The 230,686-nt window shown below is 28.7% G+C and carries 219 protein-coding genes, 4 tRNA genes, 2 other RNA genes, 8 pseudogenes, 1 riboswitch and 1 other annotated feature (2 of these 235 only partly in view); of the genes and pseudogenes, 42 read left to right on the plus strand and 191 right to left on the minus strand.

Going from position 1 to position 230,686, the window contains the following annotated elements:
• Window positions 1-279 carry the 5' end (the start) of a nitroreductase family protein gene (locus L6653_RS03485; RefSeq protein WP_236785540.1) on the minus strand. It extends 519 nt beyond the left edge of the window, so 279 of the gene's 798 nt are visible here — the first part of the coding sequence; the start codon lies at window positions 277-279; the stop codon falls past the left edge of the window.
• 104 nt (window positions 280-383) lie between these two features.
• Between L6653_RS03485 and L6653_RS03490 the strand changes: the two genes are divergently transcribed.
• A complete protein-coding gene (locus L6653_RS03490; RefSeq protein WP_236785541.1) occupies window positions 384-2,201 on the plus strand; it encodes an ATP-dependent helicase in 1,818 nt (605 codons plus the stop codon).
• 19 nt (window positions 2,202-2,220) lie between these two features.
• On the opposite strand, the gene hydF is transcribed toward L6653_RS03490, so the two are convergent.
• The 5 genes from hydF to dnaX all read right to left on the minus strand — a co-directional run bounded on the left by hydF (window position 2,221) and on the right by dnaX (window position 7,649).
• Window positions 2,221-3,363, minus strand: a complete 1,143-nt coding sequence (gene hydF / locus L6653_RS03495) for a [FeFe] hydrogenase H-cluster maturation GTPase HydF (protein WP_236785542.1) — start codon at window positions 3,361-3,363, stop codon at window positions 2,221-2,223.
• On the minus strand, window positions 3,360-4,784 hold the full coding sequence (gene hydG / locus L6653_RS03500; protein ID WP_236785543.1) for a [FeFe] hydrogenase H-cluster radical SAM maturase HydG: 1,425 nt from the start codon (window positions 4,782-4,784) through the stop codon (window positions 3,360-3,362). The genes hydF and hydG overlap by 4 nt, the downstream gene beginning before the upstream one ends.
• Window positions 4,785-4,963: 179 nt before the next feature.
• The gene (recR, locus tag L6653_RS03505; protein WP_236785544.1) at window positions 4,964-5,563 is read right to left on the minus strand and encodes a recombination mediator RecR; all 600 of its coding nucleotides are present in this window, start codon (window positions 5,561-5,563) and stop codon (window positions 4,964-4,966) included.
• Complete coding sequence (locus L6653_RS03510) at window positions 5,563-5,895, minus strand: YbaB/EbfC family nucleoid-associated protein (protein ID WP_049690893.1); 333 nt, start codon at window positions 5,893-5,895, stop codon at window positions 5,563-5,565. Before L6653_RS03510 ends, recR begins: the two co-directional genes overlap by 1 nt.
• An 11-nt stretch (window positions 5,896-5,906) precedes the next feature.
• Entirely contained in the window at window positions 5,907-7,649 is a 1,743-nt protein-coding gene (gene dnaX, locus L6653_RS03515) for a DNA polymerase III subunit gamma/tau (RefSeq protein WP_236785545.1), read from the minus strand.
• A 106-nt stretch (window positions 7,650-7,755) separates the two neighbouring features.
• Between dnaX and L6653_RS03520 the strand changes: the two genes are divergently transcribed.
• From L6653_RS03520 to cbpB, 3 genes are all read left to right on the plus strand, one after another.
• Window positions 7,756-7,846, plus strand: a tRNA-Ser gene (locus tag L6653_RS03520).
• Window positions 7,846-8,112, plus strand: an RNA gene (gene ffs / locus L6653_RS03525) — signal recognition particle sRNA large type. Before L6653_RS03520 ends, ffs begins: the two co-directional genes overlap by 1 nt.
• 64 nt (window positions 8,113-8,176) lie before the next feature.
• A complete protein-coding gene (gene cbpB, locus L6653_RS03530) occupies window positions 8,177-8,644 on the plus strand; it encodes a cyclic-di-AMP-binding protein CbpB (RefSeq protein WP_236785546.1) in 468 nt (155 codons plus the stop codon).
• A 40-nt stretch (window positions 8,645-8,684) separates the two neighbouring features.
• Here the strand turns inward: cbpB and L6653_RS03535 are convergent, their stop codons facing one another.
• Window positions 8,685-10,274: a GlgB N-terminal domain-containing protein gene (locus L6653_RS03535; protein WP_236785547.1), complete on the minus strand. Its 1,590-nt coding sequence runs from the start codon at window positions 10,272-10,274 to the stop codon at window positions 8,685-8,687.
• Window positions 10,275-10,422: 148 nt separating this feature from the next.
• On the opposite strand from L6653_RS03535, the gene L6653_RS03540 reads away from it, so the two are divergent.
• Window positions 10,423-11,268 (plus strand): AraC family transcriptional regulator, encoded by an 846-nt coding sequence (locus L6653_RS03540; RefSeq protein WP_236785548.1) that lies wholly within the window; start codon window positions 10,423-10,425, stop codon window positions 11,266-11,268.
• 47 nt (window positions 11,269-11,315) lie between these two features.
• Here the strand turns inward: L6653_RS03540 and L6653_RS03545 are convergent, their stop codons facing one another.
• From L6653_RS03545 to tuf, 3 genes are all read right to left on the minus strand, one after another.
• The gene (locus L6653_RS03545; RefSeq protein ID WP_236785549.1) at window positions 11,316-11,945 is read right to left on the minus strand and encodes an HlyC/CorC family transporter associated domain-containing protein; all 630 of its coding nucleotides are present in this window, start codon (window positions 11,943-11,945) and stop codon (window positions 11,316-11,318) included.
• A gap of 15 nt (window positions 11,946-11,960) precedes the next feature.
• Window positions 11,961-13,232 (minus strand): putative glycoside hydrolase, encoded by a 1,272-nt coding sequence (locus L6653_RS03550; RefSeq protein ID WP_236785550.1) that lies wholly within the window; start codon window positions 13,230-13,232, stop codon window positions 11,961-11,963.
• A gap of 63 nt (window positions 13,233-13,295) precedes the next feature.
• Complete coding sequence (tuf, locus tag L6653_RS03555) at window positions 13,296-14,492, minus strand: elongation factor Tu (protein ID WP_236785551.1); 1,197 nt, start codon at window positions 14,490-14,492, stop codon at window positions 13,296-13,298.
• A 137-nt stretch (window positions 14,493-14,629) separates the two neighbouring features.
• On the opposite strand from tuf, the gene L6653_RS03560 reads away from it, so the two are divergent.
• Window positions 14,630-14,705 (plus strand) — tRNA-Thr (locus L6653_RS03560).
• Between the two features lie 764 nt (window positions 14,706-15,469).
• Here the strand turns inward: L6653_RS03560 and L6653_RS03565 are convergent.
• From L6653_RS03565 to L6653_RS03625, 13 genes and pseudogenes are all read right to left on the minus strand, one after another.
• The gene (locus L6653_RS03565; protein ID WP_236785552.1) at window positions 15,470-15,976 is read right to left on the minus strand and encodes a DUF4355 domain-containing protein; all 507 of its coding nucleotides are present in this window, start codon (window positions 15,974-15,976) and stop codon (window positions 15,470-15,472) included.
• Window positions 15,977-16,180: 204 nt separating this feature from the next.
• Window positions 16,181-16,441: a hypothetical protein gene (locus L6653_RS03570; protein ID WP_236785553.1), complete on the minus strand. Its 261-nt coding sequence runs from the start codon at window positions 16,439-16,441 to the stop codon at window positions 16,181-16,183.
• 238 nt (window positions 16,442-16,679) lie between these two features.
• Window positions 16,680-17,012: pseudogene (locus L6653_RS08845) on the minus strand (YjcQ family protein).
• Between the two features lies 1 nt (window position 17,013).
• On the minus strand, window positions 17,014-17,238 hold the full coding sequence (locus L6653_RS03580; protein WP_236785554.1) for a hypothetical protein: 225 nt from the start codon (window positions 17,236-17,238) through the stop codon (window positions 17,014-17,016).
• Complete coding sequence (locus L6653_RS03585) at window positions 17,201-18,097, minus strand: minor capsid protein (RefSeq protein ID WP_369806166.1); 897 nt, start codon at window positions 18,095-18,097, stop codon at window positions 17,201-17,203. Before L6653_RS03585 ends, L6653_RS03580 begins: the two co-directional genes overlap by 38 nt.
• 59 nt (window positions 18,098-18,156) lie before the next feature.
• Window positions 18,157-18,426 carry a hypothetical protein gene (locus tag L6653_RS03590; protein WP_236785555.1) on the minus strand — a complete coding sequence of 90 codons (270 nt, stop codon included), beginning with the start codon at window positions 18,424-18,426 and terminating at the stop codon, window positions 18,157-18,159.
• A 190-nt stretch (window positions 18,427-18,616) separates the two neighbouring features.
• Window positions 18,617-19,882, minus strand: a complete 1,266-nt coding sequence (gene uraA, locus L6653_RS03595; RefSeq protein ID WP_236785556.1) for a uracil permease — start codon at window positions 19,880-19,882, stop codon at window positions 18,617-18,619.
• Window positions 19,883-20,054: 172 nt separating this feature from the next.
• Window positions 20,055-20,231 carry a 4Fe-4S ferredoxin gene (gene fdxA / locus L6653_RS03600; protein WP_236785557.1) on the minus strand — a complete coding sequence of 59 codons (177 nt, stop codon included), beginning with the start codon at window positions 20,229-20,231 and terminating at the stop codon, window positions 20,055-20,057.
• Window positions 20,232-20,315: 84 nt separating this feature from the next.
• Window positions 20,316-21,134 (minus strand): PSP1 domain-containing protein, encoded by an 819-nt coding sequence (locus L6653_RS03605; RefSeq protein WP_236785558.1) that lies wholly within the window; start codon window positions 21,132-21,134, stop codon window positions 20,316-20,318.
• Window positions 21,109-21,939: a DNA polymerase III subunit delta' gene (locus L6653_RS03610; protein ID WP_236785559.1), complete on the minus strand. Its 831-nt coding sequence runs from the start codon at window positions 21,937-21,939 to the stop codon at window positions 21,109-21,111. The genes L6653_RS03605 and L6653_RS03610 overlap by 26 nt, the downstream gene beginning before the upstream one ends.
• A 1-nt stretch (window position 21,940) precedes the next feature.
• Window positions 21,941-22,270: a cyclic-di-AMP receptor gene (locus L6653_RS03615; protein ID WP_236785560.1), complete on the minus strand. Its 330-nt coding sequence runs from the start codon at window positions 22,268-22,270 to the stop codon at window positions 21,941-21,943.
• A complete protein-coding gene (gene tmk, locus L6653_RS03620; protein WP_236785561.1) occupies window positions 22,267-22,896 on the minus strand; it encodes a dTMP kinase in 630 nt (209 codons plus the stop codon). The genes L6653_RS03615 and tmk overlap by 4 nt, the downstream gene beginning before the upstream one ends.
• Before the next feature lie 97 nt (window positions 22,897-22,993).
• On the minus strand, window positions 22,994-23,641 hold the full coding sequence (locus L6653_RS03625) for a 50S ribosomal protein L25 (RefSeq protein WP_236785562.1): 648 nt from the start codon (window positions 23,639-23,641) through the stop codon (window positions 22,994-22,996).
• Between the two features lie 154 nt (window positions 23,642-23,795).
• Here L6653_RS03625 and tpx point away from each other — a divergent pair, with 154 nt between their 5' ends.
• Window positions 23,796-24,308, plus strand: coding sequence for a thiol peroxidase (gene tpx / locus L6653_RS03630; RefSeq protein WP_236785563.1), 513 nt, complete (start codon window positions 23,796-23,798; stop codon window positions 24,306-24,308).
• A gap of 135 nt (window positions 24,309-24,443) precedes the next feature.
• Here the strand turns inward: tpx and L6653_RS03635 are convergent, their stop codons facing one another.
• From L6653_RS03635 to pfkB, 10 genes and pseudogenes are all read right to left on the minus strand, one after another.
• Complete coding sequence (locus L6653_RS03635; RefSeq protein WP_236785564.1) at window positions 24,444-25,436, minus strand: lipid II:glycine glycyltransferase FemX; 993 nt, start codon at window positions 25,434-25,436, stop codon at window positions 24,444-24,446.
• A gap of 77 nt (window positions 25,437-25,513) precedes the next feature.
• Window positions 25,514-26,305, minus strand: a complete 792-nt coding sequence (locus L6653_RS03640) for a bifunctional 5,10-methylenetetrahydrofolate dehydrogenase/5,10-methenyltetrahydrofolate cyclohydrolase (RefSeq protein WP_236785565.1) — start codon at window positions 26,303-26,305, stop codon at window positions 25,514-25,516.
• Between the two features lie 49 nt (window positions 26,306-26,354).
• Window positions 26,355-28,040: a C40 family peptidase gene (locus L6653_RS03645; protein WP_236785566.1), complete on the minus strand. Its 1,686-nt coding sequence runs from the start codon at window positions 28,038-28,040 to the stop codon at window positions 26,355-26,357.
• A gap of 268 nt (window positions 28,041-28,308) precedes the next feature.
• Window positions 28,309-28,643, minus strand: an RNA gene (rnpB, locus tag L6653_RS03650) — RNase P RNA component class A.
• Window positions 28,644-28,681: 38 nt separating this feature from the next.
• The gene (locus L6653_RS03655) at window positions 28,682-29,449 is read right to left on the minus strand and encodes a Nif3-like dinuclear metal center hexameric protein (protein ID WP_236785567.1); all 768 of its coding nucleotides are present in this window, start codon (window positions 29,447-29,449) and stop codon (window positions 28,682-28,684) included.
• Complete coding sequence (locus L6653_RS03660) at window positions 29,427-30,122, minus strand: tRNA (adenine(22)-N(1))-methyltransferase (protein ID WP_236785568.1); 696 nt, start codon at window positions 30,120-30,122, stop codon at window positions 29,427-29,429. The genes L6653_RS03655 and L6653_RS03660 overlap by 23 nt, the downstream gene beginning before the upstream one ends.
• A 1-nt stretch (window position 30,123) precedes the next feature.
• A complete protein-coding gene (gene rpoD / locus L6653_RS03665; RefSeq protein ID WP_236785569.1) occupies window positions 30,124-31,974 on the minus strand; it encodes an RNA polymerase sigma factor RpoD in 1,851 nt (616 codons plus the stop codon).
• Window positions 31,975-32,000: 26 nt separating this feature from the next.
• A pseudogene (gene dnaG / locus L6653_RS03670) lies at window positions 32,001-33,670 on the minus strand (DNA primase).
• 103 nt (window positions 33,671-33,773) lie between these two features.
• A complete protein-coding gene (locus tag L6653_RS03675) occupies window positions 33,774-35,147 on the minus strand; it encodes an aldehyde dehydrogenase family protein (RefSeq protein ID WP_236785570.1) in 1,374 nt (457 codons plus the stop codon).
• 84 nt (window positions 35,148-35,231) lie between these two features.
• Window positions 35,232-36,146, minus strand: coding sequence for a 1-phosphofructokinase (gene pfkB, locus L6653_RS03680; RefSeq protein WP_236785571.1), 915 nt, complete (start codon window positions 36,144-36,146; stop codon window positions 35,232-35,234).
• A 111-nt stretch (window positions 36,147-36,257) separates the two neighbouring features.
• Between pfkB and L6653_RS03685 the strand changes: the two genes are divergently transcribed.
• A complete protein-coding gene (locus L6653_RS03685; protein WP_236785572.1) occupies window positions 36,258-36,599 on the plus strand; it encodes a phage holin family protein in 342 nt (113 codons plus the stop codon).
• 106 nt (window positions 36,600-36,705) lie between these two features.
• On the opposite strand, the gene L6653_RS03690 is transcribed toward L6653_RS03685, so the two are convergent.
• Window positions 36,706-36,972 (minus strand): acylphosphatase, encoded by a 267-nt coding sequence (locus L6653_RS03690; protein WP_060802934.1) that lies wholly within the window; start codon window positions 36,970-36,972, stop codon window positions 36,706-36,708.
• A 112-nt stretch (window positions 36,973-37,084) separates the two neighbouring features.
• Between L6653_RS03690 and L6653_RS03695 the strand changes: the two genes are divergently transcribed.
• The 3 genes from L6653_RS03695 (at window position 37,085) to L6653_RS03705 (ending at window position 40,399) form a co-directional block, all read left to right on the plus strand.
• On the plus strand, window positions 37,085-39,628 hold the full coding sequence (locus L6653_RS03695) for a heavy metal translocating P-type ATPase (RefSeq protein ID WP_236785573.1): 2,544 nt from the start codon (window positions 37,085-37,087) through the stop codon (window positions 39,626-39,628).
• Window positions 39,628-39,897 (plus strand): metal-sensing transcriptional repressor, encoded by a 270-nt coding sequence (locus L6653_RS03700; RefSeq protein ID WP_049690867.1) that lies wholly within the window; start codon window positions 39,628-39,630, stop codon window positions 39,895-39,897. The genes L6653_RS03695 and L6653_RS03700 overlap by 1 nt, the downstream gene beginning before the upstream one ends.
• 76 nt (window positions 39,898-39,973) lie before the next feature.
• Window positions 39,974-40,399 (plus strand): Asp23/Gls24 family envelope stress response protein, encoded by a 426-nt coding sequence (locus tag L6653_RS03705; RefSeq protein WP_236785574.1) that lies wholly within the window; start codon window positions 39,974-39,976, stop codon window positions 40,397-40,399.
• A 41-nt stretch (window positions 40,400-40,440) separates the two neighbouring features.
• Here L6653_RS03705 and L6653_RS03710 read toward each other — a convergent pair whose 3' ends face one another.
• Entirely contained in the window at window positions 40,441-40,941 is a 501-nt protein-coding gene (locus L6653_RS03710) for a QueT transporter family protein (RefSeq protein ID WP_236785575.1), read from the minus strand.
• Between the two features lie 153 nt (window positions 40,942-41,094).
• Between L6653_RS03710 and L6653_RS03715 the strand changes: the two genes are divergently transcribed.
• The 3 genes from L6653_RS03715 (at window position 41,095) to L6653_RS03725 (ending at window position 43,035) form a co-directional block, all read left to right on the plus strand.
• Window positions 41,095-41,991, plus strand: coding sequence for a C39 family peptidase (locus tag L6653_RS03715; protein ID WP_236785576.1), 897 nt, complete (start codon window positions 41,095-41,097; stop codon window positions 41,989-41,991).
• 59 nt (window positions 41,992-42,050) lie between these two features.
• A tRNA-Lys gene (locus L6653_RS03720) sits at window positions 42,051-42,126 on the plus strand.
• A 165-nt stretch (window positions 42,127-42,291) separates the two neighbouring features.
• Window positions 42,292-43,035 carry an ECF transporter S component gene (locus L6653_RS03725; protein ID WP_236785577.1) on the plus strand — a complete coding sequence of 248 codons (744 nt, stop codon included), beginning with the start codon at window positions 42,292-42,294 and terminating at the stop codon, window positions 43,033-43,035.
• A gap of 49 nt (window positions 43,036-43,084) precedes the next feature.
• Here L6653_RS03725 and L6653_RS03730 read toward each other — a convergent pair whose 3' ends face one another.
• The 12 genes from L6653_RS03730 to L6653_RS03785 all read right to left on the minus strand — a co-directional run bounded on the left by L6653_RS03730 (window position 43,085) and on the right by L6653_RS03785 (window position 53,236).
• Window positions 43,085-43,390 (minus strand): DUF4298 domain-containing protein, encoded by a 306-nt coding sequence (locus L6653_RS03730; RefSeq protein ID WP_058990249.1) that lies wholly within the window; start codon window positions 43,388-43,390, stop codon window positions 43,085-43,087.
• 66 nt (window positions 43,391-43,456) lie between these two features.
• The gene (locus L6653_RS03735; RefSeq protein WP_236785578.1) at window positions 43,457-44,395 is read right to left on the minus strand and encodes an L-lactate dehydrogenase; all 939 of its coding nucleotides are present in this window, start codon (window positions 44,393-44,395) and stop codon (window positions 43,457-43,459) included.
• Between the two features lie 84 nt (window positions 44,396-44,479).
• Complete coding sequence (locus L6653_RS03740) at window positions 44,480-45,007, minus strand: NUDIX hydrolase (protein ID WP_236785579.1); 528 nt, start codon at window positions 45,005-45,007, stop codon at window positions 44,480-44,482.
• 74 nt (window positions 45,008-45,081) lie between these two features.
• Window positions 45,082-45,360: a DUF1294 domain-containing protein gene (locus tag L6653_RS03745; protein ID WP_236785580.1), complete on the minus strand. Its 279-nt coding sequence runs from the start codon at window positions 45,358-45,360 to the stop codon at window positions 45,082-45,084.
• The gene (locus L6653_RS03750; RefSeq protein ID WP_236785581.1) at window positions 45,350-46,246 is read right to left on the minus strand and encodes an alpha/beta fold hydrolase; all 897 of its coding nucleotides are present in this window, start codon (window positions 46,244-46,246) and stop codon (window positions 45,350-45,352) included. Before L6653_RS03750 ends, L6653_RS03745 begins: the two co-directional genes overlap by 11 nt.
• Window positions 46,247-46,297: 51 nt before the next feature.
• Complete coding sequence (locus L6653_RS03755) at window positions 46,298-47,488, minus strand: cation:proton antiporter (protein WP_236785582.1); 1,191 nt, start codon at window positions 47,486-47,488, stop codon at window positions 46,298-46,300.
• A 45-nt stretch (window positions 47,489-47,533) separates the two neighbouring features.
• A riboswitch (Fluoride riboswitch) is annotated at window positions 47,534-47,608 on the minus strand.
• A 22-nt stretch (window positions 47,609-47,630) separates the two neighbouring features.
• Window positions 47,631-48,317, minus strand: coding sequence for a hydroxyacylglutathione hydrolase (gene gloB, locus L6653_RS03760; RefSeq protein WP_236785583.1), 687 nt, complete (start codon window positions 48,315-48,317; stop codon window positions 47,631-47,633).
• Between the two features lie 244 nt (window positions 48,318-48,561).
• Window positions 48,562-49,461 (minus strand): L-serine ammonia-lyase, iron-sulfur-dependent, subunit alpha, encoded by a 900-nt coding sequence (gene sdaAA, locus L6653_RS03765; RefSeq protein WP_236785584.1) that lies wholly within the window; start codon window positions 49,459-49,461, stop codon window positions 48,562-48,564.
• Window positions 49,461-50,126 carry an L-serine ammonia-lyase, iron-sulfur-dependent subunit beta gene (gene sdaAB, locus L6653_RS03770; protein WP_236785585.1) on the minus strand — a complete coding sequence of 222 codons (666 nt, stop codon included), beginning with the start codon at window positions 50,124-50,126 and terminating at the stop codon, window positions 49,461-49,463. The genes sdaAA and sdaAB overlap by 1 nt, the downstream gene beginning before the upstream one ends.
• A gap of 129 nt (window positions 50,127-50,255) precedes the next feature.
• A complete protein-coding gene (locus tag L6653_RS03775; protein WP_236785586.1) occupies window positions 50,256-50,993 on the minus strand; it encodes a YwaF family protein in 738 nt (245 codons plus the stop codon).
• A gap of 137 nt (window positions 50,994-51,130) precedes the next feature.
• Complete coding sequence (locus tag L6653_RS03780; RefSeq protein ID WP_236785587.1) at window positions 51,131-52,129, minus strand: serine hydrolase; 999 nt, start codon at window positions 52,127-52,129, stop codon at window positions 51,131-51,133.
• Between the two features lie 69 nt (window positions 52,130-52,198).
• Window positions 52,199-53,236 (minus strand): serine hydrolase, encoded by a 1,038-nt coding sequence (locus L6653_RS03785; protein WP_236785588.1) that lies wholly within the window; start codon window positions 53,234-53,236, stop codon window positions 52,199-52,201.
• Window positions 53,237-53,411: 175 nt separating this feature from the next.
• Here L6653_RS03785 and L6653_RS03790 point away from each other — a divergent pair, with 175 nt between their 5' ends.
• Window positions 53,412-54,419: a potassium channel family protein gene (locus tag L6653_RS03790; RefSeq protein WP_236785589.1), complete on the plus strand. Its 1,008-nt coding sequence runs from the start codon at window positions 53,412-53,414 to the stop codon at window positions 54,417-54,419.
• 322 nt (window positions 54,420-54,741) lie between these two features.
• Here L6653_RS03790 and L6653_RS08850 read toward each other — a convergent pair whose 3' ends face one another.
• The 18 genes and pseudogenes from L6653_RS08850 to L6653_RS03865 all read right to left on the minus strand — a co-directional run bounded on the left by L6653_RS08850 (window position 54,742) and on the right by L6653_RS03865 (window position 70,278).
• Entirely contained in the window at window positions 54,742-54,993 is a 252-nt protein-coding gene (locus L6653_RS08850; protein ID WP_501981535.1) for a DUF6037 family protein, read from the minus strand.
• A gap of 243 nt (window positions 54,994-55,236) precedes the next feature.
• Window positions 55,237-55,377: a DUF6037 family protein gene (locus tag L6653_RS08855; protein WP_501981534.1), complete on the minus strand. Its 141-nt coding sequence runs from the start codon at window positions 55,375-55,377 to the stop codon at window positions 55,237-55,239.
• A gap of 116 nt (window positions 55,378-55,493) precedes the next feature.
• The gene (locus tag L6653_RS03795; protein ID WP_236785590.1) at window positions 55,494-56,351 is read right to left on the minus strand and encodes an Abi family protein; all 858 of its coding nucleotides are present in this window, start codon (window positions 56,349-56,351) and stop codon (window positions 55,494-55,496) included.
• Window positions 56,352-56,576: 225 nt separating this feature from the next.
• Window positions 56,577-56,777, minus strand: a complete 201-nt coding sequence (locus L6653_RS03800; RefSeq protein WP_236785835.1) for a hypothetical protein — start codon at window positions 56,775-56,777, stop codon at window positions 56,577-56,579.
• A gap of 120 nt (window positions 56,778-56,897) precedes the next feature.
• Window positions 56,898-56,984, minus strand: a pseudogene (locus tag L6653_RS08755) (HNH endonuclease); the annotation flags it as partial.
• A 300-nt stretch (window positions 56,985-57,284) separates the two neighbouring features.
• Window positions 57,285-57,842, minus strand: coding sequence for a hypothetical protein (locus L6653_RS03810; RefSeq protein ID WP_236785591.1), 558 nt, complete (start codon window positions 57,840-57,842; stop codon window positions 57,285-57,287).
• On the minus strand, window positions 57,805-58,632 hold the full coding sequence (locus L6653_RS03815; protein ID WP_236785592.1) for a hypothetical protein: 828 nt from the start codon (window positions 58,630-58,632) through the stop codon (window positions 57,805-57,807). Before L6653_RS03815 ends, L6653_RS03810 begins: the two co-directional genes overlap by 38 nt.
• A 337-nt stretch (window positions 58,633-58,969) precedes the next feature.
• The gene (locus tag L6653_RS03820) at window positions 58,970-61,036 is read right to left on the minus strand and encodes a DUF262 and DUF1524 domain-containing protein (protein WP_236785593.1); all 2,067 of its coding nucleotides are present in this window, start codon (window positions 61,034-61,036) and stop codon (window positions 58,970-58,972) included.
• Between the two features lie 315 nt (window positions 61,037-61,351).
• Window positions 61,352-61,999: a hypothetical protein gene (locus tag L6653_RS03825; RefSeq protein WP_236785594.1), complete on the minus strand. Its 648-nt coding sequence runs from the start codon at window positions 61,997-61,999 to the stop codon at window positions 61,352-61,354.
• A gap of 30 nt (window positions 62,000-62,029) precedes the next feature.
• A complete protein-coding gene (locus L6653_RS03830) occupies window positions 62,030-62,536 on the minus strand; it encodes a hypothetical protein (protein ID WP_236785595.1) in 507 nt (168 codons plus the stop codon).
• A gap of 10 nt (window positions 62,537-62,546) precedes the next feature.
• Complete coding sequence (locus L6653_RS03835; protein ID WP_236785596.1) at window positions 62,547-63,293, minus strand: alpha/beta fold hydrolase; 747 nt, start codon at window positions 63,291-63,293, stop codon at window positions 62,547-62,549.
• A 39-nt stretch (window positions 63,294-63,332) separates the two neighbouring features.
• Entirely contained in the window at window positions 63,333-64,271 is a 939-nt protein-coding gene (locus L6653_RS03840; protein WP_236785597.1) for an alpha/beta hydrolase, read from the minus strand.
• A 75-nt stretch (window positions 64,272-64,346) separates the two neighbouring features.
• The gene (locus L6653_RS03845; protein WP_236785598.1) at window positions 64,347-64,973 is read right to left on the minus strand and encodes an L-2-amino-thiazoline-4-carboxylic acid hydrolase; all 627 of its coding nucleotides are present in this window, start codon (window positions 64,971-64,973) and stop codon (window positions 64,347-64,349) included.
• A gap of 53 nt (window positions 64,974-65,026) precedes the next feature.
• Window positions 65,027-65,785 (minus strand): annotated as a pseudogene (locus L6653_RS03850) (class I SAM-dependent methyltransferase).
• Window positions 65,786-65,935: 150 nt separating this feature from the next.
• The gene (locus L6653_RS03855; protein ID WP_236785599.1) at window positions 65,936-66,574 is read right to left on the minus strand and encodes a DUF6796 family protein; all 639 of its coding nucleotides are present in this window, start codon (window positions 66,572-66,574) and stop codon (window positions 65,936-65,938) included.
• A gap of 131 nt (window positions 66,575-66,705) precedes the next feature.
• Window positions 66,706-66,825, minus strand: a pseudogene (locus L6653_RS08790) (ABC transporter ATP-binding protein); the annotation flags it as partial.
• On the minus strand, window positions 66,819-68,540 hold the full coding sequence (locus L6653_RS03860) for an ABC transporter ATP-binding protein (RefSeq protein ID WP_236785600.1): 1,722 nt from the start codon (window positions 68,538-68,540) through the stop codon (window positions 66,819-66,821). The gene L6653_RS03860 and the pseudogene L6653_RS08790, both read right to left, overlap by 7 nt.
• Window positions 68,524-70,278: an ABC transporter ATP-binding protein gene (locus tag L6653_RS03865; RefSeq protein ID WP_236785601.1), complete on the minus strand. Its 1,755-nt coding sequence runs from the start codon at window positions 70,276-70,278 to the stop codon at window positions 68,524-68,526. The genes L6653_RS03860 and L6653_RS03865 overlap by 17 nt, the downstream gene beginning before the upstream one ends.
• A 160-nt stretch (window positions 70,279-70,438) precedes the next feature.
• On the opposite strand from L6653_RS03865, the gene L6653_RS03870 reads away from it, so the two are divergent.
• The gene (locus L6653_RS03870) at window positions 70,439-71,431 is read left to right on the plus strand and encodes a helix-turn-helix domain-containing protein (RefSeq protein WP_236785602.1); all 993 of its coding nucleotides are present in this window, start codon (window positions 70,439-70,441) and stop codon (window positions 71,429-71,431) included.
• A 283-nt stretch (window positions 71,432-71,714) separates the two neighbouring features.
• On the opposite strand, the gene L6653_RS03875 is transcribed toward L6653_RS03870, so the two are convergent.
• Together L6653_RS03875 and L6653_RS03880 are read right to left on the minus strand one after the other, a co-directional pair.
• Window positions 71,715-73,394 carry a recombinase family protein gene (locus L6653_RS03875; RefSeq protein ID WP_256444841.1) on the minus strand — a complete coding sequence of 560 codons (1,680 nt, stop codon included), beginning with the start codon at window positions 73,392-73,394 and terminating at the stop codon, window positions 71,715-71,717.
• Between the two features lie 87 nt (window positions 73,395-73,481).
• On the minus strand, window positions 73,482-73,655 hold the full coding sequence (locus L6653_RS03880; protein ID WP_000282420.1) for a hypothetical protein: 174 nt from the start codon (window positions 73,653-73,655) through the stop codon (window positions 73,482-73,484).
• A 140-nt stretch (window positions 73,656-73,795) separates the two neighbouring features.
• Between L6653_RS03880 and L6653_RS03885 the strand changes: the two genes are divergently transcribed.
• Window positions 73,796-74,392, plus strand: a complete 597-nt coding sequence (locus L6653_RS03885; protein WP_000711069.1) for a hypothetical protein — start codon at window positions 73,796-73,798, stop codon at window positions 74,390-74,392.
• 68 nt (window positions 74,393-74,460) lie between these two features.
• Here L6653_RS03885 and L6653_RS03890 read toward each other — a convergent pair whose 3' ends face one another.
• Window positions 74,461-74,817 carry a hypothetical protein gene (locus L6653_RS03890; RefSeq protein WP_000599722.1) on the minus strand — a complete coding sequence of 119 codons (357 nt, stop codon included), beginning with the start codon at window positions 74,815-74,817 and terminating at the stop codon, window positions 74,461-74,463.
• A 222-nt stretch (window positions 74,818-75,039) separates the two neighbouring features.
• The gene (locus L6653_RS03895; protein ID WP_000687657.1) at window positions 75,040-76,194 is read right to left on the minus strand and encodes a hypothetical protein; all 1,155 of its coding nucleotides are present in this window, start codon (window positions 76,192-76,194) and stop codon (window positions 75,040-75,042) included.
• Between the two features lie 595 nt (window positions 76,195-76,789).
• On the opposite strand from L6653_RS03895, the gene L6653_RS03900 reads away from it, so the two are divergent.
• Both L6653_RS03900 and L6653_RS03905 read left to right on the plus strand, forming a co-directional pair.
• Window positions 76,790-77,770, plus strand: coding sequence for a site-specific integrase (locus tag L6653_RS03900; RefSeq protein ID WP_000009490.1), 981 nt, complete (start codon window positions 76,790-76,792; stop codon window positions 77,768-77,770).
• A 162-nt stretch (window positions 77,771-77,932) separates the two neighbouring features.
• Window positions 77,933-78,169 (plus strand): annotated as a pseudogene (locus L6653_RS03905) (hypothetical protein); the annotation flags it as partial.
• Window positions 78,170-78,242: 73 nt separating this feature from the next.
• Here the strand turns inward: L6653_RS03905 and L6653_RS03910 are convergent.
• The 19 genes and pseudogenes from L6653_RS03910 to L6653_RS03995 all read right to left on the minus strand — a co-directional run bounded on the left by L6653_RS03910 (window position 78,243) and on the right by L6653_RS03995 (window position 96,451).
• A complete protein-coding gene (locus tag L6653_RS03910; protein WP_000359188.1) occupies window positions 78,243-78,572 on the minus strand; it encodes a hypothetical protein in 330 nt (109 codons plus the stop codon).
• A gap of 649 nt (window positions 78,573-79,221) precedes the next feature.
• The gene (locus L6653_RS03915; RefSeq protein ID WP_001027813.1) at window positions 79,222-79,605 is read right to left on the minus strand and encodes a hypothetical protein; all 384 of its coding nucleotides are present in this window, start codon (window positions 79,603-79,605) and stop codon (window positions 79,222-79,224) included.
• Window positions 79,606-79,620: 15 nt separating this feature from the next.
• Window positions 79,621-80,310, minus strand: coding sequence for a hypothetical protein (locus L6653_RS03920; RefSeq protein WP_000039974.1), 690 nt, complete (start codon window positions 80,308-80,310; stop codon window positions 79,621-79,623).
• A 424-nt stretch (window positions 80,311-80,734) separates the two neighbouring features.
• On the minus strand, window positions 80,735-81,466 hold the full coding sequence (gene erm(A), locus L6653_RS03925; protein WP_000810833.1) for a 23S rRNA (adenine(2058)-N(6))-methyltransferase Erm(A): 732 nt from the start codon (window positions 81,464-81,466) through the stop codon (window positions 80,735-80,737).
• A 57-nt stretch (window positions 81,467-81,523) separates the two neighbouring features.
• The gene (locus L6653_RS08795) at window positions 81,524-81,649 is read right to left on the minus strand and encodes an erythromycin resistance leader peptide (protein ID WP_017650677.1); all 126 of its coding nucleotides are present in this window, start codon (window positions 81,647-81,649) and stop codon (window positions 81,524-81,526) included.
• A gap of 404 nt (window positions 81,650-82,053) precedes the next feature.
• Window positions 82,054-82,533 carry a Csac_0668 family 2Fe-2S cluster-binding (seleno)protein gene (locus L6653_RS03930; RefSeq protein ID WP_000700631.1) on the minus strand — a complete coding sequence of 160 codons (480 nt, stop codon included), beginning with the start codon at window positions 82,531-82,533 and terminating at the stop codon, window positions 82,054-82,056.
• Between the two features lie 398 nt (window positions 82,534-82,931).
• Window positions 82,932-83,881: pseudogene (locus tag L6653_RS03935) on the minus strand (IS3 family transposase); the annotation flags it as partial.
• Between the two features lie 357 nt (window positions 83,882-84,238).
• Window positions 84,239-84,529 carry an RNA methyltransferase gene (locus tag L6653_RS03940; RefSeq protein ID WP_236785604.1) on the minus strand — a complete coding sequence of 97 codons (291 nt, stop codon included), beginning with the start codon at window positions 84,527-84,529 and terminating at the stop codon, window positions 84,239-84,241.
• The gene (locus tag L6653_RS03945) at window positions 84,477-86,297 is read right to left on the minus strand and encodes a recombinase family protein (RefSeq protein WP_236785605.1); all 1,821 of its coding nucleotides are present in this window, start codon (window positions 86,295-86,297) and stop codon (window positions 84,477-84,479) included. The genes L6653_RS03940 and L6653_RS03945 overlap by 53 nt, the downstream gene beginning before the upstream one ends.
• Before the next feature lie 55 nt (window positions 86,298-86,352).
• On the minus strand, window positions 86,353-86,490 hold the full coding sequence (locus tag L6653_RS03950) for a hypothetical protein (protein WP_236785281.1): 138 nt from the start codon (window positions 86,488-86,490) through the stop codon (window positions 86,353-86,355).
• 306 nt (window positions 86,491-86,796) lie between these two features.
• On the minus strand, window positions 86,797-88,533 hold the full coding sequence (locus L6653_RS03955) for an ABC transporter ATP-binding protein (protein WP_236785280.1): 1,737 nt from the start codon (window positions 88,531-88,533) through the stop codon (window positions 86,797-86,799).
• Window positions 88,526-90,247 (minus strand): ABC transporter ATP-binding protein, encoded by a 1,722-nt coding sequence (locus tag L6653_RS03960; protein ID WP_236785606.1) that lies wholly within the window; start codon window positions 90,245-90,247, stop codon window positions 88,526-88,528. Before L6653_RS03960 ends, L6653_RS03955 begins: the two co-directional genes overlap by 8 nt.
• A 12-nt stretch (window positions 90,248-90,259) precedes the next feature.
• Window positions 90,260-90,928, minus strand: a complete 669-nt coding sequence (locus L6653_RS03965) for an alpha/beta hydrolase (RefSeq protein ID WP_236785607.1) — start codon at window positions 90,926-90,928, stop codon at window positions 90,260-90,262.
• A 75-nt stretch (window positions 90,929-91,003) separates the two neighbouring features.
• Window positions 91,004-92,647 (minus strand): ABC transporter substrate-binding protein, encoded by a 1,644-nt coding sequence (locus L6653_RS03970; protein WP_236785608.1) that lies wholly within the window; start codon window positions 92,645-92,647, stop codon window positions 91,004-91,006.
• Between the two features lie 2 nt (window positions 92,648-92,649).
• On the minus strand, window positions 92,650-93,360 hold the full coding sequence (locus L6653_RS03975) for an ATP-binding cassette domain-containing protein (protein WP_236785609.1): 711 nt from the start codon (window positions 93,358-93,360) through the stop codon (window positions 92,650-92,652).
• The gene (locus L6653_RS03980; RefSeq protein ID WP_236785610.1) at window positions 93,342-94,124 is read right to left on the minus strand and encodes an ATP-binding cassette domain-containing protein; all 783 of its coding nucleotides are present in this window, start codon (window positions 94,122-94,124) and stop codon (window positions 93,342-93,344) included. Before L6653_RS03980 ends, L6653_RS03975 begins: the two co-directional genes overlap by 19 nt.
• A 4-nt stretch (window positions 94,125-94,128) precedes the next feature.
• Window positions 94,129-94,905 (minus strand): ABC transporter permease, encoded by a 777-nt coding sequence (locus L6653_RS03985; RefSeq protein ID WP_004816322.1) that lies wholly within the window; start codon window positions 94,903-94,905, stop codon window positions 94,129-94,131.
• Window positions 94,905-95,837, minus strand: a complete 933-nt coding sequence (locus L6653_RS03990) for an ABC transporter permease (protein WP_236785611.1) — start codon at window positions 95,835-95,837, stop codon at window positions 94,905-94,907. Before L6653_RS03990 ends, L6653_RS03985 begins: the two co-directional genes overlap by 1 nt.
• 20 nt (window positions 95,838-95,857) lie before the next feature.
• A complete protein-coding gene (locus tag L6653_RS03995; RefSeq protein ID WP_236785612.1) occupies window positions 95,858-96,451 on the minus strand; it encodes a TetR/AcrR family transcriptional regulator in 594 nt (197 codons plus the stop codon).
• Between the two features lie 347 nt (window positions 96,452-96,798).
• Between L6653_RS03995 and L6653_RS04000 the strand changes: the two genes are divergently transcribed.
• Both L6653_RS04000 and L6653_RS04005 read left to right on the plus strand, forming a co-directional pair.
• Window positions 96,799-97,155, plus strand: a complete 357-nt coding sequence (locus L6653_RS04000; protein WP_236785613.1) for a plasmid mobilization protein — start codon at window positions 96,799-96,801, stop codon at window positions 97,153-97,155.
• A gap of 1 nt (window position 97,156) precedes the next feature.
• Window positions 97,157-97,297, plus strand: a pseudogene (locus L6653_RS04005) (relaxase); the annotation flags it as partial.
• Window positions 97,298-97,532: 235 nt separating this feature from the next.
• Here the strand turns inward: L6653_RS04005 and L6653_RS04010 are convergent.
• The 19 genes from L6653_RS04010 to L6653_RS04095 form a co-directional block, all read right to left on the minus strand.
• Window positions 97,533-97,730, minus strand: a complete 198-nt coding sequence (locus tag L6653_RS04010; protein ID WP_083857213.1) for a type II toxin-antitoxin system YafQ family toxin — start codon at window positions 97,728-97,730, stop codon at window positions 97,533-97,535.
• Entirely contained in the window at window positions 97,723-97,902 is a 180-nt protein-coding gene (locus tag L6653_RS08800; RefSeq protein ID WP_019117953.1) for a hypothetical protein, read from the minus strand. Before L6653_RS08800 ends, L6653_RS04010 begins: the two co-directional genes overlap by 8 nt.
• A 358-nt stretch (window positions 97,903-98,260) precedes the next feature.
• Entirely contained in the window at window positions 98,261-98,968 is a 708-nt protein-coding gene (locus tag L6653_RS04015) for a hypothetical protein (protein ID WP_051008245.1), read from the minus strand.
• Between the two features lie 357 nt (window positions 98,969-99,325).
• Window positions 99,326-100,258, minus strand: a complete 933-nt coding sequence (locus L6653_RS04020; protein WP_019117955.1) for a hypothetical protein — start codon at window positions 100,256-100,258, stop codon at window positions 99,326-99,328.
• Window positions 100,259-100,384: 126 nt separating this feature from the next.
• Window positions 100,385-101,227, minus strand: coding sequence for a nucleotidyl transferase AbiEii/AbiGii toxin family protein (locus tag L6653_RS04025; RefSeq protein WP_023054947.1), 843 nt, complete (start codon window positions 101,225-101,227; stop codon window positions 100,385-100,387).
• Window positions 101,224-101,811, minus strand: coding sequence for a type IV toxin-antitoxin system AbiEi family antitoxin domain-containing protein (locus tag L6653_RS04030; protein ID WP_023054946.1), 588 nt, complete (start codon window positions 101,809-101,811; stop codon window positions 101,224-101,226). The genes L6653_RS04025 and L6653_RS04030 overlap by 4 nt, the downstream gene beginning before the upstream one ends.
• Before the next feature lie 313 nt (window positions 101,812-102,124).
• Window positions 102,125-103,492, minus strand: a complete 1,368-nt coding sequence (gene rlmD, locus L6653_RS04035) for a 23S rRNA (uracil(1939)-C(5))-methyltransferase RlmD (RefSeq protein WP_236785614.1) — start codon at window positions 103,490-103,492, stop codon at window positions 102,125-102,127.
• A complete protein-coding gene (locus L6653_RS04040; protein WP_236785615.1) occupies window positions 103,493-105,823 on the minus strand; it encodes an ATP-dependent DNA helicase in 2,331 nt (776 codons plus the stop codon). It lies immediately after the preceding gene.
• 491 nt (window positions 105,824-106,314) lie between these two features.
• Window positions 106,315-107,826 (minus strand): albumin-binding GA domain-containing protein, encoded by a 1,512-nt coding sequence (locus L6653_RS04045; protein WP_236785616.1) that lies wholly within the window; start codon window positions 107,824-107,826, stop codon window positions 106,315-106,317.
• Window positions 107,827-108,098: 272 nt separating this feature from the next.
• Window positions 108,099-108,905, minus strand: coding sequence for a TPM domain-containing protein (locus tag L6653_RS04050; RefSeq protein ID WP_236785617.1), 807 nt, complete (start codon window positions 108,903-108,905; stop codon window positions 108,099-108,101).
• Between the two features lie 7 nt (window positions 108,906-108,912).
• Window positions 108,913-109,500, minus strand: coding sequence for a LemA family protein (locus L6653_RS04055; RefSeq protein WP_236785618.1), 588 nt, complete (start codon window positions 109,498-109,500; stop codon window positions 108,913-108,915).
• 26 nt (window positions 109,501-109,526) lie between these two features.
• On the minus strand, window positions 109,527-110,027 hold the full coding sequence (gene nrdG, locus L6653_RS04060; protein ID WP_236785619.1) for an anaerobic ribonucleoside-triphosphate reductase activating protein: 501 nt from the start codon (window positions 110,025-110,027) through the stop codon (window positions 109,527-109,529).
• A 230-nt stretch (window positions 110,028-110,257) separates the two neighbouring features.
• Window positions 110,258-112,378 carry an anaerobic ribonucleoside-triphosphate reductase gene (nrdD, locus tag L6653_RS04065; protein ID WP_236785620.1) on the minus strand — a complete coding sequence of 707 codons (2,121 nt, stop codon included), beginning with the start codon at window positions 112,376-112,378 and terminating at the stop codon, window positions 110,258-110,260.
• A gap of 245 nt (window positions 112,379-112,623) precedes the next feature.
• A complete protein-coding gene (gene clpB, locus L6653_RS04070; RefSeq protein ID WP_236785621.1) occupies window positions 112,624-115,203 on the minus strand; it encodes an ATP-dependent chaperone ClpB in 2,580 nt (859 codons plus the stop codon).
• 9 nt (window positions 115,204-115,212) lie between these two features.
• A complete protein-coding gene (locus L6653_RS04075) occupies window positions 115,213-116,154 on the minus strand; it encodes a DnaJ C-terminal domain-containing protein (RefSeq protein WP_236785622.1) in 942 nt (313 codons plus the stop codon).
• Between the two features lie 168 nt (window positions 116,155-116,322).
• Window positions 116,323-116,841, minus strand: coding sequence for an adenine phosphoribosyltransferase (locus tag L6653_RS04080; RefSeq protein ID WP_236785623.1), 519 nt, complete (start codon window positions 116,839-116,841; stop codon window positions 116,323-116,325).
• 10 nt (window positions 116,842-116,851) lie between these two features.
• Entirely contained in the window at window positions 116,852-117,757 is a 906-nt protein-coding gene (locus tag L6653_RS04085) for an LCP family protein (protein ID WP_236785624.1), read from the minus strand.
• A 9-nt stretch (window positions 117,758-117,766) separates the two neighbouring features.
• On the minus strand, window positions 117,767-118,240 hold the full coding sequence (locus tag L6653_RS04090; RefSeq protein WP_236785625.1) for a COG2426 family protein: 474 nt from the start codon (window positions 118,238-118,240) through the stop codon (window positions 117,767-117,769).
• A 92-nt stretch (window positions 118,241-118,332) separates the two neighbouring features.
• Complete coding sequence (locus L6653_RS04095; RefSeq protein ID WP_236785626.1) at window positions 118,333-120,894, minus strand: sulfatase-like hydrolase/transferase; 2,562 nt, start codon at window positions 120,892-120,894, stop codon at window positions 118,333-118,335.
• 174 nt (window positions 120,895-121,068) lie between these two features.
• On the opposite strand from L6653_RS04095, the gene L6653_RS04100 reads away from it, so the two are divergent.
• The 3 genes from L6653_RS04100 (at window position 121,069) to scfB (ending at window position 124,061) form a co-directional block, all read left to right on the plus strand.
• Entirely contained in the window at window positions 121,069-122,409 is a 1,341-nt protein-coding gene (locus tag L6653_RS04100; protein WP_236785627.1) for an aminotransferase class V-fold PLP-dependent enzyme, read from the plus strand.
• A gap of 52 nt (window positions 122,410-122,461) precedes the next feature.
• A complete protein-coding gene (scfA, locus tag L6653_RS04105) occupies window positions 122,462-122,611 on the plus strand; it encodes a six-cysteine ranthipeptide SCIFF (protein ID WP_004817312.1) in 150 nt (49 codons plus the stop codon).
• A gap of 64 nt (window positions 122,612-122,675) precedes the next feature.
• Entirely contained in the window at window positions 122,676-124,061 is a 1,386-nt protein-coding gene (scfB, locus tag L6653_RS04110; RefSeq protein WP_236785628.1) for a thioether cross-link-forming SCIFF peptide maturase, read from the plus strand.
• Window positions 124,062-124,298: 237 nt separating this feature from the next.
• Here scfB and L6653_RS04115 read toward each other — a convergent pair whose 3' ends face one another.
• The 16 genes from L6653_RS04115 to L6653_RS04190 all read right to left on the minus strand — a co-directional run bounded on the left by L6653_RS04115 (window position 124,299) and on the right by L6653_RS04190 (window position 140,792).
• On the minus strand, window positions 124,299-124,931 hold the full coding sequence (locus L6653_RS04115) for a ComF family protein (RefSeq protein WP_236785629.1): 633 nt from the start codon (window positions 124,929-124,931) through the stop codon (window positions 124,299-124,301).
• The gene (gene recD2 / locus L6653_RS04120; protein WP_236785630.1) at window positions 124,928-127,081 is read right to left on the minus strand and encodes an SF1B family DNA helicase RecD2; all 2,154 of its coding nucleotides are present in this window, start codon (window positions 127,079-127,081) and stop codon (window positions 124,928-124,930) included. The genes L6653_RS04115 and recD2 overlap by 4 nt, the downstream gene beginning before the upstream one ends.
• A gap of 2 nt (window positions 127,082-127,083) precedes the next feature.
• Window positions 127,084-128,361, minus strand: coding sequence for a UDP-N-acetylglucosamine 1-carboxyvinyltransferase (gene murA, locus L6653_RS04125; protein ID WP_236785631.1), 1,278 nt, complete (start codon window positions 128,359-128,361; stop codon window positions 127,084-127,086).
• 9 nt (window positions 128,362-128,370) lie between these two features.
• Entirely contained in the window at window positions 128,371-129,000 is a 630-nt protein-coding gene (gene upp, locus L6653_RS04130; protein ID WP_236785632.1) for a uracil phosphoribosyltransferase, read from the minus strand.
• Window positions 129,001-129,010: 10 nt separating this feature from the next.
• A complete protein-coding gene (locus tag L6653_RS04135; protein ID WP_236785633.1) occupies window positions 129,011-130,048 on the minus strand; it encodes an L-threonylcarbamoyladenylate synthase in 1,038 nt (345 codons plus the stop codon).
• Window positions 130,020-131,024, minus strand: a complete 1,005-nt coding sequence (locus L6653_RS04140) for a cation diffusion facilitator family transporter (RefSeq protein WP_236785634.1) — start codon at window positions 131,022-131,024, stop codon at window positions 130,020-130,022. The genes L6653_RS04135 and L6653_RS04140 overlap by 29 nt, the downstream gene beginning before the upstream one ends.
• Entirely contained in the window at window positions 131,025-132,098 is a 1,074-nt protein-coding gene (gene prfA / locus L6653_RS04145; protein WP_236785635.1) for a peptide chain release factor 1, read from the minus strand.
• Between the two features lie 9 nt (window positions 132,099-132,107).
• Window positions 132,108-132,899 carry a peptide chain release factor N(5)-glutamine methyltransferase gene (prmC, locus tag L6653_RS04150; RefSeq protein ID WP_236785636.1) on the minus strand — a complete coding sequence of 264 codons (792 nt, stop codon included), beginning with the start codon at window positions 132,897-132,899 and terminating at the stop codon, window positions 132,108-132,110.
• A 35-nt stretch (window positions 132,900-132,934) separates the two neighbouring features.
• Window positions 132,935-133,141, minus strand: a complete 207-nt coding sequence (gene rpmE / locus L6653_RS04155; RefSeq protein ID WP_049690726.1) for a 50S ribosomal protein L31 — start codon at window positions 133,139-133,141, stop codon at window positions 132,935-132,937.
• Window positions 133,142-133,205: 64 nt separating this feature from the next.
• Complete coding sequence (locus L6653_RS04160) at window positions 133,206-133,796, minus strand: TVP38/TMEM64 family protein (RefSeq protein WP_236785637.1); 591 nt, start codon at window positions 133,794-133,796, stop codon at window positions 133,206-133,208.
• Between the two features lie 57 nt (window positions 133,797-133,853).
• Window positions 133,854-135,203 carry a transcription termination factor Rho gene (rho, locus tag L6653_RS04165; RefSeq protein ID WP_236785638.1) on the minus strand — a complete coding sequence of 450 codons (1,350 nt, stop codon included), beginning with the start codon at window positions 135,201-135,203 and terminating at the stop codon, window positions 133,854-133,856.
• Between the two features lie 53 nt (window positions 135,204-135,256).
• Window positions 135,257-136,126, minus strand: a complete 870-nt coding sequence (gene fba, locus L6653_RS04170; RefSeq protein WP_236785639.1) for a class II fructose-1,6-bisphosphate aldolase — start codon at window positions 136,124-136,126, stop codon at window positions 135,257-135,259.
• A 20-nt stretch (window positions 136,127-136,146) separates the two neighbouring features.
• Entirely contained in the window at window positions 136,147-136,434 is a 288-nt protein-coding gene (locus L6653_RS04175) for a thioredoxin domain-containing protein (protein WP_236785640.1), read from the minus strand.
• Complete coding sequence (locus L6653_RS04180; RefSeq protein ID WP_236785641.1) at window positions 136,425-138,143, minus strand: proline--tRNA ligase; 1,719 nt, start codon at window positions 138,141-138,143, stop codon at window positions 136,425-136,427. The genes L6653_RS04175 and L6653_RS04180 overlap by 10 nt, the downstream gene beginning before the upstream one ends.
• Before the next feature lie 66 nt (window positions 138,144-138,209).
• A complete protein-coding gene (locus tag L6653_RS04185) occupies window positions 138,210-138,701 on the minus strand; it encodes a PTS sugar transporter subunit IIA (RefSeq protein WP_236785642.1) in 492 nt (163 codons plus the stop codon).
• A 3-nt stretch (window positions 138,702-138,704) separates the two neighbouring features.
• Entirely contained in the window at window positions 138,705-140,792 is a 2,088-nt protein-coding gene (locus tag L6653_RS04190) for a Tex-like N-terminal domain-containing protein (protein ID WP_236785643.1), read from the minus strand.
• Window positions 140,793-141,066: 274 nt separating this feature from the next.
• On the opposite strand from L6653_RS04190, the gene L6653_RS04195 reads away from it, so the two are divergent.
• A complete protein-coding gene (locus L6653_RS04195; protein ID WP_236785644.1) occupies window positions 141,067-141,558 on the plus strand; it encodes a DUF5301 domain-containing protein in 492 nt (163 codons plus the stop codon).
• Window positions 141,559-141,690: 132 nt separating this feature from the next.
• Here L6653_RS04195 and L6653_RS04200 read toward each other — a convergent pair whose 3' ends face one another.
• Window positions 141,691-142,857: a hypothetical protein gene (locus L6653_RS04200; protein WP_236785645.1), complete on the minus strand. Its 1,167-nt coding sequence runs from the start codon at window positions 142,855-142,857 to the stop codon at window positions 141,691-141,693.
• 95 nt (window positions 142,858-142,952) lie between these two features.
• Here L6653_RS04200 and L6653_RS04205 point away from each other — a divergent pair.
• Window positions 142,953-143,028: transfer RNA gene (locus tag L6653_RS04205), tRNA-Thr, on the plus strand.
• A gap of 75 nt (window positions 143,029-143,103) precedes the next feature.
• Here L6653_RS04205 and mtaB read toward each other — a convergent pair.
• The 8 genes from mtaB to lepB all read right to left on the minus strand — a co-directional run bounded on the left by mtaB (window position 143,104) and on the right by lepB (window position 152,893).
• Entirely contained in the window at window positions 143,104-144,402 is a 1,299-nt protein-coding gene (gene mtaB / locus L6653_RS04210; RefSeq protein WP_236785646.1) for a tRNA (N(6)-L-threonylcarbamoyladenosine(37)-C(2))-methylthiotransferase MtaB, read from the minus strand.
• Window positions 144,402-145,514 carry a molecular chaperone DnaJ gene (dnaJ, locus tag L6653_RS04215; protein ID WP_236785647.1) on the minus strand — a complete coding sequence of 371 codons (1,113 nt, stop codon included), beginning with the start codon at window positions 145,512-145,514 and terminating at the stop codon, window positions 144,402-144,404. Before dnaJ ends, mtaB begins: the two co-directional genes overlap by 1 nt.
• 188 nt (window positions 145,515-145,702) lie before the next feature.
• The gene (gene dnaK / locus L6653_RS04220) at window positions 145,703-147,523 is read right to left on the minus strand and encodes a molecular chaperone DnaK (RefSeq protein WP_236785648.1); all 1,821 of its coding nucleotides are present in this window, start codon (window positions 147,521-147,523) and stop codon (window positions 145,703-145,705) included.
• A gap of 12 nt (window positions 147,524-147,535) precedes the next feature.
• Window positions 147,536-148,084 (minus strand): nucleotide exchange factor GrpE, encoded by a 549-nt coding sequence (gene grpE, locus L6653_RS04225; protein ID WP_236785649.1) that lies wholly within the window; start codon window positions 148,082-148,084, stop codon window positions 147,536-147,538.
• Window positions 148,085-148,101: 17 nt separating this feature from the next.
• Complete coding sequence (hrcA, locus tag L6653_RS04230; RefSeq protein WP_236785650.1) at window positions 148,102-149,100, minus strand: heat-inducible transcriptional repressor HrcA; 999 nt, start codon at window positions 149,098-149,100, stop codon at window positions 148,102-148,104.
• Between the two features lie 74 nt (window positions 149,101-149,174).
• On the minus strand, window positions 149,175-150,299 hold the full coding sequence (gene hemW / locus L6653_RS04235) for a radical SAM family heme chaperone HemW (RefSeq protein WP_236785651.1): 1,125 nt from the start codon (window positions 150,297-150,299) through the stop codon (window positions 149,175-149,177).
• Between the two features lie 240 nt (window positions 150,300-150,539).
• On the minus strand, window positions 150,540-152,345 hold the full coding sequence (lepA, locus tag L6653_RS04240; protein WP_236785652.1) for a translation elongation factor 4: 1,806 nt from the start codon (window positions 152,343-152,345) through the stop codon (window positions 150,540-150,542).
• Window positions 152,345-152,893, minus strand: coding sequence for a signal peptidase I (gene lepB, locus L6653_RS04245; RefSeq protein ID WP_236785653.1), 549 nt, complete (start codon window positions 152,891-152,893; stop codon window positions 152,345-152,347). Before lepB ends, lepA begins: the two co-directional genes overlap by 1 nt.
• A gap of 141 nt (window positions 152,894-153,034) precedes the next feature.
• Between lepB and rpsT the strand changes: the two genes are divergently transcribed.
• The gene (rpsT, locus tag L6653_RS04250; RefSeq protein WP_236785654.1) at window positions 153,035-153,301 is read left to right on the plus strand and encodes a 30S ribosomal protein S20; all 267 of its coding nucleotides are present in this window, start codon (window positions 153,035-153,037) and stop codon (window positions 153,299-153,301) included.
• A 67-nt stretch (window positions 153,302-153,368) separates the two neighbouring features.
• Here rpsT and holA read toward each other — a convergent pair whose 3' ends face one another.
• A complete protein-coding gene (gene holA / locus L6653_RS04255) occupies window positions 153,369-154,382 on the minus strand; it encodes a DNA polymerase III subunit delta (RefSeq protein WP_236785655.1) in 1,014 nt (337 codons plus the stop codon).
• Window positions 154,379-156,559, minus strand: a complete 2,181-nt coding sequence (locus L6653_RS04260) for a DNA internalization-related competence protein ComEC/Rec2 (protein ID WP_236785656.1) — start codon at window positions 156,557-156,559, stop codon at window positions 154,379-154,381. The genes holA and L6653_RS04260 overlap by 4 nt, the downstream gene beginning before the upstream one ends.
• 54 nt (window positions 156,560-156,613) lie before the next feature.
• On the opposite strand from L6653_RS04260, the gene L6653_RS04265 reads away from it, so the two are divergent.
• A complete protein-coding gene (locus tag L6653_RS04265; RefSeq protein ID WP_236785657.1) occupies window positions 156,614-157,360 on the plus strand; it encodes an alanyl-tRNA editing protein in 747 nt (248 codons plus the stop codon).
• A gap of 34 nt (window positions 157,361-157,394) precedes the next feature.
• Here the strand turns inward: L6653_RS04265 and leuS are convergent, their stop codons facing one another.
• The 16 genes from leuS to hflX all read right to left on the minus strand — a co-directional run bounded on the left by leuS (window position 157,395) and on the right by hflX (window position 173,865).
• Complete coding sequence (gene leuS, locus L6653_RS04270) at window positions 157,395-159,803, minus strand: leucine--tRNA ligase (protein WP_236785658.1); 2,409 nt, start codon at window positions 159,801-159,803, stop codon at window positions 157,395-157,397.
• Window positions 159,804-159,812: 9 nt separating this feature from the next.
• Window positions 159,813-161,201, minus strand: coding sequence for an asparagine--tRNA ligase (gene asnS, locus L6653_RS04275; protein ID WP_236785659.1), 1,389 nt, complete (start codon window positions 161,199-161,201; stop codon window positions 159,813-159,815).
• Window positions 161,182-162,513, minus strand: coding sequence for a replication-associated recombination protein A (locus L6653_RS04280; RefSeq protein ID WP_236785660.1), 1,332 nt, complete (start codon window positions 162,511-162,513; stop codon window positions 161,182-161,184). The genes asnS and L6653_RS04280 overlap by 20 nt, the downstream gene beginning before the upstream one ends.
• A gap of 141 nt (window positions 162,514-162,654) precedes the next feature.
• Complete coding sequence (gene nrdR / locus L6653_RS04285; protein ID WP_236785661.1) at window positions 162,655-163,110, minus strand: transcriptional regulator NrdR; 456 nt, start codon at window positions 163,108-163,110, stop codon at window positions 162,655-162,657.
• A gap of 1 nt (window position 163,111) precedes the next feature.
• Window positions 163,112-164,194: a cell division protein FtsZ gene (ftsZ, locus tag L6653_RS04290; RefSeq protein ID WP_236785662.1), complete on the minus strand. Its 1,083-nt coding sequence runs from the start codon at window positions 164,192-164,194 to the stop codon at window positions 163,112-163,114.
• Window positions 164,195-164,227: 33 nt separating this feature from the next.
• Window positions 164,228-165,007 carry a cell division protein FtsQ/DivIB gene (locus L6653_RS04295; RefSeq protein WP_236785663.1) on the minus strand — a complete coding sequence of 260 codons (780 nt, stop codon included), beginning with the start codon at window positions 165,005-165,007 and terminating at the stop codon, window positions 164,228-164,230.
• Window positions 164,997-166,094, minus strand: coding sequence for an undecaprenyldiphospho-muramoylpentapeptide beta-N-acetylglucosaminyltransferase (gene murG, locus L6653_RS04300; protein WP_236785664.1), 1,098 nt, complete (start codon window positions 166,092-166,094; stop codon window positions 164,997-164,999). The genes L6653_RS04295 and murG overlap by 11 nt, the downstream gene beginning before the upstream one ends.
• Window positions 166,091-167,404 (minus strand): UDP-N-acetylmuramoyl-L-alanine--D-glutamate ligase, encoded by a 1,314-nt coding sequence (gene murD, locus L6653_RS04305; RefSeq protein WP_236785665.1) that lies wholly within the window; start codon window positions 167,402-167,404, stop codon window positions 166,091-166,093. Before murD ends, murG begins: the two co-directional genes overlap by 4 nt.
• Window positions 167,401-168,351 (minus strand): phospho-N-acetylmuramoyl-pentapeptide-transferase, encoded by a 951-nt coding sequence (mraY, locus tag L6653_RS04310; RefSeq protein WP_236785666.1) that lies wholly within the window; start codon window positions 168,349-168,351, stop codon window positions 167,401-167,403. The genes murD and mraY overlap by 4 nt, the downstream gene beginning before the upstream one ends.
• 5 nt (window positions 168,352-168,356) lie before the next feature.
• Window positions 168,357-168,755 carry a septum formation initiator gene (locus tag L6653_RS04315; protein WP_236785667.1) on the minus strand — a complete coding sequence of 133 codons (399 nt, stop codon included), beginning with the start codon at window positions 168,753-168,755 and terminating at the stop codon, window positions 168,357-168,359.
• Between the two features lies 1 nt (window position 168,756).
• The gene (gene rsmH, locus L6653_RS04320) at window positions 168,757-169,677 is read right to left on the minus strand and encodes a 16S rRNA (cytosine(1402)-N(4))-methyltransferase RsmH (RefSeq protein WP_236785668.1); all 921 of its coding nucleotides are present in this window, start codon (window positions 169,675-169,677) and stop codon (window positions 168,757-168,759) included.
• A gap of 1 nt (window position 169,678) precedes the next feature.
• Window positions 169,679-170,092 carry a division/cell wall cluster transcriptional repressor MraZ gene (mraZ, locus tag L6653_RS04325; RefSeq protein ID WP_236785669.1) on the minus strand — a complete coding sequence of 138 codons (414 nt, stop codon included), beginning with the start codon at window positions 170,090-170,092 and terminating at the stop codon, window positions 169,679-169,681.
• A gap of 400 nt (window positions 170,093-170,492) precedes the next feature.
• A complete protein-coding gene (gene lgt, locus L6653_RS04330; RefSeq protein ID WP_236785670.1) occupies window positions 170,493-171,254 on the minus strand; it encodes a prolipoprotein diacylglyceryl transferase in 762 nt (253 codons plus the stop codon).
• 1 nt (window position 171,255) lies between these two features.
• A complete protein-coding gene (locus L6653_RS04335) occupies window positions 171,256-171,993 on the minus strand; it encodes a YebC/PmpR family DNA-binding transcriptional regulator (protein WP_236785671.1) in 738 nt (245 codons plus the stop codon).
• 14 nt (window positions 171,994-172,007) lie between these two features.
• Window positions 172,008-172,655: a YigZ family protein gene (locus tag L6653_RS04340; RefSeq protein ID WP_236785672.1), complete on the minus strand. Its 648-nt coding sequence runs from the start codon at window positions 172,653-172,655 to the stop codon at window positions 172,008-172,010.
• A complete protein-coding gene (hflX, locus tag L6653_RS04345) occupies window positions 172,630-173,865 on the minus strand; it encodes a GTPase HflX (RefSeq protein ID WP_236785673.1) in 1,236 nt (411 codons plus the stop codon). The genes L6653_RS04340 and hflX overlap by 26 nt, the downstream gene beginning before the upstream one ends.
• A 182-nt stretch (window positions 173,866-174,047) precedes the next feature.
• On the opposite strand from hflX, the gene L6653_RS04350 reads away from it, so the two are divergent.
• On the plus strand, window positions 174,048-176,924 hold the full coding sequence (locus L6653_RS04350) for a transglycosylase domain-containing protein (protein WP_236785674.1): 2,877 nt from the start codon (window positions 174,048-174,050) through the stop codon (window positions 176,922-176,924).
• Between the two features lie 43 nt (window positions 176,925-176,967).
• Here L6653_RS04350 and L6653_RS04355 read toward each other — a convergent pair whose 3' ends face one another.
• The 3 genes from L6653_RS04355 to L6653_RS04365 all read right to left on the minus strand — a co-directional run bounded on the left by L6653_RS04355 (window position 176,968) and on the right by L6653_RS04365 (window position 178,702).
• Window positions 176,968-177,474: an AAA family ATPase gene (locus L6653_RS04355; RefSeq protein WP_236785675.1), complete on the minus strand. Its 507-nt coding sequence runs from the start codon at window positions 177,472-177,474 to the stop codon at window positions 176,968-176,970.
• Between the two features lie 50 nt (window positions 177,475-177,524).
• Window positions 177,525-178,391: a thymidylate synthase gene (gene thyA / locus L6653_RS04360; RefSeq protein WP_236785676.1), complete on the minus strand. Its 867-nt coding sequence runs from the start codon at window positions 178,389-178,391 to the stop codon at window positions 177,525-177,527.
• A gap of 65 nt (window positions 178,392-178,456) precedes the next feature.
• Window positions 178,457-178,702 (minus strand): GlsB/YeaQ/YmgE family stress response membrane protein, encoded by a 246-nt coding sequence (locus tag L6653_RS04365; protein WP_236785677.1) that lies wholly within the window; start codon window positions 178,700-178,702, stop codon window positions 178,457-178,459.
• 163 nt (window positions 178,703-178,865) lie between these two features.
• Here L6653_RS04365 and L6653_RS04370 point away from each other — a divergent pair, with 163 nt between their 5' ends.
• The 3 genes from L6653_RS04370 to L6653_RS04380 all read left to right on the plus strand — a co-directional run bounded on the left by L6653_RS04370 (window position 178,866) and on the right by L6653_RS04380 (window position 182,340).
• A complete protein-coding gene (locus tag L6653_RS04370) occupies window positions 178,866-179,579 on the plus strand; it encodes a response regulator transcription factor (protein ID WP_236785678.1) in 714 nt (237 codons plus the stop codon).
• Window positions 179,560-180,876 (plus strand): sensor histidine kinase, encoded by a 1,317-nt coding sequence (locus L6653_RS04375; protein WP_236785679.1) that lies wholly within the window; start codon window positions 179,560-179,562, stop codon window positions 180,874-180,876. The genes L6653_RS04370 and L6653_RS04375 overlap by 20 nt, the downstream gene beginning before the upstream one ends.
• Window positions 180,877-180,945: 69 nt before the next feature.
• Window positions 180,946-182,340, plus strand: coding sequence for a S41 family peptidase (locus L6653_RS04380; RefSeq protein ID WP_236785680.1), 1,395 nt, complete (start codon window positions 180,946-180,948; stop codon window positions 182,338-182,340).
• Between the two features lie 53 nt (window positions 182,341-182,393).
• On the opposite strand, the gene L6653_RS04385 is transcribed toward L6653_RS04380, so the two are convergent.
• Together L6653_RS04385 and L6653_RS04390 are read right to left on the minus strand one after the other, a co-directional pair.
• The gene (locus tag L6653_RS04385; protein ID WP_236785681.1) at window positions 182,394-183,464 is read right to left on the minus strand and encodes a hypothetical protein; all 1,071 of its coding nucleotides are present in this window, start codon (window positions 183,462-183,464) and stop codon (window positions 182,394-182,396) included.
• Between the two features lie 187 nt (window positions 183,465-183,651).
• Window positions 183,652-184,578 carry a HEPN family nuclease gene (locus L6653_RS04390; protein ID WP_236785682.1) on the minus strand — a complete coding sequence of 309 codons (927 nt, stop codon included), beginning with the start codon at window positions 184,576-184,578 and terminating at the stop codon, window positions 183,652-183,654.
• Window positions 184,579-184,734: 156 nt separating this feature from the next.
• On the opposite strand from L6653_RS04390, the gene wrbA reads away from it, so the two are divergent.
• Entirely contained in the window at window positions 184,735-185,325 is a 591-nt protein-coding gene (gene wrbA / locus L6653_RS04395) for an NAD(P)H:quinone oxidoreductase (protein ID WP_236785683.1), read from the plus strand.
• Window positions 185,326-185,360: 35 nt separating this feature from the next.
• Here the strand turns inward: wrbA and L6653_RS08760 are convergent, their stop codons facing one another.
• Both L6653_RS08760 and L6653_RS04400 read right to left on the minus strand, forming a co-directional pair.
• On the minus strand, window positions 185,361-185,489 hold the full coding sequence (locus tag L6653_RS08760; RefSeq protein WP_256444842.1) for an LDCC motif putative metal-binding protein: 129 nt from the start codon (window positions 185,487-185,489) through the stop codon (window positions 185,361-185,363).
• Between the two features lie 81 nt (window positions 185,490-185,570).
• Entirely contained in the window at window positions 185,571-186,062 is a 492-nt protein-coding gene (locus L6653_RS04400) for a macro domain-containing protein (RefSeq protein ID WP_236785684.1), read from the minus strand.
• 177 nt (window positions 186,063-186,239) lie between these two features.
• On the opposite strand from L6653_RS04400, the gene L6653_RS04405 reads away from it, so the two are divergent.
• Window positions 186,240-186,512: a YkvA family protein gene (locus L6653_RS04405; RefSeq protein ID WP_236785685.1), complete on the plus strand. Its 273-nt coding sequence runs from the start codon at window positions 186,240-186,242 to the stop codon at window positions 186,510-186,512.
• 21 nt (window positions 186,513-186,533) lie between these two features.
• Here the strand turns inward: L6653_RS04405 and L6653_RS04410 are convergent, their stop codons facing one another.
• The 8 genes from L6653_RS04410 to L6653_RS04445 form a co-directional block, all read right to left on the minus strand.
• Entirely contained in the window at window positions 186,534-188,165 is a 1,632-nt protein-coding gene (locus L6653_RS04410; protein WP_236785686.1) for a hypothetical protein, read from the minus strand.
• Entirely contained in the window at window positions 188,158-188,913 is a 756-nt protein-coding gene (locus L6653_RS04415; RefSeq protein ID WP_236785687.1) for an ABC transporter ATP-binding protein, read from the minus strand. The genes L6653_RS04410 and L6653_RS04415 overlap by 8 nt, the downstream gene beginning before the upstream one ends.
• A gap of 331 nt (window positions 188,914-189,244) precedes the next feature.
• Window positions 189,245-189,886 (minus strand): pyroglutamyl-peptidase I, encoded by a 642-nt coding sequence (gene pcp, locus L6653_RS04420; RefSeq protein ID WP_236785688.1) that lies wholly within the window; start codon window positions 189,884-189,886, stop codon window positions 189,245-189,247.
• Complete coding sequence (locus tag L6653_RS04425) at window positions 189,861-191,168, minus strand: amidohydrolase (RefSeq protein WP_236785689.1); 1,308 nt, start codon at window positions 191,166-191,168, stop codon at window positions 189,861-189,863. Before L6653_RS04425 ends, pcp begins: the two co-directional genes overlap by 26 nt.
• A gap of 38 nt (window positions 191,169-191,206) precedes the next feature.
• On the minus strand, window positions 191,207-192,214 hold the full coding sequence (locus L6653_RS04430) for an alpha/beta fold hydrolase (RefSeq protein WP_236785690.1): 1,008 nt from the start codon (window positions 192,212-192,214) through the stop codon (window positions 191,207-191,209).
• Window position 192,215: 1 nt separating this feature from the next.
• Window positions 192,216-192,416, minus strand: a complete 201-nt coding sequence (locus L6653_RS04435; RefSeq protein ID WP_236785691.1) for a cold-shock protein — start codon at window positions 192,414-192,416, stop codon at window positions 192,216-192,218.
• A gap of 2 nt (window positions 192,417-192,418) precedes the next feature.
• Window positions 192,419-193,147, minus strand: coding sequence for a class I SAM-dependent DNA methyltransferase (locus tag L6653_RS04440; protein WP_236785692.1), 729 nt, complete (start codon window positions 193,145-193,147; stop codon window positions 192,419-192,421).
• On the minus strand, window positions 193,147-195,774 hold the full coding sequence (locus L6653_RS04445) for a valine--tRNA ligase (RefSeq protein WP_236785693.1): 2,628 nt from the start codon (window positions 195,772-195,774) through the stop codon (window positions 193,147-193,149). Before L6653_RS04445 ends, L6653_RS04440 begins: the two co-directional genes overlap by 1 nt.
• 441 nt (window positions 195,775-196,215) lie before the next feature.
• Between L6653_RS04445 and L6653_RS04450 the strand changes: the two genes are divergently transcribed.
• The gene (locus tag L6653_RS04450; RefSeq protein ID WP_236785694.1) at window positions 196,216-197,037 is read left to right on the plus strand and encodes a pyruvate, water dikinase regulatory protein; all 822 of its coding nucleotides are present in this window, start codon (window positions 196,216-196,218) and stop codon (window positions 197,035-197,037) included.
• A complete protein-coding gene (gene ppdK / locus L6653_RS04455) occupies window positions 197,030-199,660 on the plus strand; it encodes a pyruvate, phosphate dikinase (RefSeq protein WP_236785695.1) in 2,631 nt (876 codons plus the stop codon). Before L6653_RS04450 ends, ppdK begins: the two co-directional genes overlap by 8 nt.
• 81 nt (window positions 199,661-199,741) lie before the next feature.
• On the opposite strand, the gene L6653_RS04460 is transcribed toward ppdK, so the two are convergent.
• The 3 genes from L6653_RS04460 to L6653_RS08765 are packed head-to-tail and all read right to left on the minus strand — an operon-like array spanning window position 199,742 to window position 201,711.
• A complete protein-coding gene (locus L6653_RS04460) occupies window positions 199,742-200,689 on the minus strand; it encodes a TlpA family protein disulfide reductase (protein WP_236785696.1) in 948 nt (315 codons plus the stop codon).
• A 10-nt stretch (window positions 200,690-200,699) separates the two neighbouring features.
• Window positions 200,700-201,602, minus strand: a complete 903-nt coding sequence (locus L6653_RS04465) for a 4Fe-4S binding protein (protein ID WP_236785697.1) — start codon at window positions 201,600-201,602, stop codon at window positions 200,700-200,702.
• Window positions 201,589-201,711, minus strand: coding sequence for a CD1871A family CXXC motif-containing protein (locus L6653_RS08765; protein WP_256444847.1), 123 nt, complete (start codon window positions 201,709-201,711; stop codon window positions 201,589-201,591). The genes L6653_RS04465 and L6653_RS08765 overlap by 14 nt, the downstream gene beginning before the upstream one ends.
• A 137-nt stretch (window positions 201,712-201,848) precedes the next feature.
• On the opposite strand from L6653_RS08765, the gene L6653_RS04470 reads away from it, so the two are divergent.
• Window positions 201,849-202,523 (plus strand): response regulator transcription factor, encoded by a 675-nt coding sequence (locus L6653_RS04470; RefSeq protein WP_236785698.1) that lies wholly within the window; start codon window positions 201,849-201,851, stop codon window positions 202,521-202,523.
• Window positions 202,520-203,644 (plus strand): sensor histidine kinase, encoded by a 1,125-nt coding sequence (locus L6653_RS04475; RefSeq protein WP_236785699.1) that lies wholly within the window; start codon window positions 202,520-202,522, stop codon window positions 203,642-203,644. Before L6653_RS04470 ends, L6653_RS04475 begins: the two co-directional genes overlap by 4 nt.
• A 50-nt stretch (window positions 203,645-203,694) precedes the next feature.
• On the opposite strand, the gene L6653_RS04480 is transcribed toward L6653_RS04475, so the two are convergent.
• From L6653_RS04480 to hpf, 10 genes are all read right to left on the minus strand, one after another.
• The gene (locus L6653_RS04480) at window positions 203,695-204,945 is read right to left on the minus strand and encodes a dicarboxylate/amino acid:cation symporter (protein WP_236785700.1); all 1,251 of its coding nucleotides are present in this window, start codon (window positions 204,943-204,945) and stop codon (window positions 203,695-203,697) included.
• A 133-nt stretch (window positions 204,946-205,078) separates the two neighbouring features.
• Window positions 205,079-206,176 (minus strand): tryptophan--tRNA ligase, encoded by a 1,098-nt coding sequence (gene trpS / locus L6653_RS04485; protein WP_236785701.1) that lies wholly within the window; start codon window positions 206,174-206,176, stop codon window positions 205,079-205,081.
• A gap of 36 nt (window positions 206,177-206,212) precedes the next feature.
• Window positions 206,213-207,322 (minus strand): peptide chain release factor 2, encoded by a 1,110-nt coding sequence (prfB, locus tag L6653_RS04490; RefSeq protein ID WP_236785702.1) that lies wholly within the window; start codon window positions 207,320-207,322, stop codon window positions 206,213-206,215.
• Window positions 207,323-210,037 (minus strand): preprotein translocase subunit SecA, encoded by a 2,715-nt coding sequence (gene secA, locus L6653_RS04495; RefSeq protein ID WP_236785703.1) that lies wholly within the window; start codon window positions 210,035-210,037, stop codon window positions 207,323-207,325. It lies immediately after the preceding gene.
• A gap of 129 nt (window positions 210,038-210,166) precedes the next feature.
• Window positions 210,167-210,595 carry a type II 3-dehydroquinate dehydratase gene (aroQ, locus tag L6653_RS04500; protein ID WP_236785704.1) on the minus strand — a complete coding sequence of 143 codons (429 nt, stop codon included), beginning with the start codon at window positions 210,593-210,595 and terminating at the stop codon, window positions 210,167-210,169.
• Complete coding sequence (locus L6653_RS04505) at window positions 210,576-211,217, minus strand: shikimate kinase (protein WP_236785705.1); 642 nt, start codon at window positions 211,215-211,217, stop codon at window positions 210,576-210,578. The genes aroQ and L6653_RS04505 overlap by 20 nt, the downstream gene beginning before the upstream one ends.
• Before the next feature lie 32 nt (window positions 211,218-211,249).
• On the minus strand, window positions 211,250-212,062 hold the full coding sequence (locus L6653_RS04510; protein WP_236785706.1) for a chorismate mutase: 813 nt from the start codon (window positions 212,060-212,062) through the stop codon (window positions 211,250-211,252).
• Window positions 212,063-213,292 carry a 3-phosphoshikimate 1-carboxyvinyltransferase gene (gene aroA / locus L6653_RS04515; protein WP_236785707.1) on the minus strand — a complete coding sequence of 410 codons (1,230 nt, stop codon included), beginning with the start codon at window positions 213,290-213,292 and terminating at the stop codon, window positions 212,063-212,065.
• Window positions 213,279-214,310, minus strand: coding sequence for a 3-dehydroquinate synthase (aroB, locus tag L6653_RS04520; RefSeq protein ID WP_236785708.1), 1,032 nt, complete (start codon window positions 214,308-214,310; stop codon window positions 213,279-213,281). Before aroB ends, aroA begins: the two co-directional genes overlap by 14 nt.
• A 109-nt stretch (window positions 214,311-214,419) precedes the next feature.
• Entirely contained in the window at window positions 214,420-214,953 is a 534-nt protein-coding gene (gene hpf, locus L6653_RS04525) for a ribosome hibernation-promoting factor, HPF/YfiA family (protein WP_236785709.1), read from the minus strand.
• A 111-nt stretch (window positions 214,954-215,064) separates the two neighbouring features.
• Between hpf and L6653_RS04530 the strand changes: the two genes are divergently transcribed.
• The 4 genes from L6653_RS04530 to L6653_RS04545 are packed head-to-tail and all read left to right on the plus strand — an operon-like array spanning window position 215,065 to window position 219,075.
• Complete coding sequence (locus L6653_RS04530; protein ID WP_236785710.1) at window positions 215,065-216,975, plus strand: alpha/beta hydrolase family protein; 1,911 nt, start codon at window positions 215,065-215,067, stop codon at window positions 216,973-216,975.
• A gap of 2 nt (window positions 216,976-216,977) precedes the next feature.
• Window positions 216,978-217,847 carry a YihY/virulence factor BrkB family protein gene (locus L6653_RS04535; protein WP_236785711.1) on the plus strand — a complete coding sequence of 290 codons (870 nt, stop codon included), beginning with the start codon at window positions 216,978-216,980 and terminating at the stop codon, window positions 217,845-217,847.
• A complete protein-coding gene (locus tag L6653_RS04540) occupies window positions 217,847-218,539 on the plus strand; it encodes a radical SAM protein (protein WP_236785712.1) in 693 nt (230 codons plus the stop codon). Before L6653_RS04535 ends, L6653_RS04540 begins: the two co-directional genes overlap by 1 nt.
• Window positions 218,539-219,075, plus strand: a complete 537-nt coding sequence (locus tag L6653_RS04545; RefSeq protein WP_236785713.1) for a 5-formyltetrahydrofolate cyclo-ligase — start codon at window positions 218,539-218,541, stop codon at window positions 219,073-219,075. Before L6653_RS04540 ends, L6653_RS04545 begins: the two co-directional genes overlap by 1 nt.
• A gap of 50 nt (window positions 219,076-219,125) precedes the next feature.
• Here the strand turns inward: L6653_RS04545 and L6653_RS04550 are convergent, their stop codons facing one another.
• From L6653_RS04550 to L6653_RS04610, 13 genes are all read right to left on the minus strand, one after another.
• The gene (locus tag L6653_RS04550) at window positions 219,126-219,380 is read right to left on the minus strand and encodes a hypothetical protein (protein ID WP_236785714.1); all 255 of its coding nucleotides are present in this window, start codon (window positions 219,378-219,380) and stop codon (window positions 219,126-219,128) included.
• Between the two features lie 235 nt (window positions 219,381-219,615).
• Window positions 219,616-220,905: a serine--tRNA ligase gene (gene serS, locus L6653_RS04555; protein ID WP_236785715.1), complete on the minus strand. Its 1,290-nt coding sequence runs from the start codon at window positions 220,903-220,905 to the stop codon at window positions 219,616-219,618.
• Between the two features lie 38 nt (window positions 220,906-220,943).
• Window positions 220,944-221,110 (minus strand) — a binding site (T-box leader).
• Window positions 221,111-221,145: 35 nt separating this feature from the next.
• Window positions 221,146-221,808, minus strand: a complete 663-nt coding sequence (locus L6653_RS04560; RefSeq protein ID WP_236785716.1) for an NAD(P)H-hydrate epimerase — start codon at window positions 221,806-221,808, stop codon at window positions 221,146-221,148.
• Window positions 221,809-221,817: 9 nt separating this feature from the next.
• Window positions 221,818-222,777, minus strand: a complete 960-nt coding sequence (locus L6653_RS04565) for an ATP-binding protein (protein ID WP_236785717.1) — start codon at window positions 222,775-222,777, stop codon at window positions 221,818-221,820.
• Complete coding sequence (locus L6653_RS04570; RefSeq protein ID WP_236785718.1) at window positions 222,774-223,535, minus strand: DnaD domain-containing protein; 762 nt, start codon at window positions 223,533-223,535, stop codon at window positions 222,774-222,776. The genes L6653_RS04565 and L6653_RS04570 overlap by 4 nt, the downstream gene beginning before the upstream one ends.
• The gene (locus L6653_RS04575) at window positions 223,525-224,088 is read right to left on the minus strand and encodes a GNAT family N-acetyltransferase (RefSeq protein ID WP_236785719.1); all 564 of its coding nucleotides are present in this window, start codon (window positions 224,086-224,088) and stop codon (window positions 223,525-223,527) included. Before L6653_RS04575 ends, L6653_RS04570 begins: the two co-directional genes overlap by 11 nt.
• Window position 224,089: 1 nt before the next feature.
• Window positions 224,090-225,412 carry a replicative DNA helicase gene (gene dnaB, locus L6653_RS04580; RefSeq protein WP_060802262.1) on the minus strand — a complete coding sequence of 441 codons (1,323 nt, stop codon included), beginning with the start codon at window positions 225,410-225,412 and terminating at the stop codon, window positions 224,090-224,092.
• Window positions 225,412-225,852 carry a 50S ribosomal protein L9 gene (gene rplI, locus L6653_RS04585; protein WP_236785720.1) on the minus strand — a complete coding sequence of 147 codons (441 nt, stop codon included), beginning with the start codon at window positions 225,850-225,852 and terminating at the stop codon, window positions 225,412-225,414. The genes dnaB and rplI overlap by 1 nt, the downstream gene beginning before the upstream one ends.
• Complete coding sequence (locus L6653_RS04590) at window positions 225,833-227,836, minus strand: DHH family phosphoesterase (RefSeq protein ID WP_236785721.1); 2,004 nt, start codon at window positions 227,834-227,836, stop codon at window positions 225,833-225,835. Before L6653_RS04590 ends, rplI begins: the two co-directional genes overlap by 20 nt.
• Window positions 227,833-228,720 carry a DUF2232 domain-containing protein gene (locus L6653_RS04595; RefSeq protein ID WP_236785722.1) on the minus strand — a complete coding sequence of 296 codons (888 nt, stop codon included), beginning with the start codon at window positions 228,718-228,720 and terminating at the stop codon, window positions 227,833-227,835. Before L6653_RS04595 ends, L6653_RS04590 begins: the two co-directional genes overlap by 4 nt.
• A gap of 116 nt (window positions 228,721-228,836) precedes the next feature.
• Window positions 228,837-229,583 (minus strand): ABC transporter ATP-binding protein, encoded by a 747-nt coding sequence (locus L6653_RS04600; RefSeq protein ID WP_236785723.1) that lies wholly within the window; start codon window positions 229,581-229,583, stop codon window positions 228,837-228,839.
• 1 nt (window position 229,584) lies between these two features.
• Complete coding sequence (locus L6653_RS04605; protein WP_236785724.1) at window positions 229,585-230,550, minus strand: ABC transporter permease; 966 nt, start codon at window positions 230,548-230,550, stop codon at window positions 229,585-229,587.
• Window positions 230,551-230,576: 26 nt separating this feature from the next.
• On the minus strand, window positions 230,577-230,686 hold the 3' end of the coding sequence (locus L6653_RS04610) for an ABC transporter substrate-binding protein (protein ID WP_236785725.1). 1,006 nt of this gene lie beyond the right edge of the window; the window shows 110 of its 1,116 coding nt (coding positions 1,007-1,116); its start codon lies off the right edge, out of view; the stop codon is at window positions 230,577-230,579.

A 230,686-nucleotide genomic window follows, 5' to 3' on the forward strand; every position in this document is an offset into this window, starting at 1 on the left:
AGCTCCTTTTACTAGGGCATTTTTGTTGTCGTTTTTAATTTCAAGTCCAACGTATAGTGGAGCCTTAATCATAACTCCCTTGTAACCTGCATTTCCTTTTAATTTGAAATAAACTTCTTCGCCTTTTTTATTTACTTGGTAGTTAAGATCGCTTTCACCAAATCTATTTTGAATTTCAGTAATAATTTGGTAGATCTTTTTTACTTTTGTATCATCTACATTTTGATCTTTAAAATCTCTTGTAGAAGTTCTAGTTTTTAAAAAATTTGTAGTTAACATAATTCCTCCCGTTTTTAAATATTATACCTTAAATAGGTAATTATTAAATAAATTTATTAGCTAAGCTTAATCAAATTCTCATACTTATATGATAAAATATAAATATGAAATTTACAAGCAAACAATTACAAGCAGCAAATCATTTGGATGGTCCCTTGTTAGTTTTAGCAATTCCTGGATCTGGAAAAACTACTATGCTTTTAGAAAGAATTAAGATTTTATCCAAAAATATTGATCCTTCAAAAATTTTAAGTTTAACTTTTTCTAAGATTCAAGCTAGGGATATGGAAAAAAGATTTGATGGCAAAAAATCAAATTTTATGACCATCCATGCTTTTTGCTATCTTATAATTAGAAATTATTTAAAAAAATATAATAGAGAAATAAATCTTATTGAAGATGAAAAAATTTATAACAAGTACAATCTTGTTGGTGAAATTTATAAGAAGATTAATAATAAAAAAATTTCCAAAGAAGATTTGAATTTATTTTTTCAAAAAATATCTTTTATGAAAAACTCCCTCCTTGATCCTTCTTATCTTGACCAAGTGGAAATATCAAATATCAAAAAAATTTATTTTGAATATGAAAAAGTAAAAAAAGAAAAACACCTTTTAGATTTTGATGATATGCAAGTTTATGCCCTAAAATTATTGGAAGATAAGGCTTTACTCAAATCTATTAAAAATAAATACAAATACTTTCAACTTGATGAGGGGCAAGATACTTCTCTTTTACAATTTAAAATTCTAGAAAAAATTGTTTGGCCTGAAAATAATCTTTTGGTAGTTGCTGATGATGACCAATCTATTTATTCTTTTAGGGCAGCTGATCCAACTTATCTTTTAAATTTTAAAAATGTTTATAAGGATGCAAAAATTTTAAGCCTTGATACAAATCATAGGTCCGGTGAAAATATAATAAATTTAGGGGAAAATTTTATTGGACAAAATAAAAATAGGTACAAAAAAACTTTTAAAGTTTCTAGAAAAATCCCTGGACAAATAAGAACCAAAACTTTTTCTGATTTTTCTAAGGAATATGACTTTATATTAGAAAATCTTAATAAAAAAGAAAACACTGGAATTTTATTTAGAAATAATATCTCTGCAATTTCATTAATCTCATATTTTTTGGAAAATAATATAGATTTTACAATTGGTTCTAACATAATGGATTTTTTTGAATCAAAAATTTTTGTTGATATGGTAAATATAATTAAATTTTCAAAAGATTTTTCAGATGTCGAAATTTTTTCCGATATTTACTATAAAATCTCAACTTATTTATCAAAAGAAGACATTGAAAGATTAAAGTACAAGGCTATTAATGAAAATATTTTTGATTTTTATGAAAATTCTCAAATTGAAGATTTCAAAAAAGATAGTCTTTTTAATATTGAAAAGAAATTGAAACATATAAGAAAACTTCCAATGGACAAAAAAATTTCTTTTATTTACAAGAGTCTATCCTATAATTCTTATATAAATATGATTAGTAGAAAACACAATGAGGAAACTATAAACAAGGACATTTATATAGAAAGTTTAATGTATTTTTCTAAATCTTGCAAAAATCTTGAAGAAATTTATGAAAAAATTGACCTTATAGAAAAAAAATCAAAGTCTTTAATAGAATCTAATATAAAGCTTTCAACTATCCATTCTTCCAAAGGGCTTGAGTATGATAAAGTTTTTATAATTGACTTGGTTAAAAATGAATTTCCTATTATTTTAGATGAAGAAAATTATGAGCTAAGGCTTGAGGAAGAAAGAAGAATTTTTTATGTAGGTCTTACCAGAGCGAAAGATAGCCTTTACTTACTGAGCCTCAAAAAACGAAACAAAAAAAGTGTAAATCCATCTATTTTTTACAAAAATAGCCAAGAAATAATAAAAAATAGCCTTGGACCAAAGAAATAAATTCTCTGACCCAAGGCATTTATTTATAAATTTTATCCAAAATTCCATTTAAATATGCCAAAACTATCCCATAATTTGTCATGGGAATATTTTTTTCTTTCGCCATTTTTATTCTTTCCATGACATATTTTTTATTAAACATACAAGCTCCACATTGGATTATAAGATCATATTTTTCAATATTTTCAAAATCCTCTCCCCTTGTAAAGTCAATTTCTACATCCTTATATTTTTTTTTCAAAAGTTTTGGAATTTTTACTGTCCCTATATCTTCAGTCATTGGTGGATGAGAACAAGCTTCTGCTATTAGAATTTTTTTTGCTCCTTGATCAAGTTTTTTAACTGATTCTACATAATATTTTATATCCCCCTTAAAGGCAGAAAATAAAACTGAAAATGAAGTCAGTTTTATATCCTTATCCAAAATATTATAAACTTCCTTAAAATATTGGGAATCAGTTATAACAAGATCAGGTTTTCTCTTAAATGAATTTAAAGTATTTTCTAAATTTTCAAGATTTGTTGAAACTGCTGTGGCATTTTTATCTATAATTTCTCTTATAGTCATAACTTGTGGCTTTATTAGCCTAAATTTTGGAGCTTCAGCGTCTTGAGGAATGACCAACAAAACCAAATCACTTGCCTTTACAAGATTTTTTGTTATGGTCTTATCTTCAATTTCAAATTTTGACCTAACCTTATCAAAAAATTTCTCCCTATCATCCTTTTTTTTCAAATTTATAAGCAAGGGATCAAGGCTTTCAAATTTCTCGAAAATATTTTTCCCAACTTCCAAATCCTGCTTACTTGCTATAAATAAAATATTTTTATGCTTATTTTTTAAATCCAATAAATTTTCAATTTCATCTTCTAATGATAAAAAATACAAAATCACATCGGCTTTTTCGATTGTCTTTTTTGTTTTTGAAATTCTTTTTTCATATAAACTTGTATCATCATCAAAGCCAGCCGTATCATAAAACAAAACCGGACCAAAATCATGAATTTCCATGGATTTTTTTATTGGATCTGTTGTTGTACCCTTCTTATTTGATACAATCGAAACATCTTGGTCACATATAAAATTTAAAAAGGAAGATTTTCCTGAATTAGTCTTTCCTAACAAAACAAAACTAAGTCTTTCCGAATTATAAGCTATCATACATGAATATCTCTTTTTCCATCCCTTATTTGGTCTAGCCATTTTTTTGTATTTATACGGAGTTTTTCGTTTTCATTTTTTTCAATTTCTCTATCAATTAAAGCTCTTCCATCTTTTTTTGTTTTATCACTTGCATAATCTGTCAAATACTCATCTAAAGTCAAAATTGCATTTGGTTGGCACATATTTCCTATTCCATAATTTTTAACAATTTTCATAAAATCTTTTCCGACTCTTCCTTCTCTATAGCAAGCAGTACAAAATGATGGTAAATAATCCATATTCAATAACCAATCAACTACCTCGTCTAAAGTTCTATTATCTGAAAGTTCAAATTGATTTGATCCTTCTACATCTCCAATTTCATCTGAATATCCACCTACAGTAGTTTTTGAACCTCCAGAAATTTGGCTTATACCTAGATCTAAAACTTTTTCTCTAACTTTTTGGGATTCTCTTGTTGAAATTATCATTCCAGTATAAGGAACTGCAAGTCTTAGGCAAGCTACAATTTTTTCAAACATTTCATCACTCAATGAATTGTCAAATTCATTTGGATCTATATCATCAGCCGGTTGAACTCTTGGAACTGAAATTGTATGAGGACCACAATTAAATCTTGCCTCTAAATGTTCAGCATGCATTAGAAGTCCAATAAATTCATATTCATAAGATTCTAGTCCAAATAAAACTCCACATCCAACATCATTAATTCCTGCACTCATTGCCCTATCCATAGATTCTGTGTGATAATCATAATCATGTTTTGGACCAGTTGGGTGGAGCAATTCATAATTTTTCTTATTATAAGTTTCTTGGAATAAAATATATGTACCAATTTCTGCATCCAATAATTTTTTATAATTTTCTTCTGTAGTTGCAGCTATATTTACATTAACTCTTCTTATTGATCCATTTTTGTGTTTTATAGAATAAATTGTTTTAATTGATTCTAGAACATAGTCAATAGGATTATTTACAGGATCTTCTCCAGTTTCAAGAGCAAGCCTTTTGTGGCCTAAATCTTGAAGAGCTATAACTTCTTTTCTAATTTCTTCTTGGCTTAATTTTCTTCTAGGTATTGTTTTATTTTTCGCATGATAAGGACAATACAAACAACCATTTACGCAATAATTTGATAAATAAAGTGGGGCAAACAAAACTATTCTATTTCCATAAAATTTTAGTTTTAATTTTTTTGCTAGCGAAAATATTTCCTTATTTAGGTCCTCTTGATCACAAGATAGCAAGACGAAAGCATCCCTGTGATTAAGCCCCTCGGCTTTTTTTGCTTTTTCTAAAATTTCTTTTATTAATTTCCTATCATTTTTATGTTTTCTACCATATTCCAAAGATTCTAAAATCTCTTCATGGTTAATAAATTCTTCTGCATTCTTTGATTTTACATCATAAATAGCCATCTTATCTCCTTTAAGACTAAAAACCATCCTATTAGGATGGTTTGTTAAGTTTTTTATTCAGCTTTAAAAAAATTCACTAAATTAATTATTTTAAAAATTTATTAGATAAATTTAAAGACCAAACATATTACTAGTTCTGTTTTATTATATCACAAAACAAGATAATTTTAATAATATAATTAAATTTCTCTTCTATCTTCCAAGGCTCTTTCAAGAGTAAGTTGGTCAAAATATTCCAAATTTGATCCGACAGGAATTCCTGAAGCAATTTTAGAAACTTTGACATTTTTTCCTTCTAATAAATGAGCTAAAAACAAAGAAGTTGTTTCCCCCTCAATTGTGGAAGAAATCGCCAAAATAATTTCTTTAATATTTTCCTTATCAATCCTGTCTAATAATTTATCAATTGATAAATCTTCAGCTTTTACATTATCAGAAGGTGAAATGAGTCCTCCCAAAATATGGTATTTTCCGTGAAAAACTTGTGATTTTTCAATCGCATATAAATTTTTTACATCTTCAATTACACAAATTATATTCTCTTCTCTTGAAACATCCTTACAAATTCCACAAATTTCATCTTCTGTCAAATTTCCACAAATTTTACAAGGATGAATTTTCGATTTTACTTCAAGAAGAGAATTTGAAAATTCTTCTACACTATCCAAATCTTTTCCAACTATGCTCATTGCAAGTCTTTCGGCACTTTTTTTGCCAATAGTTGGAAGTTTTTGGAATTGTTCAATTAATTTAGTTAAACTTTCAGGATACAAACTCATTACATTAGTCCAGGAATATTAATATTTCCTGTTAATTTTCCCATTTCTCTTTGTGTATATTCGTCAGCTTTTTTCAAAGCATCATTTACTGCTGCAACAACCAAATCTTCGAGCATTTCAGTATCTTCAGGATCAACTACATCCTCGTCAATATTTATTTTAACTAATTCTTTTTTTCCATTTACAACTGCTTCAATAACACCACCACCAGCTGTTGAAGAAAATTCTTTTTCTTCAATTTCTTGTTGGGCTCTTGCCATTTCTTTTTGCATTTTTTGTACTTTTTTCATCATATTATTCATATTTCCACCTGGAAATCCGCCTCTTGCCATAATATTCTCCTTTATTCTTCAATTATTAAATCATTTTCAAAAACTTTTTTTAGTTTTTTTATTACATCGTCTTGTGGATTTTTTTTAAATCCTTCTATACTATTATTCTTGTTAGAAATTTTTTTGTCAATAGATGACACTTTTAGCTCAAATTCTTTTCCTGTAACTGCCTTTAAAATTTCTTTCATTCTTGGCTTTGATTCTTCTAAAAATTGGCTGTATAAAATATTAGAATAATAAATTATGAAATTATCTTTTTCAATGTAATAATTAAAACCTTCATCTTTAAACATAGCCCTTAAAATTGGAGAACAATTTGATGAAAGTTCTCTTACAAAAAGTTCTTCTTGGTCTTTATCTAGAACAAAACTTTCCTCACTCTTTTCTTCTAAATTTTCTACATTTTCATCCTTTTCAATAACATTTTCAAGATCATTTTTTTCTTCTTCTATTATTTTTTTATCATCTGAAATCTTATTATTTTCAAAAGATTTTTCTAGATTTTCCTCATCCTCTATTTTTTCTTTTTTAATAGGAATAGAGTTTTCTTTTACTATAAATTTATCTGGATTTAAATTTTCAAATTTTTGATCAACCAATTTATTTATTATGTCGATTATATTTTCTTTTTTTTCTTCTTCTAATTTTTTAAGTCTTGATAAGATATCTTCTTCATCTTTTAAATTTATAAGTCTTAAAATTGTCATTTCCATAAGGAGAGAAGAATTATCAGATAATTTCATCCTATTTGAATAATCATTTAAAATTTCAAGATATCCTACTAGCCTTTCTGATGAAATTTTTTCTATTTTTTCTTTTATTAATTCAATATATTCTAAATTTTCTATATATTTTTCATTTTGACTTGTCTTATAAACCATAATATCCCTAAAATACCCAACAAGCCCATCCAATATATCCTCATCATCCTTGTCATTTTCTCTTAAATAAAAAAGCAAATCCAAGGATTCTTTTTGATTGTAGGAAATTATATTATCAACTAATTTATCCAAAGAATCAAAATCAACCAGGCCCAAAATATTTTCAACATCTTTTAGGGAAAAATCCTCTTTTTCAATTGATAAAACTTGGTCCAAAATAGAAAGGGCATCTCTCATTGCTCCCTTGGCTTTTTTTACGATAAGATCTTTTGCTTCAACTTGCATTGAAATATTTCTGTCAGATAAAATTATATCAATTTGTTTAATTATATCTTCTCTACCAATTTTATTAAATTCAAATTTTTGTACTCTTGATAAAATGGTTTTTGGAATTTTTTCAATTTCTGTTGTAGCAAGAATAAAAACCAAATGACTTGGTGGCTCTTCCATAATTTTTAATAAAGCGTTAAAAGCTTCTCTTGTAATCATGTGAGCCTCATCAATAATATAAACCTTGTATTTCAAATTATTTGGTGGATAAACTACAGTTTCTTTCAAATTTCTAATATCATCAATTCTTCTGTTACTAGCAGCGTCCATTTCTACAACATCCATTGTCGTTTCTTCTTCAATTGATTTACAATTTTCGCACTCACCGCAAGGTGAAGAGTCTTTAGGATTTAGACAATTAATAGCCTTGGCAAAAATTTTTGCACAAGTCGTCTTTCCACATCCCCTTTCGCCCGCAAATAAATATGCGTGAGATATTTGACCAGATTTAATCTGATTTTTTAAAACATTCACAACCCTGTCCTGACCCAAAACGTCAGAAAATTTTTGAGGTCTGTATTCTCTATATAAAGCTTTTGCCATAATCTTTCCTTTCCCTAAAGATTATACCATAGTGAAAATATTTTTTTAATTTAAAAATTCATTTGAATTTTTTTGAAAATAAAGTATAGTTTTTATCTGTAAGCATGGAGAGCTGTCCGAGCGGCTTAAGGAGCACGATTGGAAATCGTGTATACATTGATAGTGTATCAAGGGTTCAAATCCCTTGCTCTCCGCCATGCACTAGATGGGGAGTTAGCGGTGCCCTGTAACCTGCAATCCGCTATAGCAGGATTGAATTCCCAAGTTAGGATTTTAAAATATATAGTCTGCCTCAAATAAGCGGTGTTGATTGATGGGTCTTACGCAATAAGAAACTATGAACCATGTCAGGACGGGAACGTAGCAGCATTAAGTAGATCTTCTTATGTGCCGTAAGGTCACCTGTCATGAGCTGGCTGTTTGAGTAACGTATAAATTTTATTATACAAGCTTGGGTGTGCTTACATAATATACTCTATAATGCCTTTTGTTTTTACAAAAGGCTATTTTTTTAAGAAGGAGTAAAAATGATTGGTGAAAAATTAAAAAAATTATTTAATCAACCTACTGCAAATCTTATAACTCCAGCAAGTGAAGTTGCAGTTGTAAGAGAAAATGACACACTTTTGCACGCAATAATTGTTCTTTCAAATAGGTCCTATCAAACTATTCCAGTTCTTGATGATAAAGACAGGGTCAGAGGTTTAATTTCAATTTCAAAAATTGTAATTTCTTCAGAAGATGTTACATTTTTTAACGAAGAAATTCTAACCCAAACCAAGGTAAGTGAAGTGATGGACCAAATTGTTCCAATATTGTTTGACGATTCAGACCTTGAAGATATATTAAGACTTATTATTAATAATAATTTTATATGTATAACTCATAGAAATGGATATTTTGTTGGAATAATTACAAGAAAAACAATTTTGGAAAGATTTACAAATATTGCCCATAATTTAGAAAATGAATATAAATTAATTGAAAAACCATAAAAAAATGCTCTTGCAAATTTTTTATTTGCAAGAGCTATTTTTATTTTATTCTAAAAATCCCAGACCCATATGCAGGGATAATACTTTTATTTTTTAAATTTTCATCAAAACTTGTCAAAACTGTTTTTGTCTTATTTAAATAGCCTATTTTATATTCCAAGTCGGTCAGATTAATTATAATTAAATACTCAGAATTTTTTCCTTTTCTTTTAAAGGCAAAAAGCGAATAACCTTCAATGTCTAAAACTTTTGTCTTAAAATCTCCTTCATATAAATCCTCATTGTCTTTGAAAAATTTAGAAATTTTCTTATAAAATTTGTTAAAATCTTTTTCATTTTTATTTTTTACTTCAAAGTCTATTTTTTTATCAAAACTATAAGTTTCCAAAGATCCTCTTTCATCTTCCATAAATAGAATTTTTTTAGAATTTAATGTATATGTAAGCAAAAATAAGGTCCTTAATTGGTCATATTTTTTGTCATTTGAGTGCATTTTCATAGCAAGACTCGCTCCCTCACCCAAACTATCAAAATAATTAAAACCAAGAAGAAATTTTCTATAATCATTTTCAATCAAATTTTTTACAACATAAGAATAATCGTGCCTTTGATAAGGATATTTTTGCATAATTTTTATTATTTTTTCCATAGTTTTATCATAAATATAAGAAAATCCTAAATCAAGACCTATGTCATCTTTCCAAATCGAATTATAGAAACCGAGACTTAATTTATTTAAACTTTTTATATGAGAATTTATTATTTTAATTAGTTCTATCCAACTTTGATTAACACCTCTTGACTTATCTCCTTGCCAAAATATCAAATTTTCTAAATTAATAAAAGATAAGCCATCAAGATTAAATTCAACAATTAAATAATTGATAAAAGATAAAATAAAAGATTTTACAATTTTTTTATTTGGATCTATATTTATTTTCCCATCATAATTATACAAAATATCATCATAATCATAAGTATACATATTTGATCCATCAAATCTAAGCAAAGATTTTTCATTAGGATAAAAAGAAGATATTTCTACATCCATGATTATTCCTATATTATTTTTATGGCACCTATCAATAAAGACTTTTAAATCTTCTAAATCAAATAACTTTTTATTATAAGAAAAACTGTCAGTAAAAATTTCCATAATTTTTAAATGGGTAAAATTATTTTCTTTTATATAATCAATAAATTTATCGTTTGTAAAAATTTTCTTATCTATATTTCTAAAATTTATCTCATAAATATTTAAATTTCTATTTTCTTTAATTTTATAAGAATAATCAAAAGACTTATCGAAAATTATGGAATTTTCACATTTTTCATCTGATAATTTAGAAAATGGATCTAATTTATAAGATTTTCTCCCATTTTTATCTTCAATCACATATAAATACTTATCAAATTCTTTAACATTTTTTATAGTTTTTGAAAAAACACCGGTTGAATATTTTCTAAGTTTTTCCTCTTTCCAACCATTAAAATCACCAACTATGTAAATATTTTTAGCACTTGGCCCAAGTGTCCTAAATATATAAGAATTTTCACTTTTTTTATGGTTTCCAAAAAACTTATAGCCATCAAAAGATTCCCCATTCAAATATTTTCTAGTTTCCATCATTATTCCTTCCTATATTTAATATAAAATAATCATCTATTAATTCATTATTTATTATATCATATATGCTTCTTAGTCCAAGAAATCATCTTGTAGTAAAGTGATTTTTTATGTATAATGTATGTATGAAAAAAGAAAAGGAAAACATTTTATGGAAATTTTAGATAAACACGGAAACGATAAGTCAGACATGCAAAATATCTATCTTAAAGTTCTTTATGCAAAAAAATTTTCTACTTCCAATAATATAAATTCTAGGATTCATTTTCATCCATTTACAGAATTTTATTTTATTTTAGATGGAAAGGGAAAATTTTCAATTGAAGATAGGGTTATAGATACAAGTAAAGATGATTTCTTTATCATCAATTCAAATGTTGGCCACAGTATATATTCATCTAAAGACGAAAATTTAGTTTATATATCTTTTGGAGTAGATAGTATTTTTGTAAAAAATCTTTTAAATGACAATGATATTGAAGAAGATAAGTACATATATAAAAATATAGAAGAAAATCAAGAATATTTTATAAAATCCTTTGATATTATTAATGAAGAATTCAATTCTACTGATATATTTGCCCAATCAATGGCAAATGCAAAGGCAAGCGAATTTGTTATATCTTTACTTAGAAAATTTAAAGACGAGATAGTTATCACTAATGACATCAAAATCAACAAGCAAATTGATTACATAAAAAATTTCATTGATAATAATTACTCAGAAGATATTAAGCTCGAAAGCCTATCAAAAATGGCCTATATGAATAAATTTCATTTGATTGCTGAATTTAAACAATCATATAGAGTTACCCCTATTGATTATTTGATTTTAAAAAGAATTGAAGTTACCAAGAACCTACTTATAAGTACCAACCATTCAATGGAAGAAATTTCATCAATAGTTGGATTTAATTCCCAATCATATTTCAACCAAGTTTTTAGAAAAAAAGTAGGCTTAACTCCTTCTCAATTCAGAAAAAATCATAGAATTTAAGTCAGATAATAAAAAAATCATTAGCAAAAAAACTAATGATTTTTTTATTATTTTAATTCTTCAATTCTAATTCTTTTTATAACTCCATCTTTCATGCTAATAATCTTAAATTTATAAGATCCATATATTAACCTAGTATTTTCTTTTAATTCATTTATACCTTCGACCTTAGCAATTTCATAAACCAAACCGCCCAATGTATTTGACATATCTTGAGGTATATCTAGTTTATATTCTTCTTTTATTTTTTTCACAGTCATAGCTGCCGAATAAGTATTGTCAATTTTTGCCATTAAGCTATCATCTTTAACAACAAATTTTATTATAACAAATATTAATCCTATCGATAAGGATCCAACCAAAATATCAAGTAAATCTACTGAGTATAAAAGCATTTTCCTAGCTATTACAAATAAAATTAAGGTTAGGATAGCCTCGTGCGATCTAGTTAGAATCATCTCAATTAGCTCAATCCCTACAACCAATAAAAGTGCAAATTTCAAAAATTCATTTAATAAATCATAATTTTGTTTAAAATCTGAAGCCTTAATTACAGAAATTGCATATTTAACAAGAATTGGTATTGACAAAATTAAAGAAAATAAAATACTTACACATATAATAATTTCAACGGCTTTAATAGCCATTTCAATTTTTTCCTTTATTTTTTTTTCCATAAAATCTACTTTCTTTTAATAATCAACGCCCTTTGTATATTTTGAGCTTGCATTCCAAAGTAAAAATTCATTTTGACCAGAATCATAAATAGCATTTATTTGAGCTTCCACAGCATCCTTATCATATTCCATATAATTTCCACTTCCAATCCAAGAAGCTGTAAAATCTTGAATCCAAGGTCTTGATTGAGGCTTATGTTCAATTTCAGAAAATTCTTTTTGCTCCTCTTTTAAATATCTTTTTACAAGCTCATAAGGTTCTAAATCCGGCTTTTCAATATCAAAAGAATAAAATCCCCAATGTGAAGGATAAATCATAGAGCTCATTACATCTGTTTGATTAGAAATTTCTTTAAAATCTTGACCAATACCATCAGCTCTTCCAACCTGCATAGAATATCCAAAAACATCAATTCCACATGGAGTATCGTAATCTTGAAGCATTTCTCTTGCCTCTTTTACAAAACTAGTAATGGCATCAACCCTTTTGTCACCATCTTTCATTTTTAGATTTTCCCATTTTCCTTTAGAATAATCTAAATCATCGCTAATATTCTCAAATCCTTCAGCAAATCTCACATAATCAAATTGAATTTCATCAAAACCTGCCTCTGCTGCAAGTTCAGCAATTTTCAAATTATAATTTCTAACATCATCCATATAAGGATTTATGAAAGATTCCCCAAGTCCATTTACTAATAGAGAACCATTATTTAATTTGAATCCCCAGTTTGGATGTTTTTCAGAAATTACAGAATCTTTAAAAGTTGTGATTCTTGCAATAACATAAATTCCTTTATTGTGCATTTTTCTAATAAAATCATTGGCATCAATTACTTTATCAGTTGCATATTTTATATCCTTATCCTTAGATTTAAAATCACAAGTAATATTTCCCCAGTCATCTTTAATATCAATGACAACAGTATTAAGCTTTGTACTATCAATTAAATCAATAATTTTATTATACTTTTTGGGATCAGCTACAGAATATGGATTTAAATATATACCCTTAACCCCATCTTTTGGATAATATTTAGATTTTTTTTCATTCAATGATTTTAATCTAGACGTATCATAATCCATATTATAATCATCAGGTGCAACTCCAACAAGATAAGGTTCTCCTTTAGGTTTTTTCTCTTTTTTATTATTTATAGTTAAATTAGAATTTATATCGGAAAATGAATTACTTTCATCTTGTTTTTTGTCATTTCTTAAAGAGCAAGATGATAAAGTAATAGAAATTAAAAACAAAAATAATAAATATATTTTTTTATTTTTCATATAAACTCCTAGCCAAAATAAATTAAAAAAAGAGCAAGTCTAAAAGACTCGCTCTAAATAATATTATTGAATTACTTTAGAAACAACTCCTGAAGCAACTGTTCTTCCACCTTCTCTTACTGCGAATCTTAATCCTTCTTCAAGAGCGATTGGTTTTTGTAATTTGATTTTGAATGTTGCGTTGTCTCCTGGCATTACCATTTCTGTTCCTTCTTCTAGTTGGATATCTCCTGTTACGTCTGTTGTTCTGAAGAAGAATTGTGGTCTATAGCCTGAGAAGAATGGGGTGTGTCTTCCTCCTTCTTCTTTTGTTAGTACGTATACTTGTCCTTCGAATTCTGTGTGTGGGTGTACTGAGCCTGGTGCTGCTATTACTTGTCCTCTTTGGATTTCGTTTCTTTGTACTCCTCTTAGTAGTAATGCACAGTTATCTCCTGATTCTGTTACGTCTAGTGATTTGTGGAACATTTCGATTCCTGTTACTACTACTTCTCTTGTTTTGTCTGTTAATCCTACGATTTCTACTGTTGATCCTAGTTTTAGGGTTCCTCTTTCTACTCTTCCTGTTGCTACTGTTCCTCTTCCTGAGATTGTCATTACGTCTTCTACTGGCATTAGGAATGGTTGGTCGTTATCTCTTTCTGGGATGTCGAAGTATTCGTCTACTGCATCCATTAGAGCTAATATTTTGTCTGACCATTCGCCTTCTCCGCCTTCTTGTAATGATTTTAATGCAGATCCTACTATTACTGGTGCATCGTCTCCGTCGAAGTCGTATTCTGATAGTAGATCTCTTACTTCCATTTCTACTAATTCGATTAATTCTGGATCATCTACTTGGTCTTCTTTGTTTAGGAATACTGCGATTTTTGGTACTCCTACTTGTCTTGCTAATAGGATGTGTTCTCTTGTTTGTGGCATTGGACCGTCTGCAGCTGATACTACTAGGATTGCTCCGTCCATTTGTGCTGCTCCTGTGATCATGTTTTTAACGTAGTCAGCGTGGCCTGGTGCATCGATGTGTGCGTAGTGTCTTTTTTCTGTTTCGTATTCTACTACTGATGTGTTGATTGTGATTCCACGTTCTCTTTCTTCTGGTGCTTTGTCGATGTGTTCGTAATCTACGTATTCACCTGTTCCGTATTTTTTGTTTAATGCTTGGGTAATTGCTGCTGTTGTTGTTGTTTTACCGTGGTCTACGTGTCCGATTGTACCGATATTAATATGTGGTTTACTTCTTTCAAATGTTTCTTTACTCATTATTTCCTCCTAAATATTATAAAAATACTATACCATAAATTTTATATTTTTACTACAATTACATACATTATACCGTTTATTTTGCATATTTAAAAATTATTTGCAAAAATATTTTTCTATGGTATATTATTTTCAGTGCCACTTTAGCTCAGTTGGTAGAGCGCATCCATGGTAAGGATGAGGTCCTCAGTTCGATCCTGGGAAGTGGCTCCATTTTTTTTTGCCTATTTATAGGATTTTCAACATTTAATATTAATTAAATTCTACAAAAATCTATAAATTTTGATACGGTTGATAACACGTTGCTAACTCAAATATAACTTAAGACAAAGATATAATATAAATTTTTAAAGGGAGTTTTATCTCCAAATATTTTTTAAATTATTTAAATATACTTATTTTTTTAAAAAAATTCCATATAGAATGACCACCATCAATAATCCCATGGTATTTTTAGATACTTTATTTACAACTATATATATGTCTAGCTTTCAAAAGCATTATAAACTTCTTACATTTCTGAAATAAAACCATTTTTTTCTCTTAAATCTTTACAAATGTTTGATTGGTTGAATTTATCGCTAATTATACAATTACCAAAGCATTTTCGATTGCTTTTTTGTTTTTTGTATTTTTGTTGGTATATTCTCTTACTTACTATATTAATATTTTAATTAATCCAAATAAGACTACTACTGTTAAACATTTTACATTTAATTATTAAAAGTATTTCACATATTTTCTCATAAAAGCTAATCTAAGGTGTAGTGTCCTATTTGAGTTCCTACAAGCACATATCTTCATTTGATACTTGCACAAATGTAAAAAATCAAACTATAGCATATACACTATCATAATGAATATTTTGTATCACTATGTAGTTGCAACAGTTTCTGCACTTGAATTTTATGCTGACCTAACATTACAAATAGATTAAGTAACTACTATCAAGTTCTGATATTTAATAAATTTTTCACTTATCTTATTTGTTTTTGTACTCGTCTTTTAACCTCTGGACTTTTGCCCTTTAATCTTTCGTTCACTTTTTTTTCCACCAAGTCTTTTAACATATCAGCAAAATCTTTCACATTCTCTTTTGTAGATTCTGCCTCATCAGTTATAAGATTATTCACAAGATCATCAGAAATATTGAAGCCTTGTTCAATCAACATATTTTTCGCAACCTTTGCCATGGCTGATTGATTCTCTCTTTGCTTGTACTCTTCAAGTTCCTTTTTGTACTTGTCGAGTTCGTACTTCAACTTTTCATCTTCATTCATCTTTTCAAGCTTTCTGGCTTCCTCAAGCTCCTTGATTTTTTCATCTTGTTGCTTTTGCCATTTAGCTTTCTTTTCCTTGATGATTTCGTCTACTTGTTCATCAGAATATTTCTTTTCAGACTCTTTATTCTCATCCTTTTTTTCTTTTGTTTCTTCGATTTCTTCTGTAGTTTCTTCAACTTGATTTTTAGTTTCGTCTGCCATATTTACCTCCATAATTTAAAGTTGTAATGCTTAACTATCCTTAAAGTTTTACGTCATTAAAGCTTGGACATGGTGGGAAGAGTGGGATTCGAACCCACGAAGGCTAAGCCAACGGTTTTACAGACCGTCCCGTTTTCCACTTCGGTATCTTCGCAAATAAAAAATCGCACGATTAATTCACGATTTCTCACGATTAACGCACGATTATTTTTTCATTCCTTTGTTTACATTGTAGTATCTTTGTTTCTTATTAAGCTTCTTAAACTCTTCCTCAGTAAGTATCCTTTGCATTGCTAATTTATATTTCTTGTTATATGGATACTTGTTACTATCTATTAATCTTCTAACATTTAAAGCATCTTTCTTGCATAAAAAATGGGCGTGTTGCTCATAAGCACCGCCCTCTCTAATTAGTATCCGTTTTCTTTTCGGTAGTTTTGGATAATATTTTATTGTTAGTTTCATTATTATTTTTAAAATTTTCTTTATACCATTTTTCGTTTCTTATACCTATCACAACAGCAGATATAACCCATGTTATAATTAACAATCCTAATATTATATAAGGAGCAAACACTGCCCACCAAGACCAAGATATATAACCTAAAGCCTTTAATATTATTAAAGTTATTTGTAATAAAGTTACTATTTATTTCTCCTTAGTTTAAATTTAAAAAACACATTCTAACTCGAATGTGTTCGTTTATACAAACAAAGCTACAACATCAACCAATCCTTTTAATGATTCCTTAGCTTTTGCCATTAAATTATTATCAAATAAGTACTCTATACCTTTAGGTGTTATTTGTATTTCATTATAGTATATGATTTTACCATCTTTAGTTTTTTTGATATAAACCCCTTCGACAAATCATTGTTTAGATAGGTTTTCAATGATGTAATACCAATAGTCTTTATTTAGTCTTAAGCTCATATTTTCAAACTGTTCTTTATCGGGAGTTTTACCATCTTTCAAACACTCATATAGGTATTTTAAAACTTGGTATACAATTACAAAATAATCATCTTTTGACATATCAATCAGCTCTCTTTACCAATTCAATATCATCTTCTAAACACTGATGTATTTTATATTCCCAATCGCCTGACTCATAAAAAGTTTTTTCTTTATCCTCTATAAGATAAATATCTCTACCATTAATATTGGTTATATCTACAGCTGTGCCAATTACATTTTTATTAATAATTTTTACAGTATCAAATTCATTTATTCTTTTTTTCATATCTGTAAGCCGTAACAAATCTAGGCTTATCCCCCTTCCTATCAATGCTCCACGCTGTTCTAAAATTTCTTTTTTTATTAATTCCTAGTTGCATATCAATTCTAAAATTTTTGAAAGTGTAGTCATTTTTTCTATCATGAACTTTTTTTCCGTTTTTATAACCTTCGTACAACTGATCTAATAATTTATAAGAATTTTCTTCTTTAAACCCAACGCTTTTAAATTCTTGATAGTAATCTGTTCCTTTTTTTAGAAGATACTTATAAATTTTATTATAGTGAATTGTAAAATCTTCAGTATAAAAAACTTCATTAATCTCATTATAATTATACCCTATATCCTCTAAATTATAACTTTTATCAGAGTTTTTATCATCAAAATAAGTAACAGTAGTACACCTACACCTTGGATGCCATAAGGGGATATTATCACCCTCAACTGCTTCTGATATTTTAACAATATCCACATTATGAGGACTACAATGCCTGCAAGCTGTAGGCTCGGTCATTATTTCTAAATATTCATAACCACCATCTTTATATGCTTCAATTTGAGTTTGTATCCATACCCTGCCGCTTTCTGTATAAGCTAACCTTTCAGTAGCATTAGTTATATTTTTAATATCCTTACTAACTAAATCTCTGAGTTTTCTTGCAAACTCCCTGGGATTTTTGCCCTGTATTACAACAGATTCAATGTTTCTTTCAATTCGTCTCGATAATTCTCTTGCATCTCGCCAAATCCTATCAGAAAAATGGGCGTTGTGATAATCTTGGCTAACAATAAATCTTGCCCTTCTTTCAATTCCTGTTTGATTTATATTAAGTCCAAGAATACTCGCTTGACGTTTGTACTCATCAATTTTGCCTTTTATCAGACAACTACATTTTTTTCATTTTTTTATAAGAATTTCTAAAAAATTATAGGTGTTTACTTTTAATACCACATTATTTTGCAATCTTTAATTTCTTTGTTTCCTTCAACCATATCTCTCAATGCATTTAAAGCTTCAATAGCATATGGATAACCGCTGTATTCTTTCTCATCTGTAGGGCTTAATTCTATTTTATAATCAGCTAAATCCGCACAATTTACTGATACCTTACCAAACTCATTCCAATCTTCTGGATAATAATCAGCACATATCCAATTATTTATTTTTTTAATATTTTTTAACATTAACATTCTTATTAATTTTTCTCCCAAATGTCCTTCAGAACCTCTTAATATGTTTTAAAATTCTTAAAATATATTTATAATATGTTTTTAATTAATATTAGCGTTTTATTTATAAATAAACTCAATTTATTATTTTTTTCTTCTTAGTTTATTTTATAAATTATTTAAATCTAAATATATAAAAAATCAAGCCTTATGAAAGCTTGATTTTTATTTTTTATTGATTTATCAAATTTAATTTTCTTAGCAATGTTAAAAACGCAGATAGTAAAACTGCAACTACTGATGCTAGTACCATACCTTGTAATTGGATTGAACCAAATTTTATTGATAGGCCTGATAATCCTGCTATAAATATTGTTGATGTTAGGATTAAATTTATTGATTTTGAATAGTCTACTTTTTGATCTACTAATAATCTTATACCGCTTGTTCCTATCATTCCATATAACAAGAAGGTTACTCCTCCTATTACATCTCCTGGTATTGTTTGAATTAAGGCTGCAAGTGGTCCTACAAAGGCCATTAATATTGATATAACTGCTGCAGCTCCTATAACTTGAACTGAATATACTCCAGTTATTGCCATAACTCCTATATTTTCTCCATAGGTTGTTGTTGGAACTCCCCCGACTAATCCTGATAGAGCTGATGAGAAGTTATCTGCAAATATTGACCTATGAAGACCTGGATCTTCTAATAAATTTCTTCCGATAATATTGCTTGTTACAACTTGGTGTGAAATGTGTTCGCTTGTTATGACTAGTATTACTGGTAGCATTGATAAAATTGCTTCTATTGAAAATTTTGGTGCTGAAAAGTTTGGTAGGGTAAATAGTTTTGCTTCTAATACTGGTGTAAAATCAACCATTCCAAAAAATACTGAACAAATATATCCCACAACTATTGCTATTAAGATTGGAATAGTTGAAAAAAATCCTTTAAAGGAAACTGATCCAATTATTGCTGTAAAAAGTGTAATTCCAAATATTATAAAATCTTTATAATTTGCAGTATCTGTCATTAAATTTGCTCCGATTGAACCGCCTGTTACTGTATTTCCTGCAAGTTCAAATCCTATTAGGGCAACAACAGATCCCATAGCAGCTGGTGGCAATACTACGTCTATCCATCCTATCCCAAATTTATAAATTATATATGCCAAAAAACATCCTAGAATTCCGACCACAATAAAAGCACCTTGAGCATATTGAAATCCTTGACTTGCAATAATAGCTGTTCCTGGTGCTAAAAATGCAAATGATGATCCCAAATAAGCTGGTGCTTTCTTTTTGGTAAATAATATAAATAATAATGTTCCTATACCATTCATAAAAAGTACAATTCCGGGATTTATTTTAAATAAAATAGGAACTAGAACACTTGCTCCAAACATTGCGAATGTATGTTGGATTGAAAGTGGCAATAACAATTTAAATGGCAACTTATCTTCTACATGGTAAATTTTTTTAGAATTTTTCATAATACCTCCTTGTATATATCAAAAGATATGTTAGCAAAAATTGTATTAAATGTCAATATTTTTTGTAATTATTAATTTAAAAAACATTCATTTATTTTACCTATTCAAATTTTAAATTTTATAAAAATAAAAGACCCAGCCAAAGCTGAGTCCATTTTTTTATGTATATATCTTATTCTGCTGGTGAGATTGCTTCTACTGGGCAAACTGCTGAACATGCTCCACAGTCGATACAAGCATCTTCGTCTATAACGTAAGCTGCATCTCCTTGTTCAATTGCTTGAACTGGGCATTCACCTTCGCATGATCCACATGATATACATGTATTTTCATCTATTCTATAAGCCATAATATTACCTCCTAATTTGTTATATCATTATTATAGTAGCTAATCTTATTAATGTCAAATGATAGTAAATCTCAATTTTTATTTCTATTTATCCATTACTCTCCTTATATCTTTTGGACAGTAAGATTTTTCGATTTCTGTATCATCTTCTTCGATTCTAACCCTCACCTTACATTTTTCTTTGACATAATTATTTTCAACAACTACCCCTACTCCATCTTCTGTTTGTATTTTTTCACCAACTTTTGGCATAGCTTTTTTTGCTATTTTGTAATTTTCATTTTCGTAGGATAAACAACACATTAATCTTCCACAAAGTCCTGAAATTTTATTTGGATCTAGAGTTATATCTTGTTCTTTCGCCATTTTTATTGATAGAGGTTGAAAATCACTTAAAAATCTTGCACAGCAACATTTTTGTCCACAAATTCCAACACTTGAAACCAATTTTGCATGATCTCTTACTCCAATTTGTCTAAGTTCAATCCTATTTCTATAAATAGATGCAAGTTCTTTTACTAATCTCCTAAAATCTACCCTATTATTTGATGAAAAATATATTAGCAATTTTTTTCTATCTAAAGTAAATTCAGCTTCAATAGCATGAAGGTTTAAACCGAGTTTGTCCGCCTTATTTTGGCATATCTCTACAGCCTCTTTGGCGTCTTTCTTGTTTCTTTCGTAAGTTAAAAGGTCATCTTTATTAGCTTTTCTTATTATTTCATTTAAATCATGGTCAAACTCATCTTCTTTGATTTCTTTTATTGAAGTTTTTACCATTCCCATTTCTACACAAGAATTAGAGTTTACTATAACCCTATCCCCAATTTCCAAATCAAAATCCAAAGGATTGTAATAATATATTTTTCCAGTTTTTTTAAAGCTTATCCCTACTACCTTCAATACTTTTCCCCTCTCTATAAATAAAAATAAGGAAATTTTCAACTGACATGTCAAAATTTGCATTATTTTTAAATCCTTTTGTTATTTGCTCAATTTTTTTTATTATCCTATCAATAGAATCAAAAGGTAATTTTTCTATTTTCCTAAGGTAAAACAATATTTTCTGATTTTCTTTTAAATTATCTGTATAGTATTTTAATTTTATCAAATTATTAAAAAAATTTAAAATTTCACCAAATAATTCCTCTTTATAGTCTTTTGCCTTGGCAAAAAAATCCTTATTTTTATAATAAAAAGAAAAATTTCCAGAAATTATTTCACTCAATATATATGATAGTTTTTCTCTATCTACATATTCATTTTCAACCTGACTTTTAAAATTAATTATTTGACATCTTGACCTTATAGTTTTTAAAAGACTGTGAGCATTATTTGTTGTAAAAATAAGAATAACATAGGATTTTGCCTCTTCAATACTTTTTAAAAGAGCATTTGAGCTTTCTATACTCAAATTTTCGCTATCCTTGATTACATAAATTTTAATTTTCCCATTTGTAGGCCTTAGATACATATCTTTAATTAAAAACCTTATGGTCTTTATGCTTATATTTTTTTCTTTTTCATCTTTTTCAATTATTTCAAAATCAGGATTTTCTTCAAGTTTTGTATCAATACCATATTTTTTAAAGACACTCGTAGAAAATTCCAATGCCTTTTCTAGATTATAAGAAGAATTTCTAGATTCAAAAATATAGGCATTGGAAAGTTTGTCATTTTTTATTTGATTTTTTAAAATCTCTGTCATATTAGATTCTTATATATTGGTCGACATCTAAAATAAATAACGTAGCTCCTCCTACATTGACATCCACTGGCGCACTTGTTGCCAAAAGTGGAGAATCTGCTGTTGGATTTATAACTGATGATTGGGTTGTTCTTTTTTTACAATTATCTTCAATGATTTTTTTTACCTCATCAAGATTTTCTTCTTCAATACCAATAAGAAGAGTAGTATTTCCTTCTCTTAAAAATCCACCTGTTGTTGCAAGTTTTGTAACCCTATATCTTTTTTCCGTCAAAGAATCCATCAAAAAGTTTGCATCTGCATCTTGAACTATAGCTATTAAAAGTTTCATTTTTTCTCCTTTAAATAAGTCTTAATTACACCTAAACAATTATTAACAACTGTTTCTACATCTTTACTAGCATCTATTTGGATAATTTCATCCTTAAATTTTTTAGATAAATCTATATAGCCATCATAAGTTTTTTTGTGAAAAGAATCATCTTCATTTTCCAATCGATCAGAAACAAAATTCCTCCTTTTCCTATCAATTGCAGTTTTATAGTCTATATTTAAAAACAAAGTTAAATCAGCCTTTATTTCTCCAATGGCAAAGTCATTTATATTTTTAACCTCATCAACACCAAGACCTCTTCCAATTCCTTGGTATAAGATAGAACTCATTACAAACCTATCACAAAGAATAATTGATTCCTTTTCTAACAAAGGTCTTAATTTTTCTTCTACTAGTTGAGCTCTACTTGCAGCATACAATAAAGCCTCACACCTTGCTGACATTTTTATATTGTCATTATCTAAAATAATTTCTCTAATTTTTTCTGAAATTTCCGTTCCGCCAGGTTCCCTAAACTTATATATATCATACCCATCTTGCATTAGTTTCTTATAAACTTTCTCCAAAACAGTAGTTTTACCAGAACCATCCGGACCTTCAAATACAATTAATAAACCTTTCATATATTTATTATACAATAAATTGAAAAAAGATTAAAATTTGAAAAATAAAATAAATTTTTGCAAAAAAAAAGACCATAAAGGCCTTTGTTTCTTAGACTTATTCTTCGTCTTCTTTTTCTTCAGTTTCATCAACAGTTGGTACGTCAGCTGCAGATTCATTATCTTCTTCTTCATCAACAATAATTTCTTCTTGAGGTTCTTGAAGTGAACAAACAACTTCATCGTCTTCAAGTAAAATATTGATGTTTTCATCTTTAGCAATATCAAGATCAGCAACTGTGAAAGCATCACCAATTTGCATTTCAGTTACAACAACTTCAGCATATTGTGGAATATACATTGGTAAACATTCAACTTCAACAGTATCAATATTTTGAACTAGAACTGAAGGTTCAACCCTAATATCATCTCTACCGCTTAAATAAACTGGAACTGTAACTCTGATTTCTTCTTTTGCGTTGATTGCTTGGAAATCTACATGGAAAAATTGAGATTTAAATGGGTGCATTTGATAATCTTTAATAAGTACTGGTACTTTCTCTCCATCAAGATCTAAGTCAATAATTGTAGATGTACCTGCTTGAGATAATACTTTTTCAAAATCTCTTGAAGTAAATTGTACATTTATATTTTCTTTATCTTTACCATATACAACACCTGGTACAATAGCTTGTTGTCTAAGTTTATTAACTTTATTTTTTCCGACAGCTTCTCTATTTTCTGCTTTTAAAACTATATCTGCCATTGTTTCCTCCTTATTTTATCTAACTTTCATACTGATTAATTATACCTTATTTAAAAGGATTTGACAATAATAATATTATTATTTAAATTTTTTTAAAAAAATCAAAAAATTGGGTATATAAATATAGAAACAATTATACATTTAGGAGGTATAAATGACAGAAAGAAAGAAAAAATTCGGTGAAGAAGAAATCACAGTAATCGGAGAAGAATTAAAGGTTGGAGATATTGCACCTGATTTTAAAGCAATAAATAACGACTTATCAGAATACAATTTTTACAAAGAAGAAGAAGGAAAAATAAAAATAATTTCAGTAGTACCATCACTTGATACATCAGTTTGCGAAATTCAAACAACAAAATTCAACAAAGCTGCTGCAGAAATTAGTCCTGACGTTTCAATTGTAACAATATCAAACGACCTACCATTTGCACAATCAAGATTTTGCTCAGCAAAAGGAATAGATCAAGTAAAAACAGTATCAGACTATAATTACCTAGATTTTGCTGAAAAATATGCAACCTTAATCAAAGAATTAAAATTGCAAAATAGAGCAGTATTCGTTGTAGACAAAGATAACAAATTAGTTCACGTAGAATATCTAGAACAAAACACAGAACTACCAGACTACAAAGCTGCAATAGAAGCTGCAAAGAAATTAGTATAAAAAAATAAATCTTTAAAATCACAAAAATCCACAAAAATAGCTAGAGTTTTCTAGCTATTTTTTTGAATAAAAAAAGCAAACTCAATTGAGTCTGCTCTTAATTTTTATATAAAATTTAATATAAACTTAGGTAAATTATTTAGTAATCAAAAATTCATTGTAAGCATCTCTATCATATACAACATCAAGCTCACCGATGTAGGCTGTGTATTTATTTGGATGACAGAAATGTTCCTTATATCTATATAGACCATCCTTCTTATCTAAAGAAAATACTCCACCAAGATCTAAAGATTTATATCCATTTTTCACACCATATTTTACTTCTTCCCAAAGCATATTATAATTTGGCATTTTATTTCTCTTTTCATTAGAGCTTGCAGCATATAGATAAGTTAAGCTATTCTTATAAGGGACTACAATTGATGAGCACAATACTTCTCCCTCATAATATGAAGAGAATATTTTACATCCAAAATTTTCAACTAACCTTTTATGATATTCTTTAGGTCGATATGTAATTCCTTGTCTTTTAGCCATTATTTCTGTAAGTTCATAAAACTCATCCAAAGTTTTTTCGTTAGTTTCAATTTTTGTTTCAATACCAGCTCTTATAGATTTTCTTATGTTATATCTTCCCTTACTTGAAAAATTTTCAAATATTTTTTCTTCATCACCAAGAGATAAATCTATTACCATATTATATCTTGGCTGGGTAAAACTATGTATAGGTTCACAAACAGACCTAAAATTATAACCCATTTTTCTATATTCATGAATTGGTCTTTCTTCAAATTCAAATTGAGGATCAATTCGTAAAAGAAAAGCATCATATTTTTCTTTTAAACACTCAGCCTCTTTTATTAGTCTATCAACCAAATCATAATCTGTAAAATCGCAAACAGGACCTCTTGGAGCATACAAAAAGTGTTTTCCATTTTTATTTTTTATCCCAAGCACTGAAAGTCCAGCAATTATTTTCTTATTTTCTTCTATATATACAAAATCATGAGTCCAATTATTTTTTACATTTGACCATAATGGATCTTGATAAAAAGTTCCATATGGTGAATTTCTTACAAATTCCTCATATCTTTTTAAATCTTCTTTCGTGTTTACTATCGGCATTTTTTCTCCTTAAATTCATAATAATATTAATAGTATTAATATGTACTATTATACTATTTTAAATTTTATTTAAAACTTTAATCCATAACTAATTTTTCAATTAAAGATAAAGTTGTAATAGACCCTATTCCATTCCTACAGGTTACAACTTTAACATCCAAGTTTTCAATACTTTTATAATCTATATCACCATACATTTTACCATCAATAAAACTTGTACCAACATCTATAATAGTTTGACCATCTCTAAAATAATCTGAATTATAAAAATTAGCTTTTCCAATTGCCGAAATAAATATATCTGCATTTTTGATTTTTTCTTTTTGTTTTATAGTTTTAGAATTAAATAAAGTGACAGTGGATTTTTTATAATTCAAATACATAGCTAAAGGCTTACCTATTACATTTGTTGAATTTGCAATTACAATATTCTTACCTTCTAAACTTATATTCATATAATCTATGAATTTAATAATAGATCTTACAGTTTGTGGCAAATTTTCGAAATTTTTATCCATAATTTTGCCCAAAGAATCATACCTAAAACCATCTAAATCATTAAAAGGCATATTCTCTCTTAAATAATCTAACTTAGTATCACTTGATAGGGGTTGAAGAATTATAAAACCATCAATATCATCTAATTTATTACAGTAGTTTAGAATATCAATATGATTTTCATTAGATAAGAATTTCTTATCTAAATATCTAATATTAAATTCATCACATCTTTTTATTATTGACTTTTTATATTGGTCTACACCATTATTATTTCCCTGAGATATTATTAGTAAAGTTTTATTTTTTTTATTCGATCTTATTTTTTTTATTAATTCATCTTTTAATGATTTTGAATTTATAATTTTCATAATTTCACCTAAAAAAAAGCACCCCATCGGGGTGTTTTTTACATTTTAATTAAAATATTCTTCTTGCTCCTACGCATACAGCCTTGTACCATGGATCATACACATTACCTGTACATACTCCTGTACTTGGTGTTGATGCGTGAACAAAATTACCACTTGAATCTGTAACTATACCAACGTGGTCTACTCCACCATTGTATGAAAATAATAGAATATCTCCAGCTTGTAGACTTCCTAGTCCTACTGAATATCCATTTCCAGCTTGACCAGAAGTTGTTCTAGCTATATTAACTCCAACTTGTCTATAAGCATATTGTACTAATCCTGAACAGTCAAATCCACCAGGAGCTGTTCCTCCCCAAACATATGGATTTCCTATCATTGATGCTGCGATATTTGCAGCAGCTTGTCCACTTGCTGATACTTGTGGTCTTTGTTGAGCAGTTGTTTGTTGAGCGATAGCATTATTATTTTGTTTATTATTTTGAACAACTTGTTGTGGTTTTGATACTTCTGTATTTGATAATAAGTTTGCACTTATATATCCTGTTTGTCCATTGTAATTAACTTTTAACCAACCGTTAGCTAATTGTCCACTAACTTTATCTCCCATAGTATAATTTCCAATTATATTATTTGAAGTTGATGCTCCTGCTCTTACGTTTAATGCAGCTGTGTTAACCCAACCAGTATAAGCTTGAGATTGAACTTTATTTTCTTGTTTTGCAGGTGCTGGAGTTTGTTGATTATTTTGTGATTTTGTTTCTTGTTTATTTTCAACTACAGGTTTTTTAACTTCTGTGTTTGAAAGGTAATCAGCAGAAAGGTAAGCTACTTGTCCATTATGATTAATTTTTAACCAACCATTTTCAAGTGTTCCTGATACCTTATCTCCCTTTGTAACAGATCCTATTATATTAGAATTTGTATTTGCATTGCTTCTTAAATTAAGAGCATAAGTATTTACCCATCCAGTAAATGCAATTGGTTGAGCTACTTGGTTTTCTTGTTTTTTAGCTTCTTCTTGAGCTTTTGCTTCTTCGGCTTTTCTTGCCTCTTCTTGAGCTTTTGCTTCTTCAGCTTTTCTTGCCTCTTCTTGAGCAAGAACGTCTTCAGTGCTAGCTTGTTCTACTTCGATATTTTCTACAGCTTGATCAGATAAAAAATCTAATTTTATGTATCCATTATCAGTTTTTAACCAACCATCTTCAACTCTACCAACGACTTTAGTATTTTTACTTAATACATCTATTACATTATTTTCTTGATCTGATTTTGATGATCTAAGATTTAATGAATCTACAGCTACAAATTTTTCGATTATTGGGCTTTCTTCTAAAACTTGACTAACTGTATTTTCTTCTTTATTATCTTCAACTTTGTTTTCTTCTATTTTCTTATCTACAGCTTCAACAATAGCATCCTCACTAGATGATTCAAAAATAGAAGAATCTGTTAAATTTCTAACTTTTGATAATTTAGCATCTTTATTATTTTCATTTTTATTTTCATTTTTTTCTGCAAATTTTGTATTTTTAACTTCATTAGAATAATCTTTTTTTACAGATTTAACTTTGGACGCATATTCTTTTTCAATGAAAGATACATTATTATCTAAAACTTTCTTTGATTGATCTTCTTTATCTAAATTGTTAATCGTTGAAGCGTAAGCTGTTGCGCCAATTGTTACTGCAGCTAACACTCCTATAGTCGATCCAATATTTTTTTTACTCATTTGTTTCCTCCGTCAAAATATAATTTTTTACTCTGTTATGAAATCTAAACTAATGATATATCTTTTTGACAAAATAGTCAATAATAAGTTACAAAAAAATTACACTTTTCCCTATATTTTTTATGTTAATTTGTGAAAACACTTGTATAAACCCAATTTATATAAATATTTTTAAAAATAGATTTATTTTCGTAACTTATTTTAATTATTTTTATGAATTGTAACAATAAAAAAACTACCCATATAAAAATGGATAGTCAAATTAAAAATTAAGAGTAAATCTGTAAGCCGTGTTCTGTTAAAAATAATCATCTATCTAGGCTAATTGTCACCAATTAGCTCAAGCGAACTACCATACTGGACCGTTTCGAGTAGAAATCCTAATGTCCCTTTTGTTCTTGCACCGGATGGGGTTTACACAGCATAATTATCACTAATTACCTGGTGAGCTCTTACCTCACCATTCCACCCTTACCAAAAATTTTGGCGGTATACTTTCTTTTGCACTTGCCTGAAGGTCACCCTTACTAGACGTTATCTAGCATCCTTACTCTGTGGTGCACGGACTTTCCTCGTACTTGACGCGATTATTCAATTTACTCCTTTAGATATTTTATCACTTTTTTTTATTTTGTAAAGATTTAGAAAAATTCTCTAAAAGAATCTTCTTGAGAATATGTATAAATTCCAGTAGCAAAATGATTTTCTAATAAATCTTTAAGCATGTAAATAACATGATTTTCGCTAGCAAAATGTCCTGGATCTATGATGTTTATATCTTTACAATTATCTAATGCTTCGTGATATTTTATATCGCTTGTGAGAATTAGATCACAATTTTTATCAATTGCATCTTTAATAAATTCACTTCCAGCTCCTCCACAAAGTGCAACTTTTTTTATTTTCTTTTTCTTATCTCCATAAAGTATTAAACCCTTACAATTTAATTTTTCTTTTACAAATTCTGCAAAATCAGCTGAAGATATTTCATCAACAAATCCAAATCTTGCCATTGGAATTTCATTTTCTGTATCGAGATTTGAAATTTTTTCAAGCTCTAATATTTTAGCTAGATTATCATTAACCCCGCCTTGCCCCTTGTCCAAATTTGTGTGCATAGCATATACACTTATATCATTTTTAATTAATTTTTCTATTTTTTTATTGTAATCTTTTGTAAAATCAAGGGATTTTATTGGTGAAAAAATAAAAGGATGATGATTTATTATTAAATTACAAGATTTTTCCTTAGCTTTTTCAATTGTTTGATAATCAAGATCTAGAGAAATCATTATATTTGTTAATTCATTTTCTACATTTCCAATTTGAATACCTGTATTATCCCAATCTTCTTGTAATTTTAAAGGAAACTTTTCTTCCATAAAATTAACTATATCTTTTATCTTCATAATTTTTCACCTCTTCTATTGCTTTTAGTCTTTCTTCAATCAAGTCTAAACCTTCTTTATTTTCTGAAAATTTCTCTATATTTTCTTTAAATTTTAAATTTTTCTTATAAATTTGATCAATTCTTTTCATTAATAATGGATTGAAATCCTGATATATAAATTTTCCAAAATAAATTTCACCCAAGGATAATTTCCTATCTTTACCATTTTTAAATCTAATTATATCGTAGTGTTTCCTACCATCTTTAATAAGAAAATCTTTATCAATATAAAAGTTATTTTCATTTAAAAATTTTCTTAATTTTTCATTTCCAATGTTTCCTTCACAAATTACATAGTCAAGTCTTCTTACTTTTTCAATATTTTTATTTAAAATTTCAATTATACTGACAGCACCCATACCTGCAATGATTGCAACTTGATTTTCTTTTACTTCTACCTTATCCAGTCCATCACAAACTTGGGTTTTAATTATTTTTTTTAAATTTTCATCTAATTTATCTTCTAGTTTTTGAAGGCTTTTTTTTGAAATATCTGTTGCAAGTATATCTTTAGAAATTTCATTTTTTGCTAAATATAAAGGGACTAATCCATGATCAGTCCCTATATCAATTACGCTTTTACCTTCATCGACTAGATTTGCAATATATTCTAATCTTTTAGTAATTTTCATTTTATAAAAAGTCTTTCAATAATTCACTCTTATTAGGCGATTTTAATTTTCTTAACGCCTTTGCTTCTATTTGTCTAATTCTTTCACGTGTTACATCAAATTCTTTGCCAACTTCTTCAAGAGTTCTAGGAGTTCCATCAATTAGTCCAAATCTTAATTGTAAAACTCTTTTCTCTCTTGCACCAAGACATGATAAAACATCATTTAATTGGTCTCTTAACATTGAATAATTTGCTGCATCATCTGGATTTATAGCTGTATCATCTTCTATAAAATCTCCCAAGTGGCTATCTTCTTCTTCACCAATTGGTGTTTCCAAGCTTACAGGTTCTTGGGCAATTTTTCTAATTTCTTGAACCTTTTCTACTTCAATTCCCATTTGCTCAGCTATTTCTTCATTTGAAGGATCACGTCCCAAATCTTGAACTAATTGTCTTTGAATTCTCACTAATTTATTTATGGTTTCAACCATATGAACAGGAATTCTTATTGTTCTTGCTTGATCAGCAATTGCCCTTGTAATAGCCTGTCTTATCCACCAAGTTGCATAGGTTGAAAATTTAAATCCTCTGTTGTAGTCGTATTTATCGACAGCCTTCATTAGACCCATGTTTCCTTCTTGAATTAAATCCAAAAAGCTCATTCCACGACCCACATATTTTTTTGCAATTGATACAACAAGTCTTAAGTTTGTTTCAGCCAATTTTTGTTTTGCCCTGTTTGCATCAAAAATCGCCCTATTTAATCTTTTTATATCCTCTGCATCAAAACCATGGTCTTCAAAAATTTTATTACATAAATTTTTGGTTTTAGCAAATCTTTCCAAATCCCTTACACTAGATTCTGATAAAGGTTTATACTCATAAACTTGTTTTGCTTTGTTTGAAAAATTAATTAAATCATTAATTAATAATTTGTCATTAGTCTTTAGAATTTCATTTTCTGCACCCTTTTTGTAAAGGTCTGAAAAAGCCAAATAAATTAATGAAACAATATCATCGGATTCCTTAGTTGCAACCAGATTTCCAAAATTATCAAACAAATCGCACAAAATATTTGCTTCTTTTTCACTTAATTCTTTGTCTGCTATAGATTTTTGGGCTATATCACAAATTAAAATTTTGGACCTTATAGCTTCCAATTGGTCTTCTGTCAACTCTTGGTTTAACATATTTTCAAATTGATGACCAATTTCTATTAAAGAAAGAAGATTTGTCTTTGTTTCCTCATCAAATTCTTTATTTTCCAAAATCAATTGATTTGCTCCAAGTATGGTTAGGGAAACATCGCCATAAAAAATATCCAAAGCCAATTTTATTTTATTTTGTTTGGTAAGTTTTTTTCCGTTTTTACTCCTAAAAGCTATATCTCCAAGCTCCATTTTTTTAGCCAAAAATATTTCTTCATGAGCATCCAAAAGCTTTACCTTACCAATCTCTTTCAAATACATTTTTACTGGGTCATCCAATTTAAGACCTGTAATGGTATCGTCTTGGATAAGTTTTTTTTCTAACCTTTGCTTGTTAGTCACTTTTTTCATGTGATCTTCAAGTTTTTCGTCAGAAAAATCTTCGTCCTCATCTTCTAAATCATCTATTATTTCTTCATCTTCTTCAATTTCTTCGTCTTCGTCCAAGACAGTTCTTTGCTCTTCAACAATCTCTATTCCATTGGATATAATTTGGCCTATAACATATTTTTTGCTTTCATCTTCCATTTCTTTAAAACTCTCAAAGGTGTAAACTTGTTTGTATGTTACAACACCTTCTTGAGATTCACTTATAGACTTAAATTCATCTATAATTTCTCGTAGAAGATCATCCTCTAGCATTTTCTCGTTATCACTTGTCATAAGTCTCCCCTCCAGCTTTGAAGTGATTAGTCTCTATTTTTCAACTTTTCTAAAAGTTTTCTTCTATTTTCTAAATTAATTTTTTCTTTCAATTCATAAGCTAATATTTTATTCGACTTGTTTTTAATATAATCTATTATAAATTGATAATCATTTGAAAAATTTTCACTAATTCTATCAAAACCATTTTTATCAATATATGCTTTTACTTTTTTTAATCTATCATCAACCAATACTTGATCGAAAAAATCTTCAAATTCCTTATAATCATCTTTTTGATTAAGATATAATCTTAGAGTTTCAAGCTCATTAATTGGAATTTCATAATTTTTCTTTCAACAATTATTTTTTGTTTTTGGTGGAAATTTTTGAAATTATTATCATTTGAAAAATTCTCTTTATTATTTATATAAGTCTTTTTGTAGTTATCATTATACTTTAAGACAGATTCTTTTAAAGTAGCCTTATCTATATTAAAGAGTTTGCTAACATTATTTATAAAAATTTCTCTAGTAAGATCTGACTTAATAGATGCTAAAAATTCGATAAATAAATTTAATTTTTCAAATTTTTCATTATCCTTGCTTTTTGCATACAAGTCAAGAATTTTATTATACTTGTAATTATAAACATCACTAGCCTCATCCATCTTTTTAATAAAGGCATCTCTGCCATATTTTTTTACAAAATCATCAGGATCAAGGCCTTTTTCAAGGGAAATTATATTTGGTTTTATGCCTTCATCTAAAAGAATTTCAATAGCCCTATCTGTAGCTTTTATTCCTGCATTATCCTCGTCATAGCAAATATAAACATTTTTGGCATATCTTTTCAAAAGTTTTGCCTGATCATTTGTAAGACTTGTTCCAAGACTTGCAACGGCCTGATCAATTCCTTGATTATTTAAACCAATTACATCCATATAACCTTCAACCAAAATAATGTCCTTACTTGACTGTTTTTTAAAAATATTTAATCCGTAAAGATTATATCTTTTTTTAAAAACCTGACTCTCAGGTGAATTTAAATATTTAGGCATGGTGGAATCAATACTTCTTCCACCAAATCCAATTACTTTTCCATAGTGATTTATAATTGGAAAAATCAACCTATTTCTGTACTTGTCATAATATTTACCATTTTGAGATTTTTTTATTAAACCCAAACTTTCAATATCATCTAGTAAATAGTCTTTCTTTTTTACATAATTTAGTAAATCATCCCAAGAATTTTTGGCAAAACCTAGCATAAAGGTATTTACAATATTTGACCTAAACCCTCTGTTTTTCAAATAAATTTGTCCGGCCTTATCAGTTAACAAATTTTTATAAAAATACATCATTATATCTTTATTAATATCATAAAATCTATTTAAAATTTTATTTTCCTTTGAAGATTTTGAGTCATCAAGTTTTATACCAGCCTTACTGGCTAAAAATTTCATAGAATCAATATAAGAAAGCCCTTCTTTGTGCATAATAAAAGAAACAACATCACCGCCTTCGCCACAACCGAAGCAATGAAATAATTGTTTCTTATCATCAACAGTAAAGGAAGGAGTCTTTTCATTGTGAAAAGGACACAAACCCTTGTAGGAATTACCAGATTTTTTTAAATCTACATAATCTCCAATAATTGCCACAATATCTGAATTTTCTATAATTTGATTTTTTTTCTCATCAGATATAAACACCATTAAACCACCTCTTGATATAAACCCTATTATACTTTTGTAATTTTTTTCTTCAATAAATTAAAATAAAAAGCAAAAAAATAAAAATCCTAAAAAATTAGGATTCTTACTTAAAAATTTTTTTTATTATTTTTTCTTGTCCCCTTGAATATGGAGGATATTTTAATTTGATATCAATATTGTTTGATCTTATCATTATAGATTTTCTGTTTGAAAAATTCATAAAACCAAATTTACCGTGATATCCTCCCATTCCACTTTCTCCGACTCCACCAAATTCTAAATTAGGATTTGATAAATGCATAACTGTATCATTAATACAAACTCCACCTGAAGATAAATCATAAGTAAGTCTATCAATATGGTCCTGATCTTCACTAAAAATATACATAGAAAGTGGTTTATCCATATTTTTTAATTTATTAATTATTTCAAAAATATCTTCGTACTCAATAACTGGAAGAATTGGTCCAAAAATTTCTTCCTCCATAATTTTATTTGAAAAATCTACATTATTAATTATGGTTGGTTCGATTTTTAAAGTTTTAGAATTGTAAAGTCCTCCCGTATAAATATCTTGTCCTTCCATCAAATAAACAAGCCTATCCAAAGCTTTTTCATCAATTATTCTTGGATAATCAGGATTTTCCAAAGCCCTATCTCCAAAAAATTCAAATATAGCTTGTTTCATAAGTCTTAAAAGCTCATTTTTCACATCCTTGTGAACCAATAAATAATCTGGAGCAACACAAGTTTGTCCGCTATTTAAAAGTTTTCCCCAAATAATTCTTTTTGCAGCAAATTTCAAATTTGCACTTTCATCAACTATACAAGGAGATTTTCCACCTAGCTCAAGTGTTACTTTCGTTAAATTTTCACTTGCTTTTTTCATTATAGTTCTTCCAACTTTTGAAGAACCCGTGAAAAATATATGGTCATACTTGTAAGATAAAAGCTCGTCATGGCTTATTTTCTCATTGTCAACGCAGTAGATAAAGGACCTATCAAAATCTTTATCCAAAATTTTTTTTATAATTTTTGATGTGTAGACTGCCTTTCTTGAAGTTTTTAAAATTACTGTATTTCCACTTGCTATTGCATTAATTATTGGATTAATTGCAAGTAAAAACGGATAATTCCAAGGAGAAATAACTAGAGTTACACCAAGTGGTTCATATCTTGTAAAAGATTTCCCAGGCATAGCCTCAATATTTGTAATCTCTCTTTTATCTTTCATCCAATCAGATAAATTTTTTAAAGCAAAATCTATTTCTGAATGAGCACTTGCAATTTCAGAAAAATAAGCTTCAGTTTCAGATTTATTTAAATCCATTTTTAAGGCATGTAAAATTTCATTCTTATTTTTATTTATAGAAGTTTTTAGTTTTTTTAAGGCTTGTTTTCTAAAATCTTCAGTATTAGTTAAGCCCGTATTAAAAAATATTTTTTGCTCTTCAATAACTTTTTCTAATGTTTTCATATTTACCTCTCTTTTTTATCATATACCCAATTTTTGCCAAATAAAAAACACAGATTCATAAATTTAAAATCTAGTGTTTATAGCTTATTTTAAAATTTCAATTTCTACTTCGTTTAATAATTTTAAAATATATTCCTTTGACCCAACGTCTTTGCTAAAAGCTGTAGCACTCGCAGCAGCAACAGCAAATTTAAATGAGTCAAGTTTTGAAAAACCTTCCATATATCCGTAGATATATCCGCCCACCATGCTATCTCCGCATCCAATAGTGCTCACTACTTTTCCAGAAATAGCTTTTGATTTATAAATATTATTTTCATCTATAAAAATAGATCCTTCTTCACCAAGTGATACGATTATATTTTCAGCCCCTTCCTTAATTAATTTTTCTGCACATTCTATAATTTTTTCATCATTTTCTAGTTTACAGTCAAAAATTTCTTCAAGTTCTTTTTTATTTGGTTTTATCAAAAAAGGTTTATAAGCTGATAATTTGTATAATTTCTTTCCAGCAGTATCAATAGCAAATCTAACATTGTTCATTTCTAGTAAATTTACAATAACCCTATAAAAATCTTCTCCCAATGATTTTGGTATAGAACCAGAAATAATTACAAAATCATCTTCTTCTAATTCATCTAAATAATTTAAAAACTCTTCTATTTCAGATTCTTTAATATTAGGACCTATTGCGTTTATTTCACTTTCCTTATCATTTTTCAACTTTATATTTATTCTAGAATCATCTTCAATCTTTGTAAAATCATTTTCAATTTCAAGTTCATCTAATTTATCTTTTATAAATTCTCCAGTAAATCCACCCAAAAAACCAAGATTTATAGACTCAACTCCTAAATTTTTCAAAACTATTGAAACCATAATTCCCTTTCCACCAGGAATTTTTTCTTCACTTTTGCTTCTGTTAGTTTCCCCATCCAAAAACTCATCAATTTCCAATATATAATCAATTGATGGATTTAAAGTAATTGTATAAATCATATCTCCTCCAATATATATCATTATTATATCATTTTAAATTTATTTGTTTTAAATATCTTGAAAATTCGACTAATTAATGTAAAATTTATACAAACAAAAGGAGGTGATTAAATGGCAATTTTAGTTGAATGGATAGTAAATGCTATTAGTTTGTATGTAATTGATTTTTTATTTTCAGGAATTTCTTTTACTGAAACAAAAGCTCTATTGATTACTGCCTTATTATTGGTTTTTGTAAATGCAATAATTAAGCCAATTTTAAAATTATTATCTCTTCCATTGACAATCATTACTCTGGGTTTATTTTCTTTTATTGTGAATGCAATAGTATTAGAGATTGCATTTAATCTTACAAGTGGAGCAAGTATCAATTCATTTTGGACTGCTTTATTTGCATCAATAATTCTTGCAATAATAAATCCAGCAATTAGCAACTTTTTTGATAAAAAATAATGGACTTTTGCAAAATTTTATTACTTTAAATTTTTTTCAAGCTCTCTATTTATATTTATGGGGAGCTTTTAATTTTTCAAGTAATAATTTTGCATAAGTCCATTTTTTATGATAACTTAAATTCTTCTTCGTCTTTTTCTATTTCTTTTTCTTTTATTTTTATATCATCAATTCTAATAAACCTATCGTGAGCCAACCTATCCAAAAAAATATCTATTTTTTCTTGATTTCCTTGAACATTTACTTCAACATCTCCATCATATAAATTATAAACATCTCCTGTAAGTCCAAGTTCGTTTGCAATCATGTAAGATTTATACCTAAAACCTACCCCTTGAACTCTTCCTTTAAAAATCATATTATATCTTTTCATTTTTTTCTCCTTGATTATTTTCTACCCATAAATAATTTTTATCCTTTACAAAAATTAATTAAGCAATATAATAAAAATAGATACCCCCACAGGGTGTTAGTAAGGAGGTAAAATGAAAGAACGCTTTGATGTTACTGGAATGACTTGTGCATCTTGCCAAGCAAACGTAGAAAAAGCAGTAAGAAAATTAGGTGTAGATGATGTAAATGTAAATCTAGTTTCAGAATCTATGAATGTTTCCTATGACAAGGACAAAATTTCTGAAGACGATATTATTAAAGCTGTAGAAAAAATTGGCTATGGAGCTAGCCCAAAAAATAAAAAAAAGGAAAAAAATTTAAAAGAAAAAAATAATTTTAATGAAGAAATTGAAGTTAAAAACAGATTAGTTATTTCTTTTTTATTTATGATTCCTTTGATGTATGTTTCTATGGGCCACATGGTTTCTCTTCCTCTTCCAAAATTTTTGATGGGAATTGAAGGTAGTGTGAATTTCGCCTTTGTTCAATTTTTATTGGCCCTACCTATTATTTTTGTAAATAGGATTTTTTATATTTCTGGTTTCAAAGGATTAATTAATAAGGCTCCCAACATGGATACTTTGGTTGGACTTGGTTCTTTTGCAGGTCTTGTTTATGGGATTTTTGCCATAATGAGAATGGCCTATGGTCTTGGTTTTGGAGATCTTGAAATTGTTGAAAATTATAGGCATAACTTATATTTTGAATCTGCAGCTATGATTTTGACTTTGATTACTCTTGGAAAATATTTTGAAAAAAGATCTAAAGGTCAAACAAAAAAATCTTTGGAATCTTTGATGGATCTTGCTCCAAAAAAAGCAAGAGTTTTGAAAAATAATCAAGAAGTTGAAGTTTTGGTAGAAGATTTAAAAAAAGGAGATTTGATTTTAGTTCGTCCTGGTGAATCAATAGCAGTTGATGGGATTATAAAAGAAGGATCATCCCTTGTAGACGAAGCTGCAATAACAGGCGAATCAATGCCAGTAAATAAAAATGTTGGAGATGAAGTAATTTCAGCTACTATAAACAAACAAGGATCATTTGTTTTTGAAGCTACAAAAGTTGGAGAAGATACAACTCTTTCTAAAATAATTGAGCTTGTAAATGATGCCAACGAAACAAAGGCCCCAATAGCAAAACTTGCTGATAAAATTTCTGCAGTTTTCGTTCCAGCTGTAATAATAATTTCAATACTAACATTTATAACTTGGATGTTTTTGGGATATGGATTTGAATTTTCTTTAAATCTTGCAATTTCAGTTTTAGTAATTTCTTGTCCTTGTGCTTTGGGCCTTGCAACTCCAATGGCAATTATGGTTTCAACTGGAAAAAGTGCTCAATTTGGACTTTTATTTAAAAACGCTGAAAGCCTAGAAAATCTTCATAAGGTTGATACAATTTTACTTGATAAAACTGGAACTATTACAGAAGGAAAACCTCAAGTTACAGATATTAAAACTGAAATAGATGAAAATGAATTTATAAAAATAATAAGCTCAATTGAAAATAATAGCGAACATCCCCTATCAAATGCAATAAATGAATTTGCTAAAGAAAAAAATATAGGGGCAGAAAAAATTGAAGAATTTGAATCAATTTCCGGCAAGGGAATTAAAGCAAAATATAAAAATAAAATTTATTTTGGTGGAAATATTTCTTTAATGAAAGATAAAAATATTAATTTAAATTCTTATGAAAAAATTGCTGATAAATTTTCAAATGAGGGAAAAACTTCCATGTATTTTTCTGACGAAAAAAATGTAATAGGAATTGTAGCTGTCCAAGATAGACCAAAAACTTTATCAAAAATTGCAATAGATGAGATGAAAAAAATGGGCTATGAAGTTAGGATGATAACAGGAGATAATGAAAAAACCGCTGAAGCTATAAGAAAATCATTAAATATTGATGAAAAATATGCAGAAGTTTTGCCTCAAGATAAGGAAAAAGAAGTTAAAAAACTTCAAGATCAGGGTAAAAAAGTATTGATGGTTGGAGATGGAATTAATGATGCGCCAGCTCTTGCAAGAAGTGATGTTTCCATGGCGATTGGAAATGGAACTGATGTTGCAATTGAATCAGCTGATGTGATTTTAATAAAAAATAATATCCTGGATATTGTTTCAGCCATAAAACTTTCAAAAGCAACCATAAAAACAATAAAAGAAAATCTATTTTGGGCCTTTTTCTATAATGTTATTGGAATTCCCCTTGCTGCTGGTTTATTGTATCCAACTTTTGGATTGAAACTTTCACCAATGTTTGGTGCCTTTGCCATGAGTTTATCATCAGTATTTGTTTGTTTGAATTCTTTAAGACTTAGAGGATTTAAGGCTGATTTTGAAAATGAAGAAAAAATAAAAGAAATTTTAGAAGAAGAAAAAAATAAAAATAATAAGGAGAAAAAAATGAGTGAACTAAACAAAATGATAGTAAGAGTAAATAATATGAGTTGTAACCATTGCAAAAATCGCGTAGAAGAAGTTCTAAAAAATATTGCAGGAATTGAAAATGCAGAAGTAAATTTAGATGAAAAACTTGCTAATGTAGAATTTTTTGGATCAGTTGATGAAGAAGAAATAAAAGAAAAAATAAATGATGCAGGATATGAATTTGTAGGTATAGAGTACAAATAATGCAGGCTGATAAAGATAAAACTTTAAGAAAATTAAAAACTGTCAGAGGACAAATTGATGGGCTGATTAAAATGGTTGAAGATGATAGGTATTGTATAGATATATCAAATCAACTTATGGCATCAATTTCAATTTTAAAAAATATAAATTCAGATGTCCTCTCCTCCCATCTTGAACATTGTGTCTACCATGCCCTTGATGAAAAAAATGAAGATGGAATTGAAAAAATTGAAGAGATTGAAAAAATCATAAAAAAATTATCTAAATAATATGTTAGTTTATAGATTTTTTGGGTAATATATTAGAGAAGAAAGAGATTATTCTAAAAATTAAAAGGAGAAAATTATGGATAAAATTGAAAACAAAGATGTTCAAGCTGAATATGCTAATGAAGTAAGTGAATATACAATTAATGATAATGTAATTGCAAAAATTGCAAAAAAAGTTTTGGTAAAAACTGATGGTGTTTTGGAATTAAAGAAAAATGTATTTTCATCAATTGCTGATAATTTTACAGACGGAGAAAACACTTCAGGAATCTCAATTGATGTTGATGACGCTAAAAATGCAGTAGTAAATACAAAAATTATTCTTGAATATGGTAAAAAAGCTCAAGAAGTATTTGCTTCATTAGATAGAAATATCAAAAAAGAAGTTTATACACTTACAGGTATAAACGTACAAGCTGTTAAAGCTGAAATAGTTGATGTTTTAACAAAAGAAGAATTTGAAGAAAAAAATTCAAAAGATAAAGATAAAGATGAAGAATAAAAAACAAATTTAAAAGAGTGCAAAACGCACTCTTTTTTATTTTAGAAATTTTTAATCATTTCCATTAAACCAGTATTTTTTTCTAGAATTTTAAAGATTAAAACACCAATTATAGATACAACAATAAATTCACTCATCATAAATTGTAAAAGCATTATAATAAATGCAGTTGATGAATCTAATAAAAAATAAGTTCCTATAGCTGGTATAAACATAAATAAAACTGGAAATAATGATGCTATAAATAAATTTTTTTGTCTAATAATTAGAGAAAATGCCAAAAATGAAGCAAAAGTTCCAAAAATCACATCAAATACTGCTATATCTGAAGCAAAATTAGCCAAAAAACATCCCAACAAAAGTCCTGGTATAAATCTTCTGTTATAAAATACCAATAAAACTAATATTTCACTAAACCTCAATTGAATTGGCCCGTATGCTAGTGATGGGAACATTAAAGTAATTACAGCATAAAGGGCTGCGATTGCAGCTGACTTAACTAAAAAATTTGTATCCTTAAAATTATATCTTTGATTAGACATATATACCTCCTTGATATTTTTTTGGATGGGTCCCAAGTAAACATCCTTTAATCATTATAACAAAATTTTTTAAAAAATAAAGTTTCAATATTCTAAATACTTATAATTTTTTATTATTTTCTGATATAATTATTGATAAGAAAAGGTGAAAATATGAAAAAAATTATACTAATCTTATTAATAATTTTTCCACTAACATCTTGCTCAAAAAAAGAAAACAGTGGAATAAAAAATGAAAATTTTTCAAATACATTAAGAGATGTTGAATACATTACAAAAAAATATGTTAATTATGATAAAGATGCCAAGGCAAATATGCTTTCTATTATAGATAATGATGAATATTTCCAAGCAAGGATAAAAACTAACAAGGAAAAAGAATTAAAGTCATATATAAAAGAAAAATCTTCTGGCAACAAAAAATTAAAATGGATTTATGATAATTTTGATAAATTAAATTATGGAGAAAAAGTTTTAGTTGGAAATGACGATGATGCTTGTGATTATGTTTATAATTGTCACAATAATAAAAAAGATTTTAATTTTTTTGATGGGCAAAGTCTTAATCTACATAGAAAAACCCCCTACTATCTCCAGTGGGATAATAGGTGGGCTTATGATAATTTAATAGGTGACGATAATATAGGAATTGCAGGTTGTGGTCCTACTTCAATGGCTATGGTTTTATCTAGACTTTTTGATGATGAAAAAATAAATCCAAAATTAATAGCCCAAGATGCAAAAAATCATATGACTGAAGATGGTGTATATTGGTCTTTTTTTGAATTTGAAGCTAAGAAATATAAAGTCAAAATTGAAGATATTGACAATACTGAAAAAGATTTAAAAAATGCTTTAAAAAAGGGTCCAATAGTTGTTTCTGTAAAACAGGGATATTTTACGACTGGTGGTCATATTATGGTAATTGATTCTATGAAAGATGATAAATTATTAATTAATGATCCAAATTCTATAAAAAATTCAAAAATCGAATGGCCATATAAAGATATACAAGATCAATTTGTAAAACTTTGGTTAATGTATAAATAATTTTTAATCTTGTTGACAAAACATTTTTAAAATGGTATTATTAATAAGTCAGCAAGTTAGTGCCATTAGCTCAGTTGGTAGAGCACCTGACTCTTAATCAGGGTGCCCAGGGTTCGAATCCCTGATGGCGCACCAATTTTAAAGTCTCCCCAAAATGGTTTAATCATTTGGGGAGGTTTTTTTTTATTTACAATTTTAGAATTTATAATTTCTTAGTTAATTTTTAGACATTTTCATTTTTTTCCTATATAATATTAAAGGTAATGAACGATATCTACATGAATCGTATCAGGAGGTAATATGAATAATAAAGAAAAAACACGTAAGATGGTAACTGTGGCTATGCTCGGTGCAATCACTATAGTTTTAGGATTGACTCCAATGGGATATATTCCCCTAGGCCTAATAAGTATAACAACTATGCACATTCCAGTAATTATTGCAGCAATTTTGGAAGGACCAATTGTTGGAGGTCTTGTAGGATTTATTTTTGGTCTATCTTCAATAGCAAATGCAATGCTTAGACCTGGTCCAATTTCATTTGTATTTTATAATCCAATAATTTCAGTTTTACCAAGAATTTTAATAGGAATTTTTGCAGGACTAACATTTTTGGCATTAAAAGATAAAAATAATGAAAAAATAAGGAAAGTTTCCTTAATTTTGTGGACCATTTTAACAGGATTTTTGCTATATTTGGTTTTTTATAATTTAAGCCACCAAGCAAAAATTTATCAAATAGTTATTTCAATACTTATTACAATTATTGCAATTTGTATGCTTTATTTGACTTTTAAAAATAAGAATTCAAATCTTTCAGTTGCTATAGCATCTTTTGTTGGAACTATGACTAATACACTTTTTGTAATGGGCTTTATTTATTTATTTTATGCAGAAAAATATGTAACAGCCTTGGGAATTTCTGTTGAAGCTGCAAGAAGTACAATTTTTGGAGCAATTATAACGAACGGACTCCCAGAAGCAATCATGTCAATAGTTTTGGTTTCTGCTATAGTAAAAGCTGTATCTGCAAGAAGAAAATAAAAAATATCCCTCAGCAAAAAAATTTGCTGAGGGATTTTAAATTTAAAAGTTAATTATTCTTAATTATATCTGTTGCAAGTTCAAGCATATCTACTGCCAAATAGTAATTGTCACCAAGAAGATCATAAACCAAATCTTCTGAAAATATTCCTTGACTTATTTCAGGATCAATTTCTCCTTGGTTTGATTTCTCAAGATCATCCATATACTCTTTTGAAGAATAATAATCAGAAAGTTTCTTGTAATCTTTTTGACTTTCCTTAAATTTTTCAAGAGCTTGTCTAAATTCTTCTACAGCTTTGGAATTTTTGTTTAAAATTTCTTCCATTTCTTTGATTTTTTTAATATCTGTCATTTTTTCCATCCTTTATTAGATATTTTCACCTAAAATATCTACCCATTTTTTAGATTTTAAATTATTTTATATGTTGGATTTTTTAATTATTTCCTTTAAAGTTTTAGCACTTTCTTTCATTCTTTCATCTTCAGTATCTGTAAGTGGAACTTCCAAAACCCATTTCACTCCATCTTTTCCAATAACTGAAGGAACTCCAATATAAATACCTTTTAAACCATATTCCCCATCAAGGTATGATGAAGTTGAAAATACAGAATTTTGATCATTTATTATGGCTTCAACTATCCTTGTAAGAGCCATTCCAATTCCATAAAATGTTGCACCTTTTTTGTCAATTATTTCATAAGCTGCATTTTTCACCTTATCAAAAGTATCCAATAATTCTTTTTCATCAGTATCACTGTGAGTTTTTACCCATTCGTACAAAGGCATTCCACCAACATTTGTGTGTGACCAAACTGCAAATTCGCTATCTCCATGCTCACCCATAATAAAAGCTTCAACACTTCTTGGGTCAATTCCTATTAAATTTGCAATTTCTTTTTTAAATCTTGATGAATCAAGAGTTGTCCCGGTTCCTATAACCTTGTTTGCTGGAAATTTTGAATATTTCCAAGTTGCATAGGTTAAAATATCAACAGGATTTGATGCTACCAAAAATATTCCATCAAAACCACTTGCAACAATTTTCCCAATCATATCTTTAAAAATTTTGAGATTTTTTTCTATTAAATCAAGCCTTGATTCCCCAGATTTTTGTGGAATTCCAGCTGTGATTACAACAACTTCTGCATCTTTACAATCACTGTAATCTGCTTTATAAATATGTTTTGGATTTGTAAAAGAAAGCACATCGGAAAGATCCATTGCATCTCCCTCAGCCTTTTTCTCATTTATATCAATTATTCCCAATTCTCTTCCTACACCGAGAATTGTAGAGGCATAAGCAAAAGAACTTCCTACAGCTCCATCACCTACTAAAATTATTTTACTATCTTTCATTATTCCTCCTATATTTAATTCTTAGTTTTTTGCTATGAATTCTTTTTTATTATACTCTTTTAAGAAGGAAAATGATAATTATTCTTAATTATTTGTAAATAAATTTGAATTATCTCTCAAATAAAATAATAAATTAATGTAATCTTTTTGGTAAGGCACAAATTCTTTTTCATCAATTATTTTCAACAATTCTTTCCTACTTACAAATTTTGCATCAGCTACTTCCTCTTCTTGTAATTTCAATTTTTTTAAATCAATATTTTTATTTTTTATAATATAAACATCATCTATCCTAAAACCCGTATTAATCGAAATATTGGGATAAGCATTTGAAAAATCATATTTAATCCCAAGCTCCTCTGACAATTCTCTTGAAGCTGCAAGTTGAGAACTTTCTCCACTTGAAACTGCTCCAGAAACTGTCAAATCCCACAAATTTGGCCAAGATTTTTTTGATTTTGTTCTCTTTTGAATCAAAAGCCTCCCCTTTTTATCAAAAATTAAAACGTGTACGATAAGCCTATAAAGACCTCTTGGCACTATATCTCTTCTTTCAATTATATCTCCAGTTTTTTTCCTAAAATTATCATATAAATCTACGTACTCTTTCATTATTTCTCCTTTAGCTACTTAATTATACATACCCATTTTTTAAAAATTAAAAAGCGGCAATTCATTGCCGCAAATTATATTTTAAATTTTATAATAAAAAAGCCGAGAAAAACATGTAAAAGTATAAATATTGGAAGACCTATCATAAATTTTTTGTGACGAGTCTTATGATGAATTAATTTCATAAAAATATACATAAAAAACGCACCACCAATAAATCCAAATAGTAAAAGAATATTTTCTCTTATTCTTTTTCTTTTAAACTTTTTTGAAGCAATCTTATCATAGATTACAAGAATAATCGAAATTATAGAAACTAATGCGAAATATATCAATAAATTTTCAGTCTTCATTTTTTATCAAATCTTCAAAAATTTCTATAAATTTTTCTTTTTCATCAACAAATACGGCATGCCCAGAATTATCAAATTTTATGAAATTTACCTTGTTTGGAAAATATTCAATACTTTCATAAGCATCATCAATTGGTACAACCATGTCCTTATCACCATGAATCCAAGTAACTTTTTTATTTATATTTTCAATCAATCTACTTCCATTTTCACTGGTATTATTGTAGGTTACCATAGCAAGAAGTGATTCCAAAAAACACCTTTGTTTCAAGAAATCTTCAGCCATTTTTCTTAAATCATCAGGATTTGGATCATTGACATTATAGATTGTTTGCCTAAATAAATCTTCAAAAAAATCAATATCTTGATCTTTAATCCCATTTAATATAGGAACTGTAAAAGAATGGTCATGTTTAATGTTAAAATTTTTCAAAAAATTTGGGAGCTTTAATTTTTTATTCTCATCATTTACTTCCTTATCTTTTGGCATTACAAAGCCTTTAACCCCAACAGAAGCTATCAAAATTAATTGTCTTATTTTTTCAGGAAAAAGACCTGCAAAATCCATGGCAACTTGACCACCCAAAGACCAACCAACAAGAGTAAAATCTTCAATATCTAAAGAATCAACAAAATATTTTAAATCTTTCGCCCATTCTTTCATTTCCTTGTGTTTATTTTCATAAGAACTTTCCCCATAGCCAATTAAATCTGGAGCAAATACTTCGATATTTTCATCAAGGCTTTCCAACAAATCTTCAAAAAATTGAGAAGATGATTGGAAGCCATGAATTAAAACCAGCTTATTTTCTCCAGAGCCTATATGCCTGTAGGCCATTGTTTCTCCATTATCCAATTTTATTTTTTTAAATTCTATTTTTTTCATTTTTTCCTCTACTAACCATAATATAATGATATTTTATCAAAATTTCTCCCATCAATCTAATAATTTTTTGTAGAAATTATCAATAAAAATCGCTCCTATTGGTGCTGTTAATAAAATTCCTAAAACTGCCATTGATAAAATTATATCCCCACTGGAAAGGCCATTTGCAAGGGGAACTGCCCCAATAGCTGCTTGAACTGTGGCCTTTGGCATATAAGAAAATACTGTAAATAATTTTTCTTTTTTATTTAAGTTTGACCCTGAAATTGAAATCAAAGTTCCAACAGACCTAATAATAAGTGCCAAAAATACCATAACTACTGATAAAAACCCTAGTTTTGAAATGTAGGAAATATTTACTTCAGCTCCAACCAAAACAAATAACAAAATTTCAGCAAAAATCCATAATTTACCAAATTTTTCAGAAAGTCTTGAAGAAACTTCATCATTTGCCTTAATTTTAAATACACAACTCATAGCAATTACTGCCAAAAGTCCAGAAAAAGCAATTTTATTCTTTAATAAATTTTCCATGGAAACTATTAAAAATGAAAGTGCAAGAATTATTATAACTTTTGTAGAATTTCTTATCATGTCGTCTTTTTTATAAAAATACTCAAAAACAAGGTATAAAATAAAGCCAATGATAGATCCAAACAAAATTCCCAAAATTATAGAAATCGGCACATTAAAAAGAGAAATTAGACTTACATCTTCCCCCTTTGCCATTGACAAAAATGATGAAAATAGAACAAGAACAAATATATCATCACAAGATGAACCTGCTAGAATCATTTGTGGAATTGATTTATTTACTCCTCTTTTTTCTTCAATTAATTTTACCATCCTAGGAACAACCACTGCAGGTGAAACTGCTGCAAGAACTGACCCCATCAAAAGTGCATCTATAGCCCTTATTTTGAAAAAAATCCTTGCAAAAATAAAATAAGCCATTATTTCAAAAGTCGCTGGCAAAAATGACAAAAATACTGCTGATTTCCCAACCCTTTTCAAATCTGAAATATCCAAAGAAAGCCCCGCTTTAATTAAAATTATAATTAGAGCAATTTGCCTAAGCTCAGCAGAAATCGACAAAGTTTTAGAATCAATTAGATTTAAGACATAAGGCCCTAAAATAATTCCTGTAAAAAGCATACCTATTAGAGCTGGTATTTTTAATTTTTGGCATAAAAAGCCAAAGATAAGTCCAAAAATAATAATTAGACCAAGTGATATTAACATAAATCCTCCTTTTGGGACAAAAAAACTGATGAATTCTGTCCCCTAATAGTAACAGAAGTCATCAGCATAAACGCGGTTTTAGAAAAAAATCTAAGGGAGAACTTCATTCCCTTAAACATTATAAAATTTTTTAAATTTTAAGTCAATTTTTAATTTTAATAAATTCCTTAAACTCATCTAAATCTTTTGCCATAAAAAATGGATTTATCAAAAACTCTTTTTCTACACTTGTTGGAAGGCTTGGAAGGCCTTTTGAAATTTTTTCTTTAGCCTCAATTATTGCATCATCCATAATTTTATCTTTAATAATTCTTTTTGATGATTCAATACAATCAATAGTATATTCATGAGCTGGGTAAATCAAAGTATCCTTATCCAAGTTTTTAATCTTTTGAACAGATTCAAAAGAACTTTTATAATCACCTGTAAATACCCTACCACATCCAGAAGAAAAAATTGTATCTCCACAAAATAAATTATTTTCTACTAAATATGAAATATGTTCTTCAGTGTGGCCGTTTGTTTTTAAAACTTTAAAATTATATCCAAAAATTTCAAACTCATCTTCATCTTTTAAAGTTTTATCATTTAAATTTTTAGTTTCACTTGGTCCATAAACTAAAAAATCCTCGTATTTTTCTTTCAATTTTTTTACACCGCCAACATGGTCCATGTGTTTGTGGGTTAAAAGAATTGCAGATAGTTTTTTATCTTTCAAATATTTTAAGCAAGGATCAGCCTCGCCCGAGTCAATTAAAATCACATCTTTACCTTTTTCAATTGTCCAAATATAGTTATCTTCAAAAGCTCTAATAAAATTAATTTTCATAAAAACTCCTCTCAAAGGATTTATACCCAAAAATTAAAATAAAAAAAGTAGGCAAAAGCCTACTCAAATCTTTTAAAAATCATTTTTTAATCCTTTAAGAATTTAAATATAAAATTATGCTAAAACCCATCTCGACCGACCAGAGGGAGTGGAGAGATCTCTTAAATTCACTCCCTCAACTATATTCTATCAAGATAGAATTTTTTTTACTTTGTCAATATTTTAATATATAAAATCTAATAATTTATTTATTTTCTTTTGTAGCATCATTTCCAAGAGCGAAAAATTTCTTTCTTATTTTTCTTCCAGTTTCTGTTCCTGCTATTCCACCAATTCCTGTTTCTCTTAAAGCTTCTGGTAGGGTTGCTCCAACTTCTCCAGCTGCCTTACAAACTTCGTCAAATGGAACAATGCTTGTGATTCCTGCCATAGCCATATCTGCTGAAATAAATGCATTTACAACTCCTGATGCGTTTCTAAATGTACAAGGATATTCCACAAGTCCTGCAATAGGATCACATACAAGTCCTAATACATGCAAGAAAGCAAAACTTGCTGCATGAAAACAAACTTCTGGGCTTTGATCGTAAAGGTAGCATGCTGCAGCGGCTCCCATTGCAGCTCCCGATCCAGTTTCGGCTTGACATCCACCCTCAGCACCAGCAAAAGATCCATAATAACCAATTATTTTTCCAATCCCAATTGCAGTAAGCATGGCATCAACCATTTTTTCATCAGAAAATCCTTCACGTTTTTTCAAAGAATACAAAATTGCTGGCAAAATTCCAGAAGAGCCTGCTGTTGGACTTGCAACAATTTCTCCCATAGCTGCACTAATTTCAAGAGTTGAAAAGGCCATAGCCATAGCTTCTGTTACAAAATTTCCTGTAATGGATTTTCCTTCTTTAGAATATGCATTCATTTTTTTAGCAAATCCATCAATCATTCCCATGGCAGTTTTTGTTTCATGGTTTAAATTTCCTGTTGCAGATTCTTCCATAACTTTAAACATTTCAGTTAAACTAAATAAAATATCATCCTTATTAATTTGCGATGATTTTAATTCTTCTTCAAGAACTAAGTCTTTGATATGAAGACCTCTTCTTTCACATTCTTCTATAACTTCTCCTGCTTTTCTAAACATTATCTAACCCCTTCTATATAATTTGCATAATCGTATCTTTCATTATTAATAATTTCTTCAATTATACTTTTTTCAAGCTTTTCATTTAATTCTACAATTAATGTAACTTCATCATCAGCCTTTACTGTTTTCATACTTTCAATATTGTAGTCATTAGTTGCCAAAAGTTTACTTACTTCATAAATTACGCCTTTTTGTTCCCTATATCTTAAAATTATTGTTGGGAATTTTCCGTTATAAGAAATTGAAACGTCATTAATTTCTATAATTTCTATATTTCCTCCACCAATAGATGATCCAGTAACTGATGAAGTAGTTCCATCTGGATAATAAAATACAATTTTTGCAGTATTTGGATGAACAGGACCCAAATCATCTTTTATAAAATGATATTCAAGACCTTCTTCATCTGCAATTTTAAAAGAATCTCTAAGTCTTTTATCATTTGGTTTAAATCCCAAAACTCCTGCAAGAAGAGCCTTATCAGTTCCGTGTCCCTTGTAAGTTTGAGCAAATGATCCGTGAAGATGAAAATCCACCCTAGTAAAACCATCTTTGACAATTGATATAGCAACTTGTCCAATTCTTGCCGCTCCTGCAGTATGAGATGAGGATGGGCCTATCATAATCGGTCCAATTATATCAAAAACTCCATATTCTTTCATAATACCTCCATTAGTATAAAAAACCTTTGCATAGTTAGTATAATTAATTTACTTCTTAATATTATCCTACTCTTTTTATAAAAAAAATAAAAGTCAAGAAAAATTATTTTGCAAATTCACAAAATAAAATCACTTGACTTCAACCAAATTAAATTTTTTAAATATATAATAATTTAAAATAATCGAAAAATTATATAAGATCCCTGCCAAAACAAAATATAAATATCCCGGTAATTTTTTTAACAAATCTGTAAAAATCGGACTATATGATAAGTAAGCATAATTTAAGCCAAAATTCAAATTTATAATCTCAGTAACCATCAAAAAAATATTTACAAAAACAAATAAAAATTTTAAATTTCCCCTATTAAGTCTAACTTCATCAACAATAAGAAAGAATAAAGATACCCAAAAAACTAAATAATGGGTCAAAAAGAAATTTACATACATAATATGCGGCCAAGAATATGGTGTTAAATCTGGATAAATAAGTCCGATTAAACCACCAATGAGACCCCAAAAAATAGTTAGAATTTTCAAATTTTTATTATTAAATAATAGGGCAAAAAATCCACTATAAATACTTACTCTACAAGTATAAAGAGGAAGAGCCTCGCTAATTGTATCATGTCTTACAAAAGAAAGAAAAAACAAAAAACTTAGCTGTTGAAAAGCCAATAAAAATAAAAAAATGTTTCTTGTTATTTTGTAATATTTTTTATTTTCCCTAAGATTTTTTCTATACCTATAAATTAAAAATCCAATAAATATCATAAATAAAAACAAAAAAAGATGTAATAATCCATATGAATTAAAAACAAAGCCATCTTCTTTTTTTCTAAAAAATATTTCTATAAAATTCTTCATTAATACTCCTAAATTACAATTTTATTATATAATAATTTTATAATTTCGTCTATAATCCTAATGTTTTCAACAAAAATTTTTATTTAAATTTAAAAAGCTCTAAAAAATTAACAATAATAATTCTTAAGAGCTTTAATTTATTTTTCATTATATTTTATAAAGGCCTCTGTAATTTTTTTACCAAGATTTTGCATACAATCAAATTGTGGACCCGAACCATGATTTACAGGATTTGGATATTGGCTTAAAAAAGAAATAGCAAAAACTTCATCACCTATGCCAATAATTGCAATGTCATTTTCAACACCAATATTTGGAATTTCTCCAGATTTTGAAAGACCCTTAGCAGTTTGTGGCAATTTTCCTAATAATTTAAATTTTGATGTAGAATCATTTTCTGCCATAGCCTTCATAAGTTTATTTGAATGATCTCTGTTTACAAATTTTCCAAAATAAATATCCCTAAGTCCCATATTTAAGTCATTAGCTCTAGCTAAATTTTCCTTGCCTTCATGGAGCATCTTTCTATTTAGACTAGTTTTATTTTCTCCTGTGATTTTTTTGATTGTATTTCCAACATTTTGACTTGCTAGATCCATATTATTATTTCCAATAAGATCAATCAATCTGTTCGTAGCCTCGTTATTAGAATCTTTTAGCATCAAATAAATATCATTTTCAACACTTTTTTCATCCAAAATCTCCTCTTCAACTTGCCTATAAGTCTCAAGGGCGATAAAAATTTTAATAGTTGAAGCTGCAGGTAGACTTTCTATTTGAGGATTAGAACTTTTAAAAATAGAAATATCAAAATCCCCCTTTAGAGAATCAACAGCTACTTGCCAATCTCCCTCTAAATTTTGACACTCCTCTTCAATAATTTTTTCAATTTCCATTGAAAGTTCATCATTTTTTGAATTTTTTTTCTCATTAGTTTTATTTTTTACAATATTTTTATCATAATCATCATTTTTATATAATTTTTCAATTTTATTTAAATATTCATCTGACTTAAAACCTACAAGACCCTTGGGTTTAGAAATTTTATTAGACTTAGAGTCTTTGATAGTAAAAGAAAACGTCGAAATAAATATAGTTGTAAAAATAGCAAAAATCAATTTTTTATTTTTTTTCATAATTTCTCCACTAGAATAATTTTAATTCTGCCTATTTTATACTTAAAATATTAAATATAATTAAATTTTTTATTCATTATCTTTGTCAAATTTCATATAAGCTTCAGATATTCTTTTTCCTAAATTTTGCATAGCTATAGCTTGGTCACCATATTTATGGCTAACTGCGCCAGGATGTTCAGCCATAAATGAAATTGCAAATACACTATCTCCAACATCAATTATAGCTGCATCATTTTCTATTCCACCATCAGGATACTCTCCAGATTTATTTAATCCCTTTGCACCTTTAGGTAATTTTCCCAATAGCTTAAATTTTGAAGTTGTAGTATTATTTGCCATAGCTTTAATCATTTTTTTAGAATGATCTTCATTTACAATTTTCCCATCATATATTGCAATCAAACCCTTATTTAAATCTTTAGCACTAGCAAGATTATTCTTTCCTCTTTGGTTCATTTTAGTATATAGACCAGTTCTATTTGCTCCAGTGATTTTATAAATAATTCTTCCAACATTTTTGCTCGCCCTATCCATGCTCTTATCGCCAATCAAATCAATTAACCTATTAGTAGCTTCATTATTAGAGTTTCTAAGCATTAAATAAATATCTTCATCTACATCTTTCTCAGCTAAAATCCCTTCTTCAACTTGCCTATAAGTCTCGATACCAACAAAGATTTTAATCGTTGAAGCCGAAGTTTGACTAATATTTTTAGGAGAAGACTTTCTTTCTATAGAAATATTGGATTTCCCCCTGATACTATCAACGGCAACTTGCCAATTACCATCTAAATTTTCAGTTTCCTCAGAAATTATTTTATTAATTTCTTTATAGAGATAATCATCTTCTTTGCTTGAATTTTCATTTTTTATATTATCTAATTTAGGATCCTTTTCTTTAACCTTAAAATTATTAGAATCATAAATCATCTCAATTTCATTTAAATATTTATCAGATTTAAAACCAATGACACTGCTTTTTCCAGAACTCTTCCTCGCCACATTATTTTCATTATCTGCCTTAGAAAAATTAAAGATTGAAGCAAAAATAAAAATAATTAAAACAAAGGTAAAACTAGATAAGATTTTTTTCTTTTTATTCATATTCCCCACCAAAATATTTTTATTACTATTTTAATGCTAGACTATAAAGGAGTAAGTGTCAAATTTTGTTATAAATATTTAATTATATAAATACTTATTTTTCTAAATGCTCTAATTTTCATATCTAGAATTTTATTAAAACTTATATTATAATCAAATAAACAAGGAGATATTTATGGAAGAGAAAAGAAAACTGAAATTTATTTTTTATGCATTTATACTTTTGTTAGTTATTGGTGTAGTTGGTTATATGAAATTACTTGAAGTAGATTTTGTTGATGCCTTATACATGACAGTTATTACTATATCAACAGTGGGTTTTACTGAAGTTGGAACAACTAGCAATCAATCCGAAATTTTTTCTGTATTTATGATATTTTTAGGTGTTGGTATAGTTGGATACGCATTTACAACAATTGTAGCTATGTTTGTTGAAGGTAAATTTGCAGATTTATGGAAGGGAAATAAAATGGAAAGAAAAATTTCTGCTCTTAATGATCATTATATAATTTGTGGATCGGGAGAGCTTGCGGAAGTTATTATAAAAAAATTTATAGATGAAAATTTAAATTTTGTAGTTATTACAGATAAACGAGAAGACCTTGACGATTATAGTCACCATAATATTTTGGTTGTTGAAGGTCATTCTACTGAAGAAGAGGTTTTAGAAAAAGCTGAAATTACAAAAGCTAAGGGATTGATTTCAACTCTCGATTCCGAGGTAGATAATATTGTAACAGTTCTTACCGCAAGAAATCTAAATAAAAAAATATATATAATTGCAAATTCTATTACAAAATCTGGAAGCAAAAAATTATTAAAAGTTGGTGCAAATAAAACACTATCAGCTGTTGAAATTAGTGGAAAAAGAATGGCATCATTAATGATAAAACCAAATATAATTTCATTTTTGGATGTAGTAACAAGAATTGGCGATGTAGAACTTGACCTTGAGGAAGTTATTGTAAAAAAAGATTCTTACCTAGAAAATAAAAATTTACTTCAAGCACAAATTCCTAAAAAAACTGGACTAATTGTTCTAGCTATAAAAAAGATTGAAGATGAGACCATGGTTTTCAATCCACCAGTAGATTATACATTTAAAATAGGCGATGTTCTCATTGTTCTTGGAAGAGAAGAACAAGTGGACAAATTAAGGCACCTGGGTGATGAAATAAAATAAGGCTACTAATAAAAAATAGCTTCAGAGTGTAGACAAAATTTACTTATTAAGAATTATTAGTAATTTAAAATTAAATTAATATCTAACCAATCTCGACTAGATTATTGTGCCTTGATTTGGCACAATAATCCCTAAAACTAAGTGAGAAATCACGAAGGAGGTGATAATGCAAAATAGTTGAATCTATTCTGCAACATCACCTAATATAGGTTTATTATTTTTTTTGTATTAAGGCAACCGCTTCTGTATGGCTTGAGTGGTCAGTATGGATAAAACTTGATATTTTTCAAAAGCCTCGTATGTGGGAATATGTTAATTGATTTTAATATGATCTACTAGCAACTCTTGAAATAATTTCCTCATCGGATTTCTCGTCCTCAGGATTAGGCGAGAAAAAGAAACTAAGATTTGTGTCTTCTTTATACTTCCCATATAAGAAAGGTCTTAATGTACGAGCTTTATTACTATTTTCTATAGTTCTAACATTAGATAAGCCATCTGTCTCTCCATTACGCCTTACATCGTAACAATATATAGAATCAGGATCATTACCTTCACATCTTGAGTCTTGCAGTTTACATAATCATTCTGACTTATTATCAACTTTTTTATCAGGAATATATTTAGAAAATATTTTTGAAAAATCTAAAAACAAATTTCTATTTGTATTTTTAATTTCTATATTAAAAAAATCAGCAAACTCTGCCACAGAATTAAAAGAAACTTCATAAAAATCATAATAAGCATGTATTGAATTGCTAGCATCTGATGTTTTAATGAATTCTAACTTTGCAACAGCAAAATTATTTGGTTTTCTTTATTTTTTGTTATAAGTCTTTAAAATTACTGCATAGTCTTCCTTTTTATATCTAAATAAAAAACTATCTATTATCCAATCTTTTTGTTTCATGCTTTTAAGCAATTTAGGTAAATTTTCAAATCTAATTTTCTCAGTCATGTTTCTATATACTCCCACATATATTTAACAAATAATCGTCCAGTATGTAAGTAGAACATTCATTATTAAATAGCTATATGTTTAATAATTATTTAATTTTATATTATTTTTAAAAATTAAATAATACTTTGCCAATTACGAATGAACCCTAAATGATTTAATTCTGCTGATGGATATTTGTTAATTATTTCCAACAAGTCACTATGAAATTTATCGTAATAGTCATCTTCAGCTAGAATCTTAAGATTAATTATACTAGCAAAAATGGTATTATTAGATATTCCTTGGTTTAAATATTCTTTATACAACTTTGGAGTCTTGGTTAATTTAGCTCCATACAATCTGCCATAATGAGCACATATATTTCTGACATAAGACAAGTTCTCAATCCAAGATTCTAAATAAATATAATCAACCTCGAATTCTTTGGCAATTTCTTTCTTATCTTCATTCTCCATATTCTTGTACATTTTAGAAAGTGTGCCGAAACTTGCTACCTCTATTGCAGCATAGAATGGAATCTCTCCTCCTTCATAATTGTTTTCGAAGTTATGTATAAATGGCGATTTCTTATTTCTTTTTATTTCTCTTTCTAACTCTTTTATGGTACTCTTCTGAAAATTCTTTTTCTTATAGTTACTTAAATCTTTATATCCAAAGTTCCCATATTTTAATGAAAAGTAATTTGTAATTACAGCTCTTAAATGAACTTCTATATGCTCTATCAACGAAAACAAAATATGTCTAAGTTCCATATCAAATAAATATAGGTCAACTATATTTTCAAAAGTAGTTCCATCTATGTACTTTCCATTTTCTTTTAAAGTTATACTATAAGCCTTTACAATCCTATAATAGGATACTCTGTTAAGCACACTTTTTGCATAATCTTTATCTTCTATTTCTAAATCTAAAGATATTAAATTTTCTATTTGCTCGTTTACATCAACGGGAGCTTGATGAGATTTCTTCACGCTATTACTCCTTATAATCAAAAGACCCGACTTGGTCCGCATTGTTAAGAGGCGTGTCGGGTACTGTTAATTACATAGTATAGCATTAATTATAATTTGTCAACATATTATCAGCTCTCATTTTACATTTTTTTCTATGCTATTCAATTTAAGCTCAAATTGCAAATTTATTCTGAGTAATTGTTATTAATTATTATACTAGTTAATAAACATATTTTAGTTTTTTTAATCAATTTCATACTTTTCTCTCAATTTTTTAATTAAAATCCTCATTAGTCCAGCTATAGTTGAAGAGTTTAAATACCTTTGTCCAAAATGATGCGTAGCATAGCTGCCTATATCTTCTCCTAAAATTTCTTTAGCTTCTTTCTCAGTTATTAATTGATTAAATATGGCAATGTCATCTTTAAACTTACTTTTATACATTCTCTCATATTCTTCCAAGACTCGGTTTATCCAAAATGTAACATAGTAGGGTTCCTTATATGCTTTAAGCCAATCCCACATAATTTCAGGATCATAAAAATTAGGGTTTTCTAAATGGCATCTTTTAAAAAGTAAGACATAATTAGATGGAATATCTTCACCACCCAAGGATCTTGGAATTATATGACATCTCTCTAGTCTTCTTTTTGATCCACATCTCCAAAATCTTTATAATGCTTCCGATGCATCAACACTTAAGTAGCTTTCATCAATTCTAGAAAACCAATAATCACATATCTCTTCTTTCGTTGTTTTAATTTTTTTAGTCATCTTTTCTCCCAATTATTTGCATGCTACTTTAAGTTTGCCAATTATATTCCAACTTAATCTTCTAGAATTATTTTCGTATTTAAGTCTTTGTTCCATTTCATATGCTAATTTTATATGATAAATTTTAATTTAATCCCTATATCTAGCATTAATCAATGTTTGTTTAACTTATAATGTCTAAACTAAATTCCTAGCTAAAACAATATCACTTTCATCTTGATATATTGGTATGCAATTAATGTCTAGTAATTCATTTATTAAGTATATTCTATCTGATTTGTTAAGATCTAAAATTAAAGACTTAGACATAAAAAGCAATGTCCCTGTACCTATTATTTGTAATTTCTCTATTGTTTTTGCTAAAAAGTATTTAATCATTTGTGTTTTCTCATAAAAAACATTCGGCTCATCTACTAGATTAAAATCATCTATTATAGCAACGGAGCCTATTCCTCCAACTTCATTAAAATAACCGTTATAAGCACTTGCCACATATTCTAAATCACCAGAAATACTATCAGCTAATAATAACATATCTTCAATATTATAAATATTAAAGATATAAAAGGTTATACTAGATATAAACTTTTTAACTTCTACCTCGTCTTGCCATAAATATTCGAAAAAATCTATTCTTCCCAACATAATATCATCATATTCACAATCAGACGTTAAAAAAATTTCAAAATCAATCATCTCATACTTTTGAGAAAATTGATTGGATTGATATGTCATCTAAACCTCCATATTCTGGTAAAATCAATACTTTAATGTACTCAGCAATGATATCTTGATCAAGAATTTCTCCTTTAATAGCAATATGACTTAAATCGTCTATATATTCAGATTCTTTTTCAAACTCTATTTCTTTCTGTAAATCAAACTTGTTTAACAAGTTTATTTTTTCTACATTTATTGAGTTCTCTTTATAAAGATATGAAACAAATTTTGATTCTACAAAAGCTGTAACATTCAAATGAGGAAAGTACATATTATTATTTTCTTCTATAATATATTCAAATAAAATTTTATTATTATTGCTAGTAATGCTAATATATTCTGTAAATTGATTAAGAATATTAGCTGTATTCCTAATATAATTCCATATATATTCTGATAAAGATAAGCAATCTTCAACTGAAGGTGGAGAATGATTTTCATGTTCTATAAGATTTCTAAGATTAAGATACTTATTTAATGTCAGTGTTTTTATAATTTCAAAATATTCTAAATCCCCTAAAAAATCTTTGGTTTTCTTTTTAGAACTGTATTTTATGTTGTCAATCCCTAAATTTTTTCTTAACTCCATTGACGTTACATTAAAGGCTCTTTTTAGAGATAAGAATCCCTGGTTTAGCTTTTCTTTATTATCATTACAATTTAATATAGTATTATTTGCTTCATCCCATATTTCATAAGCACTATTTAACCCATAAATTTTACCAACATTTGCAACCCTACCAATCATACAATCTTCAATAATCTTTGAATCTATCCATACATTTTCTAAAAAATTGCCTTCCATATTCACTTCCTATTAAATAAAAATTTTTGTAGTTAGTTAATTTACCTTAGAAATTAAAGTAATACATTCTGCGTGTGAGGTCTTGGAAATTGGTCGACGCAGCCGACGGATCGTTCCATGTATTACCTTATCTAAATGTTTTGATTTCTTCTAATTTCTACTCTTGGTTGGTCTTCGACGATGATATCGTATTTATTTTCCAAATCTTTTACTACATCGTAGACCTCTCCTTCGTCGATGTTGTCTTCTCTTAGTAGCTTCTTTATCTTTTCTTATTTGTAGGCGACTTCGTTTATTTGTTTTTCAGACATAAATATACTTTAAGGTCCCCAAATCATTATTCTGCCTGTACATCAAAGGATTGTTTCACAATTTCCATAACTTGATCTAATTCATCCTGATGCTCCATAAACAGTTCTACATCCCCATTTCCCCAGCGCCCAATGCCAGTAATATCTTTACAAATACCATTAGGATCAATAATATCTGAAAACTTCATATTAATTGAAATACGCAATCTTTGCTTCTGGAAAACAATGTCTGCAAAATTAGTATCCAACTTATAGGCAACATACAACTTTTTATATTCTTTTTTTACCGCTGGAGATAAATTCATAATTCGCTTATCCAAGGATTCAAATAGCTTTTTTGTCAAATCATTCATATCATATGTTTCCAAGGAATACTTCTGACTTGTTTTTTCTTCTATTTGATATTGTGCAAGTTCTTCAACTGTTAATGTTGGATATGGCCAAATAGATTCTGCTTTTTTAGCTAATTCCTTTGCTCTCTCTATTATATGTTCTTCATTCCACGTATTTTGTAAAACCACATATTTATTAAGTCTAAGTGCACTTTCTTTGAATCCACCAGACATATCCATCTTTTCCAAAAAATGCCTGTCACTCATCTCAGAATTATATGCAGTCAAAGTAAGATTGCCAATTGTATGTAAATACTTTTTCTGAACCTCATGCCACTCAGTACCAAGATCAGCTTGCCATTCTAAAGAAAGATTTTTGTTCTGAGGCATAATATGCTCGATGGTAAAATTCTCTATTATAATTGGAGCTTTATTATCAAAGTTTTCCAAACGACTTAGAATATAATTTCTAGCACGCATATTATAAATATCGCGACTCACAAATGCAACTTCAAACTTATCGTTATCTGGAAATTCTTTATAAGTATCTAGCATCAAGAAGAACGCCTTAACAGAATTCACGTAATCATTTGGTCTAATATAGTTCTTCATAGTTGCAAAGGTCTTGTTCAGTGAGTTTGTAGGAATCTCACAAATTGCACGTCTTAGTACATAACTAATACAAAGCTTCAGAATTTCCTTCAGCTCATCTGACGTAATTAGCCCTTCCTCTGAATCATGATGAATTTTCAATAAGAATGGGTAAGATACTTCCATTCTTAAATCAATAATATCCTCATATAACTTCTTTAAATCCGTGTCAGAATTTCGTATGAATACAATATTTGTATAATGTTTTGCATAATTCAATATATCTTGACATAGCTCTCTTATAGTTCCAAATTCACAATTCAAATGATAAAGCTTAAATTCTTCATATACACGTCCTAGCTTTGGAATACGAGAAATTTTCATAGTCAAGTAATGTCGGAAGAAAGCATCCATTACTGTTCCTTGTGTTTCATAGACAAAAAGTTGTTCCATAGGTCTCCAAAGATGTTCATACACATAAATTTGCTCTGAAGGTTCTAGCCCCATTAATACGTAGTTACGAATCAAATCAGATTCAGAAAGTTCCTTACCAGTAGAATTCAAACTTTCAAAAATCGCCTGTGCATCATCCACAGCTCGATCTAATGTGATATTAACAATTTGTAATTTTCCAATTGACTCATATACTTCAGAAGGCTGAATTTCTTTATCGGCAAGCTTATTGGCAAAAAAATTATAATTTTCAATCAATCTCGACCTAGTGCCTTCCCTAATTGGTTTTTCTTCAACAAGACTTATGAGAATATCTCGATCTGTTTCAGTTAAGAGCAGCTTATATCGTTCATCACCATCTTCATACTCATTTTTTAAAAGCATATTATCTATACGACGAGCATTTATTGTTTTGTCATCCGGATTCTTTATTCCATAATCGCGTAGAGCCAAGAGAAGCAGCGTTAAGGTAGTCATTCGCTGTTGACCATCAATAATCATATATTTTTGAACACCTGTTGGCATTGCCTGCTCAGCAATATTAACAATAGACCCAACAAAATGACCATGCTTTCCTTGTTTCTGCATTTCTACAATATCATTCCAAAGTCGTTTGCACTGACCAATATCCCAGCTATAAAATCTCTGATAAACTGGTATCAAAAACTGCTTATTTCCATTTAATATCTCATAGATATTGCATTTGCGTGCATCCATATAATACCTCCGTTGTTTCTTTTCTCCTACTGTCAGCTATTTCATCGCCAAGTATGTATCTTTTTCCCTCTGGCTTTTAAAGTCAATAATAACTTCTTAGCCACTTAGATTTTATAAAATAAATCTTAACCATTTATTTTACTTTCTCAAATAAAAATTCATTTTTAAAACATCTATAATAAATTATTTAAATTGTGCATATGATCCTTCAAACATCTTGTATTATATCATTTTACCAGAATAAAATAAAAAAACGGCTTCTAAGATTTCTTGTAAAATCCCAAAAGCCATTGATTTCGACACTTTTATATCCCGTTACTTTATTTTCTTGACAACAAAGAAATTACTTCGCAGTGCGTTGTCTTTTGCTTGGGAACATAATTTTTTATCCTCGTCATTCTTGTAGGAGCACAATTTATTAATATCATTGTCTTTGGCATTTTTTCTTTTATCTTTAAAATTATTTGAATCTTGACTATCTTTAACTCCTGTTTTGAAATAGAATTTCAGGTCATATGGATGAACTGTTCCGTCTTTGTCAATTCTGCCCACCACGACTTTATCAACTATGCTTTCAAATACTGTTCTGTTAAATTCCTCTATAATTTCTTTGTTTTCTAAGACCTTTTTAAATTGCTTTAGTCTTTCTTTAATAGTATTTTCATCTTTGATAGTTAGCTCTAGTGTTTTCTTTTCATCAAGTAATTCTTCTTTTTGTTTTATCAGTTTTTTATATTTTTTAGCATAAACTTCTTCGTCTATACTGTCTTCTAAATGAAGATCAACTAACTTTCTTTCTTGACTAATGATTCTATTTAATTGACTTTCTATCTTTTTCAAATCTTTGACTAAAGTATTATCATTTATTTCTTCTTCTACAATTTTTAAAAAGTCATCTATTACTGTTGAATCTGCATTACATAATTGCCTATAGATTTCAACAAAAGCTTTTTCTATTACCACTTCTTTTATTCCTTTCTTTCAAATTTTATTTTATAATCCAAGTAGCAGCACTATCCACGCTTCTACTGTGGATACGATTGGAATTAGTAAAAATGGTATCCAGATAAAATGTTCCTTAATGGCCAAATGTTTCATCCAATTTCCAAATTCGTAGTCCTCATGTCCTTCTGTGCCTGGTATGACTATCTTGTCCTTGTACTTTCCTTGGAACAAAAGTACATCCAATATAAGGAAATCTCCAAAGTTTAATATTATCCACTGAATATAGCTCATCCAGAAAAGTTCTATAAGCCCTTTTATTCCTGTATGTAAAAGAGAAGTCACTCCATATATAAATACGATTCCTGAAATTATAACTGTGAGTATTAAATTTATTCTTTTCTCTTCTTTTGTCATCTTTTCTGGAGCCGAATTTTGTATTTCTTTTGGATAGGAACCGAAGAAAAATCTCGGGTTAATCAGTACGAAAGCTGCCACTGCACCGTTAAAGATAGCAGCCATTGCAATTCCATCTAATATTGCTCGTGTTATATCCATAATATTCTCCTTATTTATTTTCCAAAAATATTTTTAGTTTCTCCGCATATTCTTTCGGATGTTCGTGGAGAAATTGTCCGTGGCCCATTCCTTCAAATACTTCTGTTTTCATTTGCGAAAGATACTTTCTTAATATTTTTTCACTTTTTTCAGGGATAGGTTCTTCACTCCCCCTCCAAAACATTACTGGATTTGAAAACTTGGTTAAATTTTTTGGAGGCTTGTAATGATAGATAAACTTACAGGCATTTTTAATAGTTTTTTTTGAAATTTGCGGATACACCATTTCTATTACGCTTAGATTATCTTTGCCCATAAGCTTATCTAATAAAAATTTAGGTAGAGGCTTTTTATTTTTGATTCTACTTGTACCAATGATAAAAGCGTATGTAAAAGGTGTTGCCATAAGACCCAACTCCGCAGTAATCGCCGCATCTAATAGGACTCTCGAAGCAGAAATATTTCCTCTTCCAATTAGTTCAACTGCGATGGTTGCTCCCATAGAAAAACCGCATAGTCCATAGACGCTTCCGCTCATTTCATTTAATATATATTCTTCTATATTATCAATAGTCTGTTTCATAGAAACTAAATCATTAGGCTTATAGCTACAATGTCCATCTAACTGACAAAAGATCACATAGTAATTTTGTAAATAAGCTAAAAGAGGTCTAAAACATAAGTCTGCCGTAGAAGCAAGTCCATGAATAAATAATATTGACTTATTATTTTTATTTCCAAATGTTATAAAGTTCATTTTTCTCCTCTTCTAAACTTTTCTTATATATTTGTAATATTAAGACTTTAATAATTCAATAATTTCATCCTGGGCCTGTCTACCCTCTCTAAAAAATCTTAAAAGTGGATAACAGTGGCACATTCCTTTACCCACAATGATTTTATATGGAGCCTTGTATTTTTCCATTACCTTTTTAAAGTATTCTGCAAAAGCATAAAGGCATTCATTTCCTCCATAATAAAAGTAAGTTTTTGGAAAGTCTGAAAAATCTCCCTTTGTTCCGTCTAACATATATTCAGCTAAGTCTTCATCTCCCTTTACGATTTCCCTTGCAGTTTTAAAATATCTAGGTTCAATCATTATGTCTTTATTGTTAAGGGCATTTAATTTTTCCCATACTTCTTTATTTCCCTCAGGACTTACATCTGGAAGTCCACCAGGAGATACTGAAATTATTTTCCCAGCCATTGGTAAAGGTCTGCCTAGTGCATTATTATGTAAAAAAATTCCAAGGGCTAAAGATGCGCCTGATGAAAATCCTAGTACACTTATATTTTCTGCCTTATAAGTTTCGGTCATTAGCCTATAGGTTTCAAAACAAACTTCATAGGTTTTATCAAGCTTTATATCTTCTGAACAAAGAGGATAAAATAAAAACCATAGGTCTTTACCAGTTTTTTCCATTATTCTTTCTGCCAAAGAAAAATCTAATTTATCAGGTCCTGTAATCATTCCTCCCCCGAAAAGATAAAAGACTACTCCTTCTGCTGGTTTTTTATTTTTTTGATATGAAAGGAGCCTATAACCCATGACCTCTTTGTCAAATAGAAAATAATTTTTTCTCTCAGCTATCTTCTTTGCCTTATCTAAATCAAATACCGCCTTTGCATTCTCTTTCTTTGCATATTCAAGCATCTCTTCTTTGTTCTTTAAAAACATTTTTTTGACACCAAGTAATCTTACTATTGTCGATGCAATTTTATAAGTTAAACTCATTTTACACCTCCGATTGATACTCAATTAATCACAATTTTACAAGTTTTTACCAATACTTATTCTTGTAACTCAACTTCATTCTCTATCGCCTGTAATGAAATAATCACAATAATCTGCTCCATTTGCTATGGTACCTTTTCTGTGAAGTACTCCATGTTGAAAACTTATCATAAGCTCATCAAGTTCACAAAACAGGGGCATTAATTCATCTACCCCCAGCTTCTTTGTATAAGCACAAATGGGACAACGAGTAATTCTATAATAACAAGCACCCTTGTAGGGTTTGCCCTCAAAATCAACTTTAAAGGATGTGGGATAGAGCTTTTCTTTTTCCTTTGTATACCACTTGTAATACTTAAGAATATTTTTCTTATTGGCCTCTTTTCCCCTTTTAGTATTGAGATCAATCAAGGAAAAATACCATTTGACAAAATAAAGAGATCGACGCATCATATCTTGAATGGTTTCTGGTGGAATCTTTTTCTCACTTGCTATATATGGAGCAACAAATACAAGAGCGAACATCTCATTGTATGCCATGGGATTATCATTGCCGATATCATCTGCTTCTTCTACTATTTTTCGATAAATTTTTTTGCTCTTTCTAATAATTTCTGAAGCATATGCTTTATCATACTTTTCTATAAGAACTTTCTTCATTGGACCTTTAAATAATAAGAAATAAAAACCTTTGTATTTCATCTTACATACCCCATCAATTTTCCAAATTTTCTTTTAGTAATTTATATACAATTTTATTTTCTCCCAATAAGAAGAGCTGAGCCAAAAAGTCCAAGGAATAAAGATTCTTTGTGACTCATAAAAAGACCCTTTGTTGTATCAATTAATTGCACATCTTGGTAGCCCTCTTTTTTCAGCTTTTCAATGAATTTATTCATATCTCCATATCTTGACCTACTCATCAAATCATGAATAACAAAAACTCCACCCTTTTAAAGCACACGTAATGTTTCCAGTAAAAGTTTTTGTTTATTTTTCCCTACAATATTGTGATATACATAGTTGCTTGTTACTGCATCAAAACTTTCATCTTCAAAAGGAAGATTCGCTGCATTTCCTTCTTCAAATCTCACATTTTCTATTCCCTCTAATTTTGAATTATTTTCACAGAGTTCTTTAGAAAATTCAATCTTTTATGACCCACTCCATATGTCACAACCGACCATGGTCGCCTTTGGATTTCTTTTTCCACAAGCTATGGTAAGTGCACCGCTACCACATCCCACATCCAATCCCACGCCACCATCAGGGATTTTTACATAGTCGCAAGTCCCCTCTATTATGACTTTTGCAAGCTTCCTTTTACCCTTGTAATCAAAGGCCCTATATAAAATGATAACCCAAGCAGTAATTAATAGGAGTGTAAGTGATCCTATCCCTAGGATAAGTCCCCAGATGATCCTTTGCCTTCCTTGAAGAATGAGGTCACTTGCACCAAATAAGATGAATAAAATAAGACATACTAGACTTTCACCAATCTTAGCCTCCAACAATCTTTTAGGAACCTAGTTTCTATAATCAGGTTTCGTTTTTTTATCAATAAAATTTAAATGTTTCATAAAAAATTCTCCTGTAAATAATAAATTTTATAAAATTCCCCTTTGTCAACTAAAATAATAATTCTAATTTCTTACTTTATAATCTTATAAATTCATATTAGTATAGTTTATCAATAAAGATAAGTAGTAGATAAAATATATTAAGTTAAACCAACCTCCGCGAATAATCATGTGCAGTCCATTTGGTAATCTCCCAGTAAGAGGAGTAAAAAGCAAAAGAAATATAGGTGTAAATAAGGCTTGCCATCTTGGAAATACTGTGAATCCAAATAAAATTACCAATGCTAATGCTATGTTTGCTAAAGCCATAATAGAAAAAACTATTTTTGCTTGGAGTTTTAAAAATTTTAAAAATTCATCAAAAGCTCCTTTGTTTTCGTGCCTTGATAAAAGACCTAGGTAGGCGCATTGAATGTGATAAGTGCCCCCTAATATCATGCCAAAAATATTTATTAAAAATACAAACCATCCGATAGTTAAATAATTTTCCTTTGTGGCAAAAACAATATGGTAAAAGCCAAAGGAATATATAAAGGCACATAATGGCCCTAAAAGACCACCAAGGTACAATCTTTTTATGCTGACATTTTTCATTATGCCAATAATATTATTTATAGTATCCTTGCCGTCGTAATCATTAGGATCATAATATAGGGTCATGTCTCCCAAAAACATCAAGAATGAACCCAAAAGACCTATTAATATACTCTTGTATAAAGTCATAATTAAACGCCTCCTTACACTCGGATGATATTAATTATCAATTTAATTATAGCATATAACGCTGATTTCTTTCAATTGTATGATTTGCTGCGTTAAACTAAGCAAAAAGCTAAAGGCAGTCCGAAGACTGCCGATATTTTTATCATATTGGAATAATCCAAACCACATGTAGTTTCGTCGAAATAGACAAACGGAGAGTCCTTAAACATAACAGATGCTATTGCAAGTCTTTGCTTCTGTCCTCCTAATAAATAAATTCTTCTGCCATTTTTGTTTTTTCTATTAAATTCTTGTAAACTTTTGATTTTTGTAAAAGCTCTTCATATTTGCCTTCACTTTCTACTCTTCCGTTTTCAAGAACTACTATCTTATCTGCATTTTCTATGGATTTCATTCTGTGTGAAATGATGACAACAGTTTTATCTTTAATTAGATTATTTAAAGACTCTTGAATTTTTTTCTCGTTGTCAACATCAAGGTTGGCTGCTATCTCATCTAAGATCAATATCGGTGCATCTTTTAAGAAGGCTCTAGCTATTGATAATCTCTGTCTTTCTCCCCCTGATAGCTCAGCTCCGTTCTCACCAATAACTGTATCGAAACCCTTATCCATTTTTTCTATAAAATCTGTGCAGTTTGCAAGTTTTGCTGCTCTTTTAACTTCTTCGTCGCTTGCATCTTGCTTTCCGATTCTAATATTTTCCATAACGCTTTGATTAAAGAGAACCACATCTTGGAAAACTATTGAGACCTTGTCAAAAAGGGATTCTGTTGATATTTCTTTTATATCTTTGTCATCGATTAGGATTTGTCCATTGTCATAATCATAAAGTCTTGATATAAGTTTCAAGATAGTTGTTTTGCCACATCCGCTTGCTCCTACCAAAGCAGTTACCTCTCCCTGCTTAGCTTTAAAGCTTATGCCATTTAGAACTTTTGCATCTTTATTGTATGCAAATTCAACATCTTTTAAATCAATATCAAATTTTTGTAGATTATAGTCATCGCCTTCTTGTAATTCTTGATTTTGAATTTCCTTTAATCTTTCAATCTTTGGTGTTAAATAAAATATCTCCATCAATCCCTTTTTAGATGCGTCTAGAGAGTCTTTAATCTTCATAGCTGCTAGTAAATATCCTACAAGGTAGAGAGCACTTATCTCTTTATTAATAATTAGATTTACGCCGACAAATATTACGACAGCAAGGGAAATAAAGCTAAATATTGAAGATATGGACATAATTAAGATGTTTGCAATTTCTGCTTTTAAGTGCACTTTTTCACCTTTATCCATTTTTTCATATAGGATTTCTTTCATTTCCTCTGATAAGCCATAGGCTTTAATCTCCATTTGCATCTCGATGTTTTCTTGAAAGCTTTCTGAGTTTTCTCTTAAGACCCTATAATATTCTCTCTCTCCCTTAACTGAATGTTTTTTAGATAGTGGTATAAATATAAAGCTTAGAACCGTTGGAATAATTACAGCTAAACCCATCTTGACATTGCCAACTAGCATCATGACAGATATTAGTGGGAAGAAAAGTGCCATGCCGCCTACTTTTGGTATCGAATGGCTCATTGCATGCTCTATTCCTTCAATATCAGCCATGATTGTTTGCGCTAGGTCTGAAATATCATGTTTAGAAAAGTATGATAGAGGTAGTTTTGATAAATTTTCCGCTGTCCTTATTCTTAAATCTGCACTTTCTTGATAGGTTGTGCTGTATAATTTATCGTATTCGATAGAAAGCAAAATATACATTGCTATCAAGGTCAAAACTGAAAATGCTATATAAAATCCATTACTTTTGTCAATATTTTCCAAAACTTCTTGAGCAAAAATCATTAGTAATATGGCAGGGAGCATATTTATACAGTAAACGAAAAATGAGGCCAGTGTTGCTTTAGATAAATTTCTCGCTCCTTTATCTGTAAGAGCAAATCTTTTTTTATAAAACTCCTTCATTTGAAACCCTCCATTCATTCGCACTGTTAAACATCTCTTGCAGTCTCTTATAACTTGTATCTTTTGACATTAATTCTTTGTCGGAACCTCTTTCTATAATTTTTCCTCCATCCATCACAAGTATTTCATCAAGGTCTTTAATTGTAGATAGCCTGTGGGCAATCATGATAACCGTTTTATCTTTCATAAGGTTTTTGAAAGCTTTTTGCAATTCAAACTCGTTATCTGGGTCAATAGATGCTGATGCTTCGTCCATAATAATAATTTTGGAATCCTTTAAAATTGCTCTGGCAATTGTAATTCTTTGTTTTTCTCCACCAGATAAATAAACTCCTTTTGAGCCTATGATTGTATTTTCTCTTTCTGGGAATTTGTCTAATATTAAATCGCATCCTGCTAATTTTAAGGCTCTCATAACGTCATCTTTCGTCGCATCTTTATTAGCTAAAGCTACATTATCATAAATGCTTTTCTTGAATAATTTTGAATCTTGAAAAACAAAGGAAATGGCTTTAATTAAGGCTTCGTCAGAATATTCACTTATTGCTATCCCGCCTATCTTTATGCTTCCTTCATTAACATTGTAAAAACCTGATATAAGTTTTGCTACTGTTGATTTGCCTGATCCAGATGAACCGACAAGTGCGTAGGACTTTCCTTCTTCTAAATTAAAGGATAAATTTTCAATGACAGCTTTATCATTATAAGCAAAGCTTACATTGTCAAAGTCTATATTATAGTTTTTAAAATTATTGACATTTCCATGCACTAATTTGTCTTTTTGCATATCTTCGTAAAGGGCCTCTAAAGTATCTACTGCATAATTTCCTTGAGAAATGTACATGGAGTACCACATCATTCTCATAAATGAAACAAAGAGAACTCCTGATAAAAATAAAATCATGATAAGCTCAAGTAAAATCACCTTGGCGCTGCCTAAGCTAGTCAAAAAATAAACTATTGGTATGATTAAAATTGCAATCAATCCAAAAAATAACCATTGATACAAAACATAAGGTTTTTTACAAGATAGGGAATAATCATAAGCATATTTTGAGTAATCTTTTATCGCCTTGTAAAAGCTTTTAAAGGACTCAACATTTGCTTTAAATATTTTTACAACTTGCATCCCTCTAACGTATTCAACAGTCTCAGCACTTAGTTTAGATAGGGCTTCTTGGTATATCTTCATAAATTCTTGTTCACCCATCATTGCCCCTAAAATTAAGCCTCCAATTATTGTAAGAGCAAGCAAGGTTATGCCAACTCTTATACTTACTATAAAGCCTAGTACAAGGACAAGTATGGGTGTAACTATTGCCTGAGAGCTATCTGGAATCATGTGAGCTACAACCTGATGAGTTTGTGCTGCATTATCATCTATGATCTTTCTTATTTGACCAGATGGATTCAAGTCAAAAAACCTAAAACTAGCATTCTCTAAACCATCGATCCCTCTTTTTCTTAAATTTGTTTCAAGCCTAAATCCCAAGATGTGTGAAAACATTCCTGAAATAAAATAAAATACCGCTCCAATTGTTAGTGTAATAACAGATTTTAATGCTAAACTCTCTGCACCAGATAAATTTGAATTAATTATTAACTTATCTAGAAATTTGTAGATTAAATAATATCCATATACCGTAAGTGCAGCAGATATAGCAGAAAAAACTATAGCTAAAACCCCAAGATATTTTTTATCCTGTACATAAGCAAATAGTTTTTTGTAAATTTTCATAATCATATCTCCTTTCTTTGATATCCCTTTTAGATATAAATTTGCTTTATTGATAATTATTATCATTGCTTTTCTATTATACATCTGTTATAATGACTAATACAATAGTTTTGAATTAATAAGGCTAATTGGGATATTGTCTAAAAGGGATAGGTGTATTATGACATATTATGATTTTGTAAAAGATTATATGAAAGTAGATGAATGTAAAAACAATAAAAAATATTCAAGTGCAGGTCATACATTTTGTTGGAGTAAAAATAATCTAAAAGAAGCAGAGGGACTTTACTGGTTTTATGAGGGAGATGGATTTATTATTGATATCCATGATTTTTACATAAAAGAAGAATTAATTAAAGAAAGTACTTATAATATCTCAGACTATATTTCAATATATTCAAGTTATGTTGTCAGTGCAAACGGAGAAAAATTTAATCCTTATCAAACATTAACTGCAAACTCATTATATACTCTTGATTTTGACAATATAAAAGATGATTTTCTATTTTTATTACATGAGAATTCATATTATCTTTGTGTTTCTATTGGATTTAAAAGAGAACTTTTAGAAAAACACCTATCATCTATTAACATTAATCTAGATTCATTTTATTCTTCTTTAATTGAAACTAATCAAATTATTCTTACTAAATCCTTAGAAAAAGTAGCAATGGAAATTTTAAATTGCAAAATGGACGCTCCTGCTGCTGATTTTTTCTTTAAAGCTAAGGCAAATGAGTGGATAAGTATAGTGATAGACACATACTTAAATAGAAAAAAATATAAAATTGAAACAGATGATGATAAAGCACTTGAAGATGTAGCAAGATTCTTAGATGATCATTTCGCCATGAATGTAAATCAAGAAACCCTTGAAAAAATATCTAAAATGAGTGGAACTAAATTAAAAAATTTATTCAAAGAAAAATATGGTCAAAGCATTACAGAATACACCCAAAGAAAAAGAATGAATGTAGCTGAAACTCTTCTCTTAAATACCGAACTACCTATAAAGGAAATAGCAGAGTCTGTTGGATACACATCCCATAGCAAATTTTCCATTTATTACAAAAGATATAAGGGAAAACTTCCTAGTGAGGTTCGTAATTTAGCTTGCAAGGATCATAATTTAAAATGCGATTATTGTGATTAAACTAATTTTTATATTTATACATCTTTATCTTATATGAGTTTATAGATATTTGTATAGGTATATATAAATTTGGTAAAAAGCAAAAAAAGAGCAGCCTTATTTAAGCTACTCTTGTAGAAAGTATAAAATGGGTTTTATCTTATTATATTTTTCTTTGTGTCTCCTCATACTAGTCTCAAAACTACTCTCACATCCATGTAGTTTTTTTGAGTCTTTTTGACGTATCCTTCTTCATCTTTATCGAAGACAAAATGCTTGTAAAACTGCTTAAAATGCAGGATTTTTACAATTTCACTCTTTGTATCAACGCTATGCACTCGACATTATCTTTATTGTCCAAACCAAAGTCAATCTCATTATCTATAAGCGGAAGCTTGAAAACAACCGATTTTATCCAAGTGTCCTTTTCTGTTTTTTCGTCATAAATTTGAATTTCTTCTATCATTTCGTTAAGTAATCTCTTCTTGTCGATATCTGAAAGAACTGTATAAAGGCTATTAAAATTTACAAGAATCTTATAAATATTATCCGAGGTTATTTTTTCTTCAAGAATTGCCTCTTTCCTTTTTCTGCTATCATTTAACTGCATTTCTGCATATTCTAACTGGTCATATATAGCATCAAGTCTAAGATTTAAATCGGTGTATTTTCTATCATAATGTTTATCTTCAAAATTTAAAGAATCTATTTGATTAATTAGTGATGCTTTTGTACCTGTTAATTGCCTAATCTTCGCTAAGTGCTTATTAATAACTTCATCAATTTCTTTTGTGTCTATTTGAATATTGATTTTTTCTTCAATTTTTTTGGCAAAAGTAGGATTACTAACTACTTGAGTAATTATTGTTTCAACTTCTTTTTCAATTAATTCAGCTCTAATTTGTTTATTAAAAGTACATTTATGTCCATTCATCATTTGTCTATGTTTACAACCGTAATAGTAATAATCTTTGTAATGCTCTCCTTCTTTGTTTTTATTACGTTTACGGCTTTTGTTTCCATACAAACCAGCACCACAATATGGGCATTTTATTAGATTTGATAAGATATGAACTCTCTCATCTTTTCCTCTATTTATCTTCTCATACTTTTTAGCTTGAGATTTTCTTTTTTCCTGTACTGTATTCCACAACTCATCATCAATTAAAGCTTCATGATTTCCTTGAGCTATAATATAATGATCAGATTTTTCTAATTTAATTTTACCAGTAGTTTTATCTTTAATTGTTTTTCTTCTTCCATATGCAATTTTCCCATTATATACAGGATTATCCAATATTTGTCTTATTAAACTAGCTGAAAAATATGGATTCTTGCCATTTTGTCTTATAGGTTTATTAATACCTAAAGAAACTAAATACTTAGATACTCCATTGGCTCCCATATCTGAATTAGCATATAAATCAAAAATCATCCTTACTGCTTTAGCTTCATCTTCATTAACAACTAATTCTCCATTATCTAATGAATAGCCAATTGGAGCAAAACCACCATTCCATTTTCCTTCTCTTGCCTTTTGTTTCCTTCCTTCCATAGTTTGAGAAAGTATATTTTCACGTTCCATTTCTGCTACTGCCGATAGAATTGTTATAACAAGCTTTCCAGAATCTTTAGAACTATCTAAACTATCATCAACACAAATCAGATTTACATTATGATTTTCCATGACTTGCAATGACTGCAATACATCCGCTGCATTTCTTCCAAATCTAGATAATTTAAAAACCATTACATAATCAACTTTATCTTTTTCAGCTTCTATATCATTAAGCATAGCTATGAATTCATTTCTACCTGAAATAGATGTTCCTGATTTTCCAGCATCTTTATAGGTTTCTATTATTTCTATACCATAAGCTTTTGCATACTGTTTTATTCTTTCTTCCTGAGCATCAAGTGAGTAACCGTCAATTTGCATAGATGTTGACACTCTTGTATATACATACGCCTTTTTATTTTTCATTTTTCCACCTTTAGTTTGGACATATTTTCACGTTATAGTTATACCTATATTTTACATAAATCATAATATAAAAGTCAATACAATAACCTAATCCGATGAATTAATATTATCCTCATTTTTATTTTTTTCTGAACATCTTGGCGGTACTTCCAATTTTTCAAAATCTAACTGATCTGCATACTTTTCTATTAATTCTTGTAAGAGACGTGCCAACCCATCTAATTCATAAGAACAATCTTTTACGCTATTTTTATTATACAAGGTAAATTGCCTCCTAATTTTGATTTCACCTTGTATATGTCAGAAAAAAGTATTGATTCGTGTTTTTCTCCACACAGACTTTTTTATTGAAAATCTTTTAATGCATATATTCAATAGTTAATTGAAGAAAGGAGTAAAAAATGAAAAAAGATAGGAAAATTCCACTATTAAACGAGTTTTATTGCCGCGGAAGGATTGTAGGAAAAGGAGGTTTTAAGGAAAGAAATCCATACTTAACAATCTTTATTAATGGGAAAAGAGAGCCAAATTATATGAAAGTATACTTTGAATCTATAGATATTCATGATTTTAAAATGAATCAAACTGTTTATATTACAGGTTTTGTGAAAAGCCCTGTCATTCCCTATTTATATGAAGGTAGAAAAGAACAGTATTTTCTTGGTGAAAAAATAGTCTTAGAGAACACTTTGTTATCAGAAGCCTTTGAAATAGAAAATATAGGTTTTTCTTTTAAAAACCCATTTTCACGAGTTTTTCTTAGCGGTTCTATCTTAAGCATCAAAGAGTTCAATAATTGGATTACGATTCAAGTGCGAGACTATAGAGAGCAAGTAATTACACTTCAATACTCTAAAAACATGCGTGTAAATGATGTTTCGCTCGAAATAAATGACTTTGTTTTCGTATCGGCAATACTAGTCTCTGCAAGGAAAAATTATGATGAAATTACAGTTGACTATGAGGATTTAATAGTGGATGATTTAGCTGTGAATTAAAAAATAAAAGCTTGAGGTTAGACAATCTCAAGCTTTTATTTTTACTAGATTTAATTATAATTTTTTAGTCACTCTCTTTGGATCTCATACACAAAGCTATGCCAGTTATTAAAGAATTTTTCATTAAACAAATGGGACAACTTTATGAAGTTTTTAAAGCCTATACTCTCTAAATCAAGCTCTATATCAAAACTTCCATAAACTTCTGCATAGCATCTTATGGTTACTATCATATCGCTTAAAAAGTACTGAAGTGACTCACCTTCTCTTTCTAGTAAAATATCTCTGACGCCATCTACACAATAATAGTGTCCTCCAACATCTAGCCACACTTCTTCACTTAAAATAGATTTTTCTACCGACATAATATTCATGACTACACTTTTAAAAACCTTATCCAACAATTCTTCTTTTTCTAATATCATAATAATTTCCTTTCCTAATATATATAGTTACTTCTTACAGTCTTTATATGTCAGAATTAATATCCAATAACAAACTTGTCGTCATTGAAAATTCTTCCTATTATTATAAGAGATTGCTACTTATCTTTTACACTAACTAAAGAGAGTAATACTTTCTTTAAATTCTACTACTTACACCAATCGAATATCTATCCTTTTTCACAATACATATCACTTCTATCCTCATTTAATGAGGTCATGAAATTGACTTTTTATACTATAAACTAAATTTTCAACTTTCTCTTTTTTATTTTTAGAATAATAAAGATACGGCTCCTTGCATAACAGTCTTTTTATATATCCTAAAATGCGCCCTTTGTTTTTATCTTTTAAAAAAACTTCACTAACAATTTCTAACAAATCATCTGAATCAAAAAGTATTTGATAACCTAATTGCCTTTCTTGAATTAGGATATCGCTAATCATTAAGCTTCCCCACTCTTTTCCTCTTCGATCCTTTTCCCTATATTTTTTAACGGCTTTCACAAGAAGGTCTCTACACATTAATTTTTGCTTTTCATATGGCTTAAAAAGATTTTTTTCTAAATATAAGAATAATTTTTGACGAAACACTTCTTCATTTAAATTAAAAAGATTTGTTTCTTCAAAAAAATCTTTAAACTTATCTGTTTTTTTTATTGTATGCTCATATCTATAAATACTCCCATTTAGTATCTCTCCATTTTCATCAACGATGACGATTTCTTTATTTTTATGCTTCTTTTTTGTTTCTTTTAATTTATCATAAAATGTAATTTTATGTCGTTGATTTTGTGCTGTTATTGTTTTGGATTCATAGCCGTCTTTCTCTTTATGGTTTTCAATATCTATGCAAATTTTCATATACGGGATAAATCTAACCAGAGTACGTAATGGGTCTTCAAAATCTTTAGTATTACCTGTCGTTAAATAATTGTAGTTAATTTCACAATAGTTAAAAATGACATTTGATATATCTATCTCAATTTTATAATCTTCGTATAATATATTTTTAATTTCCACAACCACATCTTTTAATTCTTCTAAAGAAAAATTTTCTATATTTTGTCCTAGAATGTCCGTTGGCGAAAAATCTATTCTTGCATATAAGCCACAATCTATGTTGCAACAATTCTCTCTTCTTATCTCCAATCGCCCAATTCCTCCCCTTTCAATTCGAATGGATTTCAGTTCTTTTCTATAATAACTAAATTTCGTTATTCCATATGAGTTCTGATATAAGCTTATTAAGTGATTAATCTCATACTCGGTAACTCTTACATTCTTAAATTTCACTCTATCAAAGCCAATGCGTTGAAATTTCTCATATCTTACTAAGATGTTTTTTTCTATTTTCATAATTCCCCCATATAAAAGAAAGTTTTTAATCTATCTCTTATATGTCAGAAAATTTAATATTTTTATTTTCTACACAGGATTTCCAATAAATAAAATCTGTTTATACGGTCCATTTATGGACGTATAAACAGATTTAGGGTATTTACCAAGGATAAGTTTTTAAACTCTTTTGTTATTAAGAACCTTTTCTGACAAATTATAAATAGAAGATTGATGGTATGGAGAAAATAAAAAAGATAAGTGATCAAAAATGAGGAAACAAAGAGAGGAAGTCGCAAAATATGAAGTAAGAAAAAAATAAAAAAGATTTATAGAGCAAAAATTTTAAGTATGTAAAAAAATGTATAGTGTAGGAATTCACTTACAAAAGCATTAAATAGCAAGCCAAGCTATCAATCTAAAAATGTGTACTTTAGAGCAAGCCAAGCTCTTTAAAAAATGTGTTTTGTCTTAGATTGGACAACTTAGAAGCTTCTACGGACTCGGTAGTATAAAAAGCTTAGTCTTAACAATTAGAGTAACAAATAAGGCTCTAGAATCGTTTTTAAGAGCTTTAATTTTAAAAAGATAGTTATATATTTGAAAGGAGCATTCTATGTCTTTTAATATCACAAACAAAGCTTTTAACAAAGAATTTGGAATAATAGATGAAGAAAAGAAAAAAACTAAAAAATGGGATAAAAGAAAGCAAAAAAACATTTTAAAAAATCAGATTTATGATAGATTAACAAGAATGTTAAATGATGGTATGAGTACATCAAGAAATGACGATAAAAATGATTTATCAACTACAACAATAAATAAAATTTATAGCGTTACAACTTATAAGACATACAAAAAACAATGTTATAAATTTGCAGAATTTTTGAAAGAAAATTATCCTGAAATAAAGAAAATGCAACAAGTTAAAACAGAACACGTAAATGAATATCTGAAAAACTTAACAAATCAAGACTTATCTGCTTACTCAATTAGCACATCTAAATCAGCTATAGCAAAGGTTTTAAGAACATCATCTACAAACTTTATAGCGACAGCTCCAAGGACAAGAAAATCAATTAAAAGAAGTCGATATGAAGCTAAAAGAGATAAACACATATCAGAAGAGCTAGAAAGAAAATTTTCTAAAATAACAAGCTCTACAGGATTAAGAAAAAAAGAAATGGAAGCTGTAAGAGGGGTTGATTTAAAAGAAATCAACGGAAAATATTATGTAAAAGTTAGACAAGGAAAAGGTGGAAAAAAACGCTTAGCTTTAATCATGGGCAAAGATAAAGAAGAAACAGATGAAATAATAAATATTTTTAAAGAAGCTGGAGAGCTTAAAATAGCACCAAAATTACCTTCTCATTATGACAACCACCACTACAGAGCAGTATACGCCAAGAGAATTTATAATCATTATGCAAGACCAATAGATGAAATACCTGGTGGTTTAATTTCAGAAGGAGGAGAAAGATACATCATGAGAAATGATAGAGCTGGAGAAATATTAGATCGAAAAGCTATGTTAATAACCAGCAAATACTTAGGACATAATCGTATTGATGTAATCGCTCAATCTTATCTGTACTAAAATAAATAGATGTAGATATAAAATCTAGGTTTGGAGAAATTGATTTAAAGCTAGTTATTTTCTTATGATATACAACATCCACTGAATAAATTTTAAAAAATTGAAACTGAAATAAAGATCTTACATCATGAAGTATAAAAATGTAAAAAAACTGAATAAAACCAATTTACAGAGAAGTATTATATCGAACTTTCTATTTATAAAATAGCTACTAATGAAATTTTAGAAATCTATAAAATATTACCAAACATAAAAGAAATATTAATCAGACTCGATAAGTTGCAATAAAAAAGAATACCCTTATGCAAGAGCATTCTTTGAATAAAGAAGAATTTTCTGACCTTTTTCAGTATAGGAAAAACTATGAAAATCACTTATGGGAAGGAAGTGGAGAGATAAAATGCTATAAGCAGATAAACTTATATCTTTTTAAGATTATTTACAAAATTTTACTCTAAGCTTATTATATTACTTAAGGAGATCCTACTAGATGACCTACGAACATTGTTATAGGAAGTAATAAAATCAAAAGGATATTTAATGCCATAAACAACTTATCCTTTTCCTTTACCCCATATACTAAACCTATTAGTCCAATAATTGGCAGAAAAACATTAATGTGAAATTTATAATAATCTTTATGAATTTCATGAGCATCTATATAATTACTTGATTTGATTTTTATTTCACATCCACCATTAAATTTACAAACAACTTCATAAATACCATCACTGGAAAAATTTAATGGATATTCAACATTTTCATCATGATTTATAACTCCAATATATGCCAATTTATCCATTATTATCCACCATAAAATTTACTACTATATCTTTTAAGAGACATTTTAAAAATAAAGAAGGTTAACAAAAACAAAAATGTTCTTGATAGTAGTAGTTTTATATAATCATGTTGTAGTAAACTTAAAACTTTTATAGTCATCGGAAATGTAATATATCCACTATTAACTACTAAAAGTACCATTAATAAAATGTAATAGTTTATATAAGTAAACAAATCCTTTTTTAATAGTAATAAAATAGATAGAACTATATAACTTGCAGATAGAATTTCTAAAATTGTTAATACATTAAACTTAATACTAATTAAATACACTTCACCTGTTATAAAATAATTAATTCCTTGAAAAAAAATTTGTCCCAAAATATAAAATATTAATTCAGTCCCCAAAATAATATAAAATATCTTTCTAATATTCTTTTTCTCGTTAATTGAATATATTACCATATAGTCTTTCTGTATACATATAAACTTTTCATTTATTACATTTAATACAAAAATAGGCACCAAGAATATTAAAAATACTTGATGAGTCAAAAGACGAAATAAGGAGTTACTCTAGCACTTTTATTGTTTTTTATTACTTCCATTGCATATTCTTCTCCATCTAGTTCATCTAATTCTTTAGTTGCTACTGCCATTTTCTCAGTTTAATATAGATCCTTGCCTAGCTTATCAAAATCGCTGAAGTTATTTATAAGGCTATAGCAATGCAAGTTGAAACTTAGGCTTACTAAATCTGCCATTGTATTAGGTTCTTCTGTAAAGGTCGCAGCACAAAACTTTTCTATTTCCCTTGGACTGAACCCATCAAATCTTTTCATTAAATAGTTTAGTTCATCTATATTTACATTTTTATCAGCCAGTATATTTGAAAATCTTTCATCCCTACTGCCTTCTATATAACAGTTTGACCTTGTACTCATTTCTATTCCTAATTCATTGCATACCTCTTGTAGTTTATCTTCCTCCATTGGAATCCATATGGTTTTTCTTTTATCATCATCCCTTGATTTTTTAATAGTTATATTCAATCTTTTTCCTCCATTCTATTTATTAATTAAAAATAACTCTGTCCCGTATCTATTGATTAAGGCAGAGTTAATTATTGATTTAAATATATAGTCATCTATTAATTCCCTATCTGCTAGCTCATTGATTCTTATACACTCCTTTCCAGTTGATAGGGTCTTTGCAGTTTGGTATAAGGCATAGCCATTGGTATCTATATCCCGAAGACATATTTGTTTTAAGCCAAACTTAACATTTAAAATATGATTTTCAGAAACCTTCCATAGATTTTCATCGGCAGTAAGTAAAAATAGGATAGCAATAAATCTTGGGGATATATCATGAATATCTAGATCTTGGTTTCGAAGAAAATTATAGAATCTTTCTTTGTGGTTATGATTTAAAAAGATTTCCCCCTTGAAATTATTTGCTAGACTTTCTAATCTTTCCTTTAAATAATAATTATTTATCTTTCCAAAGCACTCTCTGACTAGATCCTTATATCTACATCTATCCACATTGATTTTGAAGTTTGAACCAATGTGTCCACACTCCTTACAATCATCATCAACATTAATCACACCAATCTTGCAATCTCCATCACCCCCTTGGCAATTAAAATAATTATTGATGATTATTCCATTTCCTCTTGGCTGGAAATTTGGAACCATAACCATCAATTGCTCTATTCCTTCCAAGGATGTACCATACATAAATAATTTTGACATTGTTCCCAATCCTTTCTTTCTATTTTTAAGCATAAAAAAATGACGAAGTTTATTGGTCTTTAGTTGACCTAAACTTCGCCACCATATTCTCGATATTTAATCTTGATTTATATACAAATAGATGTATTAGAATATCAGATATTCTAATACATCTATTTGCTACATTTCAAATTCCTTTAAATATTATTTCTTCATTAATTAGTTGCACATATACCTACTATATCAATAAATTTTGAGTTATCATTGACTATATTAGTTGCTATTATCAGAATAGTCATCGATAACTATATTTTCGTGCAAATATGCAAATAAGTAAAATGATAGTTATGTTATATCATAATAATTGAAAATAATAGAATGCATTTTTCAATGTAATAAGATTAAGCGTTCTCTTAAAGTTAGAGAACGCTTAATTATTTTTAATTTATTGAAATAATTTGTAACTATTGAAAACAGACAAAAATTGTTCATTGGATAATTTATCAAGATCAGTAACATTCGCATGCTTCAGCACCTGTCTTAATTGATTTTTAGTAAAAAGAACATGATATTCCCTGTTTACCCATTTATAAACGAAAAATCTATACTTTTTGTAGTCCTTCTTTAAAATAAATGGTTTATGCCTTTCAAGTACAATCAATACAGAATCTACATTAGGCTTAGGGTGAAAATATGCTCGTGGCACTTTTTTAAGAATTTTTATATCCATTTCCACCATTAACAGCAAACCTAAAGCTCGTTGGGTATTTTGCAACCTTTTAGCAAATCCCCTCTCTACAATAAGGTAGCTATATTTCGCTTGACTATCAAAAGCAATCTTTTTTACAATATCAGTACTAATATTGTAGGGAATATTACCAAATATTTTATAGTCTGTATTTTTAGGAAAGCTAAACTTCAAAATATCCTCATGAATAACTTTTATATTCTGAAAAGGTTCAACTGCTTTTTTCGTGGCATGACATAAACCTTCATCAATCTCTATAGCATTCACCCGTTGACTCATTTCCACAAGTTCCTTGGTAAAATGTCCTTTTCCTGACCCAATTTCTATTATTTTATCTTGTTTATTGATATTCGTATATTTTAATATTTCCTTTACATGCTTTTTAGATGTAATGAAATTTTGCGTATTTTTCGGGTTTTTCTGTTTCATTATAACCTTCTCCTTGCCGGTTATAATGAACTAATCTTAAGAGCTCATTATAACCAATTATTTTTGGTTTAGTTGATAATGAAATCTCTCAATAACAAATATAGAAAACATACCCATACCTTTACCTCCTTTAATTTTTTTCATTATAAATGAGATAAAGTAATATCTACTACTGCAATACATGTACACATATTTAACTCCTCCTTATGCAACTGATTATATCACTTTTAATTTCTCTATTCAATAAAGTTCTGTGCTAATCTACCTCACCCTATGGATTTTTAATCCCGAAACATCAAATGTCATCTGTCAAATGCCCTATTTAAAAGGGTCAAAAAACGGTATTTTTTAGCCTGTTTTTGACCCGATTTTCGTACTCAAACCACTACATGTTGTGGTTGACTCCTATTATTCCTTGTCCAAACCACAATACGTCATCAGAATTGCTGCTTCAACGTGTGTCGAGTTGCCTTGATAGCTATCAAAACTGCATTCTCAACCCCTAAGGTTATGGGGAACATATCCACGCTCGTAGATGGAAACATATCAAAGATTGGCTCTCGTTTGTAGGAACATATCGACTGTAATTATTTCATTTTCAAGCCTTTATCGATAGCTTCCTGAATAATCTTATGACAACAAACTCCCAACGGATTGTTTTCTTTACAATTAGAATTTTTCATTGCCCCAGTGATGGCATTTACTTCTTTTACGGATTTCGCGCCATGCTTTACAACTGCTTCAATTACCTGATTTTCTGTGACTTCGCTACAATAACAAGCATACTTAGGATCTGCATCTTTCTTAAACCAGATAGGAACTCTAACTTGGTCTTTCAAGAATTTTATTTCATTATCTAAGTTATAGTAAACAACGTCGCAGTCCTCGTTCATGCAAATCTTATATTGATCTCCGTTAACAGCATTACGATAATCATCTACCACTAGATGTTCAACAGTTACTTTACTAACGGAAATCCCTTCATTATTACATACAGGACAATTGTCTTTAATTTGATCCGGCTTTTCTGTTTTGCATCCACAACAACATTCATTATTAATCTTCATATTCTTAGCCTCCATATTTTCATTATAATTTCTTTTTTAAACTAGGTAAAACCAATTTCATATACTTGTCATTTATTAATAGCGTCAAACATTTTAGCTGGTGTTAATTTACTTAGCTCCCTGTTGTCAGCCAACGCACGTGTAGCTTTTTTGTGTATAAACACATCAGCGTCATGTTACCCATTGCTCGGCATTCTTCTAATGAACCCAAATACATGGAATGGCAACCCTTTTTTAGACAATTTATAACCGAACATTATCAAGCTTGAAAGTTTCTTTAGATTATAAAATATATTCTCAGACAATCAAGGGTAAAGGCTTCGCCCAAATTTCATTGAAATTTGCCCTTGACAGTCTGTTCATATATTTTATTTAATTTATGAAACTTCCAGAGCTTTTTATTCTGCTTTTCTATATTCTACTGGTGTTTTATATCCTAAAGATCCATGAATTCTTAGGTTATTATACCAATATACGTATTCTGCTAATTTTAGATTAAGTTCTTGGAAATTAGTAAAGTTCTCCTGATATATGAATTCTGTCTTCATTACTTTATTGACTGCTTCGCTTACTGCGTTATCATATGGGCTTCCTTTTTTACTTAGCGATCTTTTTATCCCAAATACCTTTAATATTTCTTCTATTTTTATATTTTTAAATTCTCTTTCTCTGTCTGTGTGAAATATTTTTATACGATTTAGTGGCTGCCTTATTGAGTAAAATGCTTCTGCTACTAGATTTGCATCTTTGTTTTTACCTGATGAGTATCCTATTATTTCACGGCTGTTTAAGTCTATTATTAAACATATATAATTCCATTTTTTTCCTACTCTTACATATGTTAGGTCTCTTACTATTGCTTCTAAATAGTCTCTATTGTCAAATTATCTATTTAAAAGGTTAGGGATGTCTTCTTCGTTGCATTTGGATCTTATTACTTTATATTGTGCTACTGTATAGTTTGAGACTAGGCCATTTTTCTTCATTATTCGGCCTATTTTTCTTCTCGATATTTTATATCCAATTTTCCCTAGTTCTTTTTTTATTTTGCGTGTTCCATAGTTGTTTCTACTTCTTCTGAATATTTCTTTTATTTCTTCTATTAGTTTTTCATCTTCATCTAATTTCACATCTTTTTCTTTGTTCAAATGATAATAGACTAAACTTCTTGTGACCCCAAGTAGTCTACACATTGCACTAATGCTATATTTATCTCGGTTCGAGATAATGAGGTCTATTTTTTGCCTAACAGTAGTGCAGCTAGCTTTAAAATATCATTCTCCATTTCAACCTGTTTCAATTTTTTACGAAGTCTGATTATCTCTTTTTGTTTCGCATCCACATTATCAAAATGGTTACTCTAAGCAGCACACCAACTATTTATTTTTTGAGTTTTAAACTTTGGTAGAAGTCTTGAACTCTTTATATTTACATAACTATTTGCCTCTATCACTATTATGACACGAACCCCTGCACAATGATCTAAAATTTTCAATTCTAACAAGTCTTTTTCAGTATTTTTAACTTCATAAAAACCTCTTTGGCATTAATGCCTAATTCTTCTTTAGTTGTTAAAATTTTTTATTTTACCATCATCGTTCCCCTGATTTTCAATTAATCTTCTTAGGTTATATAAGAAGTACATATCTTTTTAATCTTAAAGTTTTTAAGTCTTAATTTTAAAATTTTCAATCTTAGATATTATTTAAATCATTCCAAAATGCTCTAAAGCATCTTCGATTGCTTTTTCTTTTTCTTCTGGGCAATTTGGCACTCTTTGATTTTCTTTCTTACTAAAATTATAATTTTCTCTCTCTATTAGACCATGTTTCCTTTTTATTTGTGCAATATATAGGCTTGAAACTTTTAGTCCGTATTTATCTAACACATACTTTTTAATTTCTCCATAAGTTGCGCCTTTTGAAAAGTCAATTTCAGATAATTCATCTTCCCCTATTTCTATATCTAAATGATGTTCTGTATTTAGTTTGTACAACAGAGCTACCGTCTCCACATGCGTTGTCTTTTGATTGGGAACATAATTTTTTATCCTCGTCATTCTTGTAGGAGCACAATTTATTAATGTCATTGTCTTTGGCATTTTTTCTTTTATCTTTGAAATTATTAGAATCTTGACTATCTTTAACTCCTGTTTTGAAATAGAATGTTAAGTCATAAGGATGAACTGTTCCGTCTTTGTCAATTCTACCCACCACGACTTTATCAACTATGCTTTCAAATACTGTTCTATTAAATTCCTCTATAATTTCTTTGTTTTCTAAGACCTTTTTAAATTGCTTTAGTCTTTCTTTAATAGAGTTTTCATCTTTGATAGTTAGCTCTAGTGTTTTCTTTTCATCAAGTAATTCTTCTTTTTGTTTTGTAAGTTTTTTATACTTTTTAGCATAAACTTCTTCGTCTATACTATCTTCTAAATGAAGATCAACTAACTTTCTTTCTTGACTAATGATTCTGTTTAATTCATTTTCTATCTTTTTCAAATCTTTGACTAAAGTATTATCATTTATTTCTTCTTCAACAATTTTTAAAAAGTCATCTATTACTGTTGAATCTGCATGGCATAATTGCCTATAGCTTTCAACAAATGCTTTTTCTATTGCTGCTTCTTGTATTCCTTTTGAATGAGGGCAATATTTTTTACCTTTTTTAGTTGACCTTACACATTGCCAGTTTATTTTTTTGTAAATTGAACTTGTATGCCAAGTTCTTCTTGAAAGTATTTCTCCACAAAATCCACATTCAAGCATACTTGAAAAAGCATATTGTCTTGATAGTTTTTCTCTTTTTCTATCCTTGTTAGCTATGGTGTTTCTGTTTTGTGCTCTCCTAAGTCTAATCTCCTGTGCCTTTTCAAAATCTTCTCTTGATATAATTGGCTCGTGATGATTTTCAATGTGATATTTATCAGATTCACCAAAGTTTGCTAGTCTTCTTTTTGTTATGGGATCAACTGTGAAGGTCTTTCCCATTAGTATATCGCCAATATACTTTTCATTTTTAATTATTCCTAACACTGTAGTATCAGACCATTTTGTTTTACCTCTCGGGGTGAGATATCCTTGCTCTTCTAGTTCTCTACCAATGACTGAGCCGCCATTGCCTTCTAAATATCTTTTAAAGATATATCTAACAATTTTGGCTTCTTCTTCATTTATAGAGATGCTTTTTGTTATAGGGTCATAATCATATCCAAGGCAACCTTGAAAACCAATAAGCTCCCCTTTTTCCATTTTCATTTTCAGTCCTTTTTTTACATGGGCTGAGGTATTTTCTACTTCTTGTTGAGCTACTGAACTTAATATTGTTAATAGTAACTCTCCATCCATTGTCACAGTATCTATATTTTCTTCTTCAAATACTACTCCAACATTGTTTTCCTTTAATAGTCTTACATACTTTAGGGTATCTAATGTATTTCTAGCAAATCTTGATATAGATTTAGTAATTATCATGTCTATATCTCCATTTTGGCAATCACTTATTAGCCTCATGAAATCTGCTCTTTTAGTAGCAGTTGTTCCTGTTGTTGCTTCATCTGCATATATACCAGCCAGAGTCCAGTTCTTATTATTTTTTATTAGATTTGTGTAATAATTAACTTGCGATTTATATGATTCAAGTTGATCTTTACTATCAGTGCTAACTCGACAATATGCTGCAACTCGTTTTAAATCTAAATGTAGTGCATTTCTATTTCTAGCTCCTGTATTTGAAGCTTTTATTAATTTTACTTTAGTATTCATTTTACCTCCTTCCCATTTTGTATCTTTCTACAGTGTTATTATATCACAAGATTGACTACTTTCTATCTCTCTTCTTATAATCATTTTCTAGCCTGTTCTTAATTTTTGTATATTCCTTATCATTAATTAATTTAAGATCATAAAGTCTACATAAAATAGCAACTCTCATACTATAAATCTTTATTGCTTGCATTTTAACCTCCTATGTAAGTTAATTTTTTTACCTTGTTAAGTGGATTAAATTTAAAATATACTAATCTCACATAATCAATTTCAAGAATCTTCACACTTCAAAGTATTTTGATTCTTATAGAAAGATGACAAATACCCCTCACTTTATAAAGTGAAATTTGCCCTCTTTGGTAACCAGAATTTTTATTTTTTTATAGTATTTTTGAGTTTCAATGATTAATTTGAACATAAAAAGAGGACTTATGCTATTAGGCATAAATCCTATTTTCTAAATTTTACTGTTTAAAGACTTTAATATTTCTTCCTATCAATTATTTAATTTCCATGATTCCGCCTTAGCTTTTGCATTTATAAGGTCAGAATAAAGTCCATTATTTTTAATCAGTTCTTCATGATTTCCACGTTCTACTATTTCCCCATCTTTTAAAACTAAAATTTGATCTGCATTTCTTATGGTTTTTAGTCTGTGGGCAATCATAATTACTGTTTTGTTTTTTGTTAATGATTCAATTGCTTCTTTAAGTTTATCTTCATTTTCTGGGTCTATATTTGCTGTTGCTTCATCAAATATAATTATGTCTGCATCTTTTAGCATAGCTCTTGCAATAGAAATTCTTTGTTTTTCTCCACCAGATAGGCTTGCTCCACCTTCCCCAATGATAGTGTCATATCCTTCTGGTAAAGCTTCTATAAATTCATGACATCTTGCTTTTTTTGCAGCTTCTACAACTTCTTCATGGCTTGCATTTTGTTTTCCAAATTTTATATTATTTTCAATTGTATCTTCAAATAGATATACATCTTGAAATACCATGGAAATTGAATCCATAAGGTTTTCTATCTTATAATCTTTAATATTCTTTCCACCTATTAAAATTTCGCCAGAGTTTACATCCCAAAATCTTGCTATGAGATTACAAAATGTGGTCTTACCAGATCCAGATGGACCAACTATGGCAGTCATGGTATTTTCTTTTATCTCTGCTGATACATTTTTTAAAATTGGTCTGTCATCATAAGAAAAGCTGACATTTTTAAAGACTATATCATGATTTTTTATAGGCTCTGTAATACTTCCTTCTCTCATATCAGGCATAGAGTCGATAAAACCTACAGAATCTATGGCATTTTCGCAAGCTCTTAGGATTGCCATGTTTGATCCTGCCCCGATTAAGCCTTCAAAGATAATAAAGGATGCCATAATCATAAGAATTGTTTCAGCAAGTGGAAGTTCACCAGATAAATTTAATTTTAAAGATACATAGACCATAGCTACTGTTGTTATTCCCATTACAATTCTTTGAATAACTGTGTATGGTGCTACAGATTTCTCCAGGTCTAAGAGTATTCTTGATGTATCTTTTATAGACTTTCTCAAAGCCCTGTTATTTTCTCCACCAAGATTATAAGATTTTATAACCTGCATTCCTTGTAAAGTTGCTAATACTTCTTTTGTAAGTCTTGTCTGCGTTTCTGTCATTTTGTCTGCATTAGCTGATGATTTTTTCTCCATCATTGATGTAACGATGAAAAATACTACCACACCTGCTACTGCAACAAACCCTACCTTTACATTAAATATTAAAGTTCCAAGGAGAAAGACTAAAGTATTTAAAACTCCACCAAGTACAAGAACCAGTAGCATAGGCACCCATTGCTCTGCTTGGGAAAGATTAGATGTGGCAATACTTGTAAGTCTTCCCAGTGAAAAGTCTGAAAAGAAACCCATGGGAACTCTTTTTATCTTCTCGCCTATTTCTATTCTCTTATGGGCAGCCATAAAATATCCCGCGTGAGTTTGTGCCATTTGAGATGATTTTTGTGTCATGATTTTTCCAACAAGGGAAACTATTAAGATTCCAAGGCAAATAAAGATTGCCTTATAGTCTAAAGTTTTAGAGAATATATTTACTAGCATATAGTAAATTGCACCAAACTCAAGGGCATTAAATACTGCGTGCAAAAATCCAGCGAGAATGGATTTCTTAATATTTACCTGTTCTTCTTTTGAAAAATTCCATATCTTTTTAAACACATTAAGCATTTTCATCACCCCTTAAATTTGCAGCATACATTTCCTTATAAAGTTCTGATGACTTTAATAGTTCTTCATGAGTACCATAAGAATTTAATTTGCCATCTTTAATAACAAATATCCTATCTGCATCAACAATTGTCTTTAGCCTATGAGCGATTATGATTAAAGTTTTACCCTTAACTAGATTTGCCAAGGCGTTTTGTATGAGAGCTTCATTTTCAGGATCTATATAAGAAGTTGCTTCATCTAAAATTACAATTGGTGCATTTTTTAGCATGGCACGAGCAATAGATATCCTTTGTCTTTCTCCTCCAGATAGATGACCTCCACCTTCGCCAACTCTTGTATCATAACCGTTAGATAGATTCATAATAAAATCATGGCAGGCAGATTTTTTACATACATCTATAATTTCTTCGTCAGAGGCATTCTTATTTCCAAGCCTAATATTTTCCTTTATAGTCATATCAAAGAGGAAATTGTCTTGGGATACAAAAGAAATAAGTGAAGACAAGTTTTCGAGCGACACATCTTTTGTTTCTACTCCGCCAATTTTAATAGATCCCTTATCTACATTCCAAAATCCAGCAATAAGTTTTGCTATTGTGGACTTGCCTGACCCAGAAGGACCAACGAGGGCTGAAACATTAGATTCTTTTATTTCCATAGAAAGATTATCAATGACTTTCTTTTTTCCATCGTAAGAAAAGTCTACATCTTGAAGTTCTATATTATAGGATTCTATTTTTTCTCCCTTGTCAATATTTTCTAACTCTCTTGAATCTAAAATTTTTCCTATTTCAGAAGTTATAGTTGATATTCTTGACATATCATCCATATAGTTCATGATTTTTAAAATGCTAGAAACCGTAGCAAAGGATAAGACGATTAAGGTAATTAAATTTCCTAAATCAATACTTCCATTTATATAAAATAAAATCCCAAAGGGTATGATTGTAATAATTCCCATAGGAGAAAGTAATCTACCTATGGCAACCCTATTCATAGATTCACCCATCCAGTTATAATAAAAGCTTGCATTATCATAAACTGCATCAGCATATTTTTTATAAGATGATTCGCTTTGATTAAAGGTCTTTATTACTTCTATCCCATTTATATACTCAACAATGGAATTATTCATATGTTGACCAATAGCAACTGACTTTCCAAACATTTCTTTATAATGAGCGTTCATAACAGACATCATAATAGACATTCCTACCACAAATGGAATTAGTGATAATAAAGTTAAACGCCAATCTAATGTAAACATGTAAATAAATAATAGAATAGGTCCTACTAAATTTGCAGTAAATTCTGGCACTAGGTGGGCAAGTGAAGTTTCCATAGAATCAACTTGCTCAACTATAATATTTTTTAATTCTCCAGATGTTCTTGAAAGAACATCTCCCAGTGGCATCTTAAAAAGTTTCTTAGAAATATCATTTCTAATTTCTCCTAATGAATTAAAGGTTGCGGTATGGGAAATACTTGTTGATATTCCTGCTGCCACTTCTTTAATAACAAATGTTATTAAAATATTTATGCATAGGGGAGTATATAAATTCATATCATTTGCACCATTAATTAAGTTTACAACGATTTTTGCCATGTATATATAGGAAAAAAAACCTGCCACCACTCCCACTATCGCAAGTAGGACGGATGCAAAATATGATCCTTTTCTTTTACTTACATATTGTTTTATTAAATCCATAAAATCCCTTCCTTAATTTGTCATTAAAAAATTATAAATTTCTTTCGCCACAATTTCCCAATCGTTGTCAAGCATCATATCATGACAAATATCATTTAAAACTATAATTTTACTTTTTAATCTTTTCCCTGTCCTAATTGAAAATTTAACTGGTACACAATTATCATTCCAAGATGTTAAAACCAGTGTGGGTATGCTTGTAATGCTTTTGTTTGTTTTAAACCCTTTTAAAACTTGTATTTGTGCTTTAATTGGATCTTTCCTCAGTTTATTAATATAATATTCTTTATTATCTACCCTATTTTCTGAAAAAAATAGGGTTTCTCTCGACTTTGTAAGCATTTTTATCCCTATAAACATCATTGATGTTAAAACATTTTTTATAGGTAAAGGTGAAATCAATATAATTTTATAGACTTTATTTGAATTAAATTTCGCGTAATTTAAAGCAACTAAACTTCCCATAGAATGGGCTACCAAAACAACTTTGTTATTACATTTTTTTACTGTACTGTCTAAAATATCAATATAATCTTTTATTTCTATATCTTTGCTATTTTCCCATTTAAAATCTATTGCAAATGTTCTATGCCCTTTAACATTTAAGTAATTAACAAAATTATTCCAACACCACGCTCCATGCATTGAGCCATGTAAAAATATAATATCGATATTATTCATTGCTAATGTTTCCTTTATAATATAGTCTCTTTAGAAATGGAATATTTCTAAAGAGACTTACATAAATATTATAACTTATTTACTTGCCTTAGCTTTTACACTGTAAATATTGAAAAATTGTGGTGTACTTGTAAAGTCATATCCACCAATTTTGTCATTCCTATACAAAATCATTTCTTTTGAATAAGAAAGAGGCAAATCCATAGCGTTTTCGTTTGAATATACTATAGCTTTTTGTATATTATCTTTAATCTCCCCTTCGTTTGTAGAAGTGGAAGCCTTCTTTATTGCATCAATATATATGTTTGAATCAGAAAGTGCTTTTAACGGCATCAAATGTGGATCCATTTCAGTGATTGATTCTTGTAAAAACTTATGAGGTTCAGTATAAGAACCCTCTGTATTCCAGGTTGTCAAATGGAATTCTCCCTTTATACCATCTGTCCACCATGACATTTGATCTTTTTCAACTAGGTCAACATCTATACCTACTTCTTTTAATTGCGTCTTTATTGCAAGTGCAGTTTCCTTAGCAAGTACTAAATCTGACCAGTAAACATATTGAAGCTTTAATGGACTTCCGTCTTTTTCTCTAATTCCTGTATCTTTATTGAGTTTCCAACCCGCTTCATCTAACAAGCTATTTGCTTTTTCAGGAGCATAACTATAATTAGTTGGATAATTTGCATCACAATAAGCTACATCTTTAGGGAATAAAGTTTCAGCTACATCTTCATATGAGTATGTTAAACTGTCGACAATGTCTTTTTTGTTAATTGCATAATTAATTGCTTGGCGAACTTTTAAATCTTCTAATTCTTTTTTACTTGGATTTAAAATTAGATTCTTAGTCAAAGTCCTATTTTTATTGACTTCTCCAGTAACATCCTTAATTTCAGAACCTTTTTTGAAGTCATCATAATTTATTAAATCTGCTCCATAAATTAAATCTATTTCCCCCTTATTTAAGGCTTGAAGTCTTGAGGAAGCATCGGGAATATATTTGACAATAACTTCATCATAATAAGGTTTTTCCCCATGATAATTTTCATTTCTAACAAATTTTGTATATTCTCCAGATTTAAATTCTTCATATACATAAGGACCTGTTCCTATATTTTTGTTAAATTTCTCAAAGTTTCCCTCAGTAAATGACTTTGGAGATGGCATCCCCAATACATTTTGGAAACAAAAGCCATTTATATAAAATTTAGACGGATTTTCATAGTGAACAGCAATCGTATTATCATCAATAACTTCTGTTGATTTTATCTCTGCAACAGCCCTTATGCCTGCAAAATTAGGGTTAGACTTATCAAAATCTAATATCTTTTTTACTGCATCAGCATTAAAATCTTCACCATCTGAAAACTTTACCCCGTCCTTTAATTTAAAGACTAAAGTTTTGCCATCATCTTTATATTCAAAGCTTTCAGCAAGTTTTGGTACAATTTCACCGTTTTCATAAGCTACTAGGGTTTCGTAAATTAAACCACAAGCCATATTATTTTCCTTATTCATTGTTAAAGTCGTAAGGTTTGTCAGTTCTTTAGCAGTACATAAGGTTAAAACCTTCTTGCTTTCATCTTTTGTGTTTTCACTTGCTACATTTGAATTTTCTTGTGCTTTTTCTTGATTCTTTTGGCAACCTCCTAGTAAAATTGAAAAACTAAATACAAGTGCCAATAAAACCATCATATTTTTTCTAAGTTTGATCATTTCTATCTCCTTTGCAATTTTCCTTCTCTAAATATTTTTCCTTTCTTTATTTCTATGATATAATCTGAAATCTGTTTTGCTTGATTTATATCATGAGTGATAAAAATATAAGAAATACTATGCTTAGATTGATAATAAAAAAGTAAATTTAATACTTTTTCAATCGTCAGTAAGTCAAGCCCAGCTGTAACCTCATCTAGTATTAAAAAATCAGGATTAACCATAAGGGCTCTTATGAGCGACAATCTTCTTTGCTCGCCTCCAGATAGTTGGTGAACGGGCACATCTAATACTTCCTTTTTTAAATGTAAATCCTCGCAAAATAATAACACCTTTTCCTTTCTTTCCTTTTTCGACAAGTTTGTTAAATTAATAAGCCCTTCTTCCAAATTTTTAAAAGTGCTTATACCAGGATTTAAAGTACCAGATGTATCCTGGAAAACAGATTGGATATTTTTTCTATATTTTCTTATTTTTTTTAATTTTAATTTTGAGATATCTACAGAATCATAGAGTATAGATCCTTCATCTATTCTTTCTAATCCTATTAATGCTTTTGCAATGGTGCTTTTACCAGATCCGCTTTCACCAATTAAACTTAAGTTATCTCCCCTTTTAAGTGAAAAGGAAATTTGATCTAGAGCTTTAAATGTCCCCTTTACTGTTTCAAAAGAAAGACTAACATTACTCATAGCTATTTCGTCCACTCCCATTCACCTCCAGAATCTAATATCTTCTGACTACATTCAACAAATTTTCTTGTCCATTCCTCTTTAGGACTTTCAAATATATCTTTACTACTACCCTTTTCTATAACACACCCATTTTCTATCACATAGATGCAGTCGCTATATTTTTTAAGAATTTCGGCATCGTGTGTTATTAATAAAATCCCTTTCCCTTTGAAATTTGCTTTAATCAATTCAAAAAATAATGATGAGTTATAATTGTCTAAGGCTGATGTTGGTTCATCAGCAATTATATAATCAGTATTTAGTCCCATAGATATCGCTAAAATCACACGCTGAATCATGCCTCCAGAGAGTTCAGTTGGATATGAATCTAAAACTCTTTCATATTCAAGATTGACGCTTTTGAGCTTATCTTTTGCTATACTTAATGCTTCTGATTTATTTATATTAAGATTAGCAATATATATTTCAACCATTTGACTTTTTATCTTTTTTCTTTTGTCAAAAGAAATCATGGGAAGTTGAGGAATAAAAGCGATGTTTCTATTGTTGCTATTGATATTATCTTTTTCCAATATATCGAAATCATCTATAGTAATAGTTCCAGAACTTACTTTTAAATCCTCTGATAAAATCCCAAGTATTGTGTTTACTAATGTAGTCTTTCCAGCACCACTGGGTCCAGTGAGACCAATAATTTTTCCCATAGGAATTCTAAGAGAAATATTATTTAAAAGATTGTTTCCTTTTTTATCTGTAACTTGTAATTGATTAACCAAAATCATATCTTCACCTTCTATTCGCTTCTTTTGCAATAATATTAAAAGACATTGTAGTAATAAAAACTGCAAAAATAGGGTAAATTATGAGTTCTGGCTTAATAAATATTGAATCTCTCGCTTCTAAAATCATAGAACCCCACTCTACAACATTTTCTCCAAGTCCAATTCCTATAAATGAAAAACCAGTAATTGCTAAAATCATATCCGCACAGGACAAACAAATATAATGAACTAAATCTAATAATATATTTGGTAGTATATGAACTAGAACCAACCTAGTCTTTGAAGCACCAAGTGAAATCATACAAGTGCAATAAGCTTTATCATATTCAATATTTATTTGAGTTCTAACAAGTCTTAAAAATCTCAATATATATGAAACAACCAAAGCGATTAATGTAGTTTTTATTCCATTTCCCCAAGATGCTATAAATATAATTAAATAAGCAATTGGTGGTATAGCCGTTACAGCATTAATAATCGAATCTACTATTACATTCTTTTTCATGGTAACTTTTGACGTTAGTGTACCTAAAAGCAAACCTAAAGTAAAAACAATAATTGATGCCGTCATAACCATAAATAATGTAGTTTTCCCCCCGTACAGTATTCTCGATAAAACGCACCTGCCCATACTATCATTTCCCAAAAGATACTTAGAACTTGGATTTGCAAATCTAAGGGGAAGATTAACTTCTAAGGGATCATTAGGGGCAAAAAAACTTCCAAAAAATATAAATAAAATCACTAGGAAAGGAAATAATGTCCTTTTGTTTATTTTCATTAATCTCCCCTTTCCTTTATCAAAAGATCGTTTATCAAATCTGATATTATATTAGCAAGTGCAATAAATAATGCTAAAAAGAAAACCAACCCATGAATCATCGTTGCATCACGATTTATTACAGAATTTACAATCAAATATCCAAATCCTGGAATAGAAAAAACTCCCTCAACTATTGCCACATTTGCAATCATAAGTCCAATACTCTGAAAGAAATTTGGAATTAACTTTACTATCGAGTTTGGCAATATATGTTTCATGAACAAAGTAAATTCCTTTAGACCATTTGCTCTAAAAAACATAATATAATATTCACCATTTTCTTTATCTAAAGCGTCTTTAAATAATGGATAATAAAAAGAAGCCCCAAATATCCCTAAAGTTATTGCAGGAAGTAGATAGTTTGTAATGCCAATATTACCTGCTACTGATAGCAAATCCCACTTTACTGCAAATACATCAAGTAAGATAATAGCAATATAAAAGCTAGGAATTGAAACACCAATAAGGCATAAGAGATTTGTAAGTTTATTGATTATCTTGCTCTTCCATAAGAAAGTAATGCATCCCAAAGATAATACCAAAACTACCTGTAATATTGCGGAAAAGAAAACAACAGATAAAGTTTTTGGCAAAGCCAACATTATATTATCCCAGACTGGTTTGCCATTACTTAAAGACTGTCCTAAGTCTAGAGAACAAAGATTTTTAATCCAGTTAAAATATTGCTTATATACAGGTTTGTCAAAACCAAATCTTATTCTTACTTCTTCAATTTGCTCAGGTGATGGACTTCCGATATGTCTTTTAGCATATGCAGTGGCTGGATCGACGGGAGATAATTTCATTAAAACAAATGATAAAATACTAACAATTAATAATGTCATTATTAGCTCATAAAATTTCTTTAAAAATGTCTTTTTTGTATTCATTTTTATACCATAATTTAAGATCAGCCTAATAATTCAGGAAATTTATTTTTCAAATATTCTTCTAACATCTTTTTGATTGTTTCTTTATTTTCAATAAAAATTTCTTTTTGATTTAAACTTTCATATCCTAAAATCAAAGTATTTACAAAGGTCACTAAAAACTCATCTTCAAAAATAGATGATAGCTTATCGTTTGGAGGAAATGTAGACGATAAAATTTCTGTGTTTGTTTCTTTTAAATTTTCAAACATTTCACACAATCTTTTATCTTCATTTTGTAGTTTCAAAAAAATTGCATAGATGCTTTTAAATTCATTTTCATCATAAATTCTTTCCATCATCATCTCAGTAATTGCGTCTAAAGTCGTTAACTTAGATGTGTCGATAGTTTTGCTTTTTTCTCCTCTATATTTGATTCCTAATTTCATAAAATCATAAATCATTTCGTAGGTTGATCCATAATGATAGTAAACACCACCTTTACTTAAACTTACTTTTTCTATAACATCTTCCATAGTTGTATTTTGGAAACCCTTTTCTAAGAAACATTTTTTTGCCGCTTCCAGAATTTCTAACTTCCTTTTTTCTCCAACTTTCAATTTTTTATCATTCAAAACTTTATCTCCTGTCAATAAATAATTCCGACGCTACCGTCAGTTTTATTGTAACTCATTTGATAATTAATTTCAATACATGAAGGATTTTAAAATTTAGTAATCTTATTTAAGATATTTGCTTGAACGCCCTTTATACTTCTTTATTAATTTCTTTAAATGCGGTATAATTAATAAAACTTAATACACGCTTGACGCTTATAACTTTAATAGCAAGCACAGTAAGTGTACGGACACTTACGAAAAAATTAATGGAGCAGACCTTTACGGAATGCTCCATTTTTTTATTTTTACCTTGTTAGGGAGAACCCTAAGACCCCGAAATATATTTTATAAAGGAGAATAAAATGGCAAATAGATTTAGAAATGAAAGAATAGAAATAAAACTAACTAAAGAAGAAAAAGAAGTTTTTGAAAAGAAAATGAAACTTGCAAATTGCAAAACTATGTCCCACTTTCTTAGAAAGTGCGTATTAGAAAAAGAAATTTATGTAGTAGACTTAGAACCATTTAGAAACCTACAATGGCTGCTTTCGAATGCAACAAATAATATAAATCAGATTGCAAAAGCTACTAATACAACTGGTGTTATTTACAAAAATGAAATTGAATCAATTAATAAGCAGATAGAAAAATTATCAAGAGAAATATGGCAGATCCATTCCCTACTTCTTAATAAATCAAAAGAAAGTTCTGGTGATTAGTATGGCAATTACAAAAATACATCCTATAAAATCAACTCTAAATTTGGCAATAGATTATATAACCAAGAGTGAAAAAACTGATGAAAAAATCTTGGTATCTTCATTCAAATGTCATCCATCTACTGCCCTTCAATTTATAAAAATATGAAAGATCATATTCTATAGCATATTTTGAAACAAAAAAAGAAGTAGATTAATTCTACTTCTCATACTTAATATTTTCTTGTCTATACTATTCCAAACAGTATCTGTTAAATTACATCTCATTAATTCTATTTGAAATAATTATCACTACTTCAATAATCTTATTAGAGGTCAAATCACCGATATACTTATTTTCAAGGTATAGGTCATAGAAGTCTCTCATTCATATTGTTTTACTTAAACAAATCAGAGTGTGAGCCAGTTCTTACTAAAGATAATACTAAAACATCTTCTATTTTTTCATATATCAGCAAAAAATCGTGCTCTATATGACATTCTCGAGTACCCTTGTAAATTCCAGCTAAAGAATGATCTCTATATCTTTCATCAAGGGCTTCATCTTTTGTAATTTTCTCAATAATTTCAAACAGTTTTCAATATCTTTCCCTTGTTTTTTAGCCTGCTTTGTCCATTTTTCTCTTCTGCCATAGTTAGGAGAATATTCTCTTTTTCTTTTCTTAACTCTTCCACCCTGTCTGCAAGTTCAGCGTAGTCTTTCTGTGCATTAGCGACTTTTAAAAGCTCCTCTTGAAATTTTAGCATTTCATTGTCTATTTCCTCTATTCCACTACTTCCATCACTTGTGATGGCTTTTTCTATATTCTCTTTTATTATTTCTTTTAATTCGCCGTTATAGAATATCGGTTGATTGATTACTATTACAAATACTTATTACAAATGTCTTTCATTTATTTTATTATTACGTTAGCATCACTTAAAATTAAGTTGTCCATATGCTTGAAATCGAATGTTTAAATAAATTATCCATAAATTTTAAAGAATTTAATTTCAAAAGTTTTCATTTCACAATTTAATATAATAGTCTTGATGATAAAAAAATAACTGCTTCCATCCACTAATATTTCCTAAACCTTTACATTAATAATGCTCATATATATTTTTAGTCTTCCTCAAAATCAATAATAAATTCAGATATCACTGGTTGCAATTTATATAATGAACTTATTGCGTATGACATTTGATCATATAAGATCTCATAACTATTTCTTTCTGAAAAAAATATTTTTTTTGATTCACTTTCAATTTTTCTATTCATGTAATTTATTCGATCATCATCGGTGGTTAAAGGATTTTCCTCCAACTTATTTGTTTCTAAAAGTATATTTTGGCAAATTTCAGTATCTTGTATTATATCATCCATTAATTCTTCAAAATCTGGAAGTTCAATAGATATCTTTACTTTATTAAACTCAATAGTACTTTCTAACAATTTAAACCTATGCTTCTTCGTGTTTATTTTTTTAATAAGGTATTCGTATTTATTAATAGTATTTAATCTATAATCAGCAACAAATTCCCTAAACAAATCGTATCTTTTGATCATAGTTGAAATTTTTGAAATATCTTCTAATAAATAAAAAAGTTTATTTGACAACTTTAAATTTTCGATTTTATTCAAATAATCAATTATTTCAAAAGAAATTTCTATCATGTTATCTATTTGTCTTATTACTAATGTGTTTTTATGATTTCTTACTTGTTGTAAAATTTCAGCATTTTTTAATTCAAGTTCTAATTTTCTATTTTCTTTCAATTCTTTTTTTAGTATATTTTTAGCAACAACTGCTGAAACAATTATAGCTAGCACTGATATACATGTAGAAATAACAAATTCAATATTATTTATCACATATTTAATAGGAATCACCTCAATAATGTTATACTCACTAACTACCTATGTACTTATTAATTAATAATCTATTTTTCAATATCTACTATTTTTAATAACTTGAATTATTCAGATTACAAAAAATAGTATTGTCCCTCTATTTAAGATATTTCCCTTCGATTCTTGACATCAATACTACAGTCTCCACGTGTGATACATAGGCTTTTTTCTGAATCTTGTTTACTTCATACTTTGTTGATATTTCATTATTTTGTTGTCAATTCTATCTACTTCACCATTGATTTTGATTAGGCTATTTTGAATCAATATTTCTTATTATTCATTCAAATGAAGCTCTCCCCAACACAAATAAAATAAATCATCTTCTTGAAGAGATAAATAAACCTTAAAAATTGTATTTAACATTTTTTTATTTTCTATAACTTCAAACTCGTAACTGCTATCTTTTAGTTCAGTGTTTTCTCTTATTTTATCCGTAACATAGTATAAAGCTAAATTGACATCACAGGCATTATTGTTCTTTTTTAAATATTCTATAGTCAACTCTTTTACTTTATCAGAATAGTTTTCAATGAAAAATTTTTCAAAATCTTTGTACGATTTTTCAAATCTCCAGGATATAATCTCATTCATACCTATTGAAAAACTAGATAAGTTAAGACTTGTAATGAGAATATCATAGTCTGTATTCCAATCAGTAAGAATTTGTCTTCTATATTTAATCACTTCTAAAAGTTCTTCTTTATCATTTTTTTTAATACAGCAATTTATTTTATCTATAATTTCGAATTCTCTTAAAAGATACTCTATGTAATCATATTCTAAATAAAACGAACAACTTTCATAATAATCAAGCCAATTTTTCGGATAAATAATAGGATAAAACATACCATTTTCTATTCTTGATATTTGGTTATTTACTGATTTTAGAATTTGAGACAATATTGCCGCAGATTTTTTTGCTAATATATATCTATCCCTACCTTCTTTATTAATTGTGTAAAAAACTGCAAAAAAAGATATAAACGTTGCGCCCATAATTCCCAAGATAGTTATTTGATTATCCGTAAAATTTTCAGAAAAAATAATCAGAATAACTAGTCCCACTACAATTAACGCAAATATACTCATTACACCTCTAAATGATAATGGTTTATTATTTCTTACAACGTTAAAATTGTGACTCGACATGACTGATTCTAAAATTTCAACATCATCAATTTTAAATTTATTTTTTTTATTAAACATTTAACCCTCCATTTTTATTTAAATTAACAAAAAAATAATATTAAATAGCAGGCCATAAAATAATTTTACATAGGACAATCGGATATTTAAAATATTTATGTAATTTCCCAGACAGTGTCTGGAATATTACATCTCACTAACCCTATTTGAAATAGTTATCACTACATCAACAACCTTATCAAAGGTCAGATCTCCAATATACTTATTTTCACTGAGATATACTTCCCACAAGGATCTTTGGTATGAATCTTCTTTTATGTCCTCGATTATTTCCTCATAGTCTTTCATTATCTCCTGACTTCCTCTTTTGTCGGAAGTTCTTTCTATTGCTTCTTTTAAAATTTTATAATCTATCTCATCTTTTTTTAATTTGTAGAGGGTGTATAGGTCGTAAAAGTCTCTCATTCGTGTTGTTGTTATATTTCTTCTGATTATGGTTTCATATTTTTCTGCGAGAATTGTTTCTAATGGATATGCCATTATTTTTATATCTTCTTGGCTAAAGATACAGGGATAAGTATATTCTATTTCCCTTGGCGTTATTGCATCTCCTGTTGTTAGGTCTAGTTTCATCGGGTTTTTGGTCTTTCCAACATTGGCTATTAATGATATTCTAAAGTTCTCGTACTCGTCCTCTTCCCTAATATAACTAATGTCTTTTATTTCAAATCTTATTCCATCATCGACATCTATATTTATAATTTCATTTACGATTTCTTTTATTTTTTCTTCTTTTAGGGGTATGCCTTTTATGGTTGTGTCCATATCCATAGTTGTTCTATTTTCAATTCCAATTAAGGAAGATATTAGGAATCCTCCTTTTATTACAAAATTATTTTTGTAATTTGATTTGGATAGCCTTTCTAAAAATCTTTCGAAGAAATATATTTGCAGAACTTCTTGTGACTTTAGATTTTTCTTCTCTGCCATGCTTCTTATCTTGCCCTTTATACTCTCGATATTAATCACGATAATACCTCCATGTATTTTCTAATTTCATTTTCTATTTTAAATAATCTACTGTATTTTATGAGTCGTCTTAGATTTTTATTTTGTGATTTAAAGTATCTTTTTATGGCTTCTGTAAAAATTTGCTTATCTATTTTTTCTCTGTCTATTATGATATCGCAAATTGTTCGATCTATATCGTAAACTGGAATAAGGTTGCCTTGTGGTGATTTTATTTCTGTCTTTCCTAGTTCGTATAAGTCTTTTTTTACATAGTGAACTTGTAGATCCTCATATCTTTTTTTGATATGGCTTGCATTATAGCCTTGGGGCACAGATATATGAAATACATTTGGAGTTCTATCTGATAGGTCGTGGAGATAGAGGGCTGTTTGATGTGAAAATATAATTCGATTACTATTTGATGATATTAAAACAAAATCGTCTATTACTTTTCCTTTTAATTGATATAGACCTGGTCTTAATCTTTCTAATTGTCCGATTTTTGTTAATTCTGATAGATTATGCCTAGTATATCCAAGTTCTTCTGCTTCTTTGTTGGTGATTACTAAATTTTCTTGGATATATTCTTTAAGTGTATTCATAGTCCGCCTCCTCTCGTTTACGCTTTTATTATATGTTATAAAAGCGAATATGTAAAGTCGGCTTGTGAATGTTTCATATTTTGAAAAGGATGTAACGAATCCTTACTCCCTTTAACAAAAAAAGAGCAGCCTATTACGCTACTCTTATAGAAAGTACAAAATGGGTTAATTATATTTTTTGTGTTTCCTCATACTAGTCTCAAAACTACTCTTACATCCATATAGTTTTTTTGGGTCTTTTTGACGTATCCTTCTTCATCTTTATCGAAGACAAAATGCTTATAAAACTGCTTAAAATGCAGGATTTCTATATTTACATCTTTTGTATCAACGCTATAGTCTCCACATGCCTTGACCTAGGAAACTGGTCAAAGACTTGGTAGTTTTTTATTTTGTAGCCGTTTTCTTTGAAAATTTCTAGGTCTCTTACTTGGGTTTTTGGGTTGCAGGAGATGTAGATGAATTCTTCTGGGTCTATATCCATTATTTTTTTGATTGCTTTTGGGTTTATTCCTTCTCTTGGTGGATCTAGGACTACTATGTCGTATTTTCCTTTTACTAGGTCGATTTTTTCTAAAACGTCTCCTGCTATAAAGTCTATATTTTCGATTTGGTTTTCTTTTGCGTTGTCAAAGGCTTTTTCTACTGCTTCTTCTACTATTTCTATGCCCACAGCCTTATTTGCAGCTTTTGCAAATAATTGGGTTATGGTTCCTGTGCCTGAGTATAAATCTAAGACATTTTTATTTTTATCTAGGCTTGATAATTCTATGGCTTTTTGGTAGATTTTTTCTGCTGTAAATACATTTGGTTGGAAGAATGAAAATGGGGAAATTTGAAATTTCAACTCATTCATTTTTTCTTCTATATATTTTTTCCCAAATAAAAGTTCCATTGAATCTACTTTTACTGCATCTGATAAACTGTCATTAATCACATGATAAATAGAAACAATTCTTCCCTTTGTTTTGGCATTTAAAAGACTATTGGCAAATAAATCTCTTCTCATTGGATCAAAGGACGTATCTGAGCTTGTCACAAGTATGACCATTATTTCTCCAGTGTGCATGGCTTTTCTTACTATTAAATTACGCAAAAGTCCTGTGTGATCTTTCTTGTGGTAAAAACTTGCATTTCTTTTTCTGAAATATTCTTGAACATATTTTCTAATTGTCTCGAAATCACCATCGACAATATTGCATCCATCTGTATCGACAATTTCATAAAATCTATTTTGCCTGTGAAGGCCCAAAACAAGTGGTCCGTCCTTGTATGAATCTCCAAAAGTGTATTCCATTTTATTTCTGTATTCTTTTATTTTTGGGCTTCTAACAATGGATAAATCTGAAACATCTATGTGAGCATTTTTCAAAAGTTTTTTTATCATGTTATGCTTTAATAGAAGTTCTGTTTCATATCCCATTTTTTGGTAAGAACATCCTCCACATATTCCTGCATGAGGGCAAAATTCTTTGGAATTTTCAATTTTTGATTCTTCCAAAACTTCCATAAATTTTCCTTTTTTATTTTTCCCCCTGTTTTTGGTGATTTTTACCCTGACATTTTGTCCCAAAACTCCGCCCTTAAATTGGACTGTTTTTTCATCATCAATTTTTCCTATAGAAATATTTGGATAGGACATATCAATTATTTCTACATCTTTTATCGCTTTTTCTCTCATTTATTCTCCTCTATTCCAAAATCTTTCAACCAAGATTTTTAATTCTTTTTTATTTTTCACTTCAATAATATTTGACCAATGTCTTGGATATAGCCTTTTGTACTTATCCCACAAAAACCTATCATCAACCAAATAAATTATTCCCCTGTCCTTTTCTCCTCTTATAAGTCTTCCTGCTGCCTGGAAAATTTTATTTAAACCAGGATAGGTGTAGGAATAATCAAAACCGTTGTGGGATATTTGGTCAAAATGATTTTTAATAAGATTTCTCTCATCACTTACTCCTGGCATTCCAACAGAAATTACCATGGAACCAATTAGCCTATCACCTTTTAGATCGACTCCTTCAGAAAATATTCCACCCAAAACCAAAAATGCAGTCTTTTCACTTTCGTAAGTAAAATTTTGCAAAAATTTGTGCCTTTCTATTGGAGTCATAGACCTTTCTTGAACTAAAATATCATCATTATAATTTTCCTTGTAATATTCATAAACATCTGTTAGATAGGAAAATGAAGGGAAAAATATAAAATAATTTCCCTTTTTTGCACCGATAAATTCATGTATTAGGTCGGCTATATCCATTAAATTATTATTCCTGTCCTTGTATCTCGTTGAAATCGGACTTGCCAAAAGAGCAAAATTTTTCTTATCAAAGGGCAAATCTAAATGAACTTTCAAACTATCACAAGCACCAAGCATTTTTCTGTAAAAATTCATTGGAGAAAGGGTTGCTGAAAAAAATATACTCGACCTTGCAAGCTTATACTTTTCTTTTAAAACTTTTGAAGGATCAATACACTTAATTTCATAAATTTTTTCCATGGAATTTTCATCATAGGTCAAAGTTTGATAAAAACCCTCCATGAAATTATCAGAAATTTTTAAATGATGGTTTATTTCAAAAAACATATCTTCTATTTTATCATAATCATCTCTTTTTTTATCCTTTATCAAAATTTTTTCCAATTTTTTTGATAAAGTCATGAGTTTTTTGTCAAAATCATCATTATTATCAGTCGAATAATAAAATAATTTTTTCCCATAATTTTTATACATCTTTTCAAATTCATCCAAAATTGAGTCAATTGATTTAATGATTTTTAAGTCCTTTTTTAAATCCATGGAACTTCTTAATTCTTTAAAATTAGAATCAATTAAAGTGTGAGAAAACATACTTCTTGACCTTTCCAAAAGATTGTGAGCCTCATCAATTAAAAACAAATACTCATCAACATTTTCATCAAAAAATCTTCTCAAATAAACATTTGGATCAAAAACATAATTATAATCACAAATTATAAGGTCAGAATAAAGAGCTATATCAAGCTCAAATTCAATAGGACAAAGCCAGTGCTTTTCTGAATAGGAAGTTATGATATCATAGTCCATTATATCTTCGTTTTCCAAAATATCTTTTAATCCATCATTTACCCTATCAAAATGCCCCCTTGCAAATGGACAATCCTCAGGATTGCAGGAAATCTCATCATTTAAACAAATCTTCTCCTTGCTTGTAATTGAAATTGCCTTAATCGATAGATTTTTTTCTTTCAACAAATACAAGGACTTTAAAGCTTCTTTTGCCGTAGTATTTTTTGAAGTAAGGTAGAAAATTTTATCACTCAAACCTTCGCCTAAAGATTTAACTGCAGGAAAAATTGTAGAAATAGTCTTTCCAGTTCCAGTCGGAGCATCGACAAATAAATTTTTCTTATCAAGAATTGCCCTATAAACAGCAACCGCCATCTTCCTTTGCCCTTTTCTGTAACCATCATAGGGAAAAGTCAAATTATTTGCACTGATATTTCTTTTTTCAAGATTTTGGGATAAAATTTTTGAGAAATTAATATATTCTTTTAATAAATTTATGTAAAATTCGTAAAGCTCGTCAAGACTTTTCTCTTTTTCAAAAGTTTTTATTTTATAATCATCTAATGATACATAAGTTAGTCTTATAGTGATTTTTTTTAAATCATTTTTTACACCATAAAAATACCCATAGCAAAAAGCTTGAGCCCAGTGTAGTTTATTTGAATCATCCAATTTGTCAAGATTTCTTGTGGTGGATTTTATTTCATCAATAATTATTTTTCCTTTCTTTTTCAAAAGACCATCAGCCCTACCCTCAACGTGAAATTCCATATCATCAATTTTAGTAATGTTTTTAAGATAAAATTCAGCTTGGTAGTTTTTATCATAAGATTTTTGAATTTTTTGATGGGCCTTGATTCCTTCGACCATCCTATTATTGTCCCTAAAAGAATTATCTATATCCCCACTTCTCATAACAAATTCTATAAGTTTTCTAACAGAAGTTTTTATATGCATTTAATCACCTTAATTTATTATATCATTTTTAATATAATAATTTGAAATCAAAGGAAAATTTCAAAATAAAATTATTAATATTAGAAGATTTTATTATATTAACATAAAAATTCTTCGCCCTCATCTTGAGCGTAGTCGAGAGATCTCTTGAGATCTCCGTGCAGTCGCCTCGCTCCTACTAAAACACTTTTGCTTCGTAAACATCTCCGTGCTTATGAAAACTCATTTACTGCGTAAATTCTTCCGTGCTCTCGCACTAGTTTTCAGGATTTATAACCGAAATCAACGGTTATAAATCTGCACTAGTTTTAGGGATGATTGTGCCAAATCAAGGCACAATCATCTAGTCGATATGGTAGGTGGCGTAGTTTTATTTTGATATAGTATTATTTGATTTTTCATAATTTTTTTAATAAGAAATAAAAAAGCACAAAAAAATATCCCTCTCAGGATATTTTCTTGAGAGAGATATAATTTTTATTTAAAATAAATTATTTTCTTTTTGATTTGAAAAGAGCTGCTGATGCTGCTGCAAGAGTTGCTACAACACCTGTAAGTCCTGCTACACCTGTTTGAACGTTGTTAGCTTTTCTATTTTCTTTTTTAACTTCTTTTGATTCTTTTGTTTCTTTAACTTTTCCGTTTTCATCAACTTTTGAGAAATCAAATAGTTTTGCAAATTTATCTTGATCTTTTTCTAAAGCTGCTAAAAATTCTTTTGAAGATTTATCATCTTTAATAAGCTTAATAAATTCATCCCAGATGTCTTTGTTTTCAGGATCTTTTTCAGCTTCTTCTTTGATTTTACTAAAGTCAAATAAATCACTTATATCTTTATCATCATCTTTGTTAGCTAAATCTTTAATTTTTTCAATATCAAGTAAATCATCAAGTGATGGTTTTTTATCATCTTCAGGCTTTTTATCGTCTTCTGAGTTTTCAGGTTCTTCTGGATCAACTGGTTTTTCTGCGTGAGCTTTTAAAATTTCAGCTTTCAAAGCTTCTACGCCTTCAACTGTTTTAGCTTTGTTGATTTGGTCAAAATAGATTTGTCCTGTGATTCCTGCTGCTTTTAATTCTTCGATTGCTTCTTTTTTAGCATTTGCAAGATTCCATTCGTCTATTGTTACTTTTTTATCATCAGAAGGTTTCTCTTCTGGCTTTTTATCTTCTTCTGGTTTTTTATCATCAGAAGGTTTTTCTTCTTTTTTCTTTTGTAATTCTAACCATTGATCAATAGTTAATCTTCTTGTTTTTGAAGCTTCTTTTTCATTCCAATCATCTATTGTTGTTAGGTTTTCTTTTGCCCATTCAAGACCTGCATCTTTAGCTTGTTCTACATCATAAACAGTTGTTGCTTCATTAACTCTTTTTACGAATTCATTTTTACTGTTACCAAGTCCAGCTTTTTGAAGTTCAGCTAATGCTGCTGCCTTTGCATCTGCCAAAGGTTTTTTTGCAGCTTCTTCTTTTGCTTTTGCTTCTGCTTCTTTTTTATTGTAATCATCTATGCTTATTAAACCGTTTTCTTTTGCAGATTTAAGCGCAGCTTCTTTAGCTTGTTCTACAGAATATAAATCTGCAGCATTATCTATTTGACTATTATAAGCATCTAAATGAAGTCCAGCTGCTTTAAGTTCAGCTTTTGCTGCTAATTTTGCTTTTCCTAAAGGTGTTTTAGCTAATTCTTGATTTTTCTTATTTTGGTTAGCTAAAATTTCATTTGTTTTTTGTTCAATATTATAAACATTATTTGGATAAGCAAGAACATCTTTTTGATTTTCAAATGGTACGCCAGCATCATCTAATTGTTTTTTAGCTTTAGCTTGAGCTTCACTGATTTTTTGTGCATCTGTTTTTCCAGGTGCATCATTTGTTCCAACTGATTCAGTAGCTGGTTTTGCTGCTGCTTCTTCAGCTTTTGTAAAGTTAGGTGCAAGTACGCTAACTGATAGTGCTAGGGCTACAACTGAACCCAATACTAATTTTTTATTATTTTTCATAATTCACTCCTTAATATTATTTTTATATCACCATTATATATATATATAAAGTCAAGTAAAAATATTTGAAATATAAATACTTCTTTTACTAAATTTAAAATTTTTACTCTAAAAAATATTTTTTCTACCGCCATTATATATTTCAAGGAAAAATATTGAAAATAATGGTATTTAAATCGAAGTTAATATGTATAATTTTTAAAAAATATTTTAATCAAAAAAAAGAGAATTTTGTAAAATAATTTTAAAATTATTACAAAATCCTCTTAAATTTATATTCCTCTGCTAGCTCCGCCGCCTCCGGATGATCCTCCTCCACCGGAGAAACCTCCTCCAGAAAATCCGCCAGAGCCTCCGGAAAATCCTCCAAAAGATCCTCCTCCAAAGCCCCCGAATCCACCGCCGAAGCCTCCATATCCTCCGCTTCTAAAGCCTCCTCTACCTGAGAAAAGTCTTGAGAATATGATAAAAATTATAAATATTATTATTAATGTTCTTAAATCTATTTCGTCGTCTTCATCTTCTCTTAGCCTGTCAGCATATTCGTCATAATCACCAGTCAATTCTACTTGATATTCTTCTAGAATTTGTGAAACAATGGCGTTGAAGCCTTCTGTTATTCCTTTGGAAAAATCACCCTCTCTCATATAATCTAGCATATATTCGTCGATAATTCTTCCAACCTTACCATCATTTAATCTTCCTTCTAATCCGTAGCCTGTGATAATTGAAATATCTTTTTTATCTTGGCCTTTTCTTTGGGAAATTAAAATCAAAACTCCATTATCTTTTTCCTTATCTCCAATTTTCCATTTATTTAAAAGATCTGTTCCAACTTGCATGGGTTGATCTTCTACATTTTTTAAAGAAACATAAATCACTTGAGCTCCTGTTTTTTGTTCAAGTTCTTTGTTTACTTTTGTAAGATGGTCCTTGGTTTCTTGGTCAATCAAATTGAGTTCATCGTAGTAGTAAGTATTTGGTGATTCTGGCAAATCATCTGAAAAAGATGTGGAAGGTAGAAAAAGAAGAATAAAGGCAAATAAAATAGTTACTATTACATTCTTTCTTTTTCTCATAGTATACCTAGCTACCGAAATTTACCTGTGGAGCATCTTGAGCTGATTGATCAGCTTCAAAATATTCTGCCTTATCAAATCCCATCATTTTTGCAAAAATACTTGTAGGAAATGATTTAACTTTTGTATTATATGCTTTTACTTCACTATTATAATTTTTTCTTTCTACTGAAATTCTATTTTCAGTTCCAGCAAGCTCATCCATTAGTTGGGTAAATTGTTTATCAGCCTTTAAATCTGGATAAGCTTCAGCTACTACATTGATATTTCTTATAGCTTGAGACATTTGTTCATTTGCCTCTGCCAATTCTTTTGGGCCTTTTGCATTTTTTATTCCTGATCTTGCATTTGTTACTTCTGTTAAGGTGTCTTTTTCGTGTTTTGAGTATCCTTTTACAGTATTTACAAGATTTGGAATCAAGTCTGCTCTTCTTTGAACAACATTTTGAACTTGTGCATATGATTCATCAAGTTGTTCTTTTTGTTTTACAAGTCCGTTGTAAGATGGAATCAAAATTATTAATGCTAAAGCAATAATTGCAATTATTGCAATAGCAACTCCACCCAGACCTTTTCTTTTTTTATTTATTTCCATTTTATCCTCCTAAATTTATTTCTACTTTAATTATACCCATCTAGGAGGATTACTTTTCCACTTTCTAAAGATTTTTTAATATCAATTGTTCTTTGATTTGAAGATCCTTTGAATTTTAATCTTAAATCTTTTAATTCTTCTACAAAAAGTCCATCAACTAAAACATCACACATTGATAAAAGTTTTTTTGCATTTTCAATATTTACCAGAATTTCATATAAAAAACCAGAAAAAATCCAAATCGGCTTGTCTGATTCTTTTCTAATTTTTTTTACAATTTCAATTAAATCTTCTGTAGATTCAAAAGGCTCTCCTCCCAAAATTGTAAGTCCCTCTATCTCATCTTTTTTTAAATATGAAATAATTTCTTGAGTTTGTTCATCTGTCCACAAATTTCCAAAATTTGGATCCATATATTCTTCATTAAAACAATTTTTGCAATTTGCATGACATCCTGTGACAAAAAATGAAGTCCTAATCCCCGGTCCATTTGCCACATCATATTTTCTAATTTGCCCGTATCTCATAAATCCTCCATAAAAAAAGTCTACTAATGTAGACTCAGACTGTTGACAAAATAGAAACATTTCCCATTTCGAGCGAACGTAGTAAGTCGAGAAATCTCGTGAGATCTCTCCGTGCGTTCGTTTCACTCACTTAGTCGAGATGGTACATAGCTTAATTTTTATTTTAAAATAAAATATTATCTACATTCATACTTTGTCTACGCTCTAAATCTACTTGTGTAGACTTTTTATTATATATGCAAAACTCTTGCCTTTATTTCTTTGGTTCTTCCTTCGTTCCAGAAATTTTCTCCCAAATATCCGCAAGTTCTTCTTACAACCGTAAGTTTTGATCTTTCTTTATTTCCACATTGTGGACAATACCATTCATTGTCGTCATTTAAAAGCATTTCACCATCATAACCACATTCTGCACAATAGTCAGATTTTGTATTAAATTCTGCATATTGGATATGGTCATAAATATATTCAACAATTGTTCCTAGTGCTTCTAAATTATTTGCCATATTTGGAATTTCTACATAGGAAATACAACCACCTGATGACATATCTTGAAATTCTGATTCAAAATCAAATTTTTCAAAAGCAGAAATTTCTTCTCTTACATCAACGTGGAAAGAATTTGTGTAATATCCCTTGTCAGTTACATCTTCTATTTCTCCAAATCTTTTTCTATCGATTGATGCGAACCTATTTGTAAGATTTTCTGCTGGAGTTCCGTAAACTGCAAATTGAAGTCCAGTTTCTTTTATCCATTCTTCTTTTTTCTTATTTAATAAGTTCATTATTTTAAGAGCAAATTCTTTTCCTTCCTTACTTGTATGACTTACTCCTTTTACAAGTTTACATGCTTCATAAATTCCAATATATCCAATTGTAACTGTTGCATAGGCATTTTTTAAAAGTGGTTCTATTCTTTGGTGAGGTTTAAGTCTTGCTATTGCTCCATGTTGAAAATGGATTGGTGATGAGTCGCTTGTTACATCTTTTAGGTGCTCATATCTTAAAATTCCAACTCTTTTTACAAGATCCATTCTTTTATTTAAAATTTCAAAGAATTTTTCCTCATCATTTTTTGCAAGAATTCCAATTTGTGGAAGATTTATTGTACAAACTCCTATATTAAACCTGCCATCGAATTTATAATTCCCATTTTCATCCTTATATGGTGGCAAAAATGCCCTGCATCCCATTGGAGAAAATACATTTCCCTCGTAATTTTCTCTCATTTTTTTGGCTGAGATATAATCTGGATACATTCTTTTAGCTGTACATTTTATAGATAATTCTGTAAGATAGTGATATTTGCTTCCTTTTTTTACATTATTTTCATCCAAAACATAGATTAATTTTGGAAATGCTGGTGTAACATAAACCCCTGCTTCGTTTTTTATTCCTTGAAGTCTTTGTTTTAATATTTCTTCAATTATTCTTACAGTTTGGTCTATATATGGGTCATTTTCATCTGTGTGCATAAACAAGGTAACAAAAGGTGCTTGACCGTTTGATGTCATGAGAGTATTTATTTGGTATTGGATAGTTTGAATTCCAGATTCCAAATCTCTTTGAGTCAATTTTTCAGCCATAGCCTTTATTTCTTCTTCACTAGATAAAATTTCTTTTGCCAATTTATAATTTTTCTTGTAAGAAACTTCCAAGTATTTTGAAAGACATGAAATATTTATAGACTGACCTCCATATTGGTTTGAGGCGATTTGGGCAATAATTTGGGTCATAACATTACAAGCTACTTGGAAAGATTTTGGCGTTTCGATTGTCTTTCCGTTTATAACTGTCCCCTTATCAAGCATATCTTTCATATTTACCAAGCAACAATTGAAAATTGGTTGGATTAAATAATCAAGATCGTGGATATGGATTGCTCCATTTTCATGAGCTTCTACAAGGTCTGCATCAATTAATTTTCTTTTTGCCAAATCTTTTGACACTTCTCCTGCTATCAAATCTCTTTGAGTTGAAGCGATCAATGGATTTTTGTTGGAATTTTCATCCATTACATCAATATTTGTTCTTTCAAGTAGGCCAATTATATCATCATCCGTAGTATTTGCTGCTCTTTTGTAGGCTTGGACTGACCTATAAGCTTCGTATGATTTTGCTGTTGCAGGATTTTTCTTATCAATTAGTTTGTAATAAACTTGGTCTTCAATTTGATAAATTGAAATTTCTCTTTTATCTTTGGATCTGTCTTCTATTTCATTTGCAATTTCTTCTGCCTGATTTTCAATATAAACACCATTTGGTGAGTTCATAGCTTTTTCTATAGCTATTTTTATTTTATCTTTGTCAAAATTTACTTTTTGACCATTTCTTTTAACAACTTTAACCATATCTGCACTCCTTTTTTAATACTCTTCTAGTATACCATATATAGATATATTAAAACAAGAGAGCACTATATATTGTGTTTTTAGGTTTTTTGTATGTATATTTCTTTCGAATCTCTGGGATTTTTTCTGTGTCTTTGTATAAATATAATTTAAAAAATAATTTTCAAAAATAAAATTCTTCCTATTTTAGGGCAAAGAAAAAGAGAAAATCTCAAAAAGAAATTTTCTCTTTTTATATTTATTCTTTAATTTTTAACTTCATATACCAATTCATTATTTTTATCTAAATCTATAATGACATGATCGCCTTCCATGATATTTCCTTCAATAATTTTTCTTCCTAGATTTGTTTCAATATTTGCTTGCAAGAATCTTTTTATTGGTCTTGCACCATATTCAACATCATATGATTTATCAAGAATATATTCATGAGCCTTTTTACTAAGTTCAATTGTAATATCACGATCTTCTAGTCTTTTTGAAATATCTGCAATTAATAGGTCAATAATTTTAAATATTTGATCACTTGTTAGTGGCTTAAACATAACTATGTCATCAATTCTGTTTAAAAATTCTGGCTTAAAAGAATTTCTTAGTGATGAATCAACAAGTTTTCTGTTTTCTTCATCAATTGTTCCATCTTCTTTTAGTCCATCTATCAAATAAGTTGAACCAATATTTGAAGTCATAATTATAATTGTGTTTTTGAAGTTTACTGTTCTTCCTTGACTATCTGTAAGTCTTCCGTCATCCAAAACTTGTAATAAAATATTAAAAACATCTGGGTGAGCTTTTTCAATTTCGTCAAATAAAATTACTGAATAAGGATTACGTCTTACAGCCTCAGTCAATTGTCCGCCTTCTTCGTAACCAACATAACCTGGTGCTGCACCGATTAATCTTGATACAGAATATTTTTCCATGTATTCTGACATATCAATTCTAATCATATTTTTTTCACTATCAAACATAGCTTCTGCAAGTGATTTTGCAAGTTCGGTTTTACCAACTCCTGTTGGTCCGAGGAAAATGAAGGAACCTATTGGTTTATTTATATCTTTTAATCCAGATCTTGCCCTAATTATTGCATCTGATACACTATCAACTGCTTCATCTTGTCCAATAACTCTTTCGTGCAACTTGTCAGAAAGTCCCAAAATCTTACTTCTTTCACTTTCTACAAGTTTATTTACAGGAATGTTTGTCCAATTTGAAACTACATCAGCAATGTCTTCATCAGTAACTTCTTCTTTTATAGATGAATTATTTTCTTGGTCCTTTTCTTTTTCTTTTAATTTATTTTCAAGTTCTGTAAGTTTTCCATATTTAAGCTCAGATAATTTTTCAAAATCGTAATTTCTTTCAGCTTTTTCGATTTCTACTTTTACCTTGTCAATTTCTTCTTTAATATCTTTTACAGAATTTATAGAATCTTTTTGACTTTTCCACTTATTAAAATCAGCCTCGTATCTTTCCTTAGCATCTGCCAATTCTTTTTCCAATGATTCTAATCTTTTTTTACTCTTTTCGTCATCTTCTTTTTTAAGGGCTGCAATTTCAATTTGAACTTGTAAAATTCTTCTTTTTTCTTCATCCAAATATTCTGGCATTGTATCAATTTCAGTTCTTACAGTTGCGCAAGCCTCATCCATCAAATCTATTGCCTTATCTGGTAAAAATCTGTCGGTTATATAACGGTTTGAAAGCTCTGCTGCAGCTATAACTGCTTGATCTTGAATTCTTATTCCATGATAAATTTCATATTTATCTTTAATTCCCCTTAAAATTGAAATCGTATCTTCCACACTTGGCTCATCAACCAAAACTTTTTGGAATCTTCTTTCAAGTGCCCCATCTTTTTCAATATATTCTCTGTATTCATTTAAAGTTGTTGCACCAATTACTTTTATTTCTCCACGAGCAAGCATTGGTTTCATTATATTTGAAGCATCCATTGAACCTTCAGTTTTACCAGCCCCAACAATTGTGTGAAGCTCGTCGATAAACATAATAATTTGTCCTTCAGATTTTTTTACTTCATCTATAACTGACTTTAATCTTTCTTCGAATTGTCCCCTATATTTTGCACCTGCAACTAAGCTTGCCATATCAAGGGCAAAAATTGTTCTTCCTTGAAGTGGTTCTGGCACATCTTTATTTACAATTCTTTGAGCAAGGCCTTCAACAATTGCAGTTTTACCAACGCCAGGTTTACCAATTAAAACCGGATTATTTTTCTTTCTTCTTGAAAGAATTCTTTGGCAATTTCTAATTTCTGTATCACGACCAATGACTGGGTCGATTTTTCCTTCCCTTGCCTCTTTAGTCAAATTTCTGCCATATTTTTCCAAGGGATTATTTGTTTCTTCAGGATTATCACTCGTAACTTTTTGACCATTTCTGACCTTTTTGAGCTCATTTGAAAAATTTTTGGAATTTAAACCAATTTCCTTAAAATAATCGCTTAATTCTGTATTTTCATTTAAGATAGTTAAGAAAATATGCTCAGTTGATATGAAAGAATCTCCCATTTTCTTTGCACAATCTTCACTTTTTAATAAAACTCTTTGAAAAATTGTGTTTGGATAAATATTTGCTGAACCAGATTGGCTAGGCAAACTTTCCATTTTTTCTTGCATTTTGTTAAGTACTTTTTTGTACAAGCCCATATTAGCTAAAACTTGGCTTACAAATGAATTTGAATCTTCAACCAAAGCGTAAGCTAGGTGGATTATGCCAACTTCTGGGTTGGCATTTTTTATAGCTAGTTGACTTGCTTCATTAATAGCTTCTGTAGATTTTTGAGTAAATTTGTTAAAATCCATAATATCCTCCTATTTTAAATCTTTTAATTTTTTGTATAGGTCAATTTGATCTTTGTTCAAATTTTTTGGATTATCGATAAGAATTTCAATATAAAGATTTCCAATTTTTCCTTTTAAATCCTTATATCCCTTACCCTTAATCCTAATTTTGTTTCCTGCTTCAATTCTTTCCGGAATATTTATTTTAAATTTTCCATTTGGACTATCGACTGTGATTTTTTCACCAAAGTAAGCATCCCAAGGAGAAATTCTTTCTCTTTTAATAATATCAAGCCCCTCGAGCCTATAGGTTGAATCTCCTTCAATATTTACTTTTACATAAATATCAGCATTCAAATTATATTTTGAACCATCAATTTTCAAATTTTTTCCACTTGTCATTCCGCTAGGAATATTTATATTCACTTCTTTAATAGAATTTGTTTCTTTATCTTTTATTTTGAGTGTCCTAGACACCCCACTCATCGCTTCATCTAGTGATATTTTAACTTTAGCTTTAATTTTCGATTTTTTTATTTTTGTGTTTTCATTTTTAAAACTTGATCCGAACCCTCCAAAATTTCTTGAAGAAGATCTAGCTCCTCCAAATAAGGTTTCAAAAAAATCTGAAAATCCAGAGGATCCTCCCGTGCTGCTTGTATAGGTATAAGATCCGTTTCCAGCTCCAAAATTTGAAAATATATCTGAAAAACCATATTGAGATGGGTCAAAATTTTGACCTTGACTAAAGTTTCCACTTTGTCCAAACATATCATATTGTTTTCTCTTATTTTCATCAGATAAAACTTCGTATGCTTCATTTATTTTTGCAAATTTTTTGCTGGCTTCTTTATCATCAGGATGAAGGTCAGGGTGGTATTTTTTTGCAAGCTTTCTATAAGCTTTTTTAATTTCATCAGCATTTGCTTTTTTATCTACACCTAATATTTCATAATAATCTTGATATTTCATAAAACCCCCATCATTCTCTGACCATCTTTGACCTTAATCTTACTATACTAAGTTTGAATAAATTTTCAAGGAAATTATATTAAATTTTGAAAATATTTAATAGAATTTTTTTAATATTTTTTTAAAAATTTTCAAAATAAAAAACCTTCAAATTAATGAAGGCTAATTTTAGTGATCATATTCAATTATAGAAATTACTTTATAATCTTTTAATTCTTCACGAGCTTTAAGGCTTGTTAACTCTATTAAAAATTCTAAGCAAACAACTTCTCCACCTATAGATTCTACAAGACTTGCGCAAGCTTTTGCTGATCCTCCTGTTGCAATCAAGTCATCTACTATTACAACCTTGTCTCCTTTTTCTAAAGAATCTTCATGAATTTCTATTGTGCTTTGACCGTATTCTAAATCATATGATAAAGATTTAATCTCTCCTGGAAGTTTTCCTGGTTTTCTTACTGGGATAAATCCTACATTTAACCTATCAGCAAGGGCTGCTCCAAAAATAAATCCTCTTGATTCGATTCCAATAATGTAATCAAATTCAAAATCTTTTAATTTTTCTTCCATAAGATCTAAAGTTTCTTGGTAAGCCTCTTTGTTTTTTAGAAGGGTTGTTATGTCTTTAAATGATATTCCTTCTTGTGGGTAATCTTCAATTACTCTAATAGTTGATTTAATATCCATATTTTCTCCTTTATTCTCCTAATAAATAATTGTACAATATTTTATTTCTAATATCTATAGTTTCTTCATTGTCTGGTATATAATATGAAATTCCATCTATCATATCAGGATAGCCTGGTATGGTTTGAGTATTTATTTCTGCATCATCAATATTTCTAAATGCCCAAGCAAAAGATAAAATTGTTGACATTTTTATATTTGAATCCATATTATCATTAACCTTTGAAATTACTCCTGGAATTTTAATTATATTTTTAACTTTTGTCATATTTTTTATAAATTGTACAACAAAATCTTGTTGGCAAGCAATTCTTCCTAAATCTGCATTTGCATAGCCTTTTCTAAACCTACAATAATCAAGAGCTTCTTTTCCATTGAAATGATGAAGTCCAGGCTCTATTTCTTGAGCCTCAGCAATTTGTTGAGGAACATCTATATCGACTCCTCCCAATTGATCTACTCCATCTTCTACTGCCTTAAAACTAACTTCTGCATAATAATCAAGATCTATATACAAAAAATCTCTTATAGTTCTAATTGTATCTCCCATTCCTCCATAGGAATGAGCTGCATTAATTTTATCTAAATTTCCATCAACATAAACTCTAGTATCCCTTGGGATAGAAATAATATCAATAGTTTTATTACTTTTATTCATTAAAACAAGCATTAATGTGTCAGTTCTTGTGTTTACTTTTTCACCTGTAGAATCTACTCCTGCAAAAACGAATAATAACTCATCTTTATTTTTTTGTTCAATTTTATTATCATTTGAAAGATCATTTCCACTAAATTTATTTTCATCATTTACAACTTGTGATGAAATAAATCCTTTGACTAGTGTAAAAGCAGCAAATACTGTAATTATCATCAGTAATATTAATAGTGCTTTTAGTATTATTTTTTTAATTTTCATCTATTCTCCTTAAAAGAAAAAACTTGAAAAAGTATAAATAATTAGGCCAGCTATTAGATTTCCTAAAGCTATTGTAAGTAAAGATTTTTTCTTATTTAAACCAAGAATTGATGCAATCAAAGATCCCATCCAAACTCCTGTTCCTGGCAAAGGAATAGCTACAAATAAAAATAAACCTAAATATTCATATTTTTTTATATTTCCTTGTTTTTTCTTTGCTTTTTTTTCTGCCCATCCTGCTAATTTTTTTAGACTGTCTTTTGTTTTCATATAAGAAATAATTGGCATAATCCACAAAAGAATAAAAATTGCTGGAATTGTTGATCCAATAATTGAATATAAATAAGCATTTATCGGTTTAAATCCCATGGCAAGTCCAATTGGTATTGAACCTTTAAGTTCAATAAGCGGTAGCATGCTTATAATTAATAAGGCTATTTCATTAGAAAAAGTCGATCTAATTAAATCTATTAGATTTTGCATTAATTTCCCTTCTTTTCTTTTTGTAATTATTATATCACATTATTTGTCCAACAAAAAAACCGAAACCAAGATTTACTTGATTTCGGAAAATTTTATTTAGAAGCTTCATTAAAATATTTGTCTGATTTTGTATCTTGCTTCATTTCATAATAAATTAATGAATTTAATTTATTATTTCTTTTTTGAAACTCTTCATCCTTGCTTACTTCAAGGCCATCATTATTAAATATTTGTTTTGTTGTAAGAATTGGATAATCCTTATGCATATCTAACATATATTTTTCGTAAGCTGATAATTTTATACCACCAGCTTTTTGAAGTAGGTAAGGTGTTAGGTAATTTAGTGACATATTTACATCTTTTTCTTCATCTATATCATAGTTTGCCCAGATAGTAAATGGAGTGTAGAATACATCTTTATTTGTGTAATTATCGCTTGATTTTATCAATTTCATAAAGATGTCGTAGTTTTGTGGTTGATGGTCACCAAAAATACAAAGAATTGTTGGTTCATCATATGATTTGAAAAATTCTACAAGATTTTTTAAATCCTCATCAGATTTTTTTAATAAATTTACGTAATGGCTAGTACCCTTGTCATCACCATTATTTTCATTTAAAACTTTTATATCTCCAGGAACGTTTGAAGTGTAGCCTCCATGATTTTGCATGGTAACAAGATAAGCAAAAAGTGGTTTATCATCTGATTTATTTTCAAATTGTTCTTTAATTTTATCAAATGCAACTGAATCTTTCATAAAGCTATTTGTTGATTCAAAACTTTCTGGACTATTATCATAATCTCCCAAAAATGCTATATTTTTAAATCCTAAATTTGGCCAAACTTCTTGTCTAGAATAATTTGTTGGTTTGTTTGGATGGGTTATGAAAGTATTGTAACCTTGGTTTTCCAAAACTCTGCCCACAGATGTGTGACCTTCTTTAACGTATTGTTGGAATGGATATGCTCCTAATGGGAAGAATGTCAATGGTACTGAAGTTAAGGCTTCGTATTCTGAATTTACCGTTCCTCCACCTAAAACTGAAACATAAGAATTTCCTTGGATTGCATTTTCATCTAGAGATCTTTGGAATGCAATAGGATTTTCGCTTAATTTTAAATTTCCTTTTCCATAATAATCTGCTAGGGCTTCTGATTGAATTATTACTATATTTGGTTTTTTATTTTCTTTTGTTCCTATATCTTTGTTGTAATATTCTTCAAGAGTATCTTCAACTTCTTTTTCGTCATAACCTTTTGGTGCTGTTAGAATTTGGTTTGCAAAAATTCTATAGAAACTATAAGGTGAACCTTCTACATAATAAGTTCTAGATGGTCTCCACAAGTTTACTCCTACACCGTTTTGTTTTATAAAATAATTTACACTAACAACAGTGATTAGTGCAAAAATTGCTGAATATCCTGCCAATTGTTTCACATAAGATATTTTTGAAATTTTGATTTTTCCTTCATTTATTGAAGAAATGATCAATAACCACAAGCTTGCAAGTGAAAATGCCATTAATGAATGACCATTTAATTCAATAACTGTATCTTTTGCAACATCAGCTGCAACACCAAGGGAACCCAAAAATGCTGGGATAAGTGGTGAATCTCTCAAAATATATAAGGCATCATTAGCTATACCAAATGCAATTGATAAAACTAAAATAAAAATCATTGATAATCTTTTTTTTCTTATTACTATATATATTAAAACTTGAATCAAAAATAGGATTAGAGCATTTATTAAAATATAAATAAGCTCCATTGATCCAAAATTTGGATTGTAGGCAGATTCTAATATATAAAACGACATAAATGGATTTAGGATAAATAAAATCCAATTTGTAATATCAAGAGCCTTAATATTTGATTTTCTCTTGTAAATACTTTTCATTCCAAGTGATGCCAAAAATACAGTTGAAACAAATAAAATTAAATCTTGATAGGTATAAGGGGCGTGGAAGAAAGTAAAATATTTTTCTTCTGGAATGTGTGCTTTTAACTTGCTAAGACCAAAAATAGATACGCCCAAGATTATAAAGTTCAAAATATAATCTTTGCCTATGTATAGAATTTCTTTTTTCTTATCAGAAGCTTCTTCTATTCTTCTAATTAAATTATATATAAAGAAAGAAAATAGAACTATTGATCCGATAAAAATTAATGTTTGTGTAAGAATTGATACAAAGTCTGTGTAATGTATATCTACATATGACCTGTTATCAGATGAACTTGCATACATTGTCATTGTATGGTCTTTTAGATAAGTCATAACAGCTGTAGAATATTTTGGACTTGTTTCAAAATTTACACTTAATTTATTAAACATCAAGCCTGGGCTTGGTTTAATTGATAATTTATTTCCCTTGCTATAACCATTTGTTTGGACTGGATAACCTGTATCGGTTTTTGATTTTGTCCACCCCTTCATTTCAACCTTATCAAGGTCTAATAATTTATCTCCAATATAAATTGAATTTATTTTGAAATTATCTGAATAATCGCTAGCCGGTTCAGATTGGCTTATTTCTATGTTTTCATTTGTATAAACTTTGTAAGAAAAATCTTCAATAAAGCTTTGCATAAAAAGCATTATTATCAAAGATATTACAAATGAAGAAATTTTTAATTTTTTATCTCTTTTCATTTTTTCCTCGCTTTTCTAATATTAATTTTGTATTTATAAAATGTTAAATTCATGTTAACTTTTTCGATACAATTATACATTATATCACAGATTATGTAAATATCATGTTATATTTTTTAAAATAATTTACAAATTTTTTTGTAGTATAATAATTTTAATAGAAAGGATAAAAAAATGCTAAATGAAAAATTAGATTTATATCTAGAAGAAGATTATTATCCCTTTGCCATGCCGGGACATAAGAGGAATAAAAAAATCTTAAATAAAAAAATTTCCTATGATAGGGATATAACTGAAATTAGGGATTTTGATAATTTAAATAATCCAAAAAATCTTTTTAAGCTTATGGAAAAAAAATTAGCCAAAATTTATTCAGCTAATGATTTTATAATATCAACAAATGGTTCCACTTGTGGAATTCTTGCAACACTTAGGGCCCTTACAAAAAATAATAAAAAAATCCTAGTCCAAAGAAATTCTCACAAGTCTGTTTTTAATGCTATTGAAGTTTTTGATCTTGATCCTGACTATATAAAGGTAAAAATTGATGAAAATGATATGGCCTATGACATTGATTATGAAGATTTAAAGGAAAAAATCCAAAAAAATTCTTATTCTTTAATTTTTATAACATCACCTTCCTACGAGGGTTATATGGTCAATTTGAAAAAAATCCAAAAAATCATTGAGGATAAAAATATTTTTTTAGTTCTTGATATGGCTCACGGTTCTCATACAATTTTGTCATCTTATAAAGACAATTTTTCCTACGACCTTGCCATAACTTCATTTCACAAAAATTTGTCGGCTCTTACTCCTGCAAGTGGAATTATTATAAAAAATAAAAATATAGACAAAAAAGAAATCAGAAGAAATATGGCAATTTTTCAAACATCTTCCCCATCTTATCTTATAAGTGGATCAATTGATGATATGATTGATAAATTTCCTAGATTTTTTGACCTTCGGGATGACTTAGTTAAAAATTTAAATTCTTTCTACAAAACAAAGCTTGAAAATTTAAAATTTATAAATTCTAAAAATAAGGATATTTCAAAAATTCTTATTTCTTGCAAAAACACAAATATAAATGGAAATGACCTTGCTGATTTATTATATAAAGAAAAAATTGAAATCGAGATGGCAAGTGCGACCTATGTAATTTTAATTTCTAGTATTTTTGATACAAAAGAAGGATTTGAAAGGCTAAAAAATGCCCTTATAAAAATTGATAAAAAAATAAAGTATAAAAAATCTGATTTTTCTTTTGAATTTATAGAATGTGAAAAAAAATATTCTATTAGTGAAAGTTTTTCAAAAGAATATCACCTTGAAAATTTAGAAAAATCTAGTGGGAAAATTTCAGCATCATATGTATACGCCTACCCTCCTGGTATTCCTCTTTTAATTCCTGGAGAAATCATAAATCAAAAAATAATAAATCAAATCAAATACCTTGATAGCATGGGTTTTGATTTATCTTTGAATGACTTTTCAATTCCTGTTATAGATTGACAAAGACCCAAGCTTTTGATATTATAAATCTATAGAAAAAAAGGAGATACATATGAAAAGAATTATTACTTTAAATACAAGAAATCTTCACAAAAGCAAAAAAGACGGTGGCTGTGGCGAATGTCAAACATCTTGCCAATCAGCTTGCAAAACATCTTGTGGAGTTGCTAACCAAGAATGTGTTAACACAAAAAATAAATAAGGGCAAGACCCTTATTTTTTTATTGTATAATTCTTAGTATTTTACTATAAATTAAGGAGAAATAATGATACACCAATATAAGGCAAAGGGCTATAATATTGTTTTGGATGTTTATTCTGGATCAGTTCATTTGGTTGATGAAATTTCCTACGATATTATTAGTCTTTTAAATAAAAATATAGAAAAAGAAAAAATTGAAGAAGAAATTATGGACCTTCACAAAATAAATAAGGACCAATTTGATGAAGCCTATGAAGAAGTTAAAAGTTTAGTGTCAGAAAAAGTTTTATTTTCAGACGATGATTTCAAAGACTTGACCATTGATTTGGACAAAAGAAAAACTTACTTAAAAGCAATGTGCTTAAATGTAAGTCACACTTGCAATTTATCTTGTGAGTATTGTTTTGCAAAAGAAGGTCGTTACCATGGTCCCGAAGCAATAATGACAGATGAGGTTGCAAAAAAATCTATTGATTTTCTTTTGGAAAATTCTGGATCTCACTATAATCTAGACATAGATTTTTTTGGTGGAGAACCGCTTTTAAATTGGGATTTGGTAAAAAATACTGTAGATTACGCAAGAAGTAAAGAAAAAGAATTTAATAAGCACTTTAATTTCACTTTAACCACAAATGGAATGCTTTTAGATGATGAAAAAATCGAATATCTAAACAAAAATATGAAAAATGTTGTGCTTTCCCTTGATGGAAGAAAAGAAAAACACGATGAATTTAGGAAAACTTCTGACGGCAGAGGATCTTTTGATAAAATCGTTCCAAATTTTCAAAAACTAGTAAAAGCTCGTGGGGACAAAGAATATTACATGAGAGGAACCTTTACTGCAAATAATTTAGATTTTACAGAAGATATAAAAACATATTTAGATTTAGGATTTAAAAGAACATCTCTTGAGCCAGTTGTTGGAAATAATGAAGAAGATTATGCCCTAAAAGAAGAACATCTACCAAGAATTTACCAAGAATATGAAAAACTTGCAGATATGATGATTGATGCAATTGATAAAGATGACAAATTTATTTTCTACCATTATATGATAGATTTAAACAATGGCCCTTGCGTTTACAAAAGAATTTCCGGATGTGGATCAGGCTCAGAGTATATGGCAGTAACACCAACCGGAGACCTATTCCCTTGCCATCAATTTGTTGGAAACGATGATTTTAAAATAGGAAATGTCTTTGAAGGAATAAAAAAAGAAGAAATAATCAAAGATTTTAAGAAAAATAATTTATACAGTCAAGAAAAATGCAAAGAATGCTGGGCACAAATGTATTGTTCAGGCGGCTGTGCAGCAAATAATTACAATGCAGGCGGAGATATAAATAAAATTTACGATTACGGTTGTAAGGTCTTCAAAAAAAGAATAGAAATGGCCCTAGCCGTAAAAATCCACGAATTTTTGAAAGAAAATGAAAAAGAAAATGCATAAAAAATAAGATGTCTTAGCACCTTCAGACTGTTGACAAAGTATACAAATCCTCATGCTAAGAATATCATACGGAAAAAATTGATTTGATTTCAAATTTTAAAATTCGTTAAAAAAACGCACTGTTTGAGCGTTAGCGAGTTTGCGTTTTTAGAATTTTAGAATTTAGAAATCAACAATTTTTGAAGTCCGATATTCGTGCTTGAGGGTTTGTCTACGCTCTAAAGGTGCCTTAGCACCTTATTTTTTTACCCTATGACTTGAAGCTATGGCTATAGCTTCAATTTTTTTTGGATTTGATTTTTCTATTGTTTTGATAATTTCTTTTACCGTATTTGAACTTGTAATAATATCATCAAAAATCAAAATATTTTTTCCAGTCAAATCTCCCCTAAATTCAAAGGAATTTCTCAAATTTTTCGCCCTATCTTCAAGGGATAATTTGTGTTGAGCTTTTGTATTTTTAATTTTTTTAAATCCCTTAAGATAAGTCATATCGGTATTTTTTATAAAATAATCACAGATTAATTTTACATGGTCAAAGCCTCTTAGATTTAAAACAGAATTTGAAGAAGGACAAGTCAAAATATAATCAAAATCATCCATATTTTTCTCCTTTAAAAATTCATAAAGCATTTGACCAAAAACCTTATACAAAGAAGTATTCCTATTAAATTTATAATCAGAAATCAAGTGAGCCATAAATGGATTATAAAAATACAAGGCTCTCGCCTTATGATTTAAAATTTCAAATTCATTATCAACATAATCAAGCTTTGAAAGGCAATTTTCACACAAGAAAAATTTCTCCCTTTCTTCTTCCTTACAAAAAAGGCACAAATCATCATCTAAAAATAATAAATCCCCAATCATTTTAAGGCCTCTGATAATTCTCTTATCCAAAAACTCAAATTAGTTAATCTTTTTGACTCATTATTATTTCTTACCATTTGTTTTAAAATTCTTTTTTCTCCAAGTAAAACAACCAATTTTTTTGCCCTTGTAATTGCTGTATAAAGTAAATTTCTATTTAAAAGCATATAAGCTGTGCTCATCATTGGAATTAAAACACAATCGAATTCAGATCCTTGAGATTTATGGATTGTGATTGCATAAGAAAGATCCAAATCTTTTATGTCTTCTTTTTTGTAGGATACTATATTTCCATCATAAAATTCAACTTTTAATTCTTCTCTTTCTCCATCAATATCAATAATTCTTCCAATATCCCCATTGTAGACCCCATCATCGAAATTTCCAGGATCTAGACTTACAAGGTCATAATTATTTCTAACCTGCATTACCTTATCATTTAATTTAAAAATTTTATTATTAATTTTAATGCAATTTGGGTTTTTATTTAATTCTTTTTGACAAAGATCATTAATACCTACCACACCCCACGAGGATTTTTTCCCTGGGGCAAGAATTTGAATATCATTAATTGGATCTAGCTTATAATAATTAGGAAGTCTAAATTTAACCAAATCGAGCAAGTCTTTTTCAAAATTTTTGGAATTTGAATCAATAAAGAAAAAATCCTTATTTTTTTGGTTTAAAACTGGATATAGACCATCATTTATCCTGTGAGCATTTACAACAATATTGCTCTCTTTTGCCTGCCTAAATATTTTTTTAAGCCTAACAGATTTTATATCTGTATCCAAAATATCTTTTAAAACATTTCCAGGCCCCACACTTGGAAGTTGATTATGATCTCCAACCAAAATTAAGGCAGTGTTAGTAGACAAGGATTTCAATAATTTATCCATTAATTTTATATCAATCATTGACGCCTCATCAACAATTACATAATCACATTCCAAAGGATTTTCTTCATTATATTCTGGAATTGGGCTATCAGGTTTTATTCCTATAAGTCTATGGATTGTAAGAGCAGAATTATCTGTAGATTCTTGCATTCTTTTTGCAGCCCTTCCAGTAGGAGCTGCAAGATTAAATTTTAGCTCATTTTCGTCCAAAATATTACAAATCGCTTTAATAATTGTTGTTTTTCCAGTTCCAGGACCCCCAGTAATTACCAAAAGCATATTATTAAATGCTTCTTTTATGGCAATTTCTTGTTCTTTTGAAAAAGCATCCAAATCTTCATTAATTTCTATATCAAATATGTATTTTTCATTTTGAAGTCTTGATAAGTTAATGGCTGTAGATTTTTCTGCCTTGTAAATATCTTTATCATAAACAAATTCTTCTTCATCAATTTTTATTATTTGAATTTTTGACTTCAATAGATCTTCATTAATTTGATCATTTATTTTATTTTTATCAACTTTTATCAAGTCAAAAGTTTTATTCAACAAATCTTCTCTTTTAATAGCACAAGATCCACTCATTTCCGAATCATTTTTTAAAATATAAGAAAGTGCAGCTGAAATTCTAAATTTAGAATCATTTTCCATTTGCATATTTATGGCTATATTATCAGCCATAACAAAGCCAATTCCTGAAATATCTTCTGATAATTTGTAAGGATTTGTTTTTACTATTGAAATTGTGTTATCTCCGTAGGCCTTATAAATTTTATTTGCCAAATTAAATGAAATATTTAAACCTTGAAGATATAAGAGGGCCTCCCTGCTATCTTTTGCTTCAATGGTAGATTCTTTTATTTTTCCAAGTTTTTTCTTTCCAATTCCTTGAATTGATAAAAGTTTATTAGGCTCATTAAAAACAATATCAATTGCTTGGTCACCAAATTTTTCATAAATTAATTCGGCAGTTTTTTTACCAATCAACTCAATATTTCCACTAGAAAGATAAGAAATAATTGCTTTTTTACCAGAAGGCTTTTTAATTTTTGCACTTTCTACATTTATTTGCTCCCCATATTTATCATGATAAATTAATTCCCCTTCAATAATAATTTGATCATTTTCATTAAAAAAAGGCATAATTCCAGTACAAGTTATAGGTGAGTCAGAAGTTTCCAAGGATAAAACCGTGTATCCATTTTCTTCATTTCTATAAATTATACTTTTAATTATGCCTTCAAATTTCATTATTAATTTACCTGTTTTCTTTCAATAAGAGCACCAAGTTTTGTAAACTTTTCGATTAGATAACTATATCCCCTATCTATATGGTAGATATCAGATATTTTTGTTTCTCCATCTGCTACAAGACCTGCAAGAATTAAAGCAGCTCCTGCTCTTAAATCTGTAGCTTTTACTTCTGCTCCATGAAGTTTATCAACTCCAACAATTACCGCCCTGTTTCCTTCAGTAATTATTGCAGCTCCCATCTTTTTAAGCTCATCAACATGCATAAACCTATTTTCAAATACAGTTTCTACAACCGAAGATTCGCCCTTACAAACTGTCATCAATGCCATAAATTGAGATTGAGCATCTGTAGGAAAACCTGGATAAGGTAGGGTTTTAATATTTGTAGATTTTAATTTTCCATTAGCCTTAACCCTAATCATATCTTCATCTTCAATTTCTTGAATTTGTGCACCCATTTCAATTAATTTTGCAATAATTGGTCTGATGTGAGAACCCAAAACATTTTTCACTAAAATATCTCCACCAGTAATAGCTGCAGCAAGCATATAAGTTGCAGCTTCAATCCTATCTGGAACTATGGTGTGTCTTGTTCCCTTTAATTTCTCTACACCTTTAATAGTAATATTAGATGTTCCAGCCCCAATTATACTTGCACCCATTTTTGATAAAAATGAAGCAAGATCTACAATTTCTGGTTCTTTTGCTGCATTTTCAATTACAGTTTCACCTTCGGCCATAGTCGCTGCCATCATAATATTTTCTGTAGCCCCAACTGATGGAAAATCTAAATAAATTACATTTCCTTTTAATCCATTTTTTGTTCTAGAAGATATTTCTTCATGGCTCATTATAGTTTCAGCACCAAGAGCTTCAAAACCTTTTAAATGTAAATCAATTGGTCTTTTTCCAATATTACATCCACCTGGAGCTTTTGTTATTGCATGACCAAATCTTGATAAGAGTGGTCCCATTACAATAAATGATGCTCTCATTTTATCCATTAAGTCAAAAGGAGTTTCATATTTATCAACCTTTGAAGAATCAATTCTAAGACTTGTTTCTGTAATATATTCAACCTTAGCATTTAAACTTCTTAAAATTTCCACCATTACTTCAATGTCTTTAAGCTTTGGAACCTCATCTAAAATCACTTCCTCTGTTGCCAAAAGACTTGCAGCAAGGATTGGGAGGGCTGAATTTTTTGCTCCAGAAATATATACTTCTCCCTTTAATGGTCCGTTTTCTCTTACTACTAATATTTCTTCTTTACTCATACTATCCCCTTATTTGGTACCAAATAATCTATCTCCAGCATCTCCAAGTCCTGGAACAATATAGCAATCATCATTTAATTTTTCATCTAATTGAGCTATATAAATATCTACGTCAGGATGTTCTTCTTGAACTTTTTTAATTCCCTCTGGTGCTGCTATAATATTTAATAATTTTAAAGAGGTGCATCCTTTTTCTTTTAATCTTTGGATAGCATCACAAGCTGATCCGCCTGTTGCAAGCATTGGATCTATTACTAGCATATCTCTTTTGTTAGAATCTTTAGGAATTTTCAAATAATATTCTATAGGTTTCATTGTTTTTTCATCCCTATACATTCCTATATGACCAACTCTTGCAGCTGGAAAAACTTCAATTAATCCATCAACCATACCAAGACCCGCCCTAAGAATTGGAATTATTCCTAGTTTTTTTCCTGAAAGTCTATAGCCTGTTGTTTTACAAATTGGTGTTTCTATATCATATTCTTCTAAGGTAAAATCCTTACTTGCTTCATAAGCTAGAAGAATTGTTATTTCTCTTATTATTGATCTAAATTCATTAGAACCTGTATTTTTATCTCTTAATATTGAAATTTTATGTTTGATCACTGGATGATCTAGAACTGTTACTTTACCCATCATATCTCCTTTATACATTAAAAATATTTCCAGATGCTGATTTTTTCATCCTATTCATTATACTCTTTCCAAGCCCAATGTCTTCAACTCCTTGGGCAAGAATAATATCCACATTTTTTCTATCCAAATCCCTTAGAGCTTCAAATAAAACGTGACTCATTTCGATTAAATTATCCCTGTTTCCCAAAGAAAGTGTAGTATAGGAAGAAAATTTCTCAGTATCCTTATCAAAAACCAATATTCCTACTTTTTTTCCTTCATTTTTATATTTTAAAGCTAAATCTTCTATTTTTTCAACACTTTTATCTCCAACAAAAACTTGCATTTTTGCCTTAGGCGCATAATGTTTATATTTTTGACCAGGAGATCTTGGAACCTTTGAATCATCAACCAAGGAATCATCTAAACATACATTTGGAATAAATTTTTTAATATATTCGTAAGTATAATAACCCGGTCTTAAAATACAAGGATTTTCTAAACTCATATCTATTACTGTTGATTCAATTCCAATATCAGAACTTCCTCCATCAATTATCAAAGGAATTCTTTCATTCATATCAAAATAAACATCCTTGGCGTTTGTTGGGGAAGGTCTACCCGAAATATTTGCAGAAGGCGCTGCAATTGGTGTGTCACAAAATTTAATAAATTCTCTTGCAAGCTTATCTTTTGGTCTTCTAACAGCAACCGTATCCCCGCCTCCTGTAATTATATCAGGAATTATTGGACTTTTTTTAAGTATTACTGTAAGAGGGCCTGGCCAAAGATTTTTTATTAAAAATTTTGTCCTATCATCAACTTTTTCAACTAATTCGTCAAGCTTATAATCTTCATCAATATGAAGAATTAAGGGATTATCTTCTGGCCTATTTTTCGCCTTGAAAATTTTCTTGGCTGCACTTGGATTTAATCCATCTGCTCCCAAGCCATAAACTGTCTCAGTTGGGAAAGCCACTAGCTCTCCCTTTTTTATAATATCAGCTGCATGGTTTAGGATATTTTCATCTATATTTTCTCTATCTATTTTCAATATCTCTGTTTGCATTTTTAACTGACTTTCTTAAATTTTCTATTATTTTTTTATTTTCGTCATTTTCAATTAAACAATAAGTTGGATCCATATGGATTGTTATAGAAATATTTAGCTCTTTTAGAAGTTTCATTTCAACATTAGTAACTGCTTGATGCATAATTCCAACACTAATATTTGAAGGAACTTCCACATCACAACTTCCTACAAGTTTTCCTCTACCATATTCATGGATTTTTAAATCGTGGTATCCACGTATAAAATCTCCCGATAAAATTATATCTTCAACTTCTTTGTGAAGTTCAATGCTTATTCCTTTTCCTAAAAGCTTATCGATAGTATCCAAAAATAAATCTAAGCCTGGCTTAAATACTATAATTGAAAGAATTATTCCAAGTAAAGCATCTAGGTTAAAACTAATATATTTTTGCAAAGTAACCGCAATTATTATTGATATTGTTGAAAGAATATCATTTCTCGCATCAATCATTACAGCAAAATTTAGTTTTGAATCTAATTTTTTATCTAGGTTTCTATTTAAAAAATAAATGTAGAATTTAAAGCCTAGGGAGAATATCAAAATTATTATACTTAATCTTGAAAATTTTGGTAAATTTCCCTTATAAAAACTATCTATAGAATTTGTAAACAATAAAAATCCTACAATCATTATTAAAATTGAAACAAGAAAACTTGCTATATATTCACTTCTTCCATGACCATATGGGTGGTTTGCATCTGCAGGCTTACTACTTGCTTTTGCTCCTATTAAAGTAATTAGACTTGTCAGTGCATCACTCATATTATTAAAAGCATCTCCCAAAATTGCTGATGACGATGCAATTAATCCTATAGTAATTTTTATTATAAATAAAAATATATTTATTAATATACCGACAAGACCCGATAGGGAGATCAATTTTAATCTTACATTTTGATCTTCGATAGATTTGTAATTTTCTACAAATCTTTTTGCAAGAATTTCAAACAATTAATCTTCTCCCATTGTCTTTAATTTTCTAGTTTGGTCTTCTGTAATCAATGATTCTATCATTTCTTCAATATTTCCATCTAAAAAGTCATCTAATTGATAAATAGTTTTATTTATCCTGTGATCTGTAATTCTTCCTTGTGGATAATTGTATGTTCTAATTCTTTCAGACCTATCTCCTGTTCCTACTTGAGATTTTCTATTATCTGAAATTTCTTTTTGTCTTTTTTGCTCTTCTATTTCATATAGTCTTGCCCTTAAAACTCTCATTGCCTTATCTTTATTTTTAATTTGAGATTTTTCATCTTGGCAAGTTACTACAAGTCCTGTTGGAATATGGGTAAGTCTTACGGCAGAATCTGTTGTATTTACACTTTGTCCACCGTTTCCACTTGACCTATAAACATCTGTTCTTATATCATTTGGGTCAATTTTTATATCAACTTCATCAGCTTCTGGCAAAACAGCCACTGTAGCTGTTGATGTGTGAATTCTTCCACCTGATTCTGTTTCTGGAACTCTTTGGACTCTGTGAACTCCAGATTCATATTTTAATTTTGAATAAGCACCTTCACCTCTTACAATAAAAGTAGCTTCTTTCATTCCACCGATTCCTTGACTTGATACGTCAATATCTTCAGTTTTGTAGCCTTGTTTATCAGCATACATATGATACATCCTGTAAAGATTTCCAGCAAAAAGACCAGCTTCTTCTCCACCGGCTCCTGCTCTTATCTCCACAATTACATCCTTGTGATCGTTAGGATCAGTTGGGATAAGTAAAATTTTTAAATCTTCATTGTATTTTTCAAGATTTTTTTTATTTTCATCAATTTCAGATTTTAAAAGATCAATCATTTCCTTATCTTCAGCTTCTTTTAAAAGCTCATTATTTTCATTAATCATATCTTCTGCATCTGTTATTTGGGTGTATTTTTCAACAATTGGTTTTAATTGATTGTATTCTCTTGAAACTTTTTTAAACTTTTCTGTATCTGATAAAACTTCAGGATCAGCAAGTTTTTTTTCTAATTCTTTGAAATTTTCTCTCATATGTTCTAGATTTTCTAACATATATCCTCCTTAGATACAAGCCTTAATTATTCTATCAAAATCATTAAAATCCTTATAGGACTCAATATTCTTATATCCATATTCATTTAGTAAATTTAATATAGGTTCTTTTTGATCATAACCTATCTCTAGATATATTTTACCATTTTTATTAAGAAAGTTTTTCGCATTTTTAATAATTTCTTTATAAAAGTCTAGCCCGTCTTCTCCACCGTACAAGGCATTTTGAGGTTCATAGGATAATTTCTCATCCAAATTATCAAAATCTTTTTTATTAATATAAGGTGGATTTGAAACAATAAGGTCAAACTTTTCCTTTATATTTGAAAATATATCACTTTCAATAAAATTAACATTATTAATATTTAACTTAATCTTATTTTCATTTGCAAGATCTATGGCATCTTTTGATATATCTATGCCAAGAATTTTAGAATCTTTTAGATTTTTTGAAAGAGCAAGAGAAATTGCTCCACTTCCTGTGCCTATATCAAGAATTTTTTTACTATTATTTTCATCTTTTATTATTAAGTCAACTAAAATTTCTGTTTCATACCTAGGTATTAATGCTCTTTTGTCAACCAATAAATCTAAACCATAAAAATTCCACTTGCCAATTGCATATTGGAGTGGATATCCTTTATTAATCTTATCTTGTATTTTCAAAATTTCATCTTCAATATTTTTACCCAATACTTTTTCTTGGTCTAAAAACAAAAGATTTTTCTTTGTATTTAATAAATATGTAAGAGCTATAATCAAATCATTATTCTCTGTTTCTAAAATATCTTTAATTTTCATAAATACATATAAAAAATAAGGTTAGATACCTAACCTTATTTATTTCTTCCATATTTTTTATTGAATTTTTCAACATTACCACCACGATCAGAAAATCTTTGTTTTCCTGTATAGAATGGATGGCATTGTGAACATACTTCAACTTTTATTTCTTCTTCTGTTGATCCAACAGTAAATTCATTACCACATGATGTGCAAGTAACTTTTGCTTGGTGGTATGCTGGATGTAGTTCTTTTTTCATATAAACACCTCTTCTTGTCTCTTTCAATAAGCAATAATGATTATACCATATGAATATTTATCTTTCAAGCAAAACTTTTAAATATTGTTTTAATTCCTAAAACAAGTCCCATCGAATAAATAAATATTGAAGGCGGCTTACAAAAAATAATTATTTTTACAAAAGTTATTAATTTCATATCGGTAAGTCCTGAAAAATAACACAAAAAATCATCAGGTGCTACTGGAAGTAAAATCGCCCAAGCAAAAAATTTGTCATATTTTTCATGGTTTAACCACTTATCATATTTTTTGAAATTTTCTTCACCAAAAATCGCAAGAACAACTTCCTTACCAAAAAATCTTGAAATTAAAAATACTATAATAGAACCAAGACAAATAGAAATATAATTATAAATGAAACCCCACAAAGGTCCAAACATAACTACACCAAAAGCTGTAGTTATTCCACCAGGTATTACTGGAATTATAATTTGGATTATTTGTAAAAGCATAAAAATAAGTGGAGCCCAAATCCCATATTGTTGCAAAAATTTTTGAAGACTTGCAACTGATGTAAATATTCCCATCTTATAACCCTTGTAACCCAAATAAATGGAAATCAAAATTATAAGAATACTTGTAATATTTATAATAGTTTTTGCTTTAACTTTCATAAAAAATCCTAACTTTATCACTACATCCTCAATTTAACTTATATAATAAATTTATGGTTAATTTTTGTAAGTTTTGTTGATTATTTCTAGAAATTCTTTGTTTGATTTACACTTTTTCATTAAATTTATCAATTCATTTGTAAAATCGGCCTTATCTTTCATGTCGGAATTTCTAAGTTTATATCCAGTCTCAAGCTCTTTTTCATTTAATAATAAATTGTCTTTTCTGGTTGATGATTTTTCTATATCAATTGCAGGAAAAATTCTTCTTTGGGCAAGTTTTCTATCAAGATGCAATTCCATATTTCCTGTTCCCTTAAATTCTTCATAAACCATATCATCCATTCTTGAACCTGTATCAACAAGAGCCGTAGCAATAATTGTAAGCGATCCACCATTTTCTATATTTCTTGCAGCTCCAAAAAATTTCTTTGGTCCAACAAGGGCTAAAGGATCAAGACCTCCTGAAAGAGTCCTTCCTGATTGGGGTGTCATAATATTATAGGCTCTTGCAAGTCTTGTGATTGAATCTAATAAAATCACAACGTCTTTATTATCTTCCACAAGTCTTTTTGCCCTTTCAAGAACCATCTCTTGCATATAAATATGATTTTGTGGTGGCTTATCAAAAGTTGATGCAGCAACTTCTGTTCTTGTAAGCTCATTATTTTTGTCTCTGTATTGGTTTACAAATCTCTTAAAATCTGTAACTTCTTCTGGTCTTTCATCAATTAATAAAACTAAAATTTTCAAATCATCAAAGTTTTTTTCAAGAGCATATTCAATATCTTTAATCAAAGTAGTTTTTCCAGCTTTTGGTTGAGAAACAATAAGCCCTCTTTGACCTCTTCCAATAGGAGCAATTATGTCAATAATTCTTTGGGAAATTTTATCATTACTTGTTTCAAGTTTTAATCTTTGGTTTGGGTAAATTGGTGTGAGTGATTCAAAATTAGACCTATTAAAAGCATCTGCTGCCCTTAGGCCATTTACATCTGAGACGAAAATTAGGGGTGAAAATTTATCTTTATCTTTTTTTACTCTTGCAATTCCTTTAATAAAATCGCCTGTTTTAAGTCTAAACATTTTTACTTGTTTAGGAGAAACATATATATCATCATTACTAGATTCATAAAGTTCAGTTCTTAAAAATCCAAAACCATCTTCATGAAGATCTAAAAGTCCTTCGCAATTAAATTTTTCTCCAAGATCGAAATTTTCATTTTCATCATTATCTTCATTGGTAGAGTTTTTTCCTTCTGATAAATCTTCACGACTCTTATATGTATCTTTGATTATTTCTATAAGATCATTTTTTCTATAAGATGAAAGAGATTTTATGGAAAGTTCTTTGCCGATTTCTCTTAATTCATCTAACTTCAGTTTATCTAAATTATTAATATCCATTTTTTTCCTTTGTATATAAAAATATACGGAGCCCTAAGGCTCCGATTTTATTTTTATTTTTCTGCTGAATTTTCGCATTCGAAAAATTCTATTTTTTCTCTTACCTTATCTTTGATTGCTTCATAGCCTGGTTTTAAAACTTTTCTTGGGTCAAATCCCTTACCTACTTTGTCTTTTCCTTCTTCGAAATATTTTCTTGTTGCCTCTGTAAATACGATTTGGCATTCAGTGTTGATGTTGATTTTAGAAACTCCTCTTTCAATAGCTTTTTTAACTTGTTCTTCAGGAATTCCTGTACCACCGTGTAAAACTAGAGGGATTTTTCCAACTGCATCTTTAATTTCTTCAAGTCTTTTAAAATTAAGTCCTTGCCAATCATCAGGATAAACTCCGTGAATATTTCCAATACCTGCAGCTAAGAAGTCTACTCCAAGTGAAGCAATTTTTTTGCATTCTTCAGGATCTGCTAATTCTCCTGCAGAAACAACTCCATCTTCTTCTCCACCAATTCCACCAACTTCAGCTTCTACAGAAACATTTTTAGAGTGGCAAAGCTCTACTATTTCTTTTGTTTTTTCAATATTTTCATCGATTGGAAGGCTAGATCCATCAAACATTATTGAAGTAAATCCAGCTTCTAAAGCTTTTTTTGCACCTTCATATGAGCCGTGATCTAAGTGAAGAGCAACTGGAACTGTTATGTTTAAATCTTTATCAAGTCCTTCAACCATTTTAGAAACTACATTAAATCCACCCATATATTTTGCAGCACCTTCAGATACTCCCAAAATAACTGCAGATTTCTTTTCTTCACAAGTTTCAAGGATTGCCTTTGTCCATTCAAGGTTATTTATATTGAATTGTCCAATTCCATAACCATTTTCGTAAGCTTTGTCTAACATTTCTTTTGCATTAACTAACATATTCACTCCTTAAATATTTCTTAATTATTTATCGTAAAATCATTTTTCTCTAGACTATCTTTGCTAATAGAAACTAAAGAAGGTATTTGATTAATACCCAATTTCTTCATTAATTCCCCATTTTTATCAACATCTATAATTATTTTTCCTATATTTTTGTATGAGTCTTCTTCCTCTTTTAAAAATTCTTTTTTCATATTTTGAGAAAAATTTGACCAATTTGCATGAAATAGGGCAATTATTTTTTTATTATCTAGTAAAATATTTTCCAAAAATTCTTTTGAAATTTTATAATCAACTATTTGCATAAGTCTTCTTTTATTGAGCTTATTATTTTTTCAATAGCTTCATCAGTTGTCATTTTTAAATTTTCCATATCTGATCTTTTTGAAAATTCTACTATATCATCTTTGGCATCTTTTCCTACTGTAATCCTATAAGGAACTCCAACAAGGTCTCTGTCGTTAAATTTAACTCCAGCTCTTTCTTTCCTATCGTCAAGCATTACTTCTATGCCTTGATTTAATAATTCATTATAAATTTTTTCTGCTATTTCTTTTTGTTCTTCTTTATTTTTATTTACAAGGGTTATCCAAGCTTCAAATGGTGCAACTTTTGTTGGCCAAATTATTCCATTATCATCATAATGTTGCTCGATTATTGCTGAAATTGATCTTGTAATTCCAATTCCATATGATCCCATTATAAATGGTTTTTGTTTTCCATTTTCATCTAAGAAATAAGCTTCAAGACTTTCTGAATATTTGGTTCCCAATTGGAAGATATTTCCAACTTCTATTCCACGAGCAATTTGAAGTTTTTCTTTTCCATCAAGAGAAAGGTCTCCTTCTTTTGCTGTCAATAAATCACTGGCTACCTCACCATCAAAATCTCTTTTGTAATTTGCATTTATATAGTGGTGGTCAGTTTTATTTGATCCAATTACTAAGTTTTTATATCTTGTAATAGATTTATCAACAATTACTCTTACATCTTCTTTTAAATCTTTTGGTCCTGTAAAGCCTGGCTCAGCTCCTGTGATTTTTCTGATTGTTTCATCATCCATCATTTCGATTTCGTGTTCTGGAACTTTTAAATATGAAATTAATTTTGCCATATTTAATTCCCTATCTCCAGGAACAATAACAAGTACTGGTTCACCTTGGACTAATAAATCAACAGCTTTTGCACATTTATTTTTATCTATTTTTAGAAAATTAGAAACTTCTTCGATTGTTTTTGCATCTTTTGTTTCTACTAATTCTAAATCTTTTTCTTCTTCATTTTCATCAATTTCAAGGAAAAATTTTGCAGATTCATCGGTAGCTGCGTAATTTGAATTTTCCGTATAGAAAATTTCTCCTTCACCTGTTTCTGCAAGGGCCATAAATTCATGGCTTGTATTTCCGCCCATTGCTCCTGAATCACCTTCTACGATTTTATAATCAAGATCTAGTGCGTCAAAAACTTCTACATAAGCATCCCACATCTTTTGGTAGGATTTTTCTAAGCCCTCCATATCAACATCGAATGAATATGCATCTTTCATTATAAAATCTCTTGACCTATTTATTCCAAATCTTGGTCTTTTTTCATCCCTAAATTTTGAAACTATTTGGTATAAATTTAATGGAAGTTGCTTGTAAGAATTTATTTCATCTTTGATTAAAGTTGTAAATTGTTCTTCAGCTGTTGGTCCTAGGCAATATTCCCTGTCGTGTCTATCTTTTATTTTAAACATTTCAGGTCCAAAATTTTCCCATCTTCCAGATTTTTCCCAAATTTCTTTACTTTGTAAAACTGAAGTGGAAACTTCTATAGAATCATATTTTTCCATAGATTTTCTTACAATATTTTCTATTTTATTTATTACTCTCATGCCAAGTGGTAAGTAGGAATAGACTCCTGATGAAGTTTTTCTTATAAAAGCTCCCCTTACCAAAAGCTTGTGACTTTGTGTTTCTGCATCTTGAGGATCATCTCTTAATGTAGGCATATAATAGTTCGATAATCTCATTTATCCTCCAACTTTTTATAATTTTTTATCCTTAAAAATATTATCACAGTTAGTTTTTTTAATCAATTAATCTACGATTGTAACTGTTTGAACTTCTTCGCCACATTTTGCGTCAAAGTTTATTTCTGATAAAATATTTTCTTCAAGATTTGCAACTATGCAAGGTGTAATTATTGAAGGAACCTTATCTTTTATTTTTTCAATATCTACTGATAAAACCTTATCGCCATTATTTACCTTATCTCCAACTTTAACGTGTGGAGTAAAGCCTTCGCCTTTTAATTCTACAGTTTCAAGTCCAAAATGAACCAAAACTTCTAGCCCTTCTTCTGTTTTAATTCCAATTGCGTGATATCCATCTGGTTGAAGAGTAACTTCTCCACTAACTGGAGCAAATACTTCCCCTTCTTCTGGCATAACTGCAAAACCATCCCCAACCATTTTTTCAGCAAAAACTGGATCTGGAACTTCTTCTAATTTTACAACTTTTCCATTAACTGGATTTGCTATTGAAACTTTCTTTTCTATCTTTTTTTTCTTTTTAAAAAAATCAAACATAATTTACTCCTTTATATTTTTCATTGATAAACCGATTCTTTCTCTTTTTTTATCAATTTCAATTACTCTTACTCTTATTATATCAGAATTTGTAACAATCTCATTAGGATCTTTTATAAATTTGTCACTCATATTTGAAATATGGACAAGCCCGTCAATTCCTACTCCAATATCTACAAAGCAACCAAATTCTGTAATATTTCTAACGGTTCCTTCTAAAATATCTCCTTCATTGAGATCATCGATTGATAAAACTTCACTTTTTGTAACAACTTCTGGAAGCTCATCTCTAGGATCACGTCCTGGTTTTTTTAATTCTTCTATTATATCCTTTAAAGTTAATACCCCAACTTCAAGATCTTTTGCACATTTTTCTAAATTTATTTCATCTAAATTAAAATCTACAAGTTTTTTTGCTATTTTATAGCTTTCTGGATGGACGGCAGTATTATCCAAAAAATTTGGTGAATCAGGAAATCTCAAAAATCCTGCTGCCATCTTGTAAGTTTTATCACCAAGTCCTTTGACTTTTTTTAAATCACGTCTTTCTTTTATCTCACCATTTTTAAAATCTTCTTCTATTCTTTTTGCAAGATTTAAATTCAAACCTGAAACATAGGACAATAGTTTGTAAGAGGCATTATTTATATTTACACCAACTTCATTTACACTATCTTCCACAACTTTTGAAAGCTCTTCGTCCAATTTTTTTTGATTTATATCATGTTGATATTGACCAACACCCAAGTGTTTTGGATCAATTTTTACAAGCTCTGCCATTGGGTCTTGAAGCCTTCTCGCCATAGAAACTGCTCCTCTTATTGTTACATCAAGATCTGGAAATTCTTCTTCTCCAAGTTTTGATGCTGAATAAACTGAAGCTCCCGCCTCATTTACAATTGCATAAGAAACTCCATCAACTTCTTTTAATAATTTATTTACAACAATTTCAGTTTCCCTGCTTGCAGTTGCATTTCCCAAGGCGATTATATCTACTTGATATTTACTTATTAAATTTTTCAAAACTTCGATTGCTTCTTTTTCTTTAGAATGAGGTTTTACTGGATAAATTACTGCTTGATCCAAATATTTTCCATGCTTATCAATTACTGCAACCTTGCAACCAGTTCTAAAACCTGGATCAAGACCGATTATATTTTTATCTTTGATAGGTCTTTGTAAGATATATGGTTTTAAATTTTTTGAAAATACCTTAATTGATTCTTCTTCCGCTTTTTCGGTTAATTTATTTTTAATTTCTGTACTTATACCAGGAAGCAAAAGTCTTTTGTATGAATCTTCTATGGCTTTTTTTATCAAATCTTCTGTATAATCGTTATTTGATTTATAAAGATTTTTAATTAAAGTTAGGTTGTAAGCATCTGTAAATTCTAATTTTACAGTCAAATCACCATTTTTTTCTGCCCTATTTAAGGCTAAAATTTGAAAAGGTTTGAGATTTTTGATTTTTTCATTAAAACCGTAATAATTTTCATAAGTTAAATCTTCATCTTCCTTTTTTTCTGCCAAAATTCTTGCCCTAACAAGCCCATCTCTTCTTATTATATTTTTTGCCTCGATATTGTTTGCAACATCTTCTGCTAAAATATCCAAGGACTTGTTTATAGCATCAGCTTCGTCATCAATTCCTTCTTTTATGTATTTTTTTGCAAGAAGAAGTGCCTCTTTTTCATTTTGAGCCTTCATCAAAATTTCATCCAAAAGATCCATTAGACCAAGCTCTTTTGCCTTGTCAGCTCTTGTTTTTCTTTTTTTCTTAAAAGGAGCGTATATATCTTCAAGTTCAGTCAAAGTTTTGGCTTGGTCAATTTTTTCTTTTAACTCATCATCAAGTTTTTCTTGATTTTCTAAAGAAGATAGAATTTCTTCTTTTCTTTTTTCAAAATTTCTAAGCCTTGTTAGACCACTTTCAATATCTCTAATTTCAATATCTTTTAAATCACCCGTTTTTTCTTTTCTATACCTTGCAATGAAAGCAACAGTAGAGCCTTCATCAAGCAATTTTATAACTTCATCAATGCTATTTTGATTGATATTTAATTCATTGGAAAGAATTTTCGAAATTTCCATTATTACCTCGCTAACTTCATCTAAAATCACAAAAGGGACTCTTGAAAATTTATGAGCATTCATAGTTTTGTAAGAGCACCTTTAAAAATCATATATTTCATTAAATACAGATATACTATACCCTAATAGACCATTAATTCGAAAAATGAATATAATTTATTAAATTTATAAGGAATCATAAAAAAATAATACTTTTGTATTGAATTAGAATCTAGTATCATTAGTATATAAATATCTATATATTTTTATATGAAGTGTAAGGAGATATGAAGATATGAGTAAAAAGAAGAAATCATTTTTAATAATTACAACTATTCTAATCATAAGTATTAGTTTTATTTTAAAAAATAAAACTAATAATGGAAAAGTAAAAACACCTAGACCAGATGATATTAGTAGTATTACATTTATTAAAGTTATTGATAATAGAGGAATTAATAGAAGAAAGGTTTATAAAAAATCGCATATAAATAAATTTTTAAACACAATAAAAAATTCGGAAAGAACAAATAATGAAAGTATCTCAAATTTTCCTGATAAAAATGAATTTATTATAACCGCTTTTAAACTTAAAGAAGGTGGTTTTATTATAAGCTCAATTTATGAAGAAGATAATAGCATTTATTTTGAACAAGCTTTTAATAATATTTTTAAATTAAATTCTAACTATAATTTAGACTTACTATTAGAAATGATTTCCGAAGAAGAAAACAATAAAGAAGATATTTCAGTAAATATTGAAGATCTAACTGATAGTGATTTTTAAATATTATTTTAAGAAGTACAATTTTTTAAAATTAATCTCTTTTTCTATATTCAAATTTTTATGATTTTTATATAGAAATTTTCTAAGAATAAAAAGCCCTTGCAAATCATCAATAATTTGCACGGGCTTAAATTAATTTTCTGTTATATAATTTATTTTATATTTTGGGAAATTCATGGAAATTGTTCTTCCTTGAAATTTATCTCCAAAATCCCTATCAAGCTCATATAGGTTTGATGGGTCATAAAAAACAACCTTTGAATTCTTTGCTTTTTGTGGGATTAAATCAAGTTGAAATTTATATTTTGACCTATTATTTGAATAATCCAAAAGTAAATCTATAAATCTTCCATAATCATAGTCATTGTAATTTTCAAATTCCAAATCGACCTTAAACTCACTATCTTGCCTAATATCTGCAATACATTTATCAGATTTATAAGATTTTTTAACACCATCTGATAAATTTGTCAAAGAAATCATAGTAACAAGTTTGCTATTTTTATCATTAATTAAATTTATCAAATCAGTCTGATCCATCGTATCCTTAAAATCATCCAAATTTATAGGGTCAAATGAATTCTTATTAAGCTCTTCTTTGATATCATCCAAATTAAGTTTTCTAGTTTCTGTTTTATCAAAATCATCTTCGATTTTTTCTTCCTTTTTCAAAACTTTTCTATCAGAATTTTTGCTTTTTTGTGGAGAGTTTTTCCTAAAAGGAATATTTAAATCATCAAATCTCATCCTACCCTTATTCATTTTTACCTTATCAACTCTTTTGTAAGTATTAAATAAAGTTGTAAATACCATGAACAAAAAAGATAAACTTGTAAGTAAATGTAGGATATTTTTATAAATTCCCTCATCAGGATTAAACAAATTTAATACGAGCATCATCAAAAATGGAAGAGAACCCGTATAAGAAAAAAATCTTTTTATAGGATTATTTCCAGATTTTTCTTTTTTTATTGGGTCTTTATCTTTAAAAAGCTCCCTTTTTCTTTTTTCTTTCAAAAATCTTTTAATATTTTTATAGGCAAAAATAATAAATCCTAAAGCATAAAGTACATAAATTATTAACTTAATACTAGGATAATTCAAGTATATATTAAAAGGCAAGACCCTTAAAATCATATCAAATATAAAAGTCATAGCTAATAAAAACATACCAGCCTTTAATAAAATTTTTGATATCAAAAATAAAATAAGAAGACTAAGCAAGATAATTACAATTGCTAGAGGAAAATTTATTCTATTTAAAATATCAAATATTCTATCATAATTTAAATTATTCATATTACCACCTTTGAAATAATTATACCAAATAAAAAAGAAATTTAAAATCTATATATATTGAATAAAAAGCAAATTTTCGTATAATAATATCACAGGCTGGAATAGCTCAATCGGTAGAGCAATTGTATCGTAAACAAAAGGTTGCGGGTTCAAGTCCTGTTTCCAGCTCCAAACAAAAAGGCTCTTGCAAAATTATAAAAATTTATTAATTTTGTAAGAGCCTTTAAAGTTTAAATTTTAAAAAAATTATTCTACAATATCTCCAATTAAATAATCATCAATTCTTTGGGTGATTTTTACATTTTTTATTTCATTTATTTCAACATTATCTTTTGTATGAACTCTTAAATAATTTGTAGAATATCCTGATTTGTAGCCGTCAAGATCTGTTTTTGTTTCAAATAAAACTGATAAAGTTTTTCCAATTTGCTTATCTAAAAATTCATTAGAAATTTCTTTTTCAATTTTTGATAATTCCTTAGACCTTCTTTTTTTGATATTTCCATCAACTTGATTTTTCATACTAGCTGCCTTGGTCCCATCTCTTTTTGAATATTTGAAAAGATGAGTTTTTGAAAATTTTATATCATTTACAAATTTTTTAGTTTCCTCGTGATTTTTTTCGCTTTCATTTGGAAAACCAACAATTATATCTGTTGTAAGTCCTGCATTTGGAAAATATTCTCTGATTAAATCAACTTTTTGTTTGAAAACTTTAGTATCATATTTTCTATTCATAAGTTTTAAAACATCATCGGATCCAGATTGGAGGGATAAATGAAAATGATCACAGGCTTTTTTTGTATCTTTCATTCTTTGTAAAAACTCCCTATCAATATGTCTTGGTTCCATTGAAGAAAGTCTAATTCTTTCAATTCCATCAATTTTTGCAATGTGTTCAATTACATCTATTAATGAAATATCCAAATCAAAATCTTTTCCATAACTTGCAACATGAATTCCTGTTAATACAATTTCTTTATATCCGTTATCCCTAAGTCTTTTTGCCTCATCAATTATTGAAACCAAATCTCTTGATGCAATATTTCCTCTTGCATAAGGAATCAAACAATATGAACAATACATATTGCAACCGTCTTGAATTTTCATATAAGCACGGGTCATATCACTTTGATTTGAAATTTCCAAATCTTCAATGGCCTCTCCAATTGAAAATTCTTCCACATCTTCCATTTTTTTATCATTTTTGATGAAATTTTCGCAAAGATCAACAACTTCTTCTTTGTTACGAGATCCCAAAATTATATCTACGCCTTCAATACTTTTAACTTCTTCAGCCTTTACTTGTGAATAACAACCTATAACTGCAATTATGGCATCTTTATTTTCTTTTCTAGCCTTAGAAATTGTTTGTCTAGATTTACGATCACTCATATTTGTAACTGTACAAGTATTTATAACGTAAATATCAGCATTTTTTTCTTTTTTTTCAAAACCCCTTTTTTTGAATAATTCTTCAATTGCTTCTGATTCATATTGGTTTACCTTACAGCCTAGGGTTTTTATGTTAAATGTTTTTTTCATTAATCAAACAAATCCTTTAATTTTTCAAAAAAGTTCCTATCTTCTTTTACCTCATCGCCTGATATTTCAGAAAACTCTTTTAATTTTTCTTTTTGTTCTTTGGATAATTTTGTAGGTGTAATAACTTTTACATAGAAATAAAGGTCTCCTTGCCTTTTAAGCCTGTCTGATTTTATACCTTCATTTTTAATCCTAAACTTAGTGCCTGTTTGAGTTCCAGAAGGAATATGATATTCTTGGGTTGTTGTTAGAGTTGGCACATCAATATTTCCACCCAAAGCTGCTGTTACAAAAGAAATTGGCATTTCATAATATATATCAAGCCCATCTCTTTTAAATATATCATGCTCTTCTACTTTTAGAATTATATACAAATCACCATAAGATCCACCATTTTCTCCAGCATTTCCCTTTCCAACAACTCTCATTACAGAATCATTTTCAACACCGGATGGAATATCAATTTTTATTTTTTCATTTTTGATTTTTCTTCCTGTACCATGGCAATCTGGACATTTTTCTTCAATAATTTCACCGGTTCCGTGGCAATTATCACAAGTGGTTTGACGAGAAACTGTTCCAAATGGAGTTTTGCTAATATTATTTATCACACCAGATCCATTACACTTAGGGCAAGTTTTGATTTTGCTTTCATCTTTTGCACCTTTTCCATGACATGTTTCACACTCAACTTCCCTTCTCACTTGAATTTCCTTAGAAATTCCAAAAGCTGATTCTTGGAAAGTTAGTTTAACAACTTTTTGGATATCAGATCCCTTTCTTGGTCTTTTTCTGTTTTGACTTCTTCCTTGAGAAAAAATATCGCCAAATATATCTCCAAATATATCTCCAAATCCACCAAAATCACCAGAAAATCCTCCAGCTCCTCCATTTTCAAAGGCAGCTGATCCGTAGGTATCATATTGACGTTTTTTTTGCGGATCAGATAAGATTTCGTAGGCTTCAGAAATTTCTTTAAATTTTTCTTGAGCCTCTTCGTCATCTGGATTTAAGTCTGGATGGTATTTTTTTGCAAGTTTCCTATATTTTCTTTTCAATTCAGAATCAGTGACATTTTTGTCAACTTCTAATAATTCATATGGGTCTTTCATTTATCCTCCAATATAAAAAAAATAAATTATTGCTAATTTATTTGTCTATCTTAATTTATAATTTTATGTTTTTATCTAAGCTCAACTATTATACCACTTTGATAAAAAAATTAAATTATATTTTAAAATTTAAAATAAAAATAAAGAATAAGAAGCAGGGCTTCCTATTCTTTAAGTTTTATTTATTTTTATTCTTCGTCATCATCTACAACTTCATAATCTGCATCTACTACATCGTCGTCTGCTTTTCCAGCATTTTGTCCTTCTTGACTTGCTTGAGCATTTTTATACATTGCTTCACTCATTGAGTAGATTTCTTCTTGTAGAGCTTCTGTTTTTGCTTTGATATCTTCTGTATTGTCAGCTTTAATGCTCGCTTCAAGATCTTTGATTTTTTCTTCAATCTTATCTTTTTCGCTTCCTTCAATTTTTGCTTCTTCAAGAGTTTTTCTTGCTTGGTAAACTAATGATTCAGCATTGTTTTTAACTTCAATACTTTCTTTTTTCTTTTTATCATCTTCAGCAAATTTTTCAGCTTCTTTTACTTTTTTATCTATTTCTTCATCAGTTAAGTTTGTTGATGATGTGATAGTAATTTTTTGTTCTTTTCCACTTCCTTGGTCTTTTGCTGATACATTTACAATACCATTTGCATCGATATCAAATGTAACTTCAATTTGTGGAACTCCACGTCTTGCTGCAGGAATTCCTGTAAGTTGAAATCTACCAAGTGTGGTGTTATCTGCTGCCATTTCTCTTTCACCTTGTACAACGTGAATATCTACATCAGTTTGTCCGTCTGCAGCTGTTGTAAAGATTTGAGATTTTTTAGTTGGAATTGTTGTATTTCTTTCGATTAATTTTGTAGCAACTCCACCAAGAGTTTCAATTCCTAATGAAAGTGGTGTTACATCAAGAAGTAATAAATCTTTAACTTCTCCTGTTAAAACTCCACCTTGAATTGCAGCACCAAGTGCAACACATTCGTCTGGGTTTATATCTCTTTGTGGTTCTTTTCCAATTATATTTTTAACTAGATCTTGAACTGCAGGTATTCTTGATGATCCACCTACAAGTAAAACTTTTTCGATATCGCTTGATGATAGTGATGCATCTTTTAGGGCATCTTCAACTGGTTTTCTTGTTGCTTCAACTAAATCATGTGTCAATTCATCAAATTTTGCTCTTGTAACTGTCAAATCTAAGTGAACTGGTTGTCCATCTACTGCTGTAATAAATGGTAGATTTACATTTGTTGTTTTTGTTGATGATAATTCTTTTTTAGCTTTTTCTGCTGCATCTTTTAATCTTTGCATAGCTGTAAGATCTTTTGTTAAATCTACACCAGTTTCTTTTTTAAATTCAGCTGCTAGATATTCAACCAATCTATTATCAAAGTCATCTCCACCTAATTTATTATTTCCTCTTGTAGATAAAACTTCAAATACTCCATCGCCTACTTCTAGAATTGATACGTCGAATGTACCACCACCAAGGTCATAAACCATAATTTTTGCTTGGTCAGTTTCTTTATCCATTCCGTATGCAAGGGCTGCAGCTGTTGGTTCGTTTATAATTCTTTTTACATTTAAGCCTGCAATTTTTCCAGCGTCTTTTGTAGCTTGTCTTTGAGCATCTGTAAAGTAAGCAGGAACTGTTATTACTGCATCTGTTACTGTATCGTTTAAATATCCTTCTGCATCTGATTTTAATTTTTGTAAAATCATTGCTGAAACTTCTTCTGGTGTATAAGAATTTCCATCAATTTCATTTGTTTTATAATCAGATCCCATTTCTCTTTTTATTGATGAGATTGTTCTATCTGGATTTGTTATTGCTTGTCTTTTTGCAGTTTCTCCAACAAGTCTTTCTCCATCTTTTGTAAATGCTACAACTGATGGTGTTGTTCTATTACCCTCAGTATTTGGGATTATTGTTGAATCCCCACCTTCCATAACGGCAACTGCTGAGTTTGTTGTTCCTAAGTCAATTCCTATAATTTTTGCCATATAAATTTCCTCCTATTTTGCAACTTTAACCATACTTGGTCTTATAACTCTATCATTTAGTTTGTATCCTTTTTGATAGGTTTCTATAATATAATTTGATTTGAAATCTTCGTTTTCTTCTGTTTGAAAAGCGTGATGGAAGTTTGGATCAAATTCTACTCCATCTGATTCGATTTCTTCCAAGCCTTCTTTTTCCAAAACTTTCCAAAAAGAATCTCTTATCATTACGATTCCTTTTACAAAAGAATCTTCTTCATCTTGATCTTTAAGTGCTCTATCAAAATTATCTAAAACTGGTAAAAGTTCTTCGATTAAATTTGATGAAGCAAACTTTTTAAAATCAACTCTTGCTTTTTCTTCTCTTTTTTTGAAATTAGTAAAATCTGCCAATAGTCTTTGGTATTTTTCTTTATACTCATTATCATCGTCATTTGGCAATTCTTCTTCAACATTACCATCTTCATCAACTATTTCAGCATCAATTTCTTCTAATTCTTCTTCTATATTTTCATTTAAATCTTCTTCTTTTACATTTTCATCATGCTTTTTTTCATTGTCCACCTTAAACACCTACCTTATTATTTGCTAAGTAAATCTGATATTAGCTTGATGTCAGAAATAACTTCCTTATAATCAATTCTTGTAAGTCCTATTATTCCAATTTGGCCTACAATGTCTTTGTCATAATTAAAATGTGAAGTTATGATTGTATTATCTTTCAATTCATTTATCTCATTTTCATCACCAATAGTAATTTGTAATTCATTGTTGGAATTTTCAATCAATTCCCAAATTCTTTCCTTACTATCAAATATCTTAATAAACTCTTTAGCCTTAATTGGATCTTCAAATTCTTTGAAATTAAAGATATTGCCTAGTCCCTTTATAATCACTTCTTTAGTCAAATCGCTTAAAGAATCATTGTTGATTTTTTTCTCCAAAATATCCAACAAATTCTCATACTTCTTAAAGCCAGAATTTTTGATTTTTTCAAAAATTTTTGAAAGATCTTTTAAACTTTCTCCCTCAATATTTTGTTTTAAAGTTTTTGAAATTTCAAATAATTTCTCATCATCAATTTCTTCACTTATATAAATTCTATCGCTTATTAAACTTCCGTTATCATAAACAACAATAAACAAAAGCATATTGGGATCAATTTTTAAAAGTTCTAAATTAATTACCTTAGTAATATTGTTTCTTATGGTATAAGAAACGGCTGTAAGATTTGTCATTTTTGAAAGAAGTAGTGTTGCAGTCTCCACAATTTTTGAAACATTTCCATATCTTTTATCAAGAATTTTTTCTAAATTTTCATCTTCCTTTTCATTTAATGAATTTTCTAATAAATTATTTACATAAAGTCTGTAACCTTTATCGGATGGATATCTTCCTCCAGATGTGTGGGCCTTTTCCAAAAGTCCCATCTTTTCAAGAGTGCTCATCTCATTTCTAATTGTTGCAGACGAAATATCTAGTGAATATTCATTAAGCAATGAATTTGAACCAATAGGCTCTCCAAGATTAACGTATGAGTTTATAATGGAAAAGAGTATCATCTTCTTTCTCTCGTTCATTATTTTCACCTCATTTAGCACTCCAATTATCTGACTGCTAATTATAATATACTAGGTAAATTTCTTTTTGCAAGTTATATTATTTCAATATAAAATTCATTTGATAAATCAAAACCCTTGTGGGTAAATCTTAAATTTTGATCAATTTCAAAAAATCCTTCTCTATAAAATTTTTCAACTATTTCACTATACTTTTCTAAAAGAGAATGCCCAAAAATATTTTCAAATTCTTTTAAGTTGATTCCTTCCACTTCTCTTAATTTAAAAATTATATATTCTTTTTCTATTTCATCTTTTGAAATAAATTCCCTAAATTCTATTGGAAATTTTCCTTGATTGATTAATTTTTCATATTTAACAAAATTTTTTACATTATTATATCTTACATTTGATAAAAATCCTGACGCTCCAAGGCCAAAGGCAAGATATCCTCCTTCTGACCAATATTTTTTATTGTGGTAGGATTCAAAACCTTTTTTTGAAAAGTTAGAAATTTCATACCTATTTAGTCCCAAATCTTTTAAATATTTTTCAATATAGAAAAAAATATCTCTTTCCAAATCATCATCCATCAAATCAAGCATATTTTTCTTATACAAACTATAAAAATGTGATCCTTTTTCAAGGATTAAAGAATAATAGGATAAATGTTCTGGATTTATTTTTTTTATTATCTCCAAATCATTTTTTATAGAATCAAAATTTCCACCCGGCAGATTTAAAATCATATCTAAAGAAAGATTATCAAAACCTGCTTTTCTTATATTTTCTATATCTTTTAGGACAATTTCCTTGTTATGGTCTCTGCCAATTTTCTTTAAAACTTCATCATCAAAGGATTGAACTCCAAGTGAAATTCTGTTTATCCCCAATTTTTTGTAGGCTTTTAATTTTTCCAAGGTCAAAGAATTTGGGTTTGCCTCGATTGTAAATTCTTTAACCTTACTTAAATCAAATTTTTTTAGCAAATCTACAATCTCTTCTATATATTTATGGTCAATGTAGGTCGGAGTTCCTCCACCAATATAAATTGAATCGACTTCTACTTCCATATTTTTTTGATATAAGATTATTTCTTTTTTTAAATTTTCAAAATAAGGATCAATCCAAGATTCTAAATTTGGAAAGGCTGTAAAATCGCAATAAAAACATTTTTTCTTACAAAAAGGTATGTGAATATAGATTCCAATTTTTTCCATATCTACTCCTTAAATTTTTGCAAATAAAAAGTTAGGATTTATCCTAACTTAGACTGTCGACAAACTAAAACTTTTCCCATTTCGACCGAGTGAAACGAGCGGAGAAATCTCATGGGATCTCTCCATGCGTTCGTTTCACTCACTTAGTCGAGATGGTACATAGATTAATTTTTATTTTAAAATAAAATATTATATACTTTCAAACTTTGTCTACGCTTTAGCTAGGACTTATCCTAACTTTTATTCATCATCATATTTCAATACAGCAAGGAAGGCATCTTGTGGGATTTGTACGCTTCCTAATTGTCTCATTCTCTTCTTTCCTTCTTTTTGTTTTTCTAGAAGTTTTTTCTTTCTTGATATATCTCCACCGTAACATTTTGCAATTACATCTTTTCTCAATGCTCTTACAGTTTCTCTTGCTATAACTTTTGAGTCGATTGTAGCTTGAATTGGAATTGCAAATTGTTGTCTTGGAATTTGGTCTTTTAATTTTTCAACAATTGATCTTCCCCTAGCATAGGCAAAATCTTTGTGAACAATTGTAGATAAAGCATCAACCTTATCTTCATTTATTTTTATATCAAGTTTTATTAAATTACTTTCTTCATAATCTACAACTTCATAATCCAAAGAAGCATATCCTTTTGATCTTGATTTTAAAGAATCAAAAAAGTTATAAATTACTTCGTTTAAAGGAATTTTATATTTAATTATAACCCTATTTTCATCCATATAGGACATATCAATTAGCTCGCCCCTTCTTGATTGAGCAAGTTCCATCACTGGTCCTATATATTCTTTTGGTGTCATAATTTCAGAAATTGTTATTGGTTCTTTTACATAATCTATTTCTGATGGTGGTGGAAAATCGTTAGGATTTTCTAATTTTTGCTCTTCGTGACCCTTTGTTTTTACCCTATAAATTACTGAAGGTGCTGTGGCAATAATATCCAAATCATATTCTCTTTCAAGTCTTTCAGTAATAATATCCATATGCAAAAGTCCCAAAAATCCACATCTTAATCCAACGCCGAGGGCTTGAGAATTTTCTTGTTCAAAAACTAAAGATGCATCATTAACTTGAAGTTTTTCCAAAGAATCTTTTAATTTGTTGTATGATTCGCCTTCCGCTGGATAAATTCCTGAATAAACCATAGGCAAAACTTCCTTGTAACCTGAAAGGGCTTTTTGTGTTGGATTATTTTTTAAGGTTATTGTATCACCAACTCTAGCATTTCTAATATCTTTAATGCTTGCTTCAATAAATCCTACATCACCACTTTTTAATTCTTTGGTTTCAATCCTATTTTTCATAGTATAACCAACGCCTGTTACTTCGTAGGATTTTCCACTTGCCATCATCAAAATTTCATCGCCTGCTTTTACACTTCCTTCAAAAATTCTGACATAGCAAATTACTCCCCTGTAGGAGTCATAATACGAATCAAAAATTAAAGCCTTGAGCGGTTTATCATCATGATCTTCTGGAGCTGGAACATTTTCTATAATATCTTCTAAAACATCTTCAATATTTAGACCAGTTTTTGCTGAAATTAATGGAATATTTTCTGTATCAAGTCCTATTTGATGTTCTATTTCCTCTTTCGTTTCATCAACTCTTGCACTTGGAAGGTCAATTTTATTTAGAACTGGCAAAATTTCCAAATCTTGTTCAAGAGCAAGGTAAGTATTTGCTAAAGTTTGAGCTTCAACTCCTTGGGAAGCATCAACAACCAAAATTGCCCCCTCACAAGCTTTAAGTGATCTTGAAACTTCATAGGTAAAGTCAACATGGCCTGGTGTGTCAATTAAATTTAAATCATAAATCTTTCCATCTTTGGCCTTATATTTTAACTTTACAGATTTTAACTTTATGGTAATTCCTCTTTCTTGCTCAAGCTCCATGCTATCTAACATTTGATCATTTATTTCTCTTTTAGCAACAGACTGAGTTTTTTCTATAAGCCTATCTGCAAGAGTAGATTTTCCATGGTCAATGTGAGCAATAATTGAAAAATTTCTTATATTTTCTTTTTTCTTCATTATCTATTTTCCTTATCTACAAATCCTATATCATAAATTGGGAAAAATCTTAAAAAAGCGTGTCCAACTATTTTTTCTTCTGAAATCGGTCCAAAATTTCTAGAATCATTACTTGCATTTGGAAGCCTATTATCTCCCATAACAAAATACTCCCCATCTTTAACTTCCCATGAAGAATTTTCATTTGTCGTTAGAGTTTCTTCGCTATTTATATAATTTTCCTCATAAATTTCGCCATTAACATATACGTTGCCATTTTTTACTTCAATATTATCTCCAGGCATGCCTACAATTCTTTTTATATATAAAGTATCTTCTTGGTCAGGAGCTTCTATTATTACAATATCTGCCCTATTGTAGCCTTTAAAATGTTTTGAAACTTTATCAACAAATAACATATCGCCACTATGTAATGTATTTAACATAGAATTTCCTTCAACTTTTGTAGCATCCATTATAAAAATTTTAATAAAAAATGCAATGATTAATGCAAAAAGTATAGTCTTTATCCAATCAAGAAATTCCAAATCATTAGTTTTTTCTGTCATATCACACCTCTCTCATTTTATAATTATAAACGAATATTACAAAAGTTCCAAATATTTTAAGATTTATTATTTTATAAAGATTTGTAATAATTATAGTTTTATGGTAAAATAAATCAGTCGATATAAATTGGGGGTGAAAAAATGGCAAACATTAAATCAGCTATAAAAAGAATTGATGTAACTAGAAAACAAACTGCTAGAAATAAATCAGCAAAATCTGAAATAAAAACTTACGTTAAAAAATTTGAAGAAGCTATTGAAAATAATGATAGCGAAAAAGCTAATGAACTTTTCAAAACTGTTGATAAAAAAGTAAAACAAGCAGCAGCTAAAAACATAATTCACAAAAATCAAGCTAGTAGAACAACTTCAAGATTAGCTAAAAAATTAAATTCATTAAACGCTTAATTTTTAATCGGTTCATTCAAACTTGCGACTTAGGAAAGTCGCCAAGATTAGAATGAGTCGATTTTTTTTATTTATAAAATTTTTCAATAAAGATAAGCATATTTAAATTCATATCAAAGTCTTGGCTTTTTTGTTTCAAATCGCATTGATATAAAAAATCTTGCAAATCAAATAATTCATCCAAAGAAAAATTTCCGATAAAACCCTTGTCTTTTCTAAGCTCAAAACTTGAAATTCCAAGAGATTTTTGTATAAAAGCATCATTATAAGAATCTTTTAATAAAATTTTTATTCCGATTAAATTTCTAATGTGTCTTACTAGCATATAGAAAATTTTAAATATTTCATCCATATCCTTTGCCATAAATAAATATGTGTTCATAGCAGTTTTTGTATCCCTTTTTGACAGAGCATCTGTGAGATTAAAAATATTTAAATCTAAAACTTGGTCTAATTGGTCGTGAACATCTTCCAATAAAACCTCGCTTTTATCGGAATTTGCAATAATTTTATCCACTGTATTTACAACCTCATAAAGGTCGATTTGCGAATTTTTATTTAAATATGAAAACCTATCAATAATTTCATTTATATAAGATTTTTTTATTTTTTTATTATTTTTTACAAATCTTTTTCCAATAAAAGAAACAAGCTCATTATTATTTAGCCTATCGATTTCTACAATATTTCCATTTTTCTTGATTGCCTTGTAAAATTTTCCTTTAAATACACTTTCATCAGATATTATTATAAATGTCAAAAAATCTGCTAAATTTTCTATATCTTCAATAATCAAATTACAAATTTCCTCATAATCTTTTATATTATTTTTAGATAAGTCGATATTTCTCCAAATCACAACTTTTTTATCTTCCATTATTGGATAGGTATCAATGGCAGTTTTTATGTCCTCAAGGCTTTTTTTGCCCTTAATTTCTATATAATTAAAGTCAGGAAAAGAAATTAAATCCTTTGCTTGATCTATAATTGTTTCTTTTAGATATTCTTCTTTTGAATCAATTAGATAAATTCCCTTGCTTTTTTTTGAAAAAAGTTCAGCCATAAATTCCTTATAATTCATCTAAAAAATCCTCCTTTCACATATTTTTTTACCTTAAATGAATTTTTATAAAATTCTATCTTACAATATCCATCTTTTTGAGTATTGTATATTTTAACATTTTTCAAATTATCTAAGACTTCTTTTGATGGGTGTCCATAAGTATTTTTTCTTCCAGCTGAAATTAAAGCAACTTGTGGATTTGTTTTATTTACAAAATCCTTTGAAGTTGAAAATCTTGAACCATGATGGGATACTTTTAAAATATCAATATCTCTTGCTACTTTTTGTTCATACTCCATCGGCAAATCACCCATAGTCAAAATTTTAAAATTATTTATCCTAATTAAAAGAGGCATAGAATTAGAATTTTCATCTCCATTAAAATTTTCTAAACATTCAACGCTAAAATTTTTTCCCTTATAAATATTTCCCTCTTTCATTTCCAAAAATTTATAATTTTTACCTAAGTTTTTATTATACTTATTTGAAATTATTACTCCAAGGTCAAATTCCCTATTTAATTCATCCAAAGCACCCATATGGTCTCGGTCTTCATGCGAAATAAAAGCTGCCTTGATTTTTTTTACACCTCTTGCTTTTAAATAAGGAAGGGCAATTTTTTCTGCAGATGAATAGTTTTTATAAGAAACTTCTCCACAATCAAATAAATAAAAATCACCCTTATCTTCTAAAACAAAAAAATCCCCCTGCCCTACATCTAGCATTTGATAAGAAATAGGCTTATTTTTATCCTTTACTATAGAAAAAATAAGTATAAGCATTGAAGTTATAAGAAATTTTTTCGATCTTAATTTTTTATTTTTAAATTTTACAAGAATAAATAAAAGTATCAAATAATAAAAGCTAATTAAAATTGATTCTTTGGGAAAATCTATACCAAAAATCGTAAAAGCATTTAAAAATCTACTGACATTTAAGATAGATTTTATCAAAAAATCCAAAATAATAAAAAAAATGGACAAAAATCCACCAATAAGTGGATAGAGAAAAATTATTGCAAATATTATGTACAAGGCTATTGAAAAAATTGGAACTATTACAAAGTTTGCAAAAAAACTAAGCAAATTTATATAGCCATAATAATAAATTATATGAAAAGCCAAAGTAATTTGTAAAATTCCTATAAAAATCATATATTTTTTCAAATAAGAATACTTTTTTCCTCTGATAAGCTTTGGATAAATTACATAAATTGCATAGCCAGCTAAAAATGAAAGAAAAAATCCTGCATTAAAGATTGCAAAAGGATTTATAAATAAAATAATTAGCATGGCAAGGATTAAATTTTTTTCCATGTCTTTTCCCTTTTTAAATAAAAATGCCAAAAAAGAAAGGCTATAAATAATTAAAACTCTCAAAACTGAAAAAGGAAAAGATATTAGATAAGCATAAAATAGACAAAAAGCCAAGGATATAGGGTAGGCTAATTTATAAGAAATTTTTGACCTTATTAATAAAAATAAAATCAAAGTCATAAGAAGGTCAATATGAAGACCTGAAATTGCCAAAATATGAGCTAGACCTAATTTTGAAAGATCATCCCTATTTTCAAATTTTTCTGAAAGTATAACAGCTTTTACAAAAGAAAAAGATTCCTTGGATAAATTTTTCCCAAAAATTTTATTAATATAAGCCCTAAAATTTCTTTTTATATTCAAAAAAATAGAAGAAGATTGTCCCAATTTTTTATATGATTTTATATCAAGTTTAGTTTTGATTTTTTTAGAAAGTAAATATTTTCTATAAGAAAATAAAAAGGGATTGGTATTAGAATTTGGCCAAGAAATATCACAATTTGCCCTTATCCTATCTCCAATTTCAAAATTTTTATCAGAAATAAAAGAAGATTTCTCCTCTATATTTTCAATCTTATTTGTAGCTTTCACATAATAGGTATAAGAATCCTTATTTTTTATTTTGTCATGTACAGTTAAATTCAAATCCAAATTTTCGTAACTATCAAGCTTATAAGAAGAAAAAGAAAAAAACGCAATAAAAATCCCCAAGGAGAAACCAAAAAATAAAAAAGAAAGGGAAGATTTTTTTAATAACAATAAAATTCCACATACAAATAAGCCTATAATCACAAATAAAAAATTATAAGCCTCAAAATATGTAAAAATTCCAATTCCTGAAATTAATGAAATAAGTAAAAAAAATAGCTTTTTTCTCATAAGATTCTCCCAATATGATTATAACATATGATATAATGATTTAGAGGTAATTTTATGAAAGATTTGCTATACATTAGTCATCCACATATAAATCAAATAAGTGCAAAGATTGTAAAAAGAAAATATGAAGATGAGAATACAAAGATTATTTTGGATAGGAGCATTTTTATGCCGAATTCTTCCTATTTATTGGACGAAAATCCAAAAATTTCTGAAAATGATCTTTTGGATGTTGAATTTATAAACGGAAATTTGGTCCATACAATAAAAAATAAACCCCAAAAATCTTCTGTAGAGCTTTATATAGACAAGGAAAAAAGAGAAAAAAACTTAAGTTATAACACAGCTTATTACATCTTCAAGTCGCTTTTTTATAGATTTTATAATACAGATAAATTAAAGTTAAAAATCAAAAAATCTCATGGACAAATAGAAATTTCTAATTTTTATGAGGACTTTGATTCTGATGGTTTTTTGAAAATTTTTAATAAAATAATAGATTTGGGATTAAAAATAAATAAGAACAAAGATTTTGTTTGGATAAATGGCTTTGATAAATTTGAAAATTCTGGAGTTTATTTAAATAACACTAAATACCTAGAGGGAATTTTTATTTCTTCAGTTGAACAAATTGAAAAAAATCTATTTATTGATTTTATTACAGGTAATGACTATAAAAATTTCACAAAAAACAATATAAATCTTATTGAAAATATTAAGAATATATCACTTGAAGAAATTACTTCTTCTGAAAAAATTAGAAAAATAATTTCAATAATTCAAAAATCTAGACATATTTAAAAGGCCCTTGCAACAATTTGCAAGAGCCTTATTTTTATTTTACAAGTAAATTCAATATTTTTCCTGGTACGTATATTACCTTAAATATATTTTTACCGTCTATATATTTTTGTATATTTTGATCATTTTCTGCACTTGTTACTGCATCTTCTTGATCAGCATCTTTTGAAATTTTTATTGTAGCCCTAACTTTTCCGTTTACTTGAACAGGAAGTTCTATTGAATCATATTCAAGTTTACTTTTATCATAAGTTGGCCAGCTTGCTTCATTCAATTCACCTTCAAAACCAATTTCTTCCCACAATTCTTCTGTCAAGTGAGGAGCAACAGGATTTAATAAAATTAAATATGTTTTGAAATCTTTTTTGGTAATTTTCCCAATATTTCTCATCTCATTTAATAAGGACATAAGAGCGGCTATAGCTGTGTTATATTTTAAAGATTCATAATCATCAGTTACTTTTTTAATTGTTTGGTTAATTAAAATTTCGATTTCTTTTGTGTAAGAATCTCCATCCTCAACTAAATCATAAAGATTAAACACTCTTTCCAAATATTTTCTACAACCTTTTACACCCTCATCTGACCATGGAGCTGTAGACCTAAAATCTCCAATAAACATTTCATAACATCTTAGAGTATCTGCCCCATAATCCCTTACAATATCATCAGGATTTACAACATTTCCTCTTGATTTTGACATTTTTTGATGGTCTTCTCCCAAAATCATTCCGTGAGAAGTTCTTTTTAGATATGGTTCTTTTGTAGGAACTTTTCCTATATCATACAAAAATTTGTGCCAAAATCTTGAATACAATAAGTGAAGGGTTGTATGTTCCATTCCACCATTGTACCAATCAACTGGTGTGTAATAATCTAAACTTTCTTTGCTTGCAAAATCTTCATTATTATTTGGATCTGTATATCTTAAATAATACCAAGAAGATCCAGCCCATTGTGGCATGGTGTCAGTTTCTCTTTTTGCTGGCTTTCCACAAATTGGACATTTTGTATTTATAAATTCATCAATTTTTGAAAGTGGACTTTCTCCATCATCAGTTACTTCATAAGATTCAACATCTGGTAATTCTATTGGTAAATTTTCTTCCTTTTCTTGAACCCATCCATGTTCTTCACAATAAATCATTGGGATTGGTTCTCCCCAATATCTTTGTCTAGAAAATACCCAATCTCTTAATTTATAATTTGTTTTTGCAGAACCAATATTTTTTTCTTCTACAAATTCTATCATTTTCTTTTTAGCATCTTCTACGGATAAACCATTTAGAAAATCTGAATTTATCAAAAGTCCCTTGTCAATTGAAGTAGTTGGTAAATCTTCATCTCCTGTATCAATTACAGGAATAATTGGCATATCAAATTTTTGTGCAAATTCAAAATCTCTCTCGTCGTGTGCAGGAACTGCCATTATAGCCCCAGTTCCATAAGAAATTAAAACATAATCTGAAATCCAAATTGGAATTTCTTTTCCATTTACAGGATTTATTGCAGAAATTCCATCAAGCATTACACCAGTTTTTTCCTTTGTAAGCTCACTTCTTTCAAAATCAGATTTTTTCTTGGCAAAATCTTGATATTCTTTTACATCATCTAAATTTTTAATTTCATCTTTAAATTTTTCAAGCATTGGATGCTCTGGTGCAATTACCATATAAGTTGCACCAAAAATTGTATCAGGTCTTGTTGTGTAGACATTTAATTTATAATCTTTATCCTTTAAAGAAAAGTTTATTTCTGCCCCGTGGCTTCTGCCTATCCAATTTTTTTGTTGAGTTTTGATTTTTTCTTCATAATCAACTTCATCCAAATCATCAATAAGTCTATCAGCATATTCTGTAATTTTTAGCATCCATTGATTTTTAACTTTATGAGTAACTTCAGACCCACATCTTTCACATTTTCCATCAACAACTTCCTCATTAGCAAGACCAACCTTACAAGATGGACACCAGTTTACTGGCATTTCTTTTTTATAAGCAAGTCCATTTTTATATAATTGAATGAAAATCCATTGAGTCCATTTATAGTAGTTTGGATCTGTAGTATTTACTTCTTTGGACCAATCAAATGAAAATCCAATTGATTTCATTTGAGCCTTGAAATTTTTAATATTATCCCTAGTTACAATTGCAGGATGGATATGATTTTTTATAGCATAATTTTCTGTAGGAAGCCCAAACGCATCCCAGCCCATTGGATAAATTACATTTTCGCCTTGAAGTCTTCTTTTTCTCGCAACAATATCCAAAGCTGTGTATGGTCTTGGGTGACCAACGTGAAGTCCTTGACCTGATGGGTAAGGAAATTCTACAAGTGGGTAGAATTTTTTCTTATTTTTATCAATTTCTGATTTAAAAGTTTCATTTTCATCCCATTTTTCTTGCCATTTTTTTTCAATGGCATTTGGATTATATTCTCTCATAATTTCTCCTTAGTTTTTTGATGCAAAAGACTTTACTGTTCTTGGATAAGGGATTACATCACGGATATTTTTCATTCCAGTTAAATACATAACAGCTCTTTCAAATCCAAGACCGTATCCTGAGTGAACAACACTTCCATATTTTCTTAAATCTAGATAATTTTGATAATCTTCAATTTTTAGACCATTATCTTCCATGGATTTTACAAGTTCGTCGTATCTTTCTTCCCTTTGGCTTCCACCTATTAATTCACCAACAGCTGGAACCAACATATCAAATGCTGCAACAGTTTTTCCATCTTCATTTCTTCTCATATAAAATGCCTTAATATCTTTTGGATAGTCTGTTACAAATACTGGACCATCAACTATTTTTTCAGATAAATATCTTTCATGTTCAGTTTGAAGATCCATTCCCCATTTTACAGGATATTCAAAATCTACATCAGCTTCTTGTAATTTTTCAATAGCATCAGTATAAGTAATTCTTGCAAAATTTGCATCTTTAACTTTTGTAAGTCTTTCAATTAAAGTATTATCAACTCTTTCATTGAAAAATTCAATCTCATCCTTACAATTTTCTAAAACATATTCAATCATATATTTCATCATCTCTTCAGCCACATCCATACAAACATTATAGTCTGCAAAGGCAAGTTCAGGTTCAAGCATCCAAAATTCTGCAGCATGTCTTGGTGTGTTTGACTCTTCAGCCCTAAATGTTGGACCGAAAGTATAGATATTTGATAAAGCAAGGGCATAATCTTCAGCTTCAAGTTGTCCTGAAACTGTTAAATAAGATTTTTTGCCAAAGAAATCTTTAGAAAAGTCAACTTTTCCCTTTTCATCAAGATCTGGTTTTTCTAAGTTTTGTGTTGTTACTTGAAACATTTCTCCAGCACCTTCTGTATCAGATGCAGTAATTAGTGGAGCGTTTAGATAAATAAATCCTTTTTCTTGGAAAAATTTATGAAGAACAAAAGCAAGTTTTGATCTTAATCTAAATACGGCCCTATAAGTATTTGTTCTAACCCTAAGATGAGGAATAGTTCTCATATATTCAAGAGATTGTTTTTGTTTTTGAATTGGAAATTTCTCATCACTGTGACCTAAAACTTCTACAGATTTTGCTTGAAGTTCATAAGCTTGTTTTGCATTATTTGTTTTTACTAGAATTCCTTTGATTTTTAATGATGCTGAAAGATGTTCTTTTTGTAAATCTTCAAAATTTTCTAAATCTTTTCCAACAACAATTTGTAAATTTTTAAAAATTGTTCCATCATTTAGTTCAATAAAACCTACATTTTTTGTAAATCTTGCTTGTCTAATCCAGCCTTCGACTGTAATTTCTTGGTCAATGTATTTTTCAACATCTTTTTTAATCTCTAATAATTTCATCCTTATTTCCTCTCTTAATTTTTTCTAAATTTTCATTAAGTATTTTTTCATAACCTATATCTTTTGACTTATAAAACTTTTCATTTAAAAATCCATCCGGAAGATAATCTTGATCAACATATCCGTTATAATCGTGTGGGTACAAATAGGTATCCTTAACAAGATTTTTACTTTCCTTATAATGAGTATCTTTAAGTTTATTAGGAACTTCAAGATCTCTTTCATTTTTTACAAAATCCATTGCCTTATTTATAGCAAGATAAGTAGAATTATTTTTCTTTGCCAAAGACAAATAAATACAAGTCTCGGCCAAAATAATCCTAGCTTCTGGCATTCCTACAGTATTTATTGCAGTAAAAGTATTTGTAGCAAGGCTTAAAGCATAGGGATCTGCAAGAGAAATATCTTCCGATGCAAATATAATCATACTTCTTGCAATAAATTTAATATCTTCACCGCTATTTAACATTTTTGCCAAATAATAAACAGCTGCATCAGGATCTGATCCTCTCATGGATTTTATAAAGGCAGATATTGTATCATAGTGTCTATCTCCATTTCTATCATAAATAGAAATCTTTTTTTGAATAGAATTTAAGATACTTTTTCGATCAACTTCTATTATACCTTCTTTATCATCTTGTGAAAATATCGCAATTTCCATTGCATTTAACAAGGCCCTACAATCTCCATTTGAATATTTGACAAGAGTATCTTTTGCATCATCATCTATTTTAATATTTTTATTTTGCAAAACCCTATCTTTTGTCAAAGCCATATCAATTAGTCTATATAAATCTTTATCTGTATGAGCTTTTAATTCAAAAACATACATTCTAGATATTAAAGCCTTATTTACTTCAAAATACGGATTTTCTGTTGTTGCTCCAATTAAAATAATTGTAGAATCTTCTACAAAAGGCAAAAGATAATCTTGTTGGCTTTTATTAAACCTATGAATCTCGTCTATAAATAAGATTGTTTTTTTATTTTCAAATTTTAAATTGTCTTTTGCAATTTCAATTTTTTTCTTTAAATCATTAATTCCACTTGCAACTGCTGAAACTTTTTCGAAAGCCATATTGGTAGAATTTGAAATAATTTTAGCAAGAGTTGTTTTTCCAACTCCTGGAGGTCCATAAAAAATAGAAGAATAAATCCTATCAGATTTTATCATTCTTCTTATAATTTTACCTTCTCCAAGCAGATGATCTTGGCCTAAAAAATCTTCAATTTTTTCAGGTCGCATCCTATCCGCTAAGGGAGCAGATTTTTCTAATTGTCTTTGTTTATTTAATTCAAATAGATCCATTTTATCCAATCTTTCAAAAAAAGGACTAATGCTTATGACAAAATCAAAATACAAAGAAAATTTAAAGTTTTAATAAAATATTAAAGTTTTAATTTTCTGATTTTTTGATTTTATCAATTTTACGCAAAAGCCCTAAATTCCCTAATTTTTTTCTTTTAAATTTTTAATTTCTTTATAAAAACTTTCAACATCTTTAAATTCCCTATAGACTGATGCAAATCTCACATAAGCTACAGGATCTAATTTTTTTAGATGTTCCATGACAAATTTCCCAATGGTAGTGGATGATACTTCTTTTTTACCAATATGATTTATAGAAACTTCAACTTGATCAGCTATTTTTTCAATTTCTTCCATACTTACCGGTCTTTTCTCGCAAGATTTTACTATTCCACTAATAAGTTTTGACCTATCGAAAGATTCTCTGGTGTTGTCTTTTTTTACAACCATCAATGTTTGATCTTCATACCTTTCGTATGTTGAAAATCTTTTATTACAAGTTTGGCAAAGCCTTCTTCTTCTTATAGCATGATTATCTTCTGTTGCTCTAGAATCTATAACTTTTGTATCATTTGAGTCACAATATGGACACTTCATTTTATTTTAAGAAGTCTGGAAGATCTATATCGTCAAATGGATTTGAAGATTTTTGACTTCTTTGTGCTGGTCTTTGACTTGCACCTTGTGAAGGTCTTCTAGTTTCTATTACTTCTCTTCTTTGGTTATCTTGGTCAAAACCAGTAGCTATTACTGTGATTTTAATATCATCACCTAATGATTCATCGCTTCCTACACCAAATATAATGTTAGCATCTGAATCAATGTGTTCTCTGATTAATTCTGCTGCTTCATTAGCCTCCATTAGACCAACTTCTGCTGCTGTTACATTTAATAAAACAGCGTTAGCTCCTTCGATTGATGTTTCAAGAAGTGGAGAGTTTACTGCAGCTTTTGCAGCATCTACAGCTCTATTTTCACCGCTTGCTCTACCAATTCCCATGTGAGCGATTCCTTGATCAGACATAATAGATTTAACATCAGCAAAATCAAGGTTAATAACATTTGGTATAGCTATAAGTTCAGAAATACCACTTACAGCATCCATAAGTACTTGGTCAGCCATCTTAAATGCATCTACCATTGATGTTCTTTTTTCTACAATTTGTAAAAGTCTATCGTTAGGAATTGTAATTAATGTATCAACGCTTTCTTTTAAAGCTTCTATTCCACCTTCTGCAGATGTTTGTCTTTTTCTTCCTTCAAATGTAAAAGGACGAGTTACAACACCTACTGTAAGTATTCCTTGTTCTTTTGCTTTTCTTGCTACAACAGGGGCTGCTCCAGTACCAGTTCCACCACCCATTCCGGCAGTGATAAATACCATGTCTGCTCCCTTGAGTGATTCATCAATTTCTGATTCACTTTCTTCAGCAGCTTTTTCACCAATTTCAGGATTAGCTCCAGCTCCAAGTCCTCTTGTAAGCTTTGCACCAATTTGTAATTTTATGTCAGCATTTGCTTCATTTAAAGTTTGAAGGTCTGTATTTAGTGCTATAAATTCTACTCCAGAAAGGCCGCCCTCTCTCATCCTACTTATAGCATTATTTCCACCTCCACCAACTCCAATTACTTTTATTTTGGCTAAGGCGTTATTTTCTACTTCCATATTAATATTTGCCATCTTCCTCCCCCGTTTCATTAAGAATAATATTTTTTAATTATTTTCATCTTTTTCGTCAAGACTTTTTTCTTCAACTTCAACTACTGGATTCTTACCTTTATCAAAACTTATAGAATAAGCTTTTAATTTCTTATTTTCTATATCTTGTAAAACTGAATCAAGCAATTTAAGTTTATAATCATAATTTTTTAAATCTCCGAAATTAATCTGAATATCATTTATTATTATACCAATTTCATGATAGTTTTCCAAGTTAATTTCTTTTATGTCTTTAGCATATTTTAGCTTTTGTAGTGATTCAACAAATTTAATTATATTTTTATCATTACTAAATTTTTTTCCTATTTGTGGTTTACTTTTTAAACCCTTTATTTTTAATAAAGAATCATTTTCAACTTTTGAAGTTTTATCCAATACTTTTCCTGTATTTGCAATCAAATAATTGTCTTTTTTATAGCGTGCAAGCATATAAGGATATTCTTCTTTTACTTTGACAGTTATTTTATCAGGCCATTTTTTTTCTATTAAAACACTTTTTATAAGCTCTTCTTTTTCAAGATTTTCTATGCCTTCTTTTTCGTCATATAAAATTATATTTGTTCCCATAGGGCTATTTAATTTATCTAATATTCTCTCTTTTGTTAAAATCTTATTTCCCTTTATATAAACCTGAGAAATTTTATAATAATCGTGATTAAATAAATTAAATACTAAAATTAAACCAATAATAAATAATAAAAATATCACATAAAAGGGTGTAAAAACTTTCTTTTTTCTTTTTAATTTTTTTCTTTTCCTATTTTTATTTTTCATTATCTATTCCCATCAATTTTTTTATAAGATTAAAAATATCATCACTAGCATGTGGATTTTGTAAAAGAGATGCTTTTTCTCCCATATCTTTTAATTTTTCTTTATCTTCTACTATATTTAATATGTTATCGTAAAGAATTTTTCCGTTTAATTCTTTTTCCAAAATCATAGAGCATGCACCTTTATCAAGATATGATCTTGCATTATACTCTTGGTGATTTTCAGTTGTGTAGGCTTTCGGAATTAAAATTGAGGCTTTTTTTAGATTTGAAATTTCACTTAAACTCATTGCACCTGATGAGGCTATTACTAGATCGCTTACTGCATAAAATAAATCTATGTTATCAATATATGAAAATGCCTTTATATATTGATTTTCTTTGGTATTTTTTATAAAATCATCGTAATTCTTTAAGCCTGTTTGGTGTAGAAGATAAAATTTTCCATCCATAAAATCACTCATTTTACTTACAGCTTCATTTAAAATTTTAGATCCATTTGATCCACCAAAAGAAAATACTACTGGTCTATCTTTTTTTATGCCAAGTTTTTTTAAATCTTCTTGACTATAGGTTGTATTAAAACTTGTTCTTACTGGATTTCCTGTAATATATACATTGTCTTGATTTTTCAAATGTTTTTTAGCCTCTTCAAAAGATATACATACAAGATCAACTTTGTTTGATAAAAACCTTGTTGTAACACCAGGGAAAGAATTTGATTCGTGAATTAAAGTTTTTACATGTTTTCTACTTGCTTGGTAAAGAATTGGAGCACAAACATATCCACCTGTTCCTATAACAAGGTCAGGTTTAAACTCTTTTATTATTTTTTTTGCTTCATTAAATCCCTTAAAATTTGTAAAAAGAGATTTAAAGAGTCTTTTAGAAATTTTTCTTGGAAGGCCCATAGCTTCTATTGCTTTAAATTGATAGCCATATTTTTTAACTATTCTTTTTTCTGGTCCATCATCTAGGCCAACATATAAAATTTCTAAATTTTCTATTTCTTCTTCTAATTTTTGGCACATGGCTATGGCGGGATATATGTGTCCACCTGTTCCACCGCCTGATACTATAACTTTCATATATTTTCCTTTTCTAAAACTCTATTTTTATAGTCATCTCCTCTTTGCATATAATTATCATACATTCCCCAACTTGCACTTGCAGGTGATAATAAAACTGTATCGAAATCTTTCATAATTTCAAAAGATTTATTAACAGCTTCATTCATGTCTTCTACCATATAATAATTAATTTTATATTTTTTACAAAGATTTTCTAAAATCCCCTTGGTTTGACCCAATAAAATCATAGCCTTAATCTTTCCTTTAGAATTTTCAAATAAAGGTGAATAATCAATTTTTTTGTCATAACCACCAGCTATTAAAATAATGTTTTTATCAAAACTATTAACTGCCTTTATGGCACTATCCACATTTGTGGCCTTTGAATCATTAAAAAACGAAACATTTTTTATTTTTTTTACAAATTCAAGCCTATGGCTGATTGCCTTAAATGTTTTTGTGTGTTTGATGATTTCATCTAAATCAAGACCAAACAAATAGAGGCAAAGAATTGCACATGATGCGTTCAATAAATTGTGATCTCCTACAATTTTTAAGTCTTCTCTTTTTAATAAGAATATTTCTTTTTCATCTTTTAAATAAAGACTATCATTTTTTAAGTAAATTCCTCTTTGAACTTCTTCTTTAATAGAAAATTCATAAATTTTTCCCTTAAATTTATCTTTATTTTTTCTTAAAATTTCATCATCATGGTTAATAACTAAAAAGTCATTCTCATCTTGGTTTATGGCAAGTTTTAATTTATCTTCAATATAGTTTTCAAATGAACCGTGCCAGTCAATGTGGTCTGGACTTATATTTAAAATTCCACCTATGTGTGGTTTGAAATATTTGGTGTTATGAAGTTGAAATGATGAAATTTCTTCAACAAAAACTCCTTCATTATTTTGCATTTGCCAAAGAATTCCTTCTCCAATATTTCCAACACTAATAGCTTTTTTCCCACTTTCATTTAAAACATAAGTAATAAGGGAAGTAGTTGTGGTTTTCCCATTTGTTCCTGTAATGGCAATTGTTTTTTTGTCATTAAATATTCTTTGTGATAATTCAATATCTGTAATTATTTCGTTATTTTTTTCTAGAATTTTAATTATTTCATCATCTGGTCTTATGCCAGGGGATTTAACTACAAAATCATATTTGTCTTCAATTTTTACATCAGAAATAGGGCTATAATTATAGCCCTCTAATCTTTCGTCATTAATTTTATTTTTATCAAAAGTATAGACTTTAAAACCTAATTTATCCAAAGTCTTAACTGTTGATATTCCTGTAATTCCTAATCCATATACTAAAACTTTTTTCATAATACTGCCAGTAAAGTAATCAAAGATAAAATCACTGATACTATTGTGAAACCAGTAACTATTTTTGGTTCTTTGTATCCTTTCAATTCAAAATGATGGTGGATTGGAGTCATTAAAAATATTCTCTTTTTATTTCTAAATTTATATGATGCCACTTGAATTATTACACTTAATGATTCGGCAACATAAACTCCTCCAAGAATAATCAAAAATATAGGCATCCCCATATTTATTGCAAGTCCAACTACAGCTCCACCAATTGCCATTGAACCTGTATCTCCCATAAATACACTTGCAGGGTTTGAATTATAAAATAAAAATCCTAAAACTCCTCCAAGCATAATGCTTGCAAATAGTTTATCTTCAATATTTTGGCTTAAAATTATTAAAGTCAAAAATACTGGAATAGATACTTGAGTTGAAAGCCCATCAAGACCGTCAGTCAAGTTTACCGCATTTGAAGTTCCTATCATAATAAACATCATTATTGGAATTCCTAAAATCGAAACATTTAACCTAGTATCTGTGAAAGGAATCCATAATTTTGTAATTGTTTCATTTTGGAAAATAAAACATAAAACTGCAATTACAAAAGATATTACAAGTTGAAGTATTATCTTTTGTTTTGCAGTAAGGCCTAAAGATCTTTTTAAAACTAATTTTCTAAAATCATCAATAAAACCAATTGCTCCAAATCCAAATGTTGATAATAACAATATAAAAGTTTTCATAGAAAAAGGAACAAATATCAATGTCAAAACAAGTGCCGATATTAAAAATATAATACCACCCATGGTTGGTGTACCTGCCTTTTCATAATGACTTTTTGGTCCTTCTTGTCTAATATTTTGTCCGATATGACTTGATCTTAAAATAGGAATTATAATTCTTCCCAAAATCAAAGTCAGTACCAAACTTATTAAAATAATTAAAATTGTATTTTTCATTTCTCCTACCTATCAATATTAAGATATACAACATTATCCTTATTTTCATAAATCATGCCAAGATTTTCCATCGCATATCTTTGAATTTCTTTCAAATTAACAGAATCTTCAAGGTCCTTATTTAACCTATCCCTAGTTAATTGATAAGATGTATATTGACTTTGTAATTTATTATACTCGTTTCTTCTATTATTCAATTTTATATAATTATGTATAGTAACAAAAGCCATAAATATAAAAGATAAAAATAATAAAGCTAAGACCCTAACCTTAAACTTCCTATCTTTTTTTTGAAGTTTATTACACCTAAACTTGATATCATAAGAAGTTTGATTATGCAAACTTAGCTTTAATCTTTTATTTAAATTTTTATTAACTTTTCTTTTTTTCAAAGCGCTTGCCATATCAAATCCTCTCACAAACTCTAAGCTTAGCACTATGTGACCTACTATTTACTTTAAGTTCTTCTTTTTTTGGCAAAATAGGTTTTTTGCTAATTACTTTTACCTTTTTTTCATGCTTGCAAACGCAAACAGGAAAATCAGGCGGACAAATACATTTTTTACTCATCTCTTTAAATTTATTTTTAACAATCCTGTCTTCCAAAGAATGAAAGGTTATCACACACAATCTCCCATTTTTGTTAAGACGATCTACAATTTTTTCTAAAGTATTTTCCAAAACTTCAAGTTCTCTATTAACTTCGATTCTCAAAGCTTGGAATACTCTTTTTTCAGGATGAGCTTCGTTAGTATTTACAGATTTCATAACAATATTTCGGAGTTGTAAAGTTGTATTAATTTCGTGCATTTTTCTGTAATCTACTATTGCCTTTGCAATTGTTTTGGAATATCTTTCCTCGCCGTATTTTGAGAAAATTTCCCAAAGCTCATCCAAAGAGTAATCATTGACAATTTGTTTTGCTGTTAACTCATTATCTTCGTTCATCCTCATATCCAAGGGACCGTCTTTCATATAAGAAAAACCTCTGTCACCATTATCAATTTGGTAAGAACTTACGCCAATATCCATCAAAGCGCCATCTATCCTATTAAAACCAGCTTCATCAAGAACATTTTCAATATTTTCAAAATTCTCATTAAAATATAAGACATTAGAAAAGTCTTTCAAATTTTCTCTAGCTTCTTTGATAGCATCCTTATCTTGATCTAAGCCAATTAAAAGACCCTTTGGTGATAATTTTTTTAAAATTTCTTTAGAATGGCCTCCCTTACCTAAAGTTAGGTCAGCATATATTCCATCTTCTTTAATATTTAAGTTTTCTATTGTTTCATTTAATAAAACTGATTTGTGAGAAAATTTCATTTTACTGATCCATAATTTCTGATAAGTTCACTTCAACATCACCAATATAATCGTTCCAATTATCCAAATCCCAGATTTCTATGTTTGAATTATTACCGATTATAATAGCCTCTTTATCTAAATTAGCATAGTCGCGTAATTGCTTATTTAATAAAACTCGCCCTTGTTTATCCAAATAAGCCTTGATAGTGGAAGAAAAAAACAATCTTTTCATCGCCCTATTGTTTTTGTTTTGGTAGGATAATTCTTCGTACTTTTTGGCACGTTTTTCAAATTCTTCAATAGTGTATAAAACTAATGAACGTTCTGGGCCCTTGGTTACATAAAATTCATTTCCAAGATCATCTCTAAATTCACTTGGCATCATTATTCTATTTTTAGAATCTAATTTATGAATGAATTCTCCTAGAAACATGACCCACCTTCTACCACTTATTTCCACTTCACATATATTCTATACCAAAATCTCTAAATTGTAAAGGATTAAAAAATTTATTTTTTTGAAATTTTTTTAATTTTTTTCAAAATATTCATATTTTTTTAAAAAAGTGGTATGAATTCCCAAAATAAAAAATTTAAAGAAAAAAACAGCCTAGGCCGTTTCAGACTGTTGACAAAGTATACAAATCCTCATGCTAAGAATATCATACGAAAAAATTGATTTGATTTCAAATTTTAAAATTCGTCAAAAAACGCACTGTTTGAGCGTTAGCGAGTTTGCGTTTTTAGAATTTTGGAATTTAGAAATCAACAATTTTTGAAGTCAGATATTCGTGCTTGAGGGTTTGTCTACGTTCTGAAACAGCCGAAGCTGTTTAATTTTTTCCATATGGTTTTAAGTTTATATTTTTATATTTTACAAACAAATAAATTCCAACAAGTAAATAAATTACACTTGTAAGCTGAGCCATTCTTATTTGTCCTATCATTAATGAATCTGTTCTAAGTCCTTCTACAAAAAACCTCAATATTCCATAGGTCATAAAATAAATTCCTGTTTGGATTCCTTTTTTAGGATTTTTTTTCCTATAATTTATTAAAAATAAAAATATCAAAAAATCTCCAATTGATTCATATAAAAATGTAGGATGAACTTTTACTCCATCGACTATTATTGCCCAAGGTAAATTTGTTGGCGTGCCATGAGCTTCTCCATTTACAAAATTACCCCATCTTCCTATAGCTTGCCCAAAGGCTAAAGATGGTGCCATTACATCTAAAATATCTATCAATGGAATTTCTTTTTTCTTGGCGTAAAAATATAGGCCAATAATTGCAAATAAAATTCCACCATGGATAGCAAGTCCGCCTGCTCGGAAATTTAAAATTTGAATAGGATCATTTTTGTACATATCCCATTCAAAAATTACATACCAAGCTCTTGCTCCTATTATTGCAAGTGGCAAAATTACAAAAAGCATATCGTAAATAAAATCTTCGTCAAATCCTCTTTTTACAAATTCTTTTTGAGCAAATTTCGCTCCAATTAATACTCCTGTAATTATTAAAATGGCATACCAATAAATATCTATTCCAAATAAGGAGAAAGCCACCCTATCTATATCAAAATTTAACATATTATTCTTCTATATTATCCGGAACATTCCAATTTGTATAAACTTCTTGAACGTCATCGTTATCTTCAAGGGCATCAATCAATTTCATTATTTGTTTGTTATTTGATTCTTGAGCATCAATCAAATTGTCTGCTATATATGAAATATCTGCCTTGGCAAGTTTATAATTTTCTTCTTTTATTCCGTCAAGAACTGTTTGGAAATCTTCAACGCTTGTGATTATTTGATATACGTCATCTTCATCTGAAACATCTTCTGCTCCAAGATCTATTACATTTAACATCAATTCATCAAAATCAATTCCATCTTTTTCGATTTCAATTAAGCCTTTTCTGTTAAACATAAACATAACTGAACCATCTGTACCAAGATTTCCACCGTTTTTGTCAAAAATATGTCTAATATCTGGAGCAGTCCTATTTTTATTGTCTGTAAGACAATCTACAATTACAGCAACTCCGTCTTTTGCATATCCTTCGTAAATTATTCTTTCAAAATTTGCTCCACTTGTGTCGCCGCTTGCTTTTTTAATTGCTCTTTCGATATTATCATTTGGCATATTTTCTGCTTTTGCCTTGTCGATTGCCGCTTTTAAAGCTGGATTATATTCTGGATTATCTCCACCTTCTCTTACTGCAACTGAAATATTTCTACCAAGTTTTGTAAAAATTTTTCCACGTCTTGCGTCTTCACTACCTTTTTTATTTTTAATTTTGCTCCACTTATTATGTCCTGACATATTTCCTCCTAATTTTAATCTTCATATAACATTATTTCATCAAGTTTTTCTATTTTTATGTTTGATGAAGTCATATCAATAAGTTTTTTCTTGAAATTTTTAAATTCATCTTTTCTAATATATAAATTTATCCTAACATTTTCAAGAAAGTTCTTTTCTATAATAATATAATTTTCTTCATTTAGAAAGTTTTCTATTATTCCAAGTAAATTATAATCAAAAGTTATTTTACTCTCTATAAAAATTTTTCTATAAGTAATTTTTCCATCTAAACAATCAGAAACGCCTTTCGTGTATGCTCTTACAAGACCACCCTTACCAAGTTTTTTCCCTCCAAAATATCTTGTAACTACAGCTACAAGATTAAAAAGTCCTTCTTTTTCTAAAACTGAAAGCATGGGAAGACCCGCTGAGCCTTGGGGTTCCCCGTCATCAGAATATCTTTTTATTTCTGGCTTTTCGTTTATTATATAAGCATGGCAATTGTGATTAGCATCTTTGTATTTTTCTTTAATTTTTTCAATAAATGAAAGAGCCTCAGCTTCTGATTCAACATATTTAATATTTGTGATAAAAACCGATTTTTCTATTTCGAATTCGTCTTTAATTTCACCTTCTATAGTTTTATAATTTTCACTAATTTTTCTCGATATATCTCTCATATTTATTGTAATCTTTCTTTGAAATATCAAATTCTAAAATCGAAGAATTTTCATCATAATCTTTTTTGTCTATATCGTAATTTGTCATTATATAATCTAAAATTTTACCATTATTATAGGGAATTTTCATTGAAACTTTTATATAATCATCTTTTATAACCTCAACAATTTTCTCCTTTAGTTTTTCTATATCCTCATCGTTTTTTGCTGATATATAAATTTTTTCTTCCCTTTTTTTGTAGCCCAAAAGTAGGGTCTCATTTTCTATTTTATCTATTTTATTAAAAACATAAAGAATTTTTTTATCACCAATATCAATATCATCCAAGGCTTTGTCAATTGTATTTAATTGGGTTTCAATGTCATATGATGAATCAATCACAACTAAGAGCATATCTGAAAATTTTATTTCTTCAAGAGTTGTAAGAAAAGAATCGTTTAATTCTTTTGATAAATTATCAATAAATCCGACTGTATCAGTCAAGGTAACCTTGGTATTTGAAAAATCTAGCCTTCTTGTTGATGTATCCAATGTTGCAAACAATAAATCATCAGAATAAACATATTTTTCCTTACCAAATATTTTTAGCATATTATTTAAAATAGTAGATTTTCCAGCATTGGTGTAGCCCAAAAGTGAAATATTTAAAATTTTCTCCCTTGATTTTCTATTTACACTTTTAGTTTTTTCTAAATCTTTTAGCTTATCTTCAAGACTTCTTATATCACGAACTATAGCTCTTTTATCTGTTTCAAGCATGGTTTCACCCGGTCCCCTTGTACCAATTCCACCAGATTGACGAGAAAGATAGGCAAACCATTTGTTTATTCTTGGCAATTGATATTTTAATTGTGCAAGCTTTATTTTTAATTTTGCCTCTTTTGTGTTTGCTCTTTGGGCGAAAATATCTAAAATTAAAGTTGTCCAATCAACTACATGAAGTTTCATTCTCTCTTCAAGGTTTCTAAGTTGTGATGCAGAAAGCTCCACATCAAAAACTACAGTTTTTACATCTAATTTTTTTGCTATATCTTCAATTTCAGAAACTTTTCCCGAGCCAATATAATAAGCTGGATTTACTTTTGTAATAACCTGGCTAATTTTTGCAACAGATTTTCCACCAGCTGTATTAATTAAAGATTCAAGTTCAAATTCTTTATTTGGATTTTCATTTTTTTCAAAAACATTTACTTGTATAACTTCTTGCATAAACTTCCTTTCTATAATAGATTATACAATTATTTGCTTTAAATAAAAGATTTGTAAAATAATAAGCAATAATTAATTTGAATTGATAGATTAAATTTATAAAAAATGATAAAATAAGAATAAGATTTAATTTATGATTAATTTTAAATAAAAAAATAAAGACTTTAGGCAAGGAGGTCAAAATGAATAAAAAAATTTCCTCTATAGTTTTAAAAGTTTTACTTATAGCCTTATTTGCCTTTGGCATTTTGGCAACTGTATTTGCAGGATTAGTTGGCGGAGGAATTTTCGAGGTTATGAAAAAATCTCCAAAAGTTAGTCCAGAAAATATAAAATACGAAATGAGTGAAAATTCGACTATAGTTGATAAAGATGGAAATGAAATTGATTCAATAAAAACAAATGAAAATAGAGATATAGTTGAAATCGACAAGGTTCCTGATAATTTAAAAAATGCATTTGTAGCAGTTGAAGACAGAAGATTTTATAAGCATGGAGGTATTGATCCAATATCAATACTTGGATCTGCTTTTGAAAATTTAAAAAGTGGGTCAATTGTTAGAGGAGGATCTACCCTAACTCAACAGCTTGCAAGAAATACTTATCTTTCAAACGATCAAACTTATGAAAGAAAAATAAAAGAAATTTTTATAGCCCTAGAAATCGAAAAATCTTTAAGCAAGGATGAAATACTCGAAGCTTATATGAACAGGGTTTTTCTAGGTCAAAATGTCTATGGTGTTCAAGCTGCAGCCCAAACATATTTTTCAAAAGATGTAAGTAAATTAACTCTTGCAGAATGTGCAGCCATAGCTGGAATTGTACAATCTCCTACAGAATTTGCCCTATTTAAAACCGTCCCAACTTCAGAGGTAACTAACCAAAAAGTTTTTGGCGAGTTTTCTATTGATGGTCAAAAATACTCAGCAGTTTATAATGAAAAACCATTTGAAAGGCAAAAAGATGTACTTTTAAAAATGAAAGAAGAAAATTACATTTCTGATAAAGAATATAAAGAAGCTTTAAGTGAAAATGTAGCAAAACATATTAAGCCACCAAAAGATAAAAAACCATTAATGGAATCATATTTTAATACACTTTTAGAAAAACAAGTTGTAGAAAAGCTTGAAGATATTTATGATATTAGCGAAAAACAAGCTTATAATAAGCTTTATTATGGTGGTTTAAAAATAACATCAACAATAGATACAAAAATCCAAGACCAAGTTGAGGAAATTTATGATAATTTTTCAGAATATATTATGGGAAACACTCAAGGTTGGTATAACGCCCCTCTTCTTGATTTAAGATATGATAATTATTCAAATATTATTAATGAACAAGGCCAAGTTTTATATTTTGCAAAATCAAATTTATTAAATGATAATAATGATTTGACTTTAAGAAATGACGAAGCGTATTTTGATGAAAATAATAATTTTATCATAAATTCAAGTAAATTAAGTCTTGATCAAACAAATATTATTTTGAAAAACTTCTATACTTTGGACGATCAAAATTCAAATCTTAGAACTCATAAAACTGGTTTTATACAACTTAGCTCAAACGACAATGTAAAAAAAGCAAATGATGGTTCAATAATCATTACTGAATCTTATCTAAAAAAACATAAGGACTTTGTAATTGCAAATGAATCTGGATCATACTCATTGAATAAATCTTACTATGATATTGATCTTGAAGGAGTAATTCAACCTCAATCAGCAACTGTTGTAATGGATCATAAAAATGGTGAAATAAAAGCAGTTGTTGGTGGTCGTAATCAACAAGGTTTAAAAATTTTAAACAGAGCAATTGACCAGCCAAGACAACCTGCATCAACTATGAAACCTCTCGCAACCTACACTCCTGCTATCGACAAAGGATATAGTTTAGCAACAGGAATTGACGATGTTCCATTTATGAGAAAAGAAAACGGTGAAATTTGGCCAGAAAATGTTTATAAGTCTTACAAAGGAATGGTTTCATTAAGAGATTCAATTGTATTTTCTGTTAATACTAATGCCGTACGTACTTTAAAAGATGTAGGTATAGATAAATCAAAAAAATATTTGGAAAAATTTGGTTTTATTAAAGAAGATGGTAATGATAATTTTGTTACAAAAGAGGAAAACCCAAAAAATAACGATGAAAATCTTGCAGCCATGGGGCTTGGAGCTATGACAAATGGAATGACTTTAGTTGATATGACCGCAGCCTATGCAGCCTTAGCTAATGGCGGTGAATATCTTGAACCTCTATCATTTTCAAAAATTGAAGATAATAAGGGAAAAGTTATTTTTGATGAAAAGGATAAAAAGAAAAATAAGGTAACCAGTCCTCAAACAGCTTATCAAATCACATCAGCATTAAAATCAACAGCAGATTATTATAAAACAATAAGTCCAATAGGAATTGATTATGGAACAAAAACTGGTTCAAGCGAAAATAATATTGACTTTTGGTCAATAGGTTATAGTCCTTACTATACTGTTGGAGTTTGGATGGGTTCTGATGATCAAAATATTTATCAAAATGATTATTCAACAACAAGAGCTGAAGTTATTTGGAAAAATATAAATAATCAAATTTTAGATGGATATGAACAAGCTAAGTTTGAAGAGCCTGATGGAATAATTCATGCAAAAGTTGATACAATAAGCGGAAAGCTTCCAACTCAAGCGTCTTATTCAGACCCAAGAAATACAGTAAAAGATGAAATATTTACAAAAGATAATCTACCAAAAAAAGAAGATGATATGCACGTTTGGATAACTGTAGATTCTAGAAATAATCTGCTTGCTTCAAGCAAAACTCCAAAGCGTTTCCAAGCTGTTAGAGCCTTCGTTGATAGGAAAAATTCTTATGATCCAAATAAGTGGGATGGAATTGTTCCTGAAGATTGGAAGTATGGTATTCCTTACAAATATTCAGATTTAGGTGAAGAAAAACCAAAATCTGATAAAAAATCTGGAAAAGACCAGGATAAAAAAGATAAAAACAATACAAATAATCAAAATAACCTAGGAAATAATCTAGGAAATCAAAATAATAGATGAATTATTAAATTAAGTACTAAAAAAAGAGCCTAGGCTCTTTTTTTTATGCTATTGATTGTAAAAATAAATCTTTTTTATTATCGTTGTCTATTATCACAATCTTTTTTTCAAGTTTCAACTTATTTAATTTTTCTAAAATTTTATTTCTTTCTTTCTTATTAAAATTTAAAAGCCAAGTTATATAATCTTTGTTTAACTTTTCTGTTCTATCAAGGCTAGGATCATCTTCATTGTTTTTTTCAGTTAAGGATCTTTTTACCGATCTTTTTAAATTTGTTACTGGTGGAAAATCTAAAAAAATAATTGTATCGCTGGCTTCTAATCTTAAGTCCAAAGTATCTGGATAATAACCATCAAAAATAAACGAATCATTTTTTTCTATTATATCTTTTTGAATAGATAAAAATTCTTCATCACTTATATGCTCATTATCGTTTATCCACCAAATTTTATTTAAGTAAAAAACTTCTATGTCAAGCTTGTCTCCAAGTTCTTTGGCAAGAGTTGATTTTCCGGAACCTCCGGATCCAATTATAGTTATTTTTTCCATAATTCCTCCATACCGATTGACTATACTTAAAATTTATTACATTTCAACACCTAAAGTGCTATGTCAATATCATACTTTGTTTGGTCTGGATAATAATCTAATAATTTAAAATCATCAATTGTAAAATCTTTGAACTCTTTAATTTCTGGATTAATTTCAAGTCTTGGTTTGCTTTTTTCATCTACTTTTATTTCCATAATTTTTTCAATACTTGGTATATGTTTTTTATATATGTGATAATTTTGTATAAAATGAACAAAATCCCCTGCCTTGTATCCTGTTACTTGAGCAATCATTCTTAATAAAACATAATATTGAAATGCATTTATTCCACCAGGAGCTGCAGCTGCCAAAAAATCTCCACTTCTTTGAACCAAAGTAAGATTTAAATATTCTCCACTTACAGTCCACATCGTTAAAAATGCACATGGAATTAAAGTCATATCTGCCATATCATCAACATCAATAAGATTCATTATTAGCCTTCTGTTTAAAGGATTATTTTTTATTTGATCGATAAGTCTATCAATTTGATTTGTAAGCTTTCCAGTTTCTGGGGATTTAAATTTTTTATTTATTTGATATCCGTAAGCTGTCCCCAAATTTCCGTCTTCATTTTTCCATGAATCCCAATAATTAACCTTATATTTTTCTTTTAATAAATTTACGTCATTGGACCTATCTTGATAAATCCACAAAATTTCTTTAATCGCCGATTTCCAAGCAATTTTTCTCAAACTAATTAGAGGTACTTCTCCTTTCTCATAGCTAACAACTTGTTGGGGCAAAAATTTTGTATAAGCACTTTGCCCATCTTCCCAAACTGGTCTTACCTCTTTGTTTAATTTTTCTTCATCGTATCCTTTTTCCAATATTTCTTTTGCAATTTCTATATATTTTTTATCTACATTATTCATGAATTCATTATATCATGAAAAATTCAAAAGAAAAAAGGCTGGTCAAGCCAGCCTAAAATTTTTACCTATTTATTTTTCTTTGTAATTAAATTATAAACATAAATTAAAATTACTGATCCCAAGATTCCTGAAATTAAACTTCCAATAAATCCTGATACATTGATATTTACTATGCCAAGTACCCAAGAACCTATAGCTCCTCCAATAATTCCTACAACTATATTTGCTATAGCTCCCATTTGAGCATCTGTTTTCATAATCATACTTGCGATCCAACCGCAAAGTGCACCTATTATAATTGAACTAATCATATTTCTCTCCTTAAATTTAAAATTTGTATCTTCATTTACTTTATTATAATACCCATTAAATCTGATTTTCATCATTTTTTTATTTTTACATAATATAAACTAAATAATAAGATATATTAAGCTTAAATAATTAATAAGGTATAATAAATTTGAGGTGAAATCAATGAATGATATAAATATATTAATTGTAGAAGATGAAGAAGGTATTTCAAAAATTATAAAATCTTATCTTGAAAAAGAAGGTTATAATGTTTTTCAAGCCTTTGATGGAAAAGAGGGTTTAAATTATTTTGAAAATGAAGAAATCGACTTAATTTTACTTGATCTTATGATTCCAGAAATTTCTGGCGAAGATCTTATCAAAGAAATTAGAAATAAATCTAACGTCCCTGTAATTATGGTTACTGCAAAAGTTAATGAAGAAGATATAATTAACGGTTTAAAACTTGGTGCTGATGATTACATGACAAAGCCTTTTTCTCCAAAGGAATTAGTTCAAAGAATAAAAACTGTATTGAGAAGAATTGAAAAATATAATATTCCAAGAGCAGATATTATAAAGACAACTGACGGCAGACTAGAAATGGATCTTGAATACAATAGATTTTTTAAAGATGGTAAAGAAATTTCTCTTACAAAAAATGAATTTCAAATCGTTAAAACTTTATTTTCAAATCCAAACAAAATTTTTACCAGAGAAGAAATTATTGAGATTACTTTTGGTTTTGATTATGATGCCTATGACAGAGCAATTGATACCCATATTAAAAATATTAGACAAAAAATAGAAGACAATCCAAAAAAACCATCTTATATTAAAACAATTTATGGTATGGGATATAAATCTGGTGGTGTCGATGACGTCTCTACGAAATAAAATTGTTAGAAATTTTGTCGCCGGTATTTTTGCCTGCATTTTGGTATTTTCAATTGCAATTTCTTACTTATTAAGTATTTACACTAAAAATTTTATTGCAAGCACTGAAGATAATATGCCCATACAAATTAAAAAACAATTTGAAAATATTTTCGAAGACAATGATTTGTACACTATGAAAGAAAGACTTGGTAAATTTTCTAAGTCCTTAAATATAGATATAGAAATTTTAAATAAAGACAAGGAAACTGTAATGAGTTTTAAGGGCAGAGATGATGATGAAACTGCCCTTACCACTACAAAAAGTTATGATATTATTAATCCTAACTTAAATGAATATAGGGGGCAGTTGATTATTACATATGATACTGGAGAAATGGCTGCAAATGAACTTTTAAATAATTTTAGAAATTCAATTATTATAGCCATTATCATGTCTTTATCTATTGGGATTATAATAGCCTTAATTCTTTCGACAAATATAACAAATCCAATAAAACAAATATCCGATGCAACTTTGAAAATAAAAGATGAAGATTATGACATCAAATTAGAAGAAAGTAAAATCATAGAACTTGAAAATTTGCAAAACAATATAAGGTATCTTTCAAGAAATTTGAAAAATCAAAAATATGTAAGAAAGCAATATGCTCAAGATATATCTCACGAGCTTAGAACTCCTATTACTAATCTTCAACTTTATATAGAAGCTATTAAAGATGGGGTTATTGAAGTTGATGATCAAACCTTATCTTCCCTTCTCGAGGAAATTCACAGGCTCGAAGGTCTTGTTGTAAATTTAAATAAATCTTTTAATGATAATTCCGAATATTTTAAAATTAACAAAAAAGAATTTGACCTATCCCAACATATAAAATTAATTCTTGAAACTATAAAACCAAGGCTTAATAAACTAGATATTTCCTTGATTGAAGAAATTAAAGATGGGATAATAATTAATTCTGACAAGGATAAAATAAGCCAAGTTGTTCAAAATTTAATTTCAAATGCAATAAAGGCAATAAAAAATGATGGCTTAATAAGGGTAAGTTTACACGAAGATAAAAATAATATTTATATAGATGTAAAAGATAATGGGGTTGGAATTTCTGACGAGAAAAAAGAGATTATTTTCGAAAGATTTTATAGGATTGATGATGCCAGAAATACAAAAATAAACGGCCACGGTCTTGGACTTTCAATTAGCAAAAATTTTGTGGAAAGTCTTGGTGGCAAAATAAAATTAAAATCAAAACCTGGTAAGGGATCAACTTTTTCTGTGATTTTCCCTAAATGATTATGTATGTATTTAAGATTTATTTGTATATTTACATAATTATTTGATATATTATAATACAGGTGAATTATGAAAAGAAAAAGAGACAAAAACAAAAAAAATCAATCCGCATCAAGAAATAAAAGAGAAAAAGTCAGAAAAAAAGATATAAAAATAAGATCTCAAAATCCAAATATTAGAAAAAGATCAAAAAAAAGAATGAAGGCCTTAAAAAGAAAATATATGAAAAGAAGAGCAGGCCTTGTTTTAGCCCTTATTTTTATAATTTTTTTATCTGCAAAAACTCTTATAAGAAAAATTAATAAGTATGACAAGTACACTTATCCAAAATTTAGACAAGAAGTTATGGATTCTATCACCAAGGAAATCTATGTTGGAAACACTGAAGATAGGTCGCTTACAAGTGCAGAAAAAATTTCTGATTTCAATAAACTTTCTTATTATATTTCAAGAAATTACGCTCTTGATAAGGAAAATGAAAAAAATTATAAAATATTAATTGATCAAACTGAAACTTTCAAAAAAAAGGTTAAAAAATCTAAATCTGACCAAGAATTTTTTGACATTGTTTCATCATATCTTTCAATTTTGGATGATAACAGAACACATCTTCTTGATGTAAAAACTTATAATAGTATTTTCCCTTACTATAAGGAACACAAGAACTCTCCAAGAGGAAAAATTTTAGGAGATGCTCAAGTTGTAAATAGGTACAAAAGATTATTTGAAAGAAAAGACAAACTTTTAGGCCTTGATATTAAAGAAAATAATAAAATTTTAGAATTAAATATACCCAACTTTAATTCAAATAATATAAAAGAAGACAAGGAAAAAATAAGGCAAGTCTTAAAAAATAATCAAAATATTTCTTATATTTTTATAAATTTAAGTCAAAATGAATCAATTGATGATAAGTATGCAAATGAAATTCTTCCTTTATTAATTTATAAGGACTATAATTTTGAAAAAGTTGTTTTTTATAGGGGAAATCTCTTAAAACAAAGTCTTTCTTATATGAAAAATAACAAGGACAAAACCACAACCTCTTCTTCATTTATAGAAAATCAAGCTATAAAATTTCCTGAAGATACAAAAGAAATTAATAAAGAAAATTATATGTATTATGATCAGATAAAAACTGAAATAAAAAAAGATCAAAATATGCCTAACAAAAAAATATATGTCCTCACAAATGACAATACAAAAAACGAAGCCATTAGATTTGCAAATATTTTGAAAAATACATCTGATGCCACTGTAATAAAAAATAGTTTCGAAGGTGATAACACAAGAAATGATATAATTTATTATTTAAGATCTGATATAATTAAACTTGATCATTCAGGACTTTTGATTTCAATAAATTCTTCAAAATCTTTGAATGAAGATGATAAATATTTAAAATACGATCAAATTATAAATGCAAAAGACCCTTACAAAAAAGTTTTATCAATGATTAAATAATATTTACAAGAAAAAATCCTAAAGGAAATCTCCTCTAGGATTTTTAATTTGTCTTAAATATTATTTACGTAATTTTCACCCATTTTTGCTGTATAAACTTCAATTGCAAGTCCAACTATTAGGAATAAAAATACTAAAACAGCTCCTGCTGAAGCTTTATTTGATGCGGATTCTGCCCCATCTTTTGCCTTTTGAACATTTTTATCTAAATCTTTTTTAGCCTCATTTAGACCATCTTTTGCATTTTCAATTTGTTTGCTAGCTTCTTTTGAAGCCTTGTCCATTCCATCATAAATATTATTTACAGCTTCTTCGCTTTCTTTTGCAGAAAGGCTAGAATTTTTGTAAACTTCTTCTTGAATTGTTTCTTTATCAACTGAATCGGTGATTGTCTTTGCTTTCTTTTCTAAAGATTTTGATAAATCATCAAGAATCTTATCAGAATTTTCTGGATTTGTTACAAGCTCTTTTCCAGCATTTGCAATTTCATCTTTTGATTCGTCTAGTTGAGATTTTAAATATCCTGGTTGAAGTTCTTTAACATCTGTTTCTTTCAAAGCATCTTCAATATTTTTTTCCAATTCTTTTGTATCAACATCAGAAATAGAATCTCCAACACTTGAAAGAACATTTCCTGCTCCGTCAGCAGCTGTACTTGCAACACTACCTGCAATATCTCCACTTGTACTTGCTACAGTTTTAGCAACATTTCCTGCAATACCAAGAGCTGATGAAATCATGCTTGTTACTAAACCAAACAATAACATTATTGATAAAGCCCAACTCATAAATCCATGTAATAAAGATTGTCCCTTTGAGAATGCTCCAGAAATAAATCCAGAAATTGCAAATGAAATTATTAAAATAATAATTGTAGCAATTCCCATACCAATTCCCATAGATTGGAAAGGATTTTGGTTGTTTGGTGAAAAGATTCCAAGACCCAAAGCTCCTACAAGTAAACTTAGTACAGTAAATACAGATGCAAAAGAAATCGCACCAGCAATTATTGCTCCCCAAGAAATACTATTATCTTTAGAATAATCATCCTTGTACCTAGTTCTTCTGTTTTCTCTACGATCAGATGACCTAGTTTTTTTATTTTCTTTTAAATTTTCAGTCATAATTCCTCCTTTATAATTTTATAAATCATAACTTATTACTTCAACATTATACTAGAAAAATTTTAATAATCAATTTCATCACCCTATGATTTTAAATTTTTTAAATATCCAAATAAATTTTTTTCGAAAAAATCGACTAATAATCAAATATTTTAAAATCATTTTTTTAAATATTTAAAATCTTATTTTATTTTTTGTACTTATATCGACTTTGAGCCTCTTCGATTTCTCTAATCATATCTCTGCCCTTTAACATTTTTTTGATATTTTTTACATCCAAAATCAAAACATCTGCTGCAATAAGCTCATTTTTAGATTCTTCTTTTAAAAATGAAGTATTAATTACAAGGACAGGTCTTACCCTTTCATCTTTTAGATTTTTAAAATTATGAGCAAGCTCTCTTGCAAAACCCTTGTCTATATCCCTTTGAGATCTATAATCTCTAATTTCAATTGCGTATCTTCTTTCTTTCTTCTTTGCATACAAATCAAATTTATTGCTTCTTTCAAAACCTTCCTGGTAGGGTTCAACCCGATATTTGGTATTTTTTAATGCTTTTGAAATCAACTTTTGATTAGTCAAATCTTCATTTAACATTCTTAAAGCTTTCAGAAGATTTTTAGGCTTTATTTTAAAAATTCCAGTGGTCTTTGTTTGATCTTTTCCTATGATTTTTTCATCAAAACCAACCATTAAATCATCTACAATATTAAAACAACCATGAGCAATAGCATTTCTAATATGCCTTAAAAGAGATTCAGTTTTTGTTTCCCCATCAGATTGAGTCAAAATTAATTTTTGAGAATTTGTGCAAATACTTTTTTTGTACTCACTTGCCAAATTTTCATCAATTTCTTCTGTAAAAAGACAGTCCTCATCTCTTAAATCCATATAATTCATTATTTCAACAAATGTATAATAATCATATTCCATATTTGAAATCAATTCATTCGATTTCGATTGAATTGACGAAATATCAGGGACATACCACAACAAGTAGGCAATAGCCTCCCACATATCCCTTGACATTTTAATAGGGATTTCCTTATGTATTAATGAATATTCTTTGGGATTTTTGCATTTATCTTTTTCAAATTTTTCTGTTAATTCCATATATACTTCCTTTATTATTTTTCATTATAAATTTACCCATAAAATAAATTTTCAATTCATCAAATTAAATAAAATGAAAAATATTTGTTTATTTTTTTTATTTATGGTTATCCTTATAAAGACGTAAATGAAAATAAAATTTAAAAGGAGTAAAAAATGAAACTTGCAATTATATATTATTCACAAACTGGCCACAATTTTCAAATGGCAAAATGGGCCAAAGAAGAAGCTGAAAAAAACGGAGCTGAAGTTAGGCTTTTAAAAGTTAAAGAATATTTAGATGAAAAAGGAGCTGAAGAAAATCCAGGATGGAAAAAATATTTAGAAGATTCTAAAGAAATAAAAGAAGCTACATCTGATGATTTAGTTTGGGCTGATGCAATAATTTTCTCATCCCCAACAAGATTTGGAAATATTTCCTTCCAATTAAAGGCATTTTTAGATGCGCAAGGAGGAGTTTGGGCGAAAGGTTTATTAACAAATAAAGTGATTTCTGCAATGACTTCCGCCCAAAATAATAACGGTGGACAAGAAGGAACAATAAAAGCAATTTATACAAGCGCCGCTCACTGGGGAGGAATTATTGTTCCAGTTGGCTACACTGATGATTCAGTTTATGCTCAAGGTGGAAATCCTTACGGAGCAAGTGGAACTACAACAAACGAAGGATTTTCAAATGAAATTGAGAAAGCTGTAAAAGCACAAGCAAAAAGTGTTGTAGAAATCACAAAAAAACTTGTAGATTAACAGATATAAAAAAATGACCCGCAAAGGTCATTTTTCTATTTATATTCTTTTTTGTTCATTGAACAACAATCTAATTTTTCATTTCCAAAAGATTTTTTATTTTCTTTTGCTAGATTTTTCAAGAATTTTTCCCATCTATTTTTTATTGCTTCAAAAATTTTCATATTTTACCTCCTCGGGTAATAATTTGTAAATTTTCTACAATAATATTTATACCGGAAAAAATTATTTCTTTCAAATTTTACTTATCCCATAATTAAAGACAGGATATCTTTTCCAAAAGTAGAAAGATAAACTTCCATTTCATTATCATTTAAAAATTTTTCGATTGTTCTTTTTGCTATAAAAAATGCATCTTTTTCTGGAAATCCATAAATTCCAGCAGAAATCAAAGGAAAGGCTATTGATTTTATTTCATTTTTCTTGGCAAGTTTTAAAGAATTTCTATAAGCATCTGATAAAATTTTTTCACAGGCTTCTTTGTACATTTTATTATAAATTGGCCCTACTGCATGGATTATATGTTTTTGGTAAAGATCAAATCCATCTGTAATTACAGCCTCACCAGGTTTTATTGGGGATAATTTTTGACAAGCTTTTTTTAGATTTTCTCTTCCCGCTTTTTCAAAGATTTGCCCACATATTCCCCCGCCTTCTATCAAATCAACATTCGCTGCATTTACAACAGCATCAACTTTTAATTTTAAAATATCCATATCAACTACTTGTAATGTCATAATAACTCCTTATTAATATTATAACTTGAAAATTTAAAATTTCATAATATACTATTCTTGTAGGAATACTTTAAAATTAAAATTAATAAAATTGATTTACAAATTCGAATTTTAAAGTATAATTAAACCAGAAATTAAAATAATTAATTTTTTAAAAAAAGAAAGTAAGGGATAAGAATGAAAAATAAATTTTCAAAAATCACAAATTTTATACCAGTATATTTTAGGGCTATGAAAGATAAAAATACTCCAAAACTTGCAAAAATTTTGGGACTTGGAGCTATTTTATATGCAATAATGCCAGCTGATTTAATAAATGATATGATCCCATTTTTGGGAATTTTGGATGATGCAATCGTCCTTCCATTTTTAATTTATATAACAAGCAAGATGATTCCAGATTATGTAATGGAAAAGGAAAAAATTGAATATATAGAAGAAAATAAATAAAAAGACCTCGCCGGGTCTTTTTTATTGTTTTATTTTAAAGGTTTTTGGGGAGAATTTATATATTAAAAAACTAGCAAGTCCTACAAATCCTATCATAAAAATTGAAATTATTAACATAAATTTAATCTCTCCAATTTTTGTTGCCAAAGCCGGAAGTCCGAATATAAATATATAATACAAAAACATATTCATTAAAACTAAAACTACAGATTTTTGTTTTCCTTCTTTATCAAAGGGTTGGATTATATAATATTGAAACAAGGGCAAAATTGTAAAAAACATAGCATTTAATACTATATAAAAAATTGGTAATGATAAATTTAAATCAGTTTTGGTCAAAAATTTTGTTGCAAAACCAATATAAATTATAAACATAGCTCCCATAGGAATTGACATAAGTTTAAAAATCGAATTAAATCTAAGCCAAAACATTTTCAATAGGTTCTTATCTTCCCTATAAAAATTGTAATACAAAAGCGAAGAGTCACAGTTTTTATAAAATGCCATTAGTATTAAATCTTGTTTAAATAATATATATGAAATTATTGGAATTATAAATATTAAAATTTTATAAACTTCTTTCGCCTTAATTGTAAGGCTTGATAAAAGAAAAAATCCACAAATTCCTAAAATAAGAAAAATTCCACTTTTTATTAAAGTTGGTTTTAAAAGATGTCTTTTGTGCCTTTTAAAAAACAAATTATTCAAATAGACAAAGCCTTCTCCCTTAACTTTTTCATTTTTATTTACATCTTTATTTTCAATTTTTACAACATTATTTTGCATATCTTTTGAATTTTCTACTGCTAGTTTATATACATTTATTGTTTTTTCAATTATTTTGTCATAGCTTTTGAAATTTTTAAAATATTTCACAACAAATGGAAATAAAATTAAATTTATAAAGAAAAATCCAAGACTTAAAACTTTAAAATCAAGTTTTATTATTAAAGCCAATAAACTAATCGCCAAATCCAAAATTAAAATCAAAATGATTTGAAAAAATGGTCTATCTTCAAAAAATGGTTTTTCTCTTTTTTCATATATTTTTGTCCAAAATCCTGTAATATTTATATTATAAAAATAAATACCAAGACTAAATAAAAATGTGTAAAGAGGATTTATATCTGCAAAAATTTTTCCAAAAATCACAAATCCCAAAGTTCTTCCTATAAAAATCAAAAATGGTTCTAAATACAAAAATATATGTGCTAAATCATTTGGATAAAAATTAAAATTTTTACTTAAATCAGAAAATGCATTCCCATTATCTGTTAATAATGATGATGTTATCATATTTGTAATATAAAAAATAAAAGGTGTACAAGTTAGAAGAACTGCACCTGGACTTAAATCAAAATCACTCCTAAAAAACAAGGGATATTTATCAGAAATTTCAAATAATAATTTTAAAAGGGTCCTTGAAATAAAAATCGCAAAGCCAAAAGTTAAAATTGATTTTATCATTTGCCAAATTATTGAAAAAATAGGAATGAATGTATTAAAAATTTCTTTTAAATCATAAAAATAATACTTGTCGCCCATGTGTCTTCCAATTATTGGAATTTTTCTTATACCATAAACCATTCCATTAAAAACTTTGGTAATCTTTATTCTTTCAATTAATAGAAATTTTGAAAAATACCTAGTCATCTTTATCACCCAAATTTTCATCTTCTAAATTTATCTCAATATTTTCAATATTTTTGCTTGTCAAAAGCTTTATAATTTTATCTTCAAAATCCTTATCTTCTGAAACCCTCTTATCAACTTTTTGTAAATTTTTATCGTGTAGAAGGACAATATCATCACAAATATCTTTTGCAAGTTGCAAGATATGGGTTGAAAAAATTATTATATGATCCTTGTGAATATCTCTGATTATTTTTTTCATTTCAAGTTGAACAACTACATCAAGACTTGTAAGCGGCTCATCCATCAAAATCACCTTTGGTCTTAAAATCAAAAACATAAGCATTTGAAGTTTATTTTTCATTCCTGTTGAATAATCTTGGATAAGCCTATCAACATCTTCCAAATCAAAATCTACAAGAGAAAAATATTCTTCTATCGATTTTTCATTTTTAATATTTTCCTTATTAGCCTCTACAAAAAATTTAATAAATTCTCGTCCTGTAAGAAATTTAGGAAGGTCAGGCTCTGCAACCATAAAAAATACATCCCTAAAATCAAGCTCTCTCTTGCCATTTTCATCAATAAGATAAATATTTCCAGAATCTTTTTTAATTTGCTCACTAATCAAAGAAAAAAGAGTAGTTTTTCCTGCACCATTTCTTCCCAAAAGAGCATAAACAACCCCCTGGTCAAAAGTGTAATCTATATTTTTTAAAACTTCTTTTTTGCCAAATTTTTTGGAAAGATTTTTTATTTCAAGTTTCATAAAAGCTCCTTTAAAAAATTTATATTTTTTTATTAATAATATTATTTATTTCATCATTAATCTTTTCAATTATAACAAAAAAATAAGCAAGTCCAAAACTTGCTTCAGACTGTTGATAAAGTATACAAATCCTCATGCTAAGAATATCATACGGAAAAATTGATTTGATTTCAAATTTTAAAATTCGTCAAAAAACGCACTGTTTGAGCGTTAGCGAGTTTGCGTTTTTAGAATTTTGGAATTTAGAAATCAACAATTTTTGAAGTCCGATATTCGTGCTTGAGGGTTTGTATACGCTCTGAGCAAGTCCAAAACTTGCTTATTTTAAAAATTATGAAATTTTTCCACCAGAAATTTTCAAATCTTCTCCATCATAGTTTATTATAGTTTTTATGGCAATATTTATTGCTTTTAAAGAATTTTCCAAATCCATTGAAGGTGTATTTGTTTTGTTTATAACTTGTTCTGGCAAATATGGAATATGAATAAATCCCGCTCTTATATTTTTATATTTTTTTGCCAAATACAAGGCTTCATACATCAAATGATTGCAAACAAAAGTTCCTGCTGAGTTTGAAATTTCTGCTGGAATCTTTTCTTTTTCTATCTCTTCAACTATTTTTTTTATTGGTAAATTTGAAAAATAAGCATTTTCTCCGTCAATTCTTATTTTTTCATCAATCGGCTTTTTACCATCGTTATCAGAAATTCTTGCATCATCAATATTAATAGCAATTCTTTCAACAGAAATCGCACTTCTTCCACCAGCTTGACCAATACACAAAATTACATCTGGCCTTATTTTTTTGATATTTTCTTCTAAAATTTCTCCAGATTTTTCAAATTTTGTAGGTATTTCTACTTTGAAAATTTGATTTTTCTCAATTTTTTCTTCAACTTTTTTTACAAGTACTATTGATGGATTTATCTTATCATCTCCAAAAGGATCAAATCCTGTAAGCAAAATTTTCATTTTTCATCCTTTCATAATCAAAATCTTCAATTTTATCAATATATTTTACAAAATCAACCAATAGATTGACCCCTCTTAGCATATCTTTCTCATTTATATCAAAATTTTCGCTGTGATGGCTATCTTTTAAATTTGATCCCAAAATAAAATGAACAGTTTTGCCACCAGCTTTTCTTACTTCATTTAATAAATAAGCAATATCTTCTGAGCCTTTCAAATTTGCATCAACAAGTTTATAGGATTTTTCTTTATAATACTCTCTTAATTTTTTTATAAAATTTTCATCATAAGGCATTAGAGAAGGCGCTTGACCCCTTATTTCAATTTCATAGGAACAATCATAAGAAATTGCAGACCCTTTTATAATTCTATTTACTCCATTATACAAATAGGAAATTATTTGATCATTTTCTCCCCTAATTTCCATTTCTATTTTTGCCTTGTTTGCAATAATATTTCTTCCGCTTCCTGCATTTAATTTTCCTACATTAATTCTAGCTTCTCCCATGGAATGTTGGGCAAGACTATTAAAATTTAAAACTGCACTTGATGCAGCAAGAAGAGCATTGTGTCCTTTTTCAGGACTTGCCCCAGCATGTGTTGCCTTGCCCTTAAAAATAATATCTATTTTTTTTGTTGCAAGAAAGCCGTGACTTCCAACTCCAATTTGGCCACTTTTTACATCCATGCCAATATGAATTCCTGCCATATAGTCAAATTTATCAATAATAGGATTATTCATCAAAGAATAAGCTCCCCTTACTCCTTCTTCTGCTGGTTGAAAAATAAAAATTATTTTCCCTCTTAGTTTTTCTTTCATATTTGCAAGAATTTTTGCAAGCTCAATTCCAATTGACATATGAGCATCGTGGCCACAAGCGTGCATGGCAAAGGAATTTTTTGACGAAAATTTCAAAATATTTGGAAGATGGCCGGCTGAATCTGTTTCTTCTAATTCATTTGCATCAATATCAAATCTAAATCCAATATTTGGTCCCGGTTTTTTTGTATCCAAAACTGCAATTAGACCAGTATAAGAATCTAAAATTTCATCCTTTTTTTCTAAATCAGATATTTCAATAGAATTTCTATAAGAATCTATCTTCTCTTTTTCTGGAAGGCCCATTCTTTTATTAAAATAAATTTCTTTTCCATAAAAAAGTTTTAGGTCATACGGTTTTAATTCTTCAATTATTTTTGCCGTTGTCAAAAATTCCATCCATGCAGGTTCTGCGTATTTGTGAAAATGTCTTCTTAATCTAACGAGATCTTCTTCAATCATTATAAATCCTTCTTTTCATTAAAAAAATGAGCCTAGACTCATTTTTTAAAAAACATATCTATATCTTCAAAAACTTCCATCCTGTTGTCTTCATTTAAAACTTCATGTTTCATGTGATCATAAGTTTTAAAATATAGATTTTTGTATCCAATGGATGATAAAATTTTCTTTGTATTCATTAACCCCTTATCTCCACCAGTAACATCATCATCAACTCCATTTAAGGAAGCTATTTGTAAATCTTTATTTTTAACTTTGTATTTATTATTTTTATTTAAATTATTTACAAGAGTAAACAAACAAACATTACTTCTTGCCAAAAATCCACTTAAACGCATTGGATCACTTTCTTTCATCCTAACATTTTCCTCATTATAGGAAATCCAAGAAGGATCCTTGGAAGATATTCCAGAAAGGGCATCAAGAATATGTGATCTTCTTTTCTCACCAAAATAAAATGTAATAATATTTCCCAAAAAAATTCCAAAACTTGCTATTGGTATATAGGCAACAGTTCCCGTTAAAACTAATTTATCAATAGTATAATCGTATTTTTGTAAATAATTTCTACAAATTAAAGATCCCATAGAATGACCCAGCATATAGACTTTTTTGTCCTTGTAATACATTCTTATGTATTTATTTATAACAAATTGGTCATCAACAAGCTCATCTTTATCTTTAATAAAACCAGAAGGATGATTTTCAGAAATAGATTTTCCGTGTCCCCTATTATCAGAAATTACAACAGAGTAGCCTCTTTCATTTAAAAATTTTACAAAATGCAAATAATTAAGTGAATGTTCAAGCATACCATGAACAATTTGAACAACAGCTTTTGAATTTTCAACATCAAAACGGTTAGCATAAATATCAAAACCATCTGAATTTGTCAAAATTACCTTACACCTATTATCATTAATCATGCTTTCTTCTTTTATAAAAAATCTTGACCCATTTTTTAAATCAAGATAAGTTTTTTTCCTATACAAATAATAAATTTGAGGAATAAAAATCAAAAACAAAATTAAAATAAAATATTTCATTTTAGCCCCTTTTTTTTACATTAAATGCAGTATCTCCCCTGCCCAAATCTTTTATATCAAATTCTACACTTGCACCATTTTCAATTGTTTTATAATTCTTATCAGAAATTATTTCAGAATAATGGAAAAAATAGTCGCCACTTTCTGATTCTATAAAACCATAACCTTTTTTCTCATCAAAAAATTTAACTTTCCCTTCCATTTTTACTCCTTTTTAGCCTTAAATAAAATCCTCAAAGTATTATCCTTAAGCTTACCCATATCGTCTTCATCAAAAATTTCAATATCAGAAAAATTATTTTCTTTCAAAATTTTTTCCATAAAGTCTACAGAATAAATTCTTTCAAGTTGATTTTCAATAATTCTGTTATAAGTTCCGTCCTCATTTTCAACAAAAAAGTTTAGTTCCATATCGATAATATCATCTGTTCTAATATTATCCCAGGTATAAAAAATATCTTCACACTCATAAATATAAGATTTAGAACCAAAAACTTCTTTCATTTTATATTCTGAATTTATATCAAAAATCAAAAGTCCGCCTTTTTTCAAATTTTTATAAGAATTTTCCATAAGTTTTTTCAAATCATTTTCATTCAATATATAATTTATGGAATCAAGCAAAATTACAATTAAATCATAGGAACTTTTATTTTGAAAATCTACCATATCATAATTATACAAGGACACATTTTCTTTTTGATACTTATTTGAAAAAACTTCAAGCATGCATTTAGATAAATCCAAAGCGTCAATTTTTTCATAAAAATCAAAAAAATGATTGGTTAGCATGCCCGAACCGCATGCTAACTCCAACATTTTTTCTCTTTTTAACTTATTTTTAATGACTAAAGATTTAATATTTTGTGCATATTTTTCATAATTTAGGTCAAAAGATAATTTATCATAAATATAAGCAAAATCTTTATACATTATTTATCTTCTATTTCTTTGTAAGATTCTTTTGTTTTAATTAAAAGATCTTTATATTTTTCTAGTTTTTCACGTTCTTCATTAACAACAGCTTCTGGTGCCTTTGAAACAAAACCTTGATTGTTAAGCTTACCTTCTGCTCTTTTAATTTCAGACTCAAGTTTTTTGATTTCATCTTTTAACCTTTTTCTTTCCTTGTCATAATCAATTAAATTTTCTAAAGGAATATAAATTTTAAAATCATTAAAAATCAAACTTACTGCATCTTCAACTTCTTTGTCCTCATCAATTATTGAAATTTCTCCAGATTTTGAAAGATTTACAAATTGACCTTTTAAAATTTCTAGGAAATTTCTTGTATTTTCATCAGAAGAGTAAATTATTAAATCTTGTCTTGTTTTTGATCCAAGATTTAAAGTTTGTCTTTGATTTCTGATAGCTTTTATAGCTTCAATTGCTCCATCAACAACCCTTGCCTCACTGTCAAAATTAAAATCTTCCCTAACTTGTGGCCAAGATTCAACTATAAGCATATCTTTTTTGTTTGGTAATTGCTTATAAATTTCTTCAGTTATAAAAGGCATAAAAGGATGTAAGAGTGAAATCATATCTTTTAAAACATAAAGTAGAACTTTTTTAACTGTAGATTTTTTATTTTCATCATCAGAATTTAATCTTTCCTTGGCAAATTCAATATACCAATCGCAAAATTCTTCCCAAATAAAATCTTCAATCCTGCTTGCAGCAAGACCAATTTCATACTTGTCTAAATTTTTAGAAACTTCTTCTACTACATTGTTTAATCTTTTTAAAATCCACTTATCTTCAAGACTTAAATCTAAATTTTTAAATTCAAGATCATCAGATTCGTCAATATTCATCAAGACAAATCTTGTTGCATTCCACAATTTATTGGCAAAATTTCTGCTTGCTACAATTCTTTTTTCATCATAGCGCATATCATTTCCAGGAGAATTTCCTGTAATAATTGTAAATCTAAGAGCATCTGCTCCGTATTTATTTACAACATCAATTGGGTCAACTCCATTTCCAAGAGATTTACTCATTTTTCTTCCTTGAGGATCTCTAATTAATCCTGTGAAAAGTACATGGTCAAAAGGTGTTTTATTTGTGTTATAAATTGAAGAAAATACCATTCTTATAACCCAGAAAAATATAATATCGTAACCTGTTACAAGAATATCTGTTGGGAAGAAATATTTATAATCTTCAGTTTCTTCTGGCCAACCCAAGGTTGCAAAAGGCCAAAGAGCTGATGAAAACCAAGTGTCAAGAGTATCTTCTTCTTGAGTAACTTTTTTTCCATCTAAATAACCATTTTCATCTGGATCTTCTTCTGAAACAATAATTTCTCCATCTTCAGTGTAGAAAACCGGAAGTCTGTGACCCCACCATAACTGTCTAGAAATACACCAATCTCTAATATTTTCTAGCCAATTCATGTAAGTTTTTCCTAAAGAATCTGGGATTAGATTTAAATCTCCATTTTTATAAACTTCGATTGCATCTTTTGCCAAATCTTCCATTTTTACAAACCATTGTTTTGAAATTAATGGTTCAATTACAACATTTGTTCTTTCACTGTATCCAACAGCATGTTCAATTGTTTCAGTTTTTACCAAAAGATTTTCTTTTTCCAAATCTTCAATAATTAGTTTTCTAGCATCATACCTATCAAGTCCAGAATATTTTCCATATCCTTCTTTAATTTTTGCACCTTCATCAATAACTATGCATTGACCAAGTTTATGTCTTTTTCCAACTTCAAAATCGTTAGGATCATGAGAAGGAGTGATTTTTACACAACCTGTACCAAATTCCATGTCAACATAGGAATCTTCAATCAAAGGAATTTTACGTCCAACAAGTGGCAAAATTAAATTTTTCCCAATTTTTCCTTTAAACCTTTCGTCTTCTGGATTAACAGCAACTGCCAAATCCCCAAGCATAGTTTCAGGTCTTGTTGTAGCAATGGTTATGAAATCATCGCTATCTTCAAAGAAATATTTTATATACCACAAATGTCCTTCTTGGTCTTTGTGATAAACTTCTGCGTCTGATAGGGCGGTTTTTGCCTCAGGATCCCAATTTACAATCCTATTTCCCCTGTAAATCAAGCCGTCATCATACATTTTTTTGAAAACTTTTCTTACAGCTATTGTAAGATTCTTATCCATAGTAAAAGAATCACGGTCCCAATCACAAGAAACTCCAACTGTTCTTAATTGTCTTTTGATTGTTCCACCATATTCTTCTGTCCAATCCCAACATTCTTCCAAAAATTTATCACGACCTAAATCATCTTTTGATTTTCCCTCATTTTTAATTTTTTCTACAACTTTTGCTTCAGTAGAAATTGAAGCGTGATCTGTTCCTGGAATCCAACAAGCTTCATAGCCTTGCATTCTTTTATATCTAATAATAATATCTTGGATTGTATTATTTAGGGCGTGGCCTAAGTGCAATTTTCCTGTAATATTTGGTGGTGGCATAACTATTGTAAATGGTTTTTTATTTTCATTTACTCTAGCTTTAAAATATCCACCATCTTCCCATCTTTTATAAATTTCTTTTTCAAATTTTTGTGGTTCGTATTTTGTTTGCATAAATTCTCCTTATTTTCAAAATAAAAATTAAAAATAAATAATAAAAAAAGTAACACAATTCTCAAGGACGAGATTATCGCGTTACCACCTATCTTCCTTTTTTATAAAAAGGCTCTTATTTGCATACATGCATGCTACATTAAACTATTTCAAAACAACCTTCATAGATTCAATTTAAAGACTTTCACCATACGTCTTCTCTCTAAAAAATTTCCCCTACTACTCCTTTTTGTCAAAGTTTTATATTCGTTTCTTTTTCTTATTATATTTTAAAAAAATTTTTTGTCAATTTAGTCAAAAATTAAAGCAAAAAATAAAAATTTTATTTTTTTAAAAATTAATAATTATTAGTTTCTTTGGTTGAAAAATGTTTTCAGGTCTTGGATTTTTATTTAAAAATGCTATAATATTAATAGAATCTTATATTAAAGAGGTGGTAGAATGAAGCTAAGTGTAAACATTATCTCTGACACAAGTGGCTATGCTACAGAAAAAATTGTGAAGGTGTCACTTAGTCAATTTGATGTTGAAACAATTACAAATATATATCCAGATGTAAGAGATATACAATCTCTAAATGATATTTTAAATTTTATAATTGAAACTGGCGATAATGTTATAATCTATCACTCATTCCAAGATTCAAGGATGAACGTTTATATCAATGACTTTTGTGAGCTAAATAATATTACTTATGTTGATATAACCGGCTATTCCATAAGGACGATTTCTAAAAAACTTGATTTAGAACCAAAATATGCTTTTTCTGATGAGTCCCTTTATGAAACTGACCGATTTAAAACATTAAATTCTTTAGATTTTGCCATAAAATATGATGATGGCAAAGATTTTAGATCACTAAAAGCCTGTGATATAGCAATTATTGGTGTATCTCGTTCTTCTAAAACTCCCTTATCAATTTATATGGCAAGCAAGGGATATAAAGTTTGTAATATTCCCATACTTTTAAATACTAGCCTACCAGATGAACTTTTTGAAATCGATAAGAATAAAATATTTGGCCTAACTATCGATAAAAATATTCTAAAATCTTTTAGGGATGAAAGGCTAAAAAGTCTAAATTTATTTGGTAAAAGTCAATATTCAGATTTGAGAAATATCCAAAAAGAATTAGACTATGCAAAAGAGATAATGGATGATTTGGATTGTGTAATAATTGATGTTACAAACAGATCTATAGAAGAAACGGCTGATATTATAATCAATCATATTAACAGTAGGAAAGGGGAAAAAAATGACTGAAAAATATGTTTACAATTTTAACGAAGGAGACAAAGACATGCGCTCTTTGCTCGGTGGTAAGGGCGCAAATTTAGCAGAAATGACAAATATGGGAATTAATGTTCCATATGGTTTCACAGTTACAACTGAAGCTTGTGCAAGATTTTATGAAGAAAATCAAAAAATCTGGGAAGATCTTAATGAAGAAATTTCAAAGCACATCAAAGACCTTGAAAATCACAACGAAAAAACTTTTGGCTCAACTGAGGATCCTCTCCTTGTATCAGTAAGAAGTGGTGCTCCAATTTCTATGCCAGGTATGATGGATACAATCCTTAATCTCGGTTTAAATGATGATGCTGTTATAGGTCTTGCAAAAAAAACAAACAACGAAAGATTTGCTTACGATTCATACAGAAGATTTATTCAAATGTTTGCTGATGTAGCAATGGGAATTAATAAAAATAATTTTGAAAGAGTTCTTAGTGCTAAAAAAGACGAAAAAGGTGTAAGTGAAGATACAGAACTTACAGCTGAAGATTTGAAAGATGTAGTAGAAAAATATAAAAAGGTTTATAAAGATATTGAGGGCGAAGATTTCCCACAAGAACCAAGAGAACAATTAAATAAAGCTATAACTGCAGTTTTTGCATCATGGAATAACGAACGTGCAATTTTATATAGAAGAATAAATGATATTGATGATTCTATGGGAACTGCTGTAAATGTTCAATCAATGGTATTTGGAAACATGGGAGATACTTCTGGAACTGGTGTTGCCTTTTCAAGAAACCCAGCTACTGGTGAAAATAAATTATTTGGTGAATATTTAATGAATGCCCAAGGTGAAGACGTTGTTGCAGGAGTTAGAACACCAAAAGAAATTCAAACATTAAAAGATTCTTTACCAGAAGTTTTTGATCAATTCCATGATACTGCAGAAAAGCTTGAACAACATTACAAAGACATGCAAGATATGGAATTTACTATTCAAGAAGGTAAATTATTCCTACTTCAAACAAGAAATGGTAAAAGAACTGCTAAAGCAGCTGTAAAAGTTGCTGTTGATATGGTTCATGAAGGATTACTTACAGAAAAAGAAGCAATTTTAAGAATTGATCCAAAAGATCTTGATGGTCTTCTCCACCCAACTCTTTCTCAAAAATCTATAAAAGAAAATAAGGCTATTGCCAAAGGTCTTGCTGCAAGTCCAGGAGCTGCTGTTGGTTACATTGCCTTTACTGCAAAAGAAGCTAAAAAAAGAGCTGCTAAAGGTGTTGATGTAATCCTTGTTCGTGAAGAAACTTCTCCAGAAGATCTTGAAGGAATGGTTTCAGCAAGTGGTATTCTTACAGCCAGAGGTGGTATGACAAGCCATGCTGCAGTAGTTGCAAGAGGAATGGGAAAATGTTGTGTATCTGGAGCTCATGATATTTATGTTGACGAAGATGAAAGATTTGTAAGAATCGATGGAAAGAAATATTCTGATCAAGATGTTCTATCAATAGATGGTTCAACTGGAAATATTTATGCTGGAGCACTTGAAACTGAAAGTCCAAAACTTGAAGGAAACTTCGGCGAATTTATGAGCTGGGTTGACAAATATCGTGACATGAAAGTTAGAACAAATGCTGATACTCCTCACGATGCTGAACAAGCACTTCAATTTGGAGCTGAAGGAATTGGTTTGTGTAGAACTGAACATATGTTCTTTAAATCTGATAGGATTTTCCAAGTAAGAAAAATGATTTTAGCTCACAATGCTGAAACTAGAAAAGAAGCCCTTGACAAAATCCTTCCAATGCAAGAAGATGATTTTTATCAAATTTATTCTATAATGGGTGAAAGACCTGTTACAGTTAGACTTCTTGATCCACCTCTTCACGAATTTTTACCAAGAGGACAAGAAGAAATTAGAACTCTTGCTGAAGATTTAAATATGGAAATTGCTGAAGTTAAAAAGAGAATCCTAGATCTTGAAGAAGTAAACCCAATGCTTGGATTCAGAGGATTAAGACTTGGAGTTAGATATCCAGAAATTTCAAAAATGCAAGCTCGTGCAATAATTCAAGCTGCTATTCATTGTAATGAAGATGGAATAAAAGTTGTTCCAGAAATAATGATTCCACTTTCATCTGACGTAAAAGAACTTGCTTATGTTAAATCACAAGTAAGAGAAGAAATCGAAAAAGTTTTCGAAGAAAAAGGCAAAAAAATTGAATACTTATTAGGAACAATGATTGAAATTCCTAGAGCTGCAATAACTGCTGATGAAATCGGTGAAATCACTGACTTCTTCTCATTCGGAACAAACGACTTAACACAAATGACCTTTGGTCTTTCAAGGGATGATGCCGGTAAATTCTTAGATCTTTATTTAGACAAAGATATTTTTGCCAAAGATCCATTCCAAGTTTTAGATCAAAAAGGTGTTGGTTTCTTGGTTGAAACTGCTGTAGAACGTGGTAAAAAAGCAAATCCAAACCTACACTTAGGAATCTGTGGAGAACACGGTGGAGAACCTACAACTGTAAAATATTTATATAATGTAGGTCTTGATTATGTATCATGCTCTCCTTTTAGAGTTCCAATAGCTAAACTTGCTGCAGCTCAAGAAGCTATAGAAAATCCTAGAAACAAATAATTTTAGACACAAAAATACCAGAGCTTAAAAACTCTGGTATTTTTATTTTCAAGAAGGATAAATTAAATCTAAGTTTAGATCTTATATTTCGTCTTTTATAATTTTTTCCATCATATCTTTTACTTTGTTGTAAGTTTCTTTTTTATCTATTGCTCCAACAATTGGGTCGCCTACAATATTTCCTTCGCTATCTACTAGGATTGATGTTGGATAGGACATAATTGTTTCGGTATATTTTTCAAGTTCACTGTCTTTGTCTATACTTATATTTGTATATTTTGCTCCTTGTTTTTTTAGGATTTTTTTAGCTTCTTTTATTGTATCTTCATCCCCTACTTTTGCTTCTGAGTTTATTCCTATAACTTGTCCACCCATTTTTTCTACTTCTTCATTTAATTGTTGTAATTTTGGAATTTCTCCTACGCATGGTGCGCATCCATTAAACCAGAAATTTACAAGGGTTAATTTTTTATCTTTGAAAATATCTTTTGTTACTTCTTTTCCGTCAAAATCTTTTGATTTAAATTCTGGGAAAGCTTTTAGTTCTTTGGTTGAGGCTTCTTCCTTTTTATTGTAACCATTGTTAAATTGGTCATCTATTCCCTTTTTTTGGTTTATAACTTTTTCGATTTTTCCAATCTCTTCTACATCTTTTTTAAGCAAATCATAGTCTTCTTTTGAAAGTTCATCTTTTGATTTTTCTACCAAATCTAGTAGGTATTTATCATAAGATACACTTGCTTCTCCTGCTAATTGGCTCTTGTCAGCTTTTGAAAATGCAACTTGCCATTGTTTGTCGTGGCTTTCAATTATTTTATTTTGTTTTTCCATCAACTGATCAACTGACTCGTCTGTTGATGATGGATTTTCATTGCTTGTTTTATTTGATTCTTTTTTATCTGTAATATTGCTTTCTACACTTGCCTTATTACTAGACATTTCATTTTTATTTTCTTTTTTTGAGCAAGCTGTAAAACTTAATGCCAAAGCTAAAGCTAAGGCTGATACTTTAATTTTATTATATTTCATTTTTTTCTCCTTAATTAATTTCTTTTTTTATTTTTTCTTTTTCTACTTCTTTTTTATCAAATCCAAATTGATATTTTAAAGCACAAGTTGGACATGATTTTATACACATTCCACACCTTATACATTCTGTATGATTTTGGTCTTTTCTAACATCTACATCCATTTTGCATGCTTTTTCACATTTTTTACAAGATATGCACTTATTATTGTCGAAATTTATTTTAAATAGGGAAATCTTATTAAATAGCGCATAAAATGCTCCCAAAGGACAAATCCACTTACAAAATGGCCTAAAAAATATTATTGATAGGATTAGGCTTATTATCAAAATTGTAAGTTTTAAATTAAATAATGAACCTAGGCTCGCCCTTATTGATGAATCTACCAAAGAAAGTGGAATAGCTCCTTCCAAAACTCCAGCTGGACAAATATACTTGCAAAAATATGGATTGCCCATGCCCAAGTCATTTACTAAAAGAACTGGCAAAATTATAACTGTAAGTACAAGTATCAAATATTTTATGTAGCGTAAGGGCTTTAATTTTTTTGTTGATAATTTTTTTGATGGGATTTTGTGCAAAATTTCTTGTATAAAACCAAAAGGACACAAAAATCCACAAACAAGTCTTCCAACCATGACTCCAACGAAAATCAAAAATCCACTCACATAATAGGAAAATTTGAACTTTGATGAGCCGGCTACTGCTTGATAGGCTCCTATTGGACATGCTCCAGAAGCTGCTGGACATGAATAACAATTTAGACCCGGCACACAAATCTTTTTAAAATCTCCTCTGTATATTACCCCTTTAAAAAAATTAGGTATGTGGATATTTGTCAAAAAACTTGCTAATAATTGAATAAACCGCCTATATTTTGCCAAAAAATTTAATTTTATTTTATCCAATTCCAACACACTCCAGACATAATTTTATGGCCTTACTCAAAACCGTATCCACTTCTCCACGAAAGGCACCATAAATAACGAAAACTAGAGCTAAAGCTAAAAAACCTATTTGCATACTTTTCTTTTTTCTTATTTCTATAACAATCACCTCTTTACAAATTAATAATAACATAGGCCCTATAAATTTTCTGTTAAGATTTTCTTAACATCTATTTTATTTTGATTTGATATAATACTTATAGAGGAGACAAAATGAAAATTTTAATTGTAGAAGATGAAAAAATATTAAATGACACCATAAGTAAATCTTTAAAAAAGGCAGGATATGAAGTCGAGTCAGCTTTTGATGGCTTTGATGCTATGGAGATGATAGAAATTGAATCCTATGACCTCATAGTTTTAGATTTAAATCTTCCAAACATGGATGGGATGGAAATTTTGAAAAATTTAAGAAAAGAAGATGTGGAAACAAAGGTTTTAATTCTTTCTGCAAGAAGCCAAATCCAAGATAAGGTTGAAGGTCTTGATGCAGGAGCTAATGATTTTTTGCAAAAGCCCTTTCATTTGGATGAATTAAAGGCGAGAGTTAGGTCTTTAACCAGAAGAAATTTTATACAAAATCAAACAAATCTTACTTTTGATAGGATAAAGTTTGATAGCAAAAAAAGACTTACCTTTGTCGATGAAAAAGAATTAAAACTAACAAGAAAAGAATCTGGAATTTTAGAATACTTACTTTTAAACCAAGGCCGTCCTGTAAGTCAAGAAGAGTTAATTGACCATGTTTGGGATTCTAGCGTTGATTTGTTGAGTAATTCCATAAGAGTTCACATTTCAGCCCTTAGGAAAAAATTAAAAAGTGAGCTTGGATATGATCCAATTGAAAATAGGATTGGTGTCGGCTATCTTTTGAGGAAAATAAAATGAAAAAAATGTCATTAAGGCTTAGAATTGCCATTTTAACAAGTATTTTGATTGCACTTACTAGTTTGACCATGAATTTTTTTATGAATAAAACCGCTTATTTTTATATAGATTCTCTAGGTGGTTATGTTGATAATATAGAAAATAAAAAAGATTTATATATAAATATTGATGAAGATAAAATAGATGAATTTCAAAATACTTTTTCAGACCAAGTTACAAGTTCCAAGAACAACTTTTCCAAAAAAGCCTGGCTTATTACAAGTTTAGTTACTATTTTTGGAGGATTTATCTCATACTTTTTAAGTGGGAAATTTTTGGAACCCTTGGATAAATTTTCCAGACAAATTGAGCAAATTCAGCTTAAAAATATTACAGACTACGAAGTTAAAGAAAATCCAATAAAAGAATTTCAAAAACTAACCACATCCTTTAATCAAATGCTTGAAAGATTAAATGAATCATATAAAAACGAAAGAGAATTTACAGCAAGAGCCGCCCACGAGTTAAGGACTCCCCTTACCATAATTAATTCACAAATAGATTTATTCGAAGAAAAAAATATGGAGGAAAAAGAAGTAAATGACCTAATGGCGATGATAAAAACCGAATCAGATAGGCTATCAAAACTTGTAACAAGTCTTTTAGATTTAAGCGAATTAAGGTCAGTTTCAAGAAATGAAAAAATCGAGCTTTCATCTTTAATTGAAGAGGCCATTCAAGATTTATCCTTTCTATCCGATAAAAAAGACATAAATATAGAAAATAAGTGTCAGGAAATTTATATAGAAGGAAGCGATATTTTAATTTATAGGGCCTTTTATAATTTAATTGAAAATGCCATAAAATACAACACAAAGCACGGTTATATAAAAATATATTCAAAAATAAAATATAATTTTGCAGAAATATTTGTTGAAGATAGTGGAATTGGTATAGATTCAAAAGAAAAAGAGAATATTTTCAAGGCTTTTTACAGAATAAAAGGAAACGAAGAAAAAGGATCAGGCCTTGGCCTATCCCTTGTAAAAGAAACAATAAAAATTCACGGAGGAGAAATACAAGTTTTAAACAAAGAAAAGGGCAGCTTAATAAAAGTAAGCTTGCCAATTTCAAACTTATAAAAATTTAATTTTAAAGACAAAAAACTAGGCACAGGGCCTAGTTTTTTTAATTAGATTTCTTCAGCATTTATAATTTCATCATTGAAACCATCTTTGTAGTCATCATTTTTAACTATATGTTTATTAAATATTTTATCAATACCAACTGAGATTGCTGTATCTCCTGATATATTTGCTGCGGTTCCAAATGAATCTTGTGTTAGATAAAGTGTAATCAATAATGATGCAAGTTCACCTTCTGAAGGAATTCCTACAACTGGTAAAAATGGTAGGGCACTCATAACAGCTCCACCTGGTGCTCCTGGTGCAGCAACCATAGCTATTCCTAAAATTGCCATGTATCTTAACATTAATAAATAAGAATGATCCATTCCATACATTGTTAAAATTGTAAATGTACAAGCTGTGATTGTTATCATTGATCCTGGCATGTGAACTGTAGCTCCAAGAGGAATAACAAAATCTCTTATTCCCTTGCTAACACTGTTTTGTTTAGCACATTCTAAGTTTACAGGAATTGTAGCAACTGAAGATTGAGTTCCAACTGCTGTTAAATATCCTTTGATTTGGTTTTTAATTAAAACAAGTGGATTTTTCTTTGTGTAAAGACCATTTATTATAAATAAAGCAGATATATATAATAAGTGAAGGGCAATTACACATAGGAATATTTTCCAGAATATTGATAAAACTGCAAAAACAGATCCTGTGAAGGCCATTTTTGAGAAATTACCAAAAATAAAAAATGGTAATAATGGAACAATTGCTGTTGATAAAACTTTTGTAATTATATCATTAAATTCACCAATTAGTCCATAAGAATATTCACCCTTACCATGTTTTCTTAACCAAGAAATTGAAATTCCCATCATAAAGGCAAAAATAATTGCTGATGTAACATCAAAAAATGGTGTGATAGGCACTTCAAAAAATGGATTAACTTCAATTTCACTTGAAGCTTGAATTTTAGCAACTTGATCTTGACTTATAAAAGCTGGGAAAATATTAGAACTCATTAAATAAGATAGTGAACCACCAACTATAGTTGATGTATAAGCAATAAGAACAGTTACAGCAAGTAACCTTCCAGCTCCTTCTCCAAGGTCAGCTATTCCTTTAGTAACAAAAGCGATTATCATAAGTGGGATAACAAAGTTTAAAAATGCACCGAAAATTGATGAGAATGTAACTGCAATTCTTACAAACCATTCAGGCAAATATAAACCTGCTAAAGTACCTAAGGCAATCGCTATCAATAATTTAGGTATTAAACCAAGTTTTTTCTTTTCAGATTTACTCATATAAATTTAAACACTCCTTTTTTAGCTATATTTTTATGTACAATATATAGCTCGTTTCATGACTACCTTTTCATTATAAAACAAAAAATAAAAAAGTGCAAATAAATTTGCACTTTTTTTAACAAATTCCTATTTAATTTTCATATTCATGGTCATATTTTCTTTGAAGTTCTAAAATTAATTTTTTATCATCAAAGTAATTTATTCCCATAGCTTCTTTTACTTGTTTCAATTTCATTTTTCCATAATCACTTGCTTCTTTTGAACCATTTTCCATAATTTCAAATAATTTAGAAATATCTTTAGCGTAATATGCTCTTCTTTCTCTAATTGGTTCTAGAAAATCTTCCAAAACTTTATTTAAGAATTTTTTGATTTTTACATCACCAAGTCCGCCTCTTCTGTAGTGGTCTTTTAATTCATCCAAGTTTTTATATTCTGGCAAGAATTTTTCAAAATGGTAATCTTCACAAAAGGCATCAAGATAGGTAAAAACAGTATTTCCTTCAATTTTACCAGGATCAGATATCTTTATATGTCCTGGATCAGTAAACATAGCCATAACTTTCTTCTTTACTTCTTTTTTTGAATCTGATAGGTAAATACAATTATTCAAGGACTTACTCATTTTGGCATTTCCATCGATTCCAGGAAGTCTCCTACATACTTTATTTTCTGGTATTACAGCCTTAGGCTCTCTAAAAATTTCCTTATAAGTGCTATTAAATGATCTTACCAATTCTCTTGCTTGCTCAAGCATTGGCTCTTGGTCTTCCCCAACTGGTACAATATTTGAATCAAATAAAATTATATCTGAAGTTTGGCTAACAGGATAAATTAAAAATCCTGTTGGAAGGCTTGTTTCAAAATTTTTAGATTTTATTTCACTTTTTACTGTAGGATTTCTTTCAAGTCTTGACAAAGTTACTAAGTTTAACAAATAAAAAGTTAATTCTGTAAGCTCTTTTACATAAGATTGAACAAAAAATGTTACTTTATTTGGATCAAGTCCAACTGATAGGTAATCAAGCATAACTTCTGTAATATTTTCTCTAATTTTTTTTGGATTATCAAAATTATCTGTGAGAGCTTGAGCATCGGCAATCATTACATACATTTTGTCATAATTGCCCTCATTTTGAATTTTAACCCTATTTCTCAAAGATCCAACATAATGACCCAAGTGGAGTTTTCCTGTTGGTCTATCACCAGTTAATATTATATCTTTCATTTTTTCTCCTTGTTTTAATAAAAAATAAGGGAAAGATTATTCCTTTCCCTTATTAGCTAAATATTCATCTATAAATCCGTCAATATCTCCATCCATTACACTTTCTACATTTCCAACTTCAAAATTTGTTCTATGATCTTTAACCAAAGTGTATGGGTGGAATACATAAGATCTTATTTGACTTCCCCAAGCTATTTGGGTGTAATTTCCTTGAATATCTTCAATTTTCTCCCTATGTTCTTCTTCTTTTATTTGGGTAAGTTTTGCCAAAAGAAGCTTCATTGCAGTTTCTTTATTTTGAGTTTGACTTCTTTCAGCCTGACTTGATGCTATAACTCCTGTAGGGATATGAGTAATTCTAACAGCAGAATCCGTTTTATTTACGTGTTGACCACCAGCTCCACTAGACCTATAAGTGTCAATTCTTAAATCTTTTGGATCAATTTCAACACTCATATCGTCATTTAACTCTGGGAAAATATCAACTGAAGCAAAAGAAGTATGGCGCCTTTTTGATGAATCAAAAGGAGAAATTCTAACAAGTCTGTGAACTCCCTTCTCTCCTTTTAAATATCCATAAGCAAAAGGACCCTTGACATGGATTGTGGCCGATTTTATACCACCAGCTTCCTCATTATTTAAATCTGTAATATCAAATTTAAAATTACGTCTTTCAAAAAATCTGGTATACATTCTCATAAGCATCTCTGCCCAATCAGTTGCTTCAAGTCCACCAGCTCCTGCGTGTATTACAAGATAAGCATTATTTTTATCGTACTCTCCATCAAGTTCAGTTTTTATTTTAAAAGATCCAATTTCTTTTTTTAAAGATTTTAAAATTTCTTCTATTTCATTCAAACTTTCAAGATCTTCATTGCTTTCTTCAATTATATCCAAAAGATCAGACTGATCTTTTAAATCTTCTTCAAATTCACTAAAAGTTTTAAAATTTTCTTTTTTATCGGAAAGCTCTGCCATGATTTCTTGGGCTTTTTGGCTATCATCCCAGAAATCTTCTCGTAAAGTTTGTTTTTCGATTTTTTTAATTTCTTCACTTAGCTTTTTAGGGTCAAGATGGGATCCAATCATCTCTAGATTTTTATCAAGTTCTTTAATGATTTCTCTTAACTCGTAAATTTCTGCCATCTAATTACCCTTGATATTTCCCTTTTTGGCTTCTCTTTTTAATCTTCTTCTTTCAGCTCTGTTTGTAGCTTCTTCTGGACTATCTGGATTTTCAAATCTTTCTTCTCCAGGTTTTAGAACTTGTTTTCTTTCAATATTTTGTCTAATTTCAACGCCCATCATAAGTCTTACAGTTTCTTCTTGGATAGCATTTGTCATCTCTTCGTACATATCAAATCCAGTATTTGTATAAGCTCTTACAGGATCATCATTTCCCATAGCTCTTACACCAATTTCTTTTCTCATTTGATCCATTGAATCGATATGTTCCATCCATTTTGTATCAATTACTCTTAATAAAACTACTCTTTCAACTTCTCTCATATTTTCTTCACCAAATTGTTTTTCTTTTTCTTCATATTTATTTAAGGTTGTTTGGTAAATATAATCTATGAGTTTTTCTTGTGTGTAATCATTTATATTTTCAAATCTTAATAATTCAACTGGAATTGCAATTGATTTTAAATGATTTAGTAGGGCTACCATTTCCCAATTTTCAGGTTTAATTTGTGGATTTGTAAATGAATAAACTGCTTGGGAGATTGAATCTTTAATCATTCCAAGAATTGAATCTCTCATATTTTCTCCGTAAAGAACTTGCTTTCTTTCATTGTAGATAATAGTTCTTTGTTTATTCATAACATCATCGTATTGAAGAACTCTTTTTCTTGTTGCAAAGTTATTTGCTTCTACTCTTGTTTGAGCTTTTTCAATTGATCTTGTAACCATCTTAGAAACTATTGGTTCATCTTCTGGATAATTGTAGTTTTCTACAAATTTTGAAATTTGTTCTCCAACATTTAGTCTAATCAAATCATCTTTTAATGAAATGAAAAATCTTGACCTACCTGGATCTCCTTGTCTTCCTGAACGTCCTCTCAATTGGTTGTCGATTCTTCGAGATTCGTGTCTTTCTGAACCAATTATATAAAGTCCGCCAACTGCTCTAACTTTTTCAGCTTCTTCATCAATGCCAGGTTTTACTAGAGATTTATAATGTTTATATTTTTTTCTAGCTTCTAAAATTTCTTGATTATCTGTTTCTTGGAAAGAGTCAACTTGTTCAAGTAATTCTTCTGAAATTCCTTCTCTTTTTAATCTTTGTTTTGCCATATGATCGGCATTTCCACCAAGCATAATATCAGTACCACGACCTGCCATGTTTGTTGCTATTGTTACTGATCCAAATCTACCAGCTTGAGCAACTATATCCGCTTCTCTTTCGTGGTTTTTAGCATTTAAAACAACGTGTTTAATTTTTTCTTTTTTAAGAGCACTTGATAATTTTTCAGAATTTTCAATTGAAATTGTACCTACAAGGATAGGTTGACCTGTCGCATGAACTTTTTTAATTTCTTCAATTATTGCATTATATTTTCCGTTTTCATTTATATAAACATGGTCAACATCATCAACTCTTTGGATTGGTCTATTTGTAGGAATTTCTACAACGTCAAGATTATATATTTCTGAAAACTCTTCTTCTTCAGTTTTTGCAGTACCAGTCATTCCTGATAATTTATCATACATCCTAAAGTAATTTTGGAAGGTAATTGTTGCAAGAGTTTTTGATTCTGATTGAACCTCAACTCCTTCTTTTGCTTCAATTGCTTGGTGAAGACCATCTGAATATCTTCTTCCTTGCATGATACGGCCTGTAAATTCATCTACAATCATTACCTCGCCATTATTTACAACATAGTCAATATCTCTTGTCATTGTTGTATTTGCTTTAAGAGCGTTGTTAATATAATGAGCAAGTTCTAGATGTTCTGGATCTGATAAGTTTTCAATTCCAAAGAATTTTTCAGCTTTTGCTGTACCTTGTTCTGTAAGGTTTGATGATTTTCTTTTTTCATCAACCAAAAAATCTACTTTTTCTACAACAAATTCTCTATCAAAAGGATCTTGGTCTAAATCTTCATTTGGATCTAAAATTCTTCCTTCAAGACCTTTAATAAATTCATCAGCTTTTACATAAGTATCTGTAGATTCGTCGCCTTCTCCAGAAATAATAAGTGGAGTTCTAGCCTCATCTATTAAAATTGAATCGACCTCATCGACTATGGCATAATGAAGACCTCTTTGAACCATGTTGTCTTTATAAATAACCATGTTATCTCTTAGGTAATCAAAACCAAATTGGTTGTTAGTTCCATAAGTTATATCACAATTGTAATTTTTTTGTCTTTCAGAATTTGTAAGTCCATAAATAATACAACCTACAGTAAGACCTAAAAATGAATAAACTTTTCCCATCCACTCTTGGTCACGCTTTGCTAGGTAATCATTTACTGTAACTACGTGGACTCCTTTTCCATCAAGGGCATTCAAATAAGCAGGAAGAGTTTCAACTAAAGTTTTTCCCTCTCCTGTTTTCATTTCTGCAATTTGTCCATTATGTAGAACAATTCCTCCCAGTAATTGCACTGGATAGTGTTTCATTCCCAAAACCCTATCACTTGCTTCTCTTACTGTAGCAAATGCTTCTACCAAAATATCATCAAGACTTTCACCGTTTTTAAGTCTTTCTCTAAATTCATCTGTTTTTGCTTGTAACTGTTTATCTGTTAATTTTTGCATGTCTTCATCTAGTGCTAAAATTTTGTCAACTAATTTTTGGTTGTTGGCAATTTCTTTTTGACTAAATGATTTAAATATATTTAATAACGCCAAATCTTTCACCTCTAATTCAATCTATATCCTACCCTTTTTTTGTCCTTTTATCAACGAGTAAGATTAAACTATCACTTATATAATATTAAATGAAAATTTATCAAATGTAAAATAAATTATTCAATTTATTCAAAAATTCTCTTTAAAATATTTAATCGCATCAATATAGCCGTCAAATCCCTTGCCTTTTATGGTTTTTTTTGCAAAATATGATACGTAGGATTTTTTTCTAAAATCTTCTCTGTTTTCAATATCAGTCAGATGCACTTCAACTGTTGGAATATTTACAGCCTTTAATGCATCCAAAATTGCAATTGATGTGTGGGTATAAGCAGCAGGATTTATAATAATTCCATCGTAGAAATTGTAAGCTTCTTGAATTTTATTTATAATTTGCCCTTCAGAATTTGACTGGTAAATTTCTATTTCTATATTATTTTCATTTGCAAAATCTTTTATATATTTTATCAAATCCTTGTAACTTTTATTTCCATAGAGATTTTTTTCCCTTATTCCAATCATATTTATATTTGGTCCATTAATAACTAATATTCTCATAAAATTTCTCCTCTATTTTCTTTGCACAAGTTTTTAAATCATTATTTTCTACTTCAAAATCCTTAAATTTATCATATAAATTTTTTCTTTTATTATAAAGATCTATTATTTTATATTTTTTTGAAAGAGGCCTTCCTTTAATTTCTAGTTTTTCTAAATCTCTTTTTACATTTACAATAAGGGAATTTTCTTTAAGCCTATAATAATTTTCTTCTTTCTCAACAATTCCACCACCACAGCTTATAATTAAGCCAGTTTTTTTTGAAAATTCTTCTAAAATTTCACTTTCCTTTTTTCTAAATGCCTCTTCCCCATAATTTTTGAAAAATTCTTCAATATTGCCATATTTTTTTTCAAATTCTAGGTCAAGATCAATAAATTTTCTATTCATATTTTCTGCCAAAATTTTTCCAAGAGAAGTTTTTCCAGATCCTGGCATGCCTATTAGAGCAAGATTTAATTGATCTTTCATTAGGGATTTTTTTATATTTTCAATCATTGACTCATCAAATTTTTTGTCCAAAAATAATTCACAAGCTTTTACTGCTTGGGCAATCAACATGTCAATCCCACAAGCATATTTTATATTTTTTAATTTTCCATCAATTAAAATTTTTGTCATATTTGGATTATAAATTAAATCTATTACAGCCTCTATTTTTTAAAATCATCCAAATTTATTTCTTCAATATATTCATTATTGTTTGGATACATGCCAACTGGAGTTGTGTTTATAATAATCTCAAAATCAGAAAAATCTCTTGCATCTTTAAAATAGGGTTCAAATCTTCTAGATAAAAAAACAATTTCTTTTGCACCCTCATCTTTCAAAACTTCTTCTACAGTTTTTGATGAGGCACCTTTTCCTAAAATCAGACACTTTTTATTCTTTATATCTATTTTATTTTTTTTAAGATTAAAAGAAAATCCATAATAATCAGTATTATAACCGTAAAGTTTTCCGTTTTTATTAACTATTGTGTTTACTGCTCCAATTTTTTTTGCCTTATCCGATACATAATCAAGGTATTTTATTACAGTTTTTTTGTAGGGAATGGTTACATTTATCCCTTTAAAATCTTTTTTTTCAAAAAAATCATCCAATTCATCTTCATTTTTTTCAAAATATTGGTAATCGTAATATCCAATTTTTTCATGAATAGTTTTTGAATAAGAATGGCCCAATTTTTTTCCCAAAAGTCCATAAGATTCATTTTCTTTTTGTAGGTTTTTGGATTGGCCCATTATTTCTTGGTAAATTTTCACAAAATATTTTCCATATTTTGGATTACCTTCTTTAATTTTTTTTAATATTTCCTTTTCTCTTACTGGGTCATAAATTTTTTTATTGTGATAAATTTTATAAGCCCTTACTTTTTTTGAAAGATCAAACCTTTTTTCCAATAAGCCTATAATTTCCTCATCAATCTTATTTATATTTTGTCTAATTTCTTTTAAATCTTCCATTTAAGCTCCTATATATTCAATTTTTCCTCCTAATTTTTCAAAAGTTTTAAAAAATGAAGGATAAGACTTATCTACTGCCCTATAATTTTTTATAATAATATCATCTTTTGCCATCAAGGATCCTATGCTTGCTGCCATAACAATTCTGTGATCATTAAAGGAGTCGACTTCTCCTCCTATAACTTTGCCTGAAATTTCTAAACCATCTCCAACAATTTCGCACTTTGCTCCCAAATCATTTAGCATTTTTTTCGTTGATTCAAGTCTATCACTTTCTTTTAGCCTTAATCTTTTACCATTTACAATATAAGATTTTTTGTCAAGAAGAGTAAGTAAGACTCCAACTATTGGACATAGATCTGGAATTTGGGAAATATCTATTATTAATTTTTTATTTTCCCTTTTGCATTTTTTTATTTTTTTACAAATTTCTACAATTTCCCTATCTTTTTGCAAGGAATCTTCCTTTAAATTATTTATTTTTATATTGGAATTTATAAGATTTGCCCCATAAAAAAAGGCTGCATTTGACCAATCGCCCTCTACATAGTAATTTTTGGGGGATTTTATTTGTGCATTTTCAATATAATAGGAGTGATTTTCTTTTTTCACTTTAACATTAAAATCTTTTAAAACTTTTCTTGTTATATCAATATAGCCAATTGATTCCGGTTTTTCTTTTAATTTTATATAAGTTTTTCCTGATAATTTGCTTGCAGCAAGCATGATCGAGCTTATATATTGGCTAGATTTATTTTCCAAAAATTCAAATTCACCCGATTCTAATTTTCCTTTTATTGAATATGGAATTTTGTCAGATGAAATTTTTAATCCATGCTTTCTTAAATTATTTATTAATTCTAGATTTGGTCTTTGACCAAGTCTTTTTTCTCCAATAATCTTTGTATTTTTTGAAAAATGAGTGCAAACTCCAGTAAAAAACCTCAAGGAAGTTCCAGATTCGTGCATATCTATGGTAGAATTTTCTCTTTTTTCCTTTGGTGGATTAATTTTTACAAAATTTTCATTTTTTTCAATTTCTACTCCCAAATTTTTTAAAGCTTGTATTGTAACATTTATATCTTTTGAAAATTCATTTATATAAATATTTGTAGGCTCATCGCAAAGTCCTGCCAAAATTAAAGCTCTATGGGCAAAAGATTTTGAAGAGATTGCATCAATTTCGCCTTTTAGTTTTGAAGGGTGAATTAAAATATTATCTGTTTTCATAAATTTCCCTCAATTCCTTAAAATCTATATTTAAAATCTCACAAGTTCCTAATTTTTTCACAACAATTATATTGATTTTATCTTTCCTTGATTTTTTATCTAGCTTGCAAATTTTTATAATTTCGTCTGTATCAAAATTTATATCATAATCTAGGTCGTATTTTTTTAATACTTTTACAAAATCATCGTAAAAATCTTTATAAAAATTTTTGACCATAATTTTCATGCCAAGAGCAACTGCATGGCCGTGGCTTATTTTAAAATTTGAATTTATTTCGATTGCATGGGCAAAGGTGTGACCATAATTTAAAATTTGCCTAATACCAAAGTCTTTTTCATCTTCTTTAACCACTTCTTTTTTTATTTCTAAGCATTTTTTTATAATTGATGGGAGATTTTCATAAGTTTTACTTACATTTTCTTTTGAAATTTCATCAAAAATAGACTTATCCCTAATCATTGCGTATTTTATTGCTTCAGCCAAACCATCCTTAAAATAATAATCTGATAGGGTTTTTAAAAAATCTGTATCTATAAAAACTTTTTTTGGCTGGTAGAAAGATCCACACAAATTCTTACCTGCTTTTAAATTTACAGCAGTTTTTCCACCAACTGATGAATCGATTGATGATAAAAATGTTGTAGGAATCATTATAAAATCAAGCCCTCTTAAATATAAAGAAGCAGAAAGAGCAGAAATATCTCCAACAACTCCACCACCAAAGGCTATAAATAAATCATTTCTCCTGTATTCATTTTCTGCAGCAAATTCTAAAATTTTAACCAAATTTTCTGTAGACTTTGATTCTTCCCCATTTTCTAAAATAAATTTTTTATAAGAAAACCCTTCAAATTCTCTTTCAAGTTTTTTTCCATGAATTTTATATACCAAATCATCACTTATTATTAAAATTTTTGAATTTTTGTAGTTTTCTTTTAAATATGTATTTAATTTTTTTATAATTTTTGGACCTATTTCTACTTCATAGGGGTTTTCCAAATCAACTCTTAATTTCATTTTTTCTCTTTCTTTTTTAAAAAATATTTTTCAAAATTTACTTAAATATATTATATCAAATTAAAGAAAAAAAATACTGCTGCAAAATAATTTGCAGCAGCTAATTTATTTATTCAGGAATAATTAATCCGTAATGTCCATCTTTTCTTTTATATACAAGTCTGGTTTTCATTTCTTGGTCATCAAGGTATATAAAGAAATCATGGTTTAAAAGTTCCATTTGCATACAAGCTTCTTCGTCGCTCATAGGTCTTAGAACTATCTCTTTTTCTCTTTTGATTTTTGGAAGATTTTCTTCCTTTTCTTCTTCAAAATTTTCAAATGATTCAAATTTGATTGACTCGCCATTTCTTCTATTTCTTTGAAGTTTTGTTTTTTGTTTTCTAATTTGACGAACCAAGGCGTCAATCACCTTATCAATTCCAGTTGAGAAATTATCATTTACCTCTTCTGCCCTTAAAATTGTTCCGCCTTTTAGAAAAATGGTTGATTCAACTTTTTTTAAATTACCTTCGGTAGAAAATTTGAGGTCCATTTCTTCTTCCTTGTTGAAGTATTTGTCAAGCCTATCAAATTTTTCCTTAGCTTCTTCTTTTAAGCTTTCATAAACATTGATGTTTTTGCCTTTAATATTAAGTTTCATATTGAACCTCCATCGTTTTGATATTATATATACCCCTATAAAGTTTATGTAAACCTTTAGTTTTTTCTTTATTAAAATATATTGTATAATGAGATAAAATGAGGAGGAAATATGGAAAAAACAAAAATAAATGATATTTTGACTTATGATTTTTATTCAAATCTTAAAATATCAAACGATGAGAAATTTCTTGCATTTTTAAAAACAAATGCAAATTTAGATAAAAATAAATATAATTCCTATCTTTATCTTTTCGACATAGAAAAAAACAAAAGTTATAAAATTTCTGAAAATAATTCAATAGATCAATTTATTTTCGATCAAGATGATGATTTAATTTATAAGGAAAAATCAGATGATAACTTTGATTATTTTTATAAAAAAGATAGGTCTATGGGAGTAGGAGAACTTTATTTTAAAATAAATAAAAATGTATCCTACCTTAAAGATTTAAAAAATGGATATTATCTTATAAAAGCGACTGAAAAAAAAGAAAAAAAGAAAAAAGAAGAAGAAAAAGAGAATTCCTTTTACAAGGAAATTACAAAAGTACCTTTTTACTTTAACGGTGCAGGTTTTATAAAAAATGAACCTGCAAGTTTGTATTTATACAAAAAAGATGATGGTAGTCTTAAAAAAATCAGAGAATTTTCTAATGAAAATTTAAATGCCTTTGCCATTAATGAAAATAGGGATAAACTTGCCCTTGTTATTGGAAAAAATGACAATGAAGTTTCAAGGCTAAGGGAAGATTTAATAATTTTAGATTTAGAAACAATGGAAGAGAAAACTATAATAGAAAATATTTTTTCCTATTATGATGTATTTTTTGATGAAGAAGATAATTTGATTTTTGTTGGAACTGATATGAAAAAAGGCGGAATAAATGAAGATGCCTTTATTTATAAGAGTAATTTATCAGGAAATTTCGAAAAAATTTCTCCAGATGATTTTGACAAATCTTTTGGAAATTCTATAGGAAGTGATGCAAGATTTGAATCTTTTAAAACTTTCTCATACAAAAATCAAAAACTTTACTTTATAGTTACAGAAAAAGAAGAATCAAAACTTTATTCATTAGACAAAAATAAAAATTTAAAACAAGAAATTTCAGGATGTGTTGAAGACTTTGTAGTTTCTGATGAAAATATTTACTATTTTGCCATGACAGAAGATAGGCTCTCCCACCTAAAAGATAAGAAAAATGAAGAAATTTTACTTGATAATAAAATCAAATCATCACTTGGAAAAATTGAAGAATTTTTCTATGAATCAAACGGCGATAAAATAAGAGGCTATGTTCTTCTTCCAGTTGATTTTGATAAAAACAAAAAATATCCAACACTTTTATCAATTCACGGGGGTCCAAAAACAGAACTTTCAAATATTTTCCACCACGAACACCAAGTTTTTGCAAATGATGGATATATAATTATTTATACAAATCCTCACGGTTCAAGTGGAAATGGTGTGAAGTTTTCTGACATTAGGGGAAAATATGGATCTATTGACTACGAAGATTTAATGAATTTTACAGATTTTGCCATTAAAAAATATCCGCAAATTGATGAGAAAAATATGGGAGTTTATGGTGGATCTTATGGCGGCTTTATGACAAATTGGATTATTTCCCACACTGATAGGTTTAAGGCTGCAAATTCTCAAAGATCAATTTCAAATTGGACTTCATTTTATGGAACTTCTGATATTGGATATTATTTTGGACCAGATCAAACGGGAGCAAATCCTTGGGATAATCTAGAAAAAATGTGGGACCAATGTCCAATAAAATACGCAAAAAATGTAAAGACTCCAACTATGTTTATCCACTCTGATGAAGATTATAGGTGTCCATTGGAACAAGGTCTTCAAATGTATACAAGAATAAAAGAAAATGGAATCGAATCAAAAATGTATATTTTCCACGAAGAAAATCACGAATTATCAAGATCAGGAAAACCAAAAGCAAGAATAAAAAGACTCGAAGCAATAAAAGAATGGTTTGATAGGTTTTTAAAATGAAAATGAGTCAGAAAAATTCAAAAAAATTCATTGTGAATTTGATAGAAAGAATAAAAAATCATGATTTGATGACCCTAGCATCATCCCTTTCCTATTATTTTTTGTCAGCTGCCATTCCAATGCTTTTGGTTTTATCAAATTTGGTGACAAAATATATGAAAGGAAATGAAGATGTGGTAATTGATTATATAAAACTTTTACCAGATTCAATAAAAGGAGTAATAATGATGATTGTTAAATCTATTATTGAATCATCTTCAGTTTCAACAATTTCAACCATAACTTTAATCTTTGCCCTCTGGTCAGCATCAAAAGGAGTTTCAAAATTAATTCTTGCAATTAACGTTGCCTACGGCCTTGAAGATGATCATTCTTTGATAAAAAATAAAATATTTGGGTTTTTGTATACCTTTGTATTAATTTTTATCCTTATTTTTATATTTTTATTAAGAATTTATTCAAAGGGAATATTTAATTTAATAGGTAATGTATTAAAACTTTTAAATTCAGATTTTTCAATAAAAGAATTTTCATGGTTAGTAAATTTAGTATCGGGAATTGTCCCACCGCTAATTTTAATATTTGGACTAGGCCTTCTTTATAAATTTGCCCCCTACAATAATTCTATAAAAGTAAGTTTTAAAGATGCCTTGGTAGGTTCAATTTCAACAGGAATAATGATTACTATAACAAGTTTTGGATATTCGTTTTTCTTAAATAATCTAAGCAATATGTCAGTAATTTATGGGGCCTTGGCAGGAATAATTGCCTTTTTAGTTTGGATGCTTTTATTTTCTCTTACAATAATTTTGGGAGCAGAAATTATAGCAGCTTATATGAAGACAAAAAACACTTTTAGGAAGTTAAAATAATGGAAAGATATGCAGAGATCGATAAAAAATATAAAAGAGAAATTGTACTTCTAAAAGCAAGACCTTGCAGGTGGGGAAAATGTAGGTTTTGCGATTATATAGAAGATAACGAGCTTGATGAAGAAAAAATTGACCAAATAAATAAAAAAGTTTTGGAAAAAGTTACAGGAAAATACGGAGTTCTTGAAATTATAGATTCAGCATCTTTTTTTGAACTAACAGAAAATACAAAAAAAATGATCAAAGACCTCGTTGATTCAAAAAATATCCACACCCTATTTTTTGAATGTCATTGGATTTATAGAAATAAAATTAATGAAATAAGAAATTATTTTAAAAATCAAAAAATAATTATTAAAACTGGGGTAGAAACTTTCGACAATGATTTTCGTGAAAATTATTTAAAAAAGGGAGCAAGTTTTAAAACTTATAAGGATATTTTAAAATATTTTGATTCTCCTTGCATTATGGTTGGAATAAAAGGTCAAACAAAAGAAATGATTGAAAAAGACATTGATATAATTTTAAATCATTTCTCCCATGCAACTGTAAATGTTTTTAATGAAAATTCAACCGATGTTAAAAGAGATAATGAGCTTGTAAAATGGTTTTTAGAAAAATATCACGAAAAATTAAAAGATAATCCAAAAATTGACTACCTATATAATATTACAGATTTTGGAGTAGGTTGATGAAAAATGAGCTTAGAAGATATTTTTTAAATAACAGAAAAAAAATATCTAATTCTGATAAAAAAATTTGGGATGATGAGATAAAAAACAAAGTTATAGAAAGTAAAGCTTATAAAAATGCCAAATCAATTTTTATTTATTATTCAACAGTTGATGAAATTGATACAAAAGAAATAATTAAAAAAGCATTTTTAGATAAAAAGGAAATTTATATACCAAAAATTACAGGAAAACATAAAATGATTCCTGTTTTACTTAAATCCTTTGAAGATCTTACCTATGGAAAATATAAAATAAAAACATCAAGATTAGAAATAACAAATGAAAATATAGACCTTACTATAGTTCCAGGACTTTCATTTGATGAAAATAAATATAGGCTTGGCTATGGCGGTGGATTTTATGATTATTATATAAAAAATCATAAATCCTTTTACATCGGTTTATTTTACCAAATAAATAAATCCTATAAATTAAATTTTGACGATTTTGACCAAAAATTAGATTTAATAATTACAGATAAAAATATTTTCTAAAGAAAAAACTCTAAAGTTTTATTTAAAACTTTAGAGTTTTTCTGTATATTTTAAAAAATTATAGATATTATAGAAAAAATAGAAACACAAATTATAAGTAGATTCCAAAATAAAGACTTATTTTTATATACCAAAACAAAATTTACAAAAAATATAATATAAAAAATAAATGTGATTAATTTAGCTAAATTTTCAGGCACCTTATATCCAAAGTAAGAACTAACTATAAGAAAAATCATAGCTATAGCAAAAATCGCTCTTATAGTTTTATAATATAAATTATCCTTTAGCATTTCAAAATTCATATTATTCCTCCCATAATGAAATATTTTTAATTTTGAGTTTTTATTATTGACTTATATTATAATATTATTATAAAGAAAATTATAATCATTCTCAATACTTTTTGAGAAAATTTTTGCTAATAATTTATCATTACTTAACTGTATCAAATTCTTGTTTATATAAATAAGACAGCAAAGTTAAGTTTTTCCTAACTTTGCTGTCTTTTAATTTTTTATTTAAAGCTAAATAATACTATTATTTATTTTTTGGAAGCAACTTTTCCATTCCACCCATATACATTTGTAGTGGTTTTGGAATTTTAACTGATCCGTCTTCTTGTAATAGGTTTTCTAAAAATGCAATTAACATTCTTGGAGGAGCTACTACTGTATTATTTAATGTGTGGGCAAAATAATTTCCTTTTTCTCCTCTTAATCTTATTTTAAGTCTTCTTGCTTGAGCATCTCCAAGATTTGAACAAGAACCAACTTCAAAATATTTTCCTTGTCTTGGGCTCCACGCTTCAACGTCACAAGATTTTACTTTTAAATCTGCCAAATCTCCTGAACAACATTCGAGTGTTCTTACAGGAATCTCAAGTGATCTGAAAAATTCTACAGTATTTTGCCATAATTCATCATAAAATTTCTTTGAATCTTCTGGTTTACAAATTATAACCATTTCTTGTTTTTCAAATTGGTGAATTCTATAAACTCCACGTTCTTCAATTCCATGAGCTCCAACTTCTTTTCTAAAACATGGTGAATATGAAGTCATTTTTAATGGCATATCATCTTCGTCTGTGATAGAATTTATAAATTTACCAATCATTGAGTGTTCACTTGTTCCGATTAAATATAAGTCTTCGCCTTCGATTTTATACATCATATCTTCCATCTCAGAAAAGCTCATTACTCCTGTAACAACGTCAGATCTAATCATAAATGGAGGAATGTGGTATTCATATCCCTTATCAATCATAAAATCCCTTGCATAAGAAAGAATTGCTGAATGAAGTCTTGCAATATCTCCTTTTAAATAATAAAAACCTGCTCCTGATGTATCTCTTGCAGAATCTAAATCAATTCCATTAAATGTTTCCATAATATCAACGTGATAAGGAACTTCATAATCTGGAGTTACATTTTCACCAAATCTTTCGATTTCTACATTTTCTGTATCATCTTTTCCTATTGGAACTGAATCGTCAATCATTTGTGGAATGACTTGCATTTTTTCTTTTAATTGGTCTTGGAATTTTCTTGTATCTTCTTCAATTTGAACAAGTTTTTCATTTATATCTGAAACTTCTTCTTTTACTTTTTCAGCCTCATCTTTTTTTCCTTGACCCATAAGAGCACCAATTTGCTTTGATGTTTTATTTCTTTTTGCCCTTAAATTATCTCCTTCAGTTTTTACATCCCTTAATTTTTCATCAAGTTCAATAACTTCATCTACCAAAACTAATTTTTCATCTTGGAATTTTTTCTTAATATTTTCCTTAACTAGTTCTGGATTTTCTCTAACAAATTTTATGTCTAACATTTTTCCTCCTAAATTTTTTACAAAAAAATCCCGCCCCAAAAAGGGACGAGATTATCGCGGTACCACCCAAATTAATGAAATAAATTCATTCACTTTAAAATTTATAAGCTCAAAGACGGATTCATTAACTTTCACCAAAGATTTTCACCAACCATCTTCTCTCTAAAGGCTATTTTTAATTACTACTTCTCATCACAGCTTTATTCAATTAATTCTAATATACTTTTATTTTTATTTTTTTCAAATATTTATAAATTTTTCGATTGCTTTTTTTGGAAGGCCTATATCACAAACAACGGTTTTATCTCTAAAATAATTATCTTCATAAAGACCCTTTTTTAAAATTTGCATACAAACAATTAAATCACTATCGACATAAGATCCATAATTATTTTCACCATTTGCATCAAAACCTGAAGGCAAATCAATCGAGATTGTATAGATATTTTTTTCATTTATTAACTCAATAATATTGGCATAAATTCCAGAAACAGGTCTATTTAGTCCAGTTCCAAAAATTCCATCAATAATTGTATTTACCCTATCAAGATTATTTCTTAAAAAATTCATATCTTCAATCGTTTCAATTGGATAAATATCTTCTGTAAGATTTTTACAAGCATTATAATTTATAATAAAATCTTTACTCGCCTTATTCTTATTTCCAATAATATAAATATGGCAATTTTTTCCAAGAGCAAGTAAATTTCTTGCAAGAGCAAGTCCATCTGCTCCATTATTTCCACAAGAAACAATAATTGCAAAAGAGTGTCTTATATCAAGATTAATATTTTCCATCACAGAAAGTGCTGCCCTTTCAACCAAGCACAAAGATGGAATTTTAATCTCATTTATTGCAAATCTATCAATATTTTGCATGGTTTCACGATCTACTAAAAGCATAATTTACTCCTAAAATGAAAGTCTTAAATCTTCTCCAAAAATTTCCATTACATGGCTTGAACCAATAATTCTCGAAAAAATCCTATCCCCGTAAAATTCCATAAGCTCATCTTCAGAATAATTTGATGAAAAAATTATAGGTTTTTTGTTGATAATCCTATCATTTACAATTTCAAATAAATTTGATTCATTAGAATTTCTATCATTTTCACTACCCAAATCATCAATTATCAAAAGGTCAGACTCAAAAATCAAGTCATATCTTTCTTTTAATTCTTCTTTTCTTTCAGAAAAAGCATATAAATAATCATTCATAAAAGAAAATAATTTTGTAGCTGTAAGGTAAAGGACAGAATAATTTTTATCCAAAATTTCCTTGGCAATAGAATTTATCAAAAAAGTCTTTCCCCTTCCCACATCTCCAAAAATATAAAGATTTCTATAAGAATTTGGAAAATCATCCGCGTATGCCTTGGCTTCATTTGCAATTCTTTTTATATTTTCATAAGGACTTATCGGATAATCCTTGTATAGATTTTTTGAATATAAGTTCGGATTAAAAGTCCTAAAATTTTCTCTTTGAACAAGCCTACTTATATTTGATTGGGAATATTTTTTTTCAATAATAAGTTTTTTCCTACAAGAACAAGTTTTTGTATTTACAAAACCAGTATCTTTGCAAATTTCACAATGATAGTGGATTTTAAGATAATCTTTAGGATAGGAATTTTTTATTAAAATTTCTTCTTTTTCCCTATCAAGTTCTCTCAATTTTTTCTTAAATTCTTCTACATCCATTCCCCCTTGGGCAATTTTTGCTCCTTGTTGGCCAAAAGATGCAATTGTCTTATCAATAACCCTAATTCTTGGGAATTTTTCGTAGATTTCTTTTTTTCTTTTTTCCTGATTTTTTATATTATCTATTCTTCTTTTTTCAATTATTCTTGAAATATTATCATTGGGACTCATTTTCTATCCCCTCCTTCAAGAATTCTTCTAAATCTTTCTTCCCTTGCCTTTTCGGCAAAAGATTTTTCTTTTGAATTTCTATTTTTTGACCTATAAACTTTCTTGGCACTTTTATATTTTCTTGGAGATTTTTCCCTCAATAGTTTTGCCCTTTCTTCTTTTATTTTTAAATCATTTAAAGAAAAAACGCTTTGGTCTCTCCAGGTTTTTAAAAATCCCATTACATATTTTACATCAACATTATTAACTTCTTTTGCTTGCCTAAAAGCTTCAGTAACAAGCTCAGGATCTTGCTTATATTCTTCCAAAGTTTCTTGAATTCTTCTAATATCTTGTGGGGTAAGCTGTCTTTGGATAATTCTTTCAACCTGATCAAACATTACAGATTTTCTTTTTGAAATATCAAGCATATTTTCCCCATGATTTTCATTAGAATTTCCAAAGTAGGCTTGTCTTAGGGAAATTATTTCAAGATAAAAGCTCCCATCGCCCCTATCTTTTTTCCTAAACACACCCATATTTATCCAATATGAAATTATTTCATTCATTTTTTCATCATCAAAAATAAGTTGTTTTTTTATTTTTTCTAAATCAACTTCTCCGCTAGATTTTAAATCCTTATATATAAGCAAAAAAACTTTTAGGCTATCACCGTCTGCCATGGGAACATATGTATTTAAAAACATATTTTCAAATGAAGTTTCCCCCATATCCAAACTTAAATTTTGAATTTTAAATTCCAAATTATTACCTTCCATCTTTTCTTATTTTCATTTTTGTAATTAAACTATAGATTTTGCCATTTTTTGTTAAAAAATATTTTTCATCTGGAAAAACTTCTTGATTTTCAAAAATTTCTGTGGTATTTCCAATTTTTCTAAAACCTAATTTTTCGTACAAAGAAATCGCTCTTTTATTAAAATTATTTACATCAAGGTTTAGCTCGTGAAATTTTAAATCATTAAAATAATAATCAAGTAAAATTTTCATAGCCTTATAGCCAAAACCTTTTGACGTATATTTTGGATCAAAAACAATGCCCAATTCACTTTTCCTTAGAATTGGATTGTAATTTTTTAGGCCAATAAAGGCAATAAATTCGTCATCATCAATTTTTCTTACTGCAAAATATCTTTTTCTATAAATATTTACATTCATAAACCAAACTTCGCAGTCAATTTGAGAAAAATTTCCATAATTGTAGCCTTTTAGTCTTTCATCATCGTTCATTGACCATTTTCTTAAATCATAGGCATCATCTAAGTCTAATTTTTTTAAATATATGTCTTCGTCTTTTCCAATTATTTTCATTTTAATCTTCGTGTTTTAAATCTTTAAAAGTCGTACATTGTTTGTGGAAAAATAATTCCATGAGCCCTGTTGGCCCATTTCTGTGCTTTGCCAAAATAACTTTTGCAACATTTGGATTATCATCTTCATCATAATAATCTTCTCTAAACAAAAGCATAACAACATCAGCATCTTGCTCAATTGCTCCAGATTCACGAAGGTCTGATAAAATTGGCTTGTGGTCAGATCTTTTGTCGGCCTCACGAGATAATTGGGCAAGAGATAGAACTGGACAATTAATTTCTTTTGATAAAGATTTTAGTCCTCTTGAAATTTGTGCAATTTCTTGTTGCCTGTTATCAAATCTTCCCTCGCCTGTCATAAGTTGCAAATAATCAATTACAATTAAATCTAAACCTTCTTCAGCTTTTAATCTTTTGCACTTACTCCTAAGCTCTGACAAAGTTATGCCTGGAGTTTCGTCGACATAAATTTCTTTTTCTTTAATTTTTGTAATAGCATTTATTATTTCAATCCACTCGTCAGCCTCCAAATTTCCTGTAATTATTTTTTCAAGATCAATCATTGAAACCATAGAAATTAATCTTTGATTTAATTGGTAGGTTGACATTTCTAATGAAAAAAAGGCAACTGATTTTCCAGCATTTGCTGCATTCCATGCCATGGTAAGTCCAAGAGCAGTTTTTCCCATTGCAGGTCTTGCTGCAAGTAAAATTAATTGAGAATTTTGAAGACCTGATAATTTGTTGTCGACGCTTGAAATTCCTGTAGTAACTCCAGTAATTTTTCCATCATTTAAACTTAAAAGCTCCAATTGTTTGATTGTTTCATCCATAGTTTCTGAAACTCTCACAAGACCCTTTTCAAGATTTTTTTGGCTTATTTCAAAAATTTTTGATTCTGCCATCTCGATTACTTCTTTAGCATCTTTTTTTTGCTCGTAAGATTTTCCAACTATATCATCGCAAGCTCCAATTAAAGCTCTAAGTAAGGCTTTTTCTTTGACATTTTCACAGTATTGGTCCATGTTTGGAGTATAAAATGAGGAGAGTGTTATCTCTAAAATAAACTTCTCTCCCCCAACTTCTTCCAAGATGTTTTCTGATTTTAATTTTGAAATAAGACTTACTTCATCTATTTTTATATCTTTTTGATACATATTAACTAAAGTCTTATAAATTCTTTGGCATCTTGAATCATAAAACTCATATGGCTTTACCAATTGTATAGCCTGGTCTATGGTCTCACTTTTTTTAATTATACAACCAATTATGGCCATTTCTGAATTAATGTCACTAGGCATTTGCCTAAGAGACTCTTCCATTATTCAGCCTCTACATTCACTTTTAATTTTGCAGAAATTTGTTGGTAGAGTTTAATTACAACTTCATAAGTACCTAATGAATCAATATCAGCCTTTTCAATTTTTTTCTTATCAACTTCTATATTTTTTTCATCAAGTGCTTTTTTGATATCCATATTTGTAATTGAACCAAATAATTTTCCATTTTCTCCAGCTTTTACCTTGATTGTTACTTCTGTATTTTCAATTTTTTCTTTATTTTCGTTAGCTTCTTTAATATTTTTATCTTCTTCTTTTTGAAGCTCTTTTAAATGTTCATTAAGTTTTGCTAAATTTTCTTTATTTGCTTCTACCCCAAGATTGTTTGGCAAAATATAGTTTCTAAAGTAACCTTGTTTTACATTTACAACTTCACCTTTTTTACCAATTTTTTTAACATCCTCAGTCAATATTATCTTCATCTTGTAATTCCTCCTCTAAATATTCTTTAATTGCTTTTTGTAGCATAAGTTCTGCTTCCTCAATGCTCATATCAAGTTGAGTTGCAGCTGAGGTCAAATGTCCTCCTCCTCCAATTCTTTCCAAAATTAATTGAACTGAAATATCTCCCAAACTTCTTCCTGATATGTGAATTTTATCATTTGATCTTGTCAAAACAAAACTTGCTTTAACGCCTTTTATATTTAATAAATCATCAGCCGCTTGACTTGCTATTAAAGTTGAACCGTCCATTTCCCTATTGAAATGACCAATTGCTATAAAATCGTAAACAACTGTCGAATCGGCTATAACTTCTGATTTATATTTAACTATTTCAAAATCATCTTTGAACATTCTTTTAATTATTATAGAATCTGCTCCCCATCTTTTTAAAATTGATGCAGCTTCAAAAGTTCTTACTCCAGTTTGATAAACAAAATTTTTAGTATCTACAGTCAAACCTGCAAGAAGGGCTTCCGCAACTGGAACTCTAGCCTTAAACGATTCATCAAAATAATTTAAAATTTCTGTTACGAGCTCACTTGCACTTGATGCATAGGGTTCAATGTAAGAAATTGTAGCATTTCTGATATAATCATTTCCCCTTCTGTGATGGTCAATTATTACAATTTGATCAGTTTTATCCAAAAGTGATGGAGCTTCTGTAGAATTTTTTCTGTGATTATCCGTAACTATCACTAAAGATCCTTGATCCATTAATTCTAAAGCCCTTACTTCTGTAACAAGATCTTCTTTAAAACCTTCTAAATCTTCAACAGTTTTATTGTAAATATTTTCAATTGGTTTATTTACATCATTTAAAACAAAATAACATTTTTTACCAATACTTTTTATTCCCTCATAAATTCCAAGGGCAGATCCAAATGAATCCATGTCTGGATTATTGTGACCCATGACAAAAACTTTTGAAGAATTTTCCACCATTCTTTTTAAAGCTTGAGAAATGACACGACTTCTTACTTTCGAAATTTTTTCTGTTGCTTTTGATTTTCCTCCAAAGTATTCGTAATTATCTCCCTCTTTAATTACAACTTGATCGCCTCCACGAGATAGTGCAATATCAATAGAAATTCTGGATTCTTCGTAAACATCAAAAGGTTTTGAACCTGACAAACCTACACCAACTGATAGGGTTGGCTCAATGGAGTTTCCTTTTTTCACATCCCTGACCATATCCAAAATTTCAAATTTACCTTCATAAATTTTTTTGTAATCTTCATAATGAATCATAACAATATACCTGTCATTTTCATATTTTCTGACCATGGCACCATATTTATCAAAATAATTCATTATAAGCTTATCAATCTTTCCTGTTACAGATGACATATCGCTTGCTTTGGTTGATTGTCTTAAATCATCGAAATTATCGATATACATTGTCAAAACTACAAGTCTTCTGTCTTTAAATATTTTTTTAATGTTTTCATCACTTGTATTGTCAATTCCATAGACAAAGGTAAGCTCATCATCAAATTTTTCTCTTTTTATTGTAGAATAATAAAATTCATAAATTTTATCATAAATATTAACTGTAATAGGATCTGTTGATTTTTTTGTAAAATCAATTGAATTAAAATCTGCTATAAAATTATTTACACTTTTTCCTATCAAATTTTTGGCTTCAAATAATTCTTTAAAATTAGAATTGTGCCATTTAATAGTTTTCCCCTCTTCTAAGATTACTATAGGAAATGGCATTTGAAAAACAACATTTTTAGTTATTTCGTCAAATGAATAATCCATCTCATCTATATATGCTTGAAAATAATCTTCATTGTGATCGTCAATTTTTTTTATATAAAAATATAGTAAAACCACAAAAATTAAACCAATGGTTGCAAATATTTTTTCATAAAAAAATAAGATTAAAGAAATAAGCAGAGGTAATATTAATATAAATATATAATTTTCTTTTGTAAAATACCTTAATTTATCTTTCATCTTATCCTCACTTTTTTTCTAAAATTAACAAATGTGTCAATAAATCCAATAAGGGCAATTATTTCTCCTGCATATGAAAATAATATAAACATTAAAAACCAGTTGAAAACCCTTGATATTTTGTTTTTTCTTAATGATACAAAATAATCTATAAGTAAAATTCCATTTAAAGAAAATATTAATTTCAAAGTCATTATTGAATTTAAATATATAAACTCTTCTGAAAATCCTAACAGTTTACTTAAAACTACCGAAATAATCAAGGATGCAAAAATAAGCTTTAAATCTTTCACTTCAATTCTTATAGTATTGATTATTCTTAAATCTCTTATATTTTCATCTTTATAATTCAAGTAATTTCTAACTAATTTTAAAGAAATCATACTATAAATTAATGAAAAGAAAACTATAAGCGATGGCATAGTTGTTAGACTTTTTCTTATTATTTCCTTATCAAATTTAAAATCTTGTTCGACAAATACTTGCTCTACGTTTTTTACTAAATCATTTATTTTAAAATCTGTCTTAGTGTAAAGATACCCAATAATCGCCAAAGATAAAACTGAAAATATTAGTGTAAGTATTTTTATAGAATCCTTGTCAGTTTTATTTCTTTTAATTATATAAAAAATTACAAGTCCAGATATTAACATAGGAAGCATTAAGAAATATGCTAATCTTCTATCAATTAAAGCCAGAATTAATCCGCTTACAAATAAAAATATTGGTTTATTTTTATCATCCAAGTCCCACAATTTTATAGCCGTAAAAATTGGCACACAAAATGCAAAAATCAAATAGTAGCTAGATAAAAAAATTAATCCTACATTTATCAGTCCAAAGATTATTGCACTCACTTTTTCATTTTTTTTATTATCAACCATAAAAATCCTTTCTATTTTTTTAGGATGTTTATCACATAGATTATACGATTTTTAATAAAAAAAAGCTAACCTAAAACTAAGGTTAGCAATAATTTGAATTTTCATTTTGAAATAAACTAGTAATTTAAAATTTTCAAAATTTTGTTTCTGTATTCAATAAATTTTTCACTTGTCCTATCTCTTGGATAATCCAAATCTATATCTACAACTTCTTTAACTCTACCAGGTCTTGGCTCCATTATTATAATTTTTGTAGACATATAAACAGCTTCTTCTACATCGTGAGTAACCATAATCATAAGATTTTTAATTTCTTGCCACAAGTTTAAAATTTCATCTTGCATATTCATTCTTGTAAAAGCATCCAAGCTTCCCAAAGGCTCATCTAGCAGGAATACTTCTGGTTTTGAAATCATAGTCCTAATTAATGAAACTCTTTGGGCCATTCCACCTGATAATTCTTTTGGATAAGAATTTTTAAATTCACTAAGGCCTACTTTTTTTAGCATTTGATTAATTTCTTTCTCATCAATTTTTTCTTCGTTTTTTAATGATCCAGAAAATCCCACATTTTCACCAACACTAAGCCAAGGAAAAAGTGTAGGTTTTTGAAAGACCATGCCCTTTCTTGATGATGGTCTATCGATAATTTCTTTATCCAATAAAATTTCACCTTGGCTTGGTTTAATTAGTCCTGAAATTAATCTTAACATGGTTGATTTCCCACAACCTGATGGGCCAACTATTGAAACAAATTCATTATTTTTTATTGATAAATTTATATTTTTTAGGGCATGTGTTTTTTCATCTTCGTCTATTTTTTCAAAAACTTTTGATACATTTTTTAATTCTAATTTTTCCATTCTACACTTCCTTTTGCCAACTTAAGGCCTTGTTAGAAATCTTTTTTAAAATTACATTTACTATTATAAAGGTAAAAGCCAAAATAATTATTGCTCCATACATTGAAGAATAATCTGCCCATGAAGATTTCCAAGTTATATACCAACCAAGTCCAGATTCTACACCGAGCATTTCTGCAACGATTAGTGATGTACAAGCTGAACTCATTGCTGAAATTAATCCTTGAAAAATATTTGGACTTGCTGATGGAAGAGCAATTTTTCTTACCAATTCATTTTCACTTGCTCCCAAAGTTTTTGCAGCTTCATAATAGGATTTATTTACATTTTTAATTCCTGTCATTGTTGCAAGAGTTGTTTGAAACCAAACTCCAAGTCCAATTATAAAAACAGCTCCCCCAAAAAGACTTGTCGCAAGAACCATAACTACAGGTATCCAAGTTGTTGTAGGAATTGGCCCTAATAATTTTAAAAAAGGATCAACCCAATAATCTACTTTTTTTGAATATCCTGCTAGAATTCCTGTAATAATTCCAATAATTGAGCCGATTATATATCCTGTAAATAATAATTTTAAACTCGCAAGGGTTGATTCAAGTAAAAATCCCTTATCAGCAATCATAGAATTTAAAATCATATCAAGCCATGCAAAATATGGTAAAGGCAAAATTGCAAATTTCAAAGTTAAAAGATCATAAATTGTTAAAAGCAAAAATACAAAGGCAAATAAGGGCACCTTATAAGCCAAATTTTCGCTTAACTTTTCATTTTTAAATGATATTATAAAAAATATCCCATAAATTGCCAGTAAACTAATTAAAAAATATAAATATACTGGGGTAGCTAGCATTTCTTTGTCATAATTTGGAAAATATAAGTATTCTAAAACTGAAAATATACCAAAAATTATTGGCAAAATTTTTCTAAAAATATTTTTTTTCCTTTTATCATCTTTAATCTCTTCCATATTTTATCCTTTTCTATACTTAAAATTTATTTTTCATCATAAAAACTTCCCATTGGAAGCCAGTATGATTTCATTAATTCATCAACACTTCTTTCATCTTCAATAAGACCAATTTCTTTATAATCTGTAAAAATTG

Origin of the sequence: Anaerococcus ihuae (assembly GCF_928368155.1) — a bacterium.
Taxonomy (GTDB): domain Bacteria; phylum Bacillota; class Clostridia; order Tissierellales; family Peptoniphilaceae; genus Anaerococcus; species Anaerococcus ihuae.

Excerpts from the sequence above, each read along its gene's own strand:
- L6653_RS04400 (WP_236785684.1), bottom strand. The coding sequence starts at position 186,062 with ATGACATTACAAGTAGTTGATATGGATATTTTAAAATTAAAAGTTGAT.
- trpS (WP_236785701.1), bottom strand. The coding sequence starts at position 206,176 with ATGAAAGATATAATATTAACTGGTGATAGACCAACAGGAAAACTCCAC.
- dnaK (WP_236785648.1), bottom strand. The coding sequence starts at position 147,523 with ATGGCAAAAATTATAGGAATTGACTTAGGAACAACAAACTCAGCAGTT.
- L6653_RS04175 (WP_236785640.1), bottom strand. The coding sequence starts at position 136,434 with ATGCAAATAGTTGATTATAAAATTTCAAAAGAATTTTTGGAAAATATT.
- hemW (WP_236785651.1), bottom strand. The coding sequence starts at position 150,299 with ATGGAAAAAATTGGAATCTATATTCACATACCTTTTTGTAAGAAAAAA.
- L6653_RS04565 (WP_236785717.1), bottom strand. The coding sequence starts at position 222,777 with ATGAGTCCCAATGATAATATTTCAAGAATAATTGAAAAAAGAAGAATA.
- L6653_RS04055 (WP_236785618.1), bottom strand. The coding sequence starts at position 109,500 with ATGGAAATAAATAAAAAAAGAAAAGGTCTGGGTGGAGTTGCTATTGCA.
- L6653_RS03685 (WP_236785572.1), top strand. The coding sequence starts at position 36,258 with ATGGCAATTTTAGTTGAATGGATAGTAAATGCTATTAGTTTGTATGTA.
- hflX (WP_236785673.1), bottom strand. The coding sequence starts at position 173,865 with ATGCAAGAAGTTATACAAGTAAATGTTTTTGAAAAAAATGAAAATCCA.
- L6653_RS04075 (WP_236785622.1), bottom strand. The coding sequence starts at position 116,154 with ATGAAATATCAAGATTATTATGAAATATTAGGTGTAGATAAAAAAGCA.
- leuS (WP_236785658.1), bottom strand. The coding sequence starts at position 159,803 with ATGAGAGAATATAATCCAAATGCCATTGAAAAAAAATGGCAAGAAAAA.
- prfA (WP_236785635.1), bottom strand. The coding sequence starts at position 132,098 with ATGTTAGAAAATCTAGAACATATGAGAGAAAATTTCAAAGAATTAGAA.
- L6653_RS04365 (WP_236785677.1), bottom strand. The coding sequence starts at position 178,702 with ATGATTAGTTCAATTATAATAGGTGCACTTTGCGGTTGGATCGCAAGT.
- mtaB (WP_236785646.1), bottom strand. The coding sequence starts at position 144,402 with ATGAAAAAAACATTTAACATAAAAACCCTAGGCTGTAAGGTAAACCAA.
- L6653_RS08795 (WP_017650677.1), bottom strand. The coding sequence starts at position 81,649 with ATGTATTGCAGTAGTAGATATTACTTTATCTCATTTATAATGAAAAAA.
- L6653_RS03655 (WP_236785567.1), bottom strand. The coding sequence starts at position 29,449 with ATGAAGATAAAAGATATAGTTAATTTTATGGAAGAAAAGTTTCCTTTA.
- L6653_RS04415 (WP_236785687.1), bottom strand. The coding sequence starts at position 188,913 with ATGAAACTTGAAATAAAAAATCTTTCCAAAAAATTTGGCAAAAAAGAA.
- L6653_RS03570 (WP_236785553.1), bottom strand. The coding sequence starts at position 16,441 with ATGAAACTAACAATAAAATATTATCCAAAACTACCGAAAAGAAAACGG.
- L6653_RS03780 (WP_236785587.1), bottom strand. The coding sequence starts at position 52,129 with ATGAAAAAAAATAAAAAATTGATTTTTGCTATTTTTACAACTATATTT.
- L6653_RS03815 (WP_236785592.1), bottom strand. The coding sequence starts at position 58,632 with ATGGAAGGCAATTTTTTAGAAAATGTATGGATAGATTCAAAGATTATT.
- L6653_RS03930 (WP_000700631.1), bottom strand. The coding sequence starts at position 82,533 with ATGAAGATTAATAATGAATGTTGTTGTGGATGCAAAACAGAAAAGCCG.
- L6653_RS03730 (WP_058990249.1), bottom strand. The coding sequence starts at position 43,390 with ATGACAGATATTAAAAAAATCAAAGAAATGGAAGAAATTTTAAACAAA.
- gloB (WP_236785583.1), bottom strand. The coding sequence starts at position 48,317 with ATGAAAATTAATTTTATTAGAGCTTTTGAAGATAACTATATTTGGACA.
- L6653_RS03895 (WP_000687657.1), bottom strand. The coding sequence starts at position 76,194 with ATGAAAATAGAAAAAAACATCTTAGTAAGATATGAGAAATTTCAACGC.
- L6653_RS04545 (WP_236785713.1), top strand. The coding sequence starts at position 218,539 with ATGAAAAATGAGCTTAGAAGATATTTTTTAAATAACAGAAAAAAAATA.
- L6653_RS04100 (WP_236785627.1), top strand. The coding sequence starts at position 121,069 with ATGCTAAATGAAAAATTAGATTTATATCTAGAAGAAGATTATTATCCC.
- L6653_RS03705 (WP_236785574.1), top strand. The coding sequence starts at position 39,974 with ATGGATAAAATTGAAAACAAAGATGTTCAAGCTGAATATGCTAATGAA.
- L6653_RS03855 (WP_236785599.1), bottom strand. The coding sequence starts at position 66,574 with ATGACTTTATACAAGAGTATATTAATAGGTCTTTTGGGTTCATTCTTG.
- pfkB (WP_236785571.1), bottom strand. The coding sequence starts at position 36,146 with ATGATTTATACAATTACTTTAAATCCATCAATTGATTATATATTGGAA.
- L6653_RS03965 (WP_236785607.1), bottom strand. The coding sequence starts at position 90,928 with ATGAATAATATCGATATTATATTTTTACATGGCTCAATGCATGGAGCG.
- L6653_RS04355 (WP_236785675.1), bottom strand. The coding sequence starts at position 177,474 with ATGGAAAAAATAACTATAATTGGATCCGGAGGTTCCGGAAAATCAACT.
- L6653_RS04265 (WP_236785657.1), top strand. The coding sequence starts at position 156,614 with ATGAAAGATTTGCTATACATTAGTCATCCACATATAAATCAAATAAGT.
- L6653_RS04375 (WP_236785679.1), top strand. The coding sequence starts at position 179,560 with ATGACGTCTCTACGAAATAAAATTGTTAGAAATTTTGTCGCCGGTATT.
- L6653_RS04095 (WP_236785626.1), bottom strand. The coding sequence starts at position 120,894 with ATGAAAAGAGATAAAAAATTAAAAATTTCTTCATTTGTAATATCTTTG.
- L6653_RS03750 (WP_236785581.1), bottom strand. The coding sequence starts at position 46,246 with ATGAAAAAAATAGAATTTAAAAAAATAAAATTGGATAATGGAGAAACA.
- L6653_RS04085 (WP_236785624.1), bottom strand. The coding sequence starts at position 117,757 with ATGAAAATTAAAAAAATAATACTAAAAGCACTATTAATATTACTGATG.
- L6653_RS03635 (WP_236785564.1), bottom strand. The coding sequence starts at position 25,436 with ATGCCGATAGTAAACACGAAAGAAGATTTAAAAAGATATGAGGAATTT.
- L6653_RS08800 (WP_019117953.1), bottom strand. The coding sequence starts at position 97,902 with ATGCTAAAATTTCAAGAGGAGCTTTTAAAAGTCGCTAATGCACAGAAA.
- serS (WP_236785715.1), bottom strand. The coding sequence starts at position 220,905 with ATGTTAGACATAAAATTTGTTAGAGAAAATCCAGAACTAGTTAAGGAA.
- pcp (WP_236785688.1), bottom strand. The coding sequence starts at position 189,886 with ATGAAAATTTTGCTTACAGGATTTGATCCTTTTGGAGATGATAAGATA.
- murA (WP_236785631.1), bottom strand. The coding sequence starts at position 128,361 with ATGAGTAAAGAAGAAATATTAGTAGTAAGAGAAAACGGACCATTAAAG.
- L6653_RS03785 (WP_236785588.1), bottom strand. The coding sequence starts at position 53,236 with ATGAATAAAAAGAAAAAAATCTTATCTAGTTTTACCTTTGTTTTAATT.
- L6653_RS03740 (WP_236785579.1), bottom strand. The coding sequence starts at position 45,007 with ATGAAAGAGTACGTAGATTTATATGATAATTTTAGGAAAAAAACTGGA.
- L6653_RS03545 (WP_236785549.1), bottom strand. The coding sequence starts at position 11,945 with ATGGAAAAAAAAATAAAGGAAAAAATTGAAATGGCTATTAAAGCCGTT.
- L6653_RS03715 (WP_236785576.1), top strand. The coding sequence starts at position 41,095 with ATGAAAAAAATTATACTAATCTTATTAATAATTTTTCCACTAACATCT.
- L6653_RS04430 (WP_236785690.1), bottom strand. The coding sequence starts at position 192,214 with ATGAAATATTTTATTTTAATTTTGTTTTTGATTTTTATTCCTCAAATT.
- L6653_RS03510 (WP_049690893.1), bottom strand. The coding sequence starts at position 5,895 with ATGGCAAGAGGCGGATTTCCAGGTGGAAATATGAATAATATGATGAAA.
- mraZ (WP_236785669.1), bottom strand. The coding sequence starts at position 170,092 with ATGTTTCTAGGAGAATTCATTCATAAATTAGATTCTAAAAATAGAATA.
- L6653_RS04600 (WP_236785723.1), bottom strand. The coding sequence starts at position 229,583 with ATGGAAAAATTAGAATTAAAAAATGTATCAAAAGTTTTTGAAAAAATA.
- L6653_RS03790 (WP_236785589.1), top strand. The coding sequence starts at position 53,412 with ATGGAAGAGAAAAGAAAACTGAAATTTATTTTTTATGCATTTATACTT.
- L6653_RS04045 (WP_236785616.1), bottom strand. The coding sequence starts at position 107,826 with ATGAAAAATAATAAAAAATTAGTATTGGGTTCAGTTGTAGCCCTAGCA.
- L6653_RS03725 (WP_236785577.1), top strand. The coding sequence starts at position 42,292 with ATGAATAATAAAGAAAAAACACGTAAGATGGTAACTGTGGCTATGCTC.
- L6653_RS04160 (WP_236785637.1), bottom strand. The coding sequence starts at position 133,796 with ATGAAAGTTAAAGCAAAAACTATTATAAATATTACAAGTATTCTTATA.
- L6653_RS03985 (WP_004816322.1), bottom strand. The coding sequence starts at position 94,905 with ATGAAAATAAACAAAAGGACATTATTTCCTTTCCTAGTGATTTTATTT.
- L6653_RS08760 (WP_256444842.1), bottom strand. The coding sequence starts at position 185,489 with ATGAAAATTTTTGAAGCAATAAAAAATAGATGGGAAAAATTCTTGAAA.
- L6653_RS04570 (WP_236785718.1), bottom strand. The coding sequence starts at position 223,535 with ATGGAAGGTAATAATTTGGAATTTAAAATTCAAAATTTAAGTTTGGAT.
- mraY (WP_236785666.1), bottom strand. The coding sequence starts at position 168,351 with ATGAAAAATACAATTTTAATTATTTTAATAAGTTTGGTACTGACTTTG.
- uraA (WP_236785556.1), bottom strand. The coding sequence starts at position 19,882 with ATGAAAAATTCTAAAAAAATTTACCATGTAGAAGATAAGTTGCCATTT.
- aroB (WP_236785708.1), bottom strand. The coding sequence starts at position 214,310 with ATGAAATTAAGAGTTGATTTGGAAAACCCCTATGAAGTAGAAATAGGT.
- L6653_RS04590 (WP_236785721.1), bottom strand. The coding sequence starts at position 227,836 with ATGAAAGATAAATTAAGGTATTTTACAAAAGAAAATTATATATTTATA.
- thyA (WP_236785676.1), bottom strand. The coding sequence starts at position 178,391 with ATGAATAATGTAGATAAAAAATATATAGAAATTGCAAAAGAAATATTG.
- L6653_RS03990 (WP_236785611.1), bottom strand. The coding sequence starts at position 95,837 with ATGAATACAAAAAAGACATTTTTAAAGAAATTTTATGAGCTAATAATG.
- L6653_RS03835 (WP_236785596.1), bottom strand. The coding sequence starts at position 63,293 with ATGAACTTTATAACATTTGGAAATAAAAATAATAAGTCAATATTATTT.
- L6653_RS03830 (WP_236785595.1), bottom strand. The coding sequence starts at position 62,536 with ATGGATATAACACGAGCAATATTAGATGGAATTGCAATGGCTGCTATC.
- L6653_RS03900 (WP_000009490.1), top strand. The coding sequence starts at position 76,790 with ATGTCTTTTAATATCACAAACAAAGCTTTTAACAAAGAATTTGGAATA.
- nrdD (WP_236785620.1), bottom strand. The coding sequence starts at position 112,378 with ATGGTTAAAGTTGTTAAAAGAAATGGTCAAAAAGTAAATTTTGACAAA.
- L6653_RS08855 (WP_501981534.1), bottom strand. The coding sequence starts at position 55,377 with ATGACTGAGAAAATTAGATTTGAAAATTTACCTAAATTGCTTAAAAGC.
- L6653_RS03810 (WP_236785591.1), bottom strand. The coding sequence starts at position 57,842 with ATGACATATCAATCCAATCAATTTTCTCAAAAGTATGAGATGATTGAT.
- L6653_RS03640 (WP_236785565.1), bottom strand. The coding sequence starts at position 26,305 with ATGAAAATTATAAATTCAAAATCATTAAAAGATGAATTAATAAAAAAA.
- L6653_RS04195 (WP_236785644.1), top strand. The coding sequence starts at position 141,067 with ATGAGTAAAAAGAAGAAATCATTTTTAATAATTACAACTATTCTAATC.
- L6653_RS04280 (WP_236785660.1), bottom strand. The coding sequence starts at position 162,513 with ATGGATCTATTTGAATTAAATAAACAAAGACAATTAGAAAAATCTGCT.
- L6653_RS04295 (WP_236785663.1), bottom strand. The coding sequence starts at position 165,007 with ATGAAAAATAAAAATAGGAAAAGAAAAAAATTAAAAAGAAAAAAGAAA.
- aroQ (WP_236785704.1), bottom strand. The coding sequence starts at position 210,595 with ATGAGAATATTAGTTATTAATGGACCAAATATAAATATGATTGGAATA.
- L6653_RS04550 (WP_236785714.1), bottom strand. The coding sequence starts at position 219,380 with ATGAATTTTGAAATGCTAAAGGATAATTTATATTATAAAACTATAAGA.
- L6653_RS03710 (WP_236785575.1), bottom strand. The coding sequence starts at position 40,941 with ATGTCTAATCAAAGATATAATTTTAAGGATACAAATTTTTTAGTTAAG.
- L6653_RS04475 (WP_236785699.1), top strand. The coding sequence starts at position 202,520 with ATGAAAAAAATGTCATTAAGGCTTAGAATTGCCATTTTAACAAGTATT.
- L6653_RS03910 (WP_000359188.1), bottom strand. The coding sequence starts at position 78,572 with ATGGATAAATTGGCATATATTGGAGTTATAAATCATGATGAAAATGTT.
- L6653_RS04335 (WP_236785671.1), bottom strand. The coding sequence starts at position 171,993 with ATGTCAGGACATAATAAGTGGAGCAAAATTAAAAATAAAAAAGGTAGT.
- L6653_RS04510 (WP_236785706.1), bottom strand. The coding sequence starts at position 212,062 with ATGGAAGATTTAAAAGAAATTAGACAAAATATAAATAAGATTGATGAG.
- dnaX (WP_236785545.1), bottom strand. The coding sequence starts at position 7,649 with ATGGCAAAAGCTTTATATAGAGAATACAGACCTCAAAAATTTTCTGAC.
- scfA (WP_004817312.1), top strand. The coding sequence starts at position 122,462 with ATGAAAAGAATTATTACTTTAAATACAAGAAATCTTCACAAAAGCAAA.
- L6653_RS04185 (WP_236785642.1), bottom strand. The coding sequence starts at position 138,701 with ATGTTTGATTTTTTTAAAAAGAAAAAAAAGATAGAAAAGAAAGTTTCA.
- L6653_RS03745 (WP_236785580.1), bottom strand. The coding sequence starts at position 45,360 with ATGAAGACTGAAAATTTATTGATATATTTCGCATTAGTTTCTATAATT.
- rpoD (WP_236785569.1), bottom strand. The coding sequence starts at position 31,974 with ATGACAAGTGATAACGAGAAAATGCTAGAGGATGATCTTCTACGAGAA.
- upp (WP_236785632.1), bottom strand. The coding sequence starts at position 129,000 with ATGGGTAAAGTAACAGTTCTAGATCATCCAGTGATCAAACATAAAATT.
- L6653_RS03645 (WP_236785566.1), bottom strand. The coding sequence starts at position 28,040 with ATGAGTAAAAAAAATATTGGATCGACTATAGGAGTGTTAGCTGCAGTA.
- L6653_RS04050 (WP_236785617.1), bottom strand. The coding sequence starts at position 108,905 with ATGAGAAAAAGAAAGAATGTAATAGTAACTATTTTATTTGCCTTTATT.
- L6653_RS04440 (WP_236785692.1), bottom strand. The coding sequence starts at position 193,147 with ATGTATAAAGATTTTGCTTATATTTATGATAAATTATCTTTTGACCTA.
- L6653_RS04535 (WP_236785711.1), top strand. The coding sequence starts at position 216,978 with ATGAGTCAGAAAAATTCAAAAAAATTCATTGTGAATTTGATAGAAAGA.
- L6653_RS04350 (WP_236785674.1), top strand. The coding sequence starts at position 174,048 with ATGAATAAAAAAATTTCCTCTATAGTTTTAAAAGTTTTACTTATAGCC.
- L6653_RS04030 (WP_023054946.1), bottom strand. The coding sequence starts at position 101,811 with ATGAATACACTTAAAGAATATATCCAAGAAAATTTAGTAATCACCAAC.
- L6653_RS03735 (WP_236785578.1), bottom strand. The coding sequence starts at position 44,395 with ATGAAAGATAGTAAAATAATTTTAGTAGGTGATGGAGCTGTAGGAAGT.
- hydG (WP_236785543.1), bottom strand. The coding sequence starts at position 4,784 with ATGGCTATTTATGATGTAAAATCAAAGAATGCAGAAGAATTTATTAAC.
- L6653_RS03775 (WP_236785586.1), bottom strand. The coding sequence starts at position 50,993 with ATGAAGAATTTTATAGAAATATTTTTTAGAAAAAAAGAAGATGGCTTT.
- rsmH (WP_236785668.1), bottom strand. The coding sequence starts at position 169,677 with ATGAAATTTTCTCACAAATCAGTTTTATTAAATGAAACAATAGAAAAC.
- L6653_RS03625 (WP_236785562.1), bottom strand. The coding sequence starts at position 23,641 with ATGGCAGATATAGTTTTAAAAGCAGAAAATAGAGAAGCTGTCGGAAAA.
- murD (WP_236785665.1), bottom strand. The coding sequence starts at position 167,404 with ATGAAAAAAGTTTTAGTATATGGATTAGGAATTACAGGAATATCAACA.
- L6653_RS04540 (WP_236785712.1), top strand. The coding sequence starts at position 217,847 with ATGGAAAGATATGCAGAGATCGATAAAAAATATAAAAGAGAAATTGTA.
- L6653_RS03550 (WP_236785550.1), bottom strand. The coding sequence starts at position 13,232 with ATGAAAAATAAAAAAATATATTTATTATTTTTGTTTTTAATTTCTATT.
- L6653_RS03955 (WP_236785280.1), bottom strand. The coding sequence starts at position 88,533 with ATGCTTAATGTGTTTAAAAAGATATGGAATTTTTCAAAAGAAGAACAG.
- clpB (WP_236785621.1), bottom strand. The coding sequence starts at position 115,203 with ATGGATTTTAACAAATTTACTCAAAAATCTACAGAAGCTATTAATGAA.
- dnaB (WP_060802262.1), bottom strand. The coding sequence starts at position 225,412 with ATGGAAGAGTCTCTTAGGCAAATGCCTAGTGACATTAATTCAGAAATG.
- L6653_RS03615 (WP_236785560.1), bottom strand. The coding sequence starts at position 22,270 with ATGAAACTTTTAATAGCTATAGTTCAAGATGCAGATGCAAACTTTTTG.
- nrdG (WP_236785619.1), bottom strand. The coding sequence starts at position 110,027 with ATGAGATACGGGCAAATTAGAAAATATGATGTGGCAAATGGACCGGGG.
- L6653_RS03860 (WP_236785600.1), bottom strand. The coding sequence starts at position 68,540 with ATGAAGGAGTTTTATAAAAAAAGATTTGCTCTTACAGATAAAGGAGCG.
- rho (WP_236785638.1), bottom strand. The coding sequence starts at position 135,203 with ATGGATATTAATAATTTAGATAAACTGAAGTTAGATGAATTAAGAGAA.
- L6653_RS03700 (WP_049690867.1), top strand. The coding sequence starts at position 39,628 with ATGCAGGCTGATAAAGATAAAACTTTAAGAAAATTAAAAACTGTCAGA.
- murG (WP_236785664.1), bottom strand. The coding sequence starts at position 166,094 with ATGAAAGTTATAGTATCAGGCGGTGGAACAGGTGGACACATATATCCC.
- prmC (WP_236785636.1), bottom strand. The coding sequence starts at position 132,899 with ATGAAAATTAAAGATATTTTAGAAACAGAGAATAATGATTTGATTATA.
- L6653_RS04450 (WP_236785694.1), top strand. The coding sequence starts at position 196,216 with ATGAAGCTAAGTGTAAACATTATCTCTGACACAAGTGGCTATGCTACA.
- rpsT (WP_236785654.1), top strand. The coding sequence starts at position 153,035 with ATGGCAAACATTAAATCAGCTATAAAAAGAATTGATGTAACTAGAAAA.
- L6653_RS03920 (WP_000039974.1), bottom strand. The coding sequence starts at position 80,310 with ATGTCAAAATTATTTATGTATGGTACATCCTTGGAAGGAATAGAGCAA.
- fba (WP_236785639.1), bottom strand. The coding sequence starts at position 136,126 with ATGTTAGTTAATGCAAAAGAAATGTTAGACAAAGCTTACGAAAATGGT.
- L6653_RS03610 (WP_236785559.1), bottom strand. The coding sequence starts at position 21,939 with ATGACAGAGATTTTAAAAAATCAAATAAAAAATGACAAACTTTCCAAT.
- lgt (WP_236785670.1), bottom strand. The coding sequence starts at position 171,254 with ATGTTAAATTTTGATATAGATAGGGTGGCTTTCTCCTTATTTGGAATA.
- L6653_RS03690 (WP_060802934.1), bottom strand. The coding sequence starts at position 36,972 with ATGAAAAGATATAATATGATTTTTAAAGGAAGAGTTCAAGGGGTAGGT.
- L6653_RS04000 (WP_236785613.1), top strand. The coding sequence starts at position 96,799 with ATGGCAAATAGATTTAGAAATGAAAGAATAGAAATAAAACTAACTAAA.
- dnaJ (WP_236785647.1), bottom strand. The coding sequence starts at position 145,514 with ATGAAAGACCCATATGAATTATTAGAAGTTGACAAAAATGTCACTGAT.
- L6653_RS04315 (WP_236785667.1), bottom strand. The coding sequence starts at position 168,755 with ATGGCAAGCGCTTTGAAAAAAAGAAAAGTTAATAAAAATTTAAATAAA.
- L6653_RS03960 (WP_236785606.1), bottom strand. The coding sequence starts at position 90,247 with ATGGATTTAATAAAACAATATGTAAGTAAAAGAAAAGGATCATATTTT.
- L6653_RS04460 (WP_236785696.1), bottom strand. The coding sequence starts at position 200,689 with ATGAAATATAATAAAATTAAAGTATCAGCCTTAGCTTTAGCTTTGGCA.
- L6653_RS03490 (WP_236785541.1), top strand. The coding sequence starts at position 384 with ATGAAATTTACAAGCAAACAATTACAAGCAGCAAATCATTTGGATGGT.
- L6653_RS04260 (WP_236785656.1), bottom strand. The coding sequence starts at position 156,559 with ATGAGAAAAAAGCTATTTTTTTTACTTATTTCATTAATTTCAGGAATT.
- L6653_RS04435 (WP_236785691.1), bottom strand. The coding sequence starts at position 192,416 with ATGGAAGGGAAAGTTAAATTTTTTGATGAGAAAAAAGGTTATGGTTTT.
- L6653_RS03820 (WP_236785593.1), bottom strand. The coding sequence starts at position 61,036 with ATGGATGCACGCAAATGCAATATCTATGAGATATTAAATGGAAATAAG.
- L6653_RS03945 (WP_236785605.1), bottom strand. The coding sequence starts at position 86,297 with ATGAATACTAAAGTAAAATTAATAAAAGCTTCAAATACAGGAGCTAGA.
- L6653_RS03840 (WP_236785597.1), bottom strand. The coding sequence starts at position 64,271 with ATGAGTTTAACTTATAAAATTGCATCGACAATAGTAAGATTACTTGGT.
- L6653_RS04595 (WP_236785722.1), bottom strand. The coding sequence starts at position 228,720 with ATGGTTGATAATAAAAAAAATGAAAAAGTGAGTGCAATAATCTTTGGA.
- prfB (WP_236785702.1), bottom strand. The coding sequence starts at position 207,322 with ATGGCAGAAATTTACGAGTTAAGAGAAATCATTAAAGAACTTGATAAA.
- L6653_RS04180 (WP_236785641.1), bottom strand. The coding sequence starts at position 138,143 with ATGAGATTATCGAACTATTATATGCCTACATTAAGAGATGATCCTCAA.
- L6653_RS04470 (WP_236785698.1), top strand. The coding sequence starts at position 201,849 with ATGAAAATTTTAATTGTAGAAGATGAAAAAATATTAAATGACACCATA.
- L6653_RS04040 (WP_236785615.1), bottom strand. The coding sequence starts at position 105,823 with ATGCATATAAAAACTTCTGTTAGAAAACTTATAGAATTTGTTATGAGA.
- wrbA (WP_236785683.1), top strand. The coding sequence starts at position 184,735 with ATGAAACTTGCAATTATATATTATTCACAAACTGGCCACAATTTTCAA.
- L6653_RS04505 (WP_236785705.1), bottom strand. The coding sequence starts at position 211,217 with ATGACAAAAATTTTAATTGATGGAAAATTAAAAAATATAAAATATGCT.
- sdaAA (WP_236785584.1), bottom strand. The coding sequence starts at position 49,461 with ATGTTTAGAAAAGCAGGAGAAGTTATAGAAGAATGTGAAAGAAGAGGT.
- L6653_RS04560 (WP_236785716.1), bottom strand. The coding sequence starts at position 221,808 with ATGCTTTTAGTAGATCGTGAAACCATGCAAAATATTGATAGATTTGCA.
- L6653_RS03975 (WP_236785609.1), bottom strand. The coding sequence starts at position 93,360 with ATGGGAGTGGACGAAATAGCTATGAGTAATGTTAGTCTTTCTTTTGAA.
- L6653_RS04530 (WP_236785710.1), top strand. The coding sequence starts at position 215,065 with ATGGAAAAAACAAAAATAAATGATATTTTGACTTATGATTTTTATTCA.
- nrdR (WP_236785661.1), bottom strand. The coding sequence starts at position 163,110 with ATGAAGTGTCCATATTGTGACTCAAATGATACAAAAGTTATAGATTCT.
- L6653_RS03970 (WP_236785608.1), bottom strand. The coding sequence starts at position 92,647 with ATGATCAAACTTAGAAAAAATATGATGGTTTTATTGGCACTTGTATTT.
- tuf (WP_236785551.1), bottom strand. The coding sequence starts at position 14,492 with ATGAGTAAAGAAACATTTGAAAGAAGTAAACCACATATTAATATCGGT.
- recD2 (WP_236785630.1), bottom strand. The coding sequence starts at position 127,081 with ATGAAATTTGAAGGCATAATTAAAAGTATAATTTATAGAAATGAAGAA.
- L6653_RS03675 (WP_236785570.1), bottom strand. The coding sequence starts at position 35,147 with ATGAAAACATTAGAAAAAGTTATTGAAGAGCAAAAAATATTTTTTAAT.
- L6653_RS04090 (WP_236785625.1), bottom strand. The coding sequence starts at position 118,240 with ATGCAAAATCTAATAGATTTAATTAGATCGACTTTTTCTAATGAAATA.
- hrcA (WP_236785650.1), bottom strand. The coding sequence starts at position 149,100 with ATGAACGAGAGAAAGAAGATGATACTCTTTTCCATTATAAACTCATAC.
- L6653_RS04135 (WP_236785633.1), bottom strand. The coding sequence starts at position 130,048 with ATGCAAACAGAGATATTGAAAATAGATAGAGAAAATATAGATGAAAAT.
- L6653_RS04380 (WP_236785680.1), top strand. The coding sequence starts at position 180,946 with ATGAAAAGAAAAAGAGACAAAAACAAAAAAAATCAATCCGCATCAAGA.
- lepB (WP_236785653.1), bottom strand. The coding sequence starts at position 152,893 with ATGACAGAAAAAACTAATGATTTGGAATTTCTTGATTGGATAAAGACT.
- rlmD (WP_236785614.1), bottom strand. The coding sequence starts at position 103,492 with ATGAGAGAAAAAGCGATAAAAGATGTAGAAATAATTGATATGTCCTAT.
- L6653_RS04445 (WP_236785693.1), bottom strand. The coding sequence starts at position 195,774 with ATGCAAACAAAATACGAACCACAAAAATTTGAAAAAGAAATTTATAAA.
- L6653_RS03540 (WP_236785548.1), top strand. The coding sequence starts at position 10,423 with ATGGAAATTTTAGATAAACACGGAAACGATAAGTCAGACATGCAAAAT.
- L6653_RS03980 (WP_236785610.1), bottom strand. The coding sequence starts at position 94,124 with ATGATTTTGGTTAATCAATTACAAGTTACAGATAAAAAAGGAAACAAT.
- L6653_RS03755 (WP_236785582.1), bottom strand. The coding sequence starts at position 47,488 with ATGTTAATATCACTTGGTCTAATTATTATTTTTGGACTTATCTTTGGC.
- L6653_RS03875 (WP_256444841.1), bottom strand. The coding sequence starts at position 73,394 with ATGAAAAATAAAAAGGCGTATGTATATACAAGAGTGTCAACATCTATG.
- L6653_RS04385 (WP_236785681.1), bottom strand. The coding sequence starts at position 183,464 with ATGACTGAAAATTTAAAAGAAAATAAAAAAACTAGGTCATCTGATCGT.
- L6653_RS03695 (WP_236785573.1), top strand. The coding sequence starts at position 37,085 with ATGAAAGAACGCTTTGATGTTACTGGAATGACTTGTGCATCTTGCCAA.
- L6653_RS04190 (WP_236785643.1), bottom strand. The coding sequence starts at position 140,792 with ATGGAAATTTCGAAAATTCTTTCCAATGAATTAAATATCAATCAAAAT.
- L6653_RS03845 (WP_236785598.1), bottom strand. The coding sequence starts at position 64,973 with ATGAAATACAAAGGTTTTTATTTCTTATTATTTAAAGGTCCAATGAAG.
- L6653_RS03885 (WP_000711069.1), top strand. The coding sequence starts at position 73,796 with ATGAAAAAAGATAGGAAAATTCCACTATTAAACGAGTTTTATTGCCGC.
- L6653_RS04115 (WP_236785629.1), bottom strand. The coding sequence starts at position 124,931 with ATGATTGGGGATTTATTATTTTTAGATGATGATTTGTGCCTTTTTTGT.
- tmk (WP_236785561.1), bottom strand. The coding sequence starts at position 22,896 with ATGAAAGGTTTATTAATTGTATTTGAAGGTCCGGATGGTTCTGGTAAA.
- ppdK (WP_236785695.1), top strand. The coding sequence starts at position 197,030 with ATGACTGAAAAATATGTTTACAATTTTAACGAAGGAGACAAAGACATG.
- cbpB (WP_236785546.1), top strand. The coding sequence starts at position 8,177 with ATGATTGGTGAAAAATTAAAAAAATTATTTAATCAACCTACTGCAAAT.
- fdxA (WP_236785557.1), bottom strand. The coding sequence starts at position 20,231 with ATGGCTTATAGAATAGATGAAAATACATGTATATCATGTGGATCATGC.
- L6653_RS04425 (WP_236785689.1), bottom strand. The coding sequence starts at position 191,168 with ATGATTGAAGAAGATCTCGTTAGATTAAGAAGACATTTTCACAAATAC.
- rpmE (WP_049690726.1), bottom strand. The coding sequence starts at position 133,141 with ATGAAAAAAGAACTACATCCAGCATACCACCAAGCAAAAGTTACTTGC.
- L6653_RS03950 (WP_236785281.1), bottom strand. The coding sequence starts at position 86,490 with ATGCAAGCAATAAAGATTTATAGTATGAGAGTTGCTATTTTATGTAGA.
- aroA (WP_236785707.1), bottom strand. The coding sequence starts at position 213,292 with ATGAAAACAGATAATATTTTAATTCACCCTTCAAAACTAAAAGGCGAA.
- L6653_RS04605 (WP_236785724.1), bottom strand. The coding sequence starts at position 230,550 with ATGGAAGAGATTAAAGATGATAAAAGGAAAAAAAATATTTTTAGAAAA.
- L6653_RS04340 (WP_236785672.1), bottom strand. The coding sequence starts at position 172,655 with ATGAGAGATATATCGAGAAAAATTAGTGAAAATTATAAAACTATAGAA.
- L6653_RS04390 (WP_236785682.1), bottom strand. The coding sequence starts at position 184,578 with ATGGAATTAACAGAAAAATTTGAAAAAGATAAATGCAAAAATCCCAAA.
- scfB (WP_236785628.1), top strand. The coding sequence starts at position 122,676 with ATGATACACCAATATAAGGCAAAGGGCTATAATATTGTTTTGGATGTT.
- hpf (WP_236785709.1), bottom strand. The coding sequence starts at position 214,953 with ATGAAACTTAATATTAAAGGCAAAAACATCAATGTTTATGAAAGCTTA.
- lepA (WP_236785652.1), bottom strand. The coding sequence starts at position 152,345 with ATGAAGAAAAAAGAAAATATAAGAAATTTTTCAATTATTGCTCACATT.
- sdaAB (WP_236785585.1), bottom strand. The coding sequence starts at position 50,126 with ATGAAAGAATATGGAGTTTTTGATATAATTGGACCGATTATGATAGGC.
- L6653_RS03890 (WP_000599722.1), bottom strand. The coding sequence starts at position 74,817 with ATGATATTAGAAAAAGAAGAATTGTTGGATAAGGTTTTTAAAAGTGTA.
- L6653_RS03660 (WP_236785568.1), bottom strand. The coding sequence starts at position 30,122 with ATGAAAATTACTAAAAGATTAGAATATATTGCAAATCTAGTCGATGAA.
- L6653_RS03535 (WP_236785547.1), bottom strand. The coding sequence starts at position 10,274 with ATGATGGAAACTAGAAAATATTTGAATGGGGAATCTTTTGATGGCTAT.
- L6653_RS03565 (WP_236785552.1), bottom strand. The coding sequence starts at position 15,976 with ATGGCAGACGAAACTAAAAATCAAGTTGAAGAAACTACAGAAGAAATC.
- L6653_RS04410 (WP_236785686.1), bottom strand. The coding sequence starts at position 188,165 with ATGACTAGGTATTTTTCAAAATTTCTATTAATTGAAAGAATAAAGATT.
- L6653_RS04405 (WP_236785685.1), top strand. The coding sequence starts at position 186,240 with ATGAAAAATAAATTTTCAAAAATCACAAATTTTATACCAGTATATTTT.
- recR (WP_236785544.1), bottom strand. The coding sequence starts at position 5,563 with ATGAGTTTGTATCCTGAAAGTTTAACTAAATTAATTGAACAATTCCAA.
- L6653_RS04370 (WP_236785678.1), top strand. The coding sequence starts at position 178,866 with ATGAATGATATAAATATATTAATTGTAGAAGATGAAGAAGGTATTTCA.
- L6653_RS03870 (WP_236785602.1), top strand. The coding sequence starts at position 70,439 with ATGACATATTATGATTTTGTAAAAGATTATATGAAAGTAGATGAATGT.
- L6653_RS03800 (WP_236785835.1), bottom strand. The coding sequence starts at position 56,777 with ATGTATAAAAGTAAGTTTAAAGATGACATTGCCATATTTAATCAATTA.
- L6653_RS03865 (WP_236785601.1), bottom strand. The coding sequence starts at position 70,278 with ATGAAAATTTACAAAAAACTATTTGCTTATGTACAGGATAAAAAATAT.
- L6653_RS04200 (WP_236785645.1), bottom strand. The coding sequence starts at position 142,857 with ATGAATAATTTAAATTATGATAGAATATTTGATATTTTAAATAGAATA.
- asnS (WP_236785659.1), bottom strand. The coding sequence starts at position 161,201 with ATGAAATTATTAGAGATTAAAAAAGATGTTGAAAAATACATTGACCAA.
- holA (WP_236785655.1), bottom strand. The coding sequence starts at position 154,382 with ATGAATTATAAGGAATTTATGGCTGAACTTTTTTCAAAAAAAAGCAAG.
- L6653_RS04480 (WP_236785700.1), bottom strand. The coding sequence starts at position 204,945 with ATGAGTAAATCTGAAAAGAAAAAACTTGGTTTAATACCTAAATTATTG.
- ftsZ (WP_236785662.1), bottom strand. The coding sequence starts at position 164,194 with ATGGCAAATATTAATATGGAAGTAGAAAATAACGCCTTAGCCAAAATA.
- L6653_RS04080 (WP_236785623.1), bottom strand. The coding sequence starts at position 116,841 with ATGGATATTAAATCAACTATTAGAGTAATTGAAGATTACCCACAAGAA.
- tpx (WP_236785563.1), top strand. The coding sequence starts at position 23,796 with ATGACAGAAAGAAAGAAAAAATTCGGTGAAGAAGAAATCACAGTAATC.
- hydF (WP_236785542.1), bottom strand. The coding sequence starts at position 3,363 with ATGATAGCTTATAATTCGGAAAGACTTAGTTTTGTTTTGTTAGGAAAG.
- L6653_RS04020 (WP_019117955.1), bottom strand. The coding sequence starts at position 100,258 with ATGTTTAATAAAAAAAATAAATTTAAAATTGATGATGTTGAAATTTTA.
- L6653_RS04575 (WP_236785719.1), bottom strand. The coding sequence starts at position 224,088 with ATGAAAATAATTGGAAAAGACGAAGACATATATTTAAAAAAATTAGAC.
- rplI (WP_236785720.1), bottom strand. The coding sequence starts at position 225,852 with ATGAAGATAATATTGACTGAGGATGTTAAAAAAATTGGTAAAAAAGGT.
- L6653_RS08765 (WP_256444847.1), bottom strand. The coding sequence starts at position 201,711 with ATGCAAATAGGTTTTTTAGCTTTAGCTCTAGTTTTCGTTATTTATGGT.